Here is a 230,686-nt window from a genome sequence, read left to right as displayed (position 1 = left end):
GTTTTTGCCACTTGGTACATAAACCAGGCACTTCGAGCAAAACCAGCAAAGTTCCCTTGCTCAAATTCACTTGTTGCCAACTCATGTTCTGTCCAGTTAACTCCAATAGCGAGGTCTTTAGCATAACGCTGTATCAACTGTCGTTTTACATTAGCCTTGACGGCCAAAATTGTACTTTCTTCCGCTTTATTAGCTAATTTTTGGCACTCACGGCAAGTAGGAACAGAGATCACAGGGTGTGAAGATGTGAGTGATAAGTGCTTATCACTCACATCAGAAAAGGCAGAACTATAGGAGGGGAAAATAAAAACAACCTGGCTAGGCTCACCACAAAACCAGCAACAATGCCTTTTATCAAAAGGTGTTTCCGTTATGATTATAGGTCTTATCACTGGTTTTTGATCTTACTATTAGTGAGCATTACAGGCAAAACTTAACGTTTCTTCTGAATCTTACTGTTGTATTTAGTAGTTGTTCTATCAGTTTTGTTTTTACCAATAGCTCTGATTTTAACGTCTTTTTTAGCTAAGTTTTGGTTCTTTTCTTGCGTTGCACGATATCTATTCTTACTCTCGCGCTTAACCGCTGCTTCTTGGTATTCGCTAGCTTCTAAGCGATTAAACTCATAACCAGGAGCGACAATTCGTTCAAACTTACGTTCAATTAATTGCTCAATGTTTTCTAAAAAGCGTTCGTCTTTAGGACTTACTAAAGAAATTGCGGTACCTGACTTACCTGCTCTACCTGTACGACCAACACGGTGGACATAATCTTCAGGTAAAAATGGTAAGTGAAAGTTCACAACATAAGCAAGATCTGGTATATCTAAACCACGAGCGGCTACGTCAGTAGCAACTAATACACGTACTTTGCCTTCAGTAAACTGTTCTAACGCTTTGTTTCTTGCGCCTTGAGTTTTATCACCGTGACATAATGCCGCTTTTATTCCATCAAGCTTTAATTCTTTTGCTAAGGTATTTGCACTTTCTTTGGTACCTGCAAATACAAGTACTTGCTTCCAGTTATTAACACCAATAATTTCTGAAAGTAATTCTCGTTTACGCTCTTCAGTAACCCAATAAACGGCTTGTTTAATTTTACCAGAAGTCGTGTTTTCTTTAGAAACACTGATGGTTTTTGGAGATTTTAATAATTGATTTGCTAACGATTTGACACGGTCTGAAAAAGTTGCAGAAAACATCAAAGTTTGATGCTTATGCTTAACCGCTAACAATAGTTTTTCAATATCATTTAAAAAGCCCATATCTAACATGCGATCGGCTTCATCAAGCACAAGAAATTTCACTTGTGATAAGTCAACATTGTGCAACGCTAAATGCTCTAACAAACGACCTGGTGTCGCCACTAAAACATCAAGACCTTGTTTTAACATTTTAGTTTGTGATGGCATTTTACCACCACCATAAACAACACCACTTTTGATTGGTAGATATTGACTAAACTGTTTGATATTCGCAGCAACTTGATTGGCAAGTTCGCGGGTAGGTGTCAATATCAACGCACGTATAGCTTGACCTGAAGCACTTTTTACATTTCCAGATTCTTCATCTGTAGAATTAGCAGAGCTATTAGCAGCATGATTAGCTTTAGCAATGGCATCTAAAATAGGCAAACTAAAGGCAGCGGTTTTACCTGTGCCTGTTTGCGCACTTGCTAAAAGATCAGTACCTTGGCGAATAACAGGAATTGCTTCTTGTTGAATAGGGGTTAAATTCTTATAACCACACTCTTTAACCGCTTTTAATAAATCCGCTGATAAGCCAATTGCATCAACACTCATATGTCACCTAAACCCTAAATAAACTCGTAAAATACTGAAATAGCATAATTGGGGCGGATTATAATACAAATTGTTGTTAAAAGCAGAACTTGTCTTGAATAATTATCGTGAGATTTAATTAATTTATAGATAGTGTCTTGGCATAGGAAAACACCGTACTGATTTAGAAAGGTTTTAGCCCGTCTGGAGCATTGTTTAGAGTGTTAGCATATTACTTGCCATTGTTGCTCAGAAGAGAAACAAGGCAAGTATTGGTCGAACTGTAACTGATGCTAATGATTAGTAATTGGCGCTGCAACACCCGCAGCGACATAAGGAATAACGCGTTCGATAACCCCTGCTATGTCTAACTTATTGTTAAAGTCATTTTCAGCAATGTCAATTAAGGCTTCACTTGATGACATAGTAAAAACAATAGTGCCCATAGTGAAATGTAAGCGCCAGAACATTTCTTCAGTACTTAATTCAGGATACGCAATTTTTACGGCTTTAGTGAAATTAGTGAATACGTTGGGATATTGTGTTGTTAAAAACCAGCGTAAGAAACCCTGACTGTCGGCATAACCACGTCCAAGCAACTGTAAAAAAGTACTGGTACCATTTTCTTTAAACTCATTAAGGTTTAACAATGGCGCTATAAAAGCAGAGAAAACATCATGTAGACTTGGCTTTAATTCAGCTTCACAAACTAAAGATAGAGCGGATTCCAATTGAGGTGAAAGTTCATCCATATAGCGAGACATAACCGCTTTAATCAACTCTTTTTTGGATCCAAAGTGATAATTTACTGCCGCTAAATTGACATTAGCTTGACTAGTAATTTCTCTTAAGGACGTACCATTAAAGCCTTTATCGGCAAAAAGTACATCGGCGGCATCTAATATTTTATTTTTAGTACTCATACTCTCTTCTACTACTTGCTGTTTTGATAATTTAATATATAAACTAAACGACTATTTTAAACACCCGTTTAAAATAGCGTATTTTTTGTAAATAGGTCAAGCTTTTAAAAGCGACTCATCAGATTAATTCGGAATCTAGGGACTGTTGACCTTTCGAGATTATTTTTGCAGCCGTTTGTTGGGTGTTTATACAAGGCAGAGTCTTTGTAATGTGGTTGTTCCACATAAAAAGGCGATAACGCCGTAAAAACGCTCAACAAACGCTGTCCGAAGGATTCGGCTAAAATACTATACTCTTTTTTGAGTAGTGTTTGCTTAGAGTGACTAGGCTTCACACTACCCGCCGCGAGTAAAAATTTTTGCTTGCTTTAAGACAGACGAACAAAATTTAACCGAGTTAGGTCAACAGACCCTAGTATATCATGGACACTATTACAAATCGTTACGGTATCTATACAGTAAAATACAGGCAGAGCATTTATTATAATCTCAGTTTCAAGCAAGCAGTGAATTTAATAACTCTCTGTCTCAATTGACTCCCTATATACCATTGTTTTTGTTTATTATTGTTTTTATATCTCAACACTGTTTCATGTTGTAGTTTGCTCATTCTTTTGAATGAGCTTTTTTTTGCTTAAAATTCGAGCTCTCCTTCCTCTAAGTAACTATTTCCACTATAAACTTTGTATCAATCACACAATTTTATATACTAGCCCCACCTAATAATCATTATAAAAATGAAACAGATGAAAAAAACATTCAAGTTTACAGGCCTTGCTATAGTTATTGCCGCTTCTTTAACCGCGTGCAGTCAAGATTCAAGTCAACAGGCATCAGTAGAAAAAGCAACGTCCATCAATGCACAAGCACCATTAACCGCAGCAGATGCACAAAAATTCTTAGATAATGTTGCCAAAGAAATGGTGAAATTGAACCTAGAGGGTTCTCGTGCCGCCTGGATTTACGCCAACTTTATAACTGAAGACACCGCTTCATTAGCCGCTGAAGCCGATCAAAAATCAACTGAGGCTGGTGTTAGATACGCCATGAAAGCCGCGACGTTTGATAAAGTAGACGTTAACGTGACACAAAGACGTCAATTAAACATATTAAAACAAAGCTTGGTTATGCCCGCTCCACAAGATTCAGAGAAATCAGCTGAACTTGCCAACATTGGCGCTAAACTTGGTAGTCTTTACGGTAAAGGTAGCTATACCACCAAAGCCGGTAAAAAATTAAGCTTAGGCGATATGACTGCGACAATGGCCAATTCTCGTGATTACGATGAATTACTAGAAATGTGGTCTGGATGGCGCGAAATTAGCCCTGAAATGAAACCACTTTATACTCGTCAAGCTGAACTTGCTAATGAAGGCGCTAAAGGACTTGGTTATAAAGATTTAGGCGCAATGTGGCGTTCAAATTATGATATGCCTGCCGATGATTTTGCTAAAGAGCTTGATCGTTTATGGGGACAAGTAAAACCTTTATATGATGACTTACATTGTTATGTGAGAACTGAGTTAGGTGAAACTTACGGTACAGATAAAGTGGCGCAAGACAAACCTATCCCAGCACATTTATTAGGTAATATGTGGGCACAGTCATGGGGTAATATCTATGATTTAGTCGCTCCTGAAGATGCCGATCCAGGTTATAGCGTAACTAAGCAATTAGCTGCACATAACTACGATGAAAAACAGATGGTGAGAGGCGCTGAAAAGTTTTTCACTTCATTAGGCTTTGACGCTTTACCTGAAACTTTTTATGAACGTTCATTATTCACTAAACCTGCCGATAGAGACGTAGTTTGTCACGCCAGTGCATGGGATCTTGATGCAAAAGACGATATTCGTATTAAGATGTGCATCCAGAAAACAGGTGAAGAATTTAATGTTATTCACCATGAGTTAGGGCACAACTTCTATCAACGTGCTTATAAAGATCAACCAGTATACTTCCAAAACAGTGCTAATGACGGTTTCCATGAAGCCATTGGCGATACCATTGCTTTATCTGTTACGCCTAAATACTTAAAAGAAATAGGCCTAATTGACACCATTCCTGATGAGTCAAAAGATATTGGCTTATTAATGAAGCAAGCGCTTGATAAAATTGCTTTCATTCCTTTTGGTTTGATGGTTGATCAATGGCGTTGGAAAGTTTACTCAGGTGAAATCACTCCTGAAAACTACAACACTTCATGGTGGGAATTACGTGAGAAGTACCAAGGTGTTGCTGCCCCAATCGATCGCGATGCTACTGCATTTGATCCCGGAGCTAAATACCACGTACCTGGTGGCGTTCCTTATAGCCGCTATTTCTTAGCACACATTCAACAATTTGAATTCCATCGTGCGTTATGTGAAATTTCAGGCAATACTGATCCAATACACCGTTGTTCAATATACAACTCTAAAGAAGCAGGTGCTGCACTTAACACCATGCTAGAAATGGGCTCTAGCCAACCATGGCAACAAGCTTATAAAGTGGTAACAGGTAATGAGCAAATGGACGCTAGTGCAATCTTAGATTACTTTGCACCATTGCACGTTTGGTTGAAGAATAAAAACCAAGGCAAACAATGTGGCTTTTAATGGTTAAAAAACACATAAATTAATATAGGCCATTAACTTCAATTAAGTTAATGACCTATAAACAAAAAGCCCCGTTATCTTCAAGTATTAACCAATGTTAGTACCTGAAGATAACGGGGCTTTTTTAATACTATAATTAAATACTAGAAAATAAGTAACTTAACTCTGTATTATTCACTAGCTCATATGAACTAACATATGGCTTGGTTTCTCTAGGAATGATTTCCATAAGTTACAAAAACGCGCGATAGTGCCGCCATCTATAACTCTATGATCACCAGACCAGCTTACTTGCATAATACTGCGTGCTACAACATCACCTTGCTCATTAAAGCGTGGTAATTTTTGCAACTTGCCCAATGCAACAATAGCCACTTCTGGTTTATTGATAATAGGTGTCGCTACAGTTCCACCAATAGCACCAATATTAGAAATGGTAATAGTGCCACCTTTTAGATCTTCACTGGCAACACGTCCACTACGAGCATCATTTGTTAAACGCATAATGTCGTTCGCTAAATCTAATATTGACTTAGTTTGTACCTGCTTAATATTAGGTACAAGCAAGCCCACTTTAGAATCAACCGCCATACCAATATTATGGTCATTAAAGTAAGTCAGCTCAGTACAATCATCATTTACTTTGGTATTAACCAATGGATATTCTTTAATCGCTAATGACATAGCTTTCATAAAGAAAGGCATCATAGTTAACTTGATATCTTGTTTAGCGTAAACTTCTTTTAATTCGCCACGTAAAGCGATAAGTTCAGTTAAATCTATTTCTTCACAATAAGTAAAGTGCGGAATAGTACTAACACTATTTTGCATCGCGGTTGCCATAATCTTCTTAATACCGCGAATCGGCTCTACACTTGTACTACCAATAACAGCACCACCGGCAACAACAGTAGATACAACACTTGCACCATTTTGGCTATAAGCAACCACATCATCTTTATAGACACGACCTTTTTTACCACTACCGGCAACTTGATGAATATTAATATCAAGTTCACGTGCTACACGTCTAACTGCAGGACTTGCTAATGCTTTACCATTGTCAGTTTTAGTATTGCTAACAACGGCTTCACCGTTGACTGATGATGGAGCAACTGCTGGACTCGTAACTGACTGTGCAACGACTTCTTTATTTGCATGTTCCGCTGTTACGCTATCAGCTTGTCCGCTGACTTCAGCATTAGCCTCTAGTTCAGCTCCGGCTGTATTATCAGCACTGCTATCACCTTCTGGTGTCATAGAAAAAAGTGGTGAATGTACTTTGGCAATATCACCTTGTTTATAATAAAGCTTTTCTACTACGCCTGAATACATTGAAGGGATTTGCACTAACGCTTTATCCGTCATCACATCAGCAATAGGCTGATCTTCAACAATCACTTCACCTTCTTTAACTAACCATTCGACGAGTTCACACTCAACGATACCTTCACCAATATCAGGTAATATAAAATCAATACTCATGTTCTGTTTCCTGCTAATAGAGATTTATACCAATCTCATCAATTTTGTGGTCATTTCTACTGGTTAAAACAACTAATTACTGCGTTATTTATTTAATAATTAGAACAACTAGTTATTAGAATAAATGCCTTGTATTATGTCGTTTTTTCTACGTATAAAGTAAACCACCTAATTAATGAAACTGGTATTATCGTTAAAAGTTAACGGTCTTTTTAATGGCTTCATACACTTTTAGATGATCGCTAACATACTCTTTTTCTAATGCTAATGGGTATGGCGTATCTAAACCACAAACTCGCGCAATGGGCGATTCAAGGTGTAAGAAACATTCGCTTTGAATAGTTGCCGCAATTTCACTGGCAAAACCTGCCGTTAATGGCGCTTCTTGGCTAATAAGCAAACGACCTGTTTTCATGACCGAGTTGGTAATCGTTTCTATATCCCAGGGTAAAATAGTACGTAAATCGACGACTTCGCAAGATATACCCTCGTTACTCGCCATTTGTGCGGCTTTTTCAATGATTTCCATCTGTGCGCCCCAAGCGAGTAAAGTAATATCTGTACCCGTTTGTACCACTTCTGCTTTACCTAATGGTAATTGATAATCTTCTTCTGGCACTTCGCCAACCGATGCACGATACAAACGCTTCGGCTCAAAAAATATCACCGGATTATCGTCACGAATAGAAGCAAGTAATAAACCTTTCGCCTGATATGGATTACGTGGAATAACAACTTTTAAGCCTGGTGTATGAGCAAAATAAGCTTCTGGCGATTGGCTATGATACAAACCACCCGCAATACCGCCACCGTATGGACTACGTATTGTCAGTTTACCGACATTGAATTCATTACCGGTACGGTAACGAAATTTAGCGGCTTCATTGACGATTTGGTCAAAGGCAGGAAAGATGTAATCTGCAAATTGAATTTCAGCAATAGCAACAGTACCTTGAGCAGCTAAACCATTAGCAAAACCAATAATGCCCTGCTCTACTAACGGGCTATTAAAACAACGCGCTTTACCATATTTTTCTTGGAGACCACTGGTCGCGCGAAATACACCACCAAAATGACCAACATCTTCACCAAAACATACCGTGCGCTCATTTTCAGCCATGGCAATATCTAGTGCGCTATTAATAGCGTGTAATAAGTTAACTTGCGCCATGATTAAAATTTCCCTGCTGTGAACGGATATGCTTCTGGATATTTTTTGACGTGAACTTTCACTTCATCTAATTGAGCTTGTAATTGCGCTGAAGGCACATCATAAACGTCGGTTATCATGGTATCTATATGCGGTTTATCTATTTTCTCAGCAACTTTTACTGCTGCTAGTACTTCTTCTCGATACTTTTCGAACAGCGCTGTTTCTTGCTCTTCATCCCACCAGTTTTGTTTAAGCATCCAATTTTTCATACGTAAAATAGGATCATGGCTTTGCCACTTTGCTTCTTCTTCCTTGGTACGATAACCCGATGGATCATCTGAAGTAGAATGTGCGCCAAGACGATAAGACATCGCTTCAATTAACACGGGTTTACTTTCTTTTACCGCATAAGCACGCGCAATTTGAGTTGCTTTAAGTACAGCAAGAATGTCATTACCGTCAATACGAATTGTTTTCATGCCATAACCAACACCGCGAGAAGCAATGCCGTTACCTTTAAACTGTTCATCTGAAGGAGTAGAAATTGCGTAACCATTATTTCGACAGAAAAAGATGACTGGCGCCTCTTGCACTGCTGCCATATTTAAACCCGCATGAAAATCACCTTCTGATGCTGCGCCTTCACCAAAGTAACAAAGGGTAACCGCATCAAGTCCTTGCAGTTTTTGCCCATAAGCATAACCTGCCGCTTGAGGGATTTGCGTAGCAAGCGTAGAAGATACTGTCATACAGTTCAATGCTTTAGAGCCATAATGTATTGGCATTTGACGGCCTTTACCTAAATCTTCAGCATTACTGAAAAGCTGATTCATAAAGTTTTCAAGGCTAAAGCCACGATACATTAATGCACCTTGCTCACGATACTGCATCATAATCATATCTTGCGGCTGTAATGCCGCAGCACCACCAACACTAGTAGCTTCTTCACCTAAAGCCGTCATATAGAAACTCAAACGGCCTTGGCGTTGTGATGCCACCATGCGTTCATCTAATACGCGATGAAAGGCAAGTGTCTGATATATTTTAGTCGCTGACGCTTGATCTATATCTGGTAAATCAGCATTAGGATAAGTAGTACCGTCTTGGTCTAAAATTCTCAGTTCAGGGATTTCAACACTGGTGCCGTCGATAAAAGTAGGCTGATGCACTACTGGTCCATCATTATAAAGTTCTGTGCTCATAATGTTCTCTTCTTGTTCCCCTACACGTAAATATTACGGTCAGAGTCTGCGAAAATGTATAGCTAGGATTAATTGTTTTTTTTAGTATAGCTAATTTATACCTGCCTCTAAGTAAGAAGTAGGTACGACGTAATAACCTATTCAAACTTTACCTTTACGTCAACTGACATTCAATAAAGAAAGACAATGAATTGCCATGCAAGTCAGAAGAAATGAGCAATATTGTTTACAGTGGGTTATGTTCAAGCAAATAGGGGGGATTTTGAAGAGAAGAAGGGTTATCACACGATTTAGCGATAACCCTTAAATAGCAATAACTTACAAGCCAGCAGCTTTAAATGAAGCACTTACAATAGCTTGTGCTTCACTGATAATGATTTGTAGATGGTTATCATCAATAAAACTTTCAGCATAAATTTTATATATATCTTCAGTGCCAGATGGACGAGCAGCAAACCAACCGTTATCGGTCACCACTTTTATGCCACCTATTGCCGCGTTATTACCTGGCGCGTGTGAAAGCACTTGAGTGATGTTATCACCGGCAAGAGTTTGGGCTTTAACATCATCACTTGATAGCGCTGTTAGTACTTGTTTTTGTTCAAATGAAGCAACAGCCTCAACTCGACCATAACAAGGTTCACCTAACGTTTTAGTTAGTTCAAGGTAATACTGATAAGGGTCTTTACCGGTAACAGCAAGAATTTCTGCCGCTAATAACGCTAAGATAAAACCGTCTTTGTCCGTAGTCCAAGTACTGCCATCACGAGAAAGAAAAGACGCACCCGCACTTTCTTCTCCGCCAAAGGCATAACTCGCATCAGCTAAACCATCAACAAACCACTTAAAACCAACAGGAACTTCTGAAAGCGGGCGTGAAAGCTGTTTGGCAACGCGGTCAATTAATGAGCTAGAGACCAAGGTTTTTCCTATCTTACAGCTCGTTGGCCAATCTCTATGAGTCATTAAATAGTGAATGGCTACGGCGAGATAATGGTTAGGATTCATTAAACCACCACTTGGCGTAACAATACCATGTCGGTCAAAATCAGGATCATTACCAACACTTACATCGAAATCATCTTTCATGGCGATTAATCCTGCCATGGCGTATTTTGACGAACAATCCATGCGAATTTTGCCATCTTTATCTAACGGCATAAAAGCAAAACTGCTATCAACGACTTCATTAACGATAGTCATATTCAGCTGATATTTCTTGGCTATAACCGGCCAGTAGGCGATACCTGAACCGCCCAATGGATCTACACCAATAGTGACACCGGCCTTGGCTATTGCTGCCATATCAATTACTTGATCAAGCTGGTCAACATAATGACTAATAAAGTCTTCTTGTTTAAGCAAGGATGATTGTAATGCTTCGGGATAAGCTAGTTGTTTAACATCCACTAAGCCTGCGGTAATTATTTCATTAGCACGCTGCTCAATTTTTTTGGTAATTCCGCCTTCAGCAGGTCCGCCATGAGGTGGGTTATATTTAATACCACCGTCACTGGGTGGATTGTGCGACGGTGTAATTACAATACCATCGGCAAGGTTTTCGGAATTTGATTTGTTATGACTAATGATTAAACGAGATATCACTGGTGTAGGTGTAAAGCCCTTTCCTGATAAGGCGTCACTTTGTATTACCACATTAACGCCGTTCGCAATAAGCACCGAAATAGCATTAGCAAAAGCAGGCTCAGATAACGCATGCGTATCTTTACCTAAGAAAAGAGGACCATTGATAGCATTTTGTTGGCGATATTCAGCAATAGCTTGGCAAATAGCAATAATGTGTTGTTCATTGAAGCTGCGCTTAGTTGCACTACCTCGGTGACCCGAAGTACCAAAGCTGACTTGCTCTGCTGCTAAACTTACATCTGGCGTTTGCAAAAAATAGTCACTAACAAGCTGACCAATATTAATTCTATCTTCAGGACGAACAGGTTTACCGGCAAAAGGGTGGATACTCATATCATCTTCTTAATTATTATCAGTCTTAGTCAACGTTACTTTACTAAAGTAACTCTCGAATCTTTTCAACATCACTGTCGCTGTAACCTAATGATATAGAAGCTTTGGTTAACATCATTTTTTTACGTGTGGTGTTAGAGTTAGTAATAACCCAAAAAGGACTTTCTGGTATTTGGCGAGGTTTGGTACTGCTACCACTTTCTGCTAATTTACTTTCACTATTAGCAAAATATAATCGATCACGACCACTTATTTCAGTCACCACAGAGAACTGCTCTGGGTGCGCACGGTATAATGCAGCGAGAATTAATAAAAATCGACCGACAGCGCCACGCTGCATTGCCAATTCTTCTTTATTAATAAAATTAAAGACTGTTTCATGACTAACAGCTATAACTTTAACAGCTGCGATACTTTCAGACTTTTTAGTTTCAGTAACCTGTGCTTTCTCTGCTGACTTTTCAGTCTCAGGCAGCGTCATTACTTCAGGCACAGCTGAAGGTTCGTTAACGGCAACGGTTTCAAGCTTGGCTTCTACACCGAAATTTAGCAAACGACGTAAAATGGCAGAAGCACTTTCACCAATAAACTGAGTATTGGTGGCAATATAATGATAAAGCTCTTCATCTATTTCGATGTTTTTCATTGTTACCCTTAACTTAAATAATTCGCGAAAGATTATATAGTGAAAATCCAATCTGTTGAACTCATTTATTTGCAAATAGTTGCTAAAAATATGACAATATTACTAATGATAGCCAAATAAAATCCAATAACGTAATGACAAATCAAGCTAAAATACTTAACTATAAACAGATTGGCACTGGCCAGCACCTAGTGCTGATACATGGTCTATTTGGTAGTTTAGAAAACCTTAATATGGTGGCAAAGCCACTATCCCAAGACTATTGTGTAACCAGTGTCGATGTTAGAAATCATGGTGATTCATTCCATGGGAATACAATGGATTACACTGAGTTAGCCCAAGACATTATCAATTTATTAGATTATTTAGAAATTGATACCTGTATATTACTTGGTCATTCAATGGGCGGAAAAATAGCGATACAAGTCGCTTTAGCGCAACCCGAACGTATTACTAAGCTACTGGTAGCTGATATTGCCCCCGTTAGTTACCCTGCACATCATTTAAAAATTATTGAAGGCTTACAAGCTATCGATTTATCGCAAGTTTTCAAACGAAAAGATGCTGATAAACAACTAACGCCATTTGTAGAGAACATCGGTGTTAGACAGTTTTTATTACGTAATTTAGCGTTAGATTCACAAGGTAAGTTTGCTTTTAAATGTAGTATTAACAATATTGCATTATGTTATCCCCAAATAATGAAGGCTAATAAAATCCCCGAGAATAAATCAGCTTACCTAGGGCAGACGTTATTTATCAAGGGGGGTAGTTCAGATTATATTCTGCCTGAATATAAAGAAGCTATCACTGCACTTTTACCTAATAGTAAAGCAAAAATAATTCAAGGCGCTGGACACTGGCTCCATGCTGAAAAGACTATTGCTTTCAATAAAATTGTCGTCGACTTTATCAAATCTTAGCGATATAGCATTGTTTTAGTAAAGAGATTACTAGTCGATTTCTACTATCTTTGATAAAGATCAAAATACTTAACACCAGCAAACGTTATTATTTTTCCCTAAATAGCCGAAATGCTAATGGTCTGGCGTGAAGGATATGCTATAATGCGGCCAATTTTTTGGCCTTAGTGTTATTTGGCCTTAGTGTATAAGAAACAATCAACCACTATGCTAGCAGAACATTTAGAGCTTATTGAGGCAATTGGCCTTAATTTATTTTTCCTTTTTATCTTTGGCTTCATCGGTCTTTCTATTTATGATGTGATGAATAAAAATGACGTGCCACTAATGGGTAAAGTTGTTGTATATTTTGTTCTATTTTTAGGCTGTGCAGGCTTTATTGCTAAAGGTATTATCCAGTTTGTCTGGGAAAGTCAGGGTGTTGGTTAACTCATGGCAAAAGAAATAACTGACTTAACCACTATCGACTTATTTAGCGATGAAAAGCGTCCTGGGCGTCCAAAAACGAACCCTAATTCGCGTAGTGTACAGATAAAAATCAACAAACGTAATCAAGTAAAACGTGATAAAAATAATGGCTTAAAACGCGTAGAGTTTAAAGTGCATCACAGTTTATTTGAACAATTAGAACAGTTAGCTGAAACTCAACAAATGAGTCGAAGCGAATTAATAGAGTCGCTGTTAATAGAATCATTAGCAGCGCACATTAAGTAATATTCTTTTTAAGAAAGCACAATAAGGTAGCATTTCATGGCAATCGTAGGTTTATTCTTCGGCAGTGATACAGGTAACACTGAAGCAATTGGTAAAATGATCCAGAAAAAATTGGGTAAGCAAATGGTTGATGTAAAAGACATTGCCAAAAGCACTAAAGAGGAAATCGCTGAGTTCGATTTACTTATTTTAGGTATTCCTACCTGGTATTACGGTGAAAACCAATGTGATTGGGATGATTTTTTACCTGATTTGGAAGCAATAGACTTTACTGATAAATTAGTCGCTATTTATGGCTTAGGCGATCAAGAAGATTATTCTGAATACTTTTGTGACGCTATGGAGCCATTGCGCGACATCGTTGAGAGTAAAGGTGCAATCGTTGTTGGTAACTGGTCAACCGAAAGTTATGAATTTGAAGCATCAAAAGCGCTTGTTGATGAAAATACGTTTATTGGCTTATGTATTGATGAAGACAGACAAAGTGAGCTAACTGAAGAGCGTGTAGATAAATGGCTTGTGCAATTAAATGACGAAATGTGTTTAGCAGAATTCGCTTAATAACCATATTTTAATAAAGGTTATCATAGAAAGAGTCCATTATTTGGGCTTTTTTTTTATCTTTTTCCACCAAAGCGAACATATTAGTCAAAGAATAAAACTAAAGCTTTTCTCTTCCTCGATAACCCCCTATAATTTTGCTATTAAATTACTTAATCACTTTAGAGACTTAATATGGCTGAACAAAACGAAGAGCTAAAAAGAGCTGGATTAAAAATCACCCTGCCTAGAATAAAGATCCTTTGCATTCTTCAACAGCCAAATAATCAACATATCAGTGCAGAAGATGTTTATAAATTATTGTTAGAACAAAATGAAGAAATTGGCTTAGCAACGGTATACCGAGTATTAAACCAGTTTGATGATGCAGGTATTGTTACCCGTCACCATTTTGAAGGCGGTAAATCAGTATTTGAATTAGCCCATAAGGCTCACCACGACCATTTGGTTTGTCTAAAATGCGGTAAAGTTGTCGAGTTTGAAGACAATGTTATTGAACAAAGACAAAGTGATATTGCTGTAGCTCATAAAATTAAGCTAACCAACCACAGCTTGTATCTTTACGGTGAATGTGAAGATGAAATCGCCTGTGAATCATTTAGAAAAAAGAATCAATAAAGACCTTTGAATTGGCCTCCTTTTAGGCTTTATTCTTTTGGCTTTATCCCTTTTCTTTATAAAAAATAAAAACGCTGTGATAGCAATATCACAGCGTTTTTTAATGCCTTAACTTTAACATCCAAGTTTTAATGTGTAATTAAACTTAAAAGCTTATCTGATATTGCTTATGCTTTTTTCAAGTAAGCTGATACCAAGACTATACGAGTGCCATTAACTTTGCCTTCAATATGCTCAGGATTATCAGTAAGGGTAATACCACGCACCATAGTACCCTGCTTAGCGGTAAAGTTTGCCCCTTTAACTTTTAAATCTTTAATCAAGGTAACATTATCGCCATCTTGTAATTCTGCACCATTACTATCGCGTGTTGGTCCGTCCCTGCGTTCTGCAGCTAAACCTTGCTCTGCCCACGTTTTAACTTCGTCTTCTAAATAAATCATATCTAGCGCATCTTGAGCCCAACTCTCAGCAGAAAGCTTGTGTAACATACGGTACGACATAACTTGAACCGCTGGCTCTTGATTCCACATACTGTCATTTAGACAACGCCAGTGATTCACATCTAACTCACTTTGACCTTCTATTTGCGATAAACAATTCTGACAAAGATAAATAGCCTGCTGGGCACTTAAATCACTTGTTGGTGGTACAGGATAAACTACCAAGGTTTCTGTACTGGTACAAAGTTCACAGCTATTATTACTGCGGTTTTTTAATGCTTGTTCTGTAGGCATAGTTTTTCCAAAGGTGAGCGTTGTTTTAATGGCGTAATTATACGCGCATCATCTTATATTTCTATGAAAAAACACGCTTTAACTGTTAATTCTCTTGGTTTATCGAATAGCTCTAGACAATAGCTATTCTTCAATGATAAAACTCCCTCATAATTAAAAAGCTACCGAGAAACAGGCTAAACAATGATCACCGAAAATATACCTAATGCATCTTTTTTTCAAAAAGTAAAATCGTCTAGTTTAGTGAGCCAAATCATTGTCGCTATTATCCTAGCCAGCTTATTAGCTACCATATCACCTGAATCAGCGAAAACCTTTGGCATGCTGGGCAATCTGTTTGTAAGCGCACTAAAAGCCGTTGCACCTATTCTAGTACTGGTTTTAGTTACCTCTGCCATCGCTAACCAAAAAATCGACAGCAGCGCTGAGTTAAAACCCATCGTTAGCTTATATTTTATAGGTACACTAAGTGCGGCTTTTATTGCCGTATTGTTAAGTTTCGCTTTTCCGACTGAACTTACCTTAGATCTTGCCGGTGCTACTGCTAACCCGCCACAAAAATTAACCGAAGTATTAGCTACCCTCGCCTTTAAAGTTGTTGAGAATCCAGTGACGGCTGTAGCAAGTGGTAACTTTATTGCCGTGCTAGCTTGGGGCTTAGGTTTAGGCTTTTCATTAAAGCATGCGAATGCATCAAGTAAGTTGATGGTACATGATTTAAGCGAAGCTATTTCGAGTGTCGTACGTGTGGTAATACGTTTTGCACCACTAGGTATCTTCGGTTTGGTGGCAAACACAGTAGCCACAACCGGTTTTACCGCTTTAGGTGAATATAGTCATTTGGTTGCAGTACTACTTAGCGCAATGCTAATTATTGCTTTAATAGTTAACCCAATAATTGTTTTTATCATCACAAAGAAAAATCCATATCCTTTAGTATTCACTTGTCTTAGAGAGTCAGGTATTACTGCATTTTTCACCCGTAGCTCCGCTGCAAATATTCCCGTGAATATGGCTTTGTGTAAAAAATTAGATTTACATGAAGACACCTACTCTGTATCCATCCCACTAGGTGCGACTATCAACATGGCGGGTGCGGCAATTACCATTACCGTATTAACCTTAGCTGCAGCTAATAGTTTGGATATTGAAGTAAGCTTTGCAACCGCTATTTTATTATCAGTGGTTGCCTCTATTTCAGCTTGTGGTGCTTCTGGTGTCGCGGGTGGCTCACTATTACTTATTCCATTAGCCTGTAGCTTATTCGGTATTGATAATGATGTTGCTATGCAGGTTGTTGCTATTGGATTTATTATTGGTGTTGTTCAAGATTCCGCTGAAACAGCTTTGAATAGTTCAACTGACGTGGTGTTTTCAGCTGCAGCATCACACCATATAACAAAAGCTTAGAGTTATTGTATAGACCGTGACTTAACCCCTTAAGTCATACTAAAATACTCCTTAAACTCTATAAATAATTAACAAAAAAGGCAGCGAATACAATGTGTATTCGCTGCCTTTTTATTTGAATCTAGCTTTGGTGAAACTCTTTTCTTTAACTTTTATTATCTAAAGCAGTCTACTCACCAGTGCTGCTAATCAGTATCACTGATTAAGTGACTTTGGCTTATATGCAAGCCTAGCCCAGTATCATTTACCATGAAAGATTTACAAATGAAGTGACCTATCGCAGCAACAAGTTCATTATCGTAATACAAAAAAGCAATACGTTTACGTTGCCATGGGGCTACATTCAGCTCTTGCAAAACCTTCTTCAAACTACGGGAGTGCTGCCTAAAATCAGGTAAACACTTCGGATTGTTATGGCCAAACTGCACACTGACTTTCTGCCCTACCGTCGGTAGACACACTAGTGATTTAGCATGCTCTTGAGCTAACTGAGTTGCAAAGGTTAACTTACCTAACTCATCAGGTAACTCCACTACCGTAGCACCTTCGGATAAGTCGATTTCTCTGTGCCAGTCACTAATATCTTTATAGTCAGGTGTTATAAATAGCTGATCTTTAAAACGGCGAAAAACACACTGTCCTACTTTAATTTGAGGGGTTTTATCTTCACTTGCCTGCAGCTGCTGTCTTACTTGCTTAACCTGCTCAGTACTGGGCATAAGGTAATCTTGCTGCGCCAAGAAGAAACGAATGACATTATTAAATCGGGCAGGAGAAAGATCTTTTAAAGCCTGACTATATAAACTTGTCTTAGTCGCTTGGCAGGTAATTAAATCTTCATGTGCAAGTTCATCTAATAGCTCTTGTCCAGCTAAGCAATGGTTAGCGCTGCGATTGATAGTATTGTTAATACTTGGCCAGCGATCGCGTAAAAGTGGCATTATTTGCTGTCTGATAAAGTTACGATCAAAACACGTATCAAGGTTTGACTCATCTTCAACCCAGCTAAGCTGATTATCTTTTGCATAAGCTTCGATTACTTGGCGAGAAACACTCAATAAGGGGCGTACTAACAAATGCTGACCAAGCTGAGTTTGTACTGACATTGCTGATAGCCCTTTTAAACCAGCACCACGCTTAAGTGCTAATAAAAAGGTTTCGCTTTGGTCGTCACTATGATGCCCAGTTAGCACTAAAGACTTGTTACCTTTTAATGTTTTTAAGGCATAGTATCGGGCGTCACGCGCCAATGCTTCGAGTGATTGTTGTGCTTTTACCTGTACATTAACGCACTTAATGATCAGTTCAACTGACAGCTTAGCGCATTCTTTTTTAGAAAATTCTTGCCAGTCTTCGGCATTTTTACTCAAACCATGGTTAACATGGCAAACAGTAATTTTATTACTGATAAGTTGATTTTTCTTTAATTGCGTTAAAGCGTGTAAGAGCACCTGCGAGTCGATACCACCACTGTAGGCAACAATTAACTCAATATTTCCGTGTAATTCGAAAATAGGCTTGAGGGTATTAAGAAGAGTTGAAGTGAGTTTATTCATAAAAAAATCGTCGACAACTGTAAGTTGCCGACGGTATATTTGACACTTGTTTTACGGTACTGGTTAACAGTAACCAAATGACATTAATCTTTCGTAACGCTGTTCGATAAGCTCGTCTTTACTCAAGCCTTCAAGATCAGCAAGATCTTTTTTCAGTGCTTGCTTAAGTTGCGCAGCCATAATATCTACGTCACGATGTGCGCCGCCTAATGGCTCTTCAACTATACTATTAATCAAATCTAACTCTTTGATGCGCTCAGCTGTAATGCCCATTGCTGCTGCTGCTGTTGGCGCTTTCTCGGCAGTTTTCCATAAAATAGAAGCACAACCTTCAGGTGAGATTACTGAATAAGTTGCATATTGCAGCATATTCACTCTATCACCAACACCAATAGCTAACGCGCCACCTGATCCGCCTTCACCAATAACAGTACAAACGATTGGAACAGTTAAACGTGCCATAACTTTTAAGTTACGAGCAATCGCTTCACTTTGTCCACGTTCTTCTGCACCAACACCTGGGTAAGCACCTGGAGTATCGATAAAAGTAATGATTGGCATATTAAAACGTTCAGCCATTTCCATTAAACGTAGTGCTTTTCGGTAACCTTCAGGACGAGGCATACCAAAGTTACGTTTAACTTTTTCGGCTGTTGAACGGCCTTTTTGATGACCAATAATCATAACAGCTTTGCCATCTAGACGAGCTGTTCCGCCAACAATAGCACTATCATCAGCATAAGCACGATCACCCGCTAACTCATCAAATTCAGTAAAAACACGCGGTATATAATCTAATGTATACGGGCGTTGTGGGTGACGAGCCACTCGAGCAGTTTGCCAAGGGTCTAAGTTAGAAAAAATCTTCTTAGTTTGCTCTTTGTTTTTTTCACGTAATTGCAAAATTTGATCTTCAATATCAAGATCAAGCTCCTGGCCGTTATTTACTAATTGTAGCTCTTCTATTTTTGCATCAAGTTCAGCTATAGGCTGCTCGAAATCTAAAAAGTTTAATGACATGTTTATTTTTACCTAATAAATCTAGTTAATTTTTTAAAATCGTTTTCACTAGTTAACCAAAATACCTTGGGTTAAAGACCTTAAGCAATTCTTTCAATAAAGAACCTTACCCAATATCTTAAGCTAACTAGTTGTTATTTAAATTCCATGGCGACACGTTCTTCACCAAGCAATATTTTCAATTCGTACAGTAATACATCGGCTGGCGTAACTCGCCATTGCACGCCCAACTCAAGCATAGCTTGGGCTTCTTCGCGCTGATAAAAAACTCTCACTGGACAGGTCCCTTCTTTAAAAGGTGTTAATACCTGAGAAAACTGTTCGATAAAATCATCTGATATTAAACTATTATCGACTTGAATATCGATAGAGCTAAGATAATTTTCTCGCGCGTCAGTGATTGTCATTATATCCCGAGCGGTCATTGTATTACCACCAGAATAATCATCAAAGCTGACCTGTCCGCTACAAACCAAAATAGCATCATTTACCAGTAACTCAGCAAAGCGATCATAGTCGTCTGGAAAGAGGCGAATATCCATTCGTGCACTCTTATCATCTAGGGTCACTAATGCCCAGCGACGCCCGCGTTTATTGACTAATACGCGTACCCCAATCACTAAACCAACAGCCACAGCTTGTCTATCTCTACCCGTTGGTTGCATAACAACTAAGCGGCTGGAAGAATATTTTTTTATTTCACTTAGATAACGATTAATTGGATGACCGGTTAAATAAAGTCCTAGGGTCTCTTTTTCTCCATCTAACCACTTCTCTTCAGGCCAAGGTCTTACTTCTTTAAACGTTTGTCTGGAATCGGTCTGCTCGTCATTGATTAAGCCAAATAAATCATTTTGCCCTAAGGACTCAGCTTTTGCATGTTGCTCAGCGGCTTTAATTGCTTCAGGTAACGTTGCAAAGAGAACAGCTCGATTAGCACCCTGCTCTTTTGCTGTCCCTTGAACATACTTAGGACCTAGGCTATCCATAGCTCCTGATTTAATTAATTTTTCTAAGACACGCTTATTGGTCTTTTTAAGATCAAGGCGTGCACAAAAATCAAATAAGTCGATAAAAGGGCCATCTGTTTGTCGGGCACTAATAATAGCTTCAATCGGACCTTCACCAACGCCTTTAACAGCGCCGATACCATAAACAATTTGGTTATCTTCATTTACGGTAAATTTATATTGTCCGGCATTCACATCAGGTGGCAATAAATCTATGTCCATATTGCCACATTCATCAACTAAGGTGACAATTTTTTCCGTGTTATCCATATCTGCGGACATTACCGCCGCCATAAATGGCGCAGGAAAATGTGTCTTCATCCATAACGTTTGATAAGACACTAATGCATAAGCAGCAGAATGCGATTTGTTGAAACCATAACCCGCGAATTTTTCAACCAAATCGAATATCTTCATGGCTAGCTCGCCATCAACACCTCGATCTTTCGCGCCTTGTTCAAAACCAGCTCGCTGCTTAGCCATTTCTTCAGGTTTTTTCTTACCCATAGCACGGCGAAGCATATCTGCACCACCGAGCGAATAACCAGCAAGTACCTGGGCAATTTGCATAACTTGTTCTTGATACAAGATAATGCCGTAAGTTGGTTCGAGAACCGGTTGTAAATCTTCATGTTGCCATGTGGCATCAGGATAACTAACTTCTTCACGGCCATGCTTACGTTCAATAAAGTTATCAACCATGCCTGATTGCAGTGGCCCTGGTCTAAATAAAGCTACCAGTGCGATAATATCTTCAAAGCAATCGGGTTTTAATTTATCAATTAAAGATTTCATACCACTAGATTCAAGCTGAAACACTGCAGTGGTTTTCGAGGCAAGTAATAGCTTAAAGCTTGCTTTATCTTCAAGATCAATCTTAGTGATATCAATTGGCTCTTTGCCGGCTTTAAGCAATTTAACATCGGCCATTTCTATGGCCCATTGTAAAATAGTTAATGTTCTTAGTCCGAGGAAATCGAACTTAACTAAGCCTGCATCTTCAACATCATTTTTATCAAACTGGGTAACCGGATTTTTACCTTCATCATCACAATAAAGTGGTGCGAAATCAGTAATAGTGGTGGGAGATATAACAACACCACCCGCATGTTTACCCGCATTACGCGTTGTGCCTTCAAGAATACGGCACATATCAATGAGATCTTTTACTTCAGTATCTTGTGCGTATATCTCAGGTAACTTTGGCTCTTCTTCAAACGCTTTCGCTAAGGTCATACCTGGCGTTGGCGGGATCAGTTTTGAAATTCTGTCAACAAAACCATAAGGATGGCCAAGAACACGACCAACATCACGGATAACAGCTTTTGCCGCCATAGTACCAAAAGTAATGATTTGCGAAACTGCATCACGGCCATATAACTCAGCCACGTGATCGATTACTTCATCACGTCTGTCCATACAGAAATCGATATCGAAATCTGGCATAGAGACACGTTCAGGATTTAAGAAGCGCTCAAAAAGTAAATCATATTCAAGTGGATCAAGATCGGTAATATCAAGCGCATAAGCAACAAGAGATCCGGCACCAGACCCTCGGCCTGGACCCACGGGAATGTTGTTATCTTTACTCCACTGGATAAACTCCATAACAATCAAGAAATAACCGGGAAACCCCATGTTATTTACTACTTCTAACTCAATTTTTAAGCGTTCATCATACGGCGCTCTTATTTGGGCAAAGTCATCCGCTTGGCGGTCGAATAATTGATCAAGACGTTTTTCTAAACCTTTTTCAGAAACCTTAATGAAAAAATCATTTATCTCCAAACCTTCCGTCGGAAAATCTGGTAATACGTATTCACCTAGCGTAACGGTGACATTACAGCGTTTAGCGATTTCGACACTATTGGCTAGGGCTTCAGGGATGTCACTAAATAGCTCGCACATCTCCTCTTCACTACGTAAATATTGCTCAGGACTATAGCGCTTAGGACGACGTTTATCGTCTAAGGTAAAACCGTCATGAATAGCAACACGGATCTCATGGGCATCGAAGTTATCCGGTTCAAGAAACATCACTTCATTGGTGGCAACTACTGGCAAATTTTCTTGTTCGGCTAGTGCTACGGCAAGGTGGATATAGTTTTCTTCATCGTCACGACCCGTTCTGACTAATTCAAGAAAGAAACACCTGTCAAAATGTTGTTGATAAAAACTGACCATTTCGGCAACAAGTTCTGTATTACCTTTTAATAAGGCTTTTCCTATGTCACCTTCACGACCACCCGAAAGTATAATCAAACCTTCTTTATACTCAATCAACCAAGATTTATCGATAACGGCTTTGTTTTGCACATGTCCGCGCATATAGGCTTTTGAGATCAGTTCCGTTATATTTTTATAACCAGCATTATTCGTGGTAAGTACAACTATACGTGACAGTTCATCCTCTAACTCATCACTTTTAACCCAAAAATCACAGCCAATAATAGGTTTGATACCTGCGCCATGGGCAGCATGATAATATTTCACAAGACCGCACAAGTTAGTTTGATCTGTTAAGGCAAGTGCAGGCATATTGAGCTCTACAGCTCGAGCAATTATTGGCTTAACTTTCTTTAAGCCATCACACATTGAATAATCACTGTGTACCCGTAAATGGACAAATTTAGGCGGCACAAAAATGCTAGGTTCTTCTATGAGTATTTCTTCGCTGGGGGTTTCAGTCATGCTAATACTCATATTTCAGTGTTGCGCTTAATCGTAACCATGCTTTTAATCATATTCTTAATCATGGTAAGTACCTAATACTCTCGCGACAGGTTTAAAACTTTGTCTATAGCAATCAAGGACACCAAGTTCAATTATTTTCTCTAAATGCAGTTTGGTTGGGTAACCTTTATGCTTAGCAAAACCATATTCAGGGTGAAGTTTATCTAGGGCGATCATTTCATTATCACGGGCTACTTTAGCAATAATAGAAGCAGCACTTATTTCAGCAACTCGCGCATCACCTTTAACCACTGCTTGGCTAGCTATTTTATTATTTTGTTGCTCGGTAGCACTGACATTAGCTAAAAATGTAGGACAACGATTACCATCAACTAGTACAAAATCGGGTTCAACGTTCAGACCGGCAACAGCGCGCTGCATTGCCAGCATAGTAGCGTGTAAAATATTTAAGGTATCAATTTCTTGCGGGTTGGCGCGCCCTAATGACCAAGAAATTGCCTTTTCCTTTATTTCAATGGATAGTAAGTTACGCTTCTTTTCGGACAGTTTTTTTGAATCCATCAATCCTTCGATAGGATTATCGGGATCTAAAATTACCGCAGCTGTAACGACATCGCCAACCAAAGGGCCACGACCTACTTCATCAACTCCCGCAATACAATATGCTACAGGGTATTCAAAATCAGGAAAAGTTTGTTTGTTCGCCATATTATTTACTCGTCATAATTTGCTAGAAATAGGTTTTTCTATTTTATTTCTTATTTACTTACTAAAGAGTTACTCGATAAAACATCAAGTACGGCTTTAGCTGCTTGTTTACTCGCGTCGCACTTTAGTTGCTGATGGATTTTAGTATAACTTTCATTCAAATCACTTTGGTCCTGATATAAACGTTCTTTAATCAAGGGAACAATATTCTTAGCGCAAACATCTTTTTGCAAGAGTTCAGGGACTAAAGTTTTATCTGCTAATAAATTAGGTAAAGAGAACCACTTCAATTTAACTAACCAGCGAGCTAATAAAAAGGTAACCGGGCTAAACTTATAACAGATAACCATTGGTCGCTTAATCAAAGCAGCTTCTAAGGTTACAGTACCCGAAGCAGTTAATAGACAATCACTAGCGGCCATTACTTCTTGAGTTTGATTAAGCACAACCTCTACCGCTAAATCTGGAGCAAATTCAGCTTTAAGGGCATTAAACTGCTCGACGCGCTGTTCACTGATCATAGGCGCGACAAAAAGTAGTTCACTATCTTGGGCTTGTAACTGCTTCGCACTCTCGAAGAAGTCTTCTAGTAAACGTGATAACTCACCACCTCGACTACCCGGCATAAGCGCCAATATTTTTTTATCTTGCGCTAAACCAAGCTGATTCCTTGCTAAACACTTATCACTTTGCATCGGAATGTCATCCGCAAGTGGATGACCAACAAAAGTACAAGGAACATCGTGCTTATCATAAAAAGCTTTTTCAAAGGGCAATAATGCTAAAACCATATCTGTTGCTTTAGCAATCTTGAAAATTCGTTTCTCACGCCAAGCCCAAACTGACGGGCTAACATAATGCACTGTTTTAATGCCTTGCCCTTTAAGTTTTAATTCAAGACCGATATTAAAATCAGGCGCATCGATACCAATAAACACATCGGGTTTATTGGCAGTAAAAAAATTAGTTAGCGTTTTACGGACATGTAATAAACGGCGGATACGACCAAGAACTTCTACCAAGCCCATGACAGATAATTCATCCATAGCAAAAAGGCTTTCAAAACCTAACGCTTCCATCTTAGGACCGCCGATGCCTATAAATTTTGCATCGGGGTGTGCTAAACGTAATGAAGTAATCAGGCCTGCGCCGAGGGTATCACCGGAATGTTCACCCACAACAATCGCAAAGACAGGGAGTGGTTGATGGTTTGAATTCTGAGCAGTCATAGGCGTTAAAGGTACTTAAAGTTAGTAGTGCCTAGCCTAATGGTATCCATATAAACGGTACTAGTCATAACGGCACTGGTATTAAAGGTACTAGTCTTAAAGGCACTAGTTTAACGTATTAGGTTTAACGAATGATGCCGCGATTAGATTCTTTGATTGAATCACAAAATGCTTGTAATTCTGGGGATTGGGCCGGCATTTCACTGATAGCAAGCAATGCTTCATCAACGGAAAGTCCCTGACGGTATACTACTTTATAAGCGCGTTTTATGCTCAAAATAGTTTCTTTATCAAAACCACGACGTTTTAAGCCTTCACTATTTAAGCCAAAAGGTTTTGCCGGTTGGCCAGAAGCCATTACATAGGCTGGAACATCTTTAAGTATTAAGGCATTACCAGCAATAAAACTGTGCGCGCCAATATGACAAAATTGATGAACACCTACCATGCCACCAATAATGGCATGGTCACCGACATGCACATGACCAGCGATAGAAGCATTATTGGCAAATATACAATGACTACCAACGATACAATCGTGGGCAACATGGGTATACGCCATAAATAAATTATTACTGCCAATTTGGGTAAGACTATTATCTTGAATCGTGCCACGGTGAATAGTACAAGATTCACGGAAAGTATTATTGTCACCAATAATTAATTCTGTCGGTTCACCTGCATACTTGAGATCCTGACAGTCTTCACCAATACTGGCGAATTGAAAGATACGATTACCTTTACCAATACGGGTCGGCCCATTAATAACGACATGGGATTTAATTTCACAGTTATCACCAATAACAACATTACTAGCGATATAAGTCCATGGACCTATGGAAACATTTTCGCCAATAACGGCACCTGGTTCAATAATAGCTTGGGGATGAATCATAAGGTAGATCCTCTACTGGGTAAGTGAGCCTTTATGCTAAAGGATAGCTAATATAAGGAGATTATAAAGCGCGACGAGCACACATCAGATCAGCGCTACAAACAACTTTTCCATCAACTCTAGCTTCACCATAGAATTTCCACATACCACGACGTTCTTTAATAAACTCAACGTGTAAATGCATGGTATCGCCTGGTAATACCGGCTTTTTAAATTTAGCTTTATCAATTGAGGCAAATAGATACATTTCGTTATCTTCACGCCCTTCTGTGCTTTTAAAGCCAAGAATTCCAGTCGCTTGTGCTAATGCTTCTAAAATCAATACACCAGGAAAAATGGCTAACTCAGGAAAGTGACCAGTAAAAACAGGTTCGTTAATGGTTACATTTTTAATTGCATGTAACGTTTTACCTGGTTCATGATCAAGTACTTTATCTACTAATAACATCGGGTATCTGTGGGGTATCAACGTTTTGATTTCGTTAAGATCGATTGGTTTTTTTACAGTGTCCAAATGGGTATTCCTTGTTAGCTAGCACGGTTAGTTAATAAATTAACTAACCGCTACTATATTTGCGTCAGCTGTGTCTTAAGTGACAAAAAGACTTTGCAGTATTTTACGCATTGGCGGGGTTAATAGCTAGCTATTCGGAAGTAATTTTTCTAACTCTTTCACCCGCTTAGTCAGACTATCCAGTCGTCTAACTCGCGCATTAGTTTTATTCCATTCTTTATTTGGTGCAGCTGGCATACCAGATGAATAAACACCTGCTTCGGTAATATCTTTGGTCACCATAGCCATACCGGTAAAAATGCAGTTATCGGCAATATTGATATGGCCATTAACGCCAACCAAGCCCGCGATAGTACAGTTTTTTCCCATGACAGTACTACCTGCGATAACACTACAGGCTGCCATGGCTGTGTTTTCACCAACAATAACATTATGAGCAATTTGAATTTGGTTATCCAAAATTGCGCCATCTCGTATCTCGGTATTATCCAAAGCACCTCGGTCGATGGTAGTACTGGCACCTATTTCAACATGGTTACCAATAATGACACTACCTAATTGCGGGATTTTATGCCACTTATACGGTCCTTTGACTGGCGCATAACCGAAGCCATCTGAACCAATAACAGTGTTCGCTTGAATTAAACAGTGATGACCAATTTCTACTTTGTGGTAAATAGTTATATTTGCCCAAAGAGTGGTAGCCTCACCAATTTTAACACCGTGGCCAATAAAACAGCCTGCACCAATACTGACGTTGTCAGCTAATTGCACACCTGATTCAATAACAGCATTAGCGCCAACACTGACATTTTCTCCGATAGTAACATCATCGGCAATCACGGCACTTTGATGAATTCCACACGCAACCTTTGGTGTGCTATCTAATAAATTAGCTAATATGGCATAACCCATATAAGGGTTGTCCATAACAAGTGCACTCACAGGGCAAGCTTCCACTGAGTCTTGAGACACGATAACGGCACTCGCCTTAGTAGAGCCAAGTTGTTGCTGATATTTACTATTGGCTAGAAAAGCTATTTGACCAGCAGCGGCATTAGCTAACGTTGCTAAGCCGCTTATTGAAGTAAAGCCTTCTGTTGACTCATCCAGCTCTGCTGGCACTATCAATTTAGCATTTAACTTGATAGCTATTTCAGCTAACGTGTAAGTCATATTAGTGCCTCTTACTGTGATGAGTACATATATCTATGTTGATGATATTGATGAGTAATAAGCTTATTTAAGCTTGCTTACATGCTCTACCACAATATCAGTAATGCTAGCAGCTGGCTTTGAATAAACAACAGCTTGTTGAGAAAGCACAAAGTCATAGTCTTGTTTAACAGCAATGTTATCTACTGCTTGACGAACTAAGGCAATAATCTTATTGGTTTCTTCATTTTGACGTTGAGTGGCTTTCTGTTGTAATGCCTTACCTTTTACTTGGTATTCTTGGAATAAAGACTTAACTTTAACGTCTAATTCTTCTTTTTCTTTCGTGCTCATTAACGCACCATCACGCTTGATTTTTTCTTGGTAGTATTTAATGTCTTTTTCTAGTTGTGTGATGATAGTTTTTTCATCTTTAAACTCAGCTTCTAAACTTTGCATTAGCGCAGCTGTTTGCGGTATTTTACCCATAATTTCTTGAAAGTTTACTACTGCAATTTTTTGATCCGCAGCCATAACTGAACTTGCTAATAACATACCCGATGCAGCGACGCCCATAACCATAGTTTTAATAACTTTATTCAATGTTGTTCCCCTTTATTTATTATTTGATTCTTTCAATATTTACAGACAGATAATTCTGTAAGTTAATATTGAAAGTTTGATTCATTTAACGCAGCTAAAATCTGCGTTATTAAAATGTTTTACCAATGTTAAAGCTAAAGAATGAAGTATCATCCCCTTCTTCTTCCCTAAGCGATTTAGCAAAACTAAAAATCATTGGTCCCATTGGTGAGAGCCATTGAATTGAAATACCTGCTGAGCTACGAAAACGACCTGGATCAGAATAGTCATCAATCTTTTCATATTCGTTAGGATCTAAGCTTGAATAGCTCTCTAAATCAAACTCTGTATCCCAAACACTACCAGCATCCCAAAAAATACTAGTTCGGACACTATTAGCATAACTTTCATCTAAAAATGGTGTTGGTACGATCAACTCGATACCGGCAAGTGCCATGGCATTACCACCAACAGAACTCTGACTAACACCTATAGAGTCATTATCAGGCCCTAAACAACAACCACCGCCAGGTAGTGTCTGCGGTCGACGGTAAATAGCATTCGGACCTACAGTATTATTTTCAAAACCACGTAAGGTATCAGCACCACCGGCACTAAAGTTTTCCCAGAACGGCAATAACTGATCGTTGCCATCAACTGTTCCATAACCATTGGCGTAACCTAACTGTAAGCGAGTTAAAACAGACCACTTCTGACTACGGGTTAATGGGAAATAGAACTTAGCATCATAGTTTAACTTAAAGTACTGTAAATCAGACTTTGGTGAAGTCATTTTAGCATTAAGCCTTTGCTGAGAGCCTGCCGTAGGGAAAGTTCCTCGGTTCAAAGTACTACGTGATAAACCGGCATTCAAATCAAGTGTTCTAAAAGCTAGCTGACCATCAGGATCGTTAGGATCCGCATAGATATCATAAAAGTTTTGAATCTGATCGTAAGCTTGTAATTGTGATATTTGGTTATACTTCCAACCAACACCAAAGTTCAAACGTAGATATTCGTTTACTGGGAAGCCCCAGTTAAGACCTAGGCCAAAGGTTTTATTATTATATTCAACCATGTTGGCATTACCAGCATCATACTCACTGTAATAAACCTGCCCACCTAACGAAACAGCGTCGACGGTAAAGTAAGGGTCAGTATAAGAAATAGTGGCATTTTTTTGATAATAATTCTTCGATACATTAAAGCCAAGTTGATTACCTGTACCTAAAAAGTTATTTTGCTGGACACCCGCATTAATGCTTAGTTTAGTTTGCGAGCCATAACCTATACCGGCATTAAATGAACCTGATGGCTGTTCTTTAACAGTAAAGTCGATATCGACTAAATCATCTTCACCTTCTATCTGTTTAGTTTCAAACTCAACAGTTTCCATATAAGGTAAGCGCATTAACCAAGACTTTGATGACTCGACTACACCGTTTGATAACCAAGCGCCTTCCATTTGGCGCATTTCACGTCGTAATACATTATCAGCAGTGACATGATTACCAGTAAAGTTGATGCGGTTAACATACACACGTTTACCTGGGTCAATCGATATAGACAATTTAACCGTATGGTTTTCATCATCTACTTCAGGAATGGTTGTCACTTTAGGGTAAGCATAACCATAACGACCAAGAAATTTACTAATAACTTCTTCGGTATAAGTCACCTCAGCACCGTTATATAGTTCGTCGGCTTGCAATGGATTAATCGCACGAATAGTATTTTCAAAACCAGCCATATCGCCAACAAAATCAACTTCACTGATCTTGTAAGTTTCACCTTCACTAACGTTAAGCGCAATATATACCGCTTCTTTATTAGGCGTCATTGATACTTGAGTGGAGTCTACTTTAAAGCGTAAATAGCCTCGATTAAGATAATAACTATTAATCGTTTCCATATCACCTTGTAGGGTTTGCTTCTGGTATCTATCTTGCGCCATAAAGTTCCACCATGGCGAGTCATAAGTGAGCTCAATTTTATCCATGATTTCAGCATCAGAAAACACCTCGTTGCCGACGATGTTAATCTGCTTAATCGCTGCAGAGTCGCCCTCGACAAAAGTGAATTCTAAGTTAACTCTATTTCTCGGCAAGTGCGTGATTTTAGCGGTAACTTTTGCATTGTACTTACCAACACTGTGATAGAAATTTTCTAATCCCATCTCTATACCGGAGATAACGGTACGGTCAAGGGTCTCACCAACACGTATGTTACTACCATCTAGACTTTCTGTTAACTGTTCGTCTTTTAGATCGCTATTACCATCAAAAAGTATTTCACTAATAGTCTCGCGCTCTTTAACACGATAAACCAAACGGTTACCGTCACGGTAAACGCGAATATCGTTAAAATGGCCCGATTGATACAAAGCCTTTATTGATTGTGAAATTCTAAAGTCATTGAGGTTATCACCGACATTGAAAGAAAGATGAGTTAATGCCACTCCTAAAGCAACACGCTGGAGACCTTTAACTTCGATATCTTCAACTTGAAAGCTTGATGCTGCTTGAGCATTAGGGATTGATGTTCCAAGCGCTCCTACTAATAGGAGGGCAAAGGCAATTTTTTTCATGATCATATATTATAAACTTCGTTATTTTTTTTATAAAAACTGTTAGCTACACAATTAACATGTTGCATGTGACTCTAACACTCGACTGAATATATTAAATAATTCAAAGCCAATAATATTAAAGCGTTAAGACCTAAACCTAGCCTCTTCGACTTTCCGTTTCCTTCCTTTGAAATTTCTTATGCGTTTTAGCAATAAAGAATACCTACTTCCTTCAACTTGTTTAACCCAAAACTCTACTAAAATCGTTGAATAACCCAATCGCCATTAACATCAATAGAGCTAAGGCTCCAAACTTAAAACCGGCTTCTTGAACTTTCACTGGCACTTCTTTACCTGTGAAAAGCTCTATAAGATAATAGAGTAAGTGTCCGCCATCAAGTACTGGAAGCGGTAAAAGGTTAATTATTCCTAAATTAATACTAATTAGTGCTAAAAAGCCTAAAAAGTAAACAAAACCATGACCTGCACTATTGCCTGCACCTTGCGCAATGCCAATAGGTCCACTCAAATTCTTTACTGATACATCGCCAGTAATCAATTTTCCTATCATACTAAAGGTTAAACTAGTCAAGTTCCATGTTCGTTGAGCACTTTCCTTTATTGCCTCGATAGGCCCATAACTTAACTCAATCAAAAACTCTTCTGGCCAAGCATCCGCTTTAGGCGCCACACCAATATAGCCAACAATACTTCCAGCACGTTCGACACTATTAGGTGTCACAGGCAAAGTTATCGTTTTATTATTACGACTTAGGGTAATTAACACCTCTTGCCCGGGATAGTGCTTTATTTCTTTAGCAAAAGTTAACCAGTCATGGGTTTCAACACTGCCCACTGACATAAGTTTATCACCCACAAGCAATCCGGCAAGTGCTGCTGGGCTTTCATCACCAATGGCGGCTAACTCATTATGAACTTTAGGTCGAAAAGGCGTGATACCTAAACTCGTTAAAGCTGATGTTTTATCTGGTGAAAACTGCCATTGCCTTGTATCCAATATAAAGGTTGAGACATACTGACTACCACTTTTTTTCGTTTTAACTTCAATCTCTTCATTGCCAATCTGTCCGATTAGCGCAAGGTTAACTTCTTGCCAATTGCGGGTAGCATTGCCTGCTACACTTACAATCTCAGTGTCATTTATTAACTTAGCTTGGGCAGCTATTGAACTAGGTACAATATTGCCTATCAAGGGTTTTACACTCGGCACACCAATTAAAAACATTAGATACAAAGCAAATAAAGCAAAAACAAAGTTAGCCATTGGCCCTGCCGCAACAATTGCTATACGCTGGTATACGGTTTTACTGTTAAATGTCTTATCTTTATCTTCTGGTTGAACATCGTCAGTACGTTCATCTAACATTTTGACATAACCACCTAAAGGTATCATTGCCAAAACATATTCAGTGCCATCTTTACCTGTTTTTCGCCACAGTGCTCGGCCAAAACCAACGGAGAAACGTTCAACTTTTACGCCGTTTTTTCTAGCTACCCAGAAATGGCCATATTCATGTACTGTCACTAGGATACCCAAAGCAACCACAAAAGATGCTAGGTTCCACAAAAAATCCATCATGCTATTTGATACCCTTTTGCATTACCGATTTTGTAGGCATAAAATCAACCAATAATGTTTGTGCGAATAAACGTACTTGTTTATCGAGGGCCATCACCTCATTAATATTATCTACCCTTTGTGAGACAAATTTTTTCACAGAAGTTTCATTTATTTTGAAAATATCGGTAAACTTTATTTTTTCGTCTAAAAAAGCAGCTACTGCTACTTCATTAGCCGCATTAAGCGCAGTACAAGCAGCTTGACCTTGTTTACAAGCATCAATAGCCAGTTTCAGGTTAGGATATCTTACAAAATCAACTTCTTTAAATTCAAACGACGGAGTATTAAAAAAGTCTAAATCTGGAACACCCGATTCAATACGGTTTGGAAAACTTAAAGCGTGGGCAATGGGGGTTCGCATATCCGGGTTACCCATTTGAGCGATTACAGAGCCATCTTTATATTGCACCATTGAATGTATGGTACTTTGAGGATGCAGCACTACTTGAATATCCGCAGCATCTACATTAAAAAGCCATTTTGCTTCAATAAACTCTAAACCTTTATTCATCATGGTAGCCGAATCGACTGATATTTTTCGACCCATATCCCAGTTTGGATGGGCACAAGCCTCAGCAGGAGTTACCGACTCAAGAGTTTCAATAGCCCTCGTTCTAAAAGGCCCTCCCGATCCAGTTAACAAAATTTTATTGATGCCGTTATCAATGAGTTGGCATTCACCCATTTCATCTTGTTGATGGGATGGCAAGCATTGGAAAATTGCATTGTGCTCACTGTCTATTGGTAACAGTTTTGCACCTGAAGCTTTGACAGCAGCCATGAATATGGCGCCTGATGTCACTAAAGCTTCTTTATTAGCTAAAAGGACACGCTTACCCGCATTAACCGCTGCAAGGGTAGGCAATAAGCCCGATGCTCCAACAATAGCGGCCATTACCGTATCAGTCGTTTGACATTGTGCAATGTCAATTAACGCTTGTTCACCCGATAACACGGTAATATCACTAACATTAGCGTCGCTAAGTTTTTGAGACAACAAAGTGGCATGTTCGCTAGAAACTAATACCACTTGTTGTGGTTTAAATTCAATACATTGAGCAAACATCACTTCAACGCTAGCATTTGCCGCTAAACTGATTATCTGAAATTTATCAGGATGAAGTCGTACCACATCCAGAGTACTACAACCAATAGATCCTGTTGAACCTAAAATACAAAGCTGACGTTTAGACACGCATCTACCCCAATTAATTTATCAAAATGCTAGTGATTCAAAATCTAATTAAGCAAGTAATATGTAACAAAGAGCAAACACAGGTGCAGTTGCCGTAAGACTATCTATTCTATCTAAAATACCACCATGACCAGGTAATATTGTACCGCTATCTTTTACACCCGCTTGTCGCTTAAACATACTCTCGGTCAAATCACCTAAAACAGAAATAGAAGTAATTAACAGAGTGACTAACAGTGCAGTTATAAAATCATCGTTTGACCATTCTAATGAAACACCTACAACGATGGTTAATATAGCAGCACATACCACGCCACCAAGAAAACCTTCTACCGTTTTACCCGGGCTAACATTGGGCATCAGTTTAGTTTTACCCATTGATTTACCGACAAAATAAGCACCTACATCGGCACTCCACACCAGCATAAACAAGTACATCAATAACTGCGCGCCTTGAAACTCATCTATCATGTAACTATTGGTACGTAATACCATAAACGCAAGCCAAGTAGGTACTAGGGTTAACCAGCCAAAGATGGCAATAATAAATTTATTACTCGCCCAAAAAGTGTTCGACTTCGGGTAAAAAAACATTAATAAAGCAGCGAACATCCACCAAACAACACTTAACCACAGCAGAGAAGTTATTTCATATTGTACGCCAGAGATCACGAACCATGTTTCATCTACCGGTAATAGATACCATAAGAGCCCTATTAATGCTGTGGTAACTACAGCATAACTTAAACGTTGAATGGTATCGATTAAGCCCATAAAACGGGCCCATTCCCATGCACCTATGGCGATAATTGCCATTAAAAGCCCTGCAAAATAGTTAATGGGCAAATAGAAAATTGCTGAGACTGCTGCTGGTGCTAATATTAAAGCCGTTATAATTCGTTGTTTTAACAAGGGCTACCCTTTTATTTTTAGTAGATAGTTGTAATGGACTAATGGTTAGTCAGGCAAGCTCTGAGTAATTGACTTGGCTTGCTGTTCTTAATTATATTTTTTGTTAACGCTATTTTGTCTATCGTCTTACGATGTTTGTTCGTTTCTTGCTTGTTCACCCGTCTTGCCAAAACGACGCTCTCGCTGATCAAAGCAGTTTATCGCTTCTTGAAATTTTATTTCATTGAAGTCTGGCCATAACGTATCAGTGAAAAAAAGTTCAGCATAGGCAGCTTGCCATAAAAGAAAATTACTAATTCGACAATCACCACCGGTACGGATAAGTAGATCTAAGGTGGGCAGGTCTGCTAGACAAGTTTGTTCATTGAGTGACTCTTCATTAATATCATCAAGAGATATAATGCCTTGATTGACATCACTGGCTAGTTTTTTAGCTGCTTGAGCTATATCCCAACGACCACCGTAGTTTGCCGCAATAGATAAAACTAAACCGGTATTATCGGCGGTGAGCTGCTCTGATTTAGCAATGTTTTTTTGTAACTTATCAGAAAAACGGCTTAAATCACCTACTACTTGAAAGCGAATATTATGCTTATGTAAACGTTTAACTTCTTTAGTTAATACATACATAAACAAATCCATTAGCACACCTACTTCTTTTGCCGGGCGTTGCCAATTCTCACTACTAAAAGCAAAGAGTGTTAATGCTTTAACATTCGATTTACGTGCACTAGCCACAACTGCTCGCACTGATTCAACACCCGCTTTATGCCCTGCAACTCGTCCCTTGCCTTGTAACTGTGCCCAGCGACCATTACCATCCATGATGATAGCAATATGTTGAGGAATATTTTTATTATCAGCCTGTTCAGCTAAAACTTCGTTGTTATTCACTTAACAATTTTCCATTTATTATCTAAGTCACTCTTAATAAAAAACGCCAGTTGGCTAAATAGCAGCAACATGGCGTTATGTTATTAGATGAACTTATATTTCCATTAATTCCGCTTCTTTCTTCACAAGCACTTCATCCACTTGTTTGACAAAAGCATCTGTGATCTTTTGAATTGAATCTTCAGCTTGATGATGGTCATCTTCGCTGATTTCTTTTTCTTTTAATAGACTTTTAAAGTCCGAGTTTGCGTCGCGACGAATATTACGGATAGCCACTTTTCCGCCTTCAGCTTCACCACGAACAACTTTAACCAAATCTTTACGACGCTCTTCAGTAAGCGGTGGTAATGGGATGCGTATTAACGTGCCATTCGATTGTGGGTTTAAGCCTAAATCAGATTTCATAATGGCTTTTTCAACCGCTGAAATCATTCCTTTATCAAAAACCGTAATCGAAAGATTACGTGCATCTGGCACTGATACATTGCCTACTTGGTTTAATGGGGTATCCATGCCGTAATATTCAACAACAATATTATCTAATAATGATGCATGTGCACGGCCAGTTCTTATTTTAGTCAAACTAGTTTTTAAAGCATCGATACTCTTGCCCATACGGTCTTGAGCATCTTCAATTATTTCATCTATCACGATAATTTCCCTAAATATTAATAAGTTAATTTAAGCCTGGACTTTATATCTCGTGGCTTACTCACTCTAATTTTGACTTAAGTTTCAATACGTTTTTTGTGTGAAATCACGGTACCTTCACTACCGCCCATGATGACAGACTTCAACGCACCCGCTTTATTCATATTAAATACGCGAATAGGCATATTATGATCACGGGCTAAAGTAAAGGCAGCTAAGTCCATCACTTTTAATTCTTTGTCGAGTACTTCATCATAACTTAATTCACTATAAAGCTCTGCTTCTGGGTTTGTCACTGGATCTGCCGAGTAAATCCCATCAACTTTTGTCGCTTTAAATACAGCATCTGCTTCTATTTCTATGCCGCGTAAACATGCAGCTGAATCTGTAGTGAAAAATGGATTACCTGTACCAGCAGAAAAAATAACTACACGGCCAGATTTTAATAAACTGATGGCATTTGCCCAGTTGTAACGCTCACATACACCGGCTAAATCAATAGCTGACATCAAACGTGTATTTACAAAGGCACGATGTAGCGCGTCACGCATTGCTAAACCATTCATTACGGTAGCTAACATGCCCATTTGATCGCCAACAACACGGTTCATACCAGCTTCAGCTAGACCCGCACCGCGAAATAAATTACCACCGCCGATAACTAGACCCACCTGGATACCCATTTCTACCAGCTCTTTGATTTCTTGAGCCATGCGGTCAAGTACTTTAGGATCAATTCCAAAACCCTCGTCACCCATTAGCGCTTCACCACTGAGTTTTAATAGAATTCGTCGATAAGCAGGTTTAGGATTGGTTGTCATAGGGAAAAGTTCCTGTCGCGGTTAAAGTAATAAAATTTAAGCAAAAAAAATAGCCGAGGTCAAAAGACCGCGGCTATTTTAATACGTTTAGCTCACACACGATAGTCTAAACTGAAAAAACTCACTTTTTATTACGTAAAGAGCAAATTTTTGGTATAAAAAAACGTCTACCAAGGTAGACGTTTTTGAGTAATTCAATTCATTTGATTATGTTAGTAATAAAACTAAGCCATCAAATAAAATAAATTAAGCTTTAGCAGCAGCAATTTGTGCTTCTACTTCAGCTGCGAAATCTTCTTCTTTCTTCTCGATACCTTCACCAACTTCTAAACGTACGAAGTTAGAAACAGTGATACCTTTCTCAGTAAGAATAACACCAACAGTTTTCTTAGGTTCCATGATGAAAGCTTGACCAGTTAAAGAAACTTCACCTGTAAACTTCTTCATGCGGCCTGTAACCATCTTCTCAGCGATTTCTTGAGGCTTGCCTTCGTTCATCGCCATTTCGATTTGAATGCGTTTTTCATTAGCAACAACATCAGCTGGAACGTCATCAGGAGTTAAGAACTCAGGCTTGCTTGCAGCAACATGCATAGCAATGTGCTTAAGTGATTCTGCATCACCTTCACCAGCAACAACAACACCGATAGTAGCGCCATGGCTATAAGATGCTAAATTAGCACCTTTAACGTATTCTACGCGACGAATATTGATGTTTTCACCAATTTTAGTCACAAGCGTAATACGCTTTTCTTCGAATTGTGCTTGAAGATCTGCGATTGTTACTTTAGAAGCAAGGGCTGCATCAGCAACTTCGTTAGCAAAACCTAAGAAGTTATCATCTTTTGCTACGAAATCTGTTTGACAGTTAACTTCAACTAAAGCGGCAAGACCATCAGTAGTTTTAATTAAAATTGCACCTTCAGCAGCGATGTTACCAGCTTTCTTAGCCGCTTTAGCTTGACCGTTCTTACGCATATTTTCAATCGCAAGTTCCATGTCGCCTTCAGCTTCTACTAAAGCATTTTTACAATCCATCATGCCCGCAGCTGTGCGTTCACGAAGTTCTTTAACCATTGCAGCAGTAATTGCCATGAGTTAATTCCTCAGTTTTCTGTTATCCCCAGATTTGAATTATCACTAAATCAATTTTGGGCATAAGTATTAAATAAGTTGCCACAAAAGCGTACTTTTGTGGCAATAGAAAATAAACGTATTGCTAACCGAGATTACTCAGCTTCAACAAAACCGTCTTTTTCAGCTTGTACTACGATGTTTTGCTCACGGCCACTAAGCACAGAGTTAGCAACAGCATCACAGTATAAAGTGACGGCACGAATTGCATCATCGTTACCTGGAATGATGTAATCAACACCATCAGGGTTTGAGTTAGTATCAACAACAGAAATTACTGGGATACCAAGGTTGTTTGCTTCTTTAATAGCAATGTGCTCGTGATCAGCATCAACGATAAATAAAACATCAGGTAAACCACCCATGTTTTTGATACCACCTAAACTTTTATCAAGCTTTTCCATTTCACGAGTACGCATTAACGCTTCTTTCTTAGTTAACGCTTCGAAAGTACCGTCACTGCTTTGAGCTTCTAAATCTTTTAGACGTTTAATTGATTGACGAACTGTTTTCCAGTTAGTCAACATGCCACCTAACCAGCGGTGGTTAACGTAGAATTGGTCAGACTTAATAGCAGCATCTTTGATTGCATCACTTGCAGCACGTTTAGTACCAACAAATAACACTTTACCTTTTTTCGATGAAACATTGTTTACGAAAGCAAGTGCTTCATTGAACATTGGAACTGTTTGTTCAAGGTTAATGATATGAACTTTATCGCGAGCACCAAAAATGAATTGCTTCATTTTAGGATTCCAGTAACGTGTTTTGTGACCGAAATGAACACCGGCTTTAAGCATATCGCGCATTGAAACGTTTGACATTTTTCTTTCCTTTATGGGGTTAAGCGTTCATACACCCAATATACACGACTCTTTTGTTTTGACTTTATAGTCTAAACTGAGCACCCCGGTATACCTTTAATAGATGTATGTGAGTTTATAATAATGACTTATAAGCCAAAAAACTTAATAAAGTTTTTCATTCAAATAGTCGATTTAAATTGTCACTAAACCAAGCCAAGCCTATTTTTATCGTATAAAACAACAATAATAAAGGCTAACTAAAAATTCAGCGCCGCACTTTATACCATAAAGGCGATTTTTTAGCTAGACAAAAATGATTTATCACCAAAAGACGATTTATAGTGGGATATTAAAGCAAGGCGAGTTAAAATCAGCAGATATTAATATATACATATCGTTTTTAATCTAAATCACCAATTTTTATAGGGTAAGTAATGACAGCAGAATTATTTTTCATTTATGACAGTCACTGTCCTTGGAGTTATGCAACAACTCCTTTAGTGAATGCGGTAAACAAATCATTACCAGAAGTAGCAATTAATTTATGGCATTGCGCCTATTTTTCTGACGCTGATGATAATAATGTAATAACTAAGCAACAAATTGCCCAAGTTAAAGATCTATCTTCGGTTAATTTTTCTCCTGAGTACATGGGTAAAGTCTCTCATGGAAAAGATTCTACCTTATGTGCCAACCTGATGACTTGGGCTGCTGAAAAAACGCCTCAACAAGCATTAGCTTTATTAAATGCTTTACAAACTGAGCATTTTTCAAAAGGCAATGAGCTCAGTGAACAAGCACATTTAAATGACATCGTAGATGAATTCAAGTTATCAGTACCCGCAAAGATCTTTAACAAAACGAAATTATCGAGTGATGCTGCGGCGCAGGTGCATGAAATTTATGCCCTACAGGAAATAATAGGAACTCAGGCTATTCCCGCGTTATTATTGGCAATAGATGATGATCTTATTCTACTTAATCACAATTTATACCTAGAAGAACCTGATGCCATAATTGATGCGATAAAATTAGAGTTAAATAAATACGCTTAACTTGGTATCTTAATACCCGTTACCATTCAAAGTGCAGGGTTTCAGTGGGAGTTAAAATGACTTTAGGCAAGGCAAATGATTTAAGCATAGTCATTCTATGGTTTGATTATTTAACGCGGTATAAAGTTATTTTAAACCCATCAAAGAAGCGCTTGAGCAACATAATTTCATCGTTGCTGTGATTTATAAGGAAATAACCCTTATTTCATCACAGCGCCTTGAAGTGAAATTGCTCAAGCACTCTGAAATATGCATCTTGATTGGTAGCGGGTATATACCAAGCTCATTATTCCATAATTACGCCATAAGCACTCCAACAGTATGGCGTTACAAATACTCAATAGCATAGTGGTCGTCAATCACGCCACTAGCGAAAACTTAAAGAGATAGACAACGATGGCCATCACGATAAAAAGCCAAGAAGAAATAGAAAAAATGCGCATTGCCGGCAAGCTAGCCGCTGAGGTATTAGAAATGATAGCACCTCATGTAAAAGCAGGCATAACCACTGATGCCCTTAATACGTTATGCGCAGAATATACGGATAAAGTGCAAGAGGCTATATCAGCGCCACTAAATTACCATCACTTTCCTAAGTCTATTTGTACTTCAGTCAATCACGTTGTTTGTCACGGTATCCCTGATGACACAACGTTAGCTGATGGTGATATTATTAATCTTGATATTACCGTAATAAAAGACGGTTATCATGGTGATACCAGCAAAATGTTTCTAATAGGAGATGTCTCAGCTGAAGATAATCGCCTTTGTCGTATCACTCAAGAGTCGCTTTATTTAGCGCTTAAAAAAGTTAAGCCTGGTGCTACTTTTGGTGAAATTGGCGCAACTATTCAAAAGTTCGTCAAAAAATCAGGTCGTTACTCTATAGTGAAAGATTATTGTGGTCATGGTATAGGTCAAGAGTTTCATGAAGAACCACAGATTATGCACTATAAAAACAATGACAAAACCAAAATGGAAGTTGGCATGTGTTTTACCATTGAACCTATGGTTAACTTAGGTCGTTCTGGTACGCTGTTAGATAAGACCGACAACTGGACTGTTTATACTGCCGATGGCAAAAGATCAGCGCAATGGGAACACACCATTGTTGTCACTAAAACGGGTTGTGAAATTTTGACATTACGTGAAGAAGAAACAATTACCCGCATATTACATAATTAATATTTAAACTGCTGCCATTCAAAGTCTGGATTTCAGTGGGAACTGTTCAAATGCTCTGAAAAATATATCTTAAATGGTAACGGGTATACTCCTGTTACCATTCAAAATGCTGAAACCATGCACTTAATCGGTATCGGGTATAAAACATTAACACCTAAAGATTAATCGCTATAGATAAAAGGTAAACTCTTGACTAATAACCCAGTACATATAGTTCCTCCCGAATTTATTAATAAATTAGCTGTTAGTGCTGACTTTTTATCTACCCATGATATTTGCCAATTAAGTCTGTCCTTTAATACTTGGTTAAAAGATGTTTTTATTGATAATGATATAAGTGACTTATTATCATCGCGCGCTATTTTTGTTGATGCCATTTTAAAAAAATTGTGGTGTCAGCACCACCTTGATGAGTATCAAATTAGCTTAGTTGCTGTTGGTGGTTATGGTCGAGCTGAATTACACCCTCAATCTGACGTTGATATTTTATTATTAACACAAGAAGAAGTTAATCTAGAATTAGAAGAAAAAATATCCAGCTTTATTACTCAACTTTGGGATATAAAACTTGATATTGGCCATAGTGTTCGCTCTATTAAAGAATGCTTAAAACAAGCGGTAAAAGAAGTAACTGTTGCCACCAATTTAATGGAAATGCGACAAATAGCGGGTAGTGAAACACTTACCCAGCAATTAATGCCGTTATTAAATGAAGAGGTTTTTTGGACCTCAGAAAAATTCTTTATCGCAAAATGTAAAGAGCAGGATGCCAGACATCAACAATACCGTGGTGCTGCCTATACCCTTGAACCGAATTTAAAAGCAAATCCGGGTGGTTTACGTGATATTCAAACGATTTCTTGGGTCGCCAAGCGTCATTTTTCAGCAGACTCACTTGAAGAACTAGTTGAACATAACTACCTCTACCCTAATGAATTTTTTGAGCTGTTAGAGTCACAAGATTACCTATGGCGCATGCGCTTTGCATTACATTTTGTGGCCGGTAGAAGTGAAAATCGGCTTTTATTTGATTACCAAGCAGATGTAGCGAAAATGATGGGCTTTGGTGATGAGGGTAAAGCTCCAGTAGAGCGTATGATGAAGCGTTTCTTCCGTATTATTGCTCGTGTGACTGAATTGAATACCATGCTACTACAGCATTTCGAACAAGCGATTATCAAAAAACCTGAACAGAGTAATATCAGTATTATCAATCAGGATTTTGAGTTGGTTGATACCTTAATTAACACCCGAAACGACCGTATTTTTATGCGCCCTGTCAAAATGATTGAAATGTTTTTAATCATAGCTCAAGAGCCGGGTATTAAAGGTATACATTCACATACCATGCGATTAATGCGTAATGCGCGCAGACGACTCATTTCAGGCTTGATCGATTATGCTGAATGTCGCCGTATGTTTATGGCTATTATTCGTCATCCACGAGGCTTAGGTTTAGCGTTAACATTAATGCACAGGCACAGTATTCTCAGTTCATATTTACCGCTTTGGCGTAATATTGCCGGCCAAATGCAATTTGACCTTTTCCATGCCTACTCAGTAGATGAACACAGCTACCGAGTGATTAAAAATTTACATCAGTTTAGTCAAAAAGAGCATAATCATAAGTTTCCACTGTGTAGTAAAATAGTACAAAAAATTCGTAAACCTGAAGTGCTTTATCTTGGTGGATTCTTTCATGATATCGGCAAAGGCCGTGGTGGCGATCATGCTAAATTAGGTGCGGTAGATGCCTTAAATTTTTGCTTGTCCCATCAAATGAGCAAACATGACAGTAATATGGTGGCTTGGCTTGTTGAGCATCATTTATTAATGTCGGTGACTGCTCAGCGCCGTGATATTAATGATGAAAATGTCATTCAAACATTCGGGGAAATTGTAAGAGATGAAGCGCATTTAAATTATCTTTATTGTTTAACCGTAGCCGATATGCGCGGTACCAATGAAAGCTTGTGGAATAATTGGAAAGCAAACTTACTTGAAGAACTCTATTTTAATACGTTAAGTGCTTTTCGTCATGGTTTAGAGAAACCGGTTGAGACTCGTTCTAAGATTCGAGAGAATCAACAACAAGCATTAGCCATATTAAGCGAACAGAATATTAATGAGCAAAGTATTAAAGCGTTGTGGGATGAGTTCAGAGTTGATTACTTTTTACGTTACTCCCCTGAGCAAATAGCTAGACAATGTCAAAACATTCTCGAACACGACAGAGAAAAGCCTTTAGTGCTTATCAGCTCAGTTCCCTATAGAGGCGGCACAGAAGTATTTATTTTCACTAAAGAAAAAAATAATACCTTTGCTAACAGCGTTGCCTTTTTGGTGACAAAGAAATTATCAATACATGATGCAAAAATAATTTCTACCAAAACAGGTTATACCGTAAATACCTTTGTCGTACTCGACAGTCGTAATAAACCGTTAAGAGAACGTTTCTATACCAAAGAGATGAGTCAAGACCTCGTTGATAGACTAGGGAAAGTTAATATCTGTGAGTTACCTGAGCCCAAGGTAGCAAGGCACATGAAAAAATTTAAAGTACCACTACGTGTTAACTTTATTAAAATACATTCAAAAAATAGAACCATGATTGAAATAATAGCCTTGGATAGACCGGGCTTATTATCAAATATTGCCCAAGTATTTCAACAAGCACAGATTAATATTCACTCCGCAAAAATCACCACATTTGGTGAGAAGGCGGATGATGTATTTACTATCTCTAGTGCCGAAAATAATGAGTTAACGGTTCAAGAGCAAGAAGCTTTAGCACTGCGTTTAAAAGAAGAAATTGATTAATACCAATTACACTAATAAATTTATCAACTTAGAGTTGTATTAGCGAGCTTATAACAAGCCAAATTACTTAAACATAGTTATCCTATATTTCTTTAATTTCGTGCTGTTATTAGTTTGCTAATAAACTCCCAAAGGGCGAGTTTAAAAGGCTTACATGCGGCGTTATTAATTTCAACAAGGGAATAACCATTCTCTTCAATCAATGCCTTGCCTCTAAGCCTTTTAATTATCGCTAAGTGGTCAATTAATTAATGTACTTGGTATAAGAACAACCGGATTTTTTATCGATCCGGTTGGAATAACTAAAATATTGTCCTTATAACACAAATAAAATTTCAAATAGGAAAGCCTAATGACAGATTTAAAAAACTTAGCTAGCGTAATTGAACAAGCTTTTGAAGACAGAGCAAGCATTACACCAGCAACCGTATCAAGTGAAATAAAAAACGCAGTGCTTGATGCTTTAGCCGCATTAAATAATGGCAGCGCACGTGTTGCTGAAAAAGTAGATGGTAACTGGCATGTAAACCAATGGCTTAAAAAAGCGGTATTACTCTCTTTTCGAATATGGGATAACCAAGTAATTGATGGTGCAGAAAGTACCTTCTTTGACAAAGTACCGATGAAATATGAAGGTTACACACAAGCAATGTTTGAAGCAGACGGCGTTCGCGTTGTGCCAGGCGCAAGTGTACGTACCGGTAGCTTTATCGGTAAAAATGTTGTGGTAATGCCGAGCTTTGTTAATATTGGTGCTTTTGTCGATGAAGGCTGTATGGTTGATGCATGGGCAACTGTTGGGTCTTGTGCACAAATAGGTAAGAACGTGCATTTATCTGGCGGTGTTGGTATTGGTGGGGTATTAGAGCCTTTACAAGCCGGACCAACTATTATTGAAGATAACTGCTTTATTGGTGCGCGCTCTGAAATTGTTGAAGGCGTTGTGGTAGAAGAAGGTGCGGTGATTTCTATGGGCGTTTACATCGGCCAAAGTACGCGTATTTTTGACCGTGAAACAGGTGAAGTACATTACGGTCGTGTACCAGCTGGCTCTGTTGTAGTTCCTGGTAATTTACCGTCAGCTTGTGGTACATACAGTTTATATGCTGCTATTATCGTAAAGAAGGTAGATGCCAAAACTCTTGCTAAAGTGGGTATTAATGAGCTACTTCGCTCAGTATCTGAAGAATAGTTATCCCCGTTTTGTTAAATCGTTAAACGTTTGACACTAACTAAGACTAATGAAGCTTGCTTTTGATTTATTGTGAACAATATCTCCCTTGCGAGCTTTTTTATGCTTGTAATAAATCTTATTAAAACCCCCTCTAAATATGATGATAAATTGATTATTCATGATACTCATTAAAAGGCTGAGGCTTGGTATAACTCTGTGATCGTTTAGTGTTATAATTTACTTTTTTACAGCCCTAAAGGGCTTATAAAGCTCTCTTTAACAGTAAAAGTTTGCTATTAAGGCATATAACATGACTCAAGATGAAATGAAAAAAGCAGCCGCTATCAAAGCATTAGAATTCATTGAAAATGACACCATAGTCGGCGTTGGTACAGGTTCAACGGTAAACTTTTTTATTGATGCGCTTGCCTCATTAAAAGGAAAGATAACGGGTGCTGTTTCAAGCTCGGAAGAGTCAACTAAACGTTTAAAAGCACACGGAATTGATGTCTTTGATTTAAACAGTGTTGATATCTTAGATGTATATATTGATGGTGCTGATGAAATCACTCGCCATATGGCAATGATCAAAGGTGGTGGCGCAGCATTAACCCGAGAAAAAATCGTTGCGGCTGTAGCCAAAAAATTTATTTGTATTGCTGATGATTCAAAACAAGTCAAAGTTTTAGGCAACTTCCCCTTACCTGTTGAAGTAATTCCTATGGCGCGTAGTTATGTCGCTCGTGAATTAGTTAAACTAGGTGGTGACCCCGTTTACCGTCAGGGTGTGATCACAGACAACGGTAACGTTATTCTTGATGTACATAACTTTGAAATTATAGATCCAAAACTACTTGAAGCACAGATTAATGCCATCGTTGGTGTTGTCACCAATGGTTTGTTTGCATTACGTGGTGCTGACATATTGGTACTGGGTAGCACCGAAGGTATTCAAGTTATACAATAATTCACTATTTTTGACTATTCCTGATTATTTCTGATTGTTTTAAGCAAAAACGAGGTTTTTAGGAATATTTATTCCACAATGTGCTTAATAAATCCTTTAGAGTTTATGCACTATATGATATGTTAAACCTCTCTTTGGATATCTAGCCATCCAAATGAAATCTATCTACCCGTTTAACTTTGAATAAGTGAAGCCAATTTATGACCGTTACCAGCAAAAACTCATTAGCAAAAGACAAGATTAAAATTTTATTACTTGAAGGCTTACACCCAAGCTCTCTTGAAGAATTAAAGTTAAAAGGCTATTCAAATATTGAATCGCTTAAAACCTCGTTATCCGAGAGTGAGTTAATTGAAAAAATCGCAGATGTTCATTTTATTGGCATTCGCTCTCGTACTCAGTTAACTGATAAAGTGCTAAGTCATGCGAACAAATTGGTGGCTATTGGCTGTTTCTGTATTGGCACTAACCAAGTAGATTTAAAAGCGGCTCAAACACGAGGCGTACCAGTTTTTAATGCTCCTTTTTCAAATACTCGGTCAGTTGCTGAATTAGTCCTTGGTGAAGCATTATTATTGTTACGTGGTATCCCAGAAAAAAGTGCAAAAGCTCATCGTGGCGAATGGTTTAAATCTGCTGTTGGCTCAGTAGAAGCGCGTGGAAAGGTACTCGGCATAATTGGTTACGGCCATATCGGCATGCAACTAGGTATTTTGGCAGAAACCTTAGGTATGAGAGTACGTTTTTATGATGTAGAAACTAAACTACCTTTAGGTAATGCAAGCCAAGCACCATCGCTAGAAGCTTTACTTAGTGAAGCGGATGTTGTGAGCTTACATGTTCCAGAAACTATTCAAACTCAAAATATGATTGCACAAGCTCAATTTTCAGCAATGAAAGACGGCGCAATTTTTATTAATGCTTCTCGTGGTACTGTGGTTGATATTGATGCCTTAGCACAAGCGTTAGACAGTAAAAAAATAGCAGGGGCTGCTATAGATGTATTCCCTGTTGAGCCAAAGAGTAATAATGATGAGTTCTTCTCACCGTTACGTGGCTTTGATAATGTAATTCTAACACCACATATTGGTGGCAGTACCAAAGAAGCACAAGCAAATATCGGCCTAGAAGTAGCAACTAAGCTCGCTAAATATTCAGATAATGGCTCAAGTCTATCGGCGGTTAACTTCCCTGAAGTATCTTTACCTGAGCACTCTATTCCAGGTCAAACAGGTACCAGTCGTTTGTTACATATACATCATAACCAACCGGGTGTTTTGACTAAAATTAACCAAGCATTTGCTGAGCACAATATAAATATTGCAGCACAATACCTACAAACTGATGACAAAATTGGTTATGTTGTTATTGATATTGACTCACAAGATAGCGATTTAGCACTAAAAGAGTTAAAACAAATTGATGGCACTATTCGCGCTAGAATATTGCATTAATTTGGTAATAGCTGAATAATTAAAATTGACAGCTTAAAAGAAAGCCTACTTATAAATTTATAAGCAGGCTTTTTTTATATGAAAAATTGCCTGATAATCTATCTAAATATCTTTGTTATAAAACTCTGATAGTTTTCAATGGCATTAACATTACCCTTGTTACGCTGACAGACACCTTTTTGATATTGAAAATTAAAAACATCAAACCATAAATCGAGTACATGGGCATTAGTGGTTTCACCATGCATATCTAACACTCTAGCTGCAACCTCTGCGGTTGAAAATTGATGTTCAAGCTCTGTTTTTCGTACGGTATAACGAGAATCCTGACCGACTGGCGATAATTGACTATTGTTCTCACTTTGACAATTTCCACTGACCGCTTGAATAGCCGTTTTCACATCAAATGACACCATCGGAAAACGATCTAAATACGGACTTTTACGGAACATTTTCTTTGCTTCACGCCAACTACCATCAAGCATAATAAATAATGGCCTTTTACCTTCAGGGCAAATAACACTATTGGTAAAGACTTTACGTTCATCATCTGCATACTCTTGTGGAAAAACAACCAGAGGAAACCACTTTTCATCATTAATCACTGCTAATAAACCAGGATTCTCTTGTGTTCTTGACCATAGGAAAGCAAAAGTATCAGGAATTAAATCGGCAATGAGTTTACCTGTGTTACTAGGTTTTAATACTTCCGTATCATACATTAATAACAAAAAGCCAGCAGTCGTCTTAACGTCCTCTTTAATGGGGGATATTTCACAAATACAAAATTGCTTAGCAAGCTGACAGAGTGGACAGCGAATGACCCGTTGCCCTCGTGACTTGTAGGTGGTTGTACTTAGGCTTTTACGGTATAGATGGAGTTGATGGACAGCGTGCATGTTTCACTAAATATAAAAATAAAAAAAGACCCCGTAATTATAACATTACGGGGTCTTAGTGTTGAGCTATATTAGCGCTTTAATTATCGCGTTCATTAAGCCTATTAGTATTTAAGCTATTACTTGGTTGTCGTTTGATTTTCTTCACCATGACCTTGTGTAACAGTAAAAACATTAGTGTTTGCAAGCGGTTTAATTTCTGCTTTAAGTTGCTCTTCAATTTCGTCAACCATAGCTATGCTTAAACAGATAGCTTCTGCCTTCTTTTCTATGACGGCTGATCTCGCTGTCATCTCATGTTCGATATTTTCACCAAAATTTTCCATACGTGTTTCGAAACTTTCTTCATTATCACCTGTAGTCATCATCTGTTGCCCCATGGCAATTAAGATGCTGCCCATGGAGTTTAGCACTGCTTTTTCAACAGCCGTCTCAATGCGTTTATCAAAATCCTTTCCAAGTAACTCTTCACTTTCAAAACCATCAATTCCAACAGAGATACCATTTTCAATAGATAACTTAGCTACAACTTCTTCACGAATCAAGGTTAATTCTTTAGTTAAATCCGCAGCAACGTTATTACCTTTACCTAATAAACCATTGAAAGCGAGGTTTACACCATCAACAGCCAAATCAACGCCTTCTATAGCAACATTTCTAACTTGAGGTACTAAGTGACGAATTTTTTCATCATATTTTTGTACAAGCACTTGTTGAGCGGCGGAAAGCTCAATATTTTGGTTATCAACAAACAGTTTTTTACCTTCAACAATTTTATATAAGCTTCTTTGCTTGTCGTTATTTTCACCTTGAGCTTCTACAAACTCAATCGAACTAGCATTAATAGTGAAACCTGCCGATAAATCAACATTACATGATTCATAAGCGTAGGCAGCAGATGATGCTAGGGATACCGTAAGTGCGCTAGCGATTAAAGAGTTATGAAAATAAGTCATGATTCTATCCTTTTGAAATTAAAGTTAACCGGAATTAATATCCGTTATTCTAGTTTATTGATAACTATTATCTATATTGTCTTACAAACATAGTGCCAAGTTTATTTTCATATAAATATCAGATAGATGGATGTAAATCAATATTAGGGGATTAATAAAGTGTAAGATAATTAGTCAAATTGACTAGTTCTTAGTTTAAAAATAATTTTAAATGTTTTGCATTTCAATTAAGCGAGACTGACAGCGTTCAAACTCAAATGCAAGTTGTTGCCCTTGGTACAGTTCAAATATATCGACTTGGGCGCTAACAATTAACTTAACGTTTTGATCGTAGAATTCATCAACTAGCGCAATAAACCTTCTCGCTTCATCATCAAGTTGCTGTAACTCTCCCATTAATACACCGCTTCGTTGATAACTGTCCTCAACCCCTGAAAAAACAGCAGGAACTAATTCACCAGAAAACTTAGGCACGTTAGCAATTAATACAATATCAAAATTTTTCGCAAGCACCATATAGTCACGTTGACTTCGAGGTCCTGAACATAGAGCAAAAAAATCAAAGAAAATAACCTTGTCACTTTGCGCTATATAATTAATCGGCCGATGGTTTATATCCAGCTCACCACAGACTAAAGGAGTACTATCAGTCAAGCTTTGAAAGCGCTCGATTAATATTGATTCACCTTGATTTTCTAATAAAAAGTAATTTGAATAATGGCTATTTCCTACAAGTTTACTACGTCGATGATCAATGTCACCATCAATAGATACAACCTGACAATGTTGATTTATTAAGGCAATGGTTGGTAAAAAGCGTTCTCTTTGTAAACCGTTACGATAAAGTTGCTCGGGTTTGCAGTTCGAGGTTGCTACCAGGGTTACACCTTGAGAGAAAAGCGCTGTAAACAAACCTGAAAGCAACATAGCATCACCAATATCACTGACAAAAAACTCATCAAAGCAGAGTAAATCGATATCTTTAGCCCATGCTTTAGCAATACTGGTTAGTGGCTCAGATTGTCCTGTTAGCAGGGCTAATTGTTGATGGATACTTTCCATAAAATGATGAAAGTGGATGCGTCTTTTATTGTCTATGGCTAAGTGTTGATAAAAAAGATCCATTAGCATGGTTTTACCACGTCCTACTCTGCCGTGAAAATATAATCCAACGACAGTTTTTTTCATCTTCTTAGGTAGTTGCTGTTGAGCTATCAACTCTTCAGATAAAAGAATTAAAGCCTCAACGGCATCTGTTTGAGCGGCATCAAAATCGAGCTGCTTATTGGCAAGCAGCTCTTGGTAGGCATGTTTCATTTAGCTTAGTTTATTTAGCTTTTTCATATCAGGATTACGTACTAGTTAGTTAAATGGCGAGCGTTAAAAGTACGGCCTTTCATTTTCCCTTTCGATATTTTTTTCAACGCTAGGTTTAAAGCAGCTTTAGTAACAGCTACATAGGCTTTGTTATCAAGTACTTTAATTTTACCAACTTGTGAGCCTTGCACACCGTTATCTCCAGTCAGTGCACCTAAAATATCTCCAGCTCTAACTTTTTGCTTTTTACCAGCATCAATTTGAATGGTTGCCATTTTAGCTTGTGGGCGTTCATTAGCTAATACGGCCAATGATGGTAATGGCTCAGGCGTAATAACAGCTTCAAGGTAATCTTCAAGTAGACCAACTTTATAACTTTCTTTATCGCTATACAGTGAGTAGGCTAAACCTGTGCTGCCTGCTCGCCCTGTTCGGCCGATTCTGTGCACGTGAACTTCACTATCGCGAGCGATATGATAATTAATAACTAAGTCTAAGCTATCTATATCTAAACCACGTGCAGCAACGTCAGTAGCAACAAGAATTGAAGCACTTTTATTGGCAAAACGTAATAATGTTTGGTCTCTGTCGCGTTGTTCTAAATCGCCGTGTAAAGCTAACACGCTAAAACCATCAAAGTGTAAGGCATCAGCAACTTGTTGGGTTTCTTTTTTGGTATTACAAAAGATGGCCGTCGACTCAACTTGCTTATCTAGTAATAATAAACGTAACGCATCAAGGCGGTCGTCATCATTACTCACTTTGAAGAACTTTTGACTGATAGTTGATTGATCTTCACTAGAAGCTATTTTAACCATCACAGGATCTGTCATGATGCTTTCGCTAATAGACTTAATTTGGTCAGGAAAAGTAGCACTAAAAAGTAACGTTTGGCGATCAAGAGGAGTACGTCTAACAATATTATCAAGTGCGGCTTGAAAGCCCATTTCCAACATACGGTCAGCTTCATCAAGCACTAATAAGTCTAAATTCTCTAATTGTAGAGTGCCTTTTATAACATGCTCTTCAAGACGTCCAGGGGTACCAACAATAACATGTGCGCCATGCTCTAATGAGCCAATTTGTGGACCAAATGGTGTACCACCACAAAGCGTCAATATTTTAATATTATGAATACCTCGAGCGAGTTTTCTCAACTCTTGCGCTACTTGGTCAGCCAGTTCGCGGGTTGGACAAATAACCATAGATTGAATGCGAAATTTTTTAACTTCTAGTTTATTAAGTAATGCTAAACCAAAAGCAGCAGTTTTACCTGAGCCGGTTTTAGCTTCGCCAATAACATCTTTTCCCTTAAGTAATTCAGGTAAGGTTTTAGCTTGAATAGGTGTCATTTTCTCATAGCCAAGCGACGATAAGTTTTTAACTAAATCCTGTTTTAAGCTCAACGAAGAAAAAGCTAACGATGAAGTAGTTGTATTAGTACTCAAAATATACGCCTCTGGTTTAAAGCGGCTTAGTCAAAAACTAAGCCAAAAAATAAGAAAGCTATCAATACAAAGATAAGAAAACTTTCATGAGATAGATAATGCGCGCATAATAACAGTAATTTTTGTACAACCCCAGTATATTCAACCTATGACAACAGTTTCAAAACAGTTATTAGTAGAGCAATGGCAAACTTTGCATAACAATCATGAGAATTATGAAAGTTATGCCTTAATAATCAAACTTGTGGCGGTCGCTATCACTTTGTTTGCCTTAGCATTTTCAGTCACGAGTATTGTTACACTATTATTAGCAACGCTCTGGTTACAAGAAGGTATTTGGAAAACCTATCAGCAGAGAACAGTAAATGCGATAATAGAGATAGAGGGTAAATTAGACCTTAATGAAGCAGAGCAAACAGACGAGTCAATGAAACCCTACTTAGTCTATAAGCAATTTCAAACAAACCGTCCCGCTGTAAAGGCGCTTATTGCAGAATATATTAGTAATTCGTTAAAGCCAACGGTGGTATACCCGTATGTGCCTTTGATGTTTTTGGTCTTTATTTTTTAGAGCCATGCACTTAGTAGCAAGTACTTAATACCAGATAGTCAAAATAATTTTAGTTTAGATGTTGAGATAAAAAAATGAATAGAAAAAAGAAGATGAACGATATTTTGAAAAAGAAAGTTAAAAAAGCTAACTTAAAGCTACAAACGAGTAACAAACCTAAATATGTATCTAAAGCAGAAAGAGCAAAAATTGCTGAAGAAGCAGAGAATACGCAAGAGCAAGAGTAACTCTTAAGTTACATGTCATAGTTGCAGGTATATGTTACCGATAAATTAATAAAAAAGGGCACTCAATGAGTGCCCTTTTTCTGTTCTATAAGCTAGTAAAACTTATGTTACGTCTGATTCACCTTTAATCTTTTCTCGCATACGCTGGATTAAGAGGTAGAAGTAAGGCACAAGCAAAGTACCAAACAGTGTTGCTGCAATCATACCTGCTAGCACCGTGATGCCAAGAGAAACACGACTTCCCGCACCTGCTCCAGTTGCAAAAACAAGCGGTAACACACCTAATATAAACGAAAATGCTGTCATCAATACCGCACGAAATCGCATTTTAGCGGCATTCAGTGCTGCATCCATTATCGTTTCTCCTGCAGCCCTTTGCTCCATTGCAAATTCAACAATCAAAATGGCAGTTTTAGTGGAGAGACCAATTAGTAGCACTAAGCCCACTTGCGCATAAATATTATTAGCCATACCAACGGTGTACAGCGCTAACATCGCGCCAAACAAGGCTAAAGGTACCGCCGCAATGACCGAAAATGGAATAGTCCAACTTTCATACTGTGCAACAAGAAACAAATATACGAAAAGAATTGCTAAGCCAAACAAAATCGGTGCTAAGTTACCCGCTTCTAATTCTTGTTTAGACTGTCCTGACCACTCATAAATATACCCTTGAGGTAATGTACTTGCTAACTCTTCCATTACAGCAATAGATTCTCCTGAAGAATACCCAGGAGAAGCATTACCTGTAATGCTAGCACTACGGTATAAATTAAAGTGACTTATCGTCGTTGGTCCAAGAATTGGCTTAAGCGTTGCCAATGTAGTTAATGGCACCATCTCATCATCTTTATTTCGAACGAAATAGTAACGAAGATCTGTTGGGTCCTTTCTATATTTGCTTTCTGCCTGAATCGTCACACGGTAAGTACGACCAAATTGACTGAAATCATTAATATATAGAGAGCCTAACTGTGCTTGTAAAGTAGAGAAGATATCCGACAAAGCGACACCTTGTGCTTTAGCCTTATTACGATCTACCTCTAAAAAGTACTGCGGTACATTCGCTCGATAAGTACTAAATACACGTGATAATTCAGGTCGCTGATTAGCTTCATAAATAAGGCCGTTCATAACCTGTGCTAACTCAGCTGGGTCGCGTCCTTCACTATCTTGTAATTTAAAATCGAAACCTGAGCTATTGCCTAAACCAGGGATAGGAGGCGGATTAAATACCATTATTTGTGCATCTGGCATCGTCCATAACTGACCCATTAAACGAGGAATCACTTGTTTTAAACCCAGCTCTGGTGAAGTACGTTCTTCCCAATCCTTAAGAAGAATAATAGCAAGACCATTATTTGAGCCCGCACCACCAAGCAATGAAAAGCCTGATACAGTGATAATGTCATCAACAGCCGCATCATTTAAAATGATAGGAGTGATCTTATCCAAAACAGCTTGCGCACGGTTACTTGAAGCGGCATCAGGTAACTGAACATCAACAAATAGGTAACCTTGATCTTCCGCAGGTAAAAATGCCGTTGGAACAGCCGTTGTTAACCAACCTGCAGCAATAAAAATCAAACCAACGAAAAGTCCGACTCGGGTAAGTCGCTTAAGCATAAAGCCAACAGTACTAGTATAGCCGCCGGTAACCTTAATAATAAGACGTTCAAATGGCAACAACCACTTAATTGGTTTCATTTTCTCTGCACTTAACAATACAGTACATAACGCAGGACTTAATGTTAACGCATTTAATGAAGAAATTAGTACCGCAAAAGAAATAGTAACAGAGAATTGTTTGTACAATTCACCGGTAATACCAGGCATAAAAGCAACAGGAACAAATACGGCAAGTAGTACCAAAGTAGTCGCAATAATAGGGCCTGAAACTTGCTCCATTGCTTTAGTTACCGCTTCTTTAATCGGTAGTTGTTCTTCTTTTAATATACGTTCAACATTTTCAATAACGATAATTGCATCATCAACAACAATACCAATGGCGAGAACCAAACCAAATAAGGTAACTGTGTTAATTGAATATCCCATCAAGACCATAAAAGCAAAAGTTCCCACAAGTGATACGGGAATAGCTAGGGTTGGAATAATAGTCGCGCGCCAATTTTGCAGGAATAGAAAGACAACTAAGATTACTAAGACAATGGCTTGAAATAAAGTAATCATTACTTCTTCAATTGAGCGATCAATAAATTCAGTAGTATCGTAAGGAATTACGTACTCTAAACCATCAGGAAAACGCTGAGAAAGTTTTTCCATTTCAGCTTTGACCAAAGAAGCAACTTCTGTAGCGTTAGCGTCAGGTAATTGATAAATAACCAGGAAGGCCGTTTCTTTACCATTCAACCTTGCTTGTGTTGAATAATCTTCAGCACCAAGTTCTAAACGAGCAATATCATTTAAACGAATAAAGTTACCATTACGTTGAGATCTAATGATAGTTTGACCGAATTCTTCCGGGGTTTGTAACCGACCTTTTGCTTGAATAGAGTACTCAAATTGCTGGTTAGGTAACGTTGGGCTTGCACCTAATTTACCCGCAGCAACAATCATATTTTGCTCTTGTAATGCCTGCTGCACTTCAGTAACAGTAATACTAAGTGATGCCATACGTTCAGGGTTTAGCCATGCGCGCATGCTATAGGTCATTTCACCCATAACTTCTGCTGAAGCGACACCTTTGATACGCCCTAAAGGTTCAGTTAAATAGTTAGTAGCATAGTTACTTAAAAACAGCTGATTGATACTTTCCTGTTCAGAGAATAAGTTAATACCTAATAACATAGAGCTTGATTTTTTCTTAACCGAAACACCTTGGCGAGTTACTTCTGAGGGTAATGAACTCGTTGCTAGTGCTACCCTATTTTGCACATTAACTTGTGCAATATCGCCATCGGTACCAACTTTGAAAAATACAGTTATAACAGCACTACCATTGTTGGAAGCAGAAGATTCAATATACATCATATCTTCTACACCATTGATTTGTTCTTCAATGGGTCTGATAACCGACTCTTCTACAACTTGAGCACTCGCTCCTGGGTAGACAGCTGAAATTTGAACCTGAGGAGGCGTGATTTCAGGATACATGTTTACAGGTAATACGCTCATGGCAATTAAGCCAGCCAGTGTAATAACAATAGATATTACAAACGCAAATTTAGGCCGATTGATAAAAGTTTTACTGATCATAAAATCGTCCTTGTTTAGTTATCAGTGGTAGCACTAGGGCTAATATTTGGTTCATTTACTTTTGAAGAGTCAACGGATTTATTATCAAGATCAGATATTGTTCCAATAATAGGGTCAACATGTTTATCAACACCTCTAACTTCAACACCAGAACGGACTTTTTGTAAGCCTTCAACAATAACCTTCTCACCAATAGCAACGCCTTTTTCAGCAACCCACATTGCATTTATTCTTCGGCCAAGTACAACGTGGCGTTGTTTCACCTTGTTATTTTCATCAACAATCAACACAAATTTTCCTTGCTGACTTTCTTGAACAGCGGCTTGAGGAATCAAAGCCATTTCTTCTTTATTTTGGCTTTCTACAATTAAGGTGACAAAAAGACCAGGTAAAATAATATGATTAGGATTAGGGAAGACAGTTCTTAACTCTACAGTACCCATACCTTCTGCAATTTTGGTATCAGCAAAGTCTAACTTTCCTTTTTCAGGGTATTCAGAATTATTTGGTAGGCGTAATGAAAGATCAACCTCTGCATCATTAGCTGTTCTTGCACCTTGATGACTTTGTAAATAGGAAATATAAAAACTTTCTTCTACTTGGAAACTAACAAAAATAGGATTACTTATAATAAGCGTAGCTAAAGAGTTACTTGTTGGACCAACAAGATTGCCAACATTGTAATTCACTTTACCAATACGCCCCGTAAACGGTGCCGTAATAGTGGTATAACTTAAGTCGAGTTCAGCTTTTTCAAGAGCAGCTTCTGCAGACTTCACTGCTGATTTAGCTTGTGACTCTTCCGTAGTTAACCGATCAAAGTCAGATTGAGAAATATATCCATCATCAATCAGATCATTAGCTCGCTTTAAATTACGCTTCGCATTTTCTTCCCCTGATACTCGAGAGCTTAAGTCAGCTTTTGCAGCTGATAAAGCAGCCTCGTATGCAGCAGGCTCGATTCTCAATAATACTTGGCCCTTTTCGACATTACTGCCTTCTTTAAAGTGACGTTCAATTAACTCACCTTCGACACGAGCTCGTAAATCAGCCTCTTTATAGGCTTCGGTACGCGCGACAAACTCACGATAACCGCCGATAGGCTGTGAAGTTATTGAGTACACAGAAACAGCTGGTGCAGGCGCTTTAACTTTAACCTCTTCCTTACTACAAGCTGAAAGTGTGAGAGATAAAAGGCCAAATAATACAAGTTTATTGGTTGTTAAGTTAGATCTACTCGATTGTCTTAAAAAGTGCTTGAGCATCAAATTATTCCTTGTGAGGTTAATGCTTTTATTATTAATTACAGCGATTATTACACACAGAGTTTTCAATGCAGTAATTATTTGTACTAAATAGATAAAAGGACAAATTTTGCAAAAAAAAAAGCTGTGAACAAAGTTCAACAGCTTTTTTATATTTACACCTTTTAAATTTAAGCTAAGTTCATCTCTTGAACTTTCTCATGGGCTATTTCAGGTGTAGTAGCATCTGGTTTTTCATGCAAGTTGGCTTTTAATTGGCCCTTTCTATGTTTCAATGCAGCATCTAACTTTTTAGCTGCACTAGCAATGGCGGGATACATAACTTCATTAGTACCTGTGGCAGAAATACGGCCACCTTCATAATTTGTAGTTAATTCAACTTGATGCTTATGGTGTTCTTTAGAAATAATTACATCTAAGGCGATCAGTGTTGGAAAATGGCTAGCTATTTTAGAGAATTTTTCTTCGATATGCTCTTTGATTGAATCATTTACTTCTACGTGATGACCAGAAAGATTTATTTTCATAGGTATTCCTTTTTTACTATTACTTGAAGACTAATTTACCTAAGTGACATTTTATCTAAATAACAATGTGTCACTTAATAATAGACCTGAGGGCAAGTTTTGCTAAAACAAGTCGGCGTGAAAAATATTTATAAAATACTCGCAACGACCTATTAAGAAGCGTCACCTATCACCTAGCATTAAAAATAGCGCAAAACTTGAGAAATTACTATTGATCTAAAGTAAGAAAATGAAGAAAAAGGTAATTAATAACTAATTACAAATATTCTTTTTATGAAAGAAGCGAAACGGCACTAATCAGGAAGTAAACAGAAGCTAATACTAAAAAATTAGGTGCATTATAATAAGGGCAAATAAACCGGCTAATACATCATCAAACATGATACCAAAGCCACCTGTTAATTTTTTATCTGCTATTGATATTGGCCAAGGTTTGGCTATATCAAAAATACGAAAGAGAATAAAGCCTACTAATACACTCTGCCAAGTCACGGGGACCATGAACATAGTTATAAAAAACCCAGCAAACTCATCCCAAACAATGGCACCGTGATCATGTACACCCACATCACTAGCCGCTTTGCCACAAATATAAATACCAGAAATACAAACAAGTAAAACGAGTAATGCATAAACTAACGGTGTCAGGCCACTCATCAATAAGAATAAAGGTACTGCAGCAAGTGTACCAAAGGTACCTGGAGCTTTAGGCGCTAAACCGCTACCAAAACCTACCGCTAAAAATTGAATCGGATTAGCAAGGTTAAAGTTAACTTGTGTATTTTTTTCCGACATATAAATCAATGCTTAATGGTGAGTGATAATAAAGGGTAAAGTAGCTACTCGGTAAAGTGCTCAAAACCTGCAGTGTTTATTGGAATAGGCTTATTGTTTAATGTTGTTGATATAGTCTGAGACGCATTTAATTGCCCTATACACGTTACCGGTGTACCAGCATGAGACATAGCAGTTTCCATACCTACTTTGTTATCTTCGGACACCGTAAATAATAATTCATAGTCATCACCACCCGATAATGCCAAGGTAATAGCATCGTCTGCAAGTAAACTATCACGCATTATTGTCGAGAGTGGTAAAGCATCAAGCACTACATTAGCACCAACATTCGAGGCTTGACATATATGCCCCAAATCAGAAATTAAACCATCAGAGAGATCAATTGCAGCAGAAGCATACTCACGGAGTGTTTGTCCCGCTAATACTCTTGGCTTTGGATAATCAAGCTTATTTCTAATAGTTTCAATGAACTGAGGTTCAAGATCAACTCTACCAGTGATTTGCTGCAAAGCTAAAGCGGCATCACCAAGTTCACCTGTGACATAAAGCCAATCACCCGACTTAGCTCCTGAACGAGATAAATAACTGCCTTCAGGTGTCAATCCTTGAGCAGTAATAGTTATGCTCAATGGGCCTTGCGTGGTATCTCCGCCAATAAGTTCTACATTATAAAACTCACATAATTCAAAGACACCTTCACAAAATTCGATTAACCAAGGTTCATCTATATCTGGTAACGTTAATGCTAAAGACATCCAACTTGGCTTAGCACCCATTGCTGCAATATCAGATAAATTAACTGCAACAGCCTTATGGCCTATGGCTCTGGGGCTAGTATCAAATGGAAAGTGTACTCCAGCAACTAATGTATCTGTTGTTACCACTATATTTTGATTCACAATCGGTGCTAAAACAGCACAGTCATCCCCAATACCAAGCACAACGTCTTTGCGTTTGACTTTCTGCTTAGTAAAGAAATGCTTAATTAACTCGAATTCTTTCATGCTAATCCTTTAGTAACTAATATAGAAATATTAGTTGGTTACTCTTCAGGGCGAATTAACTTGACAGTTTTGTCTAAAACACCGTTAACAAATTTATGGCTATCATCTGCTGCAAATAATTTAGCTAACTCGATAGCCTCATTAATCACTACACGATAAGGCACATCTGCACAGTCTTTTAATTCAAATACTGCGACACGTAAAATTGCCTTTTCTACTTGATCAATATCATCAAGTGGACGATCTACATAAGGAGAGATTACTGCATCTATTTCACTAACATTGGCAGTTACACCACGTAATAATAATTGAAAGTATTCAATATCAAAGCGACGTTTGCTGTTCTCTGCAATAAAATTTACTTCTATCTCTTTTACTGGGTTTTGACTTACTTGCCATGAATAAGTAGCTTGTACAGCTAGTTCACGGGCTTTTCTTCTAGGTGAAGGTTTCACAATATACTTCCATTTTTCTTAAGTTTAGGAATAAAGTTCAGAAAATTAAATTTTAGCTAGAACATTAACCATTTCTAATGCGCCAAGAGCTGCTTCAGCGCCCTTGTTACCGGCTTTAGTACCAGCACGCTCAATTGCTTGTTCGATTGAGTCAGTAGTAATAACACCAAATGAAACAGGAATTTCAGCGTCTAAACATACTTGTGCTAGACCTTTATTACATTCACCTGCAACAAAATCAAAGTGCGGAGTGCCACCACGTATGACAGCGCCGATAGCGATAATGGCATCGGACTCGCCTTTTGCTGCAATTTTTTTAGCAGCTAAAGGTAGTTCATATGCACCTGGTACTCGAACGATAGTAATATCTTCGTCATTAACATTACCATGACGTTTAAGAGCATCAACTGCACCCTCTAGTAAACTTTCAACGATAAAGTGATTAAATCGTGACACAACAATGGCAAATTTCTTACCTTTTGCTTCAAACGAACCTTCAATAATATTCATTTAATTATTCCAATATGGTGTATATACAAAATTGCCGCAATTCTAACAAATAGTTATCGGCATAGGTACTCGTTTATTCTAAAATCAGTCTATATCTTCAAATTCGTCGAGAAATGCATCTATTTCCGCTTCTTCCGCTTCGTTGATAACGATTGGAGGATTGCCATCATATAGTTTATATTTCATATTTTGAAAGTATGCATTTTTGATGAATTCATAGGCATCCTCAGATTCAAAAACTAACTGCTCCTGATCTCGAACGGCTGCCCTTCCCTCTAGGGCTAATATACTTAACCGTGCGATGTTAGGCCAAAAATCAATGACAACCATAGGCCAATAGAGTCCATCAACGTAATCACCGACTTCTTCTCGGACCGAACTTGGTCCCAAACCAGGAATGACAATATAGGGTCCATCGCCAATACCGTAGGAACCTAATACTTCACCAAACTCTTCTTGTTCACCTGACCAATCAAAATCACTGGCAGGATCATAAAAGCCAAATAAGCCAATAGTCGAGTTTAGGACGAATCGGCCAGTACTTTTTGCCGCATCAGTAAACTTTAGCTGCAGCACATTATTAATAATACTCGCAGGCTCATTTAAGTTTAAAGCCATATTATATAGCCCTGTACGCAAAAATGGTGGAGTATAAGTTGTGTAAACCTCGGATGTGGGCTTAGCAATATATTTGTCTACATAATCCCAAGTAAAAGTCCAAAATGGCCTATTGATAACCTCAAAGGGATCTCTTGGGTCTCCCACATTGTGTGATTCAGCTGTTTCTGCTTGAGTTACTTCTTCCGGAGTTGTTGAACATCCAGAAAGAGTAAGAATTAAAATAACTAGTAGAATTCGAAAGTATAGTGTTATGGCTGAGCTCACAGGGCCTAATTCCTTGCCGTTACATAAAGATGTATTAAAAAACGACGGCAGTTTAACATAAAATGAATAGTTGCGTGAATAACGTTTTAACGCAGTTTCAAATATTCATACGATACTTGATAAGGGAGTAGCCATTATCTGCGTAACGGGCTTTGACCTGATTTTCTAGCTTTGTAAAGAAACAGCATCTTCAGGTGTCATGGGGATATTTTCATTGAGTAAAAACTGGTGATAATTCTTTACTGGGCACGCACGCGTTGTTGATAGACCGACAATAACATTTCAACTTCTGCTCGAGGTAATTCACATTCATCCATAATCTCTTCAATATCAGCACCTTTTTCCGCTAACTTAAAAGCTCGATTATAAAATTTATCTTGTCCTTGGCTTTCTTGCCATTGTGTAAATACTTTCTGTTGTTCGATAGCTTGTTGCTGTAAATTTTTAATGCGGTGTTCTAATTGCTGTGATATCTGAGTATTTTCAGCGGTTTGTTTGTCTCGACTTTCCGCTAAAACATCAAACTCTTGCTGCAATTTATTATTTAAAGCTTGTAACTCATTAACTAATAAAGATTGGCCTTGGACTTCCATATTCAGAATTATCATTTTATTTTTAAGCTTATTAAGATAAACAAATAAAACGGTACTTGTGAATAAGACAAGAAATAGCGCTAGCACTGCAATAATAGGGACGGCTAATAATGACATTATAAGTTTTGCCTTCAAGAAAAACTAAACGGACAATTGCATTGCGCTATAATTATAAATAAAAAAGTCTGTAAAAACAGACTTTATTCTGGCAATTAATTGCAGAGCGACGTAATGATAAATTTAGAACTGTTTAAGTTCGTCCCACTCATCATCAGACAGTAACTTATCTAAGTCGACTAAAATAAGTAATTCGCCATCGCGATTAGATACACCTTGGATAAACTGAGCACTCTCTTCATTGCCAACGTTTGGCGCTACATCGATTTCTGAAGACTTTAAATAGACAACCTCAGCAACACTATCAACAAGAATACCAATAACTTGCTTTTCTGACTCTATAACGACCACACGGGTATTATCAGTAATGTCGCACGGATCTAAACCAAATCGAGAGCGAGTATCTATAACAGTTACTACATTGCCACGTAAATTAAGAATACCAAGTACATAAAGCGGTGCACCAGGAACTGGAGCTATTTCACTGTAGCGTAAAACCTCTTGCACCTGCATAACATTAATACCATAAGTTTCATTTTCTAGTTTAAAGGTTACCCACTGCAGTACCTCATCATTAGCTTCAACTTTATCACTTGCACTTCGTCTTATATTAGACATATTATTCGCCTCTCAAATTACTGACTTTTATACTGCCTATATCTAGACAGGGATAATTTACTGTTCTTGATAGATATTGCTACCTTTATCAAGCAATTGAATTAAAGCATTTACATCAAGTAAAGCACACATTTTATCTTTGACTAATCCGGCTAACCACGGGCGTTTATTAGTTGAGTCTAGCCATTTCACTTCATCTTGAGACAATACTACAGTATCTACAAGATGTTCAGCCATCAATCCCCAAGGACTATCATTTAACATGATAATATATTGATAGTTTAGCGAATTTTTTAAAGTTTCGTCACATTTTTCTGGCATAACCCATAATGCCGTATCTACAGCATTAATTTTTTCATCACGATAAAGCATAACGCCTTTAAACCAATCGGGTTTTCCCACTAAGCTTGTCATTTTATCTACTTTATGAATTCCGCCTAGTTCTATTAAAGGTACTGCTATTGTTAAACCTGCAACTTCAAAAAACATGGCTTGGAAGTCACCTTGGCGATAACTTTTGTCTTTTGCATCAGAAAGTTGAGAACGACTTTTTTCAGTTGAAATAGGCAGTAAATCAATATCGGCTACATTCGCTTTAATGGTTTTTTTACTGACAAGTTCTTCTTTAGGCTCACTAACTGTTTTTAATAGTTTTTCTAAAGACTTATTGTCTTTATGCGCTATTGGTTTACTAAACGTTTGTTTCTCAATACGCTGTTGTGGTAACTCTTCCACAACGTCTGGATCGGTTAATAGCTCTGATAAATAGGTTTTCATCACCTTTTTACTAGCGGTTAACGATTTACTCATTTAGCGTTCAACCTCATTATTCTTCATGCTCTGTTTGATTAAAAAACTCAAAAGACTTTTATAAGCTAATGTACCTCGAGAATTAGCGGCATAATCTGAAGGCACTTTTTGAGCAGAACTAGCATTTCTCAAATTGGTATCAACGGGGATTACTCCCGGCCATATCTTATTAGTATAGACTTCTTGCAGCTTTTTAAAGGCCAAAATAGAGGCTTTAGTTCTTTTATCAAACATAGTTGGCACTATAGTGTATTTAAAGGGAGTATCTTGCTCTCCTTGCATTATCTCCATTGTTTTAATCATACGGTCTAGTCCCTTAAGCGCAAGGAACTCTGTTTGAACTGGGATAACTATACTATCTGCTGCTGCTAACGCATTTACCATTAATACGCCTAGTACCGGTGGACAATCGATCAAAATATAATCGTAGCTATCTGCTACTTTTTGTACTGCTTTCTTCAGCACCAAGCCCATACCACCTTTAGTCCCCAAAGATCGGTCTAGTGTTGCCAGCCCCATCGTTGCGGGTAATATATCAATATTTGGGTACTGAGTTGGACATAAGGTTTGTAAAATTTGCTCTCTTGATGATACTTGGGTAAATAATTCATAAACACTAAGGTCTAAATCTTCTGACTCAATGCCAAAATAATAACTAAGTGATGCATGAGGGTCTGTATCAACGAGTAAGACTCTATAGCCCTGCTCCGCAAGTATACCTGCAAGCGCAATAGTTGTTGTGGTTTTACCAACACCACCTTTTTGGTTTGCTACGGTCCACACTATCAAGGTTACTACTCACTTACTTTTATTGAATTTATCAGTCACCTGATTGGTTGTTTTATTCTATACCATCACTTTTGTTTTTATCTTTGGTGATACTGGTATCAGATGGGGATACATTCTCATCTCGAGTTGTAATACGAATACCACCATTGTCTAATCGAATTACCTTGATATTACTTGACTCATTAATACTTTTTTCATTGGCTGAGGCAGGCTGAGTAATCGATTCTACATTTTTCAAGTCTATCGTTGGTGTTATAAGTAAATTAGTCTTTTCTAATCCATATTTAGAAATAGCGACGACAACTTTTCTATTTTTTGCTCGACCCTGCTTTGTTAAATTATTTGCGCTTGGATAATATTGACCATAACCTTCAATAGCCATTCGCGCGGGATTTAAACCTAACGTCTCCAATACTCTCAATATAGCAGTAGCTCTAAAAACAGAGAGTTCCCAATTAGAGGAATAAATTTCATTATTTATGGCTTGGTTATCGGTATAACCTCGTACGCGAATAAAGTTACTAGCCTTGCCAATAACATCATAAATGGCTGATAAAATGGCCTCTGCTGATAATGTTGCTGAAGATGAACCACTGGGAAACAACAAACCACTATTTAATTCTATTTCTAACCAATCACCATCTATTTGTAATTGCGCAAAACCAGATTCTACCAAATCATGTAAAGCTGTATGTAACTCTTCTTCTAATGAACTTAAGTTGTTACCTACTTGCTCATCAGAAATATTAGACAGATTTTTTTCATTATCAACAAGTTCCGGTCCGGCAACGTCTAAAATACCATTGCCATATAATTTTTTATTCGTTTTACTGGTATTAACCATTAAAACACTATCGCCATGGCCTCGATTTTTAGTTTCATCATCATCGCCTTGAAATACACGACCAAAAGATTCTGTAATACTTTCGAAAGGCTTTTCGTTCACCATTGCCATTGCATATAACACAACAAATAAGGCAAACATCAACGTCATATAATCAGCATAAGAGACTAACCAACGATGAACATTATCCTGTTCTATCGTGTGCCTTCTCGTACGCTGACGATTCATTGTTCTAACCTAAATGCAGATAATTTATTTTCAATGGCATGAGGATTTTCACCGTGGGCAATTGACACTAACCCTTCACAAACCATTTCACGATACATTGTTTGCTGATGAATAATAGCGCGTATTTTATTTGCTACGGGTAAATAAAGTAAGTTAGCAAAACCTACACCATAAATGGTGGCAATAAAGGCAGTTGCAATACCTTGCCCTAATAAAGCGGGCTCTGTTAAATTGCTCATAGCATGAATCAGACCAAGCACGGCCCCTAGTATACCAACCGTTGGGCTATAACCGCCCATTGCTTCATAAACATTCGCAGATCGTAAGTTATGCTCACGATAGATATCTAAATCTAACTCTAATGCAACCCGAAAATTATCAAGTTCAATACCATCTACCAATAAATTAAGACCTTTTTGAGTATAACTATCTTCAATTTCTAACGCTGTATCCTCTAATGCGAGATAGCCTGATTCTCTCGCCTTCGTAGCCCATGTGACGATTTCATTAATTCCCCGATCCATATCATATTTGGGTGGAAAGAAAACCCATTTAAGTAATGATAGTGCATGAGTAAATTGCATCATTGACGATTGCAGCATAACGGCGCCTAAAGTACCGCCAAAGACAATAATAAAAGCAGGCAATTCGAATAAGGCAGATAAGTGGCCGCCATCAAGCGTAAACCCGATATAAATGGCAAGAATGGCAACAAATAGTCCCGCAAGACTCAACTTATCCACAACCAACTTCCTTAATCATAGAAGCAGCTATCGCGTCCAATGGAAGTGATAAATCAGATAGTCCAGCCTTATCTATTGCTTGAGGCATACCATAAACAACGCATGATTCTTCATCCTGCGACCAAATTGTTGCACCATTAGCTTTTAACATTCTAGAGCCTTCCTTTCCATCAGAGCCCATGCCTGTCAATATCACGCCAAGGACTTTACCTGCAAATGTTTTTGCAGCTGAGCCGAAGCTAATATCAACACTAGGTTTGAAGGTGATTTTAGGAGAATCATCATCTAAAATTTTAATTTTTGCTGATTGTGCACTGCCCGAAATAATCATTTGACGTCCACCAGGTGCTAGATACGCATGTCCAGGTTTCAGCACATCACCATTTCCTGCTTCTTTCACTGTTATTTTACACAAGGTATTTAGTCTACTAGCAAAGGCAGCAGTAAAGGCTGCAGGCATATGCTGAACAATTATAATTGGTAAAGGAAAGTTATGGTCAAGTTGAACCAGTATTTTTTGTAATGCTACCGGACCACCAGTTGAAGTACCAATAGCCATAAGTTTATATTCTTTACCTGAACTGCGGGTAAGCGATTTTTTTTCTTTAGCTATATGATTAGCCGGTCTAATATAACTACTAGTCAGCCTTTCCTTAGGTATTAGTGGACTAGGTGTTCTAGACCGAGCAATAGGTTTTGCTTTTAGGCTGCCCGGTTTCCGAGCTATTTCAACCACTCGTTGGCGCAGTAGACTACCAGCCTCATCACTACTCTTTGCAATTTCACTAAATTTTTTAGGTAAAAAATCTATTGCTCCAGCTTCAAGTGCTTCCAAGGTTGCTTTAGCACCTTGATGCGTTAATGATGAAAACATCAATATTGCCGTAGGAGATTTCGCCATAATCTGTTTTACAGCGTCAATACCATTTAGCACTGGCATTTCAATATCCATAGTGATTACATCAGGTTTAAGTAATATTGCCTTCTCAACCGCTTCCTGACCATTCACTGCTACGTCAATTACGTTTAATTTAGCATCTTTATTAAGGATGTCAGTGACTCGGCGTCTAAAAAAGCTCGAATCATCAACAACAAGTACCTTGTAGGCCATTTAACTTCTCTGATAACGTTTTAAATTAGCGCTGTATAAGTACACTCAGGTATACACAAAAGTGTACTACTTTTGTATATATCTAACTGCGTAATTTTTTATTGACGGGTGATTTCTTAGCGTAAAATTTCAACAAATTCGCTATATCTAAAATTAGCGCAATACCACCATCACTGGTAATCGTAGCACCTGCCATGCCAGGTGTTCCATGAAGTAATCTATCCAGTGGCTTTATCACAACTTCTTCTTGACCTATTAAGCTATCAACAACAAATCCAACTTGTTGATTACCGAGCTGCACAATGACTACATGACCTTTATCACGAGACTTTTTAACAAAATCGCGTATTAACCACTGATCTAAATAAAACAACGGTATAGCTTTTTCACGTACGATAATGGTCAACTGTCCATCGACACTGTTTGTGTTCGATAAATCCAGATGAAATATTTCATTAACCGATGCTAATGGTAAAGCAAATGTTTGCTTGCCAACAACAACCATTAATGTTGGAAGTATTGCTAAGGTTAATGGAACTTTAATTTCAAGTATGGTACCGACACCTAACTCAGAATCAATATTTACCGTACCATTAAGCTGAGTGATTTTGGTTTTAACAACATCCATACCAACGCCACGGCCTGAAACTTCTGAAATTTCAGTTTTTGTTGAAAAACCTGGAGCAAAAATAAGACTAAATGCTTCTTTATCTGGCATACGTGCTGCCGCTTCGGCATCAAGTACCCCACGTTCTATGGCAATATTCTTTAATTTTTCAGCATCCATACCTGCGCCATCATCTTTAATGGTCAATAGTATATGGTCGCCTTCTTGGGAGGCTGAAAGAAGTACAGTACCTTCTCTTGGTTTACCCAGAGCTTCTCGAACATCAGGGGCTTCTACACCATGATCGACAGAATTTCTAACTAAATGCACAAGAGGGTCAGCAAGTGCCTCTACCAAGTTTTTATCTAAATCAGTCTCTTCGCCTTCTAAAATCAATGCAATTTCTTTATTCAAGCTACGCGCCAAATCGCGAACAACTCGAGGAAAACGACCAAAAACTTTTTTAATTGGCTGCATTCGCGTTTGCATTACAGCGCCTTGCAGATCGGTAGTTACTGCATCTAAATTAGTAACAGCCTTATTCAGGTCTTCATCATCTGAAACTAGGCCTAAACTAGTTAAGCGGTTTCTCACTAGTACTAGCTCACCGACCATATTCATTATTTGATCAAGTCGCTTAGTATCAACACGAACCGTTGTTTCACCTTGAGCTGCCGGTGTAGGGCTAGCTTTCTTAGGAGTAGCTTTCACTGGTGCTTCTTGCTGTTTTTTCTGAACAGGCTTTTGGGGTACTGGTTTTGGTACTGCAGCGCTGGCTTGTACTGGTTTTACAGGAGTGGGTGGTGGAGTAATACTTTCATTAGGCAAAGCGTTTTCTACCGACTTAGGTGCATTACCTTTACCATGAAGTTCATCCAACAGTTTTTCAAATTCAAGGTCATCAATATCGTCGCTCGAACTACTCAGAGCGGCACTTGCTCCTTCTGGGGCGTCAGCTGAAAAAGCTCCTTGTCCGTGCAACTCATCTAATAATGATTCAAATTCATCATCTGAAATCTCATCACTTGAACCATCCATGCTAGGAGCACTAGAAGGCGCGGGTGCAACAGACACAGATTCACTAACACTAGGGGTCGTTGGTACGCTTCCCGAACCATGCAATTCATCTAATAGTCGCTCAAACTCATCTTCACTCATTTCATCACTTGAGCTTGATTCCGCTTTACTTTCAACGGGTTGAGCTATATCTTCAACAACGGCTACAGCTTCCACAGGTTTTACTGAGTCTGGTTTACTAAGGCGCTCAAGTTCTGCGAGTAAATTAGCGTCGGCAGGAACAAGGGGTTCTTTATTTTGTACCAACACAAACATATCATTGACTGTATCTAGTGCTGATAAAATTGTATCCATAAGTTCCGCATTAACGGAGCGCTTTCCTGTACGTAATAAGTCGAATATATTTTCAGCGCCATGGCATACATCGACTAAGTGACCTAGGGCTAAAAAGCCTGCGCCACCTTTCACTGTATGAAAACCACGGAAAATAGAATTTAATAATTCAGCATTATCTACGTCATTTTCGAGCTCGACTAACTCCTCTGAAAGCGACTCTAAGATTTCACCCGCTTCAACTAAAAAGTCCTGTAAAATTTCTTCATCTGCTTCAAAAGACATGCAGTAACTCTCCCATTAAAAACCTAAACTTGATAAAAGATCGTCAACATCATCTTGATCTTCTACTACATCATCTCTGTTTGCTGCATTTACAATTGGCCCTTCAACAAGGTTCTCACCTACTTTAGGACTAGTTTGCTCCTGCGCTCTTTCTGCAGATATACCAAAAGCTGTCAACATATTTATTAAACTGTCTTCAACTTCTCTTACTAAATCAATAACTTTTCGAATGACTTGACCGGTTAAATCCTGAAAATCTTGCGCCATTAAAACATCTGTCATTAATCTATGAATATTATGCGTTTCTTTACCTGTGTTTTTTAATAAGGTATCGATATCAAGGCATAATGATTTAAACTCTGTTAAGTCTAATTCATTATTCATCAACTTAGTCCACGAAGGATTCACGGCAGCCACTTGCCCAGCAATAGTATCAACTACAGGAAAAATTGCCTCAACAGCATCCATGGTTTTATTTGCAGCTTCTTCTGTTCTGGTAATAACATAATTCAATCGCTCTTTAGCATCGGGGATATCTGCCGTTGCTAAATCATTCAACCTAGAATCTAGTTGAAAATTTGTCAATGAGTCATGAAGTTGGCGAGTTAATTTACCAATTTCTGCAAAAAGCTCTGAATTGATTGGATTTTGAATCTCAGCAATAACCGCGTCCGCTGCGGCTTGTTGGCCAGCTTCTAAAAACACAACCAAAGATTTTGCTTGCTCTAATGAGATCTGCCCCGTCATAGCTGTACTCATGCAAAGTCCTTAATAGAATATTTATCAATACCTTAACTTAGCTAACAAGTATTATGTTAGCTAAGGCCTTCACATTAAGCTAAGCGTTCAAAAATCTTATCTAACTTAGTTTTTAATGTTGCGGCTGTAAATGGTTTAACAATATAGCCATTAACACCTGCTTGGGCAGCCATAACGATTTGCTCTTTTTTAGCTTCAGCTGTAATAAGCAAAACAGGAATATGTGATAAACTTGCATCAGCTCGTATTGCTTTGAGTAAATCTATACCTTGCATACCAGGCATGTTCCAATCAGTTACAACAAAATCAAAATCCCCACCTTGAAGCATTGGTAAAGCAGTACTGCCATCATCAGCTTCTGAAATGTTGGTGAAACCTAAATCGCGCAACAAATTTTTCACTATACGTCTCATCGTTGAAAAATCATCAACAACAAGTACTTTCATATTTTTATCCAAGGCACCCTCCGGCGAAACATTCAAAATAAATTAGTTTTTCTTTGTGTTATTTTTTACCTAACATGGTATTTACTTTTTCAAAAATTAACTAACATCAACATATTATCAGTTTAGTCTAGCTAACTTTGCCAAGATTGCATACGTCCTTTAAGACGATGCATTGCTTGACTATGAATTTGACTTACTCTCGACTCACTAACGTCAAGTACTTGACCTATTTCTCTTAAATTCAATTCTTCATCATAATATAAAGACAGTACAAGAGCTTCACGCTCGGGTAAAGACTTAATACATACGGCTAAGCCTTTTTTAAAAGCATTATGCTCAATACTTTGATATGGATCATCCCCAAGACTATCATCACAGAGTTTTATAGCATCTTCATTAACACCGAGATCTTCAATACCGAGTATTTTCCCCGTACTGACCTCACTTAATATATGATGGTAGTCATTTAATGAAATATCAAGTTTTTCAGCGACTTCTATATCAGAAACATCTCGGCCAAATTGCGCTTCGAGATTTTTTATCGCTTCACTTATCATTCGGCTGTTTTTATGAACAGATCGTGGGGTCCAATCACCCCGGCGCATTTCATCTAACATAGCGCCACGAATTCGAATACCAGCAAAAGTTTCAAAGCTAGCACCCTTAGTATTATCAAAATTATTTGCAGCTTCAAATAAACCAATCATTCCTGATTGTATTAGGTCATCAACTTGAACGCTTGCTGGCAGCCTTGCTAAAAGGTGATAAGCAATACGCTTAACTAAAACAGTCTGTTGTTCAAGTAAAACAGTTTTATCTATTTGATTATTGTAGCTATTCGCTTTTACCACGTATTATTGCTCTCACTAAGTAATGCTTAATTAATCAGTTAATTAGCAAGTAACTGCTCAATAAAGAATTCTAGATGTCCTGAAGCTTGTTTAGGTATTGGCCATTGGCTAACTTTAGTTGCTAAGTCAATATAAGCCAAAGAAGCTGGGGACTGCGGGTAAGCCTCTACTATAACTTTCTGTTTACGTACTGATTTCCTAACATTCTCATCAAATGGAATGACTGCAACCAATTCAATGGCTACATCTAAAAACCTATCAGTCACTTTAGTTAACTTAGCAAAAAGCTGTTGTCCTTCTCTAGGACTACGGACCATATTGGCGACAACTTTAAATTTAAACACACCATGGTCACGGCTTAGTAACTTCATTAATGCATAACAATCCGTAATTGATGTTGGCTCATCACATACGACTAACATGACATCCTGTGCCGCGCGGGTAAAGCTTAATACCATATCCGAAATGCCGGCAGCTGTATCAACGATCAATACATCAAACTGGGTACGCATTTCACTAAAAGCTCGAATAAGACCAGCATGCTCTGACGGGGTCAAATCAACCATTGACTGTGAACCTGATGTAGCTGGAATAATTTTAATGCCAGCGGGCCCTTCGATAATAATATCATCAAGCTCACATTCACCAGATAACACATGAGATAAGTTACGTTTTACTCTTAATCCAAGCATTACATCAACATTAGCAAGACCTAAATCGGCATCAAGTACCAGTACTCGTTTGCCTTGTTGCCCTAAAGCAATAGCGGTATTTAGCGAGGTATTAGTTTTACCAACACCACCTTTACCGCCAGAAACGGCTACCACTTTAACTTGCTGTAAATTTTGCATTTTTCTTAAGCCACTCGCTTGATCTATCATTTAATTATTACTTCTAATTATATCTGTTTAGCTATTAGCTAGAGTCTTAGACAGTTACTGCGGGTGCAACAGGCATCGGCCGCAATACACTGACATTATTTTTTACTGACTTAGTTGCCATCTTATCTGCAAGAGTAACTAATTTCTCAGCATTTGCAACTTTAATATCTTCTGGAACTCTTTGCCCATCAGTAAGATAACCTATTGGCAAGCCATTTAGAATCGAAGTTGTAATTATTTCACCAATACTGATACTTTCATCAAGTTTAGTATAAATACACCCCGACAATGGTACTTTTTTAAAGCGATCAACATTTTCTTGCATGACACCTTGTTGAGCATTAGCCGCAAGCACCAAGTAACTTCGAATTCTCACTCGGGCATTTGAAACTAAAGCCGTTAACTGTTCAGCTAAACGAATGTCACGTTGTCCCATGCCAGCAGTATCAATTAATATTAATTTTTTCTTCGAATACTGTTGTAATAGAGTATCTAACGCTTGACTATCTTTAGCAAGACTCACTTGACAGCCAATAATTTTTCCATAGGTTGCTAATTGCTCAAAGCCGGCTATCCGAAAGGTATCTGTAGAAATAAGTGCTACTTGTTCGCTACCATGTACTTGCGAAAACCCTGCAGCAAGCTTAGCAATAGTCGTTGTTTTACCTACACCAGTAGGACCAACTAAAGCCACTACACCGCCACGATTTATTATATCATTTTGTGTAGTATTTATTTGTTGAGCAATAAGTTGTGTTGCTTGTTGCCAAGCTTGCTTTCCATCGGATTGTTCAGGAACATAACCCGCTATTTGATCCGCTATTTGTTCATTTAATCCTAAAGCTAGTAAACGGTTTACCAATACAGCTCGCTGAGGGTCTTTTTGAGCCATATCTTGCCACATCAAACCTGAAACTTGATGCTCTAACAGTGAACGAATAGATGCCATTTCTTGCTGCATTTTCGCAAAGTCTTGTGAAGATACCTGTGCATCATCATTTACACCAATAGCTAGAGGGCTTGAAGATGACATGTTTTTGGATATATTTGCAGTGATTTGATCACTACCGTATTGCTCATCACCTGACATTGGTGCTTGTTGTAATGCGTTAGCAACATTATCAGGGGTTGAATGGGTCAGACGGTCAGTAAAATTCTTTAACTGTTGCTCAATACTCGCATCGCCAAAGTTAGTAGGCGCTTGTTGCGGCTCGTCTTGTTGCACCTGACGATTTAGTAATGCAGAGAGACTATCCGCTGGAGCATGTTCATTTATTATTTCACTTGCTGTTGGTGATGAAACCGTATTTTGTATTGCGGTTTGTTGACCAATACTAACAACATCATTGCTTACTTCTCTTGAACTCGAGGAATTTATCTTCAGCTTGCTTTCTTCTGCTTTATCTTCTGTCGTATTTTTTGGAAACTTTGCAGGCGGTACGGCTTGGTTGTAATCAACAGCAGCCATTAACTCCACTCCTTCAGGAATCTTTTTATTGGACATAATAACCGCATCAACGCCAAGTTCTTCTTTAATCTGTGCTAATGCTGTACGCATATCTTTGGCAACAAAACGTCTAATTTTCATATCCAGCCTCTATTATCACTTTAAGTTACAACCATGCACCGTATACTTTAAATAAAATGTTATTGCCCAATAGCACTAACTATTTTGATTTGTTTATCATCAGGTATTTCTTGATAAGAAATAACACGTAAGCTCGGAATCGTGTATTTAACAAACTTAGCCAATACATGTCTTAATATACCTGATGTTAATAATATTGGTGTATCACCAGCCATTTCTTGCTGGTTAGCTCCTTCAGTTAATGATTGTTGTAAGCGCTCTGCTAAACCTGGTTCAATACCAGCACCATCATCACCTGCCATCTGCATTGATTGATGCAACATCTGTTCCAACTCTGGAGCCAAAGTTATGACAGGTACTTCTTGTGCGCCACCAACAAGATCTTGAACGATAAATTTTCTTAAGCTAATTCGAACTGCAGCGGTGAGTACTTCAGCATCTTGGCTTTTTGGTCCATACTCGACAAGAGTTTGTACAATTGAGCGCATATCACGTACAGCAACGCCCTCATTCATTAAGCTTTGTAATACTTTCACAACTGTACCCAAAGTTAAGGTATCAGGAACAAAACCTTCAACGAGCTTAGGATAGTTTTTAGCAAGTAAGTCTAACAGGTTTTGAACTTCCTCATGCCCCAATAGCTGGGCAGCATTGTTTGTTAATATTTGACTTAAATGAGTCGCTAATACAGTTGCAGAATCAACCACGGTATAACCCAAAGTTTGCGCTTGCTCACGTTGATTTTGGTTGATCCAAGTTGCATCAAGCCCGAACGCAGGGTCTTTAGTTGCTACTCCATCAAGTGAACCAAAGACTTGTCCGGGGTTAATTGCAAGCTCTTGATCATGTCTAATTTGTGCCGTACCGACAACAACACCCATTAAAGATATTTGATAACTGTTCGGATCTAAATCCAAATTATCTCGAATATGCACTGCGGGTACTAGAAAACCAAATTCTTGTGAAAGCTTTTTACGTACACCTTTAATTCGGCTCAGTAACTCTCCACCTTGCGCTTTGTCCACCAAAGGGATTAAACGATAGCCAATTTCTAAACCGATAACATCAACATGATTAACATCATCCCAATCCAGTTCTTTTACTTCATCTTCTTTTTGTTGATGCTGAACTTGTTCATCTTGTGCTAACTTGTCAAGTTCAACTTTTTGGTTTACTTTATTTCTAGCACCAAAAAATGCGGCTGCTGCAATGATCGCTGAAAATAATAAAAAGACAAAATGTGGCATACCTGGAATTACGCCCATCACAAACATTACACCGGCAGCAACGTAGAGAGACTTTTCTTGGCCAAGTTGACTACTTACTTGCTCACCCATATCTTGCGATGTATTTTGACGGGTTACAACGATTGCTGTACCAATGGATAATAATAAACCAGGTATCTGTGCTACCAGGCCATCACCAATAGTAAGTAAAGTATATATCTCAACAGCACGAGAAAAAGATAAATCATGCTGTACCATACCTATTATTAAGCCACCAACAATATTAATGAACAAAATGAGAATACCAGCAATGGCATCACCTTTAACAAACTTACTAGCACCGTCCATAGAACCATAAAAATCAGCTTCACTGGTTACCTCTGTTCTTCGCTCTTTAGCTTGTTCTTGTGTAATAAAACCCGCATTCAAATCAGCATCAATTGCCATTTGTTTACCAGGCATTGCATCTAAGGTAAAACGCGCAGTTACTTCAGCGATTCGTCCAGCACCTTTAGTTACCACAACAAAGTTAATAATGATCAATATAAGAAAAACTACTAAGCCAACCGCATAGTTGCCACCGATAACAACCGATCCAAATGCTTCAATGACCTTACCAGCCGCTTCAGGGCCTTCGTGACCTTCTAATAACACCACACGAGTGCTAGCCACATTCAGCGCTAGTCTTAAGATAGTCGCCACAAGTAAAACTGCAGGGAAAGATCCAAAATCAAGAGGTTTCAAGGTATAGACTGTTATAAGTAATACAACGAGGGAGAGCGCGATGTTAAAAGAGAATAAAATATCTAATAACCAAGCAGGCATGGGTAAAATAATCATACCTAAAGCTGCCATCACCAATATAGGTGTGCCTAAGCCCGAAAGGTGACGTAATTTTGATTTATCAAACTGATTAAAATAAGCGGCTAATTGCATTACTACTTCATGATGTTTTTTTGACAGTTACAATAGAATTAGCAATTTTCATACCAAAGGGAGTGGTAGTAGGTAATTGCGATGAAAGGTAAATATTTCAATAATTTTACAGAATAGCTTTCTGTCACCCAATTTCTAATATCTAAACTCATCAGGTATAGGAAGTTCTTTAGCAACGGGGGTTGGTTTTTTAGCATTGCCTTTTTTATGCTCATTCAATTGAAAAATAAAAGCGAGTACCTGGGCAACCGCAGCAAATAACTCTTCAGGAATATCATCACCAACTTCTGCTGTATAATAAAGTGATCGGGCTAATGCTGGTGATTGAATTATTTCAATTTGATGCTCTTTTGCAATGGTACGGATATGTAGAGCCATTTCATCAACCCCTTTTGCTGATAATACGGGAGCACCACCTACCGCAGCATCGTATTTGAGAGCAATTGAGAAGTGTGTTGGGTTAGTGATCACTACATCAGATTCAGGTACATCCTGCATCATTCGTCGTTGCGACATCTCATATTGGGTCCGACGAATACGACCCTTTATTTCTGGACTACCCTCAGTCCCCTTATGCTCATCTTTAATTTCTTGTTTCGTCATTTTTAACTGACGATTGTGATTCCATACTTGATAGGGCGCATCAATTACAACAATGATACCTATTGATAAAGCAAGTACCAAAAACATCCACTGTAACATGGTAAGCGCATGTTCAAAGTTATTGGGAATAGTTTCTCGGCTTAAACCAAGAATTTCCTCAAACAAACCACTCAGCAGTAAAAAAGCCACAATAAAAACAACAAAAAACTTTAAAATAGACTTAATCAGTTCAACTGCAGCTTGTACACCAAACATACGTTTAAAACCTGCTGCTGGGGATAGTTTACTTGCTTTAGGTGCCATGGCTTCCCAAGAAAAGCTCATACCACCCAGCAGTATATTACCAACAAATGCCGCGAGCATAACAATAAAAAAAATCCACAACAATGGCGGAACAATTTGATAAACGCCATCACTTATCACTTTAAATAATGCATTTATATCCATTGCTTCTTCACGACTTAAGCTAAACATATGACTCATCATGCCTGCCATTGATGTAGCTAAAGCTTTTCCCATCAATAACATCGCACAAGCACTTCCCACTAAAACAAAAAAAGTACCTAAATCTTTAGAGCGAGCAATTTGACCTTTTTTTCGAGCATCAGTAATCTTTTTAGCCGTGGGCTCTTCACTTTTTTCACCACTATCAGAATCAGCCATTTACGTCGCCTTACAATCAATAAGGTAACAACTAAAATCAAGAGCACGCTGCCACTGCAACTCAAAGTGAGTAAAGAAGTTCCCAAAGGTTAGCCACATAATAAGTAAACCTGCCATCATGGTGATAGGGAAACCAATGGCAAAAATATTAAGTTGCGGAGCTGCTCTTGTCATAATGCCAAAAGAGAAATTGATCAATAACATAGCTGTTATTGGTGCTAAAGCAAGTGATAATGCGGTTGCAAACATCCATCCGCCCCATTCAACTACTTCGCGATACTTGATGCTAGATAGATGTTCTGTTGGGATGGGTAAAGTATCGAAACTAGCAACGATAAATTGCAAATAGGCGAGATGACCATCCATCACCCAAAATAATAACGAAGATAAAATAAGAAAAAATTGACCAATAGCAGGAACATTCATACCACTGGCGGGGTCAACTAAAGACGCGAAACCAAGGCCTGATTGCATAGCAATAATTTGACCTGCTAGGGTAAAAGTATTAACGACCATGATAGTTACAAAACCAAGCATGATGCCAATAATCATCTGCTGACCCAATAGAATAGCAGTATTAAATGACACCAAACTATCTACACTAGCCGATGGAATTGCTGGCATCACAGCAATGGTAATACTGACGCATAAAAACAGTTTGACTCGACCGGGAATAGTCTTCGAGCTGAAACCTATCATTGTCATAATCAAGGCCGAAATACGACTAAATGGCAAGATAAAATCTGCCATATATTGATTAATAATAGACTCTGTAAATTCCATTAAGCCTCTCTAAAAGTAAGGATGCCTAACCACATAACTAAACAATCACACTGGGAATACTGGAAATTAGCCGGATGGTATAGTCCATAACTTTCTGTACTAACCAATGCCCCCCAATAATTAGGGCAAGTAAGGTAACAATTAGTCTTGGTAAAAAGCTTAAGGTTTGTTCGTTAATGGATGTGGCGGCCTGAAAAACAGCAACCATTAGGCCAACAGCTAGACTTGGCAGGATAATGGCGCACACTAAAAGGATCACAAGTAATAATGCATCACCTAACATATCTACATAAATTTCAGGACCCATAAGCTGCTCTCTTTTACTTATCTAACATTCTTAACAATATAAAATTACAATTTAAAAACTAGCCACTTAAAATATAGACTAGGTTCCTAATCCATAACTGGTTGCGATCGTACCAATAACTAAGTTCCAACCATCAACTAAAACAAATAGCATTAATTTAAAAGGCAAAGATACAATCATAGGTGAAAGCATCATCATACCCATCGCCATTAAAATACTGGCTACAACTAAATCAATAATCAAAAAGGGAATGAATAGTATAAAGCCAATCTGAAAAGCTGTTTTTAATTCACTAATAATAAAAGCGGGTATAATTACCGTCATGGGTAAATCGGTTGGTTTATCAACGGCATCAATACCGGCCATTGCAGCTAGAGTATCTAAATCTTTAATTCGTGTTTGTTCTAACATGAAGGCACGTAATGGCACTTTACCAAGGTTAATCGCTTCAGTTGATGTTAACTCCTCCGATAAATAAGGCTGAATGGCACTTTTATCTATTTGATTATAAACCGGTGTCATGATAAACAGGGTCATAAAGAGGGTTAAACCGATAATTACTTGATTTGATGGTGTTTGCTGAAGACCAAAGGCTTGGCGTAAAATCGCCATTACCACCACAATACGAGTAAACGATGTCATCATAATAACCGCCGCCGGTATAAAACTCAGCGCAGTCATAAAAATCAAAATTTGTAAGTTTACCGAATACTCTTGTGAGCCATCAGGGTTAGTCGTCAATGTTAATGCCGATAGTGATAAATCCTCAGCAAATGCACCGAAGCTCATGCTGAGCAAACATAAAATTATGATGGTGAATAACGAAATTCTTTTCATGGTTTGTTGGTATTCCCTAAAAAACAACCTGATCAAAGTCGTTGTGATAACATTTATTATATACCGCTTTACTTGATTATGATTCTCTCAGGTTTCCTGAAACGAGCATATTCAAGTGGAACGGGCATAGGTACTGAGCCTATTCAATACTAAGACTTTTTAGCCAAAAGGAAAGACCACAGTCCTTTTGGTAACTCAGTAGCCTTTAACGTTTGAGTTGCTAACGGCTCGGCTAAACGCTCAATTAAGGTAACTTGTTGAGCGGTAACCCCTAAGAGCAACTGCTGGTCTCCGGCTTGAATAACAACTACACGTTCTTTCGCCCCTAACGATAAACTGGTCACAACCTTTAATTGACTAACGCCTTGTTGAGTCAGGTTAAAACGTTTAAGCACTAAAGCACAAATAATTATTAACGCGAGTACCATTAACAATGATAAGACCATGCTGCCAGCATCCATATTTGCCATTACATGCTTACCAACTTGTGGGGTATTGTTAACAAACGCCTGCGGCACAGAAGCTTGATGATTTATACCTAACAATTTTGGATCATGCTCAGCTGATCCTTGAAGAGTTTCTCCTTCCACTGCCGAGTCTTGCTGTTTGATAGACTCTTCAATAACAGAATTTTTTACTCGTTCATTTCCGGAGTCACTTTCTTGTGCTAAAACCATTAAAGACATTAAACAACAACTAAGAGCCAGTAATATACGTATTGTTCTTATTATCATATTGCGTTTATGTCTCTATTTACTTAATGCTTAAGAAATTATGTCTACTAATGAATGTTTGTTAAGTTGTTTTATTTTAACTTTTTAATACGTTCAACTTGGCTAACCACATCAGTTAAGCGAATACCAAATTTATCGTTAACAACAACTACTTCACCGTGGGCAATTAAAGTACCATTAACTAATACATCAAGTGACTCACCAGCGACTCGGTCTAATTCAACTACAGAGCCTTGGTTTAACTGTAATAAATTTCTGATGCTGATATTACTTCGGCCTACTTCCATCGAAATAGTAACTGGAATATCTAAAATAGCATCAAGCTTTCGCTTTTCTTCACCTGTAATAGGGGCATCATCTGGGGTTAACTCTTCTAGTTCAACCGTTTCAGCATTTTCTCTTGCTTCCGCTTGTTCATCTAGTGCTTCATCCCACATACTTAGATCTTCGTCTTTATCGTCACTCATACCACTGGCCTCAATTTATAATTTATTCAAATAGGTTAACTTATATAACTATTACTGCTTATAAGTCATCTTCTAGCAGGTGAAGTTCTGCATCGCTATCGAGGCGTTTACCACCTTTAGTTAAGATAGTTAATTCAGATTTAGCTGATTCAGGTCGCTTAATTTTCGATTCTATCTTCAATGCTATGTTATCTCGACTTCGGCCTAATTTAGCTCTAAAGGACGGTAAGTCTTCAATTAGCACGGTAATATGCTCTGGCATTTCTATCGGTATAATATCTCCTGCCTGTAACTCCATCACTTGGCTTAAGGTGATATCAACCTCAATAAACTTAGTATTTATGGTTACAGGTACATCCATAATTTCATCACGTAGCGCTTTGGACCAACGCATATCAGTATCTTCTTTATCACTTTGCACACCCGCATCAAGCAATTCACGAATAGGCTCAAGCATAGAGTAAGGTAATGCTATGTGGAAATCACCGCCGCCGCCGTCTAATTCAATATGAAAAGAACTAATAACAACGACTTCAGTTGGACTAACAATGTTTGCCATTGATGGGTTAACTTCTGAATCTAAATATTCAAAGGAAACATCCATCACCGGAGACCAAGCTTCTTTGTAATCTTCAAAAATAAGCTTTAATAGCATTTGAATAATTCGGCGTTCTGTCGGGGTAAATTCACGGCCTTCTATCTTGGCGTGGTAACGACCATCACCACCAAAAAAGTTATCTACCAAAATAAAAACTAAACGTGCTTCCATGGTAATAAGTGCTGTGCCCTTTAATGGGCGAAAACGTACCATATTCAAGCTAGTAGGTACAAACAAGGTATGTATGTACTCACCAAACTTTATCATTTGGATACCATTGATAGAGACTTCAGCAGTCCGACGCATCATGTTAAATAAGCTAATGCGCATATGACGAGCAAAGCGTTCATTAACCATCTCCAACGTTGGCATGCGGCCACGTACAATACGATCTTGTGAAGAAAAGTCATAGTCAGAAGTGCCATCTCGTGATTGGACGACATCCTCAACTACATCTTCTTCTTCAACATCATCAACACCATGTAATAGCGCATCAATTTCGTCTTGGGATAATAAATCACTCACTCAATAATCTCTTCTTATTTACTTTGCTTAATGTTAACTAGCGTTCAAGGTACTTTAGTCAATAAACTTAGCTAACTATTGCATGACAAAACCGGTAAAAAGTACTTTTTCAACCGTTTTATCACCTTCAACATCTGTCATCATTTTCTGAACTGCTGCTAATGATTGCTGTTTTAAAGAGGTTTTCCCTGCACTTGTTGCTAAATCATCCGCATTGGCTTGCGAGAATATGCCGAGCAAGGTGCTTTCTATCAATGGAATATGCATTTTAGCGTTTTCTTCATTATCGCCACCGCGGACAAGTAACTGTACACGTATTTCGACAAAACGATCGCGAGCTGCACCAGGTACATTAAAACGGAATGGTCTTGGCATCGGCACATAAAGTGCGCTGCCTAGCTTAGCGCCAGAATCAGCTTTAGCTTTAGCTGCTGCGTCACCATTACTACTATCTAATGCTGCATCAAGCTGTACTTGATTAGTATCACCACCAGCCATAAAGAAAAAATAAGCTCCTCCACCACCGCCGAGTAAAACAACCACAGCAATAATGATAATTATCATTTTTTTCTTCTTGCCGCTTTTATCTAACTCTAACTCACCTTCTTTGCCATTTTCTTTTTCGTCTGCCATGAGAGTCCTTAAAATTTACCACTATAAATAGTGATAATAATGAGTGAATAATTAATGACAAATTAATGACATAGTATTTATTGATAGACTATATCCTTGAATAGTCATTGAGCCAATGTGTTTTCATCAACTTAACTTCATTTTAAGTGATTAAGCGTAGTAATCTACGCTGGTTGCAGAAGAATCGAACAATTCTGCCGATAAAATGTGCTCTACATTATGCTCATCTTTTTGCGGTGCGTTTGTTAAGATATCGCTATTACCATTATTTTTAGGTAAGTTTTGCTCATCACTGTTTTTCTGTTGATTTTGCTGCTCAACATTAGCGTCACCTACATCAACACCTTGCTCCGACAACATATCTCTTAATTTGTGCATATTTTGTTCTAGTGCATCTTTTGCTTGCTGATTTTGTACAACAAAGTTAACTGAAGCTTGCTCGCCTTGTAAGTTAACGCGCACTTGCATATTACCAAACTCAGGTGGATCCAGCGTTATATCAAATTGCTGCAGTTTTTGGTTAATAGTCATCATGACTTTATCTTTCACTGCGTCAGCAAAGTCTTTTCTAAAAATGGAGATGGTTTCTTGTTGAAGTTGAATATTATTTTTCTGTATTTGTACGGTATCACTAACAACATTATGATTGAGTACTTCTGATACTTGATGATCAAGATAAGCATCGTTATTTTGTTTTGTTTGCGTTGCTTGCACTGTTTGAGCCTGTAGGTCTGACACAGATCGCGTCGCAATATTATCTATCATTTTACTCGGTATTTTTACGCCTTGATCCTTCAACTGTTCTTCAGGAAAAAGCATCGGGTCAATATATTCCTCACTAACCTCTTCAATAGCTTGCTGCTCACTAGTCACTGCTTGTACTTTTTGTTGCGTCTGAACTTGCTGTAATGCTTGTAATTGAGCACTTGTCAGCACAGGTTGTTTTTCTTGAGCCACCATAGGTCGTAACTGAGGGATATTTTCAACTACTGTTTGTGGGTTTAGCTCTGCTTTCAATTTATCTGTATTAGCTTTACTTAATTCCAATTTCCCTGCATCACTATCACTCGGATTCACACTTTTATATTCTGGCGAAAAATCGGTTATCTTTGTTGAAGAAACAACAGCTTCCCCAGTTACTTTAGTGGCTAATTCTGCATCTACTTGGCCTTGTGGTTTAACAAGTGATCTGGCTTTTTCATCACTGTGCATCACCTCACCTTTAGCAACTGACTCTTTAGCCACTGATTCTTTAGTAACTGACTCTTTAGCCAAACGAGACATGCCCTCTACAATAGGTTTTCTCTTGTCAACAGGCTCAACAGGCTCAACAGGTAATTGATACAAACCAGAGTCGGCTTTTTCTGTCAGTTGGCTTTTACTCGCTAGTGATACGCCGGAGGCAACATCTGTTATTTTATTATTATTCAATTGCGCATTAACTAACTGAGCATTCATTAACTGCTGGCTAGTGATACTTTCACTTTTTATAGCACCCTGCTGTGATTGTAATGACAGCAAGTAATCTTTTAATAGTTGATCATTTGGCTGCGTTGCTGAAGCATTGCCATTTTTTATCTGTGTACGAACCAGTACTTCCTCTTTAGAAAAAGCTTTTAACTTATGCTCACCTGTCAAAACGGGGTCACTTTCCGCCGAAGCCACAGCAGCGTTAACTACCTCAACTTTGCCATCTTTATTCTTAACTTCAGCATCAATAACTTTACTATTGCCGTCTTTTACCTGCCCGGATTTAGCACTAACGGTGTCCTTACCTATTTCTGTTTTCGCTGCAGGAGCAGAAGCTAAGGTGTGATCACTATTATACAGTAATGCAATAAACTGCTCAGATTCAGTTAAAGACTCATTATTCATTGAGGTTTCTTTATCTGTATCATTACCTTCTTTAGGAATTTCATCTACTGGAGTTTCTTTACCGGTATGAGCAGCATTAAGTGATTTATCAGAGTCACTCTTTTGACTATTATTAGTCTCATGCTCCTCAGTTTTGCCGTTGCCGCTAATAGCTTTACCATCGATTGCCGTCGGTGCTTGCTCTGCTGCGGATTCTTCACGGCTACTGGTTTTACTATCTTCTGGAAGATGTTGCTCAACTAAACTAGAAAAATCAGTATCTTTGTTGCTATCAGCTGAAGCATTTGATGATTCTTTAGTTTTTAAATCAGTATCTTGCGATAAAAAAACAGGTAAAACATTCACTGACTGCATAATAACCCCAATAGCTCAAATTAATTTATATGGTTTAATTAGAAAAAAAACACCCGTGTTTGTTCGGACAATACGGCTTACAATTCTCAGATATTCTTTCTCTCTAAGGAAAGTAGAGCAAAAATCATTCCACTTCATCACGACAATCCGATAGATGACTTACTTTTAATGGCTTGCTAGCGAATGGGTCGGCGAATATATTGCTGCGTTGCTATTTCATCAAACATTTTTTGTTCAGACTTATCTGCCGCCACGGCTATTATTTTTAAACGTTTATCACGTAATAACTCAACCGCTTTAACTTTTTGTCTTTGCTTAAACCACAGGCTCTTACTCTGTTCTACTAGTGCTTTTGCTTGTCGCATCGCTAATTCAACTTGTTTAGAAGCGGTATCAAGCTTGCCGATAAAAGCATGGTAATGACTGTATGTCGCACTATCTAAACCATGCTCAGCTTTCTGACTTAAACGTTTCATGTATTCTAAACGATAGTCAGCAACGCCTTGTAGCCGGGTAATGTTTTGTTGATATTCATTTTCAGCAATCTTTAATTGATCGGCGCAACGTTGCTCGTTATCAAGTTCATACTTTAAAATGGTATCAAGTTGCTTCATTGCCATAGTTAGGTACTCTTTAGTTCAATGATAATAAGTTTATATTTATAAGTTTATTGCCGCGATTACCAGTCGTTAATTACTGATTATTGTGAGCATGCGCTGCAGCAATAATTTCTTTCATTTGAGCAATGCTTTGATCATAAGGAATAACTTCACTAATTTTCTGCTGTAAAAAGAAGTTAATTACCGGTAGCACGTTTATAGCCTGATCAATGCGAGGATCATTACCTTTGGTATACGCACCTATCGCAATAAGATCTTTATTTTGCTGATAAAGGGCATACATTTGCTTTAATTGTTTTGCTAATTCCTGGTGGTCCTCACTGGTTACCATTGGCATTACCCGAGAGATTGAACCTTCAATATTTACCGCCGGATAATGTCCCGCATCGGCTAACTCTCTAGATAAAACAACATGGCCATCTAAAATAGCACGAGCGGCGTCAGCAACAGGGTCTTGTAAATCATCGCCTTCGGTTAATACCGTATAAAAAGCAGTAATTGATCCCTGCCCCTCACCACCATTGCCGGCACGTTCAACTAACTGAGGTAATTTAGAAAAAACAGATGGTGGATATCCCTTGGTTGCTGGCGGCTCCCCAACAGCTAAAGCAATTTCACGCTGCGCTTGCGCATAACGTGTTAATGAATCAAGTAATAACAAAACATTTAAGCCTTGATCACGAAAATATTCACTAATTTGTACTGCGGTTTCACAGCCTTTAAGACGCATTAAGGGTGAATTATCTGCAGGTGCGGCGACAACAACTGCGCGTTTAAGCCCTTCTTCACCTAAAATTTCTTCGATAAATTCTTTTACTTCTCGTCCACGCTCACCAACCAAGCCTACCACGACAACATCTGCTGTTGTGCCGCGGGTCATCATGCCCATCAGTACACTTTTACCAACTCCCGATCCTGCAAAAAGCCCCATACGCTGACCTTTTCCCACGCTGATAAAGCTATTGATAGAACGAACGCCAACATCAAGTACTTCAGTGATGGCTCGTCGTGATAAGGGGTTAATGGGTTTACTGTCATGATGATAATCATCATCAGACTTGATAGGCCCTTTGCCATCAAGGGGTTTACCTACACCATTAATAACACGGCCAAGTAAGTCCATTGATAAAGGTACTTTCGCTTTACTCGATATAGGTAATACTCGTGCGCCGGGCATGACACCCCGAAGACTTTCTTCTGGCATGAGATAGGTTATGTCTTGAGCAAAACCAACAACTTCTGCTAATAAATCGCCATGCGCAGTTTCAACGAGACATTGACTACCGACATGTGCTTTAACGCCAACAGCTTCAAGTGTTAAGCCCACGACACGAACTAACCGGCCAGCGACAGGCGCTTTGAAATCATGAATGAATTGTTGATTTTTTTTAAGGCGCTCGGTTAAGCGCACGCTATCAACCATAGTTTTAATTTACCTTAAAATAAAAAGTGCGATATTAAAAATTTAAGAAGCAACTATCTTATTAGTTCTGATGTAAAGCTTCCTGCAAGAATGGTTCCAGCACTTGCTTTAATCGAGCCTTCATCTGTAAATCAATATTTGAGGTGCTGTTTTCTATTTGACAGCTGCCTTGGGATACTTGTGGAGCCGGTAATAAACGCCAGCCCTGCTGAGTAATGTGTTCAGCGCCAAATTGAGCTTCTACCAGCTTAATATCATTTGGGTTCAAGTATATTTGCGTCTGCGCGTCGCTACTAGGTAAGCTTTTGATACCTGTAGCAATCGCCGCCATTAAAATGTCGGGATTAGTTTTTGCTTCGTGTAACACGACCGCTTCAGTCAATTGTAAAACTAAATTAAGTAATTGCTCTTCAACATTTTTTTCCACGCTAGCAAGCGGCAGATGTAATTGTTCAATTAAACTTTGCCATTTAGTACTTTGTTGATCAATATGCTCTTTACCTTGCGCTAAACCTTGTTCAGTACCGTCTTCAATACCTTTTGCTTTACCTTCTTCTAAACCTTTAGCTTTACCTTCTTCATAACCTTTAGCAAAACCTTCTTCTTTGCCTTGACCAAAACCTTCATCACTTGCCGCTTGACGAATTTCTTCAATATCTTGCGCAGTTAACGGCTCAGGCTCTATTTCTTCAGGCTCTGGCGGCTCGTAAACCCAGTTGTTTTTTTTACCTAAAGCGTTGGTTTTTTCGTTATCTTGAACACTCGGTTTATTTTGCACATTAGGCAAAGACCAAACATCTGTCGCGTCTTCTTGCGACGCTTTTATAATACGAATAGGTGATTTACTCATGAAAATACCTTTTATAACTACTTTTATGCAAAACGGATTAAGTTATGGTTATAAGAACTCATCGCCGCCACCGCCGCCACCAAGCATAATTTCGCCGGCGTCAGATAATCGTCGGGCAACAGATAAAATTTCTTTTTGTGCCGCTTCAACTTCACTAATACGTACAGGTCCCATTGCCTCTAAATCATCAGCCATCATTTCTGCAGCACGTTTTGACATGTTACTCATTATTTTGTCTTTTAATGCCTCATCGGTACCTTTAATTGCTTTCATCAAGGCCTCTTGCTGCACTTCACGTAAAATGGCCTGCATGCCTCGGTCATCAACATCGGCAAGGTTTTCAAAGACAAACATTAAGTCTTGAATTTGTTGACTCATTTCTTCATCATTTTCACGAATTGAATCCATCAACATACCTTCAACATTAGACTCGAGATAGTTCATAATATCTGCAGCCGCTTTTAAACCACCCATTTTTGCAGCTTGCGCGCCAGCTTGACCAGCAAACTGTTTCTCCATTATCTCATTCAACTCTTGCAATGCTGCAGGTTGAACTTCTTCTAAATTGGCAATACGCATCATTAAGTCTAAGCGCACTTTATCGGTAAACTGCCCCATAATCTCTGCAGATTGTTCAGGTTCAAGATACGAAAGTACAATCGTTTGGATTTGAGGATGTTCATTACGAATGATATTTGCTACTTGCTTAGAATCCATCCATTTCAACGAATCTAAACCTTTAGCACCACCACCCATCACTATTTGGTCAATTAAGTTACCGGCTTTATCTTCACCCAATGCTGCGGTTAACGCTTTACGAACAAACTCTTCGCTTTGGAAACCAATGGTGGAGAAATTTTGTATTTCATGAATAAATAACTTATGAACAGCAGTAATTTTTTCTTGGGTAAAGTCCTGCATCGCCGCCATCACTGTGCCCACTTGTTGCACTTGCTTTGGTTCAAGATGTTTTAAAATTTGTGCGGCATCTTCTTCAGATAAGCTAAGCAGTAATATTGCTGCTTTTTCGGAGCCTTCTAATTTATCTACATCAAAGCCTGCTGGAGCTGCGGCTAATTCGCCGACTTCTTTTTCATCACTCATCTTCGTTCAACCAACTTTTCACTACTTGCGATGATAATTCTGGTTCATTGGCAACTAATGCACGAACCGCTTTTAATACATCTTCATCTCGATGAAGATCAGGTAATTGTAAACTGCCATCTGCTGCAAAGCCGACTGCCCCAGCATCAAAGTCAGACGTCAGCATGTCCATAGTTTCATCACCTAAATCGATATGACCATCAAGTGATTTATCACCATAATCATCTGGCGATTGATCTGGGTAGATTAAACGTTTTAACATAGGTCGCACAACAGCTAAGATAAGAACAATAATAACCAAAGCACCCAATACCAATTTAAGTACTTTAACAAACCAAGGCTGTTGCCAAATAGGTAATTCTACTACTACGCCAAAATCTGGACGATTAAAGGGAATAGTCACCACTTCTAAAACATCACCTCGCTGTAAATCAAAACCAATACTACCTTGCAACAGACGACGGATACTAGCAGTTTCACCTGCAGAGCGTGGCACTAAACTTGCCGCTGGAGTGTTTGTAGCTCCATCAACAGGTGCCGTCGCAATGCCTGCCACATAATCAAGTGCTACTGATACGCTAACACGCCTAATAACGCCCGCCTGTTGTTTAGTATGGCTAATGGCTTCATCAAGTTCATAGTTTTTAGTCGACTCTGAATGTTTTCTGCTTGGCATGCTTTTCTTTTGCCCGCCACCAGCATTTTCAGGAATAACGGATTCAATGGGTGGTTGGTTTGTTAGTGCACCTGGGATCCCCCCTAATGCGCCGCCAATATTACTGGTTTCAACGCTCATTTCGCTACGTAGCGCTGGTAGGTCTGAATTATAACGACGCTGAGTTTCTTCAACATTGGTAAAATCCATGGTGATATCAACTTGCGCGGTATAGTTACCTAAACCGACAACGGGGATAAGAATACTGTCAATTTTCTCCATGTATTCTTGTTCACGTTTTTGTTCAATCTCAAATTCTTTTCTTGATCTAGAAGAGATAGAATCCTGTGAACCAGAATTGAGCAAGCGACCATTTTGATCTGTTACGGTGACACGATTTGGGCTTAAACCTTGTACTGCCGAGGCAATAATATCAACAACGGCATCAACTTCTTCTTCCGAAAGAATTTTACCACGCTGCATAGTCAATACAGCCGTCGCTGAAGGATTTTTTTCTCGACGAGCAAATATATTTTCACGTGGAATAGCCAGTAATATTTTAGCTCTACCTATGCTTTTTAACTGTTCTATTGTTTTAGCTATTTGTTGTTCTCTACCGTATTGTAATCTTTCTCTCTCAAGGCGCTGACTAACACCAAAACCCATATCTTTCATTAAGATATCTTCACCTTGAGAAGGTTCATCTGTTAAGCCTTCTCTAGCCAGTAATAACTTTACATTTTGATATTCATCCGTAGGCACCGAAATGGTATTATTTGCTTGACGGTACTCCACTTGATTGGCATCAAGGAAGTCCATGGTAGTAATTAATTGTTTAGTGGGGAGTTTTGATAGGAAGCGGTATTCAGGCTCATTCGCTAGAATAATAACAAATACAGCAATAGCTAAACAAATTGTCAAAGCAACAACGATGGTAATTTGTCGTAAAATATCGACATTACCTAATGAGGCAGCAAAACCTGATTTTTGCTCTCCTATACCCGCGCCATCAGCTTCACTGGCGATCATATCGCCACTACTATCGGCTGTAACCATTGCGTTTGTATCAGACACTTCACTTCTCCGCTGTACTGTTTTTTGAAACAAGGTATTTTATTAACGAATAATACTTGTAATACTGTTTTACATACTTAGATTTAACTGTGAATAAATCGTTTATAACAAGACGCTTGATTGATGAATATATACAACAGCTTGCCTATTCCGCTCTTACCTTAACTAAAAAGCAACGACGTTATAAATAATTTAGGCCAGTTAAATTAGACTGGCATGCTCATTATTTCTTTATATGCTTCAACAAATTTGTTTCTGATTTGAACTGTTGCATCCAATGCAACACCTGATTTAGAGGAAGCAATCATTACTTCAGCAAGCGTGACGTTGCTATCACCCATTTCAAAAGCTCTTTTCTTGTCGCCAGACTCTTGCTGTAATTCATTGACGCCCTTAAGTGCATTGGTAAGCATATCGCCAAAGTTACTCGTAGATTCATTGATTTTACCAACGCTATTACTTGCAGTACCGTTTATACCAATGGCATCAACATCAATTGCTGGTGGTTTATTACCCATGGCTTGTAACGACATACTTTGCATTTGGCTATATAGAGAATTACTTTTGATATCCATAGGGCACTCACTTTTGTCAATTTTTTAACTTTAAACAAGATATAACAGTGAGGTTGCAAACATAGTGCCAAAATAGAATTTTTAAACGGTGTAATGATTAGAGAGGTATATATGAGGTGTTTTTGCTGGCCAGCTAAGTTGACCATGATAAATAATGAATATTATAAGGGAAGTGAAACTTCCCAAGTTGTGGTTAATAATAACCTGGGAAGCACTGCTTTATAGTTAACCTGAACTCTGGATAAGCAGCACTTGCTCAATATTCCCCTTTATCCGATTCTCAGCGTTAAAACGTCGATAAATAACCAGTTATTCATAAACGTTTTGCCTTGATAATTGAATAAATTGAAACATTGATGGAATATATCACTACTTAATTTTGTAAAGCGTGCCATAAATAATTTAAGCTGTTGTTTTACTTGAATATAAAGCACTCATTACCCAGGGTTCATGTTAGTTAATTAGGCTGGAATTTCAATACCTGAATCACGCATTTTTGCAATTTTATAGCGCAATGTGCGCGGGCTTATTCCTAAGCGTTCTGCTACGTCCTTTCTACTGCCATGACAAGCTTGCAAGGTATCTAGAATAATTTGATGCTCTTGCAGTTTAAGCTCACTACCAAGTTTATCTTCACTACTCGTAACCGGGTCTGACTCGACCACCAGTGCAGTATCAAAGTTTTCAATCAGTAAGTCGCCTGCATCAATAAGCTGATTAGTATGTAAAATCATTGCTCTTTGAATAACATTATCTAGTTCACGAACATTACCAGGCCAATGATAAGCATTAAGCTTACTACGCGCTGCCCCCGAAAACTCAGGTATACTTTCGCCATTTTTTTGACAATGACGGGAAACTAAGTGCTCAGCTAAAACAAAGATATCATCAACTCGCTGAGCTAGCGGTAACCAAGTAAGTGGAAAGACATTCAGGCGATAATAAAGATCTTCTCGAAATATGCCATCATTTACCGCTGCCTTTAAATCTCGGTTACTGGTTGCAATAACACGCACATCTAAGCTGATAGTTTTTCTTCCGCCTAAACGTTCTACTTCACGCTCTTGCAATACTCGCAAAATTTTCGCTTGTAAATTCAAGTCCATTTCGGTTATTTCATCAAGTAAAATAGTACCACCCTGTGCTTGTTCAAACTTTCCTGGGCAAGCTTGAATTGCGCCAGTAAAAGCACCTTTCTCATAACCAAATAACGTCGCTTCAAGCATATTTTCTGGTATTGCCGCACAATTAATAGCGATAAAAGGCTGAGTACTGCGTTTCGAATGGTTGTGCACGTACTGTGCTAAAACTTCTTTACCTGAGCCACTGGGACCAAGGATCATTACAGACGCATCGGTACTGGCGACTTTTTTAGCTAAGACAAGTAACTCCAATGAGCGTTGATCTGCAACAATGGGATCATTTTTATTTACTATTTCTGGTGGAATATATTGGCTGACCATATTAAGCAAAACTTGTGGAGCGAAAGGCTTAGCAATATAGTTACAAGCACCATCTTTCATCGCTTGTACCGCATCATCTATAGTGCCGTAAGCAGTCATCAATAATACCGGTAAGTTAGCATACTGACTTTTAATACTTTTTAGTAAAGATAAACCACTCATGCCCCCCATTTGCACGTCACTGATGACAATATCCACCTGATGGTTTTTTAAGGCCAACAAGGCTGCTTCACCAGAATCAGCTTCAACGCAGCGGTAATCGGCTAAAGAAAGTGTGTCCACCAACGCTTCGCGTAAACCGGCATCATCTTCAACTACTAGAATTTTATGTTCAGTCATGAGTCTCTCCCACAGAACAACTGGTCATCACGTTACCTTGTTCTAACAAAGGTAACTTAATAACAAAATGTGCGCCTGCATTGGTTTCGTTCAGTAAACTAACTTCACCTTGATGCGCGCCCACTACTGATTTAACAACAGCCAAACCAAGACCTGTTCCTTTACTGCTTGAGGTATAAAAAGGCTGAAAAACTTTATCGATTATTTTCGTATCAATACCAGGTCCATTATCTTTAAAACTTAAATAAATATGATTGGCTTGACGATAAACTTGAATATTTATCTGCGGCTCTATGACCTTATGAGTACTTATTGCTTGTAAGGAGTTATGTAATAAGTTTTGAATAGCCCCTGTTAAAGCACTTTTATTGCCTAGAATATAAAGCTCATCTTCAGGTAATTGTACTTTTACCTGAGTATTCGCTTTATCGAGCAACGCATCCATTGAACTAACGGTAGTATTAATGAGTTCCCCTACATCGATAGAAGCAACCACTTGTTCTTTGCCACTTTTAGAAAATAACAGCATATCGTTCACTTGCTGCTCTAAATCATGTAAGCGGTCATTTAGTTTTCCTTGAAACTTCAACCGTGAAGTTTCTGCAAGTTTATTTGATGATAAATTTTCGCTATATAAAATAGCGGCAGATAAAGGCGTACGAATTTGATGGGCCAGCGTTGACACCATTTTTCCTAACGAAGAAAGGCGCTGCATTTGTGCTAACTTATCTTGCAGTAAACGAGTTTCAGTTAAATCAGTTATCATGATCAACTGACCAGGCTGAGAGCCTAAACTGGTGATTTCTAATTTTACTCGGCGGCCATCTTTAAGTGATATTTCATGCCAATCATCTTCACGTGGATTAAACGATCGCGCGATAACATTAAACCAAGGTTGGCCAAGAATGGGCTCATCAAGTAAGTTTCTAGCGACTTGATTTATTTTCACCACAATACCATTACCATCAAGCATAACTAAGCCTGTTGGCATGACTTCTATTAGCTGGTCTGCTAATAAATTATAACTAGGTGTCTGTTTTTCTGATGTTGAGTTATGAAAAGGGTGAGTACTCTCGATTGAGCGTGGTGAAAAGCTATGCTTGGTGCTTTGAGTTACTTGTGCCCTCAATGCCGCTAATTCACCAGGAAACGCTTCATGCTCAAGTAAAGAAGGCTTACTTACCCCAAGCACATTCATTGAATGAAACGCGGCATTAGCGCTTGCATCCCTTGCTAAAGGCATAATACTAGGAATTACTGCAGAGGTTGCTTGTGCCATAACTTGTGCCATACATAGGTACTCGAAAAAACTATCTAGTACTTACAAAGCATTTACCATGCCATTATTTTTACCTTAGAATTCAATAGATTAAGCATTAAAAACATTAACCCCTGTTAATATTTACTGTCAATCTATTGACCTTAACGAATAATATTAACCAGATTACTCAGTAGGCTTATGCAGATCATACTTACGCATTTTTTCAACTAAAGTAGTTCGTCGCATACCCAATGTTTCTGCCGCTCTAGCAACCACAAAATCATGCTTACTTAATGATTGTTTAATCAAAGACACTTCAAGATCTGCTAAATGTTCCTTCAAGTTTAAACCGTCATTAGGTAGTAGAGTCGCATTGGTAAAGTTTTGCGTGTCATTAACATCACCTTCAGCGGTTAATTCATCTTGCTCATTATCATCGTCACTTTCGTCATCGTCATAATCAAAGCCAGAGAAAAGTTCATTGATAACATCTTGCTCTTGTAACTCTTCAGGATACTCTGGATTATAAGCTTGTACGTCTATATGCTGATATTTATAAGGAAGTTCTGCAACATCAACAATTTGATCACCGTACATAATTAACATACGTTCAATTAAGTTTGATAATTCTCGAACATTACCTGCCCAAGGGTGTTCCATCAATGACTCAATTGCTTTTTCAGTAAAACGTACCGTTTTATCTTGCTCGAGTTCAAAACGCTTAAGTAGTTCTTTTAATAACAGTGGGATATCTTCTTTGCGCTCACGTAACGCAGGAGTCTCTATGGGGAAAACATTCAAACGATAGAATAAATCTTCTCTAAAGCTGCCCTCTTTGATCATTTCTTCTAAATCTTGATGAGTAGCAGCAACAATACGAACATCGGCTTTAATGCTTTTACTACCGCCTACCCTTTCAAAAGTACGCTCTTGTAGAACACGTAACAGTTTTACTTGCATAGGTTGTGGCATATCCCCTATTTCATCTAAAAATAGCGTACCACCTTCAGCTAATTCAAAACGCCCCTTCCGGGTAGAAATAGCCCCCGTGAAAGCACCCTTTTCATGGCCGAACAATTCACTTTCAAGTAACTCAGCAGGAATAGCACCACAATTAATAGGGACGAACGCTCCTTTGGCCCGCTCAGATAAGTCATGAATATTTCGTGCAACCACCTCTTTACCTGTGCCAGATTCACCGAGTACAAGCACACTCGCCGGTGTTTTTGCTACTTGTTCAATTAAAAATCGTACTTGCGCCATCGGTTCACTACTACCAACCAACGAACGAAATAACGCACTGGAGCTAAGTTTACTACCACTACGCGGTAATTTATTATGATATTGATGACAGTGGTGAATTAGCTCTGTGAGTTGCGCATAATTGAGCGGAGCAGAAAGTGTACCGATAACATTAACGTAAACGGCTAATAATTTGGCATCAACTACATCATGAAGAATAAATGGCACACTCGGATTAGCTTTAATTAAAGCCGCGCAATCATGACTCACATTACCCGTTAATATTACCGTAAGAATGTGGCTATTATCCACCAAACGTTCGATCGCTTGCTCTTGCACGCAATGGATAAAATGTTCGCCAACAAATGAAAGTACTGTACTCAGTTGCTGGCTTCTACCTGCGTCGTTATCCACGACTAATATTTGTTTATGACCGGTTACTACAGATGTAACTACTGGATTATCACTCATATTTACTCTTCACGGTTAATGCTAACGTGCTATTTTTAATATTGTTTTATAGCGCTATAAGCAATTTTAGCCGTTAATTTATTTTAAGCAACAAAAACTTGACGCATAAGCGCCATTTATTTGTCAGACATCACAATTTACCTTAAAATCAATTTGTTTGTTTTTTATTCAAATATGATTAAAGAACGACAGTTTTTTGCCGATAAAAAGCCAATACACATAAATGACTGAATAAGAGATTTACGTGAACAGCATAAACACCAACATAACAAGCATATTTTTACAGCGTCAGCAGACAGACAATTCGAACAAATTGTCTGTCTCTTTCGCTCGCTTGTCATCTGGTATGCGCATTAACTCTGCGGCTGATGATGCAGCTGGCTTACAAATATCAAATAGACTTACTTCACAAGTTAATGGTTTAGGCGTTGCTCAACGTAATGCTAATGATGGAGTATCACTTGCTCAAACCACTGAAGGTGCATTAGAAGAAGTCACCAATATTTTATTTAGAATGCGAGACCTTTCACTACAAGCCAGTAATGGTGTGTTATCAACTGATGATAAAGCGGCACTCAATAAAGAAAGTGAACAGTTAAAACAAGAATTAGATCGAATAAATGATACGACAACATTTGGCGGTAATAATGTCTTCGATCAAACCAGTCGTGTGGGTTTAGGGGGCGCGAACGAAGCTGAAAGAAATATTCTTGGTGTATTACAAAGCGGCGTTTTGGCTGAATCAGAAAACATTCTACAAAGTGTACTTGGTTTGTCTGGCGATGGCGCAAAAATGAAAATCGACCTTGAAAATGTCGATGGTGCTGGCGGAAAACTTGCATCCGTTTCATTCCTCGGTCCCGGAAACGGCACTGAATTAGTAATGACCATTGATTTAGATGATTTTTCCACGCTAGATGCTGATAAAGTAAAACAATTAAAGTCCACATTACTGCATGAAATGACACATGCCGTAATGGCTAACCAAATGGACCTAAATACTGTACCTATATGGTTTTCTGAGGGTACAGCCGAAGCAATTAGTGGTGCTGATGATAGGGTTGCAGCAGACGTTGCCAGTTTTGGTTTAACCGCTTTAAGAAATCAAACAGACTCCATTTTTCTCGCAATACCTGGCACTGCCCCCACAACAGGTATTCAAGTCGCGGGGGTTTATTCTGGCGGCTATATCGCTATGCGTTTTATAGAGAGCCAAGTGGGTGAAGCGGGTATTAAAGATATTATGGCAAGTTTATCCGCGGGTAATACCTTTGATAATGCACTTGCTGCACAAGGTACATTTGCTGACCTGGCTACTTTACGAACAGCCTTAACGGCAGGAACAAATTTTGAAGACTTTGTTACTGCTAATATAGATACGAGTAATGCTGACAATGGCGCTTTTGGTGGTTTAGATGCCTCTGGCGGACCAAGCAGAGAAGAAACTATTGTGGGCGCAAGTAGCGCAAAAACCACTTCAAATTTTGATAGTTATTTTGTCAATGGTGATGATAACTCAACCCAGACTGATTTTGCTCCTGGTACGAATTGGGACCCTACCAGTTTTAATGAAGTCGCCTTAGAAGATTATAGCTCCGCAGTCACTATCAGCGGAAAAACAACTTCTTTCCAGATTGGCGCTGATGCAAATCAGACATTGAATGTAAAAGTAGCCGGTTTTTCTAGTGATAATATTGGTTTAAATGGCGTAGACTTAGTTGCTGATTCACAATTCTCAACGGGGCTTATCGATACCGCCTTACAGTTTGTTGATAATCAAAGAACACACCTTGGTGCATTTATTAATAGACTTGAACACACTATGAGTAACCTCGCTAATATTCAAGAAAATGTCACGGCAAGCCGTTCTAGAATTCAAGATACTGATTACGCCAAAGAAACGGCAAATTTAACATCACAACAGATTAAACAACAAGCTACAACAGCAATGATGAGTCAAGCCAAAGCTATTCCTGAATTAATGCTAAAGCTTTTAGGATAAAAATTCGCTTTATCCCCCTTATATCCCCATTAAATTGTTTCTTTTTAAATAATCAAATGAGTGTCAAAAAATAATTGGCACAATTTATGAATACTATAACCAAAGACATCTAATTTAATTGGAAAGTATAATGCTAATATTAAACGGTAGTGCTGAATATATGTTAACAACTGGCGAGCAAACTAAAGGTAATCGACACGGTTTTAATATGTTTGTAAAAAGTGATGATTTAAATACTCAACTGGCTGATATAGAAAAATACCTTGTTGATAGAGGCTGGGATAATATTGAAATTACTGATAATGGCCTTATTGAAAATATTGAAGGTATAAATCACACAGTGTTAATTGAAGCATTTAAAAAAGCACAAAACGAAGGGCTTTCTGTTGTTGTTAATAACAATGCCATGGAAAGTAATTAGATTCTATAATTAATATAAGCGCATTAACCGTCATCAAAAAGCAAAACGTAACCTGCTTAAAATGACAAAATGATGCTTTTAATATATAACACATAATAAGTGTTATGATTTTTTGGAGTAAGTAATGGCTCATTTATCATTAAAAAAATATCAACAAACCACGGTTAGTAACGCTGGGGAGGCTTCCCCTTACCAGTTAGTTGCATTGTTATTTCAAAAGTTATTAGATAATATCGCCACAGCTAAAGGTGCTATATCTCAAAAAAACTATGCGAAAAAAGGCGAACAGATATCAAATGCTATTGCTATTGTAGGTGTTTTAGAGGGCTCTTTAGATCATGAGAAAGGCGGCGAAATTTCAGGTAACCTATCAGCATTATACAATTTTTGTTCTGAAAAATTATTTGAAGCCAACACAAATAATGATATAGAATTGCTAAATGATGTAGCGCAAATTATTATTCCTATTAAATCAGGCTGGGACTCAATTCCACCAGCAGAGCAAGGAAAGGTAAGTTTTTAGTGCCAAGTAAGGTAAAAAATAGCCTAGAAGCTATAATAAAAATGTCGCGGCAGCTACTGTCGCAACTTGATATTCAGATTGAACAATCAGAAAGTACTGACGGTGAATATCTAACAGATAACAAACAGACTCTAGTTGCTAATGTCTCGATGGGCATGGTTCAAAGCCAACTTACTAATGAACAGCTGTTAGGTTTAGTTAATGAGCGTCAATCTTTTATCGCTACATTATTTGAAGAACACACACAAGACCAGCTTACCGCACAATTAGCACTTATCAATGAGATGGTATTACTTGATGAACAACTCACTTTAAAATCAAAAAGTCATAAGCAATCGTTAGCCACAAAAGTGCTCAAGTTAAAGAAAAGTCAAAAAGTAAGTAACCTCTATAAGAAATATTAAATTAGCTATTAAATTAGCTATTAAATTAGCTATTAAATTAGCTATTAAATGATATATTGAACTTACAGGTCTAAGTAAGCACGAATAATCAACCATCAAAAAATAATCTATACTTAAGGTAGTATTAGATAGAGATTGCGTTGAGGTTATTATGTCTGTAATGAACCCGCTAACAGCAAGTAGTGATATAGCGCGTGCTGTTACTAAAATTAGTACTTCCCAGCCCCAAAAATCGCCAATAAAACCTACGTTAGGTAGCTTTGCTGATGATGTATTAAAAATTTCAACGCTAGGCTTAGATAAACAACAAAAAGAAATACAAATTGATGCTTCAAATAAAATTGAAGATGTTGCCAATGAAGTTATTAGAATAAGCTCATCTATTGGCCGAGCAAAAGCTATTGGAAACCTTACTTATACTCAAGCGATTAACCTTTACAATAAAATATCTCATTTACGTTAAAAAAAAGCAATAAAGCTAATTTATTCAAAAAGTTAAAACGCCCTTAAATAAGACATACCTCCCTAACTCTAAATAAAATATATTTCCTTACGCTTCATTCAGCACTCTTTCAAAATTTAATTCAAAGCGTTAGTTAGCGTGGAACATAGAACACCTTTGTTATATATCAACTAAAACACTAAAAAACATAAGAATTTCTAAACTCAACCATGCTAAATTATAGGGTGCATATGTTAAAAAATATGCCGGACTGTTTTCATCCTTTATTAACCTTGAACTGAACCTTTATATCCCATTTAAAATTAAGTTGGTATATTATATGCTTAGTATAAAAAGTATAAAAAGTATAAAAATGATTGATTAACTCTCTATAAATTAATAGAAATTTACTTAAAATAACGGTTAAGTTAAAGTGGAGTAGGTAATTAGAATCATACGATTGTATATTTATCAAAAGTGACCCCGTAATAATCTGGGATAATATCCTCCTGAAAATCGATAAGATGGCTTAGTAAATTAGATTTACAATTCAAAAGCTAGTAACCTAAATATAAAATAACCCAAAAGGTATCTAAAGTAATGTTCAACAATAAAAACATTCTCATCACTGGTGGAACGGGTTCTTTTGGGAAAAAGTACGTCAAAACACTATTGAAAGATTACACACCAAATAAAATTATCATTTATTCACGCGATGAACTTAAACAATTTGAAATGCAACAAGACTTTAATCAAAGCTGTATGCGTTATTTTATTGGAGATGTTAGAGACAGAGAGCGTTTAACTCAAGCCATGAATGGTGTCAATTTTGTTATTCATGCTGCTGCATTAAAACAAGTACCCGCCGCTGAATACAATCCAATGGAGTGTATTAAAACAAATATAAATGGCGCCGAAAACGTAATCTCTGCAGCTCTTGCAAATAACGTAGAAAAAGTAATTGCCCTTTCAACTGATAAAGCCGCCAACCCTGTTAATTTATATGGCGCAACAAAACTAGTTTCAGATAAACTTTTTGTTGCTGCTAATAATATTTCAGGCGGCCATAACACTACTTTTTCAGTGGTGCGTTATGGCAATGTTGTTGGTTCACGTGGTTCGGTAGTGCCCTTTTTTGAAAAATTAATTAATGAGGGTGCAAATGAAATCCCAGTTACCCATAATGAAATGACACGTTTTTGGATCAACTTACAAGATGGGGTTGATTTTGTCTTAAAAAACTTTGAACGTATGTTAGGTGGTGAAATTTTTGTTCCTAAAATCCCTTCTATGAGAATCATAGACTTGGCTAAAGCAATGGCGCCTAATTTACCAATAAAGAATATTGGTATCAGACCCGGTGAAAAATTACATGAGATTATGTGCCCCGCCGATGATTCTTACCATACCTATGAATACGATGATCATTTTGTTATCGCACCAAGTATTAAGTTTTCTAGTAGAAGTAATGATTTCACAGTAAATGCTTTAGAAGAACGAGGCCAGCTTGTAGATTCAGGTTTTGAGTATAACTCAAAAAATAACCCTGAATTTCTTTCTCAAGAAGACCTTTTAGACTTTAATAAACTGGCTGAGCTATAAGTTAAATGATCCCTTACGGCAAACAAGATATAAATCAGGCAGACATAGACGCTGTCGTCGATGTTTTAACATCAGAGCGTTTAACACAAGGACCTGTAGTGCCTGAGTTTGAAAAAAAAACATTAACTCATTGTCAATCACGTTTTGCAATCGCATCAAATAGTGCAACATCGGCACTACATATAGCTTGCTTATCTTTGGGGATCACAAAAGGGGATATTGTTTGGACCTCTCCAATTTCATTTGTAGCATCAGCAAACTGCGCCCTCTACTGTAACGCTGATATTGACTTTGTTGATATTGATCCCGTAACTGGAAATATGTCGGTATCCGCATTAGCTTTAAAACTTAAAAAAGCTAAAAAAAATAATGCACTACCTTCTGCAATTATCCCTGTACATTTAGCAGGTCAAGCTTGTGATATGGAGGTAATATACCTGCTCGCTCAAGAATTTGGCTTTAAGATTATAGAAGATGCATCACATGCCATTGGCGGATATTACCAAGATTCTCCGGTAGGCTCATGTAAATTTTCAGATATTACTGTTTTTAGTTTCCATCCTGTCAAAATCATTACCTCTGCAGAGGGAGGAATGGCACTAACGAACGATAAAAAATTGGCAAAAAAAATGCGATCTTACCGAAGTCATGGCATAGTTAATTCTGAGGAAGACTTTAAAAAAGAAACTCATGGTCCTTGGTATTATGAACAGCAATCGTTGGGTTTTAATTATCGAATGACTGAATTACAAGCAGCTTTAGGGGTAAGTCAATTAAATCGACTATCAACTTTTGTCGAAAAACGCCATCAATTAGCCCAAATATATGATCAAGCATTCAAAGCTGAAAATTTATCTTCTTTACATCAAAGTAGCGATAGCGTTTCCTCATATCACTTATATATTCTGTTATTGCCCACTTCCAAAAGTGATCTTCAACGCAAACTGTTTGAGTATTTACGCGCTAAAGAGATTTTTGTACAGATTCACTATATCCCGATTCATCTTCAGCCCTATTACACTAAATTAGGTTTTAATGTCGGCGACTTCCCAAATGCTGAAGCTTATTACAAACGAGCAATATCGCTGCCATTACACCCAAATCTACAACCAAAAGAACAGACCTATATAATAAATAACGTAATTGAATTTTTATATGAAAATACATAAGTTAAAAACATAATTACTAGGCTAAATATGAAAAATGTAATTATTAGAGCCGACTCATCAAGCCGCATTGGCGTAGGCCATATCATGCGTTGCTTAACCCTTGCCCATAAACTCGTCCAGGCAAACTATAATGTTTCATTTTTATGCAAAGAACATAAGGGAAATATTAACCAAGAAATTATTACGCAAGGCTTTAATGTAATCTGTTTATCCCCACCCAATAAATTGGCTGATAAAATTGATGACACTCGATGGCTAGGTGTTACACAAGACAAAGATGCTGTTGAGTGTATTAATAAGCTAGAATATATGGAGTATGAACTGCTCATTGTCGACCATTATAGTCTGGATAAAATTTGGCATTTACAATTATCACCCTATGCACATAAATTAATCGTTATAGATGACTTAGCCAATCGCCAATATCACTGTGACGCACTTATCGATCCAACAATCTCTCGCCAAAAAAGTGACTACTACAACTTGGTACCCAAACATTGCCAATTACTTCTTGGAAAAAGCTATATGTTACTCCGTGAGGAATTCAGCCTAGCTAGAGAGCAAGCAATTAAAAAACGACAAAATACCATCAAACCAAGCCATGTGCTAATTACCCTTGGAGGCACAGATCCAGATAATATCACGCAGACATTACTAGCCTGGTTAATTGAAATAGAAAAAGTGCTTACAGAACTATCCATTACTGTAGTTATTTCAGAACAATCAAGGTATAAAGAATCAATTGAAGCCTTAATTAAAGGTCACGATTGGATTAACTTATCGATCAAACCTAAATCAATGGCGGCCTTAATGATTTTAGCTGATATTGCAATAGGCACTTCGGGAGGAACGGCTTGGGAGCGATGCTGCTTAGGGATACCAACAATTAACATAATCAGTGCTCAAAACCAGCAAGTAAACTCAGTAGCGCTAAACCAAGTTAATGCGATTATTAACTTAGGTTGGTATGAATCTATCACCAAGACAATGTTAGCCGACGCCATATTATTATTAATTAACTCACCAAAAAATTATCAAGCATTAGTTAAGAATAGTTTGCTATGTTGTGATGGCAAAGGAGCTAAATTAGCAGCAAAAAGGATTATTCGTTTAGGTAACACACATGAAAACTAAACTAAGCATCAAGCTTAAAAAAGCCTCAATAGCTGATTGTAAAACTATTTTTCAGTGGCAAAGTGATCCTGAAATAAGAAAATATTCAAGAAATATAGAACCTGTAAATTGGCTTGAACACGTCACTTGGTTTACATCAACTTTATCAACAAACAGTACAAAGCATTTATATATTATCGAACAGGCAAAAAGCACCATCGGCTTGCTACGCTTTGACCAAGTTAATCGTTCAGATTATCCCTCCATTAATATAGAAAAAGGGTTAACTCATGAAAAATCCAGAGCCATCAGTTGGGAGATTTCAATAATTATTGCTCCTGCTCATCAAGGAAAAAGCATGGCTTGTTTAGCCCTCAACCATATACCTAACCATTATAAAAAACATGATATATTTGCCGAAGTGCACCAAAAGAATCAAGCATCTCAAAAAACATTTATCAACGCAGGATTTAGCCGCCTTTCGAACACCCTATTTGCCTTAAAGACAACGAGTTTACCACTTGAATAACTACCTTGTAGCGACTATTCATCCATGGAATATTGAGCAATACAATCAATACTCTACCACTATCGAAGGTAACTGGAAATTAATAACAGAACCCTCAACACTAACTCCTGAGCTAGTTAAAGCATTCAACCCCGATTTCATATTCTTTCCACATTGGAGCTGGAAGGTGTCAAAAGAAATTTATCAACATTATCCTTGCGTGTGTTTCCATATGACTGATTTACCTTTTGGTCAGGGGGGGTAGTCCATTGCAAAACTTGATCATTCGAGGGATTACACAAACGAAAATATCTGCGCTGAAAATGTGTGAAACGTTTGATGCCGGACCTACTTTTACTAAAGAGTCATTATCACTTCATGGCAATGCTGAAGATATTTTTAAACGTACCGCAAGCGTAATCGCTAAGATCATAAAAACGATATGTATAGAGCGTCCCTCCCCTCAACCGCAAAGAGGAGAAGTTACATTATTTGAGAGACGAACACCTGAGCAGAGTAAAATCCCTAACAATTTAACCCCGCAGCAACTTTATGATTTTATCAGAATGCTTGATGCGCCAAGTTACCCAAAGGCATTTTATCAAAACGGTAATATGCGGTTGGAGTTTTCCGGCGCCCAACTTATAAATAACGAAGTCACTGCTAATGTTAACTTTACAACAGTTTCTTCTCCGACACCTTCATCATGGGTAAATGACACCCAAATGGGCCCTAAAAATGGTTAAATATTTTTCTCAAGAGATTACGATTAATGAGCATAAAATAGGTGAAGGTCACCCTCCTTATATTATCGCTGAGTTGTCAGCAAATCATAATGGCTCTATAGATAAAGCACTTGCGATCATAGATATGGCAAAAGAAATGGGCGCTGATGCAATAAAAATTCAAACTTATACTGCTGATACCATGACCATTAATTGTGATAATAAATACTTTCAAATCGAAGGTGGCTTATGGGATGGTTATAACCTTCACAAACTTTACCAGTGGGCGCAAACGCCCTTTGAGTGGCATAAAACAATATTTGAACACGCAAAAAAAATAGGCATCACGCTTTTTAGTAGCCCCTTTGATGAAACTGCCGTTGATCTACTTGAGTCATTAAACTGCCCTGCTTATAAAATTGCTTCATTTGAAGCAACTGACTTATTACTCATTGAAAAAGTCGCCCAAACAGGCAAGCCGTTGATCATTTCTACCGGAATGGCAAACGAACAAGAAATTGACGAAATTGTTCACACAGTAAAAACGGCTGGAGTAAAAGAGCTGATTCTTTTACATTGTATAAGCTCTTATCCAGCCCCTGTGGAGCAAAGTAACTTAACTACCATTCCTGATATAAAAAAGCGATGGGAAGTATTATCTGGCTTATCAGATCACACATTAGGTACATCGGTTGCAATAACCTCTGTCGCCTTAGGCGCTAGTGTTATTGAAAAACATGTCACCCTAAGCCGTAATGATAAAGGGCCTGATGCAGAATTTTCACTTGAACCTCAAGAATTACAACAACTCGTCATTGATAGTAGAAATGCTTGGCTATCACTCGGCACAGCTGGCTATGAAAAAAAACCTTCAGAAGAAGCTAATTTGAAGTTTCGCCGCTCGCTATTCTTTGTCGATAATATAAAAAAAGGGACTGTCATTAGTGAACAACATATTCGCAGAATTAGACCAGGTTTTGGTTTAGCACCTAAATATTATCCTGATGTGCTAGGTAAAACCGTCACTCAAGATATTGAAAGAGGCACACCTGTCACTTGGGAGGTATTAGCATGACTGAAATAATACAAAAAACAAAAAATAGAGTACTAGTAATTGTCGCCCATGCCGATAATGAAACTATTGGCTGTGGTGGCACGTTACTCAAACACCGCGATGCTGGTGATGAAATACAGATAAATTTATGACCGATGCCGTAGGAGCCAGAAGTACTTCCTTAAAGCCTAATGATGTGACTAGCACAAAAGTTACTAAGGAAATCGAGCATCGTTTACAATGTCAAAAAGCGGTAAGTAATATTTTGAAAGTGAGTCAATATTATAATTATGACTTCCCTGACAATAGAATGGATCAAGTTGCATTAATTGATGTTGCGTAAAAAATAGAAAATATTCTAAAAGTTTACCAACCTACGATTATTTATACGCATCATGGCGGTGATTTAAATGTAGATCATCGTATAGTACATCAGGCAACCATAACTGCCTGCAGACCGCAACCCAACTCATCAATCAACACAATATTAACATTTGAAGTGAATTCGAGTAGCGAGTGGAGTTCAACAAGTATCGGTGATCATTTTTCGCCTAATTATTTTGTCGATATCAGCCAATATCAAGAAGAAAAACAACAGTTACTTCATCATTATCAGAGTGAGATGAAGCATTTCCCACACAGTCGTTCAACGGAAGCGATAAGATATTTAAACAATACAAGAGGCAGTCATGTAGGTACTGAAAGTGCTGAGGCATTTATGTTAATTAGAAAGTTAGCATAAAGATATTAATCAAATATCAAGTTCAATATACTTATCAAATAAGGGCTGCACAATAGAGTTACCTAGCATTACTACTTCATTATAACCTCACGGTATTTTAATAAGTACCAGAGTATATGCTCTTTTAAAAGGTTAAATTAAACGGTAATCAGTTTATTATTTTTTTCTCTTTAAGTAGCAAGTATTTTATTTCAGCCTCTTGCCAGTCATCTTCCGTATCAATGTCTTGAGTAAGGTAATTTGGAATTACGATAGGCGCTGTTTTTTCTAAAAACATGTCATAGCGATTAACAAAAGCTTCAGCTTTGCCCCAATATATTTGCCCTGCATCAAAATATGTTTCGGTTAGATCTTGAGTACGAGTTGCCAAATGCTCTGGCTGTATCATTTGTAACTGCTCGACTTCATTTTTTTTTGTAATAGCTAACGCCCTATTAAGAGGAAAAGGTGAAGGAGTAACGGTTACCGCAAAGTCTATATTCTCGTTATTAACGATAAGTCGATTACCTCGTTTTATAGACTCAATACTAGCGAATGGTGCTGTCGCATAAATACAGCAAACATACGAGACGTTATAACCTAATTCATTAATGGCGTGTGCAACCACTTCATTGGTACCAGTAAAGTCATCAGCAATATTATTTGGTCTTATAAATGGTACTTCAGCGCCATAATTTTGCGCAGTTTTAGCTATTTCTTCATCATCAGTAGAGACTATCACTTTATCAAAACACCTAGATTTAATCGCTGTTTCAATGGAGTAGGCGATAATAGGCTTACCTAAAAACAGTTTGATATTTTTCTTTAAAATACGCTTGCTGCCGCCTCGGGCAGGAATAATCGCGATCTTCATATAAACGCCCTTATAGGTTAGTTAGCTTTATTTCTTACAGGAATTCCTTGAAGAGCCATCTCTTCTCGACAGTCATCAGGAGTAAAACTGGTAAAATGAAAAAGACTTGCGGCCGCAACAGCAGAAGCTCCAGCTTGAATCGCTTCTGCACAATTTTTTGGTGAAGAAACACCGCCGGCAATAATGACAGGAATAGATACCATGTCAGAAATCAAAGTTGCTAACGATAAATCTACTCCCGTTTGCTTTCCGTCAAGGTCAACACTGTTAATTAACAATTCCCCTGCGCCATTTTGTTCAACACTCTGGCAAAATTCAAATAAATCCAAGGGTAATGAACACCGCTTGCCGTGGGAGTAAACTTTATAAACGTCATTTTCTTTTATTACATCTATCGAAACAACTAAGCATTGTTTACCAAACTCTGCTGCTGCAGATTGGAGGAATTTTATATCTTCAACAACAATAGAGTTAATCGCAACTTTGTCAGCTCCCATTTTTAACACTTGTTCAATATCACTCAGTGTTTTTATACCTCCACCAACTGTTAGCGGCATGAATAGCTCAGAAGCAATATCCATCACGGTAAATTTATCGATTGATCGCTCATCCTTAGATGCATCAATATCAAGTAGAATGAGTTCATCAATATTACGAGTATTATAGGTTCTAGCAACAGTGATAGGGCTACCTAAATTCCTTCTTTCATTAAAGTTAATAGTTTTAAGTACAGAAAAACCATCAATTAACACAAGGGGAATTACTCTATGTCTCAACATAATGTTATAAATCGCTTAAGAATTCCAAGCCCATCTTTTTGACTCTTTTCTGGATGAAACTGCACACCGTAAATATTGTTTTTTTGAACGGCAGCAACAATGTTTTTTCCATAATGGGTAGTAGCAATGACATATTTATCATCAGTGAGCACTTCAAAACAATGAACAAAATAAACACAAGATTCTGTCGTTATATCAGCCAATAAAGGGGAAGTTTTTACCATTAAGTCATTCCAGCCAACATGCGGTAACGGTAAGTTTTTTATTTTATGTTTTAAATCGACAACACTTCCAGGAAGTAAAGATAATCCCCTAGAAGCCCCCCCTTCTTCACCATATTCAAATAATAGTTGCATACCTAAACAAATCCCCAATAACGGTTTGTTCTTGCTTATATGCTCATGAATAGCGATATCAAATCCATTGTCTTTTATTCGTTGGGCTGCTGCGCTAAAGTTCCCTACTCCGGGTAAAATAACACCTGTAGCTCCCTTAAGTTCTTCAGGTGTTGTAGCAACGTAATATTGAACATTCAATACATTAAGCACATTGGTAATACTTTTAATATTGCCCATCTTGTTGTCTATAATGGCTATTTTCATACAATTAGCTCGGAATGTATTTTCGAGATAAATTAAAATCCGAATCTTTCAGCAACTTGCCTGTAGTTTCATCAAGACAGAATAAAGCTTTATTCGTGAAACTATCCAAATTTTTATGAAAAGTATCCTCGTCAATATCAAGGTAATCTAAAAAGTCTTGGATATATTTAGTCGGCATTTTGCCTTCAGTAGTCACTTCATATTCTTTTAACGCTTCTTCACGGCTCATCCTGCCAGCACGTATTTCAATACAAAGCTGGTCAGTGGCACGACCATAACCAAACTTTAAATATTTCATGTAATCGTGCAAACCGCCAATCCATTTACAATCTAAGTTTTCAATATCATTATATGCGCCATCTATGGGGCCATCTGGGTTCCGCTTCCACCCTCTAGCTTCCACAATATCGACATTTCTTTTGCTATCCCAAGGTTCAAAATATCCTAAAAACAAGCCTGTTACACCGACATGATTGATTTCTTCATCTGAAGGGTAAATGTGCGTTTTAATATCTGACAAATTGATGCCTTCATGAACAACATCAGAAATACGATGGCCTAGCATTTGAAATTGCTCTAACCAATTTTTATCAAGAAAGTTATTTTCTGATTGAAGTGCAGGACCACCATATTCAAATTGAGAGTTTTCACCCCAAATGATTAACGGTATATTGTAATTAACAGCCATTCTCACTGGCGCAGTAAAAATACCAATATGTTCTGGCCAACAAGAATCACCCAACTTGAAAAAGCCTAAACGCACCATTTCTTTATATGATTTTCTATTAGGAATAACAGAAATAATGTCAAAACCTTGTTCACTTAAAAACTCTAGGTTTTCTCTACCGACATCGGTAAGTTCACAAGGGGAATGATTTACACACAGCGGTGACATGTTGTATTTTTCTTTCATCACGATAGCTTGATAGCAACTATCTTTCCCGCCGCTAACCGGAATAATACAGTCATAATCGCCATTGCTAGATCTGTATTTAGAGAGAGTGTCTTCAAATGACTTTTTTCGAGCTTGCCAATCAATATCTTTTTTTTGATTAACACTTAGACACGCATTACATATACCATCAACATTAAACACTTGTTCAGGTCTCGTTGACGGCATAATGCATTTTTTACAGTATTTCATAGTAGCTGACCTTGCTCATACGGTGACTTTCCGCTTACATAAAGCGGTTAACGCCTTAAAATAACTTGAAGTTTATAACCTAACAGGTTTTCATGGATTGATTTTTCATCGATTATACCGTGAACAGATGACTGATTTTTTGTATCACCCATGTACGGATCATCATAATTTAAATAGTTATTCATCACGCTAATTTCTGAAATAACCGTTTTCATACTTGCAATTTCCAGCCCACACTTGTTCGCTATTTTTTTAATAGTTTCAATACCGTACAGGTTAACATGTTCTATTCCGTCATACATATTGCATTTAGCTCCTAGCATTTTTGCGGCCAATGCATCTGAACTTGGTATTTGTAAAAAGATCAGGCCATTTATAGATAGAATACTTTTAATTGTGTTTAAGCAGACTTCCCCATCTTTAATATGTTCAAATACATCCCACATACAGACAATGTCTATTTCTTGCTTAAAATCAATGTTTTCTAAAGAATCATTGTACGTTTCATGACCTTTTTGTTCGGCTAGGCGAAACTCAGATTCGTTAAGCTCTATTCCAATCGTTTTCAGCCCTCTTTTAGCAGCAAGATCAAGAAATGCGCCGGAGGAGCAACCGATATCTAAAATAGAGGTAAGCAACTGTGCCTTACTAAGCACTGAATCTAAGCCCTGATTGTAAATAGTTGAATAAAAATCATCTTCATCTGTTTCAACTATTTCTGACTGCACACTATGATTCGATTGATAAAACTTAGTTAACTCTTCATCGATAAATACAGGGTTTAGATACACCATGTTACAAGAAGAGCACTTTACATAAGTCCCTCCTTCTTTGTTAAACATGAAAGCGGGTGTGTTATTAGTGCACACTGGGCAGGACCTTTCTTCTGTAAATTTAGTAGAAAATAACCCCGTTGATTTGTCAATATAATGTTCGTGTCGACTAATGCTTGCATCCCACATTTTTGCACGAATAGCATGCAGTTCTTTGACTGACTTTTTCATATTGGCTCACATATTTCGAAGAATAAATAGTTATTTATGCTTATTTTCAACAAGTAAGTTCCGTACTTGTCTCACTTGAGGTGTTTGGAAGAACTTACCCGCTTTAGAGTACTCATCAAACAAATAAAACCCTGAACTCATTGAGATATAATCTTTTATCCCTTCAAGTCGATCAAAGTAACGTGTTTCGGACTGACCAACGAACCAATATTTTCCATCAAAATCAATACCCCTAATAAAACCAGAGAAAGTACCCAGTTTTTTCTTATCACCTCGGTACAAATGACTATTCATAGAATCAACAAAAGTTAAGTCATTATTGATAAAGCAAACACTATGTGGCATCCATTTATCATGGATAATAACTGTACGCTCGCCTGATTCGATGTCTATTTCCATGATGCCGCCATCATACACACCTTTAGGGAAGTTACCTGAATGAGAAAACATAGATACGTATAAATAACCGTCTTTTTCAACCAAATCATTCATGTGGTGTTGTTCGCACTTCAACCTATCGTATTTATCCGAAAGTTTTATATCTTTAATAAATTCATAAGTTTGCAAGTTATATACAGATATTTTGTCTACCCCTGATTTACCCACATATACTTCGTTACGTTTTAAACTTACTGCTAAGCCGTGTGAGCGAGAATCAGCCTCAAAAGCAAATACATGTTCTATTTCGAATGATTTACTTACTTTAAGAACGCCTTTCATTTCATCTAAAATAAGATAATAGTTATCCAAATCAACTATTTGATGAAATGTCCCATCAAGAAGTTTTACTACATTATTATCTTCTGTGGTGTATCGATATAGGCCACCGCCTACATTGGCTTTTTTATCTAGTTCTGAGTAAATTTGGTGATCTGATGAGCATAAAAGCACAGAGGCTTTATGGTTATGTATGTCACCAATAACCCTTAAATTATTTAATGCAGGACTACAGCAAAAATCTTTACCTGCCACAAGGCCATAACGCTCTAACTGAGGAATAATACTTTCATAGGCCCCGCTGGTTATAACAACATAAACAGAACCTTTATCTTTTAACAATATTTCAGGATCATTGACTACAACACTGGTGTAATCATTATTTACCCAAATAGTTGACCCTATTCTCATCGGACTGTTATCAACGATATAACTTAGCTCTGGAGACGATTTTTCATATGTCTTAGTAAACCAACTTTCAGCGACACCAAAAAAAACGACTTTTTTTCCTTTGATTTCTGTATTAAACGTATTCCAGTTTAACCAAATACTCGGCATGTTAACTCCCCTTAATGGGAATAAGTGTAAAAAGTAAATAAATACTAAATGTTCAAATAAAGTATCCGAGATAAAAATATAACATGTGATAAAACTCTATTTGCTTTATCACGTGGAAAACTATCTAGTTAAAATAATATTTTCCCTATAAACTACGCTTTCGAAGGTTTATTATATGCATGCAAAAGCTCACTATATCTTTGTTTTATATGTTTTCTAAAAGCAGATAAACAATAATTAATAAACTTATTCCTCTCATTTAAATCATCATAGTAATAGGTATTGGTCATGATATAGGCTTGAAAATATCTAAATGTGCCTTGAATAATCCAATAAGTAACCTGATATTCCTTTCTGCTCTTAAGTTTCATTAATAGTGCATTTTGCAAATGAAAAGCTTGTGATAACTCTTCTCTAGATTGCATTTCTTTATTCGTGAATTTCATCAGCTGATCTAAAATCAATTTAACTTCAGCAAAAGAATTTGAAATAGATTTATCCAGTTTCTTTCTAGTGAACTGTTTATTTTCAAACGCTTCTGTTAATAAAACATCTAAACATTCTACTTTATCTGTAAAAGATTTGAATACGGGTAAATCTGAAACACTCTTAGGCTCAGTAAAACGAATAAATGCACCATTAGAACAATTATAAACCTTAGTATCGAGTTGATTATATTTTTCTACCTGCTCTTGTAGCGCTAATTCAACATTTCCTCTTGATGAATCAAATATGTCAGTAGTGTATACAAAATCAGTAAAGTTGCCTTTAACTTTTTTATCTTTATTAATACCTCTTTCTACCCTCTCTTTAGCAAAATAATCCTCATCATAATAGATGCTATCTTTAGAGTGGTGATGACTTTCACACAAATAACCAAAATCGGTTCCTGCTAAGTAAATATTTTTAAAACCAAGAGATAATAACGTTACTAGCGCAGTGTTTGATACAGTAGGATTACAGTACTCAGGCGCAACATGGCGTTCTAGTTTATCAGCCTTTTGAATAAGTTGGCCACCGCCATCAAAGCGTTTAGTTAATAACAAAGGGGTTTTAAACTTATTTAGTACCTGGGTAGCAACAGTATTTAACGCTATGACTTGTATATCACTTAATTGAATATTACTGTTTTTTTGTTGCTTTTCTATGACTTCAAGGTAAGGCATAGTACGAAGTGTTCTTTCCATCTCAAAATGAATATCTGGCTTAATGTCATTTTTTAACAGAGCTTTAAGCGATGTACCAGCACTAACTATAATAAGCCTATCTTGATTTTTTTTTAAATATTCAATAGATTCATCTAAAGATGGTCCATTACCAGCAATAAACACAGGTTTTGTCGATATCTTATTTTCAAAAATTTCTTTATTCTTACAAATTTCAAACCCTGCTTGAATATTACTTAGCGTATGGGTGATACCTATAATTTCATCCTCCATGAACCCCCAGCCTGACGACCAACGATAGCCAATATCTTTAAAAAGCTGAAGGAGCTCATCACTAGTATCACTTATGTAATGACGATAAAAAAACAAACGACTTAAATTAAAGTGACCTTGTTGGTGCAACATCTCAGAAACCGAATTTATCATACCAGAAGCACTTCCACCTATTCGAACAGAGAACCTCCCTCCAAGGGCTTGGCAGCTTTCAATTATTGGCTTTAGTTCAATGCAATGTAACATCGCATAAAAAATATCTTTAGATGGTTCACATAACAAAAAATTGATGATTTTTTTTTGTTCAAATAACGCTTCAATTTGATAACCTAACCCTGAGCCGACCATGCAGAGCATATCCAATTGCGGTTCTTCAATTGGTTTATTGTTATTGCCAGCCTCTGCTTCTCTTTTTGTCCTTATTTCTTTTAACAACCGAGCATGTTCAAAACAGATATCTTTATCTTCTTGATGCCCTAGATTAAAAGTAAACATTGTTGGATTTTCAACAAACAATTTGACCTGTTGTTGAGAGAATTTTTTAGCTTCGGTGGAGTAAACATACTCACCATTGTTGGCTAAGTTAATATGACCTTGCTCATCAAAAACCACACCAGAGCTTTCTGGAGAGTAATCTTTAAAGGTATCATATATATTAGGGATATAGACTTTTAGTGCATCTAAGTTGGCTAGCAATGTTGCCTGTAATAGCATAATTTGAAGAGAATTATCTTGCGTCGTAGTATTTTGAGTATTCAATGGATTATCCTAAATAAGCAGCAAATAATATAATGTTATTTATATCAATCTAAACATAACACGAAGCAAAAATCACGCCAGAACTAAAGGTAAAAAACATATATTATTTTATTTATTTAGATTTTCTAACAACGCCTGGCATATTATCTAACTGGGACATTAAATAGGAGCTGGTTGAGTTCATTTGGGAGACCATCAAATCCATAGCATTATATTGCGCGAATAACCTTGCCTCTAACGAAGCCATTTTTTCCTTAAAACTTTCAAGATCGCTACTTAATCTGTCTATTTGGTTATTCTTTCCATCAATACGCTGCTGAATTACACCATCACTATCAGTATAAAATCCAACAAACGTATTCATGTCATTTACAAAGCCATTATCATCGTTAGCACCGAGAAAAAAGGTTTGGATAGAGTCAGGTGATTCTTCAAGTAAATCATCAAGCGTACTTTTCTCAAAACTTAGCTTTCCATCTCGCTCTGTACGTACACCTAACTGAGATAAAGTGAGAGTATTGCCATTACCTGCATCAAATTCTTTATTAAATTGACCTCTAAGTTTTGCCATTACACCGCGAAGCATGGAGTCACCCGCTAAAACACCCGCACCATCTTCACCTGATTTACCTAATTGTTGACTTAAGTCTACCAAAGCATTAAAGCTAGTAATGAATGTATTGATTCCCGAAGCAACATTATTGTTGTTTTCAGCGATGGATATTTTACTAATATCATCATCAACACCATGCATTTTATTAACGGTAATATCGATACCGTCAATAACACCTTTAAACTCATTAGTACTACTGGTCGCTGAAATAGTGCCATCAATCATAATTGAGGCATCTTCCGCTTTACCTGTTTCAACCATGTTTTCAACATTAGTACTTGCGGTCATATTAGCAGTAGTAAATTGAGAAATACCCAAGCCATCTACATTATTTGTATCGTCATCTGTAGCAGTAACCGTAATTGCGTGTGCTGCACCTGACTCTATACTACTAAAGACTAAATGATCACTAGTACCGTCATTAACAATACTTGCTTTTATAGAGTCGTTAATACTATTACTATTAATAGTTTCCATAATGTCAGACAAGGTATCTGTTGCGGCAATACTCACAGTAAAGTCATTATCATCAGAGTTAAATGTTAACGTTCCTGATCCCACTGTCTCTGATGAAGTAAAACCATTAGTTGATCTAAGCTTATTAGTAGCGTCAGAAGCTAAGCGAGATAAACCAGATGCGTCACCATTATTTAAATCGATGTCATCCACATTAACAGTAATGGCATTAGCAAGGCCGGTTTCTTTACTGTTTAGTACTAAATGCTGCCCAGAAGCATCGGTAATAATAGTTGCTGCTACAGAGTCGTTATCAGCACTATCATTAATGGCATCACGAATTTCACTCAAGGTTGCAGTAGCTGAAACACTGATATCAAAATTATTAGTACCAGACTCAATCGTTAATGTACCTTCGCCTACGGCTTCAGTATCAGCTATAGCACCAGACATTAATTTATGAGCACTGGCTAAGGCTGTAACTTCAATAGAGTAATTACCAATTTCTGCTGCTTTATCTGAGCTAAGACCTATGAAATCATCACGACCAGTGGCGGTTCGTTGTTGGTATTGTTCAATATCCCCTAAGGTTTCAAAAGATTCGGTTACTGCTTCTAATGCAGATTTTAAAGCTCCAACAGCCGAAATATCGGTAGTAAAAGCGCCTTGTTGACGATTGACTCGAGACTCATAAGGAATTTTTTCAGCATTAACGATAGCTTCAACAATCTCACTAACTTGTAAGCCAGAACCAATACCTGTAAATGAAATACTTGCCATGAGAGTCTCCTTAACCTATAACGTTGATAATATTCTTAATTAAATCTAACTTATCTAAACTTTAGCATCAACAAAACCACCAACCATATCTGATAATTTAGACACTAAGGTTAACACTTCTTCTGAGGGGTATTGTTTAAGTAAATCGCCCGTGTCTCTATCTGTTACTTTAATAACGTCGCGGCCAGAATCTTCATCCACTGAAAACTCGATATTTCGATTTAAATCACCAACAAAATCCTGCAATTGTTGAGCCACTTTCTCTAACTGTTTAGTCGTTAGGGGTTGATTATTGGTAACTTCTTCCGCTGATTTTTGGATAGCGCCTATTTTATCTTGTTTACTTGTAATTAAAGCCTCAGTGACAACTTTCTGCTCACTTTTATCCACAGTAATATTACTTGTAATTGTATCACCAGCACGTTTATATTCAGACGCTAAGCCTAAGTCAGTACCATTTTGGATAACACTCATGGCATGCTCCTTGTTTAAATTCCACCACGTACTTTTACACTGAAGTAAGCTGTACTATTATCAGTATAAATTATCGTGGCCTGTTTATCAAAACACAAAAAGGAAGGAGTATAGGCTCCTTCCTTTTTCGTCATTTAGGTTGAACCTGAACCTACACTATATTAACCGATTAGGCTTAATGCAGCTTGAGGTAACTGGTTAGATTGAGCCAAAATTGACGTACCTGCTTGTTGTAATATTTGGTTCTTAGTCATTTGCGCGGTTTCAGAAGCAAAGTCAGTATCTTGAATACGACTTCGTGAAGAAGATACATTTTCAGATATATTGGCTAAATTACTAACGGTATGACTAAAGCGGTTTTGAACCGCACCTAAATCTGCACGTTGTGAATCAATTTGCGCCAGTGCGGCATCGATAGTTTTCAACGCTGACTGTGCACCTGATGAATCAGACCCAGAAATATCAACTGACTCAATAGAGGTTAGTGCACTTGAACCACCCGTAGAAGCTACAGTACCACCAAGTATTTCATCTACATTTGTTCCCGAAATACCTATTTTATTGGATGAAGATAAGTCAAGTTGAGATGATATACTTAAAGATCCCGTTGTACTAGCTACGGCTTGACCACCAACTGTAAAGGCACTTGTATCACCTGCACCTGTTACATCAATCCCATCAATATCTGTCGCATTAAACGTAATAGTGCTTGTACCATCGAATACGGCATCGTAACCTTTAGCTTGCATATCTTCCGCTAAACGTCCCATATCACCACCGTAGGTTGCTAAGTCAAATTGATCAACAATGGCACCTCCTTTTTCCATTTCAAGTACACTTGTACTTGAAGATGTAACACCTGTAATCGTCGTACTTAATTTTGCTTCAGCGACCACACCGTTACCTAAATCGTTAATCTGGTCAGCAATAGCTGCTGCACCAGCATTCGCTGCAACAGTCAAACTGTCACCATTAATATTTAAGGTATCACCCGTAATGTTTAAGTTAGTCGCCAAAGCAACCGTTTCAACATCACCTAAAGCTGCAGTTGTTGAAGTGCCTGCACCTGTAATTTCATGTGCCCCGATTGCATCAGCAGACATGTCGCCTAAAGTAACATTAATTGTTTCATTCGCATTGGCACCTACTTGGAACTGTTTAGTACCAAAATCACCATCAAGTAAACTAGTCGCGCCGAATTTAGTGGTTTCAGCAATACGTGTTAACTCTTGCTGTAATGCACCTACTTCTTTTTGTAAGGCTGCACGGTCATCTGCAGAGTTTGACCCGTTAGATGATTGCAATGACAAATCACGCATACGTTGTAAGATATTTGATGATTCTTGCATCGCGCCTTCAGCCGTTTGCGCCATTGAAATACCATCGTTAGCGTTTCGTTGAGCTACACCTAAACCATTTATTTGTGATGTAAGTCTGTTTGCAATTTGCAAACCTGCGGCATCATCTTTGGCACTATTAATACGCATACCTGATGACAAGCGCTGCATTGAAGTTTGTAAACCTTCACTTGATTTACTTAAGTTACGTTGAGCATTAAGTGATGAAGTATTCGTTATTACTGATAAAGCCATGATAAACTCCTGATTACAAAATGTAATTATTTAGTTAGTTGTATTAACCAGAAGCCGTTAATTAAGCGATAAGGTTATCGGTAAAGATACCAATAAATTTATCAAAGCAGCTCCATTCTAATCACCTTAACGGCAGGGTAAAAATTAACTTTAATGTTTTTTGTAAAAAACATTAAAGCTAGAGCCTAACATATCAATTTTACGCTCAAAAAATAACAATACTACATATAGTTCAATAAGTTACATTAAATTAAAATGTAACTCTATTAACTACTAAAAAAGGCTAAACATTAACTGCTTAGCCTTAAAATAGGTATTTTTCTCTAATTTATTAACTTATTTCTCTTAGCCGCCTAATAAACTAATAGCAGCTTGAGGAATCTGATTAGCTTGTGACAAAATACTTGTACCTGCTTGTTGTAATATTTGATTCTTAGTCATTACAGCTGTTTCTTTTGCAAAATCAGTATCTTGAATTCGGCTACGAGACGATGAAACGTTTTCTTGTACATTTGCTAAATTACTAATGGTGTGCGTAAAACGGTTTTGTACCGCCCCTAAACCTGCTCGACTTGAGTCAATCTGTGCCAATGCGGCATCAATTACTTCAATTGCTGATTGAGAGTTAGCAGCTGTGGCACCTGAAATATCGATTGATTCAACTGAGTTTAACGCACTTCCCCCTCCTGATGCGGCAATATTACTACCCCCAAAGCCTTGACCTAGTATTTCATTTACTGTTGTCCCTGAAATACCAATTTTTTCAGCGGAAGTTAATTGCAATTCTGCTGAGTGGGATAAAGGACCAGCTCCTGAAGTGAGTAATCCACCTACAGGTCCCATCTGAACAGTACCTGCTGGGGAAAGTGTAACTTCAAACCCATCAATATCTTTTGCTACAACATCTATGCCACCAGCTCCCGAGTTTAAGTTTTTATCGAAAACGGCATTATAACCCGCAGATTGTAGCTCTTCAGCTAACCGCTCCATATCTCCACCGAAAGAACTTAGTGAAAAAGTATCTTCGATGACTCCCTCTTTATAAATATTAAAAGTACCAGCGTCTGAGGCAGACAAACCTTGAATACGCGTAGATAATACAGCCTCAGCACTCACTCCCGTAGAAACACTATTTATATTTTTTGCAATAGTCGAGGCTCCATCACTATTAGCATAAGTAACTGAAGTACCATTAATACTCCAAGTATCTCCTGTCGTCCCCATATTGGTAGCTAAAGTAACTTGCTCAACATCACCAATACTCGTTGAAGAAGCTGCAGTTCCCCCACCCTGAATTTGATGAGCACCAATAGCATCTGCTGCCATGTTACCTAAACTAACATTAATAGTTTCATTTGCATTAGCACCTACTTGAAACTGCTTAGTACCAAAGCTACCATCAAGTAAACTGGTCGCGCCAAACTTTGTGGTTTCAGATATACGTGTTAATTCTTGTTGGAGAGCTCCCATCTCTTTTTGTAATGCTGAGCGATCTTCCGCTGAATTTGAGCCATTAGCTGATTGTAGTGATAGATCACGCATACGTTGTAGGATATTTGAAGACTCTTGCATGGCACCTTCAGCGGTTTGTGCCATTGATATACCATCATTGGCATTTCGTTGAGCTACTGCTAAGCCATTAATTTGCGAAGTTAACCTGTTCGCTATTTGCATGCCTGCAGCATCATCTTTAGCACTATTTATTCGCATACCTGAAGATAAACGCTGCATGGAGGTTGCTAAACCTTCACCTGATTTGGTTAGATTTCGTTGCGCATTAAGCGATGATGCATTGGTAATAACTGATAAAGCCATAATAATCTCCTAATTTACATATCTAGAAGCTTATTTAAACGTAAAGCCTCCTCTTATATTTATATACAATCAAAAAACAAGCCAACATTACAATAACAAACAAAAACAACAACTTATAACGTCAATATACTTTGCATTACATTGATTGTTTTTTAGTCAAACTTTTGACATAGAGTCACGTATGGATTAATAAGAGGCTTAAATCATCAAACTCGTAGCATAAAAAAGGAAGCCATTAGGCTTCCTATTTATCAACTTATTCTATTATCAAAAAGTGATCATAGTTTAATAAGTATTTTAACTACTTTTCTAACCTAACAAACTAATTGCCGCTTGAGGTATTTGATTTGCTTGTGACAGGATTGACGTTCCCGCTTGTTGCAATATCTGGTTTTTAGTCATATTTGCCGTTTCAGAGGCAAAATCGGTATCTTGAATCCGACTTCGTGAAGAAGATACATTTTCAGATATATTGGCTAAATTACTGATAGTATGACTAAAGCGGTTTTGGACTGCACCCAATCCGGCTCTTGATGAGTCTATTTGAGCTAAAGCCGCATCAATAGTTTTCAACGCTGACTGTGCTCCTGCTGAATCAGCTCCTGAAATATCAATAGCTTCAACGGATGTTAATGCACTTGCACCACCAGTAGAAGCGACAGTTCCCCCTAGTATTTCATCAACATTTGTACCCGAAATACCTATTTTATTGGATGAAGATAAGTCAAGTTGAGATGACATACTTAAAGAGCCCGTTGTACTAGCTACGGCTTGACCACCAACTGTAAAGGCACTTGTATCACCTGCACCTGTTACGTCAATACCATCAATATCTGTCGCATTAAACGAAATACTGCTTGTACCATCGAATACGGCATCGTAACCTTTAGCTTGCATATCTTCCGCTAAACGTCCCATATCACCACCGTAGGTTGCTAAGTCAAATTGATCAACAATAACACCTCCTTTTTCCATTTCAAGTACACTTGTACTTGAAGATGTAATACCTGCAATCGTCGTACTTAATTTTGCTTCAGCGACCACACCGTTACCTAACTCATTAATTTGGTCAGCAATAGCTGCTGCACCAACATTCGCTGAAACAGTCAAACTGTCACCATTAATATTTAAGGTATCACCAGTAATGTTTAAGTTAGTCGCCAAAGCAACCGTTTCAACATCACCTAAAGCAGCAGTTGTTGAAGAACCTGCACCCATAATTTCATGAGCACCAATAGCATCTGCTGACATATTACCTAAAGTAACATTAATCGTTTCGTTAGCATTGGCACCAATTTGAAACTGTTTAGTACCAAAACTACCATCAAGTAAACTAGTCGCACCAAACTTAGTGGTTTCAGCAATACGTGTTAACTCTTGCTGTAATGCACCTACTTCTTTTTGAAGAGCAGCTCTATCTTCGGCGCCATTAGACCCGTTGGCTGACTGCAATGATAAATCACGCATACGCTGTAAGATATTTGAAGATTCTTGCATCGCGCCTTCAGCTGTTTGCGCCATTGAAATACCGTCATTAGCATTACGTTGTGCTACGCCTAAACCATTTATTTGTGAGGTTAAACGGTTAGCTATTTGCATACCCGCGGCATCATCTTTCGCGCTGTTAATTCGCATACCGGATGACAAACGTTGCATTGAAGTGGCTAAGCCTTCACCAGACTTAGTTAAATTACGCTGTGCGTTTAATGACGAGGTATTTGTTACTACTGATAAAGCCATGATAAAACTCCTAATGTATTGATATTATTTATTAGAAGCTTGTTCAGCAAGCCTCTTTACTTTATTGATAAAAAATTACTGGGTTAATGTATACACCGACAGTTACTTCGCGTTACTTTACATTTTTTTATGTTACTAACCGTTATCAAAGCATAAATAATGCCACTTTAGTAAATAGCCATTAAATATTTAAATATAATTGAATAGTGTTAAGCCCTGTACTTTACTGAACGCTTGTTGTGAGGCTTGTAGCGCTATTTTTGCTTGCTCAAACTCTGAGATGGCTTTGGCAAAATCTAAATCTTCAATTTTACCTTTGTTAGAACTTACCGCTAACTCAGTGTCTAGGTGTCTATTTGTTTGATTATCAAGGACTTGCAATCGAATACCTGAATCTACTCGCCTTGAAGTAATATGACTCATAGTCGAATTAATTTGCGTAAGAAGGGTGTTGTAATCAACCTGATGTTGCTCATGATTAACCGATACCGTGCCTTGTTCCATCCAAGCGATAGCACTGTTTACCGTTTCAAAAATACTTATTTCTTCTTGTTCGCTGATTACAAAACTTTCACCCGGCAATGGGTTGCCGCTTAAAGTAACATCAACCCCCTCAAAGGAAATTGTTTGCCCTGCCACATAAGGTACAGGGGCTGCTGGAAATACCGGAAATACTACCGTAAGCGTGCTATCGGTAACCGTTAAATCATTAGTTATTGGGTCTGTAGCAAAAGTAAAAGGCCCTGAACTGACGTTGTAGGCGTTTCTATCGGTTACATTGGCACTTTCCACCGCTACACCTGAGGTATTAACTGGGATAATAGAGGGATAATTGACGCTAAAATCACCAATAGCATTGGCAACATTTAAAAAAGCGGCGTCACCTGTTTGGTTAGTGGCAATTTTAATGTTTTTAGCTACTTGTATTTCATTTACCCCGGTATCACCACTGTAAGCAACAGAGCCGTCAGTTTGTTGACTAAAAGGCTGTAACTCTGTTTGATAACCAGAAAAAATGTAATCACCATTTTCATTTTGTGTGTTGCCAATATCAAGTAATTGATCAAAACTATTCCTGATTTGATCAGCTAAAGTTTGTAGATCTTCACTGGACATACGCCCGTTATTGGCAAGTAACATGTCCTGTTTAATCTTATCTAAAATCATTTCTGCATCTGCAAAAACAACCTCTTGCAGATTATTGTGACTTTCTGCTCGATCAATATTACGTTTATATTTTTCGATATTAGCTAAATCATTTTTATAGCCAGCTAAGGTGCCAAAAGATACCGCATCATCTTTAGCTGTTAGTACTCGTTTGCCACTGGTTAGATAAGCCATTCGTTCATTTACATCAGCACTTTTGCTGCTCATTTGTTGAGAGCTTTGTAAGTAAAATTGAGCTGTTGATACGCGCATAATAAATTCCTTATCTCACCGCTGCTAAGATGGTGTCAAAAAGAGTATTGGCGGTTGAGATTATTTGCGAAGCCGCCTGATAAGCTTGTTGATATTTCAATAAATTCGCAGCTTCTTCATCCAAATTAACGCCTGATGTCGATTGATTGCGATTATAAGCTTGGGTAAATAAGGCCTGTGCTGTGTCGGCGGTTAAATCAGCATTACTTGCTTTTGAACCAACCACTGATGTTGATACCGCAAGGCTTTTATTAAAGGTCTCTTTTCCGCCGTTGGTCACACCAACTTCTTGTGTCTTTGCCATAACAACAGCGTTACTGCTATTACCAACGCCGAAGGCATCGCCAATGGTAAAAGTTTCACGGGCATTAGTACCTGTGCCAACAAGATCACCTTTTATCTCAATTTGAAAGTCAGGGGTGCCCGCGGGGATATCGACTGAAACACTACCACCTGCAGGATAAGTTCCCGTAGCAAGCGATGGAGCTGGTGGTGGTGTCGTCGTATTATATACACGGTAACTAAAGGTACCAGGAGCACTCTCATAAACATCAACCGTAACATCATAACCTCTAGCGGCAACGGGGTTAATTACATTGGAAATTTCTACCTGACCATCGCTAATATTATTAGTTGAGGGTGTCACGGCCGCAGCCGAACTCGCCGCAATCGCATTACCGTCAGATAATGTTCTTTGCATCAACGCAGCACTATTTTTAGTTGGTATGACAGTAAAGGTATCACCTGAAGCTGGTGCTACACCTGTTTCAACAAAATTAAAGCCTAAAGTTGAATCAAAAACACCGCCACCTAGTGCAACTAACGTTATTGGCACTGCTGACGGGTTGGTGAGGTTAGTCATTTGATAATCTGTACCATCAAAACGTACTTCAAATTCATCGGTAGTTAGCTTTGATACATCAGTAATAGCAACTTGTGCCTGTGTATTAACGCTATTACCTGAATGTGCTAACACCCTGCCTTGTTGTAATTGGGTAGTATTAATATCGGTAAAAATATTAACACCTTGTTGTTGATTAAGATCTAATCCGTTGGCCTGACTATCATTTAAGGTGGATGATATTGCCATAGCTAAGCGGTCAATTTCATATCGTGTTTGTGTTAAGTGTTCATCTCTAAATTCGAAATTAGCCGCCAATGAACCGCCTAAAGTAGAAGAATTTAACGCAACACTACTATTGTTACTTACCAGGCTAAGTTGTGTTTTTTGTGCATCAGGGTCTCCAGAGCTTACTTGTAATGTCATTGGTGTAATACCCGCAACTAGCGTGGTACCTTGTCCAATCATAACCGTCATAAGGTTGTTATCATCTGTTATTGTGGTTACTCGAGTAAACTTACTCAACTCACCAATCAGTTGGTCGCGCTTATCAAGTAGGTCATTAGGTTGCCCTCCTTGAGATGGGCTCTGTGAATGCATGATATTTTTGTTAAGGTTAGCAATCTCATGGGATATTTCGGAAATTCTATTGGCAACTTGACCTATCTCTCCATTAACGGCCTTTGTCATGTTGTCAAAGTTGCTTGTTAACTCATTAAAGTCATTACTTAGAATACTAGCTTGGTTAAGTACTATGCTGCGCAAACCAGAATCATTTGGGTTATCTGCGATACCATTAAGTGCTTGATAAAAATTATCTAAAGAGCCAACAACGGCATTTCCTGAAGTGCTCATGACTTGATCAAGTTGCGTTAAACGTGCTTGTAATGAATCTGCGTTGCCTAAGTTACTTTGATTAAGTAATTGTTCTTTATGGGAGAACTGGTCATACAAACGGGTGATATCTTGAATGTAGGTGCCTGTACCAATATAGTTTGAACCGCTCACCTGGCCCATAGAAGCATTTTGATCCGCACGTTGGCGGTTATAACCATCAGTATTGACGTTGGCAATATTATGACCCGTTGTCGCCAGTTGCTGTTGAGCAGCTAATAAGCCACTCACACCTGTTTGGTACAAACTCACTGACATAATATTGTCTCCGATATCAAAGCATACGGGTAAGCAATCAACTGTTGTTCGGCGGTATGCTTACTATAAATAATGTTTCTGAAAGGTTGCAGCGATAAAGACTATATTTTCGCTTTGAGGCGTAACCCTTCCCTAATGTACTCAGATAACTGACTAAAATAATTTACTGAGCTGGTTTACTTAGCCGATTTTCTTGGCTATTTATTTAGCTAAAAGGTTCGTAACAGTTTTCAACGTGCCTAAGATTTTGTCAGCATATTGAGGATCTGTTGCGTAACCTGCTTTCTGTAAACCTTGCAGGAAGTGTTCCACATTGCCTGTATCTTGCAATGCTTCTTGGTAGCGTTCGCTAGTAGAAAGGAAATTAATGTAATCATCGACACTGTCACTCAACGATTCATACATTCTAAAGGGCTCTGACTTCTTAATCATTGCGCCTTGTTCAAACTCTAAAGTGTCTTTAGTAATTTTGTCGCCAGCCCAACGAGAGTCAGCTTTTATATTAAATAAGTTATTAGAACTGTCGCCATCTTGGTCTTTGATTATTTTTTGTCCCCAACCTGTTTCAAGTGCGGCTTGGGCAATAACTACTTCAAAAGGTACACCTAATTGCTTTTGTACTTTTTGTGCTGGTTCAATTAAAGCAGTAACAAAGTCTTTCGGTTCATTAAAGCTCTTTTCTAATAAAGGTGCTGAAATATTGACGCTTTGTGAATGGGTATTCGTATTACTGATTCTTTTCTCGATATCTCTGCTTATTTCTTTATTAGATAAATGACTCGCTGCGCTATTAAAAGCATTGTTATTACTTATATTAGCTTGATAGTTTCCGGAAAATGGAATATCGATATCTGGCTTTATTTGATTTTTATCCGCCAGCATTTTTTCTATTAAAGAGTTATGCTGACTGTCTCTATTGGCTTTACTACCTTTATCATCGGTCGAATTAACACTATCTTTTACCGTCAAATTACCATCGTTACGCAACACTGAACTTGGTTTAAAATTACCGTTATCACCGCCAAGTTGCCTAACGATTAAATCGGTTAATCCAAGAGAGCCATTAGAAGATAGCTCAACGGCCATTTGTTGGTCATGCATGTCACGATAGAATTTGGTTGATTGAGAATTGAATGGGCTGTCAGATTCAAGTACTTCTTGCGCTTTACGCATACTCGACAGTAGCATCTTCATAAAAATAGCTTCAAACTGTTGAGCCGCTTCTTGTAAAGCTTCCTGTTTGGCTTCGCCATCTCCTGCACGCGATTGCTGACGAATATCATTTAAGCCATTTAGATCAAGGGCATTACGCGCTTGATCGAAATTTTGTTTTAGACTTGAATTGATATCCATAATTGTACTTACCTAAAATAGAATGAATGACTGTTTATTAAAAAGTTAACTTTGTCTTTTGTTGTTCTTTTATTATTTTTGTGGCGTGAACAACACTTACTTGTTTCACTATTAACTGTTTAGCTTTAAGTTGTATGACTAAATTTAAAGGAAATAGCACGGAGTTGACGTTAGTCAATGAGTACTTTTGACGCCTAAATTGAGCCCTACAGCGACAAGATAAACTGTTAAACTAGATAATGACTAACTCACCACGTATTGCTCCAGCTTGATCTAATGCTTCTAAAATAGCCATAACATCACCCGGTCCAGCGCCTACTTCATTGATTGCTCGCACTAGGGTTTCAAGTGTTACCCCTGGTTTGAATACAAACATACGCGCATCTGCGTTACTAATATTGATTGCTGATTGATTGGTTGTGACTGTTTCACCTTCAGCAAAAGCATTAGGTTGTGAGACATCGAGAACTTCATTAATAGTTACTGTGATACCACCGTGGGTAATAGCGGCGGCAAGTAGTGTAACTTCTGATCCTATGACAATAGTACCGGTCCGTGAATTAACAATAATCTTTGCCGCTGGGGAGGCCGGTTCAAACTCAAGGTTCTCCAGTACAGATAAAAAGCTAACTCGATCGCTAATATCACGCGGCGCTCTCACGCGTACTGAAGTTGCATCAAGTGCTTTAGCTGAGCCTTCAATAAGTTCATTAATGGTATCAGACAAACGTTTCGCGGTAGTAAAATCAGAATGACGTAAATTAAAAGTAATATGATCACCTGTTGAAAACGGTGACTTAACTTCGCGTTCAACAATAGCACCATTAGATATACGGCCAACCGTTGGAATATTCACTAATACTTGCGAGCCATCTAGGCCTTGAGCACCTAAACCACTGACGATTAATGATCCTTGCGCTACCGCATAAGCATTACCGTCAATGCCCATTAAAATAGTTTGTACTAAAGTGCCGCCTCGTAAACTTTGTGCACTGCCCATGCTAGAAACGGTGATATCAATGGTTTGCCCTGGTTTAGTAAAAGCGCCTAATTCTGCATGCACAGCCACCGCAGCAACGTTCTTAATTTTAGGTTTTAAATTCTCTGGCATAGTGATACCAAAGTTACTTAACATTGTTTTAAAGCTTTGCTCGGTAAATGGGCTTTGCTCACCCGTACCAGGTAAACCTACAACTAAGCCATAGCCAATTAATTGGTTCGATCGCACACCAGCAACATCAGCTAAATCTTTAATGCGTTGAGCATTAACTGATGATGAAGCCAATAAAGAGAGAAAGATAAATGTGTTTATGACAGCTTTCATATTTTGGTACCTTAAAACAACACCTTAAAACAATGCCTTTAAATAAGGCATTAATATAAGACCTTAATCAAAGATCTTAAAACAACAAAGAATAACTTTCTTTACTATGTACGTTGACTAAAATGGCCACCAAGTGCTGCTGAAAAACTTAACCAACCAACCTTGTTCATTGGAATCAGCAAAGCTCCCTGTACCTGAATATTGAATACGCGCGTTAGCAACTTTGTTAGATACAATTGTGTTATTTGAATTAATGTCTTTTGAACGAATAACACCTGTTAAACGAATATATTCATCACCGTTGTTTAACGTTAGCCACTTTTCACCGCGGATCATTAAATTACCATTAGGCAGAACTCTCAGTACGTGTACTGAGATATTGCCACTTAAGCTATTACCTTGATCCGCTTTTGAGTCGCCTTTAAAGCTTGAGTCTTGGCTAATACCAAACTGTAATGACTCGCCATTAATCGTTACGGGCACGCCACCTAAACCGGTTACTGCATCTAAGTTATTTGAATTCTCTTTTTTCAATTCTGTTTTAGCATTTTTCTTCGCTTGGGTTTTCTCACTCAGAATAACGGAGATAATATCGCCAACACGGTGCGCCTTAGAATCCGAATAAATATTATTTACATAATGCGGTTTAAACAATGAACCCGATGGCACAATTCGCTCTTCTTCTTCTTCAGGCATTATCGGCGCAAAATCAGGGTCGTTTGGTAGTGCTTTACTTAATTCGATGGTATTACTACATGCAGTAGTAACAGCAATAAGTAAGCTCATGGTAAGTAACTTAACAATACGAAGCTTAGCACCGCTTAATTTAAGTCGATTTAACCTATATATACTTTCCATTACTGCCTCACTTAATTTTTTAAACTTTTATTTAAACTGATTTTAAAAATTATGATAATTTATTAAAGTTGCTGATTAATATAACTGAGCATCTCATCAACCGCTGAAATTACCTTCGAATTCATTTCATAAACTCGCTGACTTTCAATTAAATTCACTAGTTCTTCTGTGGTATTTACATTAGATGTTTCTAACGCGCCTTGAACTAACATTCCATAACCTTCAAGACCTGGAACGCCTTCCTGTGGAGCCCCACTTACTGCAGTTTCTGTATATAAATTTTGCCCTATCGGCTGAAGACCCGTTGGGTTAACAAAGTTCATTAAGTTAATTTGACCGACAACGGCAGGATCAGCCTGTCCTTGCAGTGTCACTGAGACTTCACCATCTTGTGAAACAATAATACTTAAAGCATCTTCAGGAATAGTTACTTGTGGCTGAATCATATAGCCAGCACCAGGGGTGACCATGTTACCTTCATCATCCATGGTAAACTGACCATTACGGCTATATGCTGAACTACCGTCAGGCATTAAAATCTCAAAAAAACCTTCGCCTTGAATCATTAAATCAAGAGCGTTATCGGTGGTAAGCATGTCACCTTGCGTATGAATTTTTTGTGTTGCTACTACCTTAGTACCCGCGCCTAACATTAAACCTGATGGCGCTTCTGTATCTTGCGCAGTTCGTCCACCTGGCTGATTAATGTTTTGATAAAGTAAATCTTCAAAAACAGCTCTGCTTTTTTTAAAACCAATGGTACTAGCGTTTGCTAAATTATTAGAAATTACCGCAATATCTTTATTTTGCGCATCTAAGCCAGTTTTACTAATCCATAATGCTGCATTCATACATCACCTCTGATTGGGTGGCAGATATTTGCCTTATAAAAGACAAATAGTGCCTGAAATTTTTTAATGCCTAGAAAGCTCGTAATAGTGAAGCTGCGCTCGTATCAATTTCTTCGGCTGTTTTCATCATTTTTAATTGCATTTCAAACTGACGCTGTAAAGCAATCATTTCTGTCATTTCATTGATAGGGTTAACATTACTTGACTCGAGTGCGCCGCCAAGCACATTGACATTCACATTCGCAATGAATTGCCCGCCGTTTTTAGGGCGAAACAAACCATCTGTGCCTTTTTCAACAAGACGTGTATCTGGGTTAACCAGCTTGATACGACCCACTTCTTCCTGCACGCTATTGGGTGCACCTTCAGGTCGTACCATTATGGTACCATCGCGACTTATTTGAATATTCGTAACAGGCAGCGGTAATGTAATGGGCCCATCTTCACCGATAACGAGTTCACCATCATTCGTTTCTAATGCGCCTGTTTCAGTTAAACGAAGGTGACCTCCTCGTGTATATGCTTCTTGACCATCTTCGGCTTGTACAGCAAAAAAACCATCACCTTCAACAGCAATATCTAATGAACGACCTGTTTGGAGAATAGAGCCAGAGTCAAAATTTTGGCTGGCACGCTCTGTCATAGAAAAAACACGCGAAGGTTGCCCTTCACCAAATGCTTGCATACTACGTGCTTGTGCCAAATCGGCTTTAAAGCCTGTCGTTTTAGCATTCGCCAGATTGTTGGCATTAATTGATAAGGCTTGCATGTTTTGTTTAGCGCCACTCATGGCGATATAAAGCAACTTATCCATAATGATTTTCCAAAAAATAAAAGGTTATACTGGATAAATGCAAATAGAGTGCCAGCTATCATAAAAACATTATACTAATGGAAGGTGAAGTGAGTTTTTAAGCGATATATAGCAATAAAAAAGCTGCTTGTTAAGTAGGGGATACTTAGCATTAGCAGCTTTAACTGTAGAATGAACGCTAGCTTTAATGTACTAGCGAGTTGTGACTTAGTTACTAAATAGCCTATCTAATTTGTAATATCGTTTGGTTCAACTGGTTATCAACTTCTAATGCTCTTGAGTTAGCCTGGAAGTTACGTTGTGCTGAAATCAAATCGATTAACTCTGTTGTTAAGTTAACATTAGACTGCTCTAACGCTGAAGAATTAATAGTACCAAATGTACCGGACCCCCCTTCACCAGCAAGTGCCTCACCGGAAACAATGCTTTCTTTCCAGTTAGTGCCACCTATTTGAGTTAAGCCTTGTTCATTAGCAAAATTCACCATGGCAATACGTGCTAATGGCTCAGAAGTACCATTACTATAGGTCGCTTTCACTAAACCGTCATTACCAATATCGATACCGGTTAAACGACCTACCGCTAAACCATTTTGCTTTAAAGCGGTTACTTCAAAGTTCGAAGCAAACTGCGTTGGTTCATTTGGATTTGGTCCATTGATATCCAAGTTAAAGTCAATAATAAGCTGTTGTGCAGGATCGGCACCATTACTTAAAATACCAGCACCGAGCTGTTCTGTTTGAATCACTGCTGGGCTTTGAGCAATAAAATCACCACTTGGATTAAAAGCCAAAACAGCCCCTCTTGCACCAGCGCCAGTAGGTTGAGGATAGGCAGGAATTGGAGGTACTGCAAGAGGATCAGCCGGTGGATTTTGAACTGCAGAAGCAGCAACATTAACCATTTGGTCATCTACTGCGGTAAACATATTCCACGAATTAGCGGCTGTTTTAACAAAGTAATAAGTCATTATATGATCATCACCCAAAGAGTCAAAAATAGTCACTGAAGTCGAGTTATTAAAGGTTAATGGATCTGCAGGGTCAAAGATAGGGTTTGCGGGTGGTACATCTCCTGCTGGTAAGTTCATGCGAATATCGACTTCACTCGAAGGCGTTGGCGCCCCCGATGATGTAGGTATACGAACCGGAGTTGCTGTACTTAAACTAACGGAAGATGATGTCCCATCAGGATTAACTGGGAAGCCTAATAAATGTCCTCCCCCTGAGTTAACCACAAAATTATCTGCATTTAACTTAAACTGACCAGCGCGAGTATAAGAGGTTTCCAATGACCCTAGTTCAGGGACAGTGGCAAAAAAACCGTTGCCTGTTATTGCTAAATCTAGTGAATTGTTAGTAAATTGGATGCTACCTTGTGAGAACTGCTGAGCAACATCGGAGGTTAACACCCCGTCACCTACTTTAGTTTTCCCTGCTGATAACAGTGATGCTGCGTAAACGTCAACAAACTCTGCACGCGACTCTTTAAAACCGACAGTATTGACGTTGGCAATATTATTTGATGTTACATCTAGATCTTTTTGTGCCGCGTTTAATCCGCTTAGCGCTATATTAAATGACATATGTTAATCCTCTTAAAATTTGTTACTTTACTCAACACCTGTACTGCTAAATGTCTATGATTGCTCGGTCAGGTAAAGGCTATAATTTACGTTTGATTACTTTTACTCTAAAATTAACCTTCCGATACTTCAACTACCTCTGCGAGTGCCATAGAACTACCACCATTAAGATTTAGTACTATATTCCCTCCAGCACCTGCTAACGTAACACTATCAACTTTACGATAAGTCATCGCTTCCAATTCAGCAGCTTGCCCCTCGACTAAACCAACAATGCGGAAGCGATAAGCACCTTCAGGAGCAGGTTCGCCTTTCGCTGTTTGACCATCCCAAGTGAAACTAGAGCCACCGGCTGGAACCTTACCCACAGGTACGGTTTGAATAACTTCACCAGCAACATTCTCAACATAAATATTAACATTGCTTGAGGGTTTATCTGATACCAGCTTACCTTTAACCGCTTCACCCTCCGCCATACCAAAAACGTTGTCTTCAACGAGAACACTTCTTCCAACAAGGGAAGAGGCTTGTAGCGCTTGGCTAGATGTCATTGACCCGGCAAAACTATCAAAAGAATCATTCAATTTCTGCACACCATCAGTGGTAGAGAAAGCAGTCATTTGTGAAATCATTTCATTGTTATCAACAGGCTTTGTTGGATCCTGGTTAGCTAATTCTTTAGTTAATAGAGCAAAGAAGTCAGCTTGGGTAAGCATCCCTTTATCTTGCTCAGCAACTTTAAATTCTTCTTTTTGCCAACGAATAGCCTCTAACGGGTTCGTACCTTTAACTGTTTCCATTATGCACTCCTACGTTTAGCAATAAGGTCAATAACATATCAATGTCACTCATTATCTTTGTCCTAACTGTAATGTTTTATTCAGCATATTTTTAGCTGATTCGGCCAATTGCACATTGGTTTGATATGATCGTGATGCTGAGATCACTGCATTTGTGACATAGTTCATTTCTTCACCTATGAAATTAATCATTATCTTTGTCCTAGCTGCAATGTTTTATTCAACATGTTTTTGGCTGATTCGGCTAATTGCACATTGGTTTGATATGAACGTGACGCTGAGATCATGTTAGTCATTTCTTCTATGACATTGACGTTCGGCTTGTAAATATAACCGTCTTTATCTGCCATAGGGTGCGCTGGAGCGTATTCAACATTTAATGGCTTATCACTTTCAACAATGCCTAAAACATTGACGCCAACCCCACTACCATCGCTTGCTCCCTGTCCGGCGGCAGCTTGTTGCATGGCAGCGGCAAAAACAGGATGCCTAGCACGGTAAGTTTTATCGGCACTACTACTAACACTATCAGCATTGGCAATATTACTCGCGGTAGTATTTAGGCGAACTGATTGTGCGCTCATACCACTACCGGTGATATCAAATACGTTAAAAAGACTCATAATTATTGACCTCCGCTGATAACTTTCTTCATGGCTTTAATTTTACCATCAAGAAATTGAATACTTGCTTGGTATTGCATTGAGTTTTTTAGAAACAAGTTTCGTTCTACTTGTACGTCAACCGTATTACCGTCACCCGTATCAGGCTGATTAGGCACACGAAAATCGACAGAATTATTCAACTCTGTTCGTACATCAAAGTGCTTATCATTAGTGCGTGACATGCCCATTTGCTGTTTAGATGCGGCTTGCGCAAATGCTTGCTTAAAGTCTAGTCCTTTAGCTTTGTAGCCTGGAGTATCTGCATTGGCAATATTACTAGCAATAACTTCTGAACGTTGAGCGCGAATAAGCATGCCCTGCGTATGCAGTTGAAAGCCTTTATCAAAACCTATAGCCATAATAGCCTCACAATGATGTACGTGTAGCTAAAGGTATACAATATTTATGCCAATTAATAAATCAACAGTGGAGAGGAGTAAAATGCAGGAAGGGATTGGAAATGACATAGCTAACAGCAAGTAAAAATGGCTCTTAGCTATAAATAGTGATTTTTATTTTTTCTGGTAAACGATACCAGGGTTACAGCGTAGCATAGAAAAATCTTGGTTTATTCCTGATAAAGACTCTGAAGCACCTAAGAATAAGTAACCGTCGCTATTCAACACGCCATGAATTTGACTAATTATTTGCGCCTTAATCTCCGGGGAGAAGTAAATTAAGACATTACGGCAAAAGACAATATCGAACCGTCCCATTAAACTATAACTATTGAGTAGATTTAGCGGTCTAAAACTGACCATTTTTTTTACTTCATCTTTTATCTTCAACATACCATTGTCACCTGCTTCAAAAAAACGTTTCTTACGCTCTGCAGATAACCCTCTCGCCAATGCTAAATTATCATAATGACCATATTTACAGTGCTCTAGCATAGTGGATGATATATCAGTTCCAATGACTTGTACTCCACGCGGGAAAGCGCCTGGATTTTTTTGTTGATATTCTAATACTGACATAGCGATAGAGTATGGCTCTTGACCAGAAGAACTGGCCGCGGACCAAATTTTAACAGGGGTTTTACGATTGGCAAAGTCAGGTAATAGCTTACTTTGAAGTAATTTAAAAGGGTAGTCATCACGAAACCATAACGTTTCATTTGTGGTCATGGCATCAATTACGGCGGCACGCATTTGCCGCTCGACAGGAGCGAGCGTACGATTAACTAATTCACTTAATGAACTAAGTTCAAACTTAGCCATCAATGGAGCTAATCGGCTTTTAACTAAATATTGCTTTTTGTCACCGAGTACTATGCCACATTGCTGCTCTAAGAATGTTCTAAATTGATTGTAGCTTTTTTCATCAAGTTCTCTTGCTGACACTATAACTTCCTATTTATTTAATATTTTCCAAACCCTCCTTAAAGTGGAGGTCGCCATTAACTCAGGTAACGGCTATTCAAATAGAGGAAGCGTTAATCTTCTATTTTTAACCATTTTTTCACAGCTGTTGCTAGTTCATCTGGATGAAACTTCGGAATAAAGTCTTCTGCTCCAACTTTTTCAACCATGGCATTATTAAATACCCCACTCAATGATGTGTGTAAGATAATAGGCATTTTTGCCATACGTGGATTACCTTTTACTTCTGCAGTTAAGGTATAACCATCCATTTCTGGCATTTCGATATCAGAGATCATCAACGCCACTTTTTCAGTAATACTATTTTCACAAGTCGCTTCAATAGCTGTTAACTGATCTAGAGCATCACGACCATTTTTAGCTAAAACCATATTAATACCTAACGGCTCAAGTGCTCTTCTTACTTGATTTCTTGCAACAGTTGAGTCATCTGCAATCATCACTAGCTTATCGCCTAAGCTTTCACCAACAGAGGCATCAATGATGTCTTCACTTACTTCAGTTGAGACTGGATTAATTTCATTTAAAATTTTCTCAACATCTAATATTGATACCATTTGACCATCTATTTCAGTCACCGCTGTTAAGTAACTAGATTTGCCAGCTCCTTCCGGTGGCGGCATAACATCAGCCCAACTTAACGTTACTATGCGCTCAACACCGGCAACGAGAAATCCTTGCACAGTGCGGTTGTACTCAGCAATAATAATAAAACTTTCTGCTGTTTGTTCAATTGCTGGTCCGCCTGTTGATTTGCTTAAATCAATAACGGATATAGTTTGTCCCCGAATATGTGCAACCCCTTTTATAAAGGCATCTTGTTTAGGTAATATAGTTAAACGCGGACATGGCATCACTTCACGTACTTTAAAAACATTAATACCAAATCGTTGCCGACCATTAAGTTTAAAAAGTAACAATTCTAACCTGTTTTCACCAACAAGTTGCGTACGCTGATTTACTGAATCGAGTATGCCTGCCATATGAGCCTCATATAAGACCGTACCATTTATTATGTTTAACCAAATAAACACATAAGGCACAATTCTTGAATTGTATTTAAATTATTGAGTTGATAATCACACTAAGCGTCTGAAACTTGACGCATGATTTAACCTTATTTCACACTACTGACTTAGGTTAAGCATAGACGATTATTTGCATTTACTTAAAGATAGATAACAAAATATATGCGCTATACCAAACTTTTTTTAATATTTTCATTCTTATTGCTCATTAAGCAAACAATTGCTGTTGCAACTGAGCTAGATGGTGCTTTTATTGAGCATTTTGCCAAAGCTTATTTAGCAGAGCGTTTTCCTTCAACTGAAGAAGAAAGGGTGCGTATTTCAGTTGCACACTTAGACCCTAGAATTGTTATTAAACCCTGTAAAATTCCTTTAACTGCAAATATACCTGAAAAAAATAGAGCGATAAACGTAAATATTAAGATTAGTTGTGATGAATCAATACCATGGAAAGTATATTTATCGGCAAAAGTTGAAATAACTAAAGCTGTTTTAATTGCTACAAGCACAATTAGTAAAGGAGACAAGCTTGACGAAAGTAATATTGAGTTAGCCTATATGCCTATTAATAGAATTAGGGGTGATAAGCTAACTGATATAAATATTGTTTTTGGCGCTAAAGCGAAAAAGCGAATTGCCAAAGGTAAAGCAATCAGTAAAAAAAGTTTCTGCTTAATATGCAAAGGTGATGTCGTGACGATCATTGCATCATCAGATAATTTTAGTATTAAAACCCGGGGAGTTGCTTTAAGTTCCGGTAATATCAACGAACAAATAAGAGTCAAAAACACTCGTTCAAAGAAAGTGATTACTCCTCGCGTCAAAACTATTAACCAAGTGGTAATTAATCTATAATATCTGTGTAATACCAAGTACATTAATTGCTATAAATAAACTACTGTTTACAAAACGTTACTTACAAAGTAATCACAGGCAAAGTTAGCCATAGTATTTTTTTTACTTTATTATCCTTTTTAGCTAAAGTTATCTCAGTAGTGGCCGATAACAAGTTACTAGAACTCTTTTTAAATATCATTTCATTGTTAAAGGATGAAATCATGGCTATAAATATCAACAACTTGAATTCAAGCAATCAAGTTCAACAAACACAGCAACAGCAAGTAAAGCAGCAAACAACTCAAACTGCCTCAACTAATGCGCAAGTGAAAAATACAGGGCAAGATTCTGTGTCGATTACCCCGCAAGCAAAGCAGCTTAACGAATTGCAAAAAAAAGCGGCTGATGCGCCAGTGATTAACCAACAGAAAGTTGATGAACTGAAAAAAGCTATCATATCTGGTGAGTATAAAGTTAATCCAGAAAAATTAGCTGCTAGCATTGCTAACTTTGAATTCAACCTTGATTAACGATAGACTGTAAAGCAAATCATTTATAGTTAAATCAAAGGTCAACCTTATGTTATCAAACTCAATGTCTCAGGGGTTAACACCCACCGAATTGGTAGCAAAACAACATCAGCAATTAACGTTGTTAGTGCAAATTATTGCTAATGAAAAGCAAATACTACAGCAGCATGATCCACAAGAGCTGCTTACTATTAGCCAAGAAAAGAACACCTTATTATTAGAAATCCAGCAGCTTGATCAAGAAATAGGTCAAAACCAAGCTTTTGCTCAAGACAAAGCAGCAGGAAAGTTAACTCAAGAACTTGCCGAGATAACCGAGTTATTGAACCATTGCCAACAACAAAATCGAGTAAATGGCCAAATTATCCAGCAGTCTCAACTTGCGGTAGAACGCATGAAAACGAGCCTATTAGAAAATCATAATAAGAACGCAATTACTTATGATAAGAAGGGTAAAAAAAGTGCAGGACTCTCTAGTTTAGGATTAAAAGCCTAACGTTACTAAAGTAACTTATTACAAAAAGGGCATTAATCTTTATGATTAACGCCCTTTTTAGTGTTAGTAATAGTAAATAGGTTAACAGCCCAAATAAAGCCTACTTGTCTCCAAGCTATCTAGAAGTGTGTTACTTCTTTGATTTCTTTTCTATTCTGGTTCGCTTGATATATATTATAAACATCTTCGAAGTTCAGCTGTAATTCCGTCGTATATACATCACCTATTGGGTAGCTTTTTATTACCTTGGCACCTCGAATAATCCCTTGAACTGAAGCCTTTAATTGCTGTTCTTCAATTAATAAATCCGCCATGGTTACCTTACCAGCAATTTGCTGACCATATACTTGTTCAGCAAGTTCCGCATAAGCGGCAATTTTAGACGCTTTAATTGCCATCAGCATCCGTTGGGTTTCATGGGTTGATTTTTGCATACTAATAGGAGCAAAACCTGTTGCATAAAGTACAGGATAAACCTCAGGTTTTACAGTTTGCCACTGTACGTGTTTATCGTAAACAAGAGAGCATGCACTGGTCAATAAAAGTGTACTCAAAATAAGGATTGAGCGAGTTAATGAGTTACTCATATGTATTCCTTTGATAGTAATGATTATGTAGTCAATTATCTGGCGTCCAGATAACTCCTACCTGACTCGAGTTAACCATAGTATTTAAATTAATGAAAAAATTAAATTTTAATTATTCTTTTTATCATGTTATTCCCTGTATAAAGTAGCCTTACATGTATAACTATAGCGATACTTTATTAAGTTCAATAGTCAGAATAATGCACATTCTAAGCCAAGAATTCTGACTAGGTAAATCAATTATAAGATGAAGGGCATGAAATATGCATAATCAGTGTTAGTTGATAAAAAGAGCGCTACTCCCGATATAAATCAAGTAAACGGGTTAACGCTAAATAGGAATATGAAAAACTATGCACACGTTCATAAAACACTTAATTATTCTCAGCTTATGCTGCAGTTTTTCTGCTAGTAGTCAATGGTACGAGACTCAGGGGCATGCTCGCACCAATGATATAAATATTGAGCTTGCCCGTACTAAAGCGGTTGAGAATGCCCTAAAAAAAGCCTTACTTGTATCAGGTGCTAGTGTTTCGAGTGTTCAACAAGTCGTTAATGGTTTATTGACGCAAGATCAAATCAATATCAGAGCAAGTGGCAGTGTCAACTCTATCGAACTAGTTGATGAGGTACACAGTGACAATCTTATCACAGTGACAATTCGCGCAGATATATTCCCACAAGATAAAAAATGTTTTGCGATAAACTTTAAAAAATCACTATTAATTACCCGCAGTAACTTGCTACAAAGAGAACAGGCTAGCATAGGTGAAATGTACTCAATTGATAAAGCGGTTATGGGTAAACTTGCTAAACAACTTAACCAGCAAAGTTCATTTACCAAAGCGAGTAGTATACTCAATAATAAAACTGAATTTTCTCGTCTTAATAATAGCTTAGCAAGTGATGAAATTGCTCAATTAACGCAATCCTTGAGTGAAACTACAGATAGCCAATATATAATGTTTAGTGAAATAACTAATCTTTCATTCGATCAACAAGCCACAAATGGTTGGATGTTTTGGCAACAAGGTGTTTACCCAAGAAATTTTTCCATGACTTTATATTTATATAACGGCTTAAATGGTGAACTAGTTTGGCATCAAGGTTATCAAGATACCGCTCCATGGACGTTTAACAAACGCATGAAAGTTGACGTAAATGGTAATGTTTTTTGGCAAAGTGAATATGGAATGATGATTGAAAATATTATCGATAACGTTATTAAAGATATCGATGAAAATATTATGTGTGAACCAAGCAGAGGTAAAATAATTCAAGTACAAGGCAACCAAATTACCATTAACTTAGGTAGAGATCATGGCTTGAAAATAGGTGATGAATTTAGCTTGTTACATTTAACGCATTTTACTAACAATTCAGGAAAGTCATACGCTGGTTTTAACGTAAGTCCTTATAAAGTGAGAGTAACTAAGCTAACGAGACAAACAGCAACAGCTATAACACCGGATGGTAGCTTATTCGGAAATATTCAGATAGATGATTTAGCGGTACGTTATGAAAACTAATTATCTATAAAAAATGTTAGAATAAAACAATAAAAAGGCCTACTAAGTATCACTTAGTAGGCCTTTTATAAGTCATACCAAACGGTATTAAATACGATTAAAGAAACATTATTGCAGCAGATATCGCAGTAACTTGTGCCTTGATACAGTTTTCATCATCGACTAACGGGCTGTCTGGGTAAACCTCTGTCGTAGTAACGTATGGCGCATCAGTTAACCCCATACATAAACCTAGTTCTCTTCCTGCGTAATTTATAACGCCAAGTTGCTCAATATCAACACCGATCAATTTATCATTACTATCAGCCGGCGCTATGTGAGTTACTTTTGCTACCGCTTGATTAATTGCAAATTGAAAGTCTGCTTCAGGCTTAGTTGAATCACCCACTAGATAAAAACCATCAGGGATATTCCAGCTTTTTTGTTCGATAGCATCACGGGCAGCAAGCGCAGGTCTAAATTCACTATTATCTGTATCAGTAGTTTCATGTAAATCAATATGCATAGCAATATCGACATCTAGTTCGGCAATGAAAGACATTAGTGCGGCAGATTCTTGTGCTGGACTATCAGGATAAAACGAACGATTTGGATCAACCGCATCGTTATTCCAACGATTAATTGTTTCATAACCCCAAGGGCTAACACATGGCACTACAATGATATTAAATTGTTCACAAAAGTCATTAGCACTCGTTTCTAAAAAACGAATTGCACCTTGAACGCCACTGGTTTCATAACCATGTACACCGCCAGTCACTAACACTGTTTTATTATTGGTTTGCCAATTTTTACTTTGCATGGCATACAAAGGATAACGGCTTTCATCAAGTGATAAACTTCCGTATTGAATCATATCAAATGAAGAGGTTAATAATTCAAGCTTTGCTAATACTTCGTCTTGATAAGAGCGCTTAATGTTTTGTTTCGCACACCATAACGTTTTCTCTGTATCTGCCCATGCTTGGCCTTTTTTGCCAATAGAATAAACTGAATCGCTCATGATTTAACCTCATTATTCAAATAGCTAATAACTCGCTATTAATTTGTATTTAAGTTCTTTAAAACGCTGATTTCGAGCATAAAAATACCCGAATAGTCGGGCATTTTATTGGTGCAGGTATAAGTAAAAATTTATTACTTAGAGTCAGCTCGACCCATAAACTTGCGTTCTTCTGTATTTACTTTAACTTTATCGCCCGTTGAAATATGCTCAGGTACTTGAATAGTTAATCCAGTAGAAAGCAATGCAGGTTTAGTACGAGCACTTGCTGAGGCACCTTTAATCGAAGGGTCTGTTTCTGTAATCAGTAATTCAACACTGGCAGGAAGGGCTATTCCTACAGGTGCATCGTCAACTATGATGACAGATATTCCTTGAGTCTCTTCATCGATAAAAAGAATTTCATCAGCAATAGCTTCTTTATCTAAGTTATACGGCGTGTAATCTTCATTATCCATAAAGACATATTGATCACCATCGATATAAGAAAACATTGATGGACGACGGCTTAAGTCGGCAAAATTCAACATATCTTCAGCTTTAAAAGTTTCATCCACTTTACCGCCAGTAACTACATCGTATAAACGCATTCTATATAAACTTCCGCCTGCACGACCTTGTGGTACTGAACGGGTAATATCTCTAACAATTAACACTTTACCGTTGTGCTCTATTGCAGCATTTTTCTTTATATCGCTTGCCTTTGGCATAAGATGACTTCCTCTGAATTTATTGTTAATAATAGTGTTTTAAACGCAATGCAGGGAAAATAGCATGAACCCAAAGATATGCAAATAATTTATCGAATGAAACGTGTTTTTTTCGTCAATATAACAGTCAAAGTAAAATAAAAATGATAACTTTCATAGCGGCGATCATTTAAAAGCAAAAAAGACAAATATATAAACTATATTTGTCTTTTCAATCTATTGAGCTTTTGTGCTGTTTACCCGCTAATTAATAACTAATATTGAAGTAATTAGTCAATAGGTAAACGCTAGAACAACTACTCGTAAGAACGCTCAAGCCAAGCGATTTGTAACTTTAAGTCTTCAATTTCATGGTTTGCATCGGCTAATTGTTCTAACGCTGACTTCTGATCATCATTACAGTTATCTACACTAGCATCAGTATGTTTTGACATATTACGTCTTTCCTCATGGGCCATGTTAGCCTCCAAAAAATTGTTACCGCACCTGTATTATTACACAATAACTTTCATATGTAAGCTTTTGCCATGAAATTCGCCTAAAAACTTATAACGAAACTGTAAAGAAAAATGAAATATTAAGCGCATAAACTCTATCGAAACTGTTCGTTCATGGGACTTAACCCTTAGGGTAAGCTACTTTAAAAGCATCAACACTTCGGCAAATATAATTAGCCAAACTATACTTTATACTCGCTCCACTTGAAGATGTAGGATTCAGCTGGAATTATAAACGCCTTTAGGCAAGGCGTTGATTGAAGGGAATGGTTGTTCCCTTGTCGAAATCAATAACGTAGCATAAAGCGTTTATAAACCAGCCATAGAGGGAAACCTGAGCAAATCATATTCGACGTTACATTTTTTTTAAGGCCATAACCATTAACAAAAAATGTGCCTTGATTATGAACAGCTCAGACTTCCTGGAACGAGCATATTCAAGTGGAACGGGTATATACAACGTGTAGGAGTTGATTATGTTAATAGCGTACTCTACAAAAAATGTATTCACTATTTTTGTCTCTTTTGTCCTCACATCTGCGATGTTGTCCGTACACGCAGGGCAATTAAATATCCAACTAGAAAATGACGGGATCTTTGCCAACGATGGAAACTATACCAATGGATTCTCATTAGCTTGGGAAAGTAAACCTCTGACTATTCATCAGCTTGAGCTATCCGTTAGTATGCCAACACTCTCTCAATGGCAACACCATCTTAAATTACCAATAACTAAAACGCATAGTGCTTGGGGCTTAAAGGTATCTCAACGCATGTGGACACCAAATGATATTGGAGTACTAGCGTCTCAAAGTGATGATAGGCCTTATGCTGGCCAACTCGAAATAGAAAGTCACACAGTAGATTACGGACCAGTGTTTTCACAGAAAACCTGGCTGACACTTGGTATCACAGGTCCTAAATCTCAGGCTGAATACATACAAAAAAAAATGCATGCTTTAATTGGCTCAACCTCACCTTTAGGCTGGCAATACCAAGTACAAGATCAAATTACTTTACAGCTTGCCTATGAGGTTGACGGGCTAATATTTCGTTCAAGTCAAACACGAAAAAAGCTATCCACTAGTAAACAGTGGGAAGTAAGTAGTTATAGCCATATAGCCTTAGGAAATTTTAATAGTGAAGCATCATTGGGATTATTATTCAGATGGGGAACACAGTTAAATAATACCTTTGGACGGTTAAGTAGTCACTTTGGCCATATTGGCAATACCATCCAAGTAACTAAAACCAGTAACTTTACTGTTTATTCAAGACTACAGTTAGGTTATCGATTTAACGACTTAACTATCGAAGGGAAACTTCCTTATGAATCTCACGTTACTATTCAACATAATCAAGCCAAAGCTGCTATAGGCATAAACTGGACTATTGATGATTACGCTATTATCTGGAGCTTAAATAGCTACAGCCGCGCATATAGCAGCGATAATAAATCCTGGCACAGTTATGGATCTTTAACATTAAGTTACGCTATCTAAACTTCCGCTCACAAATGCTTGAGCGTTTTACTATCTCAGTATCAAAGTTATTAATACAACCTTTAGTATCGCTATATTTGCAAAATAGTCTTCATAACAAAAGTAAAACTGCCGCTTTATAATAATTTTTACTGCTTTATTTTACAGGGTTGTTTAAGGTATCAAACTATAGGCTCCATAACCCCGCTTAGGATACATATGTACGATCCCCTCATTGATGATTCACTTGCTGGTAATTCGCCCTACCCTAATAGCTATTGGGCCGATGTAGCAGGTACTGCCCCTGAAGATGATGGTCAGTTAAATAAAGATATTACTGTTGATGTGGCTATTATAGGCGCTGGGTATACTGGCTTATCAACCGCGCTGCACTTAGCGCGTGAGCACGGTATCAAAGCGACGGTATTAGAAGCTAATCGTACCGCCTGGGGAGCAAGTGGTCGTAACGCTGGCTTTATTTTGAAGTCATCCGGACGAAAATCCTATGCCAGCATGCAATCTCAATGGGGTGAAGAAGTCATGCGCGGCATTTACAATGAAATGTGTGCCGGTGTAGAGACAGTTAAAGATTTTATTAGCGAGGGCATTAATTGCGATCCGCAAGACAATGGTTATATTCGCGTGGCGCACAAACCTGGCATGTTAAAAAGCTTACTTGCGACAGCTACGCTGCAAAAACAGATGTTTGGTTATGATGTTCAAGAATTAACGCGTGAGCAGTTACACCAAGATTATATGGCAGATCACAATGCTTATGGCGCCATCCGGTATCAAGATGGTTTTGGTATTAACCCATTAAAACTTGCTTGGGGTTATCAAAAGCTTGCTCGAGAAGCAGGTGTCACTATTCATTGTGATAGCCCAGTAGACAACTGGCATCAAGAGTCTTCGTCAAAACCTGGCCAACAAAGTAAAACCACACAAATATTGCATACACCAAATGGTATTGTAAAAGCTAAAAAGGTCGTGATTGCGACGAATGGTTACTCTGCCAAAAACTTTCATCCCTTAATCAAGAGCAAGAGCTTACCGGTATTATCACAAATTATTGTCACTCAGCCATTAACACAAGAGCAAATAGCCGCCTGTAATTTTTTAACCAGTAATGTCATCATGGATACTCGCGCGTTAAAATACTACTATCGAAAGTTACCTGACAATCGTATTTTATTTGGCGGTCGTGGGGCTATAACGGGAAAAAATGCAACGGATCCCTACTATGCCAACCGTTTACTCGCTGTGTTGAAAACAAACTTCCCTGCTCTAAGCTCGTTGCGTTACGATTATGCTTGGTCGGGGTGGTTATGTATGTCATTAGACGACATGCCTCATGTCTATCAAAATGAACAACAAAGTGTTTTTTATGCGATGGGTTATTGCGGTAGCGGCGTATCGTTTTCTGTGCAAGCAGGTAAACGCTTGGCAGAAAAGGTTGCCGGTGTCACTGTGCCCAACTTACCCATTTACCAAACCCCGTTAGTAACATTTCCCTTTGCTCCGTTAAGGCGTGTTGGTCAATGGGGCTACTTTCAGTATGGTAAAGTAAAAGACCGCTGGTTATAACATTTTATTAAAATTGAGCCCCTCTACTTTAATACTTTGTACTCCAATTTAGCTAAACCACCTGAAAATACAGCATCCATGGTTTTGCTATAACCAAGACGAATAAATGGGAGATATAAAGGCTTGTTTCATTAAATTAATTGTATACAATATACCTGTAATTATTTATTGAGCGTTATGCTGTATCAGCGGCGCTCAGTAACTACCTCACCATGTTAAGTGCTTTAAAGGAAAATTATATGACCATTGGTATTGGCGGCTCAACAGCCGAAATAGAATTAAACAAATTATCTGATATGACAACTGATGTTGCCCCTATTACATTAGCTGAATATCAACAGCGTATTGTTAAAGCACAGCAGTTAATGCGTGAGCAAAACATTAGCGCCTTATATCTTAATGCTGGCACTAACTTAACGTATTTTACCGGCACCGCTTGGTATTCATCTGAACGATTAGTCGGTGCTATTTTACCAGCAGAAGGTGAGTTAGTTTATGTCGCACCTTGGTTCGAAGTAAGTACGCTATCTGGCTTTATGCAAATAAAGTCTGAAGTGGCTAGTTGGCACGAACATGAATCTCCATACCAGCTTGTTATTGATGTACTTAAAAAAATTAATTGTGCACAAGGCACTATTGCCGTAGATGAATCTACCGCCTTTTTCGTCGTTGACGGTATGATTAATGCGGCAAAAGATCAAAATATCTCTTTAGCATTTACTAGTAGCAAAGGTATTACTGCTGGCTGTAGAATGATCAAAACAGCGAGCGAAATTGCTTTATTACAACGTGCTAAAGACATGACGATGGTAGTACATCGTGCTGTTGCCAAAATCCTAACGGTAGGTATCACAACGTCACAAGTCACTGACTTTATCAATAAAGCACATATGAAATTGGGTGCCCCTAAAGGTTCATCTTTTTGTATTGTTTTATTTGGCCAAGACACCGCCTATCCTCATGGTGTAAAAGAGCCTAAAACCCTCGAAGCTAACGACATGGTGTTAATCGATACTGGTTGTTTAGTTCAAGGTTATAACTCAGATATTACCCGCAGTTATGTCTTTGGTGAAGCAACTCAAAAACAACGTGATGTATGGTTACATGAAAGAACAGCGCAAATACATGGCTTCGAGGCTGCACAAGTATCTTCTCCATGTGAAGCGGTAGATGTTGCTGCGCGCAACTACCTTGAAACGCAAGGCTATGGTCCTGACTATCAAGTTCCTGGCCTTCCGCATCGTACTGGTCATGGTGTTGGTTTAGACATTCATGAATGGCCCTATTTAGTTAGAGGCGATAAAACACCATTAGCCGCTGGCATGTGTTTCTCAAATGAACCCATGTTATGTCTTTATGGTGAGTTTGGTGTGCGTTTAGAAGATCATTTTTACATTACGGCGTCAGGACCAAAATGGTTTAGTGAGCCAGCACATTCAATTGATGACCCTTTCGGTTATGAAGCGTAATTTGTTTTAAAGCAACTTACGGCGTGTCATAATAAGAATAAAAAGAAAGAGAACACGTTGAATAATACTAAAAAGCCATTAATTACAGTGCTAAGCTGTACTTTTGCTTTGGTTGCCTACCTCATTGCCGATTCAGTTATGGCAAGTGAGGCCCCAATGCTAAAAAAGTGTAAAGTAACTAGTGACGCACAACTCGTGAGTGAAGAAGAAGTACTTAAAAACGTTCCGCATTGTAACAAGTGAAAATAACGCCATAACACTTCTACTTTTAGTATAATGTAATCGCTAAGCTTGGAGCTTTATTCCCTGCTTAGCGACTACATAAAAAAGGAGAGCCCGATCCTCTTTTCAATCCCCATAGCGCCCAACGTAGCAGAACATTCAATCACCAATTAACGCCATAGCTCAGCTTGACTGACACTTTCAAAAATTGATATTTATTCATTGGTATGAAGTTTTGAGTGTTAGCCCCCTTCTAAAATAATTATTAGAAAAGAGCTTTTGCCCCATTAGAAATGACATTACCCCAGAAAAAACAAGTCTGTCATTTCAACCGGTATAGTGAGAAGCAATATTAGGTATGGCCATCATCGATGATGGCCAAAGCATTACGGCACACAGGTGTGCCTCATTTTTTATGATTTAATGATGCTGAGGATAAGCAAGAACCCAATCAGAGTACTCAACACCTTTTCTATCAAATTTATATTTAACAGAATGAAAACCGCAACCTTTTACCAGGCCATTAAAGTCAAATGGTTGTTTTACTCCTGCTGTAGATTCCATGAATGCAGCATCGCTTGGTATAATAACATTCGCATGTTCAGCAGAAATCACGAATGCAGCTTCAGCCAATATTAGATCATTATTATGAAGCTTGATAACCTCAGCATTGCCTAAACTGTTACCGTCCAAATCTCTAAACTCAAACTCTTCGGGATGATTAATCTCAATAACATCACCGCCATTAAGTTGATACTCAATTAACATGTTTACCATTTCACGTTTCCTTGTTTTATTTATTTTTCGGTGTCTTAGAAGGCTGTGCTTACTCATAAATGAGTAAGCACCTTTATTAGATACTACGTTAAAAATAACAAACTATTATTGATATGAACACAGCTAAAGACAAAAATTTGGAAGAAAAAAAGGCGCTACCTCTAATTAAGGTAACGCCTTTTTCATCTAAATATTTTATCAACACACGAAAGTAATTATCGCGTTTAAAAATAACGTAAACGCAAATATGTTATAGCGACTCAGCTAACTTTTCTACCACACAGTGTGCTGCCACTAAATCACTTATCGCTGTGCCTACCGACTTAAATAGTGTTATTTCTTCTGCTGATTGACGAAGCAATGAAGGCGTTTTACACATATCAGCCAACTCACCAACAATATCGTCTTTATTAAAGGCACCTTCAGCAATAGGAATTAGTAATTCACCCGCTTCATTTAAGGTATTTGTTAAACTGTCAACAAATACTCTCGCACGTGTTACCGTTGTTGTATCGCACTCACGTGCATCTTTCATGTGATTACCTAAGCAATCAATATGAGTACCGACGTTAACAAGATTACCATCAAATAACGGCGTTTTAGCACCCGTTGCACAGCAAATAATATCTGCATTCGCTATTTCAGTATCAACATCAATACTGGCTATAAATGTTACTGTTGGATATAAAGCAGTATAAGACGCAATCAATTCAGCTACTTTGGCGGCATTACGTCCCCAAAGAGTCACCTTTTTGATATTTCGCACAGTTAAATGCGCTTTCACTAAGTAATTAGCTAAGTTGCCGGTACCAAATAACATTAAGTGCTGGCTGTCTTCTCTAGAAAGTAATTCACTCGCTAGTGCTGAAATTGCCGCTGTTCGCCAATAAGTAACGCTTGTACCGTCAACTAAAGCTAGCGGCTCACCTGTCTTACGGGTGAACAACATTATTTTAGAAAATAAACCGGGTAAATCGTGTTTAGCCGCATTGTCAGGAAAGTAAGTAAATGCTTTATTACCAATCACTTCTTCATTCCATGAGGGTAATAATGCAAATGCATCATGATTACCATTTTGTTCAGGCGCAAGAGAGTGAACCTGACGTTGTGGCATACTAAAAGGACGACTAAAGCTATGCTTTAATAATGGAATTAACTCTTCAAAATTAAGATTCTGGTGAACTTGTTCGGCACTAATAATTTTCATGATAATCTCATTTTCTGTTGATACAGTTTATTAAATAAAGAGTTAGGGTAGTTATTAACTACCCTACAAGTTGAATCGGCTTTAGATAGAACCCTAAAGCTCAATCAAACCTTTAGGCGATTTAGTGATAATTTTTAAACCATCATCAGTTAACACCACATCATCTTCAATTCGCACACCACCCCAGCCAGGAATATAAATCCCCGGTTCGATGGTAAACACACAACCTTTCTCAATCGCAGTATGACAGTCAGGTCCAATAAAAGGTTGTTCATGTAAAACTAACCCGACACCATGCCCTAAACCTTCACCGGCATATTGTTTATATTCACTGTTTAGCAATATATTGGCTGATTGCTGATACAAATGACTGCCAAGTACGCCTTCAGACACTTCATCAATGGCTGCTTGTTGTGCTGATTGCACCAACTTATAAACATGTTTTTGCTCTGCACTTGCCTGACCAAAAACAAAGGTACGTGTCATATCAGAGCGATAACCATTAACCACAGCACCAAAATCAATTAAGATAATATCACCAAGTTTTAACTGCTTATCTGACGGGATACCATGAGGTAAAGCACTGCGTTCACCAAATAATAAAATGGTAGCAAAAGAGACTTCTTCTGAGCCAAGCTTTGCCATTTGGTGATCAAGTTCAATCGCCAATTCACGCTCGGTAACACCCGCTTTAACTGAGTTAAGCATTATCGCTAATGCAGCATCGGCTATTTGGGCTGCTTGCTCCATTGACGAAATTTCACTTGCCGACTTAATAAAACGTAGTGCTTCTACAGCGCCACTTAGCGGCTCTATTTGACTAAGCTTAGTTAATTGGCTGATCTGCTGATGAACCTGTTGCCATTGCATCACACTAATATGTTCGCTCTCAAAGCCAAGGCTTTGACAGTCATCTTGAAATAACAGGTCTTCTATTAACGAAGCTAAACTTTGGTTAGCTCTATCGCGGCAGATAACCTTAAAATGACTCGCTTGTGATTTAGCTTGTTCAAAATAACGGTAATCGGTAAGTAGATAATTACCTTTGCTGGTCAATAAAATTGTCGCCGCATGACCCGTAAATGTGGAAAGGTAGCTGATATTTATATCACTGAAAATCAGCATAGCACTGTGTGGTTTGTTTAGTACTTTATCTCGTAATGTAGCTAAGTTCATAATAATCCTTGGAAATTCTATCTAACTTTGAATCTAATAATAAATTTAATCGCTTGTTAACTTAATTTATTTTAAGTTATCTTAATAAAAAACCATCTTTCAATGGGTCATCGCTATTAATAAGCCACTGAGCTTTGCCACAAACAAAAGCATCACCCGTCACTTCTGGAATAACGGCATCAAATCCGGAAAAACTGAGCGTTTCAAGTGCACGAACACTGAATGGACTCGCTAAAATACTTTCTATGATAATCGCTTCATTAAGGGCTACTTGTTGGTTAGCATGATGCAAGGCAATGCGGCCACTAACACCGCTGCCAGTTGGGCTTCGATCCAACTCACCGTCAGCAAAAATGCAGACATTACGTGAATGAACATCTTGATTTGGCGAATCATCAATAAAAATAACGCCATATAAAAAACTTAAACCTGGGGTCGTAGGATGGATAATAGTCAATGCTGGTACTGAGGAATTCATGATGGCTTGTTTAATTTTACGGCCATAATCAATCAATTTTTCTTGTTGCGCTGCCACTAATGACAAACCAAGTGATGATGCTTGTACATAAGCATAAAAAGCCCCGCCGTAAGCAATATCAAATTGAACGGTGCCGATGCCATCCACCTGAATTTGTTGTTCTTTAGCATAAACAAATGAAGGTACGCATTGAAAACTCACTTTATTTACCACATCGTTATCACTGTAGGCCAATGCACGAATTTGACCACAAGGTACATCGATAACAACCTGAGTAACATCACCTGTTCTAGCAACTACGCCTGACTCTACCGCCGTTTTTGTTAGGGCTATTACCGCGTGTCCACACATAGTGCTATAGCCTTCGTTATGGATAAAAACAGCACCAAAGTGGCTATCTTCTCGCTCAGCATCGGTAATAATAGCGCCATACATGTCAGCATGACCGCGTGGTTCAAACATTAGTGCTCGGCGCAGATCATCGTGATTTTCATGGCAATAGTCTGCTTTAGCTAAAATAGTATTACCTTCAAGGACAGGAAATCCGCTGGTAATAATACGTAATGGCTCGCCACCGGTATGGCACTCAAGTGAGTTAATCGTTATAAAACTTTCTTGCTCAGTTTTGGGTTGCCATTGTTCAAATTTTTCTGCTGCTTTTTCAATATTGATTGTCATAATTTTTACTCTTTCATTTACAGTTTATTCGTCCTACTTTTACTCGAGGCAGTTATCCTTACGAGAACAACAGCCCCTTCAGCGCTATTCCCTAAGCTACCGATATTGACTCATTAGCTGATTTCTCAGTTAATTCATTGACTAATTGTTCTGTTGACGGTTCTTTTTGCGCTAACTGCTGTTTTTGTATGTCACCGACAAAATGCTTATTAAACAAATAAAAGGCGATACAGGTAACAAAGCCTAAGCAGGCGATAATGGCCCACATCAATTCAGGACGTGATAATTCGGTTGCAAAGTAGCCGTATAACCAACCAGAAAGTAAGCCGGCAAATAAGTTACCTAATGCCATAGAAACAAAGTAGTAACCCATAAACATGGCCGCTTTATCTTTAGGCGCAAAGCTGGCAACGTACTCTTGACTTTTCGGCGCTGAAACCATCTCACCCACAGCAAAAACAATTACTGCGCAACTGACGAATAAGCCACCAAAAATAATGCCGTGGGCAAAACCTTGCACTAACATAGAAACAGATAAAATAGCGGTACCGACGATCAACGCAGGTAAGGCTTTAAACTTGTCGACAAAATGGCTGATACTTATTTGAAAGATAATTATCATTAAAAAATCAATGCTTAAAATAGTCGCTGGATTCATTTGACGATACTGTGAGGCCCACTGTTGTGCCCATTGCTGAGCAACATCAGGGGAGAGTGCTTGTACCATAGCTGCTGATTGGCCTACTTGATTTAGTTGGCTTAACTGGCCAAAACTGCTAATAATTTCTTGCTGAGGTAGACGTATATCTAAAGCTGATAGCGTTCGGGTGATCTCTTCAATGGCAATTTGGCTTTGAGCAATATCCACTTGTCTATAATTGGCTGCCAAGCGTGTTATTTCACTCGTTAGTGTATCGATATTGACCGACGTTAAGACATCATGTAACCAAGGGCTTAACGTATGTAGCATGCTCACTAGGTCTGAACTATCAACAAAATCTCGAATATAAACAGGTAAGGTAACGAAAATTTGCATATAGACAGTCCAAAAGCCTGTCAAAATAAGTAAATAAACCATAAAAGGTTTATTGCCAATGCGCATTTTTTGTAAATACCATGGCAAGCTTTCTACCGCTGGTCGCTCTTTATTAGCTGAATTGTTGATGTTGTACTTAGCAACAATTAAATCCCAAAAAATAGCACCTATTACCAATACAACAACACTTAAAAGCGTAACCTGTTCATTAATAAAACCGGCATAAAAGCCAACTAATAACACCAATAATGGCGCAACTAATAAGGCTAAACGGAAGTTACCAAGCACTTGCTGCATTTCATGGAAAACTTGAGTCAGTGTTTTGTTTTTAGCATGACGCTCAGGCTCTTTATATAAAAATAACGCTGGAATAAAGTTTACCGAAATCCAAATACACGCGAAGATAAATACCCATTCCCAGCCATAATGCTTTTGGATAATAGGCGCTAATAGTGGTCCTAAAAAGCCACCAATATTAACCATCATATAAAAAATACCAAAGCCTAAACCTCGGTTAGTATCATCAGTTGTACGGCTAATGGTTGCTGTGACCACAGGTTTGAAAATTCCGGCTCCGAGAGCGATCAGCATGAAGATACTCATGAAGCTGCCTAAATCTTTGGCATAACCCAAGAAATAATAACTAGGCGCCATCAAGGTGAATGACAGCAAGAACATTTTTCGATAACCAAACCGATCGGCAAGCGCACCAGAAACCACAGGAAAAAGATAAAGGAAGAAAGGTACCACGCCCATAATCAAGCCACGCTCGGTATTACCTAAACCCAAGCCCCCTTGACTACTCGGTGTCATAATATAACTCGCAAGTAACGTGTACATGCCATACCAGGCAAGTCGTTCGAAAATCTCCATGGTATTGGCTACATAAAAGGCTTGCTGAAAAGGACTTCGTTTGGTTAGGCTCACTATCTTATCCACCGATGTTGTTTTTATTATTGGTTATTGAACATTCACAACGTTGTGCAACACTGAACATTGCCTATATCAACGAGGCTAATGTTGAAAGTAGTATTAAAAGTAAAAGTAAAAAAAAACCAAGCACATTATCTGCACTTGGCTTTAAACTTATCTCTAGTTAATCTTTTAACAAGGTCGGTAATAACTCTGCCGGCATATTTTGATAACAGATAGGACGTCTAAAGCGGGTAATCGCTTCACTACCCACTGACGTTGTTCTGATGTTAGTTGATGCTGGGAATGGACCACCGTGGTTCATTGAAGCACATACTTCAACACCGGTTGGCATCTGATTATAAATCAAGCGGCCTACTTTATGGGCAAGAATTTGACTTAGCGCTTTCGACTCAGCTAAATCACTATCCAAGCCATGAATGCTTGCTGTTAAATTACCTTTAAGTAACATAACAAACTGCATCATTTCAGCCATATCAGCACAACGAACAACTAAAGCGCTAAAACCAAACACTTCTTCTTGAAGCAATGGTGTTTTAGCGAAAGTAGCAAGGTCTGTGGCAAATAAAGAAGCTGAACATTCTTGCTCATTTCCCTTCAAACCAGTTGCTAGTAAGCTAACACCGCTCAGTGTTTTACGTTCTGCAACAGCTGCATTATAACCAGCACACATGGCAGGTGTTAACATTACACCAGCAGCTTGTTGTGCTAAAGATTCACTTGCTGAGTTGATAAAGGTTTTATAGTTAGCGCTGTCTTCATCGCCTACTACAACCCAAACGCCAGGACTGGTACAAAATTGTCCTTGTCCCATCATTAATGAAGCAACTAAGCCTTGCGCTATTTCAGCACCATCTTCAGTTACTTTATTAGGCATAATGAATTGCGGGTTAATGCTACCAAGCTCGCCATAAAATGGAATAGGCTCAGGGCGTTGATGAATTTGCGCTTGCAAAATCATACCTACACGTTCAGAGCCAGTAAAACCAACCGCTTTCACTAATGGGTGAGTAACAATTTGAGTTGCTATCGCGTAGTTTTTACCTTGGATAAGTGAAAACACACCACTATCTAATTCACAAAGGTTAATCGCGTTTAATATCGCTCTTGCTACTAATTCAGCCGTAGCTGGATGTGCTGCGTGTGCTTTCATCACAACAGGACAACCTGCTGCTAAAGCTGATGCAGTATCACCACCAGCGGTAGAGAAGGCAAGAGGAAAGTTACTTGCAGCAAAAACACCAACCACACCTAAAGGTAAATAACCTAAACGAGTATCAGGCTTTGGTAAGGGTTGACGATCATTGTTTGCTTGTTCAACAATGCCTTGATACTCGCCAGCTTCTAATAAATCAGCAAATAAACCCAATTGGCCAATCGTTCTGCCACGCTCGCCTTGAATACGCATTGCGGGTAAACCTGTTTCACCACATGCTGTTTCAACAAGCTCATCACCTAGGGCAAGTATTTCAGCACCAATAGCGCGTAAAAAAGTAGCGCGTTTTGTTGCACTTAACTGGCTATAAGAGGTGAAAGCGTCATTGGCACGAGTGATTGCAGTGTTTACTTCAAGTTCAGTCGCATCAGCAAACTCAATATCAATAGCAAGATGTGTTTTGGCATTAAATGCTTTAAAACCACCTTCAGTATTGCCTGACCATTCGCCTGCAATTAAATTTTTTCCTGTTATTGTCATGTCTTACTCACTTATGTTGCTTAGTGCCTTTATTGAATAAACGCACAGGGATTAATCTTTATTTAAACAATGCCTTAATTGAGACTTATCTCAATTAAGGCATTGTTAACTATTTGTTTGCTGTTAATACCGTATAACTTATATTAGTTATATTAGTTATTCGACTGCTTTACTTAACACTAAAACCAAAGGCATAAGGGTCATCATCATCAATAGTGATGCAATTTTTTGCAAAAACTTTTGCCCAACCTTGAATACTTGGCATAATGGCCATGATGGTTTTACCATGAGCATTGAGCTCAACCACGCCTTCAATCTTGCCGGTAAATTGGCTACCTATATAACTTTCATGGACAAAAGTATCGCCTAAGCCTAATTCACCTTTAGCAAATAACTGGGCCATTCTCGCACTAGTACCAGTACCACAAGGAGAGCGATCAATCGCTTTATCGCCATAAAATACTGCATTGGCTGCATCTGAACCTTTCGTTTGCGGCTTGCCTGTCCACAAAACATGGCTGACACCATTAACGCTGGCATCTTCTGGGTGAACACAGTCAAGCATTTTGCTGGCTACTTCACGAACAATTGGGCTCCACTTTAATATTTCTGCAGCACTCCATTGATCGATACCAGGGAAATGTTCTTGCGGTTCAACAATGACATAAAAGTTACCGCCGTAAGAAACATCGACAGTTAACTGGCCTAAGTCTGGAATATCTAAGGTGATATCTCGGTGTGCTAAATATGCGGCAACATTAAATATTTTAACATTAGATACTTTGCCGTCATTTTCTACATACTCAATAATAACTTGCCCTGCAGGCACATCTATAATGAGTTTACCCGGTGTTTTAGGGGTAATAAGACCACCTTCTAATCCAGCGGTAATGGTACCTATAGTGCCATGGCCACACATAGGTAAGCAGCCTGAGGTTTCAATAAATAGAATCGATGCGTCGGCATTATCACTACAAGGTGGATATAAGAACGCGCCAGACATCATGTCGTGCCCACGCGGTTCAAACATTAGACCTTGACGGATCCAGTCAAAACGTTCAAGAAAATCTAAGCGCTTCTCACTCATGGTTTTACCGACTAGGTTTGGATGACCACTAGTCACTAACCGAACAGGATTACCGCAGGTGTGTGCGTCAATGCAAAAGAATGTACCTTTAACCATATTGTCCCCAAGCTTTGTTTTTTTTATGCTTTGTTTTAACCGACTAAAGGAAGCATAAGAATAACTTCCTATGCTTCTTCGTTAATCGTAAAGAAAGCGATTAATCTCAGTTGTATTAATCTAGGTTAAATTTGCTTAAATCAATACGATTAGCAACTGCCTCATTATAGATACGTTCAACGTTTACCCGTTCTTCGCCAATTAATGGTATACGAGGTGCGCGAGTTAACTCACTACCACGACCAGCAAGTTGTTCACATAATTTAATACTACAATTGATTTTATGAGAACTATTACTAGTTAAATTTAAGTATATTGTATACAATCCATATTGAATGGCAAGTATAATTTATTTTACTTTATCGCTGACAGAAATTACTAACAATAATAACGACTTAGACCTCTAATCATTACAAGGTGTAAATTAATGAATACAGATAAAAACGAACTAAAAGGTAATAGCCAGCCAACTGTCGCTGTAATTGGCGCTGGAATTATTGGGATAAATTGTGCGTTAGAATTACAAAGTTTGGGTTATCAAGTCACCTTAGTTGATAAAGGTGACATAGGTCAGGGGTGCTCCAAAGGTAACGCCGGACATTTTGCCACCGAGCAAGTATTTCCACTGGCTGAGTCTTCATTATTATGGCAAATGCCAAAGCTTTTACTCGACCCACTTGGGCCTGTGTCTTTATCTGCCAAACACTTTATTAAAGCAATCCCTTGGTTCATGCAGTTTTTTAATAATATGCGACCAAGTTTACGTGACAAAAATACAGTGGCGATAAAGGCATTAAATAAAAATGCCATCAGTCACTACTGTGCGCTATTAAAAGAGGCAAATATAGAGCACCTCATTACTTTACAAGGTTCGTTGCTTGTTTTTGAAACGAGTGATTACAATAAAGTTGATGCCATGTATCAGCATTATAAAAATGAAGGAGTTGCAGTAAAACTATTAGATAGAGCAGAAACACTTAAGCTTGAGCCAAGCTTAAACGACAATATTAATTATTCATTATTTTTTACCGATGTAGCTCATACTATTGACCCATTAGCGTTGAGTGTTGCCCTAAGCGAATTTGCCAAAAGTAAAGGCATGACTTTTCAGCAAAGTGCCGTTACTGAAATAACTCAAGCAGAGACTGGCGTTACCGTGCTGACAGATCTGGGTAGTTTAACCGTTGATCATTGTGTCGTTGCTTGTGGTGCTTGGTCAAAAAAATTGTTAAAAGGCTTAAGCTATCATTTACCTATTGAGGCTGAACGCGGTTACAGCTTGAGTTTACCTATTTCAGATCAAGCAGAGCCAATGTTAAATCGCCCAGTAGCTTCAGCTGAGCGTCGCTTTATCATAACTCCAATGGATAATACTTTAAGACTAGCGGGAACCGTAGAGTATGCTGGACTTAATGCACCTGCAAACTATAAGCGCGCCGAGATGTTAAAAAATAATGCCGCCTTTATCTTAAAGACGCTTCCTGAACAGAAATCGGAGCAAGAAGCTTGGATGGGTTGTCGCCCGTCATTACCTGACTCTTTACCTGTTATTTGCCAAGCGCCAAATCACGATAAAATATTTTTTGCTCTTGGCCATCAGCACTTAGGTCTAACCCAAGGAGCTATTACCGGCAAACTAATTGGTCAATTAGTCACGAAGAAAAAGACAGAAATTGACGTTAGTCCTTTTTGTATTAGTCGCTTTAACTAACATTAACTTAAGCCCTTTTAGGGCGTAACCCAGTAAACCTCCTGCTTTGCCGAAAGTAGTTTAACTGACATGACTTACTTGGTATAATGTATACAATATGATTTTAAACAAGAGAAATATGATGCAAACAAATAGTACAGATTGGCGATATACGGTTATGCCGGCCGTGTTTACATGGCTAAAAGAGTCAGAATCCGGTGCCCTTGAAATTGACTTTGATACAACAAATAAACAGGCCGCAGCTGTTTTAAAAGCTCAAGGAAAGGGCGGAAGCAGAATGGGCGGACTTGTTGCTTCTGGAACTCTGGGTGAGAATAGCTACCTGAGCACCGAACAGCGTCTTTCTTTACTTAAATCACTTTCTGAGGTTGCTAAAGAATACAATGTCCCGTTGATCAGTGGAGCTGCAGCAGAAACTAAAGAAGAGCTTGCCAAAATCATTGAAGGACTCGCAACGGTTGGCGTGGATACAGTCATGGTCATGCCGCCAAAAACTAAGACGGTTCCTTCTGATGAAGAAATGTATGCGTACTATGAGCTTGCTGCAATAGCTGCAAAAGAGGCAGGCGTAACAATTATGCCTTATAACAACCCTGATGCAGCAGGATATCATGCAATTTCAACAGATATTCTTAGAAGACTTTCTGCTCTACCTGAAGTAACTGCTCTTAAAATATCGACTACAGATGTTTCAACTATTGAAACGCTAATGTTAGAGAATAAAGATTTAAAAATCTTGGCTGGTGTTGACACTGTAACTGTACACGCAGGACTTGCTGGAGCATGCGGTGGCATTACAGGTGTAGGTACTATCTTCCCAAAAGCTAGTGTTACTATGCAGGAGCATGTTTTAAAAGGTGAATGGGCTGAGGCAAACAAAATTTCTCAGGCTATGAATTCCATATCATATCTTGATGCTCAGCCGCTGCTTATGGAATATCTTAAGTTTGCTATGGGAATTCATCATAATGATGCTGCTGGAGGGCTTCGTACCTTGGGTAAGAAATTAACTCAACTGCAAATTGATGATGTCCACGCAAGATATATTCTAGCAAAAGAAAGACTTGAAGTTCTGGATTTATTAGACTAATCCTTTCAAATCTTCAGACACAAAAAGCTCCGTTTTTACGGGGCTTTTTTGTGTCCGTCTCGGATTGGCACTTAGCTTTTTAAATCCCAAGGTAGCAGTGATTCTGGCGTTTCTGTGAAAACGTAGCAAGAAAACTTAACTTTTGATCATTGTGTGATCGCTTGTGGTGCTTGGTCAAAAACATTCGAAATGCATGGTATCAGCGACTCAAACAAAAATGGCCGTGTGATAATAAATCACACGACCATTTTTTATCCACTCTTATTCGTTTCAGATTAGCCCCAATCAAGCAAACGCTGTTGCCCTTCAATTTTTAAAATCTCAGTGATATCTTGGGACATCTCAATAACACCTTTATAGTTATCTTCTTTATCTCTAATAGCAAAATAACGAATATGAATTTTTTTATCTTTAAAGTTAATCCAAAACTCAGCGGTATCTTGAATGCCCTTCTTAAACTCTTCAAGAATTTGTAAAACAGGATCTACCGATTTAGGCGGATGACAGAATTTAACTTCTCGACCAATAATACCGGCCGAACGAGGGAAAACGCGATTTTCACCACGGTTATAAAACACAACGATGTCATTTTCATCAACATAGGTTAAATCAACCGGCATAAACTGCAGCATTAAATTAAGCTGCTCGGCAGACATGTAGCCTTCATTCATACGTATTCGGTCATCAGTTGAAAAAGGTAAGCGACGTTTACGTCTATCTTCACCTGGATGTACATATTCTTCTTCCGCTTTTTCTTCTGGGTACGGCACTGGCTCTTGAGATAACATCCAACCAATTTCAACATCACCTTCTCGCATCTCTTTCCAATCATCTTCACTAAGTAACTCGATCGCATTAGGAAACAATCTATGCTCCTCAACTTCCATCAAATGAAACAACTCACCAGCAATACGTTTCACAATACGTGAGACTTTATTTAATTTTTTAGCTTCAATACAAGCACGTACCTCACGGAATAAATCACGGATTTCATCATGAAAAGCCCACATGCCTTGACTAGGTCCAGTCCACCCCTGTTTTTCAAGGTAAGGGAAAAGTTGATTTTCTTTACGAGAGAAGCGCTTTTCAACTTCAGCGAGTTGATTAAACAGATTAAAAAACAGCTCAAAATCTTGCTGTGCATCTGAGGCAGTAAGTTGTGACAACAAGGACTGGATTAAATGGTTTTCTTCAAAGTAAACTTTTACCGGATGCCCATCAGGTAGTTCGGTAACATATTGCGGCCAAGAATTCATGAGTGACTCTACTAAAAAATAAAGCGTTATTTTGACAAACTCTCATGAAAGGGATTTAGGTATAGATCATTAATTTGGCTTTTAATGACATTAAATTGAGCAAATTGATTAAATTGTAATTTTAGCGTCCGTTCACACAATTCTAATTTTTAATCAAACTGTTTATTATTAGAACAACTGTGATCATAAACTCGTTATCACGATAGAGTTTGTAGAAACAGTTATTGTGTTAAGTATTATTTTCTTAGCGTGGGAGAGAGCTATAAACCGACAACACTGCGGAAGTTAACGTTATCCTGTATTGGTACCTTTAAGCCTGAGTGGTCTACTGCATGGTGTTGTTTTTCTTCAGTACTGAGCGATATTGTTTACCTTAAACGGAAAGTTAATGGCGCTAAGCGGAAGCTAGTAACTTGTTGTTCCTAACATCCGATCTAAGCTCATACCTGCCGTTTGAATTCTACTTATGAACGCTAATTTTGCCACTTTAGGGGAATATATTTTGGTGTTAAGCGGTATTGTTCCTTCGTAGATAAATTATTCTACCGTAATGATTCAAAATTTATTTAAATAACGTCAGTATTGAAACCAGACATTATAAGTATACAAAACTTGATCTGCATTAGCTTTCATCTAACTTCCCCTGAACTATACAAATAATACACGTGTCATTGACTATAATTTAATCATCTATTTTTTACTCTTGTATTGAGAAAACATCATGAAACACTTTATAAGAATAGTTATTTTATTGGTTATTTTTTTAGGACTCTCATTTCAAAGTCAGGCAGTTACTAGCTTTGCGAAGAAGTATGATATGCCTTGTTCCTCATGCCACACAGCCTTTCCTCAGTTAAATCAGTTTGGCAGGAACTTTAAAGAAGCAGGTTATAGAATTGATGGTATTAAAAATGACTTTATACTGTCACCACGGTTTAGTCTCGATAAAAGTATGCCAATATCGGCAGTTTTAGTTGCTAGACCATATGACAAAAAAGAATCTGGCGATAAGAAAGTCAGAGCGATACATGAAGTAGAGCTAATCTTTGCCGCTAATATTACCAACGACTGGAGTATCTTTTTTGAATTGGAAGCTGAAGACGAAACAAATTTTGAACCAGTAATACCTTTGGCGGTATTAACCTATAACTACTCAAAAGCCATAAATTTACAATTTAGTTATGGTGATATGTTTTTTTCAGATCCTTATGGTTTTCTAGGTGATCATTTTCGAATGACTAGGGGCCATGTCAAAGTGATTGATGAAGCATTTGGTGGTGCAGATAATGGTGGTAAATTAAGAAGCGCAAGACAAAATGTATCTACTTATGGTCGTGTTTTTGAACGTCTTTTTTATTCTGTCGCCCTAAGTGGTGGTTCTGATGATACTGAAGGTGAGGATGCCAATATATGGTCTGGTCGTTTGGCATTTGATGTGACCGATCAACTGATGATTGGGGGGCTTATTGTAGATGGTACTGAAGCGGAGAGTAATCGCGGTTTCTCTAGAATAGGAATTGATGCACAGTTTGATTATGAGCAACTACGTATTCAAGGTGCTTTTATCAATGCAACTGATGATGATATAGATATGAGTGAACAAGATAATATTGCTTACTCGATACAAGCAATGTATCGCTTGGTTACTTCAAATAATGATCAATGGGTTCCTTTGATCCGGTTGGATAACTTTGAGAAAAATGATGGTAATGATGGTAATGATGAATATACCGAACTTACCGCTAATTTAAGTTGGTACTTTAGCGAAAATTCAAAGGTCTATTTGGAATACTGGAAGCAGTTAGATGTTCCAACTACTAAGGATGAGGATTCAAGACTTACTTTACAAGCAGTCGTTGTTTTTTGAAAAATGTTTATTTATATTAATGGTAGCCAGAGCTTAAATTATAGCTACCATTAGTTTCAATAAGATTAGTTAAATAATAAAACGTTCAGCATAATCGCTTTACTTCATTTCTTTTTATGTGTAAAGAATTAGGGGAAAAGTAACTTAATTTAAGCTGATGATAATTGTTAGCTGATGCCTTTGGTTATGTGGTTGTAGGGAGTCCAATGCTTCTTTTAACGATATGAGCAGTCTAACAAACAATCACTGTTTTTTACTTACGCTTCGTAGAAAAAGTTAGTGTCAATTTTTTATGGGGTAGATAAATGAGCTTGAATCGGACGTAAGGATTAACGAGTTGCGAACTTTCGCTAGAGCATACAAATATAGCATTAACTGTTTCATGATGAATGACCGCTGTGGTGGCTAATCGGACTATTGGTTGTGATAAATACGAGCAAAAATCAAGTCCTATTTGTCGCAGGAGTGACCACTTACCTTACTTTCCAACTTAATTTGAGGCCCATATCAGCTAAAACCTACCAATCAAGCTTTACCTTACTAACCTATTAGCTAAGTAACACTAGCCTAAAAACAAATAACCAACAAAACCGAACCAGCTCAAACCTAATAAAAACCAAGGTAGTTTATTGGTAGCTTTAACTTCTGCTGACTCATCTAAACAGCCCAATTCTTCAGCGGCTTTTTGCTTTTGCTTTACTTGTTGCTTACGGTCTTTATCTCGCTCACGTGATTTTTTACTTTGCTGTTTTTTATACTCAGCGATGCCCTTTTCGATTCCTTGAGCAATTAACTTAGTTTGATCTTTCGTTTGCCCTTTCTTCTGGGTGCCTTTGGCTACTTTAGCCGCTTGATCTTGCGTTTCGAGTGATACTTTATTATTCATAGATAAAATCTCTTTTTAGTTTACTTGGTCAGTTAAAAAGTGCCACTGAAGTTCAGGCCGTAATGGCCGCTATTCGCCGTAGGAGAAATAGTAATGCCTGAGTATGGCTCAGTGAAATAGATACCTGAAAGAATACCTATAGCAGCCCCCGCTAAAACATCTTCTACATAATGCTTATTACTTTTAACTCGACTATAACCAACAAAGGTAGCACCAATATAAGCTGGAATGCCCCACTGCCAACCGTAACGTTGTTGAATAAATGTTGCTGAGGCAAAACTATCTGCGGTATGACCTGACGGAAATGAGTCATCACCTGAGTCATCGGGTCTGTCTTTATCTACGGCAAACTTTAACCCTTCAACAGCTACCCGTGAAACGACTCCTGACTTAATTAACTGCCAGCTCCCTTGATAGTTATCTTCTATTATTAAGCTTGCACCGAATGCCGTTGCTGGTAACAGCAAGTGCATAATATCACCTGACTTTTCTAGGTTAGACTTTGCTGACACCGAGCCAACAAACAGCATTAAAAATACACACGAAAATGTCTTCACCAAATTTACTCATAAAATAACAAATCTTGGTCGCCTTTATACCTAGCAAACTCAATAATTGCAAAGTTGATTTGACGTCACTAATAGAACGTTGGCTAATGATAATATGTGCATTCATTATCCCCCACTACATGCTTGTAAAGTTGCAGTGACAATAAGTTCATCGAGTAAAGCCTACCGTTAAGCGTATCCTAGTTGACATTTTTTTAACATACTAGAGAATAACGGGGTCTAAAGTGGTTCTGTTAGCCATATATATTGGCGAGCAATAAATAAATGGTAAAGCTGAGCATAATCTAAGTTGATAAAACAACAATAAAAGCACTTAGTTTAATGCCGCTACGCACCTGTATTATTAATTTAAACCACTAGTTATATCTAATTCAATTAAAAAGAGATCTATTTCATGAAAAAATCTTTGATAGCCATTGCCTTAGCAGCCACATTTATTGGTGGTTGTGGCATGTTTACTGCCAGTGATGACAGTAATAATAAAAATATTGTCGCCAGTAAAGCCGAACTAGGCAGCTTTGGTGTTGATTTAAGCGCCCGCAATGAAGTTGTTAAACCTGGTGATGATTTCTTTATGTATGCTAGTGGGACTTGGTATGACCATTATGTAATGCCTGCAGATAAAACCCGTTATGGTGCGTTTACTGGTTTAGCTGAGCGAAGTGAAACACAAGTAAAAGAAATTATTGATGATATTACTAGTCGTACTAACCTTAACGCCGACGAGCAATTAGTTGCTGATTTTTATCAAGCGTATATGGATACTGAAACTATTAATAAATTGGGCATTAGCCCAATACAGTCAACGTTAGATCAAATTAGTGCGGTAAAAAATACGCAAGACTTAACCAAGATATTTGGTGAAGCATGGTTAACAGGCACAGAGTCTCCTCTTGGTGGCTATATGTGGTTTAACCGTTTAGACCCAAATCAATATGAAATGTCTGTGGGTGCTGGTGGTTTAGGACTGCCTGATCGTTCTTATTACTTAGAAGAAAGTGAACGTTTTGAAAAAACCCGTAATGCTTATGTAGCGCACATCGCTACTATGCTAGCTTTTGCCGGTATAGAAAATGGCCAAAAACGTGCTGAACAAATTTTAGCGCTAGAAACAAAAATAGCTCAAGGACATTGGCCGCGTGAGAAAAAACGTAACCGTGACTTAACCTTAAACCAAGTAAAACGTGCTGATTTAGCCAAGCAATATCCTGACTTTGATTGGGATACTTATTTTGCTCAATCAGGTTATAAAGTACCACAACTTAATATTTCTCAGCCTGAGCCAATAAAGGCCATGATCGCATTGGTTAACGCTGAGTCTTTATCTGTTTGGCAAGATTACCTAACCTTCCATACTATTAGTGGCAATGCCGGTTTATTATCTGAAGATATTTATGCCGCTAACTTTGCTTTTTATGGCAAAGAATTAAACGGTCAACAAGAGCCTCGTCCACGTTGGAAGCGTGCTATTGGTGAAATGTCTGATACTGAATCTTTAGGCTTTGCGATTGGTAAAGTGTATGTAGCGCGTTTCTTCCCTGAAAGCTCTAAATTACAAATGGCGCAATTAGTTGAAAATTTACGTACTGCACTTGGTCAACGTATCGACGGACTTGATTGGATGGGCGAAGAAACTAAAGTTAACGCACACGCTAAGCTTGCCGCATTTAATCCTAAAATTGGTTACCCTGATGTATGGCAGGAATTTGAAGGTGTAACAATTTCTAAAAATGACTTAGTTGGTAACATCAAACACCTTCGTCAATTTTTCAACGCTGATAGTGTTGCCAAAGAATTAAAGAAAACCGACCGCAATCGTTGGGGCATGACGCCACAACGCGTAAATGCTTACTACAACAGTTCATTTAATGAGATTGTATTCCCTGCAGCAATTTTACAACCGCCATTTTTCGATCCAAATGCTGACGCTGCCGTGAACTACGGCGCTATTGGCGCAGTCATTGGTCATGAAATGGGTCACGGTTTTGATGATCAAGGTTCAAAGTCAGATGCTAATGGTATTCAACGTAATTGGTGGACTGATGAAGACCGTGATGCCTTTGATGCTAAAGCGGATCAACTAGTCGCACAATACAATAAGTATGAGCCTATTACTGATAACTTTGTAAATGGTCGTAACAGTCTTGGCGAAAACATTGGTGATGTTGGCGGTTTATCAATGGCCTACCATGCTTATAGATTAAGCTTAAATGGCAAAGAAGCACCTGTTATTAACGGTGTTACCGGTGACCAACGTTTCTTCCTAGCTTGGGCACAAGTATGGAAAGAAAAACGCACTGAAAAAAGCATGTTAAACCAACTACGTGGTGGCACACATGCACCAGGCCGTTTTCGTGCTCAAGCACCGCGTAACCACGATGCATGGTACAAAGCGTTTGACGTAAAACCTGGTGATGCCTTGTATTTACCTGAAGATGAACGTGTTCGTATTTGGTAGTAAGCGTTAAACTGAGAGTACCGTTTAACGGATAAAGCACTCTAAAAAAAGGCCAGTCAGATTATCTGACTGGCCTTTTTTATTGGACAACTGTTTTCTAATTTATTATGTATATGTATATGTATTATTTACTCATTAAACAACCAATTATAAGAATTAGTTAAACTTAAAGCGCGATACTAAGTCATTTAAGTGAGCAGCTTTATCTCTTAACTCACTACAAGCAATTGAGGTTTGCTGAACTATATCGCTGTTAGCACGTGAGATATCAGCAACGGCTGTAACGTGAGGGTTAATTTCACCAACAACATTCGATTGCTCTCCTGTCGCTGTGGCAATTTGTAAGTTCATATCATTCATAATACTGATACTCTCCGAGATACTTTCTAAATGCTTACCCGAGTGACCCGCCTCTGTTTGACTGGTTGTACTTAAGTTTGTGCTTTGTGAAATAGCGGCAACTACCTCTTCTGTTTTAGCTTGCAGCTTTTCAATAATATTTTTAATTTCTTCGGTAGAGTCATGGCTACGTGACGCTAAAGTTCTTACTTCATCAGCAACCACGGCAAAACCTCGCCCTTGCTCCCCTGCGCGGGCAGCTTCAATAGCGGCATTAAGCGCCAATAAGTTGGTTTGCTCTGAAACACTACGTATTACTTCAACAACAGTATCAATAGAGCGGGCATCTTCAGCTAATTGAGCGATCATAGTACTGGTAGAGACTAACTGCTCACTCATATCGGAAACACTAGCTATGGTCTGTACAACAGAATCATTACCTTGCTGTACTGTTGCATCTGCGGCCTGTGCAGTTTCTGCCGCATTGTTAGCGCTACCAGCAATTTCTTCTGCCGTCATTCCCATTTCATGCATTGCTGTGGCTATTTGCTCAACTCTACTTACTTGTTCATTAATCTCTGATTCCATTGACTTGGCTTGCGAGTCTATTTGCTCAATCGCAGTTGAGAGTTCATTGCCCGTATTAGAAACTTGTTGCAATAATTCGCTTAAATGGCTGACAAATTGGTTATAACCTCTTGCCATGGTACCCGCTTCATCTTGACGTGAATCATCTAAACGACGCGTTAAATCGCCACCGCCTTTGCCAATTTCAGCCAACATATCAGCAAGCTGGCCAAAAGGTGCAATTAAACGAGAAATAAGCCAAGTACTGACAAACGCAAAAATTACCGCAATAATAAGTCCCATCATTACTAATGCCCATGTCGCTTGAGTTAGTCCACCAAGCACTTCTTCTTTAGGTACCTCGGCAACCACATACCAACCAATACTATCTAAGTAACGACTAGCAATAAGGGTTTTAGTACCGTTTAATGTAAACTCAGTTGAGCTAAATTGTGCTTTCGCCAAAAGCTGTTGGCTATTACTAACGCCAAGATCAATTAAACTTTTCCCTATTTGTTGAGTATCTGGATGTAGTTTTATTTTTCCCTGCTGATCAACTAAAAACACTTTCCCTGTTTGGGCAATACGATACTGACTTATCGTCTTAGCCATGTTCTGTAGTGATAAACCAACCCCTACTACAGCGCTAGGTTTACCGGAAACGTTCATTAAATAGTTAATAAACAACGTTGGTATATTGGTTTCTTCATCAACATCTAAACTCAACTCATACGCTTTACCACTATTCATAAAGTCATAAAACCACTGATCTTTATTTTCTTGTCGCGACAAGGTTTTAAAAAGCCCGCCTTGAGTAAAGTAACTTCCTGTTTTCGCTGAGACTAAAAAGGCGCTAATGGTATTAAATTCATTTTGGATGTTTTGCAAATTAGCTATCAGCTGTGGTCGCTCACCAGCCTGCTCGCCATCACTAATAAAATGTTGAGCATAAAGATTACTCGACATAGTTTGCGATACGGTAATCGGTAACAACAAATGTGCATCTAAGTTATTGGCTACTTCACCAAGGGCCGCGGGTAATTCTCTTTCAATAGCGGCTTCTAAAATAATGGACCGACTTGAATTAAGAGCAAAACCACTCACAATCACTATAGATAACACGACGGCGGTCAAGGTAGTAAGTACAACTTTACGGCGAATAGTTAAATTCAACATAGATAAATATCTTCCTTTGAAGTAAAAATAGAACAGCATCAGGGGTTAGAACAAGGTACAACATCAGCCTTGGAATTTACAATAACTTATAAAAATTTGACTATATATAATTTATAGCTATTTTAACTTATTTAATCAAAGATCTAAGCCAGATAACTATAATCCTGATAACATCATAATTTTAAAAATATTCATTAGCACCACCTGTTGGTTTCACATAGTGAAAAATCTGTACTAATTAAAGAAAGCCATAGCAGCAACGAAGCCCTCTCAGTAATAAACATAAAAAAAGACCAAGTTAATTAAAACTTGGTCTTTTCATTATTTATCAAAACATCATTCATCAATATATTATTAAGAAATCACCTGTTAATTTTATAGTAACTTAATAGCTTGAATCGATTATTTCACAAATTTTTAGGTATTTTAGTTCGTCGTTTTTGTTTTATATTTTTCAAACCAGGCAAGACTGTGTTCGATTTTAGTGATCATTCTTGATGGTTTACCGGCAATACCATGAGGCGAACCTGGCACTTTAACTAATACAGTGTCTACTCTTCTTAATTTAAGCGCTTGATAAAACTGCTCGGTTTGCGCCATTGGCGTGCGTAAATCTTCTTCGCCGGTTATCAACATAGTAGGCGTGGTGACATTACCGACTAATGACATAGGCGAACGTTTCCAATAATGTTCTACGTGTTCCCAAGGCATACCAGGAAATTGCGTCGGTATTTGCCCTAAACCACTATCTGCTGTTAGCACCTTGCTTAACCAGTTAATAACGGGTTTAACAACAACTGCTGCAGAAAAGCGATCAGTTAAACCAATAGCGTAGGCTGTCGCAATACCACCAGCAGATCCGCCGGCAATAAATAAGTTTTTATCATCAATAAATCCTAACTCCAGCATCGCATCTACACCAGAGTTGTGATCGGAAAAATCTTCTTTAGAGCTGTATTTATACTTTAATAACAGCGCAAAACGCTCACCATAAGAACTACTACCGCGATGGTTATCATAAAAGACTACATATCCCTGTGCCGCAAAGCGTTGTAATTCTGCAGAAAAACTCGGACCATAAGCTAAATGAGGACCGCCGTGTATTTCTAAAATAAGAGGATATTTTTTCTTAGGATCAAAGTTTGGTGGGGTAATGTACCAACCTTGAATAGGCTCACCATCAAATGAAGACTTATAATTAACCTCATGTACTTTACCTAACGATTTATGAGCCAATAAATCTTCATTTAACTGAGTTAATTTATTTAGCTTTTTACGGGTATTAATTACCGCAACATCAGCAGGACGAGAAGTAGTACCTTGAGTAAAGGCCATATAACCTTTGTTTGAAGCAGTGAAACTACCACTAATATAAGGACGACCAATACTTGTACCTGAAAGTGTATCAGTTAAGTCTTTAACTCGACCTTTAGTACTTATCGTAGCAAGTTTACGTTTACCAAAATCATCGTAGCTGATTGCTAATAGTGAACTTGATAACCATTGAGGGTCTTTAATTGAACGGTCAAAATCACTGGCAATGGCAGTCACTTTTTTAGTTTTCCAATCCATAATATTTAATTTAGCATTACGGTAAGGGTTCAATGCATTAGAAGTCGATAAAAAGGCGAGTTTTTTACCATCTTCTGAAAATACAGGATTAAACTCTTTACCAGGCGTTGAAGTTAGCTGTTTAATATCACTACTATTTAACATCACTTGAAATAAGTCGCCTTCCAATGATTTATATTCCCAATCTTTTATACGGTTTGCTGAAAATACGATAGCATCACTTTTTTTATTCCAACTAAGCTGACCTTTATGGTGAAAGTCCCCTTGGGTGATCTGGCGTGGAGTGCCCCCTTCACTAGGTAAAACAAAAATATGTTTAAAACCTGGTTTAATTAAACCGCGACCATCTGCTTGATAGTAAGCTTGATCAATAACAACAACAGGTTTTGACCATTTAGCACCTTTCGGTTTTGCTGGCATCTTGGCAATAACCGTTCTCTTGTCGGCAACTAGTTGCGTAAACGCTAGCCACTTACCGTCAGGTGACCAAGTTAAACTTCCGACACTACCTTGTACCTGACTGATTAATGCAGTGCGGTTTTGTTCAAGATAATGTACATGAATTTGATAACTCCCTGTTAAGTTACTAACAAAGGCAATTTTTTCACCGTCAGCAGACCAACGCGGTTGCGAGTATTGTTTGTCATCCGAAAAAAGTGGCAACTGCTTTTTAGATTTAACATCAATCAACCACAGGTTTTTATTCTTTCCATCGGTCATGATGTCGTTAGAATTTCTGATATAAACTATTTTATCGCCATCAGGGGAAATTTGCGGATCGCTGGCATATTCCAGTGAGAAAATATCTTTAGCTTCAAAGAGACTATTAGCCGCTATGTCACTAGACAAAGAACTATTAGATGTAGAACTATCAGATATAGAACTGTTAGCCACTGTGATGAACGGTGTACTTAGTACACTAACAGCCAAAACTAATCGACTAGAAAATCGGGAAAAAAAGCGCATTGGTTTACTCCAAATAAAAATGAGTTTAACTATACCCGTTCCACTTGAAAATAGAGCGGGTATATCACTCACTTGGTGAATAATAACTGTTGCTTATTGTATACAAAACTAAAGTAGTTCACATGAGTTACTACTGAGTTCTACCTTGTTTCCCGGTATATTAGTCGCAATAATCGATTTTACCGCACATTTTGCATTAGAGGTTTAGAATATGGGATAATTTCTTTATGCTCAGTGTCTATGATAAATAACAATTCAAATGGAAATTAACATGTTTAAAAAGATAAAAATTTACGGCTCAATCCTCATATTATTAGTGATCGCTTTGTTGATATTTAAGAGTTTTTCAAAGAATGAAGTGGGTGACATATCGTTAGGGCTATTTACGCTAAAAGACATAAAAGTGTCCTCTTTAGATGACGATAAAATATCAGGTGTTACTTGCCACATAGCATCAATTGAAGCTAACTTAAGCCTATCTGATCCTAGTGACAGCTCTATATCTTGCCGCCAAACAGGTGATATAACCGCTGATATGCTAGCGACAATTGATAAGAGTAAATCCGGTGAAGTAGTATTTAAACAATCGAAAAGTATCTTTTTCAAGACAATGAAAGTTAGACGTATCTATGATGCTGACAATCAAACCCTACTCTACCTTTCTTATACCACTAAAGAAACGAATGGTAGTTACAAGCACAGCCTTTCAACCGTGCCTTTATGGGGAACAAAAGCTTATACAGAATCAAAGATTATCTTAAAAAATTAACTCCCGCCTTTAAAGTAGCTGTTTTGTTAGTAGCTACTTTAAAGTTACCTCCTATTTATTGAACATTGTTTTTTACATGCCAAGTAGTTAAATAATGAACCTGCTGTAAACGCCATCTTAGAAGTATCAAGTCGGAAAGAAGCGTACATGATACTTACTAAACAATGCCGGATGTATACAGCCCTTAACCATCAAATTTTAGACACTATCCCCAATAATACATCAAAGGAATAACGAGTCTGAACCATTTGCATAGGCGTCTATTTTTATAAAAAACAATTACAAATAACAAATGAGAAACAACAAATGAGAATAGATACCGTTGTTGTTAAATTATAAAAAGGTAAGGCTAATGATGTAAAAAGTAAATTTAATGGCAATAAAAGCAGGGTAACACTAAATTAAGAACATAATAAAAACAAATATGTAATTTTATTACATAAAAACTTTACATGTTAGTCAGGTTTAGTATAATAGCTCTACTTTCTTGGAAGGGTTAACTTAACCAGTCATTTGTAATGGTTATAAATGCACTCTCTTTGAAAACCATATTCCTAATCAATTGTAATTCCCTTGCACTGATTATTTTCAGCCACGTTTTTAACGTGGCTTTTTTTTGTCTGCGATTTGACTATCAAGGAAAACGTTTAGATAAAAGCTTTCGGTAAGGTCACACTAAATTGTGCTCCACTTAATTCCGACGAGTTTTCAATAATGAGTTCACCATGATGCCACTCAACAATGCGTTTGACGATGGCAAGGCCCATACCATAACCTTTTACTTTATTCTCAGTCCCCTCACCCCGAATAAAAGGTTTGATAATTTTTTCTCTTTGCTCTTTAGGAATGCCTGGTCCATCATCGCTAACCGTCACAATAATGTTATTCCCTTGTTCAGTAACGTTCACGTGAATTTTTCTCTGACAGTACTGATGAGCATTTTGTAATAAGTTACTCATCAAAATCATCAAATACGACAAATCACCATCAACAAATACGGAGTGTTTTGGCGAATCGAGTGTCACATGAATATCATCCTGACTTTTATTGTTAATACAGGTGGTAGTCAGTGCTAAAAAATCTACGGGCGCTTTATTTAAGGTAATTAAGGTTTGGTCTAAGCGAGCATAACTTAGTAAGCTTTCCACTAAATCAACCATTTCATCAACGTTATCACTAATGCGTTGCTCAAAACGTTTCCTCAAAACAGGATCATCTTCTTCTTGAATAGTATCAATGCCAAAACGGATCCTTGCCAGCGGGGTACGTAAGTCGTGAGAAACAGCACTACTTAACAGCTTTATATCAGTAACTAAATCATCAATACGTTGAGCCATGCGGTTAAACTCAAGCTCTAAATCACGGATATACGATATAGAGCCAACATCAATACGCTGATTCAAATTACCTTCGCCAAAAGATTTGGCCGTTTGACGTAAAGTCATTAGCCTTCTCATTAACGGATAAAGCCAAAGTAGCATTAGCAGCAATACGGCTAAATAAAAGAGACTGGTCAGCAAAATAGGTAATAACGAATTTTTTTGATTAGCCGCGACAGGCACGGTTGTTAATACTAATAGTTCGTCAGTACGTGAAAGATAAAAGTACATAGCAATGCTGTCATCAGTTTCAAGTAATAATGGTTGGCCAGCGGTAAGGTCAGTTAATAAAGCTTGTGGTAGGGGAAAGTTAATTAACGGCTTTAACTGTAGTGACAATGCGCCTTCACTCGGCCATTGTTCAATAAACTCTTGGCGATTATCAATGCCAGACAACGCTATTGATAAGTGAGTACCCACTTGCTCCAAAGTATCCATTACACTTCGCTGTCCATTTTCTTCTTGCCGTGATTTTCCTGATTTTTTATCAACAGCTTGATTCAGGTTTTGATCGAGATATTGATTATAAATACCATCAAACATCCAGCCTAAACCAATTGTTGCGATAAGTACTACCGCAACCAATGAAAGTGTCAAATTACGCATGGGTTAGCCTATTATCTTTAAAGCACAGGGTGAAACAAACGGCGAATAAGGAGCTACCAAACATCGTTGGCAAATAAGTAACCTTTACCCCAAATAGTTTTAATACGAAAAGGCTCTGAAGAGTCATCTTTTAATTTTTTGCGTAATCTTGAAATGCGTAAGTCAATTGAGCGATCAAAACCATCGTAATCAAAGCCACGAAAATGACTGACAAGTTCTTTTCGTGAGACTACCTGCCCTGCTTTTGTAGCAAGAAACCATAAAACGTCAAACTCATTAGAGGAGACTTTTATCAGCTCGCCATCAAGGCTAACACTGCGGGCTTGCTCACTGATCACTAAGCCACTAAATTTTAGTACGCCTTTAGACTCAAGTTGTTCATCCGTTAACTGAGCTGTACTGGTATTATCTGCTGTTCGAGACTTATCTTCTCGTCGCAGTAAACCTCGAATACGGGCCAGTAAGACTCTTGCTCTAACAGGTTTAGTAATATAATCATCGGCGCCCATCTCAAGTCCAAGTACCTCATCAATTTCTTCATCACGGGCAGTGATCATAATGATAGGATTAGCAAAGGTGGCTCGAACAGTTTTGCAAACATCGAGTCCATCCATACCTGGCAGCATACCATCAAGTAAGACAATATCAGGATTAAGTGACTGAATAAGATCAACGGCTTCATCACCGCGATGGCAAGTAGTTACCTTAAAATCACGTCCTGTTAAATAATCTGCAATCCATTCAGCAAGATCAATATCATCTTCTACTAATAAAATATGCGCGCCCGCTTGTGCTGTCATTAACTACATTTCCTATTTTTATTATTTCTACTATTAAAATGTCATTAAAAGGCTTTGCTTAAAGGTACAGCTAAAAAATTCGCCATGACTTTCTTGGCTGACCTTTTTTCTTATGTACCCAAGCCATTTTTACCACCGCAGTTGCTACTGATAAGCTTTCATTTTGACGCCTTAATGAAAACTCTACATTAACCTTACTATCGAAAGATTTTTTCAATTCACCTGCAGTGCTATTTACCCAACAATTGAGCGCCTTATCATTGTCTGTCGTATATAGACAATAATTACCCGGCGTATCAACTTGCCAGCTTAACTCAACAGAAACATAACAAGCCTGACCTTGGCGCATAGCAACACACTGCTGTGGACTCACCATCATACTGGCTTGTATTTCTGTCGCATTTACCACTGAACTTATAGCCAGTAATAACATCAATGAACATGACGTTTTTATTTGTAAAAGCAGTCTTTGCAACTGCTTTTTAACTTTACTCTGTTGTTTAGTGTGCATAATCATGCTCCCCTAAAAAACAAATGTTAATAGCAGGCCGCCTCTAACACCGTCTTCAACGGTATCTTGACGTGCAGCAATACTACGGTCTGACAGTGCATTATAGCTAATATAGCTACCGATAACCCAGTCTGTCGTTAAAGGATATTCAACACCAACTTCAGCTGAATAACTGATACCTGCTGATGTTGATAAATCATCTTCCACCCAGGTTTGTATGCCATAAGGCGTAACTTCTTTAGAGCGATACTGCATCCCTAAGTTAGTATAGAAATTGGTATTTCTATACTGCAAGTTATAGCTATATGAAATTGAGGCTTCGATACCATCACTACCTTCACCATTACGACTAACAGGAGAATAAATCATTTGCAGCTGACTGTTTTCATAAAAACCAGTCATTCTAAGACCTGCACGTTCATCTTCATTACGTGTTTGAATGCCCTCTAAGCCTTCAATGCCTCGTGTACTGTATTGATAAAACATATCAAATGAATAATCTTCACTATTGTAGAAGTTCACACCCCAAGCAGGCATAGAATACATACCTTGAATTCGTCGAGTACTTATACCTGGCGATTCCATAAACAATCCAAGCAGTTGCACTCGGTAACTCATGACCACGTCAAACTCTGATTCGGTATCAACATTCGCTGCAAAAGCATAATCGTCGCCCGCACTGCTTACAGCGCTGACATCAACATAAAATCCATCACGGCGATTGTCAAAAAAGCGATGGATTTTCTCAAATTTTTCGCATTTTTCATCTTCCTCGTCACAGCTGTACGATTGATGCTCTTCCCCTTCGCAATCACCAATACAAAAAGAGTAATCGTCATCACCGTTTGATTCAGACTCTTGCTTACCCTCTGAGCCTCCATCAGTATTTTTACTGTCTACGGTAATATCTGTTTCAGCAATATCATCTTTTTTGATTTTTTCATCAGTATTATTAGCTGCTTCAACACTTTTACTCGTGCCTTGTTCTGTAGTTGATGCTGGTATTGTTGACTCATTGGCTTTCTTTTCAACTTCGCTATCTGCGATTGCAGTAAAAGAAGTCAAAATAACACTGGTGGCAACTAGGCTAACTACGGCTGTTTTTGTTAAATGTTTCATATATTCCCTGTGAACGTCTGTTTTTGTTAACACTAATACTAACGAAGCCTTATCAAAATAGACGTATCACAAATTAAGCTGATGTATCAATTTGTATCATACTTTAACGCAATAATAACATTGCTTTACACATATACCCAAACAACTTGAAGATGCGTTTTTTAAGGACGCTTGAGCGATTCATAATCAAGGCGCCTCATTTTATTAAGAGTTATTCAGGATAATGTGCTCCTGCATTATCTAATAAGCTACATCCATGTGGCGTCCTTAAAAAAGGAGGCAACAAAGAATATGCTTTGCTCATACGTCCCCGTAGGGCTGGTTTAGAAATGCTTTTTGCGGCGTTATTGATTTCGACAATAGAATAACTATTTTCTTCAATCAATGCCTTGCCTAAAAACATTTCTAATTCCAACTGAAACCTGCATCTTCAGGTAGTTTGGGTATAGAGGAATGGGGGCAAGTGTAACTAAAGGCATATTAACGTTAATAACATACCTTTGTAGTTAACTCATCCGCTTACTGTAAACATCATCGTCTCAGACCGGACGCTAGTATTAATGCTACTTATTAGACAATGCAGGAGCATATTAAATAGCATACCCGATAAAAGTGGGCTATACCTTTGCGTTAGTAAAACGGGTAAAAATAATACTAACAGGTAATTACTTATAAATTAGATAGTTACACTGTAATAAAACCGTAACAAAAGTGTCGTAATATCTAAATATAACTGTAACACACCTGTAATAAAGGCAGGTACTTAATGGAGTTTACAATGGATAGTTTGAGCATAAAATGGAAGTTGAGTTTATTAGCGATATTGGCGGGCATAGGTTTTGTAATATTGATGTTTTATAACTATTCAGCCACTTCAACGCTAATGGAGTTCAATAATATTGCTAAGAAAACAGTTCAGCTTGAAGCTGAAATGTTAATGTTGAGGCGCCACGAAAAAGATTTTATCGCTAGAAAAGATCTTAAATACCTTGATAAATATCAGCAAACATTCAAGGGAGTTACCCAAACGCTTGACCAGATAGAGCAGCAGTTATTATCGGTAGACATCATTAATCAACAAACAACTGAGCTTCGAAAACTATTAAAATCTTACCAAAACACGTTTTATCTACTCGTCAAACAACAGACAAAAGTAGGCCTACATGCTAAAGATGGCTTGTACGGATCTTTAAGAAATGAAGTACACCAGATAGAAAATTTATTGACCAAGCGTGAAAGTTTAGCCGAATCAAGTTATGAGTTACACAGTTTAATGCGGACTATGCTTATGCTACGCCGACATGAAAAGGACTTCATGCTAAGGCGCGATTTAAAATATGTCGATAAGTTTACTAAACGCTTAACGGTAATGCGTAATAAAATAACGGATAGTGAGATTATTGGAAGTTTCAAGTCAAAAACTAAACAAGCCTTAGATAACTACCAACGCCAGTTTTTACAACTTGTGAAAGGTGAACAGAAGTTTGGCCTAACCAGTGCTCAAGGGCTGCTTGGCGAAATGAGAAATAATATTCATCAGAGTGAAACGCTTTTAAAATCATTTAATCAATTCGCGCAAGAAAATATCGACCAACATATAACAAAGAAAGCATGGATAGATATCCTTGTCGGTTTCAGTTTAATTATATCCATTATGTTGGCATTAATTACCATCGCCAATGGTATTTCACGGCGTATCACTAACTTGTCAAAAATAATGACGTTAGTTGCCAGTTCAAAAGATCTGAGTTTACGCGCCAATATTTCTGGAAGTGATGAAATATGTGAGATGGCGACTATTTATAATGAAATGATGGCAGAATTTGAAGCATTGATGTCTGAAGTAAAAGCTTCATCGCTAGAGCTAGCCGAGGTATCTAAAGATTTAAAAGCATCAAGTTTACAAACCAGTACAGGCGTTAGCCGTCAGTTAAGTGATAGCGAGCAGGTTGTATCTGCCTTAACTCAAGTTAGTGACTCTGTTACAGAAGTTGCTTTTAATGCATCTGAAGCCGCTCAAGCTTCCCTTGCTGCCGAAAAAGCATCAAATAGTGGCCATCGATTGATTAAAGAGAATCGAAATAGTTTTGAAAAGCTTGTGATTGATATTGAAGCATCGGCGACAATTATTCAGAATTTAAACAAAGAAAGTAACAATATTGAGGCAATGCTTAACGATATTCGCAGTATCGCTGACCAGACAAATTTACTCGCCCTTAATGCGGCGATAGAAGCCGCTAGAGCCGGTGAACAAGGCAGAGGTTTTGCTGTTGTCGCTGATGAAGTGAGAACTCTTGCTCAACGTTCAGCTGCATCTACACAAGAAATAGAACATGTTATTACTCGCCTACAATCACTCGCTGCAGATGCAGTATCAGCGATGAGTTTAGGAAAAAATCAAGCTGAAAACAGTGTTGTAGATACTCAAAATGTAGAGTTAGCGTTAATTGACATAAAAAATCACAGCGAAGAAGTAAGTAATATGAACCGCCAAATAGCGACTGCTGCAGAACAACAAGCCGCTGTTGTGCAAGAGATTAACCGTAATCTAATGTCGATTACTGAGGTAGTAGAAGAAACCTCTAGTCTTACAGGAACAATCTCAGTCACTAGTGAACAGCTAAATAATTTGTCTGAACAACTTGGGCTGCGGGTAATAAAATTCAAGACACAGTAATACCAATTGCATTATGTTTTTGCTCTTGATGTGCATTGGGAAAATAAATCAGGGCAAGGCGCTCGATTGAGCAATAGCTGGCTATTGGGATTGAGAGCTACGTAGACGTGGAGTATTTTAACCAGCGCAAGTGGGCAATCACTTAATGTAATTGGTATAAAGTAATTTAAGTTTATTCTGTCAGTCTTAGGTGTTAAATAACGAGGGAAACAGGTATCGAGGCGTAATATTGAAGTTTATTGATCTAACCTTTCCATAGATAGGGTTAGATCAAAAAACATTCATAACGATTGTTGCAGTAACACAAAATCGGTTACAAGCTAAATCGTTAATAAGAATACTGCTCAAAATTTGCAATATCTCTTCGTAAACGGCGTTGATCTTTTATCGCTTCAATCTCACGCCATTTACGTTTTTTCTGTTTTGATTGACCCTTTCTATCGGGTCTTGTTAGCTCGTCGTCTTCGTCGTCTAACACATCCGCTTCCTGCCAATATTCGTTATTCATATTACTCTCCTATCACCCACTTATCACTAATGTTAAATAGCAATTTAAGGGAGTTAGGTGAAAGTAATATGAAACAAAGATGACAATTTTATGAAAGCAAAGCTAATTATAGCGCAGGACATCTCAAAATATTATTGAGATTTAATTTTCAAACCTTTTAAAAATGCAGATAAAACTTCATCAGAACAATTTTTATAATGCTTATTACTTACATTTCTAAAGAGTGCGCTTAACTCATGCTTATCTAAACTAAGTTCGGCTAATTCAAGAATAGAAATCACTTCTTCAGCTTTTAAAGACAAAGCGATTTTTACTTTATTAAAAATCATGTTATTCGTTAATTCTTGCTCATTTTCACGAGCAGGTCCTTCACTTGGTCCACGTTTCGCAGTGATTAAACCATTTAAAAAGCTAGAAAATTGCACATCTTCTATCGCTTGATATGCACTATCATCTTTTTCTTTAAAGAAGTTAGCTAACTGGTCTGTACTAATTTCACATTGGCTTAAAGCAAAAGTAGATATAATTTTTTCATCAGTTAAGTCAAAGATAGTACGGATGCGGCGAAGTATGTCGTTATTAATCATGTAAGAGCCTAAAAGTTGTTTTGCTTTAGCAGTGATATATATAGCTGCTTGAAAAGTGTTTAAAAAATATCCCGCTATTATAACTGACTCTGCCGCCCTTGGCGTGTTTTGATTCAATAAATGGCTATCTATCGCGTTAAAGCCCAAATTTACTGGCATATAGCCAAATAAATCGTTAATAACTCAAAGCATAAATTGTAATTTTTTCTAGTCAGTATAAAATATTCAAGATTTTAATCATTGTTAATAAAGGAAATTCAATGAGCACAATAGATAGCTCTATCACACAACTCGAAACTCTCACTATGAAGGCTTATGAACTTGGGCTTGCTTATGCACCTAAGTTGATTTTATCAATTCTTACTTTACTGATTGGTTTATGGATCATTAGTGGCATTAGTAAGTTGGTACAAGCGTCAATGGAACGTTCTAAAGTTGACCCAACCTTAATCCCTTTCATGGGTAGCTTGGTCTCTTGGTTACTTAAAGTACTTTTATTTATCTCTGTTGCTTCAATGATAGGCGTTGCTACTACGTCATTTATTGCTGTACTTGGTGCAGCCGGTTTAGCTATTGGCTTAGCATTGCAAGGTAGCTTAGCCAACTTTGCTGGTGGCGTATTAATAATGATATTCAAGCCATATAAAGTGGGTGATTTAATTGAATCTCAAGGTCACCTAGGGGTGGTTAAAGAAGTACAAATATTTAATACTATTTTGCTTTCACCGCAATCTAAACGCATTATTATTCCTAATGGTTCAACGTCTAATGGCTCTGTTGTTAACTATACCGTTGAAGGTAAAATACGTGTTGATTTAACCGTTGGCGTTTCTTATGACGCAGACATTGATAAAACTAAAGCAGTATTAATGGAAGTTTTGGTTAATAATGACAAAGTTATGCAAGATCCGGCTCCATTTATTGGCCTTTCAGAAATGGCCGATAGCTCGGTTAACTTTGCCGTTCGCCCACATTGTTTACCTGAGCACTATTGGGATGTTTACTTTGGTGTGAATGAAGCCGTGAAGAAAGCTCTTGATAAAAATGCGATTGCTATTCCATTCCCGCAGCGCGATGTACATTTAATTCAATCTTAATTAACCTTGTGGCTATCTTAGGTTGGTCATAAGTAGATAATTTAGTGAAATAAAAACCGCGTTAATGGCAATCATTAACGCGGTTTTATTTTAATTATCTTTTGTTAACAGTAATACCGTATTGTTTACCTTAACAGTATCTATTTAGTCGGCCATGGGCTTCTCGGTAAATTCCCCTTAGATTCAGTACCTCTAGAAGCATTACTCTTACGTTGATTATTACTTGGCTTCTTTCTACTCAAAGTACTATTGCCAGGTTGAGTACTTTTTGATTCAGCGTATTTAGTGACATAATTTAACTTGGACAGAGGTACTGTCTTTTTCACTGGGAACTCTGCAAATTCTTTTCGTTCAATAATGTGGCCTAAACGACTTTCAATAGCACAAAGTTCTCTGAAGTTATCCTTAGAAACTAAAGAAATAGCCTCACCCGATGCGCCAGCTCGGCCAGTACGACCAATTCGATGAATGTAGTCATCTACTTGCGCAGGTAAATCATAATTAATAACACGGGAAAGTTCACCAATATCAATACCACGGGCAGCAATAGCAGTGGCGACTAGGAATTTTATTTTTCCTGATTTAAAGTCGTTAAGTATTTGTTCACGAATATCTTGCGCTCTACCACTGTGAATACTTTCGGCGGTAATGCCACGTTTTTCTAACTGACTGACCAATTTGGCCGCGCCTTGTTTAGTTTCAATAAAAATAAGCGCTTGTTGCCAATCGTGCGTGGTAATTAAATGGCTTAACAAGGCTGATTTATTACTTTTATCAACACTAACTAACCATTGCGCTATTTTAGGTTTAGAGTCTTTATCAGCGCCAATAGAAATTTCAACAGGTTGATGAATGGTTCTTTTCGCTAAACCACGAACCTCATCAGACATGGTGGCAGAAAAGAGTAAATTTTGACGTTGTTCAGGTAAGCGCTCAATTATTTTATTAATATCGTCAATGAAGCCCATATCAAGCATTCTATCGGCTTCATCAAGCACCAACATATCAAGCTCATCAAAATGCAAGACTCTTTGGTGTGTCATATCGAGCAAGCGACCCGGTGTAGCCACCAGAATATCTACCCCCCAAATCAATCGCTGTTTTTGTTCCTGTGCATCAACACCGCCATACATTGCCATAGAGCTAATATCTAAATACTTAGCATACGCACTAATACTTGCTTCAACTTGAACAGCAAGTTCACGGGTAGGAACAATAATAAGAGCGCGAATGCGTTTACCTCGTAACTTCTTATCGGTATCTTTGTAACGGCTAGTTAGTTGCTCTAATAATGGCAAAACAAAACTTGCCGTTTTACCTGTACCTGTTTGTGCCGCGGCAATAATATCTTTGCCCGATAAAACCAAAGGTATCGCTTTTTGTTGAATAGCCGTCGGCTTTGTATAACCTAAGTCTGCAATGGCATTGAGTATTGGGGTCGATAATTTAAGTGTTGAAAAGGACATAGTATGTCTCAGCCATATTGATAATCGAACTGCTGTTCATTAGCCATATGTTACAAAGTGGCTAAGGGGCAATTGATAAGAAGAATAATGGGTGGAGTATAACAGTTATCTAGATCACGTAGAAGTAAGAAGCGTCTCCTATGTAAAAGCTTATATACTCGATTAGATAGGACAAGTGAAGTTTAACCACGCTTTGCTTTGCTCGCCATATTTAGCCAGCCATTTATCTATGGCTGGCTGTGCAGTTTTTTGTTCAACACTGTATAAGTATGACGCATAGGAGATCATCTCAGTGGTAAAGTTAACTTCTGTCATTAACTGATAAACACACGGCCATTTGTGCTTTACTCCTGGCCAAGCAGCTTTTTTAATTAAGGTAACCTTTGGGTTACCACAGTCGTAAAGCATTTCTTTATTTACTCCCCAAGCGGGGTCTTGTTCACATGCTTTGTCATAATCAGGAAATTCGACAAAATTACCTTTAATACGTACATCAACCCAGTTAGGACTCCAATGTAATAACACTATCGGTTGTTTATTTTTCTCAGCTTGACTAAGTTTTTGCCAAAGTTGCTCTGCATCATCCAAACGTTCAATGGCAAAGTCCATGCCCAGTGACCTTATCATCGCGGCATCACGATAATTCCATGGTCCGGTATAATAAACGCCTTTAGAGCCATGATTCCCGTCACTAAAAATAGCAGTGCATTTTTTCAGCGCTTGCCAGCTAGGTAAGTCTGGACAAAGTTCCTCAACATACTCTGGATACCACCAATCTTCTCTACCAAAGGCGCTATGTAAACCAAGATCTTCTATATAGCCCTTATTAACGGCCTTGATAAAATCGCCATCATCATACGTTTGCCAAATCTCAACTTGAATATGAACAAATCCTTTTCTCATTGCCCCGAGTTGATTGATAGAACTAAGAGGTAAATACTCAACCAGATAACCAAGCTGTTCTATTTTAGCGCCAACAATTTTTGATAATAATCGTTGACTGGGCCAATCATTTAAAGGCAAGACAATAGCTTGCTCTTCAACAGCCATGGCCCTTAATGAAACAAGAATAAGTAAAAATAATAGTGATACACGCACTGACAGTTACCCTAGGATATTTACAACGTCTTAAGTATAGGCTATGTGCGTGATTGAGCTGAGCTTTACCTAACACGCATCAATAAATTAGCTTAACGTTGCTTTACCCACAGTGACTTTACCGGTTCCAGGATAATAACGCATTTGCCAGTTTTCTTGGCCTTTAGCTGGATTATCTGAAATATAATTGAAGTAGCAATGCGTATTAGGGTCAACAACGATGCCATTAGAATACCAATAAATTATATCGTTACCTCCGCCAAAGGAAGCGTCGGCATGTGGGGCTATAGTAAAGTCTTCATCGAGTAAACCTTTCCATAACTCAGCACAAAAACCTCCTGTAAGCTTTTGTCCATCATCACCATAAAGCGTGGTATCTTGCCCGAGTGGAAAACCTGTAATAGTGGAGTCTATATCTCCAGCTCCAAAACAAGCTAAATCCTTAACATGACCTTGTACTGAACCAGCTATCCAGCAGTTATGATATAAATTCACCGCACTTTCAAACGAGGCGAAGGTAGATTTGGCAATGCTATCATGGGCATCTTGCGTTAAATTAATAAATCGAGGCAATGCTGTTACGGCCAGAATTCCTAGAATTACCATGACGGTGACTAATTCAATTAACGTAAAACCTTTAGCTCTCATATCTATACCCTTTATGCTTAACATTAAAACGCACGCATCATACACGGCATACAATATAAGGTATATTAAAAGTAAGAGCGTAAATTAGAAAGTTGTTAGAGAGAGTATGTATTGATGCAGCAGTTCAATAGTAAAAGATATTTATTCAGATTATGTGATGTAGTTAAAACAAGTGAACACTACTGTTTAATGTCCTAAAACATTTCCCTCTTTAGCTTCTATCAAAGACGTTACTCATAAAAGAACGTAACGTTATCAAATAGAACAGAAGAAAAAAGCAGATAAATCCAATAAAAAAAGCATAACCCAAACGGACTATGCTCTTTATGACTAACCTAATGTTCAAAGTAACTAATTAGCGATTCATTGAATCATAAATCTTACTATTGACTACTTCTGACAAAATTATTTTATAGAGGGATTATTATTTTAGTGACTCTATTTCAGCAAGTGCTTGGGTAAACTCACTCAATTCCATTTCGACATGGACATCATCACCTTGCCAGTTAATACCAACAATAACACCGTCTTCATTAAGGTCTTCAACCCAAAATTCAAACCAATCGGCTAGTGATATTTCACAAGGAACGTAATCACTCCACTCTTCAATACAATGTTGTTGAGCTAATGCTGAGTTTGACCATAAAGGCATCACATCAGTGTTTTCGAAGCTAGGTGAGTCAAGAACAACCCAATCTTCACTTTCTTTGTCTTGCAGTGCCCAAATAACTTGTGCCGGTTTAGTTTCTACCAAAAAGTCTTTAAGGATATTGTTATCGCTCATGAGGTCATTTCTTCTATTAAATTATATGAGCCGATTATAGCGAAGTTAACGACGAAGGTCATGTTATACCCGTTACCATTCAAAGTGCAGGATTTAGGCAAGGTAAATGATTTAAGCACTCTGAAACATGCATATTTATTGGGAATGGGGATTATCCCATTTCAATAGGCTTATTACAGAGAAAACGACACTAAAACAATTAAAGGCTATTTATTTTCTCGCTTAGTCGATAGTATTATCGGCTTTTTCACACTGAGACTCATCTATGCTTTTTAGACTTTTCTGCTTTTTATTAATGCTATTTTTAACTCCCTTTTCCTCTGCGAATAATGTGACTCAGTTTAAGCAAAAATTTTCAGCTCAAGTAAAACAGCAGCTCAAGCACTACAGTATTCCCGGCGGCGCTTATGTCATTGTGCAAAATAAAAATATTATTGCTATGGAAAACTTTGGTCATACGGATAAAGCTAAATCTCATAACGTTGATAACAATACGGTATTTCGCTTAGCCTCAGTTTCTAAAACATTTGCTGCCACAATAACTACCATGCTAGCGCAAGATCAGGAATTAAACTTATCTGATCCTATTACCAAATACGTCCCCCACTTCTCTTTAGCTACAGAAGGTGCAGCACAAAAAATTCAACTAAAACACCTATTAAGTCATTCCAGTGGGTTGATGCCAAATGCTTATGATAATCTGTTGCATGAAAATTGGGCGATGAAAAAAATAATTGGTCGCTTTGACAAAATCACACCTATTTGCCAACCCGAAAAGTGCTACGGCTACCAAAATATAGCCTATGGATTATTACAGCCCGCTATCGAAGCAAGCCAGAGCAAAAGTTATGCGACGTTATTACAAGACCGTGTATTTACTCCCCTCAACATGACACATGCTTCTGTTGGTATTGATGCTTATAAAGAGCAAGAAAATACCGCAAAACCGCATATTCTCAGAAAACGAATCAAAACAGGAAAAAAAGATCCACAAGGTCGAGATATTAAAAAGTACATATGGCGTACTGTAAAGGTGGAGCCTGACTTTTATAAAGTGGCAACTGCTGCAGGGGTTAATGCCAGTATCAACGACTTGGCCAAATGGTTGATTGCTAATTTAGGATACAAACCACAGGTGCTATCCCCTTCGCTATTAACTGAATTAACAACACCGAGGATCAAAACACAAAAAGATTTACGTCGACGTTTTTGGCGTGAGCACTTAACCGATGCTCATTACGGTTATGGCTGGAGAATTTACCAGTTTAATGGTCATCCCATCATTTACCACTCAGGCTGGGTTGCCGGATTTCGTGCTGATATAGGCTATTCACCCGAATTAGATATTGGTTTTGCCATCGTTATTAACGCCGAATCTAATGCTATCAGTAAAATATCAAGCCAGTTTTGGTTACAAGCGAGTAGGATATTTGACAAAAAACCAAGAAGAAAAAACTTGAGAGAAGACCTAAAATAAATGCAGCCCCCCCCCCTATTTTAGATGGTGTTCGTACCTTGATAGCACTGACTGTAACGTCATTTTCGACGTCCAGAACCATACGTAACCATCAGAACGTTAAGCTCTAAATAGTCACCTTATTGTGATTAAGCATTATTTAATTGATGAAACTCAGCTTTAATTGCTGCTTTATTACCCATCATAGTGATTGTTTTTCTACTAGGTCAAGCTAGTTCTGCATTATTGAGTAGCCGCCCAATATGCTGTTTAGCAAATTGGTTTAGATTACTTTTATAAATAGCTAACATGGCGCTAAAAACATCCACATTCCATTTATCTTGGAATTAGCTTGCGATACTCCCTAATATTTCTTTAGGATGATGAATTAATAGACATTGTGTTTGTATTTCATGACATTAGCACTAAATCCAATGATTTTTAAACTGTTATTTTTTACTTAAAGTGGTTCGTTTTAAGAGAGCTAACCTATCCCACTATCTTAGTGATATGAGCTAGCGTTTGTTGGTAGTCATTATATTCAATGGGAATTTGATGACATACTCCATCAACTTCAAGTACTAAGGAAGGGAAACCTTGCTGGCTTAATTGTTGTGCTAAAAGCACTTGCCTTGTTAACTCTTTATCTGTATCCGCAGCATTAATGTCAGTAATAAAGGTCTCTAAATCTAAACCAAGTGATTTTTGTTGACTCAGCTCTTCTGCAAGACCAATTAGCACTGTAATGTCAGAGGGATTTAAAGCACGTAGATAATATGCCCGCTGAATCGCGTCAATCATAGGTTGTTGGCAAGCTTGCCTATGTGCTGCGATGGCTGCCCTACAGGCATTATATGTTGAGCGCCGTGGCGTATTATCACACCAAAAGTCATAATTAAACCGTGTACCTAACTTCTGCTCAATGGTTCGCCAATGATTTTGAATCATCTTCTGTTGGGCAATTGGCATGGGGTCATCAGAATCAGGTGCTAAACCACCAGCGACATATTCGACAACGACCGAAGCCGACAGTTTTTTCTGTAACTCATCCCACATAGGACGATAGCCCCAACACCAGCTGCACATAGGGTCGTGAAGATAATATAAGATTGTATTCATATGGCCTCTTTTACATTACTTTTTAAGCTATTTTTGATTTAAAAATACAAATTAAGCCAAACAAACTTAACGTACAAGCGCTAATGATTAGAATTATGGCAGATCGCCGTGAACCTGGGGGATTTTATTCACTCAGCTGAAGCCAATCTATAGAGGCCTTAACTCACCGACACCACTTTATATTGTATACCGACATCACATATTATTAATGGGATCTCTACTTTTGACATCCTAGCGATGTAAGTCATTTATTTTTAATAATAATAAATAACTGCTTCTGTAATAAACAATTACATTTATTTTGAAATATTTTTGTTTTTACAAAAAAAAAACAACTATACGAAACTAGTCGTACTTTACTTTTTAAAAATACCAACTATGAGCTATAACAATTTTAAGCTTAAGCCCGTACAGCACTGCCCCAGACAATCTACAGTAAACCTCGTAGAACACTCTTATTTGTAACAACAACGTAAAAAAATTAAAAAAAACACACTTATTCACCTATTGTAATGAAAAATCAGCTGTTCTATAAGTAATCGTCTTAGTTTTTTATGCACTTAAATAAACTATCTCGATAAATAAAATAATAAACATAAAACACATAACTATAAAAACAATTAAAAATATTAGGAAGGTAATAACATGTCTAATACATTTCGTACAAGTACCCTAGCATTTGCTGTGAGTATGGCTTTAGGTACAGTATCTGCCCATGCTGCTGAAGCTGATAAAACTAAAGTAGAAAATGTCGAAAAAATTGTTGTTGTTGGCTCGCGTGGTGCACCACGTTCTGTAAATGATTCTCCTGTACCCATTGATTTAATCGGTGCCGAAGAGTTAAAGCGCGGCGGTAATACCAACATGCTTGAGCTATTAAAAGGCACTGTGCCCTCTTTTAACGTTCACGAAAATCCTATTTCAGATGCTGCTAGTTTAGTTAAGCCTGCCAATTTACGTGGTTTATCATCAGACAGTACCTTGATATTAGTCAACGGTAAACGTCGCCATAAAGCATCAGTTATTGCCATGTTAGGTGGCGGCATTAACGATGGCGCACAAGGCTCTGATATTTCAGTTATCCCTAGCTCTGCTTTAAAGCAAGTTGAAATATTACGTGACGGCGCCGCTGCACAGTATGGCTCTGATGCTATCGCTGGTGTAATGAACTTTGTATTAAGAGATGATGCAGAAGGTGGCTCTTTAACCGCTCGTTATGGATCTTATTACGAGGGCGATGGCGATACCATGGAAGTCTCAGGCAATGTGGGTATGCCACTAACCAAAGACGGTTTTGTTAATCTGAGTTTCCAATATAAAAATTCTGATGCCACCAGTCGAAGTGTACAACGTCCTGATGCCGGTCTTTTTTATGACTTAGGTGTTGAAAATGTTCCTGGAAATGGTAGTCCTGCTCAAATTTGGGGCTCTCCTGAAGTCAATGATGACATCACTGTTTTTGCTAATTTAGGATTAGACCTAGGTAACGATAACGAAGCTTATATGTTTGGTAACTTCTCTGAGCGTGATGTGCGTGGTGGTTTCTATTACCGTAATCCGAATACTCGTGGTGGTGTATACGGCGGTAACATTAGAACAGCAGATATAGGTGATGGGAATGGTTCTATTAGACAGTACAGACCTCTAACACCGACTGGTCATACCTTTATTGATCCTGATGATGAACGCACCCCACAGCAGATGATTTGGGATGATGATGCGACTCCAACAATTCTTGTTGGTGACACCAGCGCAAATGCCGACCCATTTAGCTGTCCTGAAGTGCCTATTGTTAACGACCTACCTGTTGGACTTGATACTTTACCTGCTAATTGTTTTGCACATAACCAAAACATGCCTGGAGGTTTTACGCCTAATTTTGGTGGTAATATAGTTGATACCTCAATCACGATGGGTACTCGTGGCGAACTTGATAATGGTGTTATGTATGATGTAAGTGGTTCTGTTGGTTTCAATGAATCAAGTTATGTTATTTATAACACTATCAATGCTTCATTAGGTGCAGAGTCCCCCCGTGACTTTAATCCAGGTAAACATACTCAATTGGAAAAAACATTTAACCTAGATTTCAGTAAAGACTTTGATGTTGATATGTTTGATAACTTAATGGTTGCCGGTGGTTATGAGTGGCATGCTGAATCTTTTGAAGTAACTGCGGGTAATGTCGAATCCTATGAAGCAGGTCCATTAACAGACCAAGGTTTTGGTATTGGTTCAAATGGTTTCCCTGGCTTTAAACCTTCCTCTGCCGGTGTTTTCTCTCGTCAAAACTATGCATTATATGTTGATGTTGAAGCTCAAGTCACAGAAGAGCTTTTAATCGGCACTGCTGTTCGTTATGAAGACTATAGTAGTTTTGGTAGTACGACTAACTACAAAATAACCGGTCAATATAACATCACAGATGATTTTTCTTTACGTGGTTCAATAAGTACAGGTTTCCGTGCACCAACCGTTGGCCAAGCTAACTACTCTAATGTACAAACAGAACTAAAAGAAGGTAAGTTAGTCGATACTGCTTTACTACCGGCAACTAACCCTATTGCGGTTCAATTAGGTGCTCAAGAACTCACACCTGAAGAATCATTCAGTCATACTTTGGGCGCTGTGTGGACTATTGGTGACGTGTTTATTACCCTTGATTATTATAATATTGTTGTTGAAGATCGTGTTTCTAAGTCAGATAGTTATACGTTAACAGATACTGATAGAGACGCATTAAAAGCTGCTGGTGTGGTCAATGTAGATTCAATTAATGGCGTAAGCTTCTTTACTAATGACTTTGATACCACAACATCGGGTATTGACCTTATCAGTAACTACGCTACTGACCTATTTGATGGTGATACAACCTTTAGCTTGGCATACAACTATAATAAAACGGAAGTTGATCGTTACAGTGATGTAACCGGTGATTTTAAAGTATCTCGTTTAGAAAACGACTTACCAAACCATCGTGCAACAGCTACATGGTCACAATCATGGGATCAAGTAAGCTTCTTACTCCGTGGTAACTATTACGGTGAATATCAAGCTGTTCACGTTGATTATGATGCAACGGCTATTACGGGTGATGCTGCAATAACCCTTGATGCTGAAGTAAGCTATTTTATCAACGATACTTTTACAGTATCGCTTGGTGCACAAAACTTACTTGACCAACAAGCAACAAAAATTAATATTCCTGGAGACGATATTCCAGATAATAATTGGGGCGGTAAGTACTATGAAACATCTCCATTTGGTTTCAATGGTGGTTTCTACTACGTAAAAGCATCTTATAACTTCTAAGAGCCTTTAATTATAAGAAACTTGTTGTACTAAAACGCAAAAAATAAAGCCGTAATAAAGATATTTTATTACGGCTTTTTTTTTGTTATTAAACCATTGAATTAATTAATAATAACAAACGGATTAATGTAAACTATAACGGATAGTTACTACATGATGTCGCAATCAATTTTGTTCATTTGTAGTTAACTATAAATTAAGTAAAAACTATGCTCATGATTACTCAATTTGTGTTACCCAAATACTTGAATATGAGGCCTCAACTAACTCTCTTTGAACCACACTATGATCAAAAGAAACAGAGAACGCTCCCGGTGTTTTTAATTCAAACATAGACATATAGCTACTAATTTGTGTTGTAAAGTCAAACTGATATAGTGATTGTTCTTTTATATAATAAAGTTTTTGACCAACTATTTGCCACTTTTTCCATGCTGTTATTTTATACTCGGGTAATAATACTTTTTCTATGTTGGTTTCTAAGTCAAGTTGAAATATTCCAGGTGAGTTATATTTAGTAATATATGCACTACGCTTATTTTCTCCAAATTGAATACTATAACCTCCTTGAGTCGTTAATTGAGTTACACTTTTTGTAGGTAAATTCATTCCCCAAATCTGCCATTGACCACCTTTATTTGAACTAAAGGCAATATTACCCTCATCAATAAATGAGACATAATGTACGCTATTCTCTTGTGATAATAACAATTGCCACTTCTGTTTATTAATATCATACAAATATAACTTTTGGTTGACTCCAGCCATTAAAAAATCATCACTTGCCGACCAATCAAAATTAGAAAAAGTACTGATTTCACCTGGAAATTTAGCATTGTAAGCACGTTGACCTTCCAATTTAATTATGATTTCAGCTTCACCGCTATCGGTAGATAGATATGAAACACTTTTTGATAAATTAGAAAACTTCATTTCATAATTTATGAAGCTAGAGTTGGTCACAGCCTGCTTGGTATTCACTTGTTCTGTTAACAAAGGGTACTGATAAATGTTCGCAGTGACTTTACCTTTATCAAAAATAATTTTCTTTGTTAAAGCGTGAGCTCGTGCATAGCCGTAATTAGTATTAACGCCGAGTATTGATGTTTTTTGTGTTAATAAGTCATATTGTTTTAGTTGATCACCATCAGTAAGTAACAACTGACTATCACTCAACCAAGAAACATGAGAGTTAGCTGAAAATGTCGGACCAATAACGATTTTGTTATCTGAACCGTTTAACGCAATAAACTTTAATATTGCTTGGTTTTTGTCCCTATACTCCAATACAGCTAATTGGTTACCTGAAGGTGATAAAGCTAATGTAAAATCACCATGGTCCGCTGTAACATCAGAAAAAGTAAGTTGCTTGAATGCCTTGGTATCAAGTTGATAAGAATAAATATTAAATACACTGGTAATACTCCGCCTGTAATTAAAAAACAAAGTATTAGATTCAACATGAAAACTTAAATTGGTCATCGCTCTATCAGCACAATTAAAAACACTTTCTATAACTTTATTTAATAGAGAAACTTTAACAATTTCACAATTCCTTTCCTCCAGATTGTTGAATCTTGATGCCAATACATAGGCATCGTCTGCATAAATGACATAGGTATAATAAGTATCATCGTTTGTTAACCGTTCTGCTTTTTTTCCTTCTTTTTGTAGCCAAACTTGTACCCTATCATTAGCCTTTTCCTTATGCAGAAATACTAAATCCTGACCCGATGCGGATAAGTCACCTTTAAAAGAAGTGCCCTTCAACGTAGTTAACGGTTTTTCAATCGCCAAAGTAAGTGACAACATCGGGACTGTGTTTCTCCAAATAAATAGATATAAGAGGACAATCGTAAATAACAAAATAGGGATTATAATTACAACATTAAGTGTTTTTTTGTTACTTTTTTTTGAAGCTACCGAAAAATCAAGTGTGCATAACTCCTTAGCTTTAACCTCATTGATTTCAGGCTTTTCACTAACTAACTTTTCGTTTGGCAAATAACGTTCTTCATCAATTAACATTATTTGAGCATCAAACAAATAACCTACTTTACTTACTGTAATAATAATTTTCGGGTCAGTAACATCCTCTTCAATAACCTTTCGTAATTCACCTATCGCACGGTTAATCGCAGCATAACCAACCACTCGGTTCTGCCAGACATATTTAATCAACTCTTCTCGAGTAATAGCTTGTTTTGAGCGTTTACAAAAATAGAGCAACAGTTGGAAAACTCGAGGCTCTAACTTATACCTCACGTTGCTCTTACTTAATGAACTTAATTTAGTGTCAAGACTAAAGCCATTAAAAACATATTCCATATACAACTAACATCCTGATTTAAAATAAAATTAACAAATGATTACCATTTCATTATCATTTCTATATTGCCATTTACCCCATATTTTCTCAAGCTAGCTCTACATTTACTTTCTTGGTTAATTTAATGAAAAGCACTAAAAAAAATCACATACAACTCACTAATGACTTACTAAAAATAGCGTTAACGAGCTTATTTATGACCTCTTTATTATCTGCATGTGGAGATGGAGGTGGCTCATCAGAAGAAAAAACATCAGTATCTAAAGAAGTGATAGTAGAAGTACCGAAATGTTTAGGTAGTAAAATAGATGATAAAACGAGTTGCTTAGAAATAAGTAATCGCAAAGCAATACTCTATAAAGATAATAAAGAAACTAAAGATGGAATCGCCTTATTTTTGCATGGTTCACCTGGCTCCGCCAATAAAGTAATGGGAATATTCGATGCAAAAATGATAGCAACTCAACACAACCTAGTAGCAGTTAGTCCTGAGGGAATAGTTAGTGGTTGGGGTTGGTTGAGTGTAAACAATTCGGCTTCCAATGAGAACAGTGATGTAGAGTATCTAACCGAGTTGATAACAAAAGTAAGAAGCGAAGGAAATATTAACACTGACAAGTTATATATATTTGGCTACTCCGCCGGTGGTTTTATGGCTTATAGACTAGCTTGTGCAATGCCAGAGAAAATAACCTCCATAGTTTCATTAGCAGGACAATTTAGAGGAAACCTTGACGCATGCGAAACTAGCACCCCACTAGCCATTCATCACTTCCATAGCACTTCTGATGATGCTGTGCCTTATAATGGTCGCTCATTGGACAGCATAAAGTCTGTTGACGATACTATTGAACTATGGCGTATTAATAATGGCTGTGACATAGACGAAAACAGCCAAGAGCACGTTGGGGTTACAGCAAACAGTAGCAAAACAATAACGTTAACTTATAATAACTGCCTTGCTTCTGTAACCTTATCTAAAATGTCTTTTGTGCCTCACGAAGCTGAGTATATTAGTCAGAACTTGTATCAAATATATAAATACATCTTTGATACTAAGTAATAGTTATGATTAGGTAGGCTACTGAAAGGTAGTTCCTGCCTTATTTTTATTACTGAAATTGATATCATTTTCAATTGGACACTTTAGCCATATTTTAAAAGATCTTATCTCCCTATACTAGCGCCCACTTATTACTATTTACATGGGTTCTTTGCATGCTAAAAATATTTTTAAATACTACTTTATCAATTTCCTTATTACTCTCTAGTTCACTAGCTAACGCATCATTGATCACCAATGGTAGCTTTGAAGAATTACTATTTGCTGACAACTCGCTATCAAAAGGTAATGTTCATAAAACTAATTTACAAAACTTTGGAAATAAAAATAGTGCTTGGGATGTTTTTTACACTTTACCTGGTTGGATAACGACGGCTGGTAATGGTATCGAGTTGCAAAAGAATATAGTTACGGATTCTGCAGATGGTCAACAACATGTTGAACTTGATTCTCACCCTCGTGGTTCATCAAATGCCGTAATGACACAATCACTAGATTCACTCATCATTGGTGCAGAGTATTTATTAGAGTTTTCTTACAAGCCTCGTACCAATCAGCTGAACGATAATGGTATTAATGTATTTTGGTATGATGCCGCCACAGATTTCAATCTAAATATGAATGCTGACTTAGCTGTTGATGGTAGAAGCAAAAAGCATCCAAGCTGGGCAACACAATCAATTGTTTTAACCGCACAGTCTGAAACAATGGATTTAAGTTTTGGCGCCTTTGGTAAACAAAATTCATTAGGTGGTTTACTTGATAATGTCTCATTAGTACAAGTTAGTGATGGCCCTGTGACTGATATTCCTGAGCCTTCAATTTTCGCACTCTCCTTATTTGGTTTTGCTGCCTTAATTCGCCGCCAACAGAAAATAAAAATAAAATCGAATGCTGCTTTATTGATTGATAGTAAATAAAACCCAATTAAACTTTCTCGGTCAGCCCCCCTCTTGTATAAGAGTGACTGAGAAGGTTTCCCCAATTAATACCAATTTGATTAAATTAACAACTAACCTCGACAAACTATCCCTCTATATAATAATTCCCAATCCATTTATTACCTGTGAATTGATCTACCAATAAACTAATTATCAATAAAGAAAATAGCCTGTATATCACTGAAGCCGTCAAGATTTAACAGTTCAGCTTTTTGCTGCAATTCACTATGTTCTGTTCGCCCTGTTGCTAAAGCGTATAAGCAAGACAACATAAACAACACTAATTCATCTTGTTTACTTCCCTTTGTTTCCAGCTTACTTACTTTATCTAAGTGATTGAGTTGCCTAATTACACTGGCATCGATATGCCATAAAGATAACATTAAGCTTGAAGCCGTATAGACACTCATATTCATTGACTCATGAAGATGATGATTAAGTGAATGTAAATCATCAATACCTCGCAAAGAATGCAGCATAAGTTCATGTTTAACTGCATTTTTATGACACAGCAATAATACGCCTAACAACCCGAACACCAAGACTTGTTCAATTAGGTCATTATCAAATTTAATATCGATACCTGCCGACTTACGCATCAATTGGAAAAACTTTGGCGCAGTTAAGAATGCATTAGTACATTGATTAATAACGTTTTGATTAACATATTCTGCTAGCGCATCTTTAACAGAATAGATAACGGCTAAGTTAACTACCGTATTAATACCTAAACTTCGACTAATAGCTTCTTGGGTATTTTTTGGTGTTTTACCGTAAATAGCTTTACTAGCAAGCCCCATCAAACGTCCTGTGAAAATAGCATCTTTCTCAACAATTTTTAGAACCCGTTGCAGATCAAAGCTGTCTTGGTCTTTCTCCCCTATTAACTGTTGGCAACTATCCGGTAGAGGCGGCATATTTTTCGCTATTACACTTAAGTTCTGTTGATTGTTTTTATCATTACCTACTAATGATAATTCACGAAATTGAGAAGGTGTGATGCCAAATTTATGTCGAAAAGCACGCTCGAAAGTCGCACGCTCTGAATAGCCTAGCTTCACAACTAAGGTATCAATACTTATATGCTGAGTAAGTAAATCGTGAACGCACAACTCATTCAAATACTTTTGTTGAATAAGTTTAAAAGTGGTTTCTTCTTGGCTGAGTTTACGTCGAAAAGAAGTCATACTCATAGCTAATTCGGCGGCGCATTGCTCAATAGTTAGCGTTGCTGGCACAGTACTTTTTGTTAGCAGTGAGTTGACCGCCTCAGTTAATAATAATAATTTTTTATTCATGTCATTAGGGGCGTTTATTTATTGAAGATAGGCTAACACGACTCAGTAAGTAGAGTGATATACATTGAGCAAAGGATTTGAGTGAAAATGTATAACTCTCTTCATTTACAATGATATCTATAAAAGAGAGTTATCGGTAATAGGATAACTTACCACCAAAGGTAATAAAATCCCCAGAGTGGTAAAAACACAAAAATAAAACCCGTCATATATTCAGCTAATGCGTGATACTGCGGGTTGTGAGACCTTTTATCTGCTTTTCTAACACCAACAAAAATACAGCAAAGCAGCATAAAAGAGGCAAACAATTTAAGAATAATCATTAACAGTCCTCTCTTTAAACTTATGCTGAATATAATACCAAAAAATCAATTAAATTTTCCTAATTGCGCGTTGAGCATTATCGTAGTTTTTTCGAGTTAAGCGCAGCAACGCTGTTCGAATTACGCCTCTGGTTAATTCTTCTTTAGTCTTGGCTACTTTCATACCCAGAGCTTGCATAATACGGCGCATAAAGCGCATAACCCAGTAACTAATGTTATCAGCTAAATCGATGCCCTTAGAAAGTATGTAAGCGAGTTTATCTGCTAATGTAGCCACTCCCATAACAGCTCCCTGCAGGGCAGCTACAACACTAATACCTATTTTCTTAAGTACATAGATTAATGCAGACTCTGCCCATCGTAAAAAGGTAGACGAATCGGCACTGGTATATCTTTTAGAATTTAACCACTGTTCAATAGCCCACTCTACATCATAAGGTTCATCAGGCACGTTATTTAACGCACTCCAGCTTTTACTTCTTACTGAGTCAGCGTATTTACCCATTTTATGAGCCGCACCACTAAATACTAACTCTGATGATGAGAGAAAGTGTCCACTTGAATTATAAGGTGCTTGCATAAACGGAAATAACGCCACCATAGGTACGGGATCTGTTTTATGATAAACGCGGTGGATATTTTCAATTTTAAGATTATCCGTCGTACTTTTAGCAAAAAAGTAAGTACCCACTCTTGGTGCGCCAAAAGTATAAAGCTTGACACTTTTCCCCGCTTTTTTCTTAAGCCAATCGGCAGCTAATGAGGCTACAGCGCCACCTAAACTATGGCCGATACAATGAACGGTTCCGGTGACTTTATTTTTTGCTAGAAACGAGCGGATTTGAGGTAACATACTGGTAAAAGTACTATTAAAACCAACATGGACCATATGACCAGTACTTGAGCTAGTTAGGCCAATATTACCATCGGTAACAAAATCAGCTTTATTGTTAGCCGTTGTAGTGCCACGAAAGATTAGAAATAAATCGTTTTCATAACCTTTACCACCCATAGCACATACGCCAAATCCATCTTGAGCCGAAAGTAAAACTTTTCCACCCACTGTTGCATTTAGTGTCATTTTAGCCCCATTCCCTGACGAGAATATTTTATTAGCTAAAAATGCTTTATAAGTGATTGAGTCTCCACTATTTACTGCATAAACTTTATCCGCTACGCTCGCAGCTAATTCTGGGCTGAGTTCATTACTCATGTTTAATCCTTTAAATTTAATTTGATGATAAAACCTTTAATTGACTAAGGCATTCCTTTCCATTTACAACGTGAAAAAATTCCAACTCGTGAAATATCGACTAACGCTTCATCATGAGCCATATCACAAACTAGCTCTTCTAATGGTGCTTTCGTATCAGAATATATTTCAGCACTTCTTTTAGAGCTATGATAAAAAAAATTATCATCATCGACAGATTTTACATATAAAGTTATAGTGCCAACAAACTCAGTTAATTTTCCTATCGCAAGAATTTCTTCATATACGGGGATAGTGAAGTACCCTTCTCCATCTGTAAAAAATTCGTCAACTGTACCTTCATCATTACCGCTCCAACTTAAGCGTCTAATAATTTTAGTGTTAACCAGTGGTTGTCCATCTTTTACTAATATTCCTTCTAGAGGTGAAGAAACAACGTACTTCTCAGTATTTTTCTTTCCAAATAACCCCAACATGGTTGATTCCTTGTTTGATACTTCGTTTACATTTTCTTCAGCTATTTTATCCTGTGAACTACTTTCACCAGAACAACCCAACAGTATAATTAGACTCAATAAACTTATTAGTAATTTCATTAATTATTGTCACTTGTTTTACTTAAATAAAATATAAAGGTTTTACAAGATATTTACAATTTATTATTACTTAACGAACATTTCTGAACGTTGAAAGTAGAAGAAACTCGTTGGGCCTGCAACGTTAAACGACATGATTAGATCATACGCTAAGCAATATGGACTTGGTGTATATTGACTAATTAGTTAAATGATTAATGGTAGGAAATACAGAGAGAAATTTAAGCACCTGAATTAGTGCTTAAATTTTGAGTGAAATAGTTTAAGTCGCTAGGGGTTTTAGTGTTGTTTGGTGATCGCGATTTTGCACACTTCTTAATTGATAAAAAGAACCAATAAATAAAAATACATAACCAAATAACTCTAAACCTTCCTGAATAATAGTTTTATAAATATGATGATAATCATCATTCATTACTTCTTTCCAAAGTGTACCTGAACCAAATAATCGACTAAAAATCATGACAATAACTAAACCCACTAAAATATTAAAATAGGCGTTAGTTTGACTAAAGGAACGAACTGAGCTGATAAAATAAGTGCTGTGTTTTATGCTATAAATTATCACTGAGCTTGCTAACAAGATCGTTGGGTAAAACCAAAACCCATGTACTATCATATCGAAATAATAATCTAGTTCGCGCAAAAACATACAACCAAAAAATCCAGCGACTAAAATAAATAATGTTCGTGATTCTTCTACTTTAGTTGCTGACCAAATAAAAATAGCTGCACTCGCTAACAATAGCAGTTGCTGGAATAGTTCAGTGAGTGAACGCTCAGATAGGTTATTCTCTAAGAAAAAATAATCTATATTAATGGTGGTAATAACACCTGCTGATAACAATGAAATTATAATAAAAGGTAATACTAATTCTTTGAATAATAAATACAAAACAAACTCCGTTTACGATAAATAGATAGGAAATGTAAGAAACGTTATTTAGATAAAGCGGCTAATTCTAGCGTAACAAGATCTATACCCTGCTTAGCTATTTTCTTATTCAACTCGGCTTGTTTAGTGCTTAATAGTGAAATGCCTTCAATCGTAATATCAAACGCCTTCCATTGTTTTGTTTTTTTATTTTGTCTCATTTGAAAAACGATATTAATCGTAGGTGCCCCTTGCTCAATAATTTGAGTTTTTATACCGATGATTCTTTTGCCTTTGGTTGGCTTTTCTGGTTCAAAAATAACTTGTTGGTTCTTATACTTAGATAAAGCAATAGAGTAAGTCCTCACTAAGTAATGACGCATTGCTTTAACAAATTCTGCACGTTGATCTTTCGATATTTTCTTCAAGTGTTTACCTAAAATACGGTAAGAAGCATAGCGATAATCTATTGATGGCATTAACTCTTCTTCAACAATTTCTCGCATTAAATGTGGAAATTTAGCAATGGCTTGCTGATTAGCCGATATACGTGAAAATAAATGGGTGCCTGCTGTTTTTAATACCACATAAGGTGAGGTACTTTCTGAATTAAGTACTGAGGACGAGACCGGTGTAGTAGCCGTTGTCGAAACAGATGATGCTGCCAATACTTCGGCAGGAAGAATTGAAATTAAAATAAAAGCTAAAAGGCTTTGTGCTAATAATGCTCGCATGAAAAATAAATCCTTAAATATAAAAATAGGTACTACCATGATTCAGTAAAGCATACCGACCGAGCGGTATGCTTGTATGGCGAGATAATAGCACCGACCGAGCGGTTTGTTAAAGATATTTAAAGAACAAAAAAGTTTACGAAAGTGTAAATTGGAATAAGAACTTAGCTAGGATGCTGCTAAGCGTTTTAAAGTTGATATAAGTCGTTAAATAATAGGGATAAAATCATATCCCATTACTTATTTATTTTTTCAACGCTCTAATATAAAGGCATAACTCAGCAATAACTTGCTGAAACAATACTTTATTACGTGAACTTTTACTTAAACTGGTAGCGCCATTTAAAGTAGCAACAATAAAGTAGCCCACTTGGCTACCGGCTAAATCGGTACGTAAGTCGTCGCTAACTCTCTCAAAAGCATCGGTAATTAACTGATTCAACTGCTCTTGCATTGACAATATACGTAAACGAAAGCCTTCATCAACATTGGCCATTTCTTCACAGAGATTATTAAGCGGGCAGCCACAAACAACTTCACTGCAAGACATGTCTTCAGTCATTGCTGTTAAAAAATCACACAATCCTTCAATGGGATCATCGACATCCAGCGGTGTATGCCATACATTCAAAAACATCGGCGTATAAATTTCTTCAAATACTGCGTAACCCAGCTCGATTTTACTGCTGAAGTGATGGTACAACGCACCTTTTGATATTTCGCAGCGATTGAGAATAACCGATAAGCTAGTCGCTTTAAAACCATGCTGATGAATTTCATCGGCTGCCACGGTTAAAATATTTTGGCGGGTTTGCTCTGCATCTCTCATAATTACTACTCATTTATTTACTGAACGGTTTTAATCAACTAAATAATAACCAACCGATCGGTATGTTGCAAGTGTACTTATGTAATCATTTGACTGACCTATGTAATGCATGACAGGGCTCAATGCGAGCCCTGTTAAAATTAAAAATGTGAAAGACACTCCACACTGACTAGTACTTTAAGATAATTATAGAGGAATATCTCTCCTCCACTATCTAGTCATTGTTACTTCTTCTTTATTAGATATTTTTTGATACCAAAACGATGCTAGTAAAATAAATACGCCAATGCCCATAAATAGCATCACTTTTTGCCAGAGCAATGCGTTTGCCGCATCAATCATGGCAAGTTTGACTATGCCTAATAAAATCAGCCCAAAGCTATATTTCACTGTTGCCGTACGCCTATCCTTTAAGAATAAAATCATAGCGCCATGAACAGCTAATAGAGGTGCCATTAATAAATCTAAGCGGTACATTTCAAGTGAATACAATAGACTTACATAGGTCATTACGGCGATAGAGTGTAAGAATAAATCACCATTAAGTTTGAACATTTTATCGAGTCTAGACACCTTAAACCTGTACTGTTTTTGATATAAGGTTGCAGCTAAAAAGATAATAGGCACCAATGCATAACTTGCCCTATCTAGAGTGAGGATCCAGGCAGTAACCAATAGCAGTAAATTAACGACGGTGATGAAGCTTTCATTTCTTTTTAAGTGTTTAGATAGGCTCATTACATTAAAGGCCAAAGACCAATAAAGTGCCGCACTAACTACCCCATATAAAAGACTATCAGTTTGATCAGCAATAAAGATGGGGATCGCAAAACCAAACGTTAATATGGCCCAACTACAAACAAATTGATAAATATGGGCAGGTTCTTTGCGATTTAATGCATAGGCCGTTGCGTAATAAGCACTAAAACCAAGCAATGCAATAACACTATTAATTAATGATAATTGTTCAATGGCTAGTACCAAACATACACTTGCCAATCCAGTTAATGCTTTAGCTTCCGTAATAAGTAACTTATGATTTATTTTACGCGCTAACATCAACGCCAATAAGGGGGAAAGCCATAACAGCATAAGTGACTCTTCATCAAAACGGCGAATCACCGAGCCTACCCAGCAAATAGGAATGATCATATAGAACAGGATCCGCACCGATTCGGCATACTTTTTCATAACACTGTCTTGCTGATATTTTCTATAAAAAGCAGACCATAACCAAAGCTGCGAGAAAGCAGAGATTAACGCTATCTTTGCAAAGAGTGGTAAATGGGTAAATCGATAACTATCAACAATCATTACCCCTTGATATACATAAAGTAACGGCACAATAATTAATACCGCGGCAAAAATTTCCATCCCTTTGTGCTGACAATTTTTAGCTCTAAATAAGATAGCTAACTGTATGAGGATAACCATGGCACCAGCCCAGTTTCCTAACCATATAGAGGCACTGGCAATAACCAATACAGTAAGCCAAATCACTTCAACTAATTGCAGCAGAGGTTTTATTTTAGTTTTAGTTAGATCGTCAAAGGTTTCACTGTTATTAATGAGTCGTTGCCATTTAGCGATAATTGCCACAATCATCAATGACAATACCCAACCATCAATTGATTTTAAAGCGGGTAAAGGGAAGTACATCATTAAGGCTGACAATGAGTATAACAGTGCTATAGACGTTAAAATTTGACCTTGGTGAATAGATGTCGAAAATTTATATCGACGACCAATTGACAGTAATAATAGTCCCTCTACTGCCCAAGCTATTCCCCAATATGCATCACTAATAGTACTGACAATAGCCAATATTGCCCATGAAGCTGAAAGTAAAATGAAGAAATGGGTGAGCTCACGTTTTACCTTATAAAAGAATACACTGGCCGTTATAGCAACTAAGGTATTAAAACCAAAAGTAACGCTTATTTGCGTGCTAAATAATTCGGTTGCTTGCAAGAATAATAAGACGATAGCGCCAACAAGGGCAGCAAGAAAAATTAAACTCTTTTTAGTGGCTGAATTTTCTTTATACAAAGCCATACAAACGTAAGTAAAAAAGAGTAGATAAAATATGTTAACTAGCCAAGCTGACAAGATAATATTTTCAAAGCCTACTATCCATTCAAGCGACAACAGGGTAAACGCAAGGCTCAAATGTGCAAGCCAAGCGCCAACATGCCGGTATGATAAAACCAAACTGCTACAAACAACAAAAGCTAACGAGAGCAGATAATAAATTGGCTCAATACTAATCACATTAGAAAGCGCTGGCATCGTGGCTATACCTATGATGCCTAATGCGGCAACAACCTTGGTGTCTAACCATAGAGCAAGTACATGACAAACTAAGGCGATCACTAAATATAAGCTCAGCACAGCTAGATTAGGTATAAGCGCATAAACACTACCCGAAAAATACACTGTGCTGTAAGACAACAATATACCTAAGGTGACAATAGCAGTAGCAAACTCGCCATAGCGGGTTTTAATTTTGAGACCTATACCTAATCCCATCACCAAAATGGCCGCAAAGCACATTAACAGTGATTTAGATCCCGCGCCTAATTGGTCAATAAGCAGTTGCATTAAATAGCCAAAACCAGCCAGGGTTAAACCTATACCAACCATGGTAAGGGTGAATATGCCTAACATGCCTTTAGCTTTATAAGACTGATATGCTTGGGTGACGGGAGTGAACCATTCAAAAATCGAAGTGAATAAAGCTTGGAATAAAACGGTGACAAATGAGGGTACCGCAAAACTTGATGGTGCCCTTTCCTTACCTGATGAGAATTTTTCACCGGTAACATTTGTTTTAGACGTTTCCGTTTTATGGAAAGTTGGATTAGCTACAGCATCTTGAACTGAAGCTAACTGCACAGTACTATCCGGCACAAATTCTGCGCTATGCTCATCAATTTTAGTTACCGTTTGCTGTTGTTGTATCGCTTGTATATCGTCATGCGCAAGCAAGTCATTCAAACGGTTTTCAACAACGCCAACTCGTTGGCTAAATTGAAGCTTAATAAGCGCTAATTCGGATCTTAGCGCTTTAACGTCTTCATTCATTATTACTTCCTGTAATTTATGCGTCGGATTTTAAATTTTTATTACCTGCTAAGATAATGCTATAAGCAATTGACTACAATAATTAACTTATCTTTTCATACACTTTTCATGTGACTATTGAATATTACTTTAATAGTCCCTATTAGTATTATTTACGTACTTATGAGTAGCAATAGATAACAAGTATATTGATAAGAGCGTTCAACTTATTTTTTTGGCATATTTAATGCTTTGTTAATCGATAATAAAACATCATTTTTTAAAAGCTATTATATTAACGCAGTAAGTTTATTATCTTTTAGCAAAGAGTAATCTCAAGGATAAGCATGAAAGCAACCCTAAACAACTGTAAATCAATTAAAAAATTCGTGCGACTAGCAAGTGTTACTTTTGTTGCTTTAGCTATCTATGGCTGTTCATCTACCGAAGAAGAGATAGATAAAGAACAGGCAATAATACAAGAACTGCCACAATTAATGCTTAATGAAATAGCCAGTATGGCTGAACTAGATGCTGCACCTCTAGGAGAGAATCTACATTCAGATGAACTGACCGAGAATATAGATCCAAGTAATAATATAGAAGAAGACAAAACAACCGACACACTAAACAATCAGCAATCGACATCCCCGAAAAAACACCATAATGATAAAGTATTATCTAGATCTTCAAGTCATTATTTTCCTAAAATAGGACTTCATATCGCTATGTTTGAAGACATTAATAGCGTTGCTTTGGGTTGGCAGTACCTACAAAGTATATTGCCTGCAGATCTTATCAATAAGACGCCATTAATCGCGAGGGTTATTTATGAAGATACCGAATATTACAGCTTGCGTATTGGCCCTTTTAAATCAGCCAATTCAGCTAAAATAATATGTCTTAATTTACAGCAGCAGCAACATTATTGTTCAGTGGTTGAATATAAAGGCTTGTCATTTAATTAAAATATACGCTTAACTACACTTAACTCAGCTAGAACATCACTGCTCTAGAATAAAAGCAAAAAAAATGACCATGTATTTAATACAAAGTCATTTTAAAAGTGAAACGATATTAACACTAACTAACTAAATAACTAACTAAATAACTAACTAAATAACTTCAATTACAAAAGACGGGATAAAAGTAGAAGCGGTAGAGATTACTTTCTTCGTTTTTAGCTCCATTATTCGGGCATTAATAGTGAAGCCTCTTTCACTTTCAATGATAACACCAGATAATACATAGGATATTTCACCCGCAAACTCTATTTCATCACGATCTCGGCTAAAAACAAAATCACCTGTTGGCGTAATATTAACACCTCCCATAAGGTGCACATCCATCACCTGAATGTCGTACTCTTGCATATTGCCAATCAAGCTTTCGCTGACTAAATTACCTAATTTACTAGTTTTTTGCAGTGTCTCATCAAACTTAACAAAAGACGTCACCAAAATAGGTTGATTAAGCTGTATATTGCGCAAATTACGAAACAAGTCATGAGCAAGCCTATCGGTATAATCGTTGATCCTTTGGTGCGTATGAAAACTATAAACCTCATCTGCTAAGGTTAAACCAATCATACTTTCTGCAGGGTCATCTTCTTCAGGTACCGACGAACAAGCCGTTATTGCTATCGATAATAAACCCACAGCAGTTAACTGGCTTAAGGTTTTCAGTCGAAACGTTTCATAATTCGGCATAATAAGATCCAATTTAAATTTATTAAAGTGATATTTTACCATTAAGAAAATATCACTTAGCCATAATGTAATGACTCGTGAAAAATACCGCACAAAGTGCGCCAGAATACCTAATCTATCTGTACAGTAAAAATTAAGCATGGTACAACCAAGCGACTTCAGTCTACTTATTAACGTATACCATCAACGTATGTCATTGACGAATAAACAAAAAATCAATTAGAATAAGCCTTTAACGGTACTGTAGTCTTTTTAGGTGCTACAGGCTCTTGTACTTCTTTCTTTTCTTTATCTTTATCTTCTAGCATCACTGCATCAACTACATTGTAGGGGACAAATATTTGCGCTGAACTTACCATGGCTCTACTTTCGAGTAAAATTACCTTAGCGTTAACAAAATAACCACCTTGATGCTTAGTGAGTGTACCCGTAATAATATGACTAGCATCTGCTGCTGGAGATAACTCAAGGTGATCTTCACTTTGATAAAATAAATCGCCTGTTTCTGTCATACGAATAAAGCCACTCGCTTTAAGATCGATCACTGAAAAACCAGTACGATGCACTTCATGACTTATTGCTTCAGTCATTTGTCGGCCAAAGTGACTGGTTTTATTTAGGTTTGAGTCAAGCAAAGCTAAATTAGTCACAACAAAAATATCGTTGTTGTTCGGAAAATCAATGTTGGCAAATAGGTCTTGTGTTAACCACTTAGCATAATGATTAACATTTTTAATGAGTTCATCACCGTGATACCTGTTGCTATCACTTAATTGAGAAGCTCCTTTAACCGAAAAATTTACCTGATTAGGTACATTAATATTTTCATCTGGTAACTCAGCACAGCCAGCAAATAAAACACATAAAGAGAGGGCTTTATATTTCATAATTTTCTCACAACTGTCCACGATAGATTTTACCTTTTTTCAAGTAAACATTGTTTAGTTCAGGTAAATATTCATTTGAAATAAAGGTACGAGCGCTACTAACCACTCTATGTGAGTCAACATCAATGACCTCAACATTCACCTCTACTCCACCTTTAATTTCTAGCATAGTACCTGCTAGTACATAACTCACTTCAATATTTTGAGATAACTCATCTAACTTTCTTGTTAAATAATATGAGGCGTTTGCTGACATTGAAATAGCTTGTGCTGATTTGTGCTCAACAACTTGGCCACCCCGCTGTATTAATTCTGTTTTTAAACTGCTCGAAATTTGATGTCCAAGCAGTGAATTCGATCTTTGTTCGTTTTTTATGCTTAACGTGTCCATCCACACCAGCGTAGTAAATGCTACCGGTTTTTGTTGATAATTAAACTGCCCTACTTGTGTTAATTGCTCAATCAAGTAAAACAATTTATCGTCAAAGTGTTCGTTAGCTTGCAAGGATGCATCTGGTTGCACAGTTACAACTTTTTCACTAAGTGATCCACACCCCATCAGAGCGGTAGATAACACTAATAAACATACGGAGGATAATTTCATGTTGAACCTTCATTACTTATTTATTTGAATAGGCTAGTTACGGTTAAAAGCTGAGTATCAAACCTATATATCAAAAATGCACATTAACGCTGTATCAAAAACTGTATATCAATACTCTTTGCGTAAAAGTCTTTACGTAATAGTCTCTGCATAATTAATGCCAAATAAAAATTATGGCCAGTAACTACTTGCACGTTTACTGGAAATGCTTTTCGGGAATAATGCTGCATATAACTTATGTGTCGGCTGAGACAAATCATAATAAACGTGTTTAATCACTTTATTTTGAAATGCAAATTTTCGTTTGAATGTATGCCCCACGGTTTGTACATAAAGTGCTTGAGGTAATAGCTTGTTTTGAACACGCGTTATAGGTATTACTTGAATTCTTGATTGATATTTAGCTTCTACTTTTGGGGGATATGAATGTGCATAACTTACTGAGCTCACGCATACTGAACTCACACTTAGTAAAGTAATTATTAAAATCTTAAATTTTAAAAGGGACTTAATCACGTTCATCACCTGTCTAGTTAATCATTGTGAAAGCTCGCGGTACTCGTAAGTCAATTATTTGACTGGACTGGTAACTACTTTCATTTAACTAGGATGTTGCACAACTGATGCCAACTTAATAAATACGCTAACCGACTGAATTAGTTCAAAATATAACGAAGGAAGTGTTTGATAATTAATCTACCAGGTGATTAAAAGGTACCCGATAGATTAACCGTCAATAAAAATAAGACTAACAATAAGTTGAGTACTTAACCAAATATGGGCTGAAAAGAGTCAGCTTGTTGAATTTTACTAAGCCTTACTGACAAGTCATCTTGCAACGCATCAAAGAGAAAATTCCCCATGCTAATACGCTTTACCCCAAGTAATTTTAACGTCTCAAAATCAGGTAAAGCTGGCAAACACATAACATTAACTGGCAATATTGTACTGTTCACGACTTTTTCAATCGCTTCAGTTTCGACAATACAAGGGACAAACAAACCGTCAGCGCCGGCTGCTTGATATAACTTGGCGCGCTTTTGCGTTTCTTGCAACGCTTCTTCTACGCCAAGTAAAAAGGTATCAGTTCTAACATTAATAAAAACTGTGATGTTATCTTTTACTAATTGAGTGGTAAGCGCCGAAAGGTAGCCTGCAAAGCTATTTTCGTTCATTAATACCCGCTCTTCATTGGTTTTATTTACTTTGCTGTCTTCGATGTTTATTCCAACAACGCCGACTTGTGCTAACCCTTTAATATACCCAGCGGTTATTTGTGCATCATCACTAAAACCGGCTTCAATATCAACAGTTAAAGGTAGATCACTACAAGCTGTAATACGTTTAACTATAAAGAGTAGTTCTTCAAATGGCATGTGCTCACCATCGGCATAACCAAGCATTCTTGCAATAGCAGCACTAGATGTGCCAATAGCCATAAAGCCTAATTGCTCTGCTGTTTTTGCACTGGCGACATCCCACACATTACAAAGTAATAATGTTGTGGTTTGTTGATGTAATAGAGGAAATGGTACAGGTTTCATGATGTAATCTCTGTTAGTTTTAGCGACAGTTGTTAGCTCTTGTATTATTAAGTGTGCTGTTTTCAGATATTAAAAACCAACGATTAGAATCGACTACAACTATAAGCTATGCTTATAATATAAATATCTTGGGTTTTATTATTACATTATGATTAAAAGAGCATTAAAAAATATTAATTTATTGCATAGTTTTGAGTGTGCCGCTCGGCATCAAAGTTATAGTAAAGCAGCGGCAGAATTGTGTATTTCACAGGCGGCAGTTAGTCAGCAAATGCGGCAATTAGAAGAGAACCTAGCAACTCAGTTATTTTTGCGCAAAAGTAAAAGTATGTTGTTAACCCAACAAGGGAAAGCACTATTGTCAGGGACTCAACAGGCTTTTAAGTTGTTAGAGAAAAGTATTAATGAAATTACAGTTGAAGAAATAGCGGGCAGCTTAACCATTAGTTCTACTCAGGCTTTTACTACTTTATGGCTGATGCCAAAACTGAGTGATTTTTCAGCACAATACCCCAATATAAATATTCGTGTTATGTCTTCTGCTCAGTTTGAGGATCTCAAAGAGCAACACATTGACCTCGCTATTCGTTTTGGTCCACGCGTTAAAGAAAATACTGATTCATCGCTTAACTGTGAATATTTTGGCGAAGATCCCGTCTATCCCGTTTGTTCCGAAGCACTGACTAAAAAAATGGACTTTAAAGAACCTAAAGACCTACTCAAAACGTGGTTGGTGAGTTTAGAAAATCCCGGCTGTTACGATTGGCCTTCTTGGTTTGAACATACTAATACCCAAGGTTACCAAGAGCATCAGCAGTGGACTGAGGTACATAGCACTGACATGGCATTAAACGCGGTATTAAATGATCACGGTTTTACTTTAGCTGCCCGCTATTTAATTATTGAACAACTTAAATCGGGCCAACTGGTTATGCCAATTAATATACCGCACCCCAATGTAGTAAAACGTTATTTTGTTTATGATGAGAATTCACCAAAGATAGCGCGTTTAAACGTGTTTACCAATTGGTTAAAACAAGAGATGAATGCGACTAATTAACTTACTGCAGCTTTAACAGAGACAAATGAGAAAACGCTCATTTGTCTTCCATCTCATTATTCTCTTACCGTTAAATTAGCTCTCTGCCATTTCAGTTAAATAGCCTTTTACGTAATTTCTTAACTTTCGAGATTTGGCTTTTTGGCTCACCTGAGTTAATAATTCGGTGTGTTTTTCTTGTTTAGAGCGCGCTAAGACTTTACAGAAAAAGGCGTACTGTTGTACTTCATCACTCGATAACTTATTACGTTGATAATTAGCATTTATTTGCTCGACAATTTCAGCTAGTGCATACTCATTAAAGTACTCAATATCTATTAAGTTGCGGGCTAATTTAGTTTTAAATTCAATATTACCGGTTTTTAATTCCTCAAGCCAAGTTCTGCGTATTTTCTCATTTTTAAGCAAATGATCCATCGCACGTTTATGAATATTCATCGCTATATTTTTACGTAAATATAATCGCCATTTATTAGAATATTTAGTACTAGCTTTACAGCGACTTGAGCTTTTACTTTCACAGCCCACTTTTTTATATGACAACTGCTTAAATGATATTTGAGCGTTATCATGCTTAATTTCAAGCACCAACTCATACCCCTTATAGTCATTTAACCAAGCCGTTACCATCGTTGCAGACTTTTCTTTTACTTCCCAGCCCCGTTGCTTAAGTGACTCTAAAATTACGGCTTCAGCATCAGTGACATAAGTTTTATTAATTTTAATAGGTTCATCAAACCATGAACGTTCTGTTGCAAATGCGTTACTACTAAAAAATACAAAAATCGACAGTAATAAAGTTTTATAATATTTCATTTTAAATTCCTTAGTGGCTTAATGTATTAATAATGGCGCTACGTAAATCTTTCATGTGGCCATAATATTTGCGGCTTTCATTTTTGTAGCAAATACCATCCACATTATTTTTGCATTGATAATCGTCATACGCATCGAGATATTTAAGTTGAATATATTGTTCATCAAATTCAACTTTGGTATAAATTACTGCTTCAGAATGGTCCCAACGAAGTACTAGAAAATTATCACCGTCATCTTCCAATATCCATTTGACACTTTTACTGGTGAGTGCCGCACTGAGAATAGCAAAACGAACCTCTTCTTGGCTGGATTTATGTTTTATAACGTCATGGGCTGACTTGATGTATTTATCTTTAGTCTTTTTCTGTGATTGGTCTATGTTAAGTGGTGATATTTCAGCTTGAGTCGATAACGATAGTCCGATTAAAGCTATGATAAAAAGGTTAACCATTTTCATGTACTATTCATCCCTAAGTGTATTAATTCCGTTAAATATTGCCGTTAGTTTAATTAACAATAAGACGAAAAATGAGGCCGGATAGTAACCATTTTGAACCTATCGGGTCAAGCTAGATTGCACATAAAAATAATAGACTTAGCCGTATTATTTAAAGTAAACCTCCACGTATTCCTCTTATAAAGCTCCTGCCATTTTCGTTAAATCAATTTTTAATTCAACTATTTACATCACAATGACAGCAAAGAATATTTGCTGGATATTAAACCGTCAAGGTACTGAGTAGATTTTGAACGTTATAACGTTTATATTACTACTCACTAACTGGTACGATGAGATAGATTTTATCATTCAAACCAATGTAACTGAATTCCTTAATTCAAATCAAAAAGTGATTGTAAATGAATATATTATTTAAAAAAGCTTGGGTTTTTCGCCTTATCATGAATATCTGGCCGCCATTATTTTTTGCTGGTATTCGTATCAAACATATATCAACTGATTTTAAAGTAGCTCGCGTTGAATTAACATTACGACCATGGAATAAGAATGCGGTTGGTAGCCATTTTGGTGGTTCTTTATTCGCAATGACCGACCCTTTTTGTATGTTGATGATCCTTGCACAGTTAGGTGATAACTATGTGGTATGGGATAAAGCAGCTGACATTGATTTTATAAAACCGGGCAAGGGTAAGGTCTGTGCAGAATTTTCCATTAACCAAAACCTAATTGACGAGATTATTGCTAATACAGCAAATGGTGAAAAGTACTTACCTCAAATCCCTGTATATGTAAAAGACGAACAAGGTGATGTTGTCGCTAAACTGAACCGTACGCTTTATATTCGTAAAAAGAAGCCAAAAGTCATTGTAAAATAATCGAACTAATACACTCGAAATAATACACTCGAACTAAGACAATAAAAGTGAGTTCCATCTAAATAACATACTACTCTAGCAGTTCTTATGTCCAAAAAAATCCAGCATAACAATGCTGGATTTACATAAAAGCATAAATAGCCTGTCTACAAAGATTCACACTATTTTTATTATATCAAATGACTTATTTAACCCTTTCTTTCGATTTATGCTGAGGTCGACTATGCACTGAGGTTTTCTTTACTGATTGCCTCTGGCTTGAAACTTTATGCTTACTTGGTTGATGGACCTTTGTTCTCTTTGCTGTAGAGTCAACTGATCTTGAGCTAGGTTTTTGAGCCTTATAAACACTCTTCCCGGTATTATTACTGTTCTTACTGACACTGCTATAACTTTTGTCTTTCTTAAAACTTCTATTATCCGCATATTTTTTACTGTTAGTTTTACTAACCTTATGTCCAGCCTGTTTACTGTATGGCTTACTTTGCTGATGTGACTTCACCTTTAGCTTCTTATTAAAGTCTTTATGTCGATTAACTTGCTGGGTACTTTTATATGGCTTCACCTTATAACTACTACCAGAAACAATTTTATTATTACGACGTACATTTTTATTGTTCTGTACACTGTTCCCGTAATATTTTTGTTTTACTCGTCCGTGACTGTAAGCAACACCGCGTCTATGTTTTGGTTGATGACTCCACCGTTTTGCTTGATGGCTCGTCACAATCTTTTTTCTAGGATGGTAACCCGCGTAATTACCCTGGTGATTAGAACGATTATAGTGATTAACGACCACATGACGGTTATGCCAGTTAAACGTACTAAAGTAAAAGCGACTACTTATGTGCACGCCATGTCCCCAATAAAAAGGACTATGATGAGCTGCATAATACGGCGGACTATGCCAATAAACAGGTGGGTAATGTGCCCAATACCAGCGTCCATATACTAAGCGAGTATCGTAATAAGGAACGTAAATAATTTCTGGTTGTGCCGGTTCAATAATGATTATCCTCTGTTCTTTTATCACCTTCACATTATCTATATTTGCCAAACTACCTGCTTCATCGGCTTGCTGTCTTAATGCTTGAATACTGGCAAGTACTCTTTCTTCGTCTTGTAAAAAAGCATCACCGAGTTTCTGCATCCAAGTAAGATCTTCACTTAATTTTTCCATAACCCGAGGAAATGCTAACAGTGCTTTTATACTGGCATCCCAGTCTTTTTTCTCTGCCTTTTTTTCAACTTGTGATGCGGTTAATTTAGCGTGTTTATTTAGCCAACGTTCAGCTTCAATGACTTCTATTGGGTAGGTAGACGCAATTAATATATGAGTCAATAAGGTGTCGGGATAAAGAGCAATTGGCGCTAAGGTTTGAGCAAGCTCTGCCTCAGATAAGACAATCTCTTGTTCTTCTTCTGCTAATGAAGCGGAAAAAGCGGTAGAGGTAAAAAGGGTCAAGGATAAAAAGAGTATTCCGAGTATCGAAAGATATTTTAAACCTGTGGAGTGGAAGTTCATAAGCTCACCTTTAATTCATAACTAATCTTATGAACTAGAATACCGCAGTGAAGCTGAACAAAAGCTGAACATAAGCTAAACAAAGACGAGAGCGCGAAGAGGATTCACATGGCTAACAGTTAAGCGTTATTAAGACTGGTAAAACGTAAGGTAAATTTTGCCCCTCCTAAGTTTTCAGAGTTAGTTATGTGCAATTCTCCTTGATAACTCTCAACCAAATCTCGAACAATCGCTAAACCAACGCCGTGTCCTACTTCGTAGGTATCTGCACGAACGCCGCGCTGGAGTATTTGTGCTATTTGTTGTTCTTTAATGCCGACACCGTCATCCTCTACACACATAACTAACGCGTCATCTTGTTGGCTAACGGTTAAACGAATAGTGTTATTCGCCGCTTTATAAGCGTTATCAAGTAAGTTACCTAAGAGTTCGAGTAAATCCGCTTCATCACCTTTGAAAGTTAATTTTCCGGTGAAGTTTAACTCTACTATTTTTTGCTCGCTATGATAGATTTTAGCTAAGGTGTTTAACAATTTATCGACTATCGGTTTAACCTCAATACCTAATAACCAAGAGGAATGTCCAGCGCTTTGCGCACGCTTTAGCTGGTGATCAATGGTTGAGTTTATACGGGTTATTTGCTCTTGATTAACCGAAGAAATATCCCTTTGCGCTTGCAGTACTGCCAGTGGTGTTTTTAAACTATGTGCAAGATCTGATAACGCATTGCGGTAACGTTGCCTTTGTTTTTGTTCAGTGGCTAATAATTGATTTAATTGTGTAGTGAGTTGCGCTAATTCTTTTGGATACAAGCTGGTTAACTTTTCTGCTCTACCCTGCTCTATCGCTTTTACTTCCTGCTCTAAAGTAGAGAGTGGTTTTAAAGTCCACATCAGCCAGACAAGTTGCAGCAATAATATAATGACCATTAAAATGGCTAAACCAAACCAAAGTTGCTGCTTGAAGTCACTAATAAGTTGTAAGAATGTTTTTTTGTCTCTAATGATATGTACTGTGAGTGGAAAGTTAAAATCATCCTCGGTAAAACTTACCGCATAGCTATAAATAAAGTGGGATGAACCATTCATTTCAATAGTAGAAAATGAATTTTCTCCCGTTGCCAATACGATGACTTCCCTCGGTAATTTTTCCTCAGATATATTAATCGTCAGTAATGATTGAGAACTCCATAAAATAGCATCGCCAAACGTTTGCTGTGTTGCTGTTTTAGTTTGATGGCTAACAGCACCTGAAATAAATGCATATAAACCTGAATCACTGACATTAAATTGATTTTCAATTAAGACTTCAGGCATCACTAGCTCAGCTTGTTCTACTTCTGCAACCGCTAAAATAGAATAACTATAAGCACTTAGCTCATTTTCAATACTGCGTTTCATGTGCTTTTCAAATGAATTCATGATAATAAAAGCAATGGTTGGCAATATAATAACCACCATCGCCAGTAAGCTCACTATCAAGCGAACTTTAAGTGAGTTTAAGAAAGTATTGAAAAAGGATTTTATAAAGATAAACAAGATTAAACCTAATCAGAGAAGTTAAACTAAGTGAATTTAAGTAAACGATAGCCTTGGCCACGCTTAGTTTCAATGAAGTTATGTTTACTATCAGGGTCTAGTTTTTTACGTAAACGCCTAATGAATACTTCAATCACATTTGAGTCTAAATCGAAGTCTTGATCATAAATATGTTCGGTTAACGTCGTTTTAGAAACCACTTCACCCACGTGTAGCATTAAATACTTAAACACTTTAAATTCATGTGCGCTTAAACTAACGCTTATCTGCTCTACTAGCACATCAGAGGTATTAGTATCTAAACTAAAGGGACCATTATTTATTGTCGAAGAGGCTTTACCTGCACTGCGTCTGATTAACGCATTTAAGCGTGAAGTGAGTTCCTCAACATGAAAAGGTTTAGTTAAATAATCATCTGCGCCTGCGTCTAAGCCAGCTACTTTATCTTGCCAGCGATCACGGGCAGTTAGAATTAAAATGGGAAAATCACGACCTTTTTCTCTGAGAGTTTTAACAACCGTAGTACCGTCAATCTTTGGTAAGCCAAGATCAATAACGGCGATATCATAATCGTATTCAGTACCTTGAAATAAGGCGACTTCACCATCAGAAGCAACATCAACAGAAAAGTTTTGTAAGAGTAATTGTTGTTGAAGTTCTTGTTGTAAGGCTTGGTCATCTTCAACTAAAAGTAAACGCATCGATATTTCCTTTTTCGTTAGTGCTTTTCTATTTTACCGGTTTTGGCATTAACCTTTTTCGATACCACTTGTCCGTTAGGTTTAACAATTTTTACTTTATAGCCGGTCTTATTTTTTTGCTTATTTACTTTTAGTACTTTACCGCCATATTGTTTTTGTACAATTTTTGCCGCCTGCTTAGAACTCGTAACTTTTTTATTAGCTTGCGTATTTGCCGCCACAGCAGCAGTTGTACTAAAAGTACCTACACAAATTAATAGCGTTAATAACAAAACTCGTAACATCATCTCAATACCTAATGCAGATAAATCTATATATACCCATGATACATCAAAATTCTTGCCGCAAATAAACTAAGTTTCAATAAAGGATACTAAAGACTAACTGAACAGGGGCTGAACAAATTCACTTGGCATGATTAATCTGTTCAGCTTGAGTTCAGCTAACTTACGGTTTAATGGCATTAAGTTACGACATAAGGATTTAATGATGAACAATTTTATCAAACACTTTTCTTCACGATTAACATTACAAAATACATCCATAAGTTTAGTAAAAGTAACATCAAGGTTTTCACCGATAGTAATGACTACCTTACAATTAACCCTCATGTTAACTGTCATGATGATTGCACTACCCAGTTTGGCTGTACAAGCTGACAATGCCAGTGAGATAGCTAACGGAACCAACCCTAAGGTTATTCAAAGTTACTCTAGCGGACAAATAGTAAATTCATCCGATAAGACATCACAAGAAGATGTATTAAAGCATATAAAGCAAAGGGTAATACTTGGCGACAGTGACCAAAAACTAAATAAAGTATTAAATGGCACTCGCGATGATGTAATTAGCAAAAAATACCAACAAGTACGTAAAATAACAAAGAGAACGGCTAGAAATATAACGACAATACCAAGCCTCAGTAATACCAGTAGGAGTTTTAGCGATGGCACTTTTGCGATTTATGAAGGTTACTCACAGTTAATTGAAGACATAGACGAGGACGGTTATTATCAGACGTTTAGCGTGACCTTTGATGCCGATTTAATTACCGGTTACGCTCATGATGAAGCGGTAGTTTATGCTGAATTATATTTAAGTGAAAATGGTGGGCCTTGGGTGCATTATTACAGTACAGACAATTTTGTTATCCATGGTGAGAGTTCAGATGATGAATTTGAAGTGTATAGCACTTTAGAACAAGGCTTTAGTGCTAATCAGTACGATATCCTTATTGACCTTTACGAAGACGGTTATCCCGATATTATTGCTTCTTATAGCAGTGATGACAGCAACAGTTTATATGGCCTGCCTTTAGAGAGTAGTGATTATGACGTTGAATATGTAGAGTATTATGAAGAAGTGCATACTCACGGAGGCAGTAGTTCAGTCATTTTATTAATACTGGTGGGAATTATGATATTTTCTCGTCGAAATAAACATCATAAAAATACATGTTATCAGTATTAATAAAGCTATATCACTGAATGTAATGTTTTTATAAATTGATAACGAGCTCAAATAAAACAGTATAAAAAATAATCGTTTTTTTTATACACATAGTCCTATACTCAAGAATGTAGGGAAACTATTTTCAGAGCTACAGTCCCTTTAATTTGACTGTAGCTACAACAAAGGGACACATTGAGTTAGAGGTAGCTCAAAACCAAACTAACATTTAATCCTGTCAAACATGCATACATATTAACACTCGTTTTAAATATGTATAAATTAGACCTTACGGACAATGTCTTGTTGATAAATTAATCTTATTTTCGATAAGGGGTGTAGAACATGTTCCAAAAGATGAAGCTTAATATGCAGCTCAATTTTTCTTTCGGTATTATTCTAATAATATTACTTATTACTTCTTTAGTAGCCTATCAAGGACTGTCTAAAACTTACGATGGTTTTGTTGATTATCGAGGGCTAGCCAAAGATACAAACTTAGCTGGTAGAGTTCAAGCCAATATGCTCACCATGCGTTTATCCGTATTGAGTTTCTTAAATACACGTAAAAAATCATCTATTGAACAATTTGACCAAAGACAAGAAAAAATGGACGTATTCCTCCAACAAGCAAAGGTTGAAATTAAAGATCCTAAAAGAGCGCAACTGGTGACAGAAGTAACTTCTGAAGTTGCTATATATATCAAAGGCTTCTCAGATGTTGTCGATTTATTTGCTGATAGAAATTCGATTGTATCAGCAAAGTTAGACCCCGCTGGTTTAGCTATGCGTAAAGCAACTACAGATATAATAACGTCCGCCTATAAAGACACTGACCCTGATGCAGCCTATTATGCGTCGCGTGTGCAAGAACATTTATTATTAGGTCGCCTGTATGTAACTAAATTTTTAGTGACCAATGCAGAGGCTGATTCATCAAGAGCCCTTAACGAGCTAACAAATAAAATGGCAGCAGAGCTCGATGAACTAGATAGACAAATAGAGAACCCAACAAGACGTATGTTACTTAATAAGGTTAAAGAAAATCACCAACAATATGTCGATGCATTCAACAAGGTTATTAAAATTATTAAGGCAAGAAATGAGCTTATTAATAACACTTTGAACAAAGTTGGCCCTTCCGTAGCGAATAAAATTGAACAAGTTAAATTATCAGTAAAAAAAGATCAGGATACTTTAGGTCCTAAAGTGCAAAATGATGCCAACAATGCCGAAGGTTTAGTGGCGATTATTTCCATCGGCGCACTTATTTTTGGTATATCTATTGCTATATTTATGGCTAAGATAATTCGCCAACCAATTGGCGGTGAACCAAGTGAAATAGCAGAAATAACCAATAAAATTGCTGCAGGAGATTTAAGTCAAAATCTTGAGATAAAAGATAATGATAGCGGTATTTATCGATCAGTGGCTGAAATGTCACAACGATTACGCGATCTTATTTGCTCGATGATGGAAACAAGTGGAACACTGATAACTTCAGCCAATAATAGTGCTGAAATAGCTGAGAAAAATAATAACATCGTGCTTGAGCAAAAGCAGATGACAGATATGGTAGTAGTTGCTATTGAAGAAATGTCAAACAGCATACAAGAAGTAGTAAGGCATGCCGCTGATTCTGCAGGTAAATCAGAAGTTGGTCTTAAAGAGGCGGATAAAGGTAAAATTGCAGTAGAAGCAACCGTCGCATCAGTGAATGATTTAGCAGAAAATTTAGCTGATTCAATGGTAATAATAACAGACCTCGAAAAACAGAGTAACGAAATAGGCTCTGTGATAGAAGTTATTCAGAGCATTTCAGAGCAAACCAACCTACTAGCATTAAATGCTGCTATTGAGGCTGCAAGAGCTGGAGACCAAGGAAGAGGTTTTGCTGTGGTTGCTGATGAGGTGAGAACACTTGCTCAACGAACTCAAGACTCTACTGCTGAAATTCACAAAATGATTAATAACCTGCAAGATGGCACAGCAAAAACAGTTGCCGCAATGCAGCAAAGTACCTTAAAAGCCAATGATACGGTTGAACAATCTAAAGCAACTGATACTGCACTTTCTGCCATTGATAAAATTATTAATGAAATATCTTCAATGAATATGCAAGTTGCCGCCGCTGTTGAAGAACAATCAAGTGTTGCTGCTGAAATTACTAATAACATGTCGGCAATCAAGGATAAACTTGATGAAACAGCACATGCAACTCAACAAGCAAGATCAGCAAGTATTGAAGTTAATGATATGGCAAGTCAATTAAATTTAATGGCTGGAAAATTTACCGTGTAAGAGATGATTAACTCAAACCCTGAATGCATTTCAAGGCTTTTCAATATAATCATTGAAAAGCCTTTTATTTAAATAAAAATTATTAATATTATATATGAATATTTTGAGTCATCACTTAATGTTGGATTCATTATATTAGGCAATAAATAGCAATAATAAATAGCGTGTTAAATTACCTAACCAATATGTTCGAATTAAGTGAACATTTACTTTCTAGCCACCAAATGAACCGTGCTAGTTGATCGTTCCAAAAATGCACCTTCACTGTAAGCAAAGTAATAAAGCCATAATCGTTTGAACGTTTCGTCGTAACCTAGTGCAGAAAGTGTTGACCATGACGCTAGAAAGTTAACTCGCCAGTGCGCTAATGTTTTCGCGTAATCAAGACCAATATCATCAAGAGATTCAACAACCAGTTCACTGTGATCAGTAATATGTTGAGTAAGTACATTTACTGAAGGTAAAAAACCACCTGGGAAAATATAACGCTGAATAAAATCGACATTACGTTTGTAATAATTAAAACGCTGATCAGCTATAGTGATTGATTGAATAAGTAATTTTCCGCCGACTTTTAAACGGTCATTACACTGCTTAAAAAAGCTGGGTAAGTAATCATAGCCAACTGCTTCTATCATCTCTATAGAAACAACTTTATCAAAGCTACCGGTTAAATCCCGATAATCCTCTTTAAGTAAAGTGATTTTGTCATCTAACCCTAGCTCTTCTACACGCGTTTGAGCATAGGCATATTGTGCATCAGAAATAGTGGTGGTGGTAACATGACAGCCATAATGCTGTGCAGCGTAAATAGCTAATCCACCCCAACCTGTACCAATTTCGAGTAAATGGTCATCAGCATTAAGTGATAACCGTTGGCATATTGTTGCTAGTTTATGCTGTTGAGCCTCATTTAACGATGCACTTTCGTTTAGATAAATGGCTGATGAGTACATCATGTCAGGATCTAAAAATCGCGTATATAATTCATTTCCTAAATCATAATGCGCCAATATATTGCGCTTTGAACCTGACTGGGTGTTTCTATTTTGCCAGTGGCTGACCGTGTTTTTTAGCTTACTCAACCATGATTTATTAGCTTCAAGACTATCAGTTTGTTGCTGTGCTTTAGCAAAAACACGAATAACATTGGTTAAATCAGGGCTAGTCCATTTTCCTTCAATGAAAGCCTCTGCTGCGCCAATACTGCCTCCTTTAACAAAGTCTCTATATACACTGGTATCGTGAATGTGTATTTTTCCCTTAATAGCTTTATCATCAATGTGTTCAGGAAAATACGAATGAACTGAGCCCTCAACAACTTCTAATTGACCATAGGTAAGCTTTGAAAAAACATTCAGAACTAGAGTACGGCATCGCTTGTCTAACCAATTAGCCTCTTTTAATACTCGTACTTCTTCAACACGTTCCATTCTATTCCCCTACTCATTATTTCTTTAAGATAAGCTATTAGTCAGCTTTTTGATAACCAATAAAAGGTACACGTTTAACGAATAACTTAAGCGCTTGCCAGTATATGCTTAACACAACCTGCACGGTCATAACGGGTAACTGACACCAAATTCGCAGTAAACTCGTTTTAGTAAAAGGTTTTTTCCGCATTACTAGACTCGCATCAAATAGTTTATTCACTGTGCCACTTTGTTCATCAATACTTTTGTTTTCAATTTTAACCAGTAACTTATCGTCTATAGAACAAGGCGGTGTGACCTGCCAATAATATGTCATCGCTAAGTCCATAAACGGCGAAACTTGAAACATCTTTTTAGTCGTTTTATCATCTATTTCATTTAACAAATTGATTAAGTAATAATGGCGTTCATTCCAAGGTGTATTGCTCACTTCTGCCAGCATTTGTGTACATTTACCATTGCTGTCGTAGCAAAAATAAAAATTAGCGGGACTAAAATAAATACCGAAACACCTAACTTGTACCAACATCACAATTCTTTTTATATCTGCATGACCGGCTAATTGGTGCACTTTATTCTTTATACGCTCACGTAAAGGAGAAGGATCACTTGCTCGACTATTTTTTGAGTTTTCTTTTAAGTAATCTTTTTCCACAAAACGTAATGGTCGATACCAAGAAAACCCAAAAACACCCAGGCTTCCTTGAGATTTTTCGACATCATCAATATCAAGCGCCAGCATAAATAAACGATAGTCAAAACTGTGCTTTTTAGGGCTAAAGCGTCGATGTATCACATTACCGAGGTAAATATGACTATGACTAAATGAATTAGGCATGTTCATCATCTATCGCTAAATAACAGTCAAAGCGTTTAGCCACTTCAACAGCACTTCTTACACCATCCTCATGGAAACCACTGTGCCAATAAGCGCCAGCAAAATGTGTATGATTAAGGCCGCAAATTAAATGTCTTTGTTGTTGAGCTTTAATCGAGGCTGAGGAAAAAACAGGATGGTGATAGGTGAACTCTCTTAATATCTCATTGGGGTCAATGTCATCTTTTTGATTTAAGGTTACGCAAAAGGTATGTTTGCTTTGAATGCCCTGTAATATATTCATGTTGTAAGTAACGCTAGCCGCCTTATTACGGTCATGGCTTAACTGATAGTTCCAACTTGCCCAAGCTTTTTTCCGTTTAGGTAATAATTTCTTATCGGTATGCAATACAACGGTGTTCGCACTATAAGGCATCGCTGACAACACCATTTTTTCATTCTCGTTTGCATCATCTAATAAGGCGAGTGCTTGGTCTGAATGACAAGCGATGACGACTTCATCAAAAGTTTGGCTAGCTGCATTTTTAAAGTGTAAATGTACTTTGTCATCACTTCGCGTAATGCCGGTAATGTTGGCGTTAACGTGAATATCGTCCTTGAAAGGTGCGCACAATGGCGTTAAGTAACTACGAGACCCTTGTGGAATGACATACCATTGTGGTCTGTCAGCAATATTTAATAAGCCATGATTATGAAAAAACTTTACAAAAAATGTAAATTCAACCTCTTCCATTTGCGCTAATGAGCTCGACCAAATTGCCGCGCCCATAGGTAGAATATAATGCTCTGCAAAAAACTCACTAAAGTTATGCTGCGTTAAAAAATCACCTAACGTTAAACCATCAATATATTGTTCTTGTTCAAAAATACTTTTGCACAATTTATTGAAGCGTAAGATTTCTTTAACTAACAACCAAAATGTCGGTTTGAAAATGTTTCGTCGTTGGGCAAATAATGTATCCAAGTTATGACCATTATATTCCAACCCTGTTTGGCAATTGTGTACCGAAAAACTCATTTCAGTTGGTGTTTTCCCTATACCAATTTCATCAAGTAAAGCTAAGAAGTTAGGATAAGTTTTATCATTAAAGACAATAAACCCGGTGTCTATGGCAAATTTTACGCCTTCTTTTTCTATATCAACCGTCGCCGTATGCCCACCAATACAGTCATTTTTTTCAAATACAGTAACCTTGTGCTTTTTGGATAATAAATAGGCGGCGGTTAAGCCGGAAATACCTGAGCCAATAATTGCAAAGTGCTTCATAGGCTTTCCTTATTGGTGTTATGTTTTCTGGTAATAAGTGACTGCCATAAAGATGAAGGTAAAAAGGCAAAAATCTTCATCATAAGTGTCAGCCTTTTAGGAAAATGTAGGTATTTTTGATGCTTATTAATCCCGGTAATAATTCGAGTTGCGGCTTGTTCGCTGGTTAATAAAAAAGGCATGGTAAAGTTATTCTTATCGGTTAAAGGCGTACTAACAAAACCTGGGTGTACCAAGGTAACGTCAATGCCATGCTCCACTAAATCAAGCCGTAAGCTATTGGCTAAGTAATCCATGCCAGCCTTTGATGCGCCGTAAGCTTCACTGCGTGGAAAAGGCAAAATAGTGGCACTTGAACTGACAAAAACAACTTGCCCACCTTTTTTCACTTTCGGTAAAAAGTATTGTAGTAAGGCGCCTAAGGAGGAAAGATTGGTGTCGATAATATTGGCAAATAACTCACCATCGAAGTTTTTAGCATCATCAATATAGCGACAATCACCGGCATTTAGAATCAGTAGATCTAGCGCTTCAATCTCTTCAGCTGCAGATGCTATTTGTACTGGCTGAGTAATATCAAAGTTACATGTTTTAAAAGCGCGTGAGGCTATATCCGCAAGTTTGTCTTCGTTACGGCCACAAGCAATCACGTTAGCACCTTGAGTAACGTACTGTTCAAATAGCGCTAAACCAATACCTGATGTGGCACCGGTAATTAAAACCGTTTGAGTGCTCATTAGTTCGCTGCCTTAACTTTTATCCACTTAGTCAGCTTACCTAATATTGGCAATTGTTCATAAAGCATCGCGCCTAAATCAAGGTAATCTCGATGATATATCACTTTATCGTCCACTCCCTTAATATGTGAGGTGCCAAGAACGGTTACCGGTTGCCCCTTATTTAACTTGGGGTGTTGATAAGTCATCGACCAATAGAGTGATGCTTGCGAGTCTTGCCACATCACATCATCAATAACAAACTCACAGGAAGATAAGTTCTGATAAAGACTGGTGAAATACTGATATAAATCGTCAAAACCTTCTACGTGATGCATAGGGTCAATAAATGTCACTTTGTCATGGTAAACTGCTGACAATAATTTTAGACTATCTTTTGATAACTTTTGATAAACAATAACAAAATTATTGAGCCATAAAGGTGAGCCTTGCATGCTCTGTTCTAACGTATTAAGTGCGGTATTACTTTTCATTTTTATCACCTTGAAACGGCTGTTTTAGCATTCTAATGAGCGCGTAAGTACTCTTTATAATTACGAAGTTAAACTTTATAAAAAGCTAATGCTTTTAACCTTGCTTCTTTATGGTCCACAATTGCAGGCCAATAAATATTGAGTTTATTATCCGCAATAAACTGATGAGGAAAATGAATTTCCTTATCCGAAAGACTTTCAAGCTCTGGTATATACTTACGTATGAACTTGCCTTTAGGATCAAAACGTTCGCTTTGTCTTATTGGATTAAATATTCGAAAATAAGGTTGGGCATCACACCCCGTACTAGCGGCCCACTGCCAGCCGCCATTATTAGAGGCTAAATCGCCATCAATTAGGTGCTGCATAAAATATTTCTCACCTAAGCGCCAATCAATTAATAAGTGTTTGGTAAGAAAACTGGCGACCACCATCCGCAGTCGATTATGCATCCAACCTGTTTGATTAAGTTGTCTCATCGCCGCATCGACTAGAGGGTAGCCAGTTTTCCCCTGACACCATGCATTAAATAAGGTGATATCGTTATGCCACTGCACGCCTTGGTAGTTTTCTTTATAACATTGATGTTTACATAAGCGTGGCTCATGAAAAATCAGGTTTCGATAAAACTCACGCCAAATAATCTCATTCAACCATGAAAACTCCTCACTGTCGGATGCCAGTAGAAGATCGGGGTACTTGTTAAGTAATAATCGAAGTACATAACGAGGGCTTATAACGCCAGCAGCTAAATAAGGCGAAATACCTGATGTACCTTTAACTGACGGAATATCTCTATTGTGTTTATAAGTACTAATTTTTTCTTGATAAAAGCTTGGCAGTATTTGTTGTTCAAAAAAAGTAGCTAATGGCCAGGTACTTGAAAGGCTTTCCTGACTATCACACTCTTTATTTGTGTCACTAGCGTGAGAAGGTACAGCTAACCTTACTGAGCTATTTAATACTTTGCCTAAATACTCAAAACCAGCTTGCTGAACATAGGTTAACCAAGCACGTTTGAACGGGGTAAAAACCTTATACATAATACCTGATTGATTAAGGACTTTACCCTTAGGCACAATTACGTCAGCTTCAAGTAAGGTTAATGCAGTACCACTAGCCTTTAACTCCAAATATAGGGCTTTGTCGCGTTGCTGTTCATTAAACTCGACCTCACTACTAGCGACCACTTCAGTAATATTATGTTGCTGACAATAATCCCTTAAATATTCTTTTTGCTGGCTAAAGTCATCGGCATTAATTAATTCGAGTTCAATGTTGAGCAGTGCTAGCTCTTTAACCAATGCATAAGCATGACGTTTAACGAAATCTATTTTTATCGGTGACCAATCATGTTGTTGCCATTTTTTTTCACTGACAAAAAAAATGGCTTTACGCGGCTTTTCTGAGTCAGATTGACTCAGAAAGTAGTGTAAAGCCGGATTATCATGTGTTCGAAGGTCATTACGAAACCAAAGTAGCAAGGGTGATCCTTATATACTGTGAAAGCATTATTAGAGATTAGGCGAAATATAAAATTAAAATAGACTGTAATAAAAAACCAGCTTATATAACTAATCTGTAGCCTAAAAAATCAGCTAGGCTACAGATTAAGAATTTACTTTTAGAATCTATTTAAAAATAAATTCTAAGTAATTAATAAGCGTATCTTAATCTTAAAACATCTGGGTACGGAGACAAATATGCTTGCTGGGTTAAGTAATCTTTCGGGTGATTCAATAAATAATGTTTAATCAACGTTAAGGGGGCCATTAACGGGATAAGACCTTCACGATAAGCATCAATTTGTTCACATAACTCTTGTCTTTCATTGGCTTGTAAGTGCTTTGAAAAATACCCTTGAATATGTGCCAAAGTATTGGCATGCTTTTTACGTGTCGCAATAATTTTCAGTGCTGTCATTAACCCCAATATATATTGTGATGCTTGCTCTTCAAGGGCTAAGTCTGCTCTGGCTAATAATTGCCCTAACTCTTTATAAGCGATTAAATCATGACTCATTACAGTATATTTGTAATGGCTATGAAAGGTCGTTAGCTTGTGTTTAGTTAGTCCTGATTCAACGACCAATTGCCAGTGTTTATAAGCAAATACTCTAGCAACAAAGTTTTCACGAATTAACGGATCATTTAAACGACCATTTTCTTCACAAGGTAATAATGGATTAGCGTCCATAATCTCCTTAGCAAAAGCTCCTATGCCATGTGAAGGTAAAGCGTTACCTTCAGGGCTATAAATCTTTACTCTCTCCATGCCACAGCTAGGACTTTTAGCGCAAAAGATGTAACCCGTTAATGATTTAGTCATGCTCGCTACTTTCTTGCCATAAGCCTTTAATGCCTCAGTTACATCACCACTGCCATCTTTTTGAGAAACATGAATCATATCACCACGCTTTATTTGACGAATAGTGGGTCTAGGAATAGGTAAACCTACCGCAACTTCAGGGCAAAATGATTTATAGGTAACATGTGCCGAAAATTCTTTAATGCAAAAATGAGACGGTTTATTACTGGCATCAAAACGAACTTTTTCACCTATTAAACAAGCGCTAATACCAATTTCTATCTCTTTTTTATCAACTGAATAAATCATGTGTTTTTCCTTCTATATTCTGATGGTTAACTTGATGGATTTAGTAAGTTAATAAATAAAAGAACCTATCGGATTAAGTAATTTATTTATGCCTTTAGTAAAGTGTAGTGGAGCACTAGCAACGGTGTAACAAAGACAACCATTGGTAGAAACAGGGTTATGCTGATGAGAGCCATCTAACATGATAAAATCCCCCTTTACATACTCTCCGCTTTCATCATGAAATGAACCGGCTAATAGCACAGTAAGTTCAAAGCCTTTATGGGTATGTTCCGGTACGCCTCCACCAGGCTGTATATGTAATAAACTGGTATGGATTTCGTTTTCATTAAGCTGAATACGTGTTCGCGTTAACTTGCCAATATGAGCATGCTTACCTAGTTCCATACTATTTAATGCTGTCGGGATAATATAAGTTTCATCATTAAAGCTAATGTTTTTTTCTATTGTAGGCACGACAACATCTATATCAGAAGAGTCAACAATAGCATTTATCATGTGGTCAAAATCTATGGCTGCGATACTTTCTAATGCATCATTATCATCGACAATGAATCGGTCTAAAAACTCTTCTTCAAAACTATTTTCAGCCACTTGTTCAGTAAATTGGGCAATCGTTTTCTGACATTCAACACACATATCCGCGTGTATAGCGATACCAGCAGATAGAGATGCAGGTAAGTCTCCATTAACAAATGCTTGAATGAGTTCAAATTTAGGGTGATTGTTAATCATGTTTTTCTCCTAACTGTACTTTGAGTTTACCTAGGGCTAGACGTAATCGAGATTTAACAGTGCCCAGCGGTAAATTAAGATGAACAGCTAATTGCTCTTGTGACATTTCCCTGAGATAAAAACCTTTCACAACGTCTTGTTGAGCTTGCGGTAGATTTTCTATGACACTGAGTAAATTTTTATCAGCTAGATGATCATCAAAACCTTCAGTCTCACAGCTCATACTTTCAGCTACAGGCCAAATATCATCGCTCAGGTTATCTTCTTTGTTGCCTTGAATTTTTCTTAGCATATCGAAAGTAACATTACGCATTACCGTATAAACCCAAGTGGTAGCCGCGCCCTTATCCTTATTGAATAAGTGTGCTTTTCGCCAAACATTACTCATAGTGTCTTGCACTACTTCATTGGCTTGCGCTTCATTAGGGAACTTACCACGCGCAATACGTAGAATTTTTGGTGCAAAAAACTGGAACAAGTGAGTGAAAGCTTGTTTGTCTCTACTATGCGCAACTGAATCAAGCCATTGACAAAGTTGTGGGTGATTTATTTTATCTGACATATGAGTAGATTTAGCACTTGTCTCTTTGCTTAGCAAGTTAGTCTGCATTGCTTCATCTCACTATTTATTTAAACATGTTAGGTTATACGTTCAAATAAATGTCAGGATCACTTTAAATAGAAGATATTCGTAAGTTATTTAAAAAATATTTAAATACTTTCTAAAATCTAGCTAAAGATAATTGATTCAACAAACAATTTCGCCTTTTGAAAGTTATGGTTAACAACGAAGTCATTTTTTACCCCTAACTCAATTGGCAGTATTTCTAACCACCTTGCTAAAACCCAATGGCTATCATTGAAAAGTTTTTCGGGATATAGAGCGTTAAGCGCTTCATTCTGTGCAAAGATACTTTCAAGCGATGTTGATAGCTCACTCGTTGCTTTATCTGTACTCATATCTGACCAATGCTTTATATAGCTAACATCACCAAAATGTAAATTATCATTGTCTTGCTCTACGCTATTAATAACGACCAACGACTTACATTTAACGTCAATTTCTAAAATACCATCGTCGCCTTGATCAAAATTAATGATGTCGACCCAACTACCCCACTGCATATTTTCGCCCTTATCATCGGCATTAATACTGGTATCATTTAACCAAATAACAAAGCCTTGATTCGATGAGGCAATACTCATCATCTTTAAATATCGAGGTTCAAATATTCGTAACTTGGTGACACCCTCTGGTAATAAGAATACCGGCAAGGGGAATATGGGTAAGGTCACAGTTGTTTCGTTCATAGCAGTATCACTTTCTGGTTTATATCTATCCATACGTTAATGAATAAAAATGTTAATTTATACAACTGTCAGAGTAAAAACAGAGCAAAAAATTTACTCCTAACAACAGTGTATTTATATCGAGTTGCCATTTGGGCAGGTTTGTACTTGTGTTTGTTTATCAAAAAACAATGTCACTTCCGCAACGTTAATACCTAACTTACTCATTGAGGTTTTATTCATTACCCGATGTTCGTCTAGTTGATACATCCAATCATCCATAAAGACTTGATAAGTTTCATCTTCGACAACTAATGATAATTGGTATTGAAACTGAAAAGCAAAGCCCTGATGTTTACCAAGGGCTGTTCCTACCACATCTTCCGCTTGCCCTTGGTAGCTACCATCGACTTTTTTTGATAATTGCCAGTTTCGATAACTGACTTCACCATCATTAAAGTAGAATGTTTCGGCAAGCACGCCATCATTGCCCTGCCAACTGCCCACTATTTCAACACAAAAGCGTCGACTTACTTTATTAGAGTAATCTTGAACCATACCCCAACCGATAACCTGACCATCAAAGTAATTCTTAATATCAAAAGGGGTTTCAGTCTCTTGATAATCGTTTAAAGCTGTAGAACAACTAGAGATACACACACTAACCATTGCTATAAGTATAAAATGCTTAAGTTTATTCATCTTTGATACCTCCTAATAATTCATGGCGAAGGCTTGGTTCACTGGTATTTTCAGATAACCAAATAGCCAAAAACATTTGCCCAAATTTGGCATCATTAATAACGCCAACATATTGCTGATTAAAATAGAAAACACTGCGTCCTTGGTGAATAAGCAAAGTTAAACTATCGCCATCGGTAATATTTGGCCAAATAGCTTTTAGTTCCGGCAAATAATCTTGGTATTTTTCTGGCGTTATGCCTAGGTGTTGCCATTGCTCAATGGTTCTTTCAATAAGGTCATCACTCGAAATATCAGCCAAATAATTGATATCCAGCAGTAAGTTATCTTTTTCTATTTCAATGGGATATTTTCCTGATGTTGTCAGTAACTGACTTTTATAGAGATCCCAAAACAAAAAAGAAAAGGTCGTTTCACCAATCGATACAAACTTTCGTGTATCCAGAGTGCTTTTAAAATTGTTGGGTAACGTCATTGCATCAGTCATACTTTTTGCAAAGGCCGCATTTTGTGACAAACAAATTGTTATCAAGCAAAAACACGAAAAATGTGCAGAGAATAAATAATAAGGAATTCTAAACATGGCTCACCTCTACGTTGACTAATTTATCTTTTAAAGCGAAAAATAAAACAAATAACCATGCCCAGATAAAACTCAATATTAAGTATGTTATTAGCGGTGACAAACTAAAATCAACCACTTCAAATTTGTAACCTGCCATATAACTTAATGGTGCGAATAATGCTCCAACCAGTAGTTGTAAGACTTTAGATTTAGCTAAAAATTGTAAACTATGACAAATAGTTGCCCCAAAACAAGCCCATAACACCATCAACCAAAACGGAATGTGATTACTGTTAGCAAAAATAAAAACAGTGGAATATTGAAATAGTGAGTCGATAAAGATGCCAATGACGGTTATCGACAGTATTAACCATAATTCACTCGGTACTTTTGCTATAAAATATAAGTGAGCACTAAGCAATAACAGGCTAAAGGGAATAAAAGTATTGCCCCAATAAACCAAGCCAAACCAGGCAAGGTTAAAAACAACTAGGTTAAACATCATTAAATTATTCAAATAGCATCCAAAATATATATCAATAGCCTCTTTAAATTAACGTACGTTTGAAATGCTAATTTAGATTAATGTATTTAATATTTATTTAATGATTTGGATTAGATTAGCAACGAAAAGTGATTTTATTCCCCATTAACGATAGATATAACGGATCCTGTTATGCCTCACTAAATTTCAGGCATAAAAAAACCACCTCAAAAGGTGGTTAATTATTAATGCCTAGTTGTACTGACAACCTTTAGACATTGTGTAAGGGGAATAAATTTCACCTTACTTAATGTATTTCTCTTTGACCTTATAAACGGCGTCACGAGTTACATCTTGCTTACTTGCTATTTGAATGACAGAAACTCCATCAAGTAATGATTCAAGAATAGTGACTGTACGTTTGTTTTTTTCATCAGCTAGAAATAGCTCCAGTGCTTTATTCAAAATTATTTTCCTCTATACCAATTACACTAAGAAATTAATCAACTTAGAGTTATAT

General features: G+C 37.6%; 212 protein-coding genes and 2 pseudogenes (1 of these 214 only partly in view). 54 read left to right on the top strand and 160 right to left on the bottom strand.

Annotated features, from left to right (window positions below):
• The 4 genes and pseudogenes from CXF85_RS20945 to CXF85_RS23210 form a co-directional block, all read right to left on the bottom strand.
• On the bottom strand, positions 1 to 392 hold the 5' portion of the coding sequence (locus tag CXF85_RS20945) for a hypothetical protein (RefSeq protein WP_101230585.1). The gene continues 316 nt to the left of window position 1, outside the view; the window shows 392 of its 708 coding nt (coding positions 1–392); its start codon is at positions 390 to 392; its stop codon lies off the left edge, out of view.
• Positions 393 to 433: 41 nt separating this feature from the next.
• The gene (locus CXF85_RS20940; RefSeq protein ID WP_101230584.1) at positions 434 to 1,801 is read right to left on the bottom strand and encodes a DEAD/DEAH box helicase; all 1,368 of its coding nucleotides are present in this window, start codon (positions 1,799 to 1,801) and stop codon (positions 434 to 436) included.
• 272 nt (positions 1,802 to 2,073) lie between these two features.
• A complete protein-coding gene (locus tag CXF85_RS20935) occupies positions 2,074 to 2,703 on the bottom strand; it encodes a TetR/AcrR family transcriptional regulator (protein ID WP_101230583.1) in 630 nt (209 codons plus the stop codon).
• A 104-nt stretch (positions 2,704 to 2,807) separates the two neighbouring features.
• Positions 2,808 to 3,034, bottom strand: a pseudogene (locus tag CXF85_RS23210) (hypothetical protein); the annotation flags it as partial.
• A 415-nt stretch (positions 3,035 to 3,449) separates the two neighbouring features.
• Here CXF85_RS23210 and CXF85_RS20925 point away from each other — a divergent pair.
• Positions 3,450 to 5,300: a M2 family metallopeptidase gene (locus tag CXF85_RS20925; protein WP_101230582.1), complete on the top strand. Its 1,851-nt coding sequence runs from the start codon at positions 3,450 to 3,452 to the stop codon at positions 5,298 to 5,300.
• Between the two features lie 177 nt (positions 5,301 to 5,477).
• On the opposite strand, the gene CXF85_RS20920 is transcribed toward CXF85_RS20925, so the two are convergent.
• From CXF85_RS20920 to seqA, 5 genes are all read right to left on the bottom strand, one after another.
• On the bottom strand, positions 5,478 to 6,785 hold the full coding sequence (locus CXF85_RS20920) for a dihydrolipoyllysine-residue acetyltransferase (RefSeq protein WP_101230581.1): 1,308 nt from the start codon (positions 6,783 to 6,785) through the stop codon (positions 5,478 to 5,480).
• A gap of 193 nt (positions 6,786 to 6,978) precedes the next feature.
• Positions 6,979 to 7,956, bottom strand: coding sequence for an alpha-ketoacid dehydrogenase subunit beta (locus tag CXF85_RS20915; protein WP_101230580.1), 978 nt, complete (start codon positions 7,954 to 7,956; stop codon positions 6,979 to 6,981).
• Positions 7,957 to 7,958: 2 nt separating this feature from the next.
• Positions 7,959 to 9,140 (bottom strand): thiamine pyrophosphate-dependent dehydrogenase E1 component subunit alpha, encoded by a 1,182-nt coding sequence (locus tag CXF85_RS20910; protein ID WP_101230579.1) that lies wholly within the window; start codon positions 9,138 to 9,140, stop codon positions 7,959 to 7,961.
• Between the two features lie 318 nt (positions 9,141 to 9,458).
• Positions 9,459 to 11,120: a phosphoglucomutase (alpha-D-glucose-1,6-bisphosphate-dependent) gene (gene pgm / locus CXF85_RS20905; RefSeq protein WP_101230578.1), complete on the bottom strand. Its 1,662-nt coding sequence runs from the start codon at positions 11,118 to 11,120 to the stop codon at positions 9,459 to 9,461.
• A gap of 43 nt (positions 11,121 to 11,163) precedes the next feature.
• The gene (gene seqA / locus CXF85_RS20900) at positions 11,164 to 11,766 is read right to left on the bottom strand and encodes a replication initiation negative regulator SeqA (RefSeq protein WP_101230577.1); all 603 of its coding nucleotides are present in this window, start codon (positions 11,764 to 11,766) and stop codon (positions 11,164 to 11,166) included.
• A gap of 134 nt (positions 11,767 to 11,900) precedes the next feature.
• Here seqA and CXF85_RS20895 point away from each other — a divergent pair, with 134 nt between their 5' ends.
• The 5 genes from CXF85_RS20895 (at position 11,901) to fur (ending at position 14,582) form a co-directional block, all read left to right on the top strand.
• The gene (locus tag CXF85_RS20895; protein ID WP_101230576.1) at positions 11,901 to 12,689 is read left to right on the top strand and encodes an alpha/beta fold hydrolase; all 789 of its coding nucleotides are present in this window, start codon (positions 11,901 to 11,903) and stop codon (positions 12,687 to 12,689) included.
• Positions 12,690 to 12,896: 207 nt separating this feature from the next.
• Positions 12,897 to 13,118 (top strand): DUF2788 domain-containing protein, encoded by a 222-nt coding sequence (locus CXF85_RS20890; protein ID WP_101230575.1) that lies wholly within the window; start codon positions 12,897 to 12,899, stop codon positions 13,116 to 13,118.
• A gap of 3 nt (positions 13,119 to 13,121) precedes the next feature.
• Positions 13,122 to 13,403 (top strand): LexA regulated protein, encoded by a 282-nt coding sequence (ybfE, locus tag CXF85_RS20885; RefSeq protein ID WP_101230574.1) that lies wholly within the window; start codon positions 13,122 to 13,124, stop codon positions 13,401 to 13,403.
• Between the two features lie 36 nt (positions 13,404 to 13,439).
• The gene (gene fldA / locus CXF85_RS20880) at positions 13,440 to 13,964 is read left to right on the top strand and encodes a flavodoxin FldA (protein ID WP_101230573.1); all 525 of its coding nucleotides are present in this window, start codon (positions 13,440 to 13,442) and stop codon (positions 13,962 to 13,964) included.
• A 174-nt stretch (positions 13,965 to 14,138) separates the two neighbouring features.
• On the top strand, positions 14,139 to 14,582 hold the full coding sequence (fur, locus tag CXF85_RS20875) for a ferric iron uptake transcriptional regulator (RefSeq protein ID WP_101230572.1): 444 nt from the start codon (positions 14,139 to 14,141) through the stop codon (positions 14,580 to 14,582).
• Between the two features lie 167 nt (positions 14,583 to 14,749).
• Here fur and CXF85_RS20870 read toward each other — a convergent pair whose 3' ends face one another.
• Positions 14,750 to 15,319 carry a PhnA domain-containing protein gene (locus tag CXF85_RS20870; RefSeq protein WP_101230571.1) on the bottom strand — a complete coding sequence of 190 codons (570 nt, stop codon included), beginning with the start codon at positions 15,317 to 15,319 and terminating at the stop codon, positions 14,750 to 14,752.
• Positions 15,320 to 15,502: 183 nt separating this feature from the next.
• Here CXF85_RS20870 and sstT point away from each other — a divergent pair, with 183 nt between their 5' ends.
• Positions 15,503 to 16,729: a serine/threonine transporter SstT gene (gene sstT, locus CXF85_RS20865; protein ID WP_198555721.1), complete on the top strand. Its 1,227-nt coding sequence runs from the start codon at positions 15,503 to 15,505 to the stop codon at positions 16,727 to 16,729.
• A 185-nt stretch (positions 16,730 to 16,914) separates the two neighbouring features.
• Here the strand turns inward: sstT and tilS are convergent, their stop codons facing one another.
• From tilS to rpsB, 18 genes are all read right to left on the bottom strand, one after another.
• Entirely contained in the window at positions 16,915 to 18,285 is a 1,371-nt protein-coding gene (gene tilS, locus CXF85_RS20860; protein WP_101230570.1) for a tRNA lysidine(34) synthetase TilS, read from the bottom strand.
• A 63-nt stretch (positions 18,286 to 18,348) separates the two neighbouring features.
• The gene (gene accA / locus CXF85_RS20855; RefSeq protein ID WP_101230569.1) at positions 18,349 to 19,305 is read right to left on the bottom strand and encodes an acetyl-CoA carboxylase carboxyl transferase subunit alpha; all 957 of its coding nucleotides are present in this window, start codon (positions 19,303 to 19,305) and stop codon (positions 18,349 to 18,351) included.
• Positions 19,306 to 19,439: 134 nt separating this feature from the next.
• Positions 19,440 to 23,006 carry a DNA polymerase III subunit alpha gene (gene dnaE, locus CXF85_RS20850; protein WP_101230617.1) on the bottom strand — a complete coding sequence of 1,189 codons (3,567 nt, stop codon included), beginning with the start codon at positions 23,004 to 23,006 and terminating at the stop codon, positions 19,440 to 19,442.
• A 57-nt stretch (positions 23,007 to 23,063) separates the two neighbouring features.
• Positions 23,064 to 23,717, bottom strand: a complete 654-nt coding sequence (rnhB, locus tag CXF85_RS20845; RefSeq protein WP_101230568.1) for a ribonuclease HII — start codon at positions 23,715 to 23,717, stop codon at positions 23,064 to 23,066.
• A 50-nt stretch (positions 23,718 to 23,767) separates the two neighbouring features.
• Positions 23,768 to 24,946, bottom strand: a complete 1,179-nt coding sequence (gene lpxB / locus CXF85_RS20840; protein WP_101230567.1) for a lipid-A-disaccharide synthase — start codon at positions 24,944 to 24,946, stop codon at positions 23,768 to 23,770.
• A gap of 124 nt (positions 24,947 to 25,070) precedes the next feature.
• Positions 25,071 to 25,841: an acyl-ACP--UDP-N-acetylglucosamine O-acyltransferase gene (gene lpxA / locus CXF85_RS20835; protein WP_101230566.1), complete on the bottom strand. Its 771-nt coding sequence runs from the start codon at positions 25,839 to 25,841 to the stop codon at positions 25,071 to 25,073.
• A gap of 61 nt (positions 25,842 to 25,902) precedes the next feature.
• Positions 25,903 to 26,355 (bottom strand): 3-hydroxyacyl-ACP dehydratase FabZ, encoded by a 453-nt coding sequence (gene fabZ / locus CXF85_RS20830; RefSeq protein ID WP_101230565.1) that lies wholly within the window; start codon positions 26,353 to 26,355, stop codon positions 25,903 to 25,905.
• Between the two features lie 126 nt (positions 26,356 to 26,481).
• A complete protein-coding gene (lpxD, locus tag CXF85_RS20825) occupies positions 26,482 to 27,531 on the bottom strand; it encodes a UDP-3-O-(3-hydroxymyristoyl)glucosamine N-acyltransferase (protein WP_101230564.1) in 1,050 nt (349 codons plus the stop codon).
• 63 nt (positions 27,532 to 27,594) lie between these two features.
• Entirely contained in the window at positions 27,595 to 28,113 is a 519-nt protein-coding gene (locus CXF85_RS20820; protein WP_101230563.1) for an OmpH family outer membrane protein, read from the bottom strand.
• Positions 28,114 to 28,222: 109 nt separating this feature from the next.
• On the bottom strand, positions 28,223 to 30,685 hold the full coding sequence (gene bamA, locus CXF85_RS20815; protein WP_101230562.1) for an outer membrane protein assembly factor BamA: 2,463 nt from the start codon (positions 30,683 to 30,685) through the stop codon (positions 28,223 to 28,225).
• 217 nt (positions 30,686 to 30,902) lie between these two features.
• Positions 30,903 to 32,261: a sigma E protease regulator RseP gene (gene rseP, locus CXF85_RS20810; RefSeq protein WP_101230561.1), complete on the bottom strand. Its 1,359-nt coding sequence runs from the start codon at positions 32,259 to 32,261 to the stop codon at positions 30,903 to 30,905.
• Between the two features lies 1 nt (position 32,262).
• Positions 32,263 to 33,498, bottom strand: a complete 1,236-nt coding sequence (gene ispC / locus CXF85_RS20805; RefSeq protein ID WP_101230560.1) for a 1-deoxy-D-xylulose-5-phosphate reductoisomerase — start codon at positions 33,496 to 33,498, stop codon at positions 32,263 to 32,265.
• A 48-nt stretch (positions 33,499 to 33,546) separates the two neighbouring features.
• A complete protein-coding gene (locus tag CXF85_RS20800; protein ID WP_101230559.1) occupies positions 33,547 to 34,410 on the bottom strand; it encodes a phosphatidate cytidylyltransferase in 864 nt (287 codons plus the stop codon).
• A gap of 126 nt (positions 34,411 to 34,536) precedes the next feature.
• Positions 34,537 to 35,304, bottom strand: a complete 768-nt coding sequence (gene uppS / locus CXF85_RS20795) for a polyprenyl diphosphate synthase (protein WP_101230558.1) — start codon at positions 35,302 to 35,304, stop codon at positions 34,537 to 34,539.
• Positions 35,305 to 35,397: 93 nt separating this feature from the next.
• The gene (gene frr / locus CXF85_RS20790) at positions 35,398 to 35,955 is read right to left on the bottom strand and encodes a ribosome recycling factor (protein ID WP_101230557.1); all 558 of its coding nucleotides are present in this window, start codon (positions 35,953 to 35,955) and stop codon (positions 35,398 to 35,400) included.
• A 77-nt stretch (positions 35,956 to 36,032) separates the two neighbouring features.
• Positions 36,033 to 36,776, bottom strand: coding sequence for a UMP kinase (gene pyrH, locus CXF85_RS20785; RefSeq protein ID WP_101230556.1), 744 nt, complete (start codon positions 36,774 to 36,776; stop codon positions 36,033 to 36,035).
• A gap of 246 nt (positions 36,777 to 37,022) precedes the next feature.
• Positions 37,023 to 37,871: a translation elongation factor Ts gene (gene tsf / locus CXF85_RS20780; protein ID WP_101230555.1), complete on the bottom strand. Its 849-nt coding sequence runs from the start codon at positions 37,869 to 37,871 to the stop codon at positions 37,023 to 37,025.
• A gap of 134 nt (positions 37,872 to 38,005) precedes the next feature.
• Positions 38,006 to 38,734: a 30S ribosomal protein S2 gene (rpsB, locus tag CXF85_RS20775; RefSeq protein WP_101230554.1), complete on the bottom strand. Its 729-nt coding sequence runs from the start codon at positions 38,732 to 38,734 to the stop codon at positions 38,006 to 38,008.
• A gap of 416 nt (positions 38,735 to 39,150) precedes the next feature.
• Here rpsB and CXF85_RS20770 point away from each other — a divergent pair, with 416 nt between their 5' ends.
• The 6 genes from CXF85_RS20770 (at position 39,151) to serA (ending at position 47,371) form a co-directional block, all read left to right on the top strand.
• A complete protein-coding gene (locus CXF85_RS20770) occupies positions 39,151 to 39,771 on the top strand; it encodes a hypothetical protein (RefSeq protein ID WP_101230553.1) in 621 nt (206 codons plus the stop codon).
• 396 nt (positions 39,772 to 40,167) lie between these two features.
• Positions 40,168 to 40,956, top strand: a complete 789-nt coding sequence (gene map / locus CXF85_RS20765) for a type I methionyl aminopeptidase (RefSeq protein ID WP_101230552.1) — start codon at positions 40,168 to 40,170, stop codon at positions 40,954 to 40,956.
• Positions 40,957 to 41,145: 189 nt separating this feature from the next.
• Positions 41,146 to 43,776, top strand: coding sequence for a [protein-PII] uridylyltransferase (gene glnD, locus CXF85_RS20760; protein ID WP_101230551.1), 2,631 nt, complete (start codon positions 41,146 to 41,148; stop codon positions 43,774 to 43,776).
• Between the two features lie 352 nt (positions 43,777 to 44,128).
• Complete coding sequence (gene dapD, locus CXF85_RS20755; protein ID WP_101230550.1) at positions 44,129 to 44,968, top strand: 2,3,4,5-tetrahydropyridine-2,6-dicarboxylate N-succinyltransferase; 840 nt, start codon at positions 44,129 to 44,131, stop codon at positions 44,966 to 44,968.
• Between the two features lie 292 nt (positions 44,969 to 45,260).
• Entirely contained in the window at positions 45,261 to 45,917 is a 657-nt protein-coding gene (gene rpiA / locus CXF85_RS20750) for a ribose-5-phosphate isomerase RpiA (RefSeq protein ID WP_101230549.1), read from the top strand.
• A gap of 200 nt (positions 45,918 to 46,117) precedes the next feature.
• A complete protein-coding gene (gene serA, locus CXF85_RS20745; protein WP_101230548.1) occupies positions 46,118 to 47,371 on the top strand; it encodes a phosphoglycerate dehydrogenase in 1,254 nt (417 codons plus the stop codon).
• Between the two features lie 98 nt (positions 47,372 to 47,469).
• Here the strand turns inward: serA and CXF85_RS20740 are convergent, their stop codons facing one another.
• From CXF85_RS20740 to dbpA, 4 genes are all read right to left on the bottom strand, one after another.
• Positions 47,470 to 48,270: a tRNA-uridine aminocarboxypropyltransferase gene (locus CXF85_RS20740; RefSeq protein WP_101230547.1), complete on the bottom strand. Its 801-nt coding sequence runs from the start codon at positions 48,268 to 48,270 to the stop codon at positions 47,470 to 47,472.
• A gap of 119 nt (positions 48,271 to 48,389) precedes the next feature.
• The gene (locus CXF85_RS20735; protein WP_101230546.1) at positions 48,390 to 49,226 is read right to left on the bottom strand and encodes a DUF2884 family protein; all 837 of its coding nucleotides are present in this window, start codon (positions 49,224 to 49,226) and stop codon (positions 48,390 to 48,392) included.
• Between the two features lie 207 nt (positions 49,227 to 49,433).
• The gene (gene zapE / locus CXF85_RS20730; protein WP_101230545.1) at positions 49,434 to 50,543 is read right to left on the bottom strand and encodes a cell division protein ZapE; all 1,110 of its coding nucleotides are present in this window, start codon (positions 50,541 to 50,543) and stop codon (positions 49,434 to 49,436) included.
• 41 nt (positions 50,544 to 50,584) lie between these two features.
• The gene (gene dbpA, locus CXF85_RS20725; RefSeq protein WP_101230544.1) at positions 50,585 to 51,991 is read right to left on the bottom strand and encodes an ATP-dependent RNA helicase DbpA; all 1,407 of its coding nucleotides are present in this window, start codon (positions 51,989 to 51,991) and stop codon (positions 50,585 to 50,587) included.
• A gap of 148 nt (positions 51,992 to 52,139) precedes the next feature.
• Here dbpA and CXF85_RS20720 point away from each other — a divergent pair, with 148 nt between their 5' ends.
• Positions 52,140 to 52,562 carry a hypothetical protein gene (locus tag CXF85_RS20720; RefSeq protein WP_101230543.1) on the top strand — a complete coding sequence of 141 codons (423 nt, stop codon included), beginning with the start codon at positions 52,140 to 52,142 and terminating at the stop codon, positions 52,560 to 52,562.
• Positions 52,563 to 52,636: 74 nt separating this feature from the next.
• Positions 52,637 to 52,789, top strand: coding sequence for a DUF2986 domain-containing protein (locus CXF85_RS20715; protein ID WP_101230542.1), 153 nt, complete (start codon positions 52,637 to 52,639; stop codon positions 52,787 to 52,789).
• Between the two features lie 102 nt (positions 52,790 to 52,891).
• On the opposite strand, the gene CXF85_RS20710 is transcribed toward CXF85_RS20715, so the two are convergent.
• The 40 genes from CXF85_RS20710 to CXF85_RS20515 form a co-directional block, all read right to left on the bottom strand.
• Positions 52,892 to 56,005: an efflux RND transporter permease subunit gene (locus CXF85_RS20710; protein WP_101230541.1), complete on the bottom strand. Its 3,114-nt coding sequence runs from the start codon at positions 56,003 to 56,005 to the stop codon at positions 52,892 to 52,894.
• A 14-nt stretch (positions 56,006 to 56,019) separates the two neighbouring features.
• The gene (locus tag CXF85_RS20705; RefSeq protein ID WP_101230540.1) at positions 56,020 to 57,270 is read right to left on the bottom strand and encodes an efflux RND transporter periplasmic adaptor subunit; all 1,251 of its coding nucleotides are present in this window, start codon (positions 57,268 to 57,270) and stop codon (positions 56,020 to 56,022) included.
• A gap of 170 nt (positions 57,271 to 57,440) precedes the next feature.
• Positions 57,441 to 57,797: a ribosome hibernation-promoting factor, HPF/YfiA family gene (gene hpf / locus CXF85_RS20700; protein ID WP_101230539.1), complete on the bottom strand. Its 357-nt coding sequence runs from the start codon at positions 57,795 to 57,797 to the stop codon at positions 57,441 to 57,443.
• A 321-nt stretch (positions 57,798 to 58,118) separates the two neighbouring features.
• Positions 58,119 to 58,592 (bottom strand): phosphatidylglycerophosphatase A family protein, encoded by a 474-nt coding sequence (locus CXF85_RS20695; protein WP_101230538.1) that lies wholly within the window; start codon positions 58,590 to 58,592, stop codon positions 58,119 to 58,121.
• Between the two features lie 44 nt (positions 58,593 to 58,636).
• Positions 58,637 to 59,599 (bottom strand): thiamine-phosphate kinase, encoded by a 963-nt coding sequence (gene thiL, locus CXF85_RS20690; protein WP_101230537.1) that lies wholly within the window; start codon positions 59,597 to 59,599, stop codon positions 58,637 to 58,639.
• A 38-nt stretch (positions 59,600 to 59,637) separates the two neighbouring features.
• Positions 59,638 to 60,054, bottom strand: coding sequence for a transcription antitermination factor NusB (gene nusB, locus CXF85_RS20685; RefSeq protein ID WP_101230536.1), 417 nt, complete (start codon positions 60,052 to 60,054; stop codon positions 59,638 to 59,640).
• Between the two features lie 45 nt (positions 60,055 to 60,099).
• Positions 60,100 to 60,564, bottom strand: coding sequence for a 6,7-dimethyl-8-ribityllumazine synthase (gene ribH, locus CXF85_RS20680; RefSeq protein ID WP_101230535.1), 465 nt, complete (start codon positions 60,562 to 60,564; stop codon positions 60,100 to 60,102).
• Between the two features lie 84 nt (positions 60,565 to 60,648).
• Positions 60,649 to 61,329, bottom strand: coding sequence for an MlaA family lipoprotein (locus tag CXF85_RS20675; protein ID WP_232771295.1), 681 nt, complete (start codon positions 61,327 to 61,329; stop codon positions 60,649 to 60,651).
• 359 nt (positions 61,330 to 61,688) lie between these two features.
• Positions 61,689 to 62,159 (bottom strand): DUF2802 domain-containing protein, encoded by a 471-nt coding sequence (locus CXF85_RS20670; RefSeq protein ID WP_101230533.1) that lies wholly within the window; start codon positions 62,157 to 62,159, stop codon positions 61,689 to 61,691.
• 123 nt (positions 62,160 to 62,282) lie between these two features.
• Complete coding sequence (locus CXF85_RS20665) at positions 62,283 to 62,777, bottom strand: chemotaxis protein CheW (protein WP_101230532.1); 495 nt, start codon at positions 62,775 to 62,777, stop codon at positions 62,283 to 62,285.
• A gap of 57 nt (positions 62,778 to 62,834) precedes the next feature.
• Positions 62,835 to 63,587, bottom strand: a complete 753-nt coding sequence (locus CXF85_RS20660) for a chemotaxis protein CheW (RefSeq protein WP_232771289.1) — start codon at positions 63,585 to 63,587, stop codon at positions 62,835 to 62,837.
• The gene (locus CXF85_RS20655) at positions 63,588 to 64,376 is read right to left on the bottom strand and encodes a ParA family protein (RefSeq protein WP_101230531.1); all 789 of its coding nucleotides are present in this window, start codon (positions 64,374 to 64,376) and stop codon (positions 63,588 to 63,590) included.
• A 52-nt stretch (positions 64,377 to 64,428) separates the two neighbouring features.
• Positions 64,429 to 65,448: a flagellar motor protein MotB gene (locus tag CXF85_RS20650; RefSeq protein ID WP_101230530.1), complete on the bottom strand. Its 1,020-nt coding sequence runs from the start codon at positions 65,446 to 65,448 to the stop codon at positions 64,429 to 64,431.
• Complete coding sequence (locus tag CXF85_RS20645) at positions 65,445 to 66,191, bottom strand: flagellar motor protein (RefSeq protein WP_101230529.1); 747 nt, start codon at positions 66,189 to 66,191, stop codon at positions 65,445 to 65,447. Before CXF85_RS20645 ends, CXF85_RS20650 begins: the two co-directional genes overlap by 4 nt.
• Positions 66,184 to 67,302: a protein-glutamate methylesterase/protein-glutamine glutaminase gene (locus CXF85_RS20640; RefSeq protein WP_101230528.1), complete on the bottom strand. Its 1,119-nt coding sequence runs from the start codon at positions 67,300 to 67,302 to the stop codon at positions 66,184 to 66,186. The genes CXF85_RS20645 and CXF85_RS20640 overlap by 8 nt, the downstream gene beginning before the upstream one ends.
• A gap of 82 nt (positions 67,303 to 67,384) precedes the next feature.
• Positions 67,385 to 69,544 carry a chemotaxis protein CheA gene (locus CXF85_RS20635; protein WP_101230527.1) on the bottom strand — a complete coding sequence of 720 codons (2,160 nt, stop codon included), beginning with the start codon at positions 69,542 to 69,544 and terminating at the stop codon, positions 67,385 to 67,387.
• 15 nt (positions 69,545 to 69,559) lie between these two features.
• On the bottom strand, positions 69,560 to 70,303 hold the full coding sequence (locus CXF85_RS20630) for a protein phosphatase CheZ (protein ID WP_101230526.1): 744 nt from the start codon (positions 70,301 to 70,303) through the stop codon (positions 69,560 to 69,562).
• Positions 70,304 to 70,377: 74 nt separating this feature from the next.
• Entirely contained in the window at positions 70,378 to 70,761 is a 384-nt protein-coding gene (cheY, locus tag CXF85_RS20625) for a chemotaxis response regulator CheY (RefSeq protein WP_101230615.1), read from the bottom strand.
• A gap of 119 nt (positions 70,762 to 70,880) precedes the next feature.
• Positions 70,881 to 71,600 carry an RNA polymerase sigma factor FliA gene (locus tag CXF85_RS20620; RefSeq protein ID WP_101230525.1) on the bottom strand — a complete coding sequence of 240 codons (720 nt, stop codon included), beginning with the start codon at positions 71,598 to 71,600 and terminating at the stop codon, positions 70,881 to 70,883.
• Positions 71,601 to 71,638: 38 nt separating this feature from the next.
• Entirely contained in the window at positions 71,639 to 72,481 is an 843-nt protein-coding gene (locus tag CXF85_RS20615; RefSeq protein WP_101230524.1) for a MinD/ParA family ATP-binding protein, read from the bottom strand.
• Between the two features lie 46 nt (positions 72,482 to 72,527).
• Positions 72,528 to 74,069 (bottom strand): flagellar biosynthesis protein FlhF, encoded by a 1,542-nt coding sequence (flhF, locus tag CXF85_RS20610; RefSeq protein ID WP_101230523.1) that lies wholly within the window; start codon positions 74,067 to 74,069, stop codon positions 72,528 to 72,530.
• Between the two features lie 59 nt (positions 74,070 to 74,128).
• Positions 74,129 to 76,231, bottom strand: a complete 2,103-nt coding sequence (gene flhA, locus CXF85_RS20605) for a flagellar biosynthesis protein FlhA (protein WP_101230522.1) — start codon at positions 76,229 to 76,231, stop codon at positions 74,129 to 74,131.
• Between the two features lie 135 nt (positions 76,232 to 76,366).
• A complete protein-coding gene (gene flhB / locus CXF85_RS20600) occupies positions 76,367 to 77,497 on the bottom strand; it encodes a flagellar biosynthesis protein FlhB (RefSeq protein WP_101230521.1) in 1,131 nt (376 codons plus the stop codon).
• Positions 77,498 to 78,280: a flagellar biosynthetic protein FliR gene (gene fliR / locus CXF85_RS20595; protein ID WP_101230520.1), complete on the bottom strand. Its 783-nt coding sequence runs from the start codon at positions 78,278 to 78,280 to the stop codon at positions 77,498 to 77,500.
• A 37-nt stretch (positions 78,281 to 78,317) separates the two neighbouring features.
• Positions 78,318 to 78,587, bottom strand: coding sequence for a flagellar biosynthesis protein FliQ (fliQ, locus tag CXF85_RS20590; RefSeq protein WP_101230519.1), 270 nt, complete (start codon positions 78,585 to 78,587; stop codon positions 78,318 to 78,320).
• A 78-nt stretch (positions 78,588 to 78,665) separates the two neighbouring features.
• Positions 78,666 to 79,424, bottom strand: coding sequence for a flagellar type III secretion system pore protein FliP (gene fliP, locus CXF85_RS20585; protein ID WP_101230518.1), 759 nt, complete (start codon positions 79,422 to 79,424; stop codon positions 78,666 to 78,668).
• Between the two features lie 149 nt (positions 79,425 to 79,573).
• Positions 79,574 to 80,110 (bottom strand): flagellar biosynthetic protein FliO, encoded by a 537-nt coding sequence (gene fliO / locus CXF85_RS20580; protein ID WP_232771288.1) that lies wholly within the window; start codon positions 80,108 to 80,110, stop codon positions 79,574 to 79,576.
• Between the two features lie 119 nt (positions 80,111 to 80,229).
• Positions 80,230 to 80,625, bottom strand: coding sequence for a flagellar motor switch protein FliN (fliN, locus tag CXF85_RS20575; RefSeq protein WP_101230516.1), 396 nt, complete (start codon positions 80,623 to 80,625; stop codon positions 80,230 to 80,232).
• Between the two features lie 58 nt (positions 80,626 to 80,683).
• Positions 80,684 to 81,748, bottom strand: a complete 1,065-nt coding sequence (gene fliM / locus CXF85_RS20570) for a flagellar motor switch protein FliM (RefSeq protein WP_101230515.1) — start codon at positions 81,746 to 81,748, stop codon at positions 80,684 to 80,686.
• Between the two features lie 75 nt (positions 81,749 to 81,823).
• Positions 81,824 to 82,381 carry a flagellar basal body-associated protein FliL gene (gene fliL / locus CXF85_RS20565; RefSeq protein WP_101230514.1) on the bottom strand — a complete coding sequence of 186 codons (558 nt, stop codon included), beginning with the start codon at positions 82,379 to 82,381 and terminating at the stop codon, positions 81,824 to 81,826.
• Positions 82,382 to 82,531: 150 nt separating this feature from the next.
• Complete coding sequence (locus tag CXF85_RS20560) at positions 82,532 to 84,610, bottom strand: flagellar hook-length control protein FliK (protein ID WP_101230513.1); 2,079 nt, start codon at positions 84,608 to 84,610, stop codon at positions 82,532 to 82,534.
• A gap of 176 nt (positions 84,611 to 84,786) precedes the next feature.
• Positions 84,787 to 85,230 carry a flagellar export protein FliJ gene (gene fliJ, locus CXF85_RS20555; protein WP_101230512.1) on the bottom strand — a complete coding sequence of 148 codons (444 nt, stop codon included), beginning with the start codon at positions 85,228 to 85,230 and terminating at the stop codon, positions 84,787 to 84,789.
• A gap of 73 nt (positions 85,231 to 85,303) precedes the next feature.
• Complete coding sequence (fliI, locus tag CXF85_RS20550; protein WP_101230511.1) at positions 85,304 to 86,653, bottom strand: flagellar protein export ATPase FliI; 1,350 nt, start codon at positions 86,651 to 86,653, stop codon at positions 85,304 to 85,306.
• 61 nt (positions 86,654 to 86,714) lie between these two features.
• A complete protein-coding gene (gene fliH, locus CXF85_RS20545; RefSeq protein WP_101230510.1) occupies positions 86,715 to 87,503 on the bottom strand; it encodes a flagellar assembly protein FliH in 789 nt (262 codons plus the stop codon).
• A gap of 48 nt (positions 87,504 to 87,551) precedes the next feature.
• Positions 87,552 to 88,607 carry a flagellar motor switch protein FliG gene (fliG, locus tag CXF85_RS20540; RefSeq protein WP_101230509.1) on the bottom strand — a complete coding sequence of 352 codons (1,056 nt, stop codon included), beginning with the start codon at positions 88,605 to 88,607 and terminating at the stop codon, positions 87,552 to 87,554.
• Complete coding sequence (gene fliF / locus CXF85_RS20535; RefSeq protein ID WP_101230614.1) at positions 88,600 to 90,291, bottom strand: flagellar basal-body MS-ring/collar protein FliF; 1,692 nt, start codon at positions 90,289 to 90,291, stop codon at positions 88,600 to 88,602. The genes fliG and fliF overlap by 8 nt, the downstream gene beginning before the upstream one ends.
• A 251-nt stretch (positions 90,292 to 90,542) precedes the next feature.
• Positions 90,543 to 90,911, bottom strand: coding sequence for a flagellar hook-basal body complex protein FliE (fliE, locus tag CXF85_RS20530; protein ID WP_101230508.1), 369 nt, complete (start codon positions 90,909 to 90,911; stop codon positions 90,543 to 90,545).
• A 461-nt stretch (positions 90,912 to 91,372) separates the two neighbouring features.
• Positions 91,373 to 92,713: a sigma-54-dependent transcriptional regulator gene (locus CXF85_RS20525; protein ID WP_101230507.1), complete on the bottom strand. Its 1,341-nt coding sequence runs from the start codon at positions 92,711 to 92,713 to the stop codon at positions 91,373 to 91,375.
• Entirely contained in the window at positions 92,706 to 94,004 is a 1,299-nt protein-coding gene (locus tag CXF85_RS20520; RefSeq protein WP_101230506.1) for a sensor histidine kinase, read from the bottom strand. Before CXF85_RS20520 ends, CXF85_RS20525 begins: the two co-directional genes overlap by 8 nt.
• Before the next feature lie 153 nt (positions 94,005 to 94,157).
• Positions 94,158 to 95,687, bottom strand: coding sequence for a sigma-54 interaction domain-containing protein (locus tag CXF85_RS20515; RefSeq protein WP_101230505.1), 1,530 nt, complete (start codon positions 95,685 to 95,687; stop codon positions 94,158 to 94,160).
• 244 nt (positions 95,688 to 95,931) lie between these two features.
• On the opposite strand from CXF85_RS20515, the gene CXF85_RS20510 reads away from it, so the two are divergent.
• The 15 genes from CXF85_RS20510 to CXF85_RS22865 all read left to right on the top strand — a co-directional run bounded on the left by CXF85_RS20510 (position 95,932) and on the right by CXF85_RS22865 (position 106,392).
• Entirely contained in the window at positions 95,932 to 97,689 is a 1,758-nt protein-coding gene (locus CXF85_RS20510; protein WP_101230504.1) for a flagellinolysin, read from the top strand.
• 130 nt (positions 97,690 to 97,819) lie between these two features.
• Positions 97,820 to 98,110: a hypothetical protein gene (locus tag CXF85_RS20505; RefSeq protein ID WP_101230503.1), complete on the top strand. Its 291-nt coding sequence runs from the start codon at positions 97,820 to 97,822 to the stop codon at positions 98,108 to 98,110.
• A 124-nt stretch (positions 98,111 to 98,234) separates the two neighbouring features.
• Positions 98,235 to 98,633, top strand: coding sequence for a flagellar export chaperone FliS (gene fliS, locus CXF85_RS20500; RefSeq protein ID WP_101230502.1), 399 nt, complete (start codon positions 98,235 to 98,237; stop codon positions 98,631 to 98,633).
• Positions 98,633 to 99,037, top strand: a complete 405-nt coding sequence (locus CXF85_RS20495; RefSeq protein WP_101230501.1) for a hypothetical protein — start codon at positions 98,633 to 98,635, stop codon at positions 99,035 to 99,037. Before fliS ends, CXF85_RS20495 begins: the two co-directional genes overlap by 1 nt.
• 151 nt (positions 99,038 to 99,188) lie before the next feature.
• Positions 99,189 to 99,500 carry a hypothetical protein gene (locus CXF85_RS20490; protein WP_101230500.1) on the top strand — a complete coding sequence of 104 codons (312 nt, stop codon included), beginning with the start codon at positions 99,189 to 99,191 and terminating at the stop codon, positions 99,498 to 99,500.
• Positions 99,501 to 100,079: 579 nt separating this feature from the next.
• Positions 100,080 to 101,081 carry a UDP-N-acetylglucosamine 4,6-dehydratase (inverting) gene (gene pseB / locus CXF85_RS20485; protein WP_101230499.1) on the top strand — a complete coding sequence of 334 codons (1,002 nt, stop codon included), beginning with the start codon at positions 100,080 to 100,082 and terminating at the stop codon, positions 101,079 to 101,081.
• 5 nt (positions 101,082 to 101,086) lie between these two features.
• Positions 101,087 to 102,250, top strand: a complete 1,164-nt coding sequence (pseC, locus tag CXF85_RS20480) for a UDP-4-amino-4,6-dideoxy-N-acetyl-beta-L-altrosamine transaminase (RefSeq protein WP_101230498.1) — start codon at positions 101,087 to 101,089, stop codon at positions 102,248 to 102,250.
• A 27-nt stretch (positions 102,251 to 102,277) separates the two neighbouring features.
• A complete protein-coding gene (gene pseG / locus CXF85_RS20475) occupies positions 102,278 to 103,384 on the top strand; it encodes a UDP-2,4-diacetamido-2,4,6-trideoxy-beta-L-altropyranose hydrolase (protein WP_101230497.1) in 1,107 nt (368 codons plus the stop codon).
• The gene (locus CXF85_RS20470) at positions 103,374 to 103,892 is read left to right on the top strand and encodes a GNAT family N-acetyltransferase (RefSeq protein WP_101230496.1); all 519 of its coding nucleotides are present in this window, start codon (positions 103,374 to 103,376) and stop codon (positions 103,890 to 103,892) included. Before pseG ends, CXF85_RS20470 begins: the two co-directional genes overlap by 11 nt.
• Positions 103,885 to 104,136 carry a hypothetical protein gene (locus CXF85_RS20465; RefSeq protein ID WP_101230495.1) on the top strand — a complete coding sequence of 84 codons (252 nt, stop codon included), beginning with the start codon at positions 103,885 to 103,887 and terminating at the stop codon, positions 104,134 to 104,136. Before CXF85_RS20470 ends, CXF85_RS20465 begins: the two co-directional genes overlap by 8 nt.
• Positions 104,137 to 104,140: 4 nt before the next feature.
• A complete protein-coding gene (locus CXF85_RS20460; protein ID WP_157829155.1) occupies positions 104,141 to 104,617 on the top strand; it encodes a hypothetical protein in 477 nt (158 codons plus the stop codon).
• Entirely contained in the window at positions 104,610 to 105,671 is a 1,062-nt protein-coding gene (pseI, locus tag CXF85_RS20455) for a pseudaminic acid synthase (RefSeq protein WP_101230493.1), read from the top strand. The genes CXF85_RS20460 and pseI overlap by 8 nt, the downstream gene beginning before the upstream one ends.
• On the top strand, positions 105,668 to 105,802 hold the full coding sequence (locus tag CXF85_RS22875; RefSeq protein WP_157829154.1) for a PIG-L deacetylase family protein: 135 nt from the start codon (positions 105,668 to 105,670) through the stop codon (positions 105,800 to 105,802). The genes pseI and CXF85_RS22875 overlap by 4 nt, the downstream gene beginning before the upstream one ends.
• Positions 105,799 to 105,993: a hypothetical protein gene (locus CXF85_RS22870; protein ID WP_157829153.1), complete on the top strand. Its 195-nt coding sequence runs from the start codon at positions 105,799 to 105,801 to the stop codon at positions 105,991 to 105,993. The genes CXF85_RS22875 and CXF85_RS22870 overlap by 4 nt, the downstream gene beginning before the upstream one ends.
• A gap of 156 nt (positions 105,994 to 106,149) precedes the next feature.
• Positions 106,150 to 106,392, top strand: coding sequence for a hypothetical protein (locus tag CXF85_RS22865; RefSeq protein WP_157829152.1), 243 nt, complete (start codon positions 106,150 to 106,152; stop codon positions 106,390 to 106,392).
• Positions 106,393 to 106,540: 148 nt separating this feature from the next.
• On the opposite strand, the gene pseF is transcribed toward CXF85_RS22865, so the two are convergent.
• From pseF to CXF85_RS20320, 27 genes and pseudogenes are all read right to left on the bottom strand, one after another.
• Positions 106,541 to 107,245: a pseudaminic acid cytidylyltransferase gene (gene pseF, locus CXF85_RS20445; RefSeq protein ID WP_101230492.1), complete on the bottom strand. Its 705-nt coding sequence runs from the start codon at positions 107,243 to 107,245 to the stop codon at positions 106,541 to 106,543.
• A 17-nt stretch (positions 107,246 to 107,262) separates the two neighbouring features.
• Complete coding sequence (gene hisF, locus CXF85_RS20440; RefSeq protein ID WP_101230491.1) at positions 107,263 to 108,024, bottom strand: imidazole glycerol phosphate synthase subunit HisF; 762 nt, start codon at positions 108,022 to 108,024, stop codon at positions 107,263 to 107,265.
• Positions 108,018 to 108,626: an imidazole glycerol phosphate synthase subunit HisH gene (gene hisH, locus CXF85_RS20435; RefSeq protein WP_101230490.1), complete on the bottom strand. Its 609-nt coding sequence runs from the start codon at positions 108,624 to 108,626 to the stop codon at positions 108,018 to 108,020. The genes hisF and hisH overlap by 7 nt, the downstream gene beginning before the upstream one ends.
• A gap of 4 nt (positions 108,627 to 108,630) precedes the next feature.
• On the bottom strand, positions 108,631 to 109,770 hold the full coding sequence (locus tag CXF85_RS20430; RefSeq protein ID WP_101230489.1) for an N-acetyl sugar amidotransferase: 1,140 nt from the start codon (positions 109,768 to 109,770) through the stop codon (positions 108,631 to 108,633).
• Positions 109,771 to 109,817: 47 nt separating this feature from the next.
• Positions 109,818 to 110,774, bottom strand: a complete 957-nt coding sequence (locus CXF85_RS20425; RefSeq protein WP_101230488.1) for a class I SAM-dependent methyltransferase — start codon at positions 110,772 to 110,774, stop codon at positions 109,818 to 109,820.
• Between the two features lie 30 nt (positions 110,775 to 110,804).
• Positions 110,805 to 112,049, bottom strand: coding sequence for a DUF4915 domain-containing protein (locus CXF85_RS20420; protein WP_101230487.1), 1,245 nt, complete (start codon positions 112,047 to 112,049; stop codon positions 110,805 to 110,807).
• 152 nt (positions 112,050 to 112,201) lie between these two features.
• The gene (locus tag CXF85_RS20415; protein WP_232771287.1) at positions 112,202 to 114,247 is read right to left on the bottom strand and encodes a motility associated factor glycosyltransferase family protein; all 2,046 of its coding nucleotides are present in this window, start codon (positions 114,245 to 114,247) and stop codon (positions 112,202 to 112,204) included.
• 112 nt (positions 114,248 to 114,359) lie between these two features.
• Positions 114,360 to 116,096 carry a flagellar filament capping protein FliD gene (gene fliD, locus CXF85_RS20410; protein ID WP_101230486.1) on the bottom strand — a complete coding sequence of 579 codons (1,737 nt, stop codon included), beginning with the start codon at positions 116,094 to 116,096 and terminating at the stop codon, positions 114,360 to 114,362.
• Between the two features lie 54 nt (positions 116,097 to 116,150).
• Positions 116,151 to 116,570, bottom strand: coding sequence for a flagellar protein FlaG (locus CXF85_RS20405; protein ID WP_101230485.1), 420 nt, complete (start codon positions 116,568 to 116,570; stop codon positions 116,151 to 116,153).
• A gap of 161 nt (positions 116,571 to 116,731) precedes the next feature.
• Positions 116,732 to 118,162, bottom strand: coding sequence for a flagellin (locus tag CXF85_RS20400; RefSeq protein WP_101230484.1), 1,431 nt, complete (start codon positions 118,160 to 118,162; stop codon positions 116,732 to 116,734).
• Between the two features lie 345 nt (positions 118,163 to 118,507).
• Complete coding sequence (locus CXF85_RS20395; protein ID WP_101230483.1) at positions 118,508 to 119,977, bottom strand: flagellin; 1,470 nt, start codon at positions 119,975 to 119,977, stop codon at positions 118,508 to 118,510.
• Positions 119,978 to 120,286: 309 nt separating this feature from the next.
• On the bottom strand, positions 120,287 to 120,718 hold the full coding sequence (locus CXF85_RS23430; protein WP_442871885.1) for a flagellin: 432 nt from the start codon (positions 120,716 to 120,718) through the stop codon (positions 120,287 to 120,289).
• Positions 120,719 to 121,306: 588 nt separating this feature from the next.
• A pseudogene (locus CXF85_RS23425) lies at positions 121,307 to 121,717 on the bottom strand (flagellin N-terminal helical domain-containing protein); the annotation flags it as partial.
• A gap of 189 nt (positions 121,718 to 121,906) precedes the next feature.
• On the bottom strand, positions 121,907 to 123,136 hold the full coding sequence (gene flgL / locus CXF85_RS20385; RefSeq protein ID WP_101230481.1) for a flagellar hook-associated protein FlgL: 1,230 nt from the start codon (positions 123,134 to 123,136) through the stop codon (positions 121,907 to 121,909).
• Positions 123,137 to 123,146: 10 nt separating this feature from the next.
• Complete coding sequence (flgK, locus tag CXF85_RS20380) at positions 123,147 to 125,129, bottom strand: flagellar hook-associated protein FlgK (RefSeq protein WP_101230480.1); 1,983 nt, start codon at positions 125,127 to 125,129, stop codon at positions 123,147 to 123,149.
• Positions 125,130 to 125,330: 201 nt separating this feature from the next.
• Positions 125,331 to 126,482 carry a flagellar assembly peptidoglycan hydrolase FlgJ gene (gene flgJ / locus CXF85_RS20375; protein ID WP_101230479.1) on the bottom strand — a complete coding sequence of 384 codons (1,152 nt, stop codon included), beginning with the start codon at positions 126,480 to 126,482 and terminating at the stop codon, positions 125,331 to 125,333.
• A 232-nt stretch (positions 126,483 to 126,714) separates the two neighbouring features.
• Positions 126,715 to 127,806, bottom strand: coding sequence for a flagellar basal body P-ring protein FlgI (locus tag CXF85_RS20370; protein WP_101230478.1), 1,092 nt, complete (start codon positions 127,804 to 127,806; stop codon positions 126,715 to 126,717).
• Between the two features lie 117 nt (positions 127,807 to 127,923).
• The gene (flgH, locus tag CXF85_RS20365) at positions 127,924 to 128,664 is read right to left on the bottom strand and encodes a flagellar basal body L-ring protein FlgH (RefSeq protein WP_101230477.1); all 741 of its coding nucleotides are present in this window, start codon (positions 128,662 to 128,664) and stop codon (positions 127,924 to 127,926) included.
• Between the two features lie 62 nt (positions 128,665 to 128,726).
• Positions 128,727 to 129,515, bottom strand: coding sequence for a flagellar basal-body rod protein FlgG (flgG, locus tag CXF85_RS20360; RefSeq protein WP_101230476.1), 789 nt, complete (start codon positions 129,513 to 129,515; stop codon positions 128,727 to 128,729).
• A 70-nt stretch (positions 129,516 to 129,585) separates the two neighbouring features.
• Positions 129,586 to 130,329, bottom strand: coding sequence for a flagellar basal-body rod protein FlgF (flgF, locus tag CXF85_RS20355; protein WP_101230475.1), 744 nt, complete (start codon positions 130,327 to 130,329; stop codon positions 129,586 to 129,588).
• Positions 130,330 to 130,552: 223 nt separating this feature from the next.
• Positions 130,553 to 131,914, bottom strand: coding sequence for a flagellar hook protein FlgE (gene flgE / locus CXF85_RS20350; protein WP_101230474.1), 1,362 nt, complete (start codon positions 131,912 to 131,914; stop codon positions 130,553 to 130,555).
• 113 nt (positions 131,915 to 132,027) lie between these two features.
• The gene (locus tag CXF85_RS20345) at positions 132,028 to 132,714 is read right to left on the bottom strand and encodes a flagellar hook assembly protein FlgD (protein WP_101230473.1); all 687 of its coding nucleotides are present in this window, start codon (positions 132,712 to 132,714) and stop codon (positions 132,028 to 132,030) included.
• 51 nt (positions 132,715 to 132,765) lie between these two features.
• Positions 132,766 to 132,906, bottom strand: a complete 141-nt coding sequence (locus CXF85_RS20340) for a flagellar basal body rod C-terminal domain-containing protein (protein ID WP_442871884.1) — start codon at positions 132,904 to 132,906, stop codon at positions 132,766 to 132,768.
• Complete coding sequence (gene flgC / locus CXF85_RS20335) at positions 132,906 to 133,337, bottom strand: flagellar basal body rod protein FlgC (RefSeq protein WP_101230472.1); 432 nt, start codon at positions 133,335 to 133,337, stop codon at positions 132,906 to 132,908. Before flgC ends, CXF85_RS20340 begins: the two co-directional genes overlap by 1 nt.
• 2 nt (positions 133,338 to 133,339) lie before the next feature.
• Complete coding sequence (gene flgB, locus CXF85_RS20330; RefSeq protein ID WP_101230471.1) at positions 133,340 to 133,738, bottom strand: flagellar basal body rod protein FlgB; 399 nt, start codon at positions 133,736 to 133,738, stop codon at positions 133,340 to 133,342.
• 153 nt (positions 133,739 to 133,891) lie between these two features.
• Positions 133,892 to 134,722: a CheR family methyltransferase gene (locus CXF85_RS20325; RefSeq protein ID WP_101230470.1), complete on the bottom strand. Its 831-nt coding sequence runs from the start codon at positions 134,720 to 134,722 to the stop codon at positions 133,892 to 133,894.
• A 92-nt stretch (positions 134,723 to 134,814) separates the two neighbouring features.
• Positions 134,815 to 135,744 (bottom strand): chemotaxis protein CheV, encoded by a 930-nt coding sequence (locus tag CXF85_RS20320; RefSeq protein ID WP_101230612.1) that lies wholly within the window; start codon positions 135,742 to 135,744, stop codon positions 134,815 to 134,817.
• A 207-nt stretch (positions 135,745 to 135,951) separates the two neighbouring features.
• On the opposite strand from CXF85_RS20320, the gene flgA reads away from it, so the two are divergent.
• From flgA to flgN, 3 genes are all read left to right on the top strand, one after another.
• A complete protein-coding gene (gene flgA, locus CXF85_RS20315; RefSeq protein WP_101230469.1) occupies positions 135,952 to 136,644 on the top strand; it encodes a flagellar basal body P-ring formation chaperone FlgA in 693 nt (230 codons plus the stop codon).
• 203 nt (positions 136,645 to 136,847) lie between these two features.
• Positions 136,848 to 137,156, top strand: coding sequence for a flagellar biosynthesis anti-sigma factor FlgM (flgM, locus tag CXF85_RS20310; RefSeq protein ID WP_101230468.1), 309 nt, complete (start codon positions 136,848 to 136,850; stop codon positions 137,154 to 137,156).
• 49 nt (positions 137,157 to 137,205) lie between these two features.
• Entirely contained in the window at positions 137,206 to 137,652 is a 447-nt protein-coding gene (flgN, locus tag CXF85_RS20305; protein WP_101230467.1) for a flagellar export chaperone FlgN, read from the top strand.
• Positions 137,653 to 137,771: 119 nt separating this feature from the next.
• Here flgN and CXF85_RS20300 read toward each other — a convergent pair whose 3' ends face one another.
• Positions 137,772 to 138,239 (bottom strand): LPP20 family lipoprotein, encoded by a 468-nt coding sequence (locus tag CXF85_RS20300; protein WP_101230466.1) that lies wholly within the window; start codon positions 138,237 to 138,239, stop codon positions 137,772 to 137,774.
• A gap of 353 nt (positions 138,240 to 138,592) precedes the next feature.
• Between CXF85_RS20300 and CXF85_RS20295 the strand changes: the two genes are divergently transcribed.
• Positions 138,593 to 139,768, top strand: coding sequence for a flagella assembly protein FlgT (locus tag CXF85_RS20295; protein WP_101230465.1), 1,176 nt, complete (start codon positions 138,593 to 138,595; stop codon positions 139,766 to 139,768).
• A 97-nt stretch (positions 139,769 to 139,865) separates the two neighbouring features.
• On the opposite strand, the gene CXF85_RS20290 is transcribed toward CXF85_RS20295, so the two are convergent.
• The 3 genes from CXF85_RS20290 to CXF85_RS23000 all read right to left on the bottom strand — a co-directional run bounded on the left by CXF85_RS20290 (position 139,866) and on the right by CXF85_RS23000 (position 141,915).
• Positions 139,866 to 140,771, bottom strand: a complete 906-nt coding sequence (locus CXF85_RS20290) for a M14 family metallopeptidase (RefSeq protein ID WP_101230464.1) — start codon at positions 140,769 to 140,771, stop codon at positions 139,866 to 139,868.
• A 134-nt stretch (positions 140,772 to 140,905) separates the two neighbouring features.
• Positions 140,906 to 141,481, bottom strand: coding sequence for an elongation factor P-like protein EfpL (gene efpL / locus CXF85_RS20285; protein WP_101230463.1), 576 nt, complete (start codon positions 141,479 to 141,481; stop codon positions 140,906 to 140,908).
• Positions 141,482 to 141,777: 296 nt separating this feature from the next.
• Positions 141,778 to 141,915 (bottom strand): hypothetical protein, encoded by a 138-nt coding sequence (locus CXF85_RS23000; RefSeq protein WP_198555724.1) that lies wholly within the window; start codon positions 141,913 to 141,915, stop codon positions 141,778 to 141,780.
• A gap of 539 nt (positions 141,916 to 142,454) precedes the next feature.
• Here CXF85_RS23000 and CXF85_RS20280 point away from each other — a divergent pair.
• The 4 genes from CXF85_RS20280 to CXF85_RS20265 all read left to right on the top strand — a co-directional run bounded on the left by CXF85_RS20280 (position 142,455) and on the right by CXF85_RS20265 (position 146,755).
• Positions 142,455 to 143,480 (top strand): lipid A deacylase LpxR family protein, encoded by a 1,026-nt coding sequence (locus CXF85_RS20280; protein ID WP_101230462.1) that lies wholly within the window; start codon positions 142,455 to 142,457, stop codon positions 143,478 to 143,480.
• A 198-nt stretch (positions 143,481 to 143,678) separates the two neighbouring features.
• Positions 143,679 to 145,043, top strand: a complete 1,365-nt coding sequence (locus tag CXF85_RS20275; protein WP_101230461.1) for an NAD(P)/FAD-dependent oxidoreductase — start codon at positions 143,679 to 143,681, stop codon at positions 145,041 to 145,043.
• Positions 145,044 to 145,282: 239 nt separating this feature from the next.
• Positions 145,283 to 146,512, top strand: a complete 1,230-nt coding sequence (locus CXF85_RS20270) for a M24 family metallopeptidase (RefSeq protein WP_101230460.1) — start codon at positions 145,283 to 145,285, stop codon at positions 146,510 to 146,512.
• A 57-nt stretch (positions 146,513 to 146,569) separates the two neighbouring features.
• The gene (locus CXF85_RS20265; protein WP_101230459.1) at positions 146,570 to 146,755 is read left to right on the top strand and encodes a hypothetical protein; all 186 of its coding nucleotides are present in this window, start codon (positions 146,570 to 146,572) and stop codon (positions 146,753 to 146,755) included.
• Positions 146,756 to 147,154: 399 nt separating this feature from the next.
• Here CXF85_RS20265 and CXF85_RS20260 read toward each other — a convergent pair whose 3' ends face one another.
• The 7 genes from CXF85_RS20260 to CXF85_RS20230 form a co-directional block, all read right to left on the bottom strand.
• Complete coding sequence (locus CXF85_RS20260) at positions 147,155 to 147,511, bottom strand: hypothetical protein (protein ID WP_198555720.1); 357 nt, start codon at positions 147,509 to 147,511, stop codon at positions 147,155 to 147,157.
• A gap of 250 nt (positions 147,512 to 147,761) precedes the next feature.
• Positions 147,762 to 148,718: an ornithine cyclodeaminase family protein gene (locus CXF85_RS20255; RefSeq protein WP_101230458.1), complete on the bottom strand. Its 957-nt coding sequence runs from the start codon at positions 148,716 to 148,718 to the stop codon at positions 147,762 to 147,764.
• Positions 148,719 to 148,811: 93 nt separating this feature from the next.
• A complete protein-coding gene (locus tag CXF85_RS20250; protein WP_101230457.1) occupies positions 148,812 to 149,894 on the bottom strand; it encodes a M24 family metallopeptidase in 1,083 nt (360 codons plus the stop codon).
• A 76-nt stretch (positions 149,895 to 149,970) separates the two neighbouring features.
• Positions 149,971 to 151,050 carry a proline racemase family protein gene (locus CXF85_RS20245; protein ID WP_101230456.1) on the bottom strand — a complete coding sequence of 360 codons (1,080 nt, stop codon included), beginning with the start codon at positions 151,048 to 151,050 and terminating at the stop codon, positions 149,971 to 149,973.
• Positions 151,051 to 151,141: 91 nt separating this feature from the next.
• The gene (locus CXF85_RS20240) at positions 151,142 to 153,013 is read right to left on the bottom strand and encodes an MFS transporter (RefSeq protein ID WP_101230455.1); all 1,872 of its coding nucleotides are present in this window, start codon (positions 153,011 to 153,013) and stop codon (positions 151,142 to 151,144) included.
• Positions 153,014 to 153,182: 169 nt separating this feature from the next.
• Positions 153,183 to 154,715 carry an aldehyde dehydrogenase (NADP(+)) gene (locus tag CXF85_RS20235; protein ID WP_101230454.1) on the bottom strand — a complete coding sequence of 511 codons (1,533 nt, stop codon included), beginning with the start codon at positions 154,713 to 154,715 and terminating at the stop codon, positions 153,183 to 153,185.
• Between the two features lie 169 nt (positions 154,716 to 154,884).
• A complete protein-coding gene (locus CXF85_RS20230) occupies positions 154,885 to 155,898 on the bottom strand; it encodes a 4-hydroxyproline epimerase (RefSeq protein WP_101230453.1) in 1,014 nt (337 codons plus the stop codon).
• A 427-nt stretch (positions 155,899 to 156,325) separates the two neighbouring features.
• On the opposite strand from CXF85_RS20230, the gene CXF85_RS20220 reads away from it, so the two are divergent.
• Both CXF85_RS20220 and CXF85_RS20215 read left to right on the top strand, forming a co-directional pair.
• Entirely contained in the window at positions 156,326 to 157,609 is a 1,284-nt protein-coding gene (locus CXF85_RS20220) for an NAD(P)/FAD-dependent oxidoreductase (RefSeq protein ID WP_101230452.1), read from the top strand.
• Positions 157,610 to 157,730: 121 nt separating this feature from the next.
• Positions 157,731 to 158,699, top strand: coding sequence for a dihydrodipicolinate synthase family protein (locus tag CXF85_RS20215; RefSeq protein WP_101230451.1), 969 nt, complete (start codon positions 157,731 to 157,733; stop codon positions 158,697 to 158,699).
• Positions 158,700 to 158,974: 275 nt separating this feature from the next.
• On the opposite strand, the gene CXF85_RS20210 is transcribed toward CXF85_RS20215, so the two are convergent.
• Entirely contained in the window at positions 158,975 to 159,955 is a 981-nt protein-coding gene (locus CXF85_RS20210) for a DUF438 domain-containing protein (RefSeq protein WP_101230450.1), read from the bottom strand.
• 721 nt (positions 159,956 to 160,676) lie between these two features.
• Between CXF85_RS20210 and CXF85_RS20205 the strand changes: the two genes are divergently transcribed.
• Positions 160,677 to 161,822 (top strand): hypothetical protein, encoded by a 1,146-nt coding sequence (locus tag CXF85_RS20205; RefSeq protein WP_101230449.1) that lies wholly within the window; start codon positions 160,677 to 160,679, stop codon positions 161,820 to 161,822.
• Between the two features lie 562 nt (positions 161,823 to 162,384).
• Here the strand turns inward: CXF85_RS20205 and CXF85_RS20200 are convergent.
• Positions 162,385 to 162,708 (bottom strand): DUF2956 domain-containing protein, encoded by a 324-nt coding sequence (locus CXF85_RS20200; RefSeq protein ID WP_101230448.1) that lies wholly within the window; start codon positions 162,706 to 162,708, stop codon positions 162,385 to 162,387.
• Positions 162,709 to 162,740: 32 nt separating this feature from the next.
• Positions 162,741 to 163,238, bottom strand: coding sequence for a phosphatase PAP2 family protein (locus tag CXF85_RS20195; RefSeq protein WP_101230447.1), 498 nt, complete (start codon positions 163,236 to 163,238; stop codon positions 162,741 to 162,743).
• Between the two features lie 433 nt (positions 163,239 to 163,671).
• Here CXF85_RS20195 and CXF85_RS20190 point away from each other — a divergent pair, with 433 nt between their 5' ends.
• Positions 163,672 to 165,735, top strand: coding sequence for a M13 family metallopeptidase (locus CXF85_RS20190; RefSeq protein WP_101230446.1), 2,064 nt, complete (start codon positions 163,672 to 163,674; stop codon positions 165,733 to 165,735).
• A gap of 156 nt (positions 165,736 to 165,891) precedes the next feature.
• Here CXF85_RS20190 and CXF85_RS20185 read toward each other — a convergent pair whose 3' ends face one another.
• Together CXF85_RS20185 and CXF85_RS20180 are read right to left on the bottom strand one after the other, a co-directional pair.
• Positions 165,892 to 167,817: a methyl-accepting chemotaxis protein gene (locus CXF85_RS20185; protein ID WP_101230445.1), complete on the bottom strand. Its 1,926-nt coding sequence runs from the start codon at positions 167,815 to 167,817 to the stop codon at positions 165,892 to 165,894.
• Positions 167,818 to 168,243: 426 nt separating this feature from the next.
• Entirely contained in the window at positions 168,244 to 170,355 is a 2,112-nt protein-coding gene (locus CXF85_RS20180) for a S9 family peptidase (RefSeq protein WP_101230444.1), read from the bottom strand.
• Positions 170,356 to 170,626: 271 nt separating this feature from the next.
• Between CXF85_RS20180 and CXF85_RS20175 the strand changes: the two genes are divergently transcribed.
• Positions 170,627 to 171,124 carry a CreA family protein gene (locus CXF85_RS20175; protein ID WP_101230443.1) on the top strand — a complete coding sequence of 166 codons (498 nt, stop codon included), beginning with the start codon at positions 170,627 to 170,629 and terminating at the stop codon, positions 171,122 to 171,124.
• Between the two features lie 647 nt (positions 171,125 to 171,771).
• Here the strand turns inward: CXF85_RS20175 and CXF85_RS20170 are convergent.
• The 5 genes from CXF85_RS20170 to CXF85_RS22860 all read right to left on the bottom strand — a co-directional run bounded on the left by CXF85_RS20170 (position 171,772) and on the right by CXF85_RS22860 (position 175,954).
• Entirely contained in the window at positions 171,772 to 173,109 is a 1,338-nt protein-coding gene (locus CXF85_RS20170; RefSeq protein WP_101230442.1) for an ATP-binding protein, read from the bottom strand.
• Positions 173,110 to 173,162: 53 nt separating this feature from the next.
• A complete protein-coding gene (locus CXF85_RS20165; RefSeq protein WP_101230441.1) occupies positions 173,163 to 173,909 on the bottom strand; it encodes a response regulator in 747 nt (248 codons plus the stop codon).
• A gap of 70 nt (positions 173,910 to 173,979) precedes the next feature.
• A complete protein-coding gene (locus tag CXF85_RS20160; RefSeq protein WP_101230440.1) occupies positions 173,980 to 174,420 on the bottom strand; it encodes a DUF3019 domain-containing protein in 441 nt (146 codons plus the stop codon).
• 12 nt (positions 174,421 to 174,432) lie between these two features.
• Positions 174,433 to 175,539 (bottom strand): MipA/OmpV family protein, encoded by a 1,107-nt coding sequence (locus tag CXF85_RS20155; RefSeq protein WP_101230439.1) that lies wholly within the window; start codon positions 175,537 to 175,539, stop codon positions 174,433 to 174,435.
• A gap of 211 nt (positions 175,540 to 175,750) precedes the next feature.
• Entirely contained in the window at positions 175,751 to 175,954 is a 204-nt protein-coding gene (locus CXF85_RS22860; protein WP_157829151.1) for a hypothetical protein, read from the bottom strand.
• A 363-nt stretch (positions 175,955 to 176,317) separates the two neighbouring features.
• Between CXF85_RS22860 and CXF85_RS20145 the strand changes: the two genes are divergently transcribed.
• On the top strand, positions 176,318 to 178,216 hold the full coding sequence (locus tag CXF85_RS20145; protein WP_198555719.1) for a methyl-accepting chemotaxis protein: 1,899 nt from the start codon (positions 176,318 to 176,320) through the stop codon (positions 178,214 to 178,216).
• A gap of 328 nt (positions 178,217 to 178,544) precedes the next feature.
• On the opposite strand, the gene CXF85_RS20140 is transcribed toward CXF85_RS20145, so the two are convergent.
• Together CXF85_RS20140 and CXF85_RS20135 are read right to left on the bottom strand one after the other, a co-directional pair.
• Positions 178,545 to 178,724 carry a DUF3545 family protein gene (locus CXF85_RS20140; RefSeq protein WP_101230437.1) on the bottom strand — a complete coding sequence of 60 codons (180 nt, stop codon included), beginning with the start codon at positions 178,722 to 178,724 and terminating at the stop codon, positions 178,545 to 178,547.
• A gap of 131 nt (positions 178,725 to 178,855) precedes the next feature.
• Positions 178,856 to 179,470: a DUF1456 family protein gene (locus CXF85_RS20135; RefSeq protein ID WP_232771286.1), complete on the bottom strand. Its 615-nt coding sequence runs from the start codon at positions 179,468 to 179,470 to the stop codon at positions 178,856 to 178,858.
• A gap of 101 nt (positions 179,471 to 179,571) precedes the next feature.
• Here CXF85_RS20135 and CXF85_RS20130 point away from each other — a divergent pair, with 101 nt between their 5' ends.
• Complete coding sequence (locus tag CXF85_RS20130; RefSeq protein ID WP_101230436.1) at positions 179,572 to 180,408, top strand: mechanosensitive ion channel family protein; 837 nt, start codon at positions 179,572 to 179,574, stop codon at positions 180,406 to 180,408.
• Positions 180,409 to 180,548: 140 nt separating this feature from the next.
• Here the strand turns inward: CXF85_RS20130 and CXF85_RS20125 are convergent, their stop codons facing one another.
• The 4 genes from CXF85_RS20125 to CXF85_RS20110 all read right to left on the bottom strand — a co-directional run bounded on the left by CXF85_RS20125 (position 180,549) and on the right by CXF85_RS20110 (position 184,404).
• Complete coding sequence (locus CXF85_RS20125) at positions 180,549 to 181,874, bottom strand: DEAD/DEAH box helicase (protein WP_101230435.1); 1,326 nt, start codon at positions 181,872 to 181,874, stop codon at positions 180,549 to 180,551.
• Between the two features lie 162 nt (positions 181,875 to 182,036).
• The gene (locus CXF85_RS20120) at positions 182,037 to 182,972 is read right to left on the bottom strand and encodes an ABC transporter substrate-binding protein (RefSeq protein WP_101230434.1); all 936 of its coding nucleotides are present in this window, start codon (positions 182,970 to 182,972) and stop codon (positions 182,037 to 182,039) included.
• An 87-nt stretch (positions 182,973 to 183,059) separates the two neighbouring features.
• Positions 183,060 to 183,620, bottom strand: a complete 561-nt coding sequence (locus CXF85_RS20115; RefSeq protein ID WP_101230433.1) for a type II secretion system protein — start codon at positions 183,618 to 183,620, stop codon at positions 183,060 to 183,062.
• Between the two features lie 424 nt (positions 183,621 to 184,044).
• Positions 184,045 to 184,404, bottom strand: coding sequence for a DUF2750 domain-containing protein (locus CXF85_RS20110; RefSeq protein WP_101230432.1), 360 nt, complete (start codon positions 184,402 to 184,404; stop codon positions 184,045 to 184,047).
• A 331-nt stretch (positions 184,405 to 184,735) separates the two neighbouring features.
• Here CXF85_RS20110 and CXF85_RS20105 point away from each other — a divergent pair, with 331 nt between their 5' ends.
• Positions 184,736 to 185,881, top strand: a complete 1,146-nt coding sequence (locus CXF85_RS20105; protein ID WP_232771285.1) for a serine hydrolase domain-containing protein — start codon at positions 184,736 to 184,738, stop codon at positions 185,879 to 185,881.
• A 468-nt stretch (positions 185,882 to 186,349) separates the two neighbouring features.
• On the opposite strand, the gene CXF85_RS20100 is transcribed toward CXF85_RS20105, so the two are convergent.
• Entirely contained in the window at positions 186,350 to 186,979 is a 630-nt protein-coding gene (locus CXF85_RS20100) for a DsbA family protein (RefSeq protein ID WP_101230430.1), read from the bottom strand.
• Positions 186,980 to 187,624: 645 nt separating this feature from the next.
• On the opposite strand from CXF85_RS20100, the gene CXF85_RS20095 reads away from it, so the two are divergent.
• Complete coding sequence (locus tag CXF85_RS20095) at positions 187,625 to 190,291, top strand: TonB-dependent receptor plug domain-containing protein (RefSeq protein WP_101230429.1); 2,667 nt, start codon at positions 187,625 to 187,627, stop codon at positions 190,289 to 190,291.
• A gap of 219 nt (positions 190,292 to 190,510) precedes the next feature.
• Here the strand turns inward: CXF85_RS20095 and CXF85_RS20090 are convergent, their stop codons facing one another.
• A complete protein-coding gene (locus CXF85_RS20090) occupies positions 190,511 to 192,619 on the bottom strand; it encodes a winged helix-turn-helix domain-containing protein (protein WP_101230428.1) in 2,109 nt (702 codons plus the stop codon).
• Positions 192,620 to 192,744: 125 nt separating this feature from the next.
• Between CXF85_RS20090 and CXF85_RS20085 the strand changes: the two genes are divergently transcribed.
• Positions 192,745 to 193,683 (top strand): alpha/beta hydrolase family esterase, encoded by a 939-nt coding sequence (locus CXF85_RS20085; protein ID WP_101230427.1) that lies wholly within the window; start codon positions 192,745 to 192,747, stop codon positions 193,681 to 193,683.
• A gap of 155 nt (positions 193,684 to 193,838) precedes the next feature.
• Complete coding sequence (locus CXF85_RS20080) at positions 193,839 to 194,603, top strand: DUF642 domain-containing protein (RefSeq protein WP_101230426.1); 765 nt, start codon at positions 193,839 to 193,841, stop codon at positions 194,601 to 194,603.
• A 167-nt stretch (positions 194,604 to 194,770) separates the two neighbouring features.
• On the opposite strand, the gene CXF85_RS20075 is transcribed toward CXF85_RS20080, so the two are convergent.
• The 8 genes from CXF85_RS20075 to CXF85_RS20045 form a co-directional block, all read right to left on the bottom strand.
• Positions 194,771 to 195,922, bottom strand: coding sequence for a helix-turn-helix domain-containing protein (locus CXF85_RS20075; protein ID WP_101230425.1), 1,152 nt, complete (start codon positions 195,920 to 195,922; stop codon positions 194,771 to 194,773).
• Positions 195,923 to 196,071: 149 nt separating this feature from the next.
• On the bottom strand, positions 196,072 to 196,245 hold the full coding sequence (locus CXF85_RS22855) for a hypothetical protein (protein ID WP_157829150.1): 174 nt from the start codon (positions 196,243 to 196,245) through the stop codon (positions 196,072 to 196,074).
• Between the two features lie 49 nt (positions 196,246 to 196,294).
• Positions 196,295 to 197,458, bottom strand: coding sequence for a lipase family protein (locus CXF85_RS20070; RefSeq protein ID WP_101230424.1), 1,164 nt, complete (start codon positions 197,456 to 197,458; stop codon positions 196,295 to 196,297).
• A gap of 44 nt (positions 197,459 to 197,502) precedes the next feature.
• Positions 197,503 to 198,054 carry a DUF6795 domain-containing protein gene (locus CXF85_RS20065; protein ID WP_101230423.1) on the bottom strand — a complete coding sequence of 184 codons (552 nt, stop codon included), beginning with the start codon at positions 198,052 to 198,054 and terminating at the stop codon, positions 197,503 to 197,505.
• Between the two features lie 262 nt (positions 198,055 to 198,316).
• Positions 198,317 to 198,949, bottom strand: a complete 633-nt coding sequence (locus CXF85_RS20060; protein WP_101230422.1) for a hypothetical protein — start codon at positions 198,947 to 198,949, stop codon at positions 198,317 to 198,319.
• A 44-nt stretch (positions 198,950 to 198,993) separates the two neighbouring features.
• Positions 198,994 to 199,662: an MlaC/ttg2D family ABC transporter substrate-binding protein gene (locus tag CXF85_RS20055; RefSeq protein WP_101230421.1), complete on the bottom strand. Its 669-nt coding sequence runs from the start codon at positions 199,660 to 199,662 to the stop codon at positions 198,994 to 198,996.
• A 244-nt stretch (positions 199,663 to 199,906) separates the two neighbouring features.
• Entirely contained in the window at positions 199,907 to 200,491 is a 585-nt protein-coding gene (locus CXF85_RS20050; protein ID WP_101230420.1) for a TetR/AcrR family transcriptional regulator, read from the bottom strand.
• 210 nt (positions 200,492 to 200,701) lie between these two features.
• On the bottom strand, positions 200,702 to 203,575 hold the full coding sequence (locus CXF85_RS20045) for a DUF2339 domain-containing protein (RefSeq protein ID WP_101230419.1): 2,874 nt from the start codon (positions 203,573 to 203,575) through the stop codon (positions 200,702 to 200,704).
• 326 nt (positions 203,576 to 203,901) lie between these two features.
• Here CXF85_RS20045 and CXF85_RS20040 point away from each other — a divergent pair, with 326 nt between their 5' ends.
• Positions 203,902 to 204,522: a hypothetical protein gene (locus CXF85_RS20040; protein ID WP_101230418.1), complete on the top strand. Its 621-nt coding sequence runs from the start codon at positions 203,902 to 203,904 to the stop codon at positions 204,520 to 204,522.
• 147 nt (positions 204,523 to 204,669) lie between these two features.
• Here CXF85_RS20040 and CXF85_RS20035 read toward each other — a convergent pair whose 3' ends face one another.
• The 4 genes from CXF85_RS20035 to CXF85_RS20015 all read right to left on the bottom strand — a co-directional run bounded on the left by CXF85_RS20035 (position 204,670) and on the right by CXF85_RS20015 (position 208,298).
• Positions 204,670 to 205,263, bottom strand: a complete 594-nt coding sequence (locus CXF85_RS20035; protein WP_157829149.1) for a FlgO family outer membrane protein — start codon at positions 205,261 to 205,263, stop codon at positions 204,670 to 204,672.
• A gap of 215 nt (positions 205,264 to 205,478) precedes the next feature.
• Positions 205,479 to 206,150 carry a FlgO family outer membrane protein gene (locus CXF85_RS20030; protein ID WP_101230416.1) on the bottom strand — a complete coding sequence of 224 codons (672 nt, stop codon included), beginning with the start codon at positions 206,148 to 206,150 and terminating at the stop codon, positions 205,479 to 205,481.
• 7 nt (positions 206,151 to 206,157) lie between these two features.
• Complete coding sequence (locus CXF85_RS20025) at positions 206,158 to 206,754, bottom strand: FlgO family outer membrane protein (RefSeq protein WP_101230415.1); 597 nt, start codon at positions 206,752 to 206,754, stop codon at positions 206,158 to 206,160.
• Between the two features lie 767 nt (positions 206,755 to 207,521).
• A complete protein-coding gene (locus CXF85_RS20015; RefSeq protein ID WP_101230413.1) occupies positions 207,522 to 208,298 on the bottom strand; it encodes an isocitrate lyase/PEP mutase family protein in 777 nt (258 codons plus the stop codon).
• A 148-nt stretch (positions 208,299 to 208,446) separates the two neighbouring features.
• Between CXF85_RS20015 and CXF85_RS20010 the strand changes: the two genes are divergently transcribed.
• Positions 208,447 to 209,358: a LysR substrate-binding domain-containing protein gene (locus CXF85_RS20010; protein WP_232771284.1), complete on the top strand. Its 912-nt coding sequence runs from the start codon at positions 208,447 to 208,449 to the stop codon at positions 209,356 to 209,358.
• Positions 209,359 to 209,433: 75 nt separating this feature from the next.
• On the opposite strand, the gene CXF85_RS20005 is transcribed toward CXF85_RS20010, so the two are convergent.
• On the bottom strand, positions 209,434 to 210,174 hold the full coding sequence (locus tag CXF85_RS20005; RefSeq protein WP_101230411.1) for a hypothetical protein: 741 nt from the start codon (positions 210,172 to 210,174) through the stop codon (positions 209,434 to 209,436).
• A gap of 10 nt (positions 210,175 to 210,184) precedes the next feature.
• Positions 210,185 to 210,634, bottom strand: coding sequence for a hypothetical protein (locus tag CXF85_RS20000; protein WP_101230410.1), 450 nt, complete (start codon positions 210,632 to 210,634; stop codon positions 210,185 to 210,187).
• A gap of 401 nt (positions 210,635 to 211,035) precedes the next feature.
• Between CXF85_RS20000 and CXF85_RS19995 the strand changes: the two genes are divergently transcribed.
• Entirely contained in the window at positions 211,036 to 211,512 is a 477-nt protein-coding gene (locus CXF85_RS19995) for a DUF4442 domain-containing protein (protein ID WP_101230409.1), read from the top strand.
• Between the two features lie 184 nt (positions 211,513 to 211,696).
• Here CXF85_RS19995 and CXF85_RS19990 read toward each other — a convergent pair whose 3' ends face one another.
• From CXF85_RS19990 to CXF85_RS19975, 4 genes are all read right to left on the bottom strand, one after another.
• Positions 211,697 to 213,037, bottom strand: coding sequence for a DUF3300 domain-containing protein (locus CXF85_RS19990; protein ID WP_101230408.1), 1,341 nt, complete (start codon positions 213,035 to 213,037; stop codon positions 211,697 to 211,699).
• Positions 213,038 to 213,156: 119 nt separating this feature from the next.
• Entirely contained in the window at positions 213,157 to 214,575 is a 1,419-nt protein-coding gene (locus CXF85_RS19985) for an ATP-binding protein (RefSeq protein ID WP_232771283.1), read from the bottom strand.
• A 26-nt stretch (positions 214,576 to 214,601) separates the two neighbouring features.
• Complete coding sequence (locus CXF85_RS19980) at positions 214,602 to 215,276, bottom strand: response regulator transcription factor (RefSeq protein WP_101230407.1); 675 nt, start codon at positions 215,274 to 215,276, stop codon at positions 214,602 to 214,604.
• 17 nt (positions 215,277 to 215,293) lie between these two features.
• On the bottom strand, positions 215,294 to 215,563 hold the full coding sequence (locus CXF85_RS19975) for a PepSY domain-containing protein (RefSeq protein ID WP_101230406.1): 270 nt from the start codon (positions 215,561 to 215,563) through the stop codon (positions 215,294 to 215,296).
• A gap of 202 nt (positions 215,564 to 215,765) precedes the next feature.
• Here CXF85_RS19975 and CXF85_RS19970 point away from each other — a divergent pair, with 202 nt between their 5' ends.
• A complete protein-coding gene (locus CXF85_RS19970) occupies positions 215,766 to 216,746 on the top strand; it encodes a choice-of-anchor H family protein (protein WP_232771282.1) in 981 nt (326 codons plus the stop codon).
• A gap of 324 nt (positions 216,747 to 217,070) precedes the next feature.
• A complete protein-coding gene (locus tag CXF85_RS19965; protein WP_101230404.1) occupies positions 217,071 to 219,026 on the top strand; it encodes a methyl-accepting chemotaxis protein in 1,956 nt (651 codons plus the stop codon).
• Between the two features lie 206 nt (positions 219,027 to 219,232).
• Here the strand turns inward: CXF85_RS19965 and CXF85_RS19960 are convergent, their stop codons facing one another.
• From CXF85_RS19960 to CXF85_RS22850, 14 genes are all read right to left on the bottom strand, one after another.
• The gene (locus CXF85_RS19960; RefSeq protein WP_101230403.1) at positions 219,233 to 220,459 is read right to left on the bottom strand and encodes a class I SAM-dependent methyltransferase; all 1,227 of its coding nucleotides are present in this window, start codon (positions 220,457 to 220,459) and stop codon (positions 219,233 to 219,235) included.
• Between the two features lie 37 nt (positions 220,460 to 220,496).
• Entirely contained in the window at positions 220,497 to 221,297 is an 801-nt protein-coding gene (locus tag CXF85_RS19955; protein ID WP_232771281.1) for a DUF1365 domain-containing protein, read from the bottom strand.
• Positions 221,290 to 222,564 (bottom strand): NAD(P)/FAD-dependent oxidoreductase, encoded by a 1,275-nt coding sequence (locus tag CXF85_RS19950; protein ID WP_101230401.1) that lies wholly within the window; start codon positions 222,562 to 222,564, stop codon positions 221,290 to 221,292. Before CXF85_RS19950 ends, CXF85_RS19955 begins: the two co-directional genes overlap by 8 nt.
• Positions 222,561 to 223,301 (bottom strand): SDR family NAD(P)-dependent oxidoreductase, encoded by a 741-nt coding sequence (locus tag CXF85_RS19945; RefSeq protein ID WP_101230400.1) that lies wholly within the window; start codon positions 223,299 to 223,301, stop codon positions 222,561 to 222,563. Before CXF85_RS19945 ends, CXF85_RS19950 begins: the two co-directional genes overlap by 4 nt.
• A complete protein-coding gene (locus tag CXF85_RS19940; protein WP_101230399.1) occupies positions 223,301 to 223,774 on the bottom strand; it encodes a nuclear transport factor 2 family protein in 474 nt (157 codons plus the stop codon). The genes CXF85_RS19945 and CXF85_RS19940 overlap by 1 nt, the downstream gene beginning before the upstream one ends.
• 68 nt (positions 223,775 to 223,842) lie before the next feature.
• Entirely contained in the window at positions 223,843 to 225,258 is a 1,416-nt protein-coding gene (phrB, locus tag CXF85_RS19935) for a deoxyribodipyrimidine photo-lyase (RefSeq protein ID WP_101230398.1), read from the bottom strand.
• A gap of 172 nt (positions 225,259 to 225,430) precedes the next feature.
• A complete protein-coding gene (locus tag CXF85_RS19930) occupies positions 225,431 to 226,390 on the bottom strand; it encodes a YbgA family protein (protein WP_101230397.1) in 960 nt (319 codons plus the stop codon).
• Positions 226,391 to 226,438: 48 nt separating this feature from the next.
• Positions 226,439 to 227,125, bottom strand: a complete 687-nt coding sequence (locus CXF85_RS19925; protein WP_101230396.1) for a ChrR family anti-sigma-E factor — start codon at positions 227,123 to 227,125, stop codon at positions 226,439 to 226,441.
• Complete coding sequence (locus CXF85_RS19920; RefSeq protein ID WP_101230395.1) at positions 227,118 to 227,735, bottom strand: sigma-70 family RNA polymerase sigma factor; 618 nt, start codon at positions 227,733 to 227,735, stop codon at positions 227,118 to 227,120. The genes CXF85_RS19925 and CXF85_RS19920 overlap by 8 nt, the downstream gene beginning before the upstream one ends.
• A gap of 119 nt (positions 227,736 to 227,854) precedes the next feature.
• Positions 227,855 to 228,436, bottom strand: coding sequence for an LON peptidase substrate-binding domain-containing protein (locus CXF85_RS19915; RefSeq protein ID WP_157829148.1), 582 nt, complete (start codon positions 228,434 to 228,436; stop codon positions 227,855 to 227,857).
• 114 nt (positions 228,437 to 228,550) lie between these two features.
• Positions 228,551 to 229,117, bottom strand: coding sequence for a DUF3833 domain-containing protein (locus tag CXF85_RS19910; protein WP_101230393.1), 567 nt, complete (start codon positions 229,115 to 229,117; stop codon positions 228,551 to 228,553).
• Positions 229,110 to 229,700, bottom strand: coding sequence for a chalcone isomerase family protein (locus CXF85_RS19905; RefSeq protein ID WP_101230392.1), 591 nt, complete (start codon positions 229,698 to 229,700; stop codon positions 229,110 to 229,112). Before CXF85_RS19905 ends, CXF85_RS19910 begins: the two co-directional genes overlap by 8 nt.
• On the bottom strand, positions 229,693 to 230,199 hold the full coding sequence (locus tag CXF85_RS19900; RefSeq protein WP_101230391.1) for a DUF2878 domain-containing protein: 507 nt from the start codon (positions 230,197 to 230,199) through the stop codon (positions 229,693 to 229,695). The genes CXF85_RS19905 and CXF85_RS19900 overlap by 8 nt, the downstream gene beginning before the upstream one ends.
• A 270-nt stretch (positions 230,200 to 230,469) precedes the next feature.
• The gene (locus CXF85_RS22850; RefSeq protein WP_157829147.1) at positions 230,470 to 230,631 is read right to left on the bottom strand and encodes a helix-turn-helix domain-containing protein; all 162 of its coding nucleotides are present in this window, start codon (positions 230,629 to 230,631) and stop codon (positions 230,470 to 230,472) included.
• Between the last annotated feature and the right edge of the window lie 55 nt (positions 230,632 to 230,686).

Source organism: Colwellia sp. 75C3, from assembly GCF_002836255.1.
Lineage (GTDB): Bacteria > Pseudomonadota > Gammaproteobacteria > Enterobacterales > Alteromonadaceae > Colwellia.
This window is presented reverse-complemented; position numbering and strand designations above follow the sequence as displayed.

Excerpts from the sequence above, each read along its gene's own strand:
- CXF85_RS20940 (WP_101230584.1), bottom strand. The coding sequence starts at position 1,801 with ATGAGTGTTGATGCAATTGGCTTATCAGCGGATTTATTAAAAGCGGTT.
- CXF85_RS20935 (WP_101230583.1), bottom strand. The coding sequence starts at position 2,703 with ATGAGTACTAAAAATAAAATATTAGATGCCGCCGATGTACTTTTTGCC.
- CXF85_RS20925 (WP_101230582.1), top strand. The coding sequence starts at position 3,450 with ATGAAAAAAACATTCAAGTTTACAGGCCTTGCTATAGTTATTGCCGCT.
- CXF85_RS20920 (WP_101230581.1), bottom strand. The coding sequence starts at position 6,785 with ATGAGTATTGATTTTATATTACCTGATATTGGTGAAGGTATCGTTGAG.
- CXF85_RS20915 (WP_101230580.1), bottom strand. The coding sequence starts at position 7,956 with ATGGCGCAAGTTAACTTATTACACGCTATTAATAGCGCACTAGATATT.
- CXF85_RS20910 (WP_101230579.1), bottom strand. The coding sequence starts at position 9,140 with ATGAGCACAGAACTTTATAATGATGGACCAGTAGTGCATCAGCCTACT.
- pgm (WP_101230578.1), bottom strand. The coding sequence starts at position 11,120 with ATGAGTATCCACCCTTTTGCCGGTAAACCTGTTCGTCCTGAAGATAGA.
- seqA (WP_101230577.1), bottom strand. The coding sequence starts at position 11,766 with ATGAAAAACATCGAAATAGATGAAGAGCTTTATCATTATATTGCCACC.
- CXF85_RS20895 (WP_101230576.1), top strand. The coding sequence starts at position 11,901 with ATGACAAATCAAGCTAAAATACTTAACTATAAACAGATTGGCACTGGC.
- CXF85_RS20890 (WP_101230575.1), top strand. The coding sequence starts at position 12,897 with ATGCTAGCAGAACATTTAGAGCTTATTGAGGCAATTGGCCTTAATTTA.
- ybfE (WP_101230574.1), top strand. The coding sequence starts at position 13,122 with ATGGCAAAAGAAATAACTGACTTAACCACTATCGACTTATTTAGCGAT.
- fldA (WP_101230573.1), top strand. The coding sequence starts at position 13,440 with ATGGCAATCGTAGGTTTATTCTTCGGCAGTGATACAGGTAACACTGAA.
- fur (WP_101230572.1), top strand. The coding sequence starts at position 14,139 with ATGGCTGAACAAAACGAAGAGCTAAAAAGAGCTGGATTAAAAATCACC.
- CXF85_RS20870 (WP_101230571.1), bottom strand. The coding sequence starts at position 15,319 with ATGCCTACAGAACAAGCATTAAAAAACCGCAGTAATAATAGCTGTGAA.
- sstT (WP_198555721.1), top strand. The coding sequence starts at position 15,503 with ATGATCACCGAAAATATACCTAATGCATCTTTTTTTCAAAAAGTAAAA.
- tilS (WP_101230570.1), bottom strand. The coding sequence starts at position 18,285 with ATGAATAAACTCACTTCAACTCTTCTTAATACCCTCAAGCCTATTTTC.
- accA (WP_101230569.1), bottom strand. The coding sequence starts at position 19,305 with ATGTCATTAAACTTTTTAGATTTCGAGCAGCCTATAGCTGAACTTGAT.
- dnaE (WP_101230617.1), bottom strand. The coding sequence starts at position 23,006 with ATGACTGAAACCCCCAGCGAAGAAATACTCATAGAAGAACCTAGCATT.
- rnhB (WP_101230568.1), bottom strand. The coding sequence starts at position 23,717 with ATGGCGAACAAACAAACTTTTCCTGATTTTGAATACCCTGTAGCATAT.
- lpxB (WP_101230567.1), bottom strand. The coding sequence starts at position 24,946 with ATGACTGCTCAGAATTCAAACCATCAACCACTCCCTGTCTTTGCGATT.
- lpxA (WP_101230566.1), bottom strand. The coding sequence starts at position 25,841 with ATGATTCATCCCCAAGCTATTATTGAACCAGGTGCCGTTATTGGCGAA.
- lpxD (WP_101230564.1), bottom strand. The coding sequence starts at position 27,531 with ATGACTTACACGTTAGCTGAAATAGCTATCAAGTTAAATGCTAAATTG.
- bamA (WP_101230562.1), bottom strand. The coding sequence starts at position 30,685 with ATGATCATGAAAAAAATTGCCTTTGCCCTCCTATTAGTAGGAGCGCTT.
- rseP (WP_101230561.1), bottom strand. The coding sequence starts at position 32,261 with ATGATGGATTTTTTGTGGAACCTAGCATCTTTTGTGGTTGCTTTGGGT.
- pyrH (WP_101230556.1), bottom strand. The coding sequence starts at position 36,776 with ATGACAACCAATCCTAAACCTGCTTATCGACGAATTCTATTAAAACTC.
- tsf (WP_101230555.1), bottom strand. The coding sequence starts at position 37,871 with ATGGCAATTACTGCTGCAATGGTTAAAGAACTTCGTGAACGCACAGCT.
- rpsB (WP_101230554.1), bottom strand. The coding sequence starts at position 38,734 with ATGTCAAACGTTTCAATGCGCGATATGCTTAAAGCCGGTGTTCATTTC.
- CXF85_RS20770 (WP_101230553.1), top strand. The coding sequence starts at position 39,151 with ATGACAGCAGAATTATTTTTCATTTATGACAGTCACTGTCCTTGGAGT.
- map (WP_101230552.1), top strand. The coding sequence starts at position 40,168 with ATGGCCATCACGATAAAAAGCCAAGAAGAAATAGAAAAAATGCGCATT.
- dapD (WP_101230550.1), top strand. The coding sequence starts at position 44,129 with ATGACAGATTTAAAAAACTTAGCTAGCGTAATTGAACAAGCTTTTGAA.
- rpiA (WP_101230549.1), top strand. The coding sequence starts at position 45,261 with ATGACTCAAGATGAAATGAAAAAAGCAGCCGCTATCAAAGCATTAGAA.
- serA (WP_101230548.1), top strand. The coding sequence starts at position 46,118 with ATGACCGTTACCAGCAAAAACTCATTAGCAAAAGACAAGATTAAAATT.
- CXF85_RS20740 (WP_101230547.1), bottom strand. The coding sequence starts at position 48,270 with ATGCACGCTGTCCATCAACTCCATCTATACCGTAAAAGCCTAAGTACA.
- CXF85_RS20735 (WP_101230546.1), bottom strand. The coding sequence starts at position 49,226 with ATGACTTATTTTCATAACTCTTTAATCGCTAGCGCACTTACGGTATCC.
- zapE (WP_101230545.1), bottom strand. The coding sequence starts at position 50,543 with ATGAAACATGCCTACCAAGAGCTGCTTGCCAATAAGCAGCTCGATTTT.
- CXF85_RS20720 (WP_101230543.1), top strand. The coding sequence starts at position 52,140 with ATGACAACAGTTTCAAAACAGTTATTAGTAGAGCAATGGCAAACTTTG.
- CXF85_RS20715 (WP_101230542.1), top strand. The coding sequence starts at position 52,637 with ATGAATAGAAAAAAGAAGATGAACGATATTTTGAAAAAGAAAGTTAAA.
- CXF85_RS20710 (WP_101230541.1), bottom strand. The coding sequence starts at position 56,005 with ATGATCAGTAAAACTTTTATCAATCGGCCTAAATTTGCGTTTGTAATA.
- CXF85_RS20705 (WP_101230540.1), bottom strand. The coding sequence starts at position 57,270 with ATGCTCAAGCACTTTTTAAGACAATCGAGTAGATCTAACTTAACAACC.
- hpf (WP_101230539.1), bottom strand. The coding sequence starts at position 57,797 with ATGAAAATAAATCTTTCTGGTCATCACGTAGAAGTAAATGATTCAATC.
- CXF85_RS20695 (WP_101230538.1), bottom strand. The coding sequence starts at position 58,592 with ATGTCGGAAAAAAATACACAAGTTAACTTTAACCTTGCTAATCCGATT.
- thiL (WP_101230537.1), bottom strand. The coding sequence starts at position 59,599 with ATGAAAGAATTCGAGTTAATTAAGCATTTCTTTACTAAGCAGAAAGTC.
- ribH (WP_101230535.1), bottom strand. The coding sequence starts at position 60,564 with ATGAATATTATTGAAGGTTCGTTTGAAGCAAAAGGTAAGAAATTTGCC.
- CXF85_RS20670 (WP_101230533.1), bottom strand. The coding sequence starts at position 62,159 with ATGTCATTATTAGCCGTCCCTATTATTGCAGTGCTAGCGCTATTTCTT.
- CXF85_RS20665 (WP_101230532.1), bottom strand. The coding sequence starts at position 62,777 with ATGTCTAATATAAGACGAAGTGCAAGTGATAAAGTTGAAGCTAATGAT.
- CXF85_RS20660 (WP_232771289.1), bottom strand. The coding sequence starts at position 63,587 with ATGAGTAAATCGTTAACCGCTAGTAAAAAGGTGATGAAAACCTATTTA.
- CXF85_RS20650 (WP_101230530.1), bottom strand. The coding sequence starts at position 65,448 with ATGAATCGTCAGCGTACGAGAAGGCACACGATAGAACAGGATAATGTT.
- CXF85_RS20640 (WP_101230528.1), bottom strand. The coding sequence starts at position 67,302 with ATGGCCTACAAGGTACTTGTTGTTGATGATTCGAGCTTTTTTAGACGC.
- CXF85_RS20635 (WP_101230527.1), bottom strand. The coding sequence starts at position 69,544 with ATGTCTTTTGAAGCAGATGAAGAAATTTTACAGGACTTTTTAGTTGAA.
- CXF85_RS20630 (WP_101230526.1), bottom strand. The coding sequence starts at position 70,303 with ATGAGTACAGCTATGACGGGGCAGATCTCATTAGAGCAAGCAAAATCT.
- CXF85_RS20615 (WP_101230524.1), bottom strand. The coding sequence starts at position 72,481 with ATGATAGATCAAGCGAGTGGCTTAAGAAAAATGCAAAATTTACAGCAA.
- flhF (WP_101230523.1), bottom strand. The coding sequence starts at position 74,069 with ATGAAAATTAGACGTTTTGTTGCCAAAGATATGCGTACAGCATTAGCA.
- flhA (WP_101230522.1), bottom strand. The coding sequence starts at position 76,231 with ATGCAATTAGCCGCTTATTTTAATCAGTTTGATAAATCAAAATTACGT.
- flhB (WP_101230521.1), bottom strand. The coding sequence starts at position 77,497 with ATGGCTGATTCTGATAGTGGTGAAAAAAGTGAAGAGCCCACGGCTAAA.
- fliR (WP_101230520.1), bottom strand. The coding sequence starts at position 78,280 with ATGGAATTTACAGAGTCTATTATTAATCAATATATGGCAGATTTTATC.
- fliQ (WP_101230519.1), bottom strand. The coding sequence starts at position 78,587 with ATGGGTCCTGAAATTTATGTAGATATGTTAGGTGATGCATTATTACTT.
- fliP (WP_101230518.1), bottom strand. The coding sequence starts at position 79,424 with ATGAAAAGAATTTCGTTATTCACCATCATAATTTTATGTTTGCTCAGC.
- fliO (WP_232771288.1), bottom strand. The coding sequence starts at position 80,110 with ATGTCTTTAATGGTTTTAGCACAAGAAAGTGACTCCGGAAATGAACGA.
- fliN (WP_101230516.1), bottom strand. The coding sequence starts at position 80,625 with ATGAGTGACGATAAAGACGAAGATCTAAGTATGTGGGATGAAGCACTA.
- fliL (WP_101230514.1), bottom strand. The coding sequence starts at position 82,381 with ATGGCAGACGAAAAAGAAAATGGCAAAGAAGGTGAGTTAGAGTTAGAT.
- CXF85_RS20560 (WP_101230513.1), bottom strand. The coding sequence starts at position 84,610 with ATGCAGTCAGTGAATGTTTTACCTGTTTTTTTATCGCAAGATACTGAT.
- fliJ (WP_101230512.1), bottom strand. The coding sequence starts at position 85,230 with ATGGCAATGAAGCAACTTGATACCATTTTAAAGTATGAACTTGATAAC.
- fliI (WP_101230511.1), bottom strand. The coding sequence starts at position 86,653 with ATGGTTGATAGCGTGCGCTTAACCGAGCGCCTTAAAAAAAATCAACAA.
- fliH (WP_101230510.1), bottom strand. The coding sequence starts at position 87,503 with ATGAGTAAATCACCTATTCGTATTATAAAAGCGTCGCAAGAAGACGCG.
- fliG (WP_101230509.1), bottom strand. The coding sequence starts at position 88,607 with ATGAGTGATGAAAAAGAAGTCGGCGAATTAGCCGCAGCTCCAGCAGGC.
- fliF (WP_101230614.1), bottom strand. The coding sequence starts at position 90,291 with ATGATCGCCAGTGAAGCTGATGGCGCGGGTATAGGAGAGCAAAAATCA.
- fliE (WP_101230508.1), bottom strand. The coding sequence starts at position 90,911 with ATGGATATCAAAAGTAATTCTCTATATAGCCAAATGCAAAGTATGTCG.
- CXF85_RS20525 (WP_101230507.1), bottom strand. The coding sequence starts at position 92,713 with ATGACTGAACATAAAATTCTAGTAGTTGAAGATGATGCCGGTTTACGC.
- CXF85_RS20520 (WP_101230506.1), bottom strand. The coding sequence starts at position 94,004 with ATGGCACAAGTTATGGCACAAGCAACCTCTGCAGTAATTCCTAGTATT.
- CXF85_RS20515 (WP_101230505.1), bottom strand. The coding sequence starts at position 95,687 with ATGAGTGATAATCCAGTAGTTACATCTGTAGTAACCGGTCATAAACAA.
- CXF85_RS20505 (WP_101230503.1), top strand. The coding sequence starts at position 97,820 with ATGCTAATATTAAACGGTAGTGCTGAATATATGTTAACAACTGGCGAG.
- fliS (WP_101230502.1), top strand. The coding sequence starts at position 98,235 with ATGGCTCATTTATCATTAAAAAAATATCAACAAACCACGGTTAGTAAC.
- CXF85_RS20490 (WP_101230500.1), top strand. The coding sequence starts at position 99,189 with ATGTCTGTAATGAACCCGCTAACAGCAAGTAGTGATATAGCGCGTGCT.
- pseB (WP_101230499.1), top strand. The coding sequence starts at position 100,080 with ATGTTCAACAATAAAAACATTCTCATCACTGGTGGAACGGGTTCTTTT.
- pseC (WP_101230498.1), top strand. The coding sequence starts at position 101,087 with ATGATCCCTTACGGCAAACAAGATATAAATCAGGCAGACATAGACGCT.
- pseG (WP_101230497.1), top strand. The coding sequence starts at position 102,278 with ATGAAAAATGTAATTATTAGAGCCGACTCATCAAGCCGCATTGGCGTA.
- CXF85_RS20470 (WP_101230496.1), top strand. The coding sequence starts at position 103,374 with ATGAAAACTAAACTAAGCATCAAGCTTAAAAAAGCCTCAATAGCTGAT.
- pseI (WP_101230493.1), top strand. The coding sequence starts at position 104,610 with ATGGTTAAATATTTTTCTCAAGAGATTACGATTAATGAGCATAAAATA.
- CXF85_RS22875 (WP_157829154.1), top strand. The coding sequence starts at position 105,668 with ATGACTGAAATAATACAAAAAACAAAAAATAGAGTACTAGTAATTGTC.
- CXF85_RS22870 (WP_157829153.1), top strand. The coding sequence starts at position 105,799 with ATGACCGATGCCGTAGGAGCCAGAAGTACTTCCTTAAAGCCTAATGAT.
- pseF (WP_101230492.1), bottom strand. The coding sequence starts at position 107,245 with ATGAAGATCGCGATTATTCCTGCCCGAGGCGGCAGCAAGCGTATTTTA.
- hisF (WP_101230491.1), bottom strand. The coding sequence starts at position 108,024 with ATGTTGAGACATAGAGTAATTCCCCTTGTGTTAATTGATGGTTTTTCT.
- hisH (WP_101230490.1), bottom strand. The coding sequence starts at position 108,626 with ATGAAAATAGCCATTATAGACAACAAGATGGGCAATATTAAAAGTATT.
- CXF85_RS20430 (WP_101230489.1), bottom strand. The coding sequence starts at position 109,770 with ATGAAATACTGTAAAAAATGCATTATGCCGTCAACGAGACCTGAACAA.
- CXF85_RS20425 (WP_101230488.1), bottom strand. The coding sequence starts at position 110,774 with ATGAAAAAGTCAGTCAAAGAACTGCATGCTATTCGTGCAAAAATGTGG.
- CXF85_RS20420 (WP_101230487.1), bottom strand. The coding sequence starts at position 112,049 with ATGCCGAGTATTTGGTTAAACTGGAATACGTTTAATACAGAAATCAAA.
- fliD (WP_101230486.1), bottom strand. The coding sequence starts at position 116,096 with ATGGCAAGTATTTCATTTACAGGTATTGGTTCTGGCTTACAAGTTAGT.
- CXF85_RS20405 (WP_101230485.1), bottom strand. The coding sequence starts at position 116,570 with ATGAGTGTTATCCAAAATGGTACTGACTTAGGCTTAGCGTCTGAATAT.
- CXF85_RS20400 (WP_101230484.1), bottom strand. The coding sequence starts at position 118,162 with ATGGCTTTATCAGTAATAACGAATACTTCATCACTTAATGCTCAACGT.
- CXF85_RS20395 (WP_101230483.1), bottom strand. The coding sequence starts at position 119,977 with ATGGCTTTATCAGTTATTACCAATGCATCATCGCTTAATGCGCAACGA.
- CXF85_RS23430 (WP_442871885.1), bottom strand. The coding sequence starts at position 120,718 with ATGTCATCTCAACTTGACTTATCTTCATCCAATAAAATAGGTATTTCG.
- flgL (WP_101230481.1), bottom strand. The coding sequence starts at position 123,136 with ATGCGCGTATCAACAGCTCAATTTTACTTACAAAGCTCTCAACAAATG.
- flgK (WP_101230480.1), bottom strand. The coding sequence starts at position 125,129 with ATGTCAGTGAGTTTGTACCAAACAGGTGTGAGTGGCTTATTAGCTGCT.
- flgJ (WP_101230479.1), bottom strand. The coding sequence starts at position 126,482 with ATGGATATCAATTCAAGTCTAAAACAAAATTTCGATCAAGCGCGTAAT.
- CXF85_RS20370 (WP_101230478.1), bottom strand. The coding sequence starts at position 127,806 with ATGAAAGCTGTCATAAACACATTTATCTTTCTCTCTTTATTGGCTTCA.
- flgH (WP_101230477.1), bottom strand. The coding sequence starts at position 128,664 with ATGGAAAGTATATATAGGTTAAATCGACTTAAATTAAGCGGTGCTAAG.
- flgG (WP_101230476.1), bottom strand. The coding sequence starts at position 129,515 with ATGAATGCAGCATTATGGATTAGTAAAACTGGCTTAGATGCGCAAAAT.
- flgF (WP_101230475.1), bottom strand. The coding sequence starts at position 130,329 with ATGGATAAGTTGCTTTATATCGCCATGAGTGGCGCTAAACAAAACATG.
- flgE (WP_101230474.1), bottom strand. The coding sequence starts at position 131,914 with ATGTCATTTAATATAGCGCTAAGCGGATTAAACGCGGCACAAAAAGAT.
- CXF85_RS20345 (WP_101230473.1), bottom strand. The coding sequence starts at position 132,714 with ATGGAAACAGTTAAAGGTACGAACCCGTTAGAGGCTATTCGTTGGCAA.
- CXF85_RS20340 (WP_442871884.1), bottom strand. The coding sequence starts at position 132,906 with ATGATTAATTTCATAGGTGAAGAAATGAACTATGTCACAAATGCAGTG.
- flgC (WP_101230472.1), bottom strand. The coding sequence starts at position 133,337 with ATGAGTCTTTTTAACGTATTTGATATCACCGGTAGTGGTATGAGCGCA.
- flgB (WP_101230471.1), bottom strand. The coding sequence starts at position 133,738 with ATGGCTATAGGTTTTGATAAAGGCTTTCAACTGCATACGCAGGGCATG.
- CXF85_RS20320 (WP_101230612.1), bottom strand. The coding sequence starts at position 135,744 with ATGGCAGGCATACTCGATTCAGTAAATCAGCGTACGCAACTTGTTGGT.
- flgA (WP_101230469.1), top strand. The coding sequence starts at position 135,952 with ATGCGCTATACCAAACTTTTTTTAATATTTTCATTCTTATTGCTCATT.
- flgM (WP_101230468.1), top strand. The coding sequence starts at position 136,848 with ATGGCTATAAATATCAACAACTTGAATTCAAGCAATCAAGTTCAACAA.
- flgN (WP_101230467.1), top strand. The coding sequence starts at position 137,206 with ATGTTATCAAACTCAATGTCTCAGGGGTTAACACCCACCGAATTGGTA.
- CXF85_RS20300 (WP_101230466.1), bottom strand. The coding sequence starts at position 138,239 with ATGAGTAACTCATTAACTCGCTCAATCCTTATTTTGAGTACACTTTTA.
- CXF85_RS20295 (WP_101230465.1), top strand. The coding sequence starts at position 138,593 with ATGCACACGTTCATAAAACACTTAATTATTCTCAGCTTATGCTGCAGT.
- CXF85_RS20290 (WP_101230464.1), bottom strand. The coding sequence starts at position 140,771 with ATGAGCGATTCAGTTTATTCTATTGGCAAAAAAGGCCAAGCATGGGCA.
- efpL (WP_101230463.1), bottom strand. The coding sequence starts at position 141,481 with ATGCCAAAGGCAAGCGATATAAAGAAAAATGCTGCAATAGAGCACAAC.
- CXF85_RS23000 (WP_198555724.1), bottom strand. The coding sequence starts at position 141,915 with ATGTCAAAACATACTGATGCTAGTGTAGATAACTGTAATGATGATCAG.
- CXF85_RS20280 (WP_101230462.1), top strand. The coding sequence starts at position 142,455 with ATGTTAATAGCGTACTCTACAAAAAATGTATTCACTATTTTTGTCTCT.
- CXF85_RS20275 (WP_101230461.1), top strand. The coding sequence starts at position 143,679 with ATGTACGATCCCCTCATTGATGATTCACTTGCTGGTAATTCGCCCTAC.
- CXF85_RS20270 (WP_101230460.1), top strand. The coding sequence starts at position 145,283 with ATGACCATTGGTATTGGCGGCTCAACAGCCGAAATAGAATTAAACAAA.
- CXF85_RS20260 (WP_198555720.1), bottom strand. The coding sequence starts at position 147,511 with ATGGTAAACATGTTAATTGAGTATCAACTTAATGGCGGTGATGTTATT.
- CXF85_RS20255 (WP_101230458.1), bottom strand. The coding sequence starts at position 148,718 with ATGAAAATTATTAGTGCCGAACAAGTTCACCAGAATCTTAATTTTGAA.
- CXF85_RS20250 (WP_101230457.1), bottom strand. The coding sequence starts at position 149,894 with ATGAACTTAGCTACATTACGAGATAAAGTACTAAACAAACCACACAGT.
- CXF85_RS20245 (WP_101230456.1), bottom strand. The coding sequence starts at position 151,050 with ATGACAATCAATATTGAAAAAGCAGCAGAAAAATTTGAACAATGGCAA.
- CXF85_RS20235 (WP_101230454.1), bottom strand. The coding sequence starts at position 154,715 with ATGACAATAACAGGAAAAAATTTAATTGCAGGCGAATGGTCAGGCAAT.
- CXF85_RS20230 (WP_101230453.1), bottom strand. The coding sequence starts at position 155,898 with ATGGTTAAAGGTACATTCTTTTGCATTGACGCACACACCTGCGGTAAT.
- CXF85_RS20220 (WP_101230452.1), top strand. The coding sequence starts at position 156,326 with ATGAATACAGATAAAAACGAACTAAAAGGTAATAGCCAGCCAACTGTC.
- CXF85_RS20215 (WP_101230451.1), top strand. The coding sequence starts at position 157,731 with ATGCAAACAAATAGTACAGATTGGCGATATACGGTTATGCCGGCCGTG.
- CXF85_RS20210 (WP_101230450.1), bottom strand. The coding sequence starts at position 159,955 with ATGAATTCTTGGCCGCAATATGTTACCGAACTACCTGATGGGCATCCG.
- CXF85_RS20205 (WP_101230449.1), top strand. The coding sequence starts at position 160,677 with ATGAAACACTTTATAAGAATAGTTATTTTATTGGTTATTTTTTTAGGA.
- CXF85_RS20200 (WP_101230448.1), bottom strand. The coding sequence starts at position 162,708 with ATGAATAATAAAGTATCACTCGAAACGCAAGATCAAGCGGCTAAAGTA.
- CXF85_RS20195 (WP_101230447.1), bottom strand. The coding sequence starts at position 163,238 with ATGCTGTTTGTTGGCTCGGTGTCAGCAAAGTCTAACCTAGAAAAGTCA.
- CXF85_RS20190 (WP_101230446.1), top strand. The coding sequence starts at position 163,672 with ATGAAAAAATCTTTGATAGCCATTGCCTTAGCAGCCACATTTATTGGT.
- CXF85_RS20185 (WP_101230445.1), bottom strand. The coding sequence starts at position 167,817 with ATGTTGAATTTAACTATTCGCCGTAAAGTTGTACTTACTACCTTGACC.
- CXF85_RS20180 (WP_101230444.1), bottom strand. The coding sequence starts at position 170,355 with ATGCGCTTTTTTTCCCGATTTTCTAGTCGATTAGTTTTGGCTGTTAGT.
- CXF85_RS20175 (WP_101230443.1), top strand. The coding sequence starts at position 170,627 with ATGTTTAAAAAGATAAAAATTTACGGCTCAATCCTCATATTATTAGTG.
- CXF85_RS20170 (WP_101230442.1), bottom strand. The coding sequence starts at position 173,109 with ATGCGTAATTTGACACTTTCATTGGTTGCGGTAGTACTTATCGCAACA.
- CXF85_RS20165 (WP_101230441.1), bottom strand. The coding sequence starts at position 173,909 with ATGACAGCACAAGCGGGCGCGCATATTTTATTAGTAGAAGATGATATT.
- CXF85_RS20160 (WP_101230440.1), bottom strand. The coding sequence starts at position 174,420 with ATGCACACTAAACAACAGAGTAAAGTTAAAAAGCAGTTGCAAAGACTG.
- CXF85_RS20155 (WP_101230439.1), bottom strand. The coding sequence starts at position 175,539 with ATGAAACATTTAACAAAAACAGCCGTAGTTAGCCTAGTTGCCACCAGT.
- CXF85_RS20145 (WP_198555719.1), top strand. The coding sequence starts at position 176,318 with ATGGATAGTTTGAGCATAAAATGGAAGTTGAGTTTATTAGCGATATTG.
- CXF85_RS20140 (WP_101230437.1), bottom strand. The coding sequence starts at position 178,724 with ATGAATAACGAATATTGGCAGGAAGCGGATGTGTTAGACGACGAAGAC.
- CXF85_RS20135 (WP_232771286.1), bottom strand. The coding sequence starts at position 179,470 with ATGCCAGTAAATTTGGGCTTTAACGCGATAGATAGCCATTTATTGAAT.
- CXF85_RS20130 (WP_101230436.1), top strand. The coding sequence starts at position 179,572 with ATGAGCACAATAGATAGCTCTATCACACAACTCGAAACTCTCACTATG.
- CXF85_RS20125 (WP_101230435.1), bottom strand. The coding sequence starts at position 181,874 with ATGTCCTTTTCAACACTTAAATTATCGACCCCAATACTCAATGCCATT.
- CXF85_RS20115 (WP_101230433.1), bottom strand. The coding sequence starts at position 183,620 with ATGAGAGCTAAAGGTTTTACGTTAATTGAATTAGTCACCGTCATGGTA.
- CXF85_RS20110 (WP_101230432.1), bottom strand. The coding sequence starts at position 184,404 with ATGAGCGATAACAATATCCTTAAAGACTTTTTGGTAGAAACTAAACCG.
- CXF85_RS20100 (WP_101230430.1), bottom strand. The coding sequence starts at position 186,979 with ATGAATACAATCTTATATTATCTTCACGACCCTATGTGCAGCTGGTGT.
- CXF85_RS20095 (WP_101230429.1), top strand. The coding sequence starts at position 187,625 with ATGTCTAATACATTTCGTACAAGTACCCTAGCATTTGCTGTGAGTATG.
- CXF85_RS20090 (WP_101230428.1), bottom strand. The coding sequence starts at position 192,619 with ATGGAATATGTTTTTAATGGCTTTAGTCTTGACACTAAATTAAGTTCA.
- CXF85_RS20085 (WP_101230427.1), top strand. The coding sequence starts at position 192,745 with ATGAAAAGCACTAAAAAAAATCACATACAACTCACTAATGACTTACTA.
- CXF85_RS20080 (WP_101230426.1), top strand. The coding sequence starts at position 193,839 with ATGCTAAAAATATTTTTAAATACTACTTTATCAATTTCCTTATTACTC.
- CXF85_RS20075 (WP_101230425.1), bottom strand. The coding sequence starts at position 195,922 with ATGAATAAAAAATTATTATTATTAACTGAGGCGGTCAACTCACTGCTA.
- CXF85_RS22855 (WP_157829150.1), bottom strand. The coding sequence starts at position 196,245 with ATGATTATTCTTAAATTGTTTGCCTCTTTTATGCTGCTTTGCTGTATT.
- CXF85_RS20070 (WP_101230424.1), bottom strand. The coding sequence starts at position 197,458 with ATGAGTAATGAACTCAGCCCAGAATTAGCTGCGAGCGTAGCGGATAAA.
- CXF85_RS20065 (WP_101230423.1), bottom strand. The coding sequence starts at position 198,054 with ATGAAATTACTAATAAGTTTATTGAGTCTAATTATACTGTTGGGTTGT.
- CXF85_RS20055 (WP_101230421.1), bottom strand. The coding sequence starts at position 199,662 with ATGCGAGCATTATTAGCACAAAGCCTTTTAGCTTTTATTTTAATTTCA.
- CXF85_RS20050 (WP_101230420.1), bottom strand. The coding sequence starts at position 200,491 with ATGAGAGATGCAGAGCAAACCCGCCAAAATATTTTAACCGTGGCAGCC.
- CXF85_RS20045 (WP_101230419.1), bottom strand. The coding sequence starts at position 203,575 with ATGAATGAAGACGTTAAAGCGCTAAGATCCGAATTAGCGCTTATTAAG.
- CXF85_RS20040 (WP_101230418.1), top strand. The coding sequence starts at position 203,902 with ATGAAAGCAACCCTAAACAACTGTAAATCAATTAAAAAATTCGTGCGA.
- CXF85_RS20035 (WP_157829149.1), bottom strand. The coding sequence starts at position 205,263 with ATGCCGAATTATGAAACGTTTCGACTGAAAACCTTAAGCCAGTTAACT.
- CXF85_RS20030 (WP_101230416.1), bottom strand. The coding sequence starts at position 206,150 with ATGAAATATAAAGCCCTCTCTTTATGTGTTTTATTTGCTGGCTGTGCT.
- CXF85_RS20025 (WP_101230415.1), bottom strand. The coding sequence starts at position 206,754 with ATGAAATTATCCTCCGTATGTTTATTAGTGTTATCTACCGCTCTGATG.
- CXF85_RS20015 (WP_101230413.1), bottom strand. The coding sequence starts at position 208,298 with ATGAAACCTGTACCATTTCCTCTATTACATCAACAAACCACAACATTA.
- CXF85_RS20010 (WP_232771284.1), top strand. The coding sequence starts at position 208,447 with ATGATTAAAAGAGCATTAAAAAATATTAATTTATTGCATAGTTTTGAG.
- CXF85_RS20005 (WP_101230411.1), bottom strand. The coding sequence starts at position 210,174 with ATGAAATATTATAAAACTTTATTACTGTCGATTTTTGTATTTTTTAGT.
- CXF85_RS20000 (WP_101230410.1), bottom strand. The coding sequence starts at position 210,634 with ATGAAAATGGTTAACCTTTTTATCATAGCTTTAATCGGACTATCGTTA.
- CXF85_RS19995 (WP_101230409.1), top strand. The coding sequence starts at position 211,036 with ATGAATATATTATTTAAAAAAGCTTGGGTTTTTCGCCTTATCATGAAT.
- CXF85_RS19990 (WP_101230408.1), bottom strand. The coding sequence starts at position 213,037 with ATGAACTTCCACTCCACAGGTTTAAAATATCTTTCGATACTCGGAATA.
- CXF85_RS19980 (WP_101230407.1), bottom strand. The coding sequence starts at position 215,276 with ATGCGTTTACTTTTAGTTGAAGATGACCAAGCCTTACAACAAGAACTT.
- CXF85_RS19975 (WP_101230406.1), bottom strand. The coding sequence starts at position 215,563 with ATGATGTTACGAGTTTTGTTATTAACGCTATTAATTTGTGTAGGTACT.
- CXF85_RS19970 (WP_232771282.1), top strand. The coding sequence starts at position 215,766 with ATGAACAATTTTATCAAACACTTTTCTTCACGATTAACATTACAAAAT.
- CXF85_RS19965 (WP_101230404.1), top strand. The coding sequence starts at position 217,071 with ATGTTCCAAAAGATGAAGCTTAATATGCAGCTCAATTTTTCTTTCGGT.
- CXF85_RS19960 (WP_101230403.1), bottom strand. The coding sequence starts at position 220,459 with ATGGAACGTGTTGAAGAAGTACGAGTATTAAAAGAGGCTAATTGGTTA.
- CXF85_RS19955 (WP_232771281.1), bottom strand. The coding sequence starts at position 221,297 with ATGCCTAATTCATTTAGTCATAGTCATATTTACCTCGGTAATGTGATA.
- CXF85_RS19950 (WP_101230401.1), bottom strand. The coding sequence starts at position 222,564 with ATGAAGCACTTTGCAATTATTGGCTCAGGTATTTCCGGCTTAACCGCC.
- CXF85_RS19945 (WP_101230400.1), bottom strand. The coding sequence starts at position 223,301 with ATGAGCACTCAAACGGTTTTAATTACCGGTGCCACATCAGGTATTGGT.
- CXF85_RS19940 (WP_101230399.1), bottom strand. The coding sequence starts at position 223,774 with ATGAAAAGTAATACCGCACTTAATACGTTAGAACAGAGCATGCAAGGC.
- CXF85_RS19930 (WP_101230397.1), bottom strand. The coding sequence starts at position 226,390 with ATGATTTATTCAGTTGATAAAAAAGAGATAGAAATTGGTATTAGCGCT.
- CXF85_RS19925 (WP_101230396.1), bottom strand. The coding sequence starts at position 227,125 with ATGATTAACAATCACCCTAAATTTGAACTCATTCAAGCATTTGTTAAT.
- CXF85_RS19920 (WP_101230395.1), bottom strand. The coding sequence starts at position 227,735 with ATGCAGACTAACTTGCTAAGCAAAGAGACAAGTGCTAAATCTACTCAT.
- CXF85_RS19915 (WP_157829148.1), bottom strand. The coding sequence starts at position 228,436 with ATGAACGAAACAACTGTGACCTTACCCATATTCCCCTTGCCGGTATTC.
- CXF85_RS19910 (WP_101230393.1), bottom strand. The coding sequence starts at position 229,117 with ATGAATAAACTTAAGCATTTTATACTTATAGCAATGGTTAGTGTGTGT.
- CXF85_RS19905 (WP_101230392.1), bottom strand. The coding sequence starts at position 229,700 with ATGTTTAGAATTCCTTATTATTTATTCTCTGCACATTTTTCGTGTTTT.